Raw genomic sequence first — 217,825 nt, 5'->3', positions numbered from 1 at the left:
AGCTGACCGGCTTCCCCACCGAGGCGAACATCGCCGCCGTCGCCGAACCGATCGACGGCCCCAGCGTGCAGGCCGTGCGCCGCGCCGCGAAGGAGAAGAACATTGCCGTCGCCGTGGGCTTCGCCGAAGCCGCCGACGGCCGCTTCTACAACACCACGCTGCTGATCACCCCCGAAGGCATCGCCATGCAGTACCGCAAGACGCACCTGTGGGCGTCGGACCGCGGCATCTTCACCCCCGGCGACCGCTACGCCACCTGCCTGTGGAATGGCGTCCGCGTCGGCATCGCGATCTGCTTCGACATCGAGTTCCCGGAAACCGCCCGCGCCCTCGGCCAACTGGGCGCCGAGCTGATCATCGTGACCAACGGCAACATGGACCCCTACGGCCCGACCCACCGCACCGCGATCATGGGCCGCGCCATGGAAAACCAGGCCTACGCGGTGATGGTCAACCGCGTCGGCGAAGGCGACGACGACCTGGTGTTCGCCGGCGGCAGCGCCGTGGTCGACCCCTACGGCCAACTGATCGTCGAAGCCGGCCGCGAGGAGTGCCGGCAGATCGTCGAGCTGGACTTCGAGCGCCTGGCGCAAGCGCGCCGCGACTACAGCTACCTGGCCGAACGCCGCTTCGTGCTGCCCGGCGAGATGCGCGAACACGCGGACGGCCTGCGCGAACTGATCATCCCGGCCTGATGCTTCTTCCGGCCAACTGACCGACAGCGCCGGGGCGCAGGGCCGCGCCGCCACAGCGATATTCCACGACCGACGGGCGCCCCGAGCGCCCGCAGGCTTCCGAGTGAGCGGAAGCCGGAACCTTTGCACTGCCATAACAAACACAATGCGGAGTAAGCAGAAATGGCTCGACTGAAACGAACCCTGTCGCTGGGTTCGGTGGTGCTGTTCGGCATCGCCTACATGACCCCGATCATCGTCCTCGGCACCTTCGGCATCCTCGCCGACGTCACCCGTGGCGTGGTGCCCTCGGCCTACCTCGTCGCCTCGGTGGCGATGCTGTTCACCGCGCTGAGCTACGGGCGCATGGCCGCCGCCTTCCCGGTGGCGGGCTCGGCCTACACCTACGTGCGCAAGTCGATCAGCCCGAAACTGGGCTTCCTCGCCGGCTGGGCGGTGCTGCTGGACTACCTGTTCCTGCCGATGGCGATCTGGCTGATCGGCGCGGCCTACCTGCACTCGGCCTTCCCGGCCGTGCCCCAGGCCATCTGGGTGCTGGCCTTCATCGGCGTGACCACCGCGATCAACGTGGTCGGCCTGCGCCTGGCGAAGAACATCAACGGCGTGCTGATGCTGGTGCAGTTCCTCGTGCTGATCGCCTTCGTCGGCCTGGCGATCCACTACGTGATGGGCGACGCCAGCCGTCCGCTGTGGACCCTGGAGCCGTTCTTCAAGGAAGGCACCCAGCTGCCGCTGATCATGGGCGGCGCGGCCATCGCCTGCTACTCCTTCCTCGGCTTCGACGCGGTCAGCACCCTGACCGAAGAAACCCATGAGCCGCGCAAGACCATCCCGCGCGCGATCCTGCTGATCACCCTGATCGGCGGCGGCATCTTCATCGCCTCCAGCTACTTCGTGCAGCTGGCGCACCCGTCCGTGGAGTTCCAGAACGCCGACTCCGCCGCCTACGAAATCGCCCGCAACATCGGCGGTGATGTGTTCGTCAGCTTCTTCCTGATCGGCCTGATCGTCGGCCAGTTCACCTCCGGCCTGTCGGCCCAGGCCAGCGCCTCGCGCCTGCTGTTCGCCATGGGCCGCGACGGCGTGCTGCCGCGGCCGTTCTTCGGCAGCATCAGCAAGCGCTTCGAAACCCCGGTGAACAGCATCGTGCTGTGCGGCGTGGTGGCCCTGCTGGCGCTGCGCATGGACGTCACCACCTCCACCTCGTTCATCAACTTCGGCGCCTTCCTGGCCTTCAGCCTGGTGAACCTGTCGGTGATCTTCCACTACTACCTGAACGCCGAGCAGCGCGGCCTGCGCGAGCTGGTGCTGTTCCTGGCGTTCCCGCTGATCGGCCTGGTCGCCGACCTGTGGCTGATGGTCAGCCTCGACCACCTGGCGATCTGGCTCGGCCTGTCCTGGCTGGTGGTCGGCGTGATCTACCTGGCGGCGATCACCGGCGGCTTCCGCGAGCAACCGCCGGAGATGCACTTCGACGAAGCGTGACGGCCAGGCGGGGCTATGCTGGGGGCTCCATGCCGTGGCGCGCCACAGGAGACCCCGCCATGTCCCGCATCACCTTCTACCACTCGCCCCAGACTCGCTCCAGCGGCACCCTGGCGCTGCTGGAGGAACTGGGCGCCGACTATGACCTCGAGCTGATCAACATGAAGGCCGGCCAGCAGCGCGAGCCGGCCTACCTGGCGATCAACCCGCTGGGCAAGGTCCCGGCGATCCGCGTCGGCGAGTCCCTGGTCACCGAGCAGGGCGCGATCTTCATCCACCTCGCCGATCTGTTCCCCCGCGCGGGCCTGGCGCCCAGCCTCGACGACCCGCTGCGCGGCCCCTACCTGCGCTGGCTGGTGTTCTACGGTTCGAGCTTCGAGCCGGCCATCGTCGACCGTGCGCTCAAGCGCGACCCGGCGCCGCCGGCGATGAGCCCCTACGGCGATTACGACAGCGTGATGCGCACCCTCGCCGAGCAGCTGGAAACCGGCCCCTACCTGCTGGGCAGCCGCATGACCGCCGCCGATGTGCTGTGGGGCATGGCGCTGCGCTGGACCATCGGCTTCGGCGTGGTGCCCAAGCTGCCGGTGTTCGAGCGCTACGTCGACCTGGTCACCTCGCGGCCGGCGTTCGTCCGCGTGCGCGAGCGCGATGAGCAATGGGCGGCGGAACATGCCCGCGCCGCCGAGGCGAAGACGCCGTGAGACCGCGGGTCATCCCTGCCGGGATGGCCCTCAGCCCTTGGCTGCGCTGACCCCTTCCAGGGTGGCGAAGGAGGTGTCCTTGGCCGTCAGCAGGAAGTCGCGCATGAACGGCGCGTCCAGCATGTCGGCGCGGATCGCCGCGAACAGCGTGCAGTACAGGCCCTTCTCGCCCAGGCGCTTGGCGGTGACGTAGCCGCGCGAGCTGTATTCGTGCAGCGCCCAGTTGGGCAGGCAGCACACGCCACGGCCGGAGGCCACCAGCTGCATCATCATCACCGTCAGTTCCGAGGTGCGGATCTGCGCGGGCTCGACGTCGGCCGGTTCGAGGAAGCGGGTGAAGATGTCCAGGCGGTCGCGCTCCACCGGGTAGGTGATCAGCGTCTGGCTGGCGAGGTCCTCCGGCACGATGAAGGACTTGCCGGCCAGCGCGTGGTGGTTGTCCACCGCCAGCAGCGCCTCGTAGGTGAACAGCGGCACGTAGGTGATGCCGGCGAGGTCCACCGGGTCGGCGGTCACCACCAGGTCGAGGTCGCCGCGGGCCAGCGCCGGCAGCGGGGCGAAGGAGAAGCCCGAGGCGAGGTCGAGCTCCACCTCCGGCCAGGCGTCGCGGAACTGGTCGATGGTCGGCATCAGCCACTGGAAGCAGCTGTGGCACTCGATGGCCATGTGCAGGCGGCCGGCGGTGCCGCCGGCCAGCCGCGCCAGGTCGCGCTCGGCGCCGCGCAGCTGCGGCAGCACCGCGTCGGCCAGTTGCAGCAGGCGCAGGCCGGCGCTGGTGAAGCGCACCGGCTTGGTCTTGCGGATGAACAGCGACAGGCCCAGGCGGTCCTCCAGCTCCTTGAACTGGTGGGACAGGGCGGATTGGGTGAGGTGCAGGCGCTCGGCGGCCTCCACGAGGCTGTCGGCCTCGCGCAGGGCGTGGAGGGTTTTCAGGTGACGGAGTTCAAGCATGGTGCCGGCCTCGACCTCAATATGAGGAAAACTTGAGTTCAACGCGAATGAATTGAGTTTGTCTCATGAATGGCCAGCTGTCGACAATGCGGGCATCTGACGCATTGGATTGGAGTTTTCGCCATGGCACTGGCCCACACCCTCGGCTTTCCCCGCAGCGGCCGCGACCCTGAACTGCAGAAGGCGCTGCAGGCCTTCCGCGACGGCGAGCTGGACGAAGCCGGCCTGCGCGCCGTGGGCCGCGAGCTGCGCGCCGCGCACTGGCAGGTGCAGAAGGACGCCGGCATCGACCTGCTGCCGGTGGGGGACTTCGCCTGGCATGACCCGCTGCTGACCCACTCGCTGACCTTCGGCGTGATTCCCGAGCGCTTGCGCCCGCAGGACGGCCGGCCGACCCTGCGGACCCTGTTCGCCATGGCCGCTGGCAGCGACGCGGATGCGCCGGAGCCGGCCCGGTGGTTCGACGCCCATCACCCCTACCTGGCCCCGGAGTTCAGCGCCGAGCAGCAGTTCCAGCTGGGCTGGGAGCAACTGTTCGAGGAGGTGGATGAGGCGCTGGCGCTGGGGCACCGGGTCAAGCCGGTGCTGATCGGCCCGCTGACCTACCTGTGGCTGGGCAGGCCCGAGGGCGAGTCCGCCGGCTTCGACAAGCTCGACCTGCTGGAGCGCCTGCTGCCGGTCTACGGCCGGATCTTCCAGCGCCTGGCCGCGCAGGGCGTGGAGTGGGTGCAGATCGACGAGCCGATCCTGGTGCTCGACTTGCCGCAGGACTGGAAGAACGCCTTCGAGCGCGCCTACAACCTGCTCCAGCGCGAACCGCTGAAGAAGCTGATCGCCACCTACTCCGGCGGCCTGGAGGACAACCTCGGCCTGGCCGCCAGCCTGCCGCTGGACGGCCTGCACGTCGATCTGGTGAGTGCGCCGCGGCAGTATCCGACCGTCCTCGACCGCCTGCCGGCCTACAAGGTGCTGTCCCTGGGGTTGGTGAACGGCCTCGATACCCGGCACTGCGATCTCGACTCGACGCTGGATGTGCTGCGCCACGCCCACGAACGGCTGGGTGAGCGGCTGTGGGTGGCGCCGTCCTGCTCCTTGAGGGATACCGAACTGCAGGACTCGCTCTCCTTCGCCGCGCAGAAGTGCGCCGAGGTGGCCTTGCTGGTGCAGGCGGTGAACCGGCCCGGAGCGCCGGAAGTCCTCGCCGCGTTCGGGCACCGTGAGTGCGCCTGAGCGCCCGGACTTACCAGTTCAGGTAGAACATGCCCTTGGCCAGCAGGACGATGGCCAGCACGTGGACGAACACGCTGTAGTGGATGCGCCGCGAGCGCCGGGCGGTCATGCGGCCGCTGCGGAAGGAGTGCATGGCGAAGGCGAAGTGCCCGAGCACGCTGGTGGCCAGCAGCAGCTTGAGGCTGAGCAGGGTGGTGAAGGCGGACGCCAGCGGCTCGGCCAGCAGCGGCAGGTAGCGCAGGTAGAGCATGCCCAGTCCGCAGCCGAACAGGGTCAGGATGACCCACGGCATCAGGCGCCGGGCGCGGCGGCCGACGGCGGCTTCCACGGCCTTCATCGCCCGGGGCGGCACGTGGGGGTGGACGCTTTCCAGGATCAGCACCTCGAAGAACACCGTGCCGACGAACATGATCGCCGCCAGCAGGTGCAGGGTGAGCAGGAGGGGGTAGGCCATGGCGGTCGTTCCGTGCGGTGGTCGCTCTATCTTCGCCAGCGGCGGGGCCATTCGCCCTTGATCACGATCAGGGAAGGGGCGTCCGTGACCGCTCGGCGCCTTTCATCAAACTGTCACGGACCTGTGGCAGAGCGAACGACGGAAATTCATCAGAATCCCGTTCCACTGGGGTTTTGCGTTCCGGATTTTCATCATGCGTGCTTTCCTGCTGGCGGTCGCCCTTCTGTGCGGACTGCCCTCACTCTCCTTTGCCGGCGATCGTTGCGATCCCCGGGTGCCGACCGAGCTGGCCGACCTGGGCGACGTGCGCCTGGCCTACCAGAGCATCGGCCGTCCGCAGGACCCGGCGCTGCTGCTGATCATGGGCCTGGGCGGCCAGCTGATCCACTGGCCCGACGAGGTGGTCGAGGCGCTCTGCCAGCAGGGTTTCCGGGTGATCCGCTATGACAACCGCGATGTCGGCCTGTCCGCCTGGCGCATCCCCACGCCCACCGGCAACCTGACCTACGAAGTGATCCGCTACCGCCTGGGCCTGCCGGTGAGCGCGCCCTACAGCCTGACCGACATGGCCGACGATTCGCTGCGCCTGCTCGACGCCCTGCACATCCAGCGCGCCCACGTGCTGGGGGCGAGCATGGGCGGGATGATCGCCCAGCATGTCGCCGACCTCGCGCCGGACCGGGTGATCAGCCTGACCCTGGTGATGACCAGCTCCGGTGCCGAAGGCCTGCCGGCGCCCAGCGAGTCGCTGCTGCGCCTGCTCGCCCGGCGCGAGGCCGCCAGCCGCGAACAGGCCATCGAGCAGCAGGCCGACCTGCTGGCCGCGCTCGGCAGCCCCGAGGTGCGCGACGACCGCCAGCAGTTGCTGCACCAGGCGGCGATCTCCTACGACCGCGCCTTCAACCCCGAGGGCGTGCAGCGGCAACTGCTGGCGATCCTCGCCGAGCCGAGCCGGGTGGAACTGCTGAACCGCCTGGACGTGCCGACCCTGGTGGTCCACGGCACCGCCGATCCCCTGCTGCCGGTGATGCACGGGGTGCATGTGGCGGCGCATATCCGCGGCTCGGAACTGAAGCTGATCCCCGGCATGGCGCACCGCTTCCAGGAGGACTTCAAGGAGCCGCTGCTCAGTGCGGTGCTGCCCTACCTGCGCGCGCACCAGGGCGGCGGACACGTCGCGCAGCTCTGATCAGCCGTCGCGCCTCTCCGTAGGATGGCGTGGAGCGAAGCGATACCCATCGCGGTAGATAGCGCTGCGCGTATCCACCCTACGAAAAGCAGGAGCATCGCGGACGGAGTCCGCTCCTGCGGGGTGCAGCGCTTTCGTAGGAGCGGACCTTGTCCGCGAAGCGTTCAGCGCCTGCCCATGTTCGCGGAGAAGCTCCGCTCCTACGGGATCAAGGGCCCTTCACCCGCAAGCGGGAAGGGGGCTACGTTTCCGGCAGGCTGTAGCGCTCGGCGAAGTACTGCCGGAGGAGTTCCACCGCTACCCGAACCTTGGCCGAGCTGGCCAGCGGCGCGGTGTACACCGCCCAGATATCGGCCGGCTGCTGGTAGTCCGGCAGCACCCGCACCAGGCGCCCGTCGGCCAGGCTGTCGTGCACGTCCCACCAGGAGCGCAGCAGGATGCCGCGTCCGTCGAGGCACCACTGGTGCACCACCTCGCCGTGGTTGGACGACAGCGGCCCCGTCACCTTCACGTTCTCCTCGCCGTTCGGCCCCTGCAGGTGCCAGATGCCGAAGGGGTGGTCGCGCTCCTTGATCACCAGGCAGTCGTGCCCGGCCAGTTCCGCCAGGCTGCGCGGCGTGCCGCGCCGTTCCAGGTAGGCGGGGGCGGCGCAGAGCACCCGGCGGTTGCGCGCCAGGGGCTTGGCGATCAGGTGCGGGTCGATCTCGTTGCCGACCCGCACGTCGAGGTCGAAGCCTTCGTCGAACAGGTCGACCAGGCGGTCCTGCACCTCCAGGCGGATGTCCAGCTGCGGGTGGCGGGTTGCCAGTTCCGACAGCGCCGGGGCGACGAAGCGCCGGCCCAGGCCCAGGCTGCTGGCGATGCGCAGCTGGCCGCTGGGCTCGCGATGCAGGGCGGATACGTCGTCGCCCATGCGCTGCACCGAGTCGAGGATGCGCAGCGCCCACTGGTAGACGCGTTCGCCGTCCTCGCTCACCGACACCCGACGGGTGGTGCGGTGCAGCAGGCGCACGCCGAGGTCCTCCTCCAGCAGGCGGATGCGCTTGCTGACGAAGGCGGTGGACATGCCCAGCTCGCTGGCGGCGCTGGCGAAGCTGGAGCGGCGGGCGACGTGGACGAAGACGTTGAGGTCTTCCAGGTTCGGCAGATTGTTCACGGTTCGTGATTCAAGAATCCACGGATGTGGCGATTATGTTTGATTCGTCGACTTATAGCATGGCAGGCACCTCTTCCCCATCCCATCTGCAAGGGTGCCCGCATGAGCAAGACATACAGAATCGCTGCCATTCCCGGTGACGGTATCGGCCAGGAAGTCCTTCCCGAGGGGCTGCGCGTGGTGCAGGCGGCCGCGCGCAAGCACGGCCTGAACCTGGAGATCGAACACTTCGAGTGGGCCAGCTGCGACTACTACCTGGAGCACGGCCGGATGATGCCGGACGACTGGTTCGAGCGGCTCAAGGGCTTCGACGCGCTGTACTTCGGCGCCGTCGGCTGGCCGGACAAGGTGCCGGATCACATTTCCCTGTGGGGCTCGCTGCTCAAATTCCGCCGCGAATTCGACCAGTACGTGAACATCCGTCCGGTGCGCCTGTTCCCCGGCGTGCCGTGCCCGCTGGCCGGCAAGCAGCCGGGCGACATAGATTTCGTGGTGATCCGCGAGAACACCGAGGGCGAATACTCGTCCCTGGGCGGCCGCATGTTCGAAGGCACCGAGAACGAGTTCGTGCTGCAGGAATCGGTGTTCACCCGCCGTGGCGTGGACCGCATCCTCAAGTACGCCTTCGACGTGGCGCAGACCCGCGAGCGCAAGCGCCTGACCTCGGCCACCAAGTCCAACGGCATGGCGGTGAGCATGCCCTACTGGGACGAGCGCACCGCCGCGATGGCCGCCAACTACCCGGAAATCACCTGGGACAAGCAGCACATCGACATCCTCTGCGCGCGCTTCGTGCTGCAGCCGGAGCGTTTCGACGTGGTGGTGGCTTCCAACCTGTTCGGCGACATCCTCTCCGATCTCGGCCCGGCCTGCGCCGGCACCATCGGCATCGCGCCGTCGGCCAACCTCAACCCGGAGCGCAGGTTCCCCTCGCTGTTCGAGCCGGTGCACGGTTCGGCGCCGGACATCTTCGGCCAGAACATCGCCAACCCGATCGCCATGATCTGGTCCGGCGCGCTGATGCTGGAGTTCCTCGGCCAGGGCGACGAGCGCTACCGCGCCGCCCACGACGACATCCTCGGCGCCATCGAGCGGGTGATCGCCAATGGCGAGGTCACCCGTGACATGGGCGGCAAGCTGTCCACCCAGGCGGTGGGGCAGGCAATTTCCGAACTCATTGTAGGCTGATTCCTGGCCATTCTATGAGCGGCCGGAAAGGTCCTTTCCAGAGCGATTGCCGACCTTTCCGCCGCTTCGCGGGAGCAGCGCGGGGTGATGAACTGCTCTTGCGTTGTGTGACAAACCACCGCACACTGTTAACCAATGGATTTTCGTTAACCATTGGTTGATAGGTAAGGGGGACATCAACCTGCCTCGCGCTGCACTTCATGCCCCGTCGCCTGCCTGCGCCGGACATGAGACACAACAAAAACGTCCCAGGAGACGCCTGATGCACCACAAGAATAAAAAGGTCGATGTGTTCCTGATCACCGTGAGCCTGATCGCCGTCCTGTTCACCGTGATCGGCCTCGCCGCCTTCCCGGCGGAAGCGGAACAGGCCGCCAATCAGCTGTTCGAGTTGTCCACCCGTTCCTTCGGAACCGCGGTCCAGCTGCTGATCTTCGGCAGTTCGCTGGCGGTGCTCTACATCGCCTTCAGCAAGTACGGCAACATCCGGCTGGGCAGCGGCAAGCCGGAATACTCCACCGCCACCTGGGTGTTCATGTTCATCTGCGCCGGCATGGGTTCCTCGACCCTCTACTGGGGCGTGATGGAGTGGGCCTACTACTACCAGACGCCCGGCCTGAACATCGCCCCGCAGTCCCGTGAAGCGCTGGAATACAGCGTCAGCTATTCGTTCTTCCACTGGGGCATCAGCGCCTGGTCGATCTACGCCCTGGCCTCGCTGGCCATGGCCTATCACTTCCACGTGCGCAAGAAGAGCGGCCTGAACCTGGCCTCCATCGTCGAGGCGGTCACCGGCTTCAAGTCCACCGGCCCGGTGGGCCGCCTGGTCGACCTGATCTTCCTGCTGACCATGATGGGCGCGCTCACCGTGTCCCTGGCGCTCACCGCGTCGACCCTGACCCGCGGTCTCTCCGGCCTGGTCGGCAGCCCGGACACCTTCACCGTGCAGGTCCTGGTGATCGGCGTGATCGCCGTGCTGTTCTCCCTGAGTTCCTACATCGGCATCGACGGCGGCCTGCAGAAGCTGAGCAAGATCGTCTGCTACGGCGCCCTGGTGTTCGCCGCGGTGGTGCTGCTGGTCGGCCCGACCCAGTTCACCATCAACAACACCGCCAACGGCATCGGCCTGATGATCCAGAACTACGTGCACATGAGCCTGTTCACCGACCCGGCGGGCGACGGCGCGTTCACCCGCAACTGGACGGTGTTCTACTGGCTCTGGTGGGTGTCCTACGCACCGGGCGTGGCGATGTTCGTGACCCGCGTATCGCGCGGCCGGCAGATCAAGGAAGTGGTGTTCGCCCTGCTGCTGGGCGGTAGCTTCGGTTGCTGGTTCTTCTTCGGCGCGCTGGAAAGCTACAGCATGCACCAGTTCATCACCGGCGCCATCGACGTGCCGAAGATCCTCACCGAGCACGGCGGCGAGAGCGCGGTGGAAGCGCTGCTGATCGGCCTGCCGATGGGCAAGGTGTTCCTCGCCGTGTACCTGTTCATCATGGCCGTGTTCTGCGCCTCGCACATGGACGCCGCCGCCTACGCCGTGGCCGCCACCAGCACCCGCAACCTGCAGGAAGGCGACGACCCGACCCCGACCCACCGCCTGTTCTGGGCCATCACCCTGACCCTGGTGCCGCTGGCCATGCTGTTCGCCAAGGCCTCGCTGTCCACCATGAAGACCGCCGTGGTGCTCACCGCGATCCCGTTCACCCTGATCCTGCTGGTGAAGGTCTACGGCTTCTTCAAGTGGATGCTGCAGGACTACGCCAAGGTGCCGGCCTACCGCATCGAGGAAGAGGCCGCGGCCATGGCCGCCGACGAGGCGCATCAGGAGAACGCGGCGCCTGCCGGGAAACCGCTGGTCGAGCCGGCGCTCGCCCAATGATCCTGCGTGGCGCCGCCAGCCCGAGGACGGCGCCACCTGCAGGCTTTTTTTTGCCTGCGCTGTTAACCATCGGGTTGCAGTCAACCAATAAGTAAACCGATCGCCCCATGGCGAATCGATGAGCCTGGAGATAGCAAGATGACCGATTTCGAACGCCTGCCTGCCGATTTCTGCAGCAACGCCGAACACGCCTACACCATTCCGGCGACCTTCTACACCAGCCCCTCCGTGTTCGAGCACGAGAAGGAAAGGATCTTCGCCCACAGCTGGATCTGCCTGGGCCACCGCAGCGAAGTGGCGGAAAAGAACGCCTACATCGTCCGCGAAGTGATCGGCGAGAGCATCATCGTCATCCGCGGCCGCGACGACGTCCTGCGCGCCTTCTACAACGTCTGCCCGCACCGTGGTCACCAGCTGCTGGAAGGCACCGGCGGCGTCGCCAAGAACGTGATCAGCTGCCCGTACCACGCCTGGACCTTCAAGCTCGACGGCGAACTGACCCACGTGCGCAACTGCGACCAGGTGGAAGCCTTCGAGAAGGGCGACTACAGCCTGTCGCAACTGCGCGTCGAGGAATACGCCGGCTTCATCTTCATCAACATGGACCCCAACGCCGGCAGCGTCGAAGACCAGCTGCCGGGCCTGCAGGCGCGCATGCGCCAGGCCTGCGGCGTGATCGACGACCTGCACCTGGGCGCCCGCTTCGTCACCACCACGCCGGCCAACTGGAAGTCCATCGTCGACAACTACATGGAGTGCTACCACTGCGGCCCGGCGCACCCGAGCTTCGCCGACTCGGTGGACGTCGGCCAGTACACCCACAGCCTGCACGGCAACTGGTCGCTGCAGTACGGCATCGCCAAGTCCTCGGAGCAGTCGTTCAAGGTCGACGACTCGGTCAAGGATCCATCCTTCGCCGGCTTCTGGGCCTGGCCGTGCACCATGTTCAACGTGCCGCCGGGCGCCAACTTCATGACCGTGATCTACGAGTTCCCGGTCGATGCGGAAACCACCCTGCAGCACTACGACATCTACTTCCTCAACAAGGACCTGACCGAGGAGCAGCAGAAGCTCGTCGACTGGTACCGCGAAGTCTTCCGCCCGGAAGACCTGCGCCTGGTGGAAAGCGTGCAGAAGGGCCTGAAGTCCCGCGGCTACCGCGGCCAGGGCCGGATCATGGTGGACAAGGAGCGCTCGGGCATCAGCGAGCACGGCATCGCCCACTTCCACAACCTGATCGCCGTCTCCCACCTCGACTGATCCAGCGCGCCGCCGGCCCTTGCGGCCGGCGGCCTCTTGCGGAGTGCCTTGCGTGAAACTCAACGATTCCAACCTGTTCCGCCAGCAAGCCTACGTCGATGGGCGCTGGTGCGACGCCGACGACGGGCGCAGCCTGGACGTACATGACCCGGCGACGGGCGAGCGCCTGGGCAGCGTGCCGCTGATGGGCGGCGCCGAAGCCGAGCGCGCCATCGAAGCGGCGAACGCCGCGCTGGAAGGCTGGCGGGCGAAGACCGCCAAGGAGCGCGCGCAGATCCTGCGCCGCTGGTTCGAGCTGCTGCTCGAACACGAAGACGACCTGGCCCGGCTGATGACCTTCGAGCAGGGCAAGCCGCTGCACGAAGCCCTCGGCGAAATCCGCTACGCGGCGTCCTTCATCGAATGGTTCGCCGAGGAAGGCAAGCGCATCTACGGCGACGTGATCCCCAGCCCGGCGGCGGACAAGCGCCTGCTGGTGATCAAGCAGGGTATCGGCGTCTGCGCGGCCATCACCCCGTGGAACTTCCCGGCGGCGATGATCACCCGCAAGGCCGCGCCGGCCCTGGCCGCCGGCTGCACCATGGTGATCAAGCCGGCCAACGAGACGCCGTTCTCCGCGCTGGCGCTGGTGGCGCTGGCCGAACGCGCCGGCGTGCCGGCGGGCGTGCTCAGCGTGGTCACCGGCGACGCGCCGGCCATTGGCGCCCAGCTCACCGGCCACCCGCTGGTGCGCAAGCTCAGCTTCACCGGCTCCACCCCGGTCGGCCGCCTGCTCATGGGCCAGTGCGCCGAGACCATCAAGAAAGTCTCGCTGGAACTGGGCGGCAACGCGCCGTTCATCGTCTTCGAGGACGCCGACATCGAGGCGGCGGTGGAAGGCGCGCTGGTCGCCAAGTACCGCAACGCCGGGCAGACCTGCGTGTGCGTCAACCGCTTCTACGTGCATGACGCGGTGTACGAGCGCTTCGCCGCCCGCTTCGTCGAGCGCGTGCGCGAACTGGCGGTCGGCCACGGCGTCGAGCCGGGCACCCAGATCGGCCCGCTGATCACCGACAAGGCCGTGGCCAAGGTGCAGAGCCTGGTCGACGACGCCACCGCCAAGGGCGCCGAGCTGGTGCTGGGCGGCAAGCCCCATGCGCGCGGCGGCAACTTCTTCGAGCCCACCGTGCTCGGCGGCATCCGTCCGGGCATGGACCTGCTGCAGGACGAAATCTTCGGCCCGGTGGCGGCGCTGGTGCGCTTCTCCTCCGATGCCGAAGTGATCGAACTGGCCAACGACACCCTCTACGGCCTGGCCGCGTACTTCTACAGCCGCGACCTGGCCCGCGTGTTCAGGGTCGCCGAGCGCCTGGAATACGGCATGGTCGGGGTCAACACCGGGCTGATCTCCAACGAGGTCGCGCCCTTCGGTGGCGTCAAGCAGTCGGGCCTGGGGCGTGAAGGTTCCCGGTACGGCATCGAGGACTACCTGGAAATCAAGTACCTCTGCCTGGCGGTGTGAGCCGGGCGGGGAATAGCCGGGGCGGCGCGGCCGCCGCCCCGTGTCGCAGTTGAGGTGAACGATGGCCAACACATACGAGATGTTCCGCGTGCGGGTGACCGCGGTGGAGCAGGCGACCCCGCAGATCAAGCGCTTCACCCTGGCGCGCGCCGATGGCCAGCCGATGCCGGCCTTCAGCGGCGGCAGCCACGTGATCGTGCAGATGCAGGCGGCCGATGGCGGCGCCTTCAGCAACGCCTACTCGCTGATGAGCGACCCGCGCGACCTGAGCCATTACCAGATCGGCGTGCGCCTGGAGGAGCAGTCCAAGGGCGGCTCGGCGTTCATGCACCGGCAGGTGCGGGTCGGCAGCGAGCTGACCATTTCCACCCCGAACAACCTGTTCGGCCTGGACCCCGAGGCCGGCCGCCATGTGCTGATCGCCGGCGGCATCGGCATCACCCCGTTCCTCTCCCAGCTGCATGAACTGGAAGGCGGCGCGGTGCCCTACGAGCTGCACTACGCCTTCCGCAGTCCGGAGCACGGCGCCTTCCAGGGCGAACTGGCCGGCGGCCCGCATGCCGGCAGCGTGTGTTTCTACGTCGACAGCCTGGAGCGCCGCCTGGACCTCGCCGCGCTGTTCGCCGCTCTGGCCGACGATGCCCACGTCTACGTCTGCGGTCCCAAGCCGCTGATCGACGCGGTGGTCGAAGGCGCCAAGCAGGCCGGCATCGCCGCGTCGCGCGTGCACTTCGAACAGTTCGCCGCCGTTCCGGCCAGCGGCGGCGCCTTCACCCTGGTGCTGGGCCGTTCCGGCCGCGAGCTGCGGGTGGAAGAGGGCATGACCATCATCCAGGCCATCGAGAACGCGAAGGCGGCCAAGGTCGACTGCCTGTGCCGCGAGGGCGTCTGCGGCACCTGCGAGACGCGCATCCTCGAAGGCGAGGTCGAGCACTTCGACCAGTACCTCTCCGATGAAGAGAAAGCCTCGCAGCAGACCCTGATGCTCTGCGTTTCGCGGGCGCGCGGCGAGCGCCTGGTGATCGATCTCTGACGTGTGCGTAGGCGTGCAACCGTTCGCGGTTGTACGCCGATACATCCAAGGCGCGCGGTGCTTTCGTAGGAGCGGAGCTTCTCCGCGAAATCCCGGCGAAGCCGGGACTGCTGTCGTGGCCGGCCTGGCGGCCGGATCGCGGATAAGATCCGCTCCTACAAGAGCTCCTCGCCCCATCCATCCGCAACTGCCACGATCCTGTCATCCAACAGTTTACAGCTGTGTATACTGCGGCCCTCGATGATCACCAGGGACCGCGTCTTCCATGCAGGAAAACAGCTTCGCCTTCCGCCTCAAGGAACTGCTCGAACTCCGCAAGCTGACCCTGCAGGCGGTCGGCACGGCCCTGGGCATCTCGCGCACTGCGGTGCACAAGTGGACCCGCGGCGGCGAGATCGACTACGACAACCTGCGCAAGCTGGCGGACTTCCTCAAGGTCAACTGGATCTGGCTGCGCTACGGCGAGGAAGCCCTGCGCGACGTGCAGCAGGCCGAGCCCATCGAACTGCCGATGACCGACCTGCGCCGCCGCTACACCGCCGAGATCATGGAAAGCGAAACGCGCATGAAGCTGGCCCAGGAAGGCGCGCGCATCGTCACCTGGGAATGGAACCTGATCAGCGACGAATTGACGTATTCACCCAACGTCGAAGCCGTCTACGGCTGGCCGGTCACCTCCAACCAGGACTTCTGGCGCCACCTGCCGCCGGAAGACATCGCCGCCATGCAGGCCATGTACGATCGCGCGATCGCCGAGGGCGGCACCTGCGAGTACGACTTCCGCATCTTCCAGCCCGACGGCGCGCTGCGCTGGATCTCCTCCCGGGCCACGGCGGTGCAGGACGCGGCGGGGCGGTCGGTGAAGATCGTCGGCATCAGCATGGACAACACCGCGCGGATGACCACCGAGGACGCGCTGCGCAACAGCGAGGAACGCTTCCGCGCGATCTTCGAACTGACCTGGGGCGCGCTGGCCTACATCGGCCTGGATGGCAGCTGGCAGCGGGTCAACGGCAGCCTCTGCGAACTGCTCGGCTACAGCCCGGACGAGCTCTACGCCATGACCTTCCAGGACCTCACCCACCCGGAGGACCTGGCGAAGAACCTTGAACTGCTGCGCCAGCTGCTGGCCGGCCACTTCGACCGCTACGTGGTGGAAAAGCGCGTGCGTCGCCGCGACGGCAGCTACCTCTGGGTGCGCGCGCGCACCTCGTTGCAGCGCCGCCGCCAGGATGGCCTGCCCGACCACCTGATCAGCGTGTTCGAGGACATCAGCGCCGAGCGCGCCGAGCGCGACCGCCTGCAGGCGCGCATCGCGGAACTGGAAGCACGCCTGGACGCGCGCGCCTGACGAACTTCAGGGTTCGCTGAACGGCAGTGGCGTCTCGCTACGCCGTACAGCGAAGGCGTTGAGGGTCATGGCGACCAGCGCGTAGTAGCCGAAAATCCCGATCAGCTCCACCAGCCCGGTCTCACCGAAACAGGCCGTGGCCTCCTCGTACAACGCCTGATCGATGCGCCGGGTCTCGTACAGCGAACGGCCCAGGCGATGGATCAGGCGCTCGTCGTTCCGTTTGAAGTCCGGCGTCCGGCTATCACGCAGGGCTTCGATCACCCCGTCGCTGATCCCCGCCTGGCGTGCGATGGGTTCGTGGATCTGCCATTCCGCCTGGGATTGCCACCAGGCGGCGGTGACCAGGATCGCCAGTTCGCTCAGGCGTGGTTCCAGGCGTGTGCCGTAGCGGCAGAAGGCACCGAGCTTTTGCGCGTTGTCGGCCAGCCCCGGGCTGTGCACCCAGGCCAGGAACGGGCCGTCGAGATTGCCGCGCGGGCCACTGAGGATGTCCTGCAGTACGCGGCGCTGTTCGTCATCCATGTCGGTATCGGTGAGCGGGGTGAGGCGTGAATCGATCTTCATGCCGGATCCCTCAGAGGCTGCCGATGGCTTTGACGATGGCGCGCTGCAACTTCTCGACCAATTCGTCCAGCTGCGTCTCTGCGAGGATGAAGGGCGGAGCCAGGAGGATGTGGTCGCCGCTGCGGCCATCGACCGTGCCGCCCATGGGATAGCACATCAAGCCTTCCTGCATGGCGGCCTTCTTGATCCGCGCGTGCAGTTTCGCTTCGGCGGGGAAGGGCACCTTGCTCTCGCGGTCAGCCACCAGCTCCAGGCCCTGGAACAGTCCGCGGCCACGGATGTCGCCGATGTTCGGGTGTTCGCCCAGCGCACTGCGCAGGCGCTGTTGCAGCTTCTCGCCAAGGTCGCGCACGCGCGGCAGGAGCTTGCGCTGTTCGATGGTCGTCTGCACTGCCAGTGAGGCAGCGCACGCGGTGGCATGGCCAATGTAGGTGTGACCGTGCTGGAAGAACCCCGAGCCGTTGGCAATGGCATCGTGAATGCGCTGGCTGACCAGGGTGGCGCCGATAGGCTGGTAGCCGGCGCCTAGCCCCTTGGCGATGGTGATCAGGTCGGCACTGATTCCTTCCTGTTCGGCGGCGAACAGCGTGCCGGTACGGCCCATGCCGCACATCACTTCATCGAGGATCAGCAGCACGCCGTAGCGGTCGCAGACTTCCCGCATGCGCTTGAAGTAGCCCGGCACGGCGGTCACTGCGCCGAGGGTAGCGCCTACCACCGGTTCGGCAACGAAGGCCATGACTTTTTCCGGCCCCAGGTTGAGGATTTCCGCCTCCAGCTCCCGGGCCAGGCGTTCGCCGTAGGCTTCCGGCGTTTCGCCTTCGGCCAGGCCGCGATAGGCATAGCAGGGGCTGACGTGACTGACGTCGATCAGCAGGGGCTGAAACTGCTGGCGCCGCCAGGCGTTGCCGCCGGTGGCCAGGGCGCCGAGGGTGTTGCCGTGGTAGCTCTGGCGCCGCGCGATCAGGTGTGTGCGCTGCGGCTGGCCGATCTCCACGAAGTACTGGCGGGCCAGCTTGAGCGCCGCTTCCACCGCTTCGGAACCACCCGAGACGAAGTACACCGAGCGCATCCCGGCGGGGGCGCGGGCGATCAGGAAGTCAGCCAGCTCTTCCATCGGCTCGCTGGTGAAGAAGGATGTGTGGGCGTAGGCCAGGGTGCCGATCTGCCGGCGCACCGCTTCGATCACCTCGGCCTCGCTGTGCCCCAGGCAGGACACCGCCGCGCCACCGCTGGCGTCGAGGTAGCGGCGTCCCTCGCTGTCGATCAGGTAGGCGCCATCGCCGCGAACGGCTGTGGGGTATGACTGGGTGAGGCTGCGGTGCAGGACGTGGCTCATGGTGACCTCCAGGGAGTTTGCGCAAATATTAAATGCATTTTTACGCTTGGCAAATTTTTCTTGCGCATCTGGAGGGCGAGCCAGGTTCACTGGAGCCTGCTATTTCAGCGTTAATCCGCATGAAATGGGCGATTGAGTTCGTTTCGGTAGATTTGCACGCCAGCGAAAAATGCTTGCAATGATTTTATTTGCATGTTTATTTTGCACGAAAGCACTCAAGTGCATGCAGCCCCGAATGTGGGTTAGCCGCTCAAAACAATAAAGTCCGGGCCCTGGCCCGTTGCATCGAACTGCCGCTAATGCGCGCCGGCCCCAGGGCACGGCGCATCCCGCCGACCCGCAAGAGGAAGTCCTGCATGAAAAAGCTGCTTCAAGCCTCGTTCGCCGCGCTGTCCCTGCTCGCCGCCAGTCACTCGATGGCCGCCGACAAGGAACTGCTGATCGCCACCGACACCGCCTTCGTGCCCTTCGAGTTCAAGCAGGGCGACAAGTACGTCGGCTTCGACATCGACCTCTGGGAAGCCATCGCCAAGGAAATGGGCGTGACCTACCAGCTCAAGCCGATGGACTTCAACGGCATCATCCCCGCGCTGCAGACCCGCAACGTCGACGCCGCCTTGGCCGGCATCACCATCAAGGATGACCGCAAGCAGGTCATCGATTTCTCCGACGGCTACTACGACAGCGGTTTCCTGCTGATGGTCAAGGCCGACAACGACAGCATCAGGAGTTCGGCCGACATTGCCGGCAAGAGCCTGGCGGTGAAGAGCGGTACCTCGGCGGCGGACTATGCCAAGGCCAACCTCAAGGCCGGCGACCTGCGCCAGTTCCCCAACGTCGACAATGCCTACCTGGAGCTGCGCACCGGCCGCGTCGACGCCGCCATGCATGACACCCCGAACGTCCTCTACTACATCAAGACCGCCGGCGACGGGCAGGTGAAGGCCGTGGGCGAGCAGATGATGGCCCAGCAGTACGGCATCGGCTTCCCCAAGGGTAGCGAACTGCGCGAACCGGTGAACGCTGCACTGAAGAAGCTGCGCGAGAACGGCACCTACGCGCAGATCTATCGCAAGTGGTTCGGCACCGACCCGAAATAAGGCGGAGGTAGTCATCCATGCATTTTCAATGGTCCGCCATCTGGGCCGCGTTGCCGGTGCTGCTCGAGGGCGCCCGGCTGACCCTGTGGATATCCATTCTCGGCCTGATCGGCGGCGCGGTGATCGGCCTGGTGGCCGGCGTCGGCCGCGCTTACGGCGGCTTCATCGGCAGCCGCGTGGCGCTGCTGTTCGTCGAGCTGATCCGTGGCACGCCGATCATGGTCCAGGTGATGTTCATCTACTTCGCCCTGCCGTTGATGATCCCGGTGCGTATCGATCCGTTCAGCGCGGCGGTGGTCACCATCATGATCAACTCCGGGGCCTACATTGCCGAGATCACCCGTGGTGCGCTGCTCTCGGTGAACAAGGGGTTCCGCGAGGCGGGGCTGGCGCTGGGGCTGTCCGGACGTGACACGCTGCGCTATGTGATCGCCCCGCTGGCCTTCCGCCGGATGATCCCGGCGCTGGGCAACCAGTGGATCGTCAGCATCAAGGACACTTCGCTGTTCATCGTCATCGGCGTCGCCGAACTGACCCGACAGGGCCAGGAGGTGATCGCCGGCAACTTCCGCGCGATGGAAATCTGGTCGGCGGTAGCGGTGATCTACCTGGTCATCACCCTGGTACTGAGCTACGTGCTGCGGCGCATGGAATCGAGGCTGAAGATCCTATGATCGAGTTCAAGCAGGTCTCCAAGCATTTCGGCCAGACCGAAGTGCTCCACGACATCAACCTGAAGATCGGCAACGGCGAGGTGGTGGTCATCATCGGTCCGTCCGGATCCGGCAAGTCCACCTTGCTGCGCTGCATCAACAAGCTGGAAGTGATCACCGGGGGCGAGCTGTTCGTCGACGGCATGGAGGTCAACGATCCGAAGGTGGACGAGCGCCTGATCCGCCAGGAGGCGGGGATGGTGTTCCAGCAGTTCCACTTGTTCCCGCAGATGACCGCGCTGGAGAACGTCGCCTTCGGGCCGGTCCGCGTGCGTGGGGCGAAGAAGGCCGATGCCGAGGCGCTGGCGCGTACGCTGCTGGCCAAGGTCGGTCTGTCCGAACGTGCCGGACACTATCCGGCGGAGCTCTCCGGCGGCCAGCAGCAGCGCGTGGCCATCGCCCGCGCGCTGGCGGTGAAGCCCAAGCTGATGCTGTTCGACGAGCCCACCTCGGCGCTCGACCCCGAGCTGCGCCACGAGGTGCTGCAGGTGATGAAGGACCTGGCGGAGGAGGGCATGACCATGGTCATCGTCACCCACGAGATCGACTTCGCCCGCAAGGTCGCCTCGCGGCTGATCTTCATCGACAAGGGGCGGATCACCGAGGACGGCGACCCCGCCAGCCTGATCGGCAATCCCACCAGCCCGCGCCTGCGCGAGTTCCTGCAACATGTCGCCTGAGGTGCGTCGATGATCCTTCAACCCCTGAACCTGGGCGGCAGCCCCTACGACATCGGCCTGGGCCTGGGCCGTTTCGGCCGCGACGCGGTGCACCAGCGCCTGCGCCCGCTGCCGTTGTGGCGGAGCCTGGCGGCCCTGGCCGGCTCCGATGTGGCGAAGGTCATGCAAGCGCAGGTCGAAGCGGACTTCCCGCGCATCTGGGAGGAGATTCGCGGCTTGGCTGACGGCCTGGAGTTGCCGGTCGAAGAAGTCTTCCTGTGGAACTGCCGGGGTGATTTTGTCCGCTCGCAAAGCGTGGACGGCTGCACCACGGTGTTCGGTCCGTCCGCCGAGGGCTGGCTGATCGCTCACAACGAGGACGGTCTGCCGTCCCTCGATGGCGCCTGCGGCTTGCTGCAGGCAGTGCCTGAGCAGGGCATGTCCTTCACCAGCTTCGTCTATCCCGGCTCCATCCCCGGCCACACCTTCGCGGTGAATGCCACCGGACTGGTCAGCACGGTGAACAATCTCCGTCCGACCAGTATTCCGGCCGGCCTGCCACGTCAGGTGCTGGCTCGAGCGGTGCTGGATTGCGCCAGCCTGGATGAGGCCGTCGCGGTGCTGTCCCGCGCGGGCCGTGCCGGCGCCTTCCACCATACCCTCGGGCAGGTCGGCTCGGCTCATCTGCTGAGCGTCGAAGCGTGCTCATCCGGCGTCGTGGTGCGCAAAGTGCGGCGCCCCGGCGGGCACTCCAACCATTTGCTGGATGCCGGGCTGGATGCCTTCGGCCAGCGCATCACCGGCAGCTCCGGTAGTCGCCAGCGCCGCGTCGATGTCTTGCTCGGTGATGCTGGCGGGACGGTCGATGAGGCGCGTGCGCTGTCGATCCTGCGTGACGGCGTCGATGCCGAGCTGCCGATCTACCGTCGCGCGGCGGACGATCCGGACGAGGAAAATACCCTGGCCACCGCCGTATTTCGCATCGGGGCGAACTCGGTAGAATGGCGCGTCTACTGCCAGCCGGACATCCAGCACGTCGAAGCTGCCGGCAGTATCCGCCCTCATTCCGCCAACGGACCCGCACGATGACCCAAGCGCCCGCCGCATTGCCCGATAACCTGGGAGCTCTCAAGCAGTTGCTGGAGGCTATCGAGCGAGGCGAGACGGACATCTCCTTGGGCGGCAGCTCGCGGCGGGTGCTGGCGGCGCTGATCGAGGCGCCGCAGCGCACTGCGGTGTCCTCCATCAGTGAACTGGCCGAACAGCTCGGGGTGAACGCCTCGACGCTGTCGCGCCTGGCCCAGCGCCTGGGCTACGGCGGCTTCAGCAAGTTTCAGGACGTGTTCCGCCGTGAACTGACCGAAGGCAAGAGTTTCTACAGCGACCAGGCTTCGCGCCTGCTGCTGACTCCGGCGGACACCACGCTGTCGCGTCTGACCCGTCTGGGTCGGCAGGAGAGTACCAACATCGCCGGCATGATCGAGCAGGTTGAGCCGGAAGTCTTCGCCCGCGTGGTGGAGCTGCTCGCCAGCGCCCGCCGCGTGCGTATCCACGGCATGCGCCAGTTCACCTCGCTGGCGCTGTTCATGTCCTATGGCCTGGGCATGTTGCGCCAGGATGTGGCGGCGCTGGACGCCAGCCGCCAGGGCGTGGCCGATGCACTGGCGCAGCTGGATGCCGGTGACGTGCTGGTGGTCGCCAGTTGTTTCCCCTATACGCCCAGCGTGCTGGCCACGGCGGAGGTCGCGGCGCGCCACGGTATCGAAGTCGTGGCCCTGACCGATTCGTCCAGCTCGCCGCTGGCGCGGGTGGCACGCCACAGTTTCTACGTGCCGAATCACAGCCTGTTCTACAGCAACAGCATGTGTGCCTTCATGCTGCTGGCGCAGGGCCTGCTCAGCGAAGTGGCGGGGCGGTTGGGGGAAAGCGCGCTGGAGTCGCTGCGGCAGCGCGAAGAACTGATCAGCGAGCTCAACGCCTCGCTTTGATGCCGTGCCGCCTCAGGGCGGCCTTCAAGCCACCTGCGTGCTCGGCTCCAGCGGGCTTTCGCTGTGCAGGAACTGCTCCAGGCGCTCCTGTTGCCGGGCGGTGAGGAACAGGCCGAGCTTGGTGCGGCGCCAGAGGATGTCGTCGGCATCGCGCGCCCACTCCTCGCGGCACAGGTATTCCACCTCGCGGGCGTAGAGTCCGCCGCCCAGGTGTTCGCCCAGTTCGCCGAGGCTGCGCGCGCCGTCCAGCAGCTGCCAGATGCGGCTGCCGTAGGTGCTGGCCCAGCGCCGGGCGAGTGCCGGGTCGAGCTGGCGCAGGCGTTCCATCAGCTGGATGGCCAGGTCTTCGACGCTGGTCATGGCTTCGCCGCCGGGCAGCGGGGCGCTGGCGGTCCAGCGCGGGCCCATGACCCCGGCGAAATGCGGCGCCAGTTGCTCCAGCGCGGCTTCGGCGAGCTTGCGGTAGGTGGTCAGCTTGCCGCCGAACACCGACAGCAGCGGCGCTTCGCCGGGAGTGTTGTCCAGCGCCAGGGTGTAGTCGCGGGTGACGGCGGAGGGATCGTCGGATTCGTCGTCGCACAGCGGGCGCACGCCGGAGAAGCTGCGCAGGATGTCCTCGCGGCCGAGCTGACGCTTGAAGTGGGCGTTGACCACGTTCAGCAGGTAGCCGGTTTCCTCGTCGCTGATGCGGATCTGCGCGGGGTCGCCCCGGTATTCGCGGTCGGTGGTGCCGATCAGGGTGAACTGGCCCAGGTAGGGGGTCGCGAAGACGATGCGGCGGTCGTCGTTCTGCAGGATGTAGGCGTGCTCGCCGTCGTACAGGCGCGGCACGATCAGGTGGCTGCCCTGGATCAGGCGGATGCCGTAGGGCGGGCGCTGGCGCAGTTCCTCGCGCAGGAAGCGGTCGACCCAGGGCCCGGCGGCGTTGACCAGGCAGCGCGCGCGGACCGAATAGAGGCTGCCGTCGCGGCGTTCCAGGTGCAGGTGCCACAGGCCCTTGCTGCGCCGCGCGCTGACGCAGCGGGTGCGCGGGTGGATGTGCGCGCCGTGCTCGCGGGCGGTCATGGCGTTGAGCACCACCAGGCGGGCGTCGTCCACCGAGCAGTCGGAGTATTCGAAGCCGCGGGTGATCCCGGCCTGCAGCGGGCTGTCCGGGCCGAAGCGCAGGCTGCGGGAGGCTGGCAGTCTTTCGCGCTTGCCGAGGTGGTCGTAGAGGAACAGGCCGGCGCGGATCATCCAGGCCGGGCGCAGGTGCGGGCGGTGCGGCAGGACGAAGCGCAGCGGATGGACGATGTGCGGCGCCTTGGCCAGCAGCACTTCGCGCTCGGCGAGGGCTTCGCGCACCAGGCGGAATTCGTGGTGTTCGAGGTAGCGCAGGCCGCCGTGGATCAGCTTGCTGCTGGCGGAGGAGGTGTGGCTGGCGAGGTCGTGCTGTTCGCAGAGGAACACCGAGAGGCCGCGCCCGGCGGCGTCCGCCGCGATGCCCACGCCGTTGATGCCGCCGCCGACGACAGCCAGGTCATAGACTTCGGCCAGGGGCGCGTTGCGCGAGCGGGTGGGATTCATGGGACCGCCTCGGTATTGGAAATGAACGTATTTATGTTCGTTTTCGAAAATATAGTAGTTCGATGAACGAAAAATGACCAGCCAGGCGCGGGAAATCGCGCAAGCGTTCGTCAGATTCTTCGGAATTGAATGCCTGAGACCGGAGGTGAAGGCGGGCGCTCAGACCAGTTCGAGCTGGACCTTGTGCTGGGCCAGCAGGCGCGCCACGGCGGCGGGCGGCGGGCTGTCGGTGAACACGCGGCTGACCAGGCCGATCGGGCCCAGGCGCACCACGGCGTTGCGCCCGAACTTGCTGGAGTCGGCGGCGAGGAACACCTGCCGGGCGTTGTCGATGATGGCGCGGGAGACGCGCACTTCCTGGTAGTCGAAGTCCAGCAGGCTGCCGTCTTCGTCGATGCCGCTGATGCCGACCACGGCGAAGTCGACGCGGAACTGTTCGATGAAGTCCACCGCCGCCTGGCCGACCACGCCGCCGTCGCTGCGCACGGTGCCGCCGGCGATCAGCACTTCGAAGTCGTCCTTGCCGGCGAGGATGCTGGCTACGTGCAGGTTGTTGGTGATGATCTTCAGGTGGCGGTGGCCGAGCAGGGCGCGGGCGATGGCCTCGGTGGTGGTGCCGATGTTGATGAACAGCGAGGCGTTGTCCGGGATGTGCGCGGCGATGGCTTCGGCGATGCGCTGCTTCTCGTCGCGCATCTGGTCGGCGCGGGTGTTGTAGGCGGTGTTCTCGATGCTCGAGTCCCAGGCCGCGCCACCGTGGTAGCGGCGCAGCAGGCTCTGTTCGGCGAGCTGATTGATGTCGCGGCGGATGGTCTGCGGGGTGACGGTGAACTGCTGGGCGAGTTCCTCGATGCTCAGGTAGCCGCGCTCGCGGACCAGGTCGAGGATGCTTTGCTGTCGGGGCGGCAGGTTCATGCGCTGTGCTCGTTAGGACGGGCCGAAGGGGCAAGGATGCCGGAGTGGGGCGGCGCTGTCATGCAATGCAGGACTGTACCTGTAGCGAGCTTGCTCGCGAACCTTGCCCGGTGCTGCGGCATCAGGTGGTTCGCGAGCAAGCTCGCTCCTACGAAAAGCAGTCAGTCCGTAGGATGGCGTGGAGCGAAGCGATACCCATCGATGACCGTGCGGGAAATGCCGATGGGTATCGCAAGCTCCACCCATCCTACGGCGCCGGCAATGCCTTCAGTCTTCGGCTGCCCAGCCGCGCGTGCGCTCGACCGCCTTCTTCCACCCGGCGTACAAGCGTTCCCGCTCCGCCTCGTCGCAGGCCGGCGGGAACACCCGCTCGATCACCGCCTTGTCCTTCAGCTCCGCCAGGCTGCCCCAGAAACCACAGGCCAGCCCCGCCAGCACGGCGGCGCCGAGGGCGGTGGTCTCGCGCATCTGCGGGCGTTCCACCGGGGTGCCGAGGATGTCGGCCTGGAACTGCATGAGGAAGTTGTTGGCCACCGCGCCGCCGTCCACGCGCAGGGCGCGCAACGGTTCGCCGGCGTCCTGCTGCATGGCGTCGAGCACGTCGCGGGTCTGGTAGGCGATGGATTCCAGCGTTGCGCGGATCAGGTGGTCGGCGCTCACCCCGCGGGTCAGGCCGAAGATCGCGCCGCGGGCGTACGGGTCCCAGTAGGGCGCGCCGAGGCCGGTGAAGGCGGGGACCAGGTAGACGCCGTTGCTGTCCTTCACCTTGGTGGCGAAGTACTCCGAGTCGTGGGCGTCGTTGATCACCTTCAGCTCGTCGCGCAGCCATTGCACGGTGGAGCCGCCGTTGAACACCGCGCCTTCCAGCGCGTAGGCCACTTCTCCGCGCGGGCCGCAGGCGATGGTGGTGAGCAGGCCGTGGGTGGATTTCACCGCCTTGGCGCCGGTGTTCATCAGCAGGAAGCAGCCGGTGCCGTAGGTGTTCTTCGCCTGGCCCGGTTCCACGCACATCTGTCCGAACAGCGCGGCCTGCTGGTCGCCGGCGATCCCGGCGATGGGCGTGCGGTGCACGCCGAGGCCGCCGACCTTGCAGTGGCCGTAGACTTCGGAGGAGGCGCGCACCTGCGGCAGCATGGCGCGCGGGATGTCCAGGGCGGCGAGCAGGCGCTCGTCCCAGTCTCGCTTGTGGATGTCGAAGAGCAGGGTGCGCGAGGCGTTGGTGTAGTCGGTGACATGCACCTCGCCCTCGGTGAGCTTCCAGATCAGCCAGCTGTCCACGGTGCCGAACAGCAGCTCGCCGCGGCGGGCGCGCTCGCGGGCGCCGTCGACGTTGTCGAGGATCCACTTGAGCTTGGTGCCGGAAAAGTAGGGGTCGATGACCAGCCCGGTGGTGTCGCGGATGTGCTGCTCCAGGCCGTCGCGCCTGAGCTGCTCGCAGATCGCCGCGCTGCGCCGGCACTGCCAGACGATGGCGTTGTGGATCGGCCGGCCCGTGGCCTTGTCCCACACCAGGGTGGTCTCGCGCTGGTTGGTGATGCCGATCGCCGCCACTTCGCCGAAGCCGATGCTGGCCTGGGCCAGGGCTTCCACCAGGGTCGAACTCTGGGTGGCCCAGATTTCCATGGGGTCGTGCTCGACCCAGCCGGGCTGCGGGTAGATCTGCGCGAACTCGCGCTGGGCGACGCTGACCACGTTGGCGTCGTGGTCGAAGATGATCGCGCGCGAGCTGGTGGTGCCCTGGTCGAGGGCGACGACGTATTTCTTGTTCTTCGGGTCGGTCATGGCGGGCGTCCTAGTGCGGATTCCGTTCGGCAGACGCGCCCCGCGCGGCGGGGCGTTGGCTTGGCGCAGACCTTACGGGATTCGCCGCGCCGGGTGAAGCGATCGCCGTGCAGGACGCCACTGCCTGGATTACTGTTATGCGCTGGAAAACCGCCCGCGAGAAGCCCGCCCGATCATGACCCCCGCCATCGACCTGCTGAAGAAGAACCGCGCCGAGCACCATGTGCTGAGCTACGAGCACGACCCCAAGGCGCCGTCCTATGGGCTGGAAGCCGCCGAGAAGCTCAATCTCGACCCGGCCCGGGTGTTCAAGACCCTGCTCGCCGCCAGCGAGAAGGGCGAGCTGCTGGTGGCGGTGGTGCCGGTGGCCGGGACCCTGGACCTCAAGGCGCTGGCCCACGCCGCCGGCGTGAAGAAGGCCGACATGGCCGACCCGAACGCCGCCCAGCGCGCCACCGGCTACCTGGTCGGCGGCATCAGTCCGCTGGGGCAGAAGAAGCGCCTGCGCACCTTCATCGACGAATCCGCCCAGGGTTTCGCGACCATCCACGTCAGCGCCGGCCGGCGCGGCCTGGAAGTGGAGCTGAGCGCCGCGACCCTGGCCGGCCTGACCTCGGCGAGCTTTGCGCCGATCGGTCGTTCCTGAGGACTGTCCGGTCCCATCTGTACGGTTCGCTCCCCGACGGCTTCTGCCATGCTCCGGGGGCATCTTTCATCGGGAGACTGCCATGCAACTCGAATTCCATCAGGTAGACGCCTTCAGCGACCGCCCCTTCGCCGGCAACCCGGCCATGGTCTACCGCCTGGACGCCTGGCTGGCCGACGAGCTGATGCAGGCGATCGCCGCCGAGCACAACCTCTCGGAGACTGCCTTCCTGGTGAACGAGGCCGACGGCTGGCGCATCCGCTGGTTCACCCCGACCGCCGAGGTGCCGCTGTGCGGCCATGCCACGCTGGCCAGCGCCCATGTGCTGTTCGAGGTGTTCGGCGAGCCGGGCGAATCCCTGGAGTTCAATTCCCTGTCCGGGCCGCTGCGGGTGTTCCGCGAGGAAGGCCGGCTGGCCCTGGACTTTCCCGCCCAGCCGCCGCGCGAGGCGGGCAGCACCGTGGAGCTGGAGCAGGCCCTGGGCGTGCCGGTGGTGGATGCCCTGAGCACCGCGGCGCACCTGCTGGTGCTGCTGGAATCCGAGCACGCGGTGCGCGGCTGCGCGCCGGACTTCGCGGCGCTGGCGCGGATGCCCTACCTGGGCGTGATCGTCACCGCGCGCAGCGACGACTACGATTTCGTCTCGCGCTTCTTCGCCCCGGCCATCGGCCTCAATGAGGACCCGGTGACCGGCGCCGCCCATTGCAGCCTGATTCCCTACTGGTCGCAGCGCCTGAACAAGCGGCAGATGCTCGCCTACCAGTGCTCGGCGCGCGGTGGCGAGCTGTGGTGCCGGCTGGAAGGCGACCGCGTCAGCATCGCCGGCCATGCGCGCCTGGTGGCCAGCGGTCGTCTGCTGGTTGCTTGATCTGTGACCGGGGCGCCGCCGGCGCCCTCGCTTAGGCTTCCGGCATGGGAAACCGCGCCGCTGTGGCGCGGTTCGCAGGATCGGAGGCAGGTCCATGGCAATCCTGGTCATCGCTGACTATCAATCCAACACCGGCGCCGCCGTTCTCTCGCCGGCGACCTTGAGCACCATCGCGGCCGCCCGGCAGATCGGCGGCGAGATTCATCTGCTGCTGGCCGGCAGCGGCCTCGCCGGGCTCGCCGCGCAGGCACGCCGGATCGAGGGCGTCGACCGCGTCCTGCTGGCGGACGACCCCGCCTACGATCACCTGCTGGCGGAGAACCTCTCGGCGCTGGTCGCGAGCCTGGCTCCGCGCTACAGCCATCTGCTAGCGCCCGCCAGCGCCATGGGCCGCGATTGCCTGCCGCGCATCGCGGCGTTGCTGGATGTGGATGCGCTGTCCGAGGTCATCGCCGTGGTCGACGGCGAGACCTTCAAGCGCCCGATCTACGCCGGCAACGCCATCGCCACCCTGCGCTGCGAGGGGGCGGTGAAGGTGCTGGGCATTCGTCCCACGGCGTTCGATCCCGTTGCGGCCCAGGGCGGCAATGCCGGACTGGAGCGGGTGAACGGGCCGGGCGACCTGGGGCTGTCGCACTGGCTGGGCGAGGAGCATCCCGACTCCGAGCGGCCGGCGCTGGAGTCGGCGCGGGTGATTGTCGCGGGTGGCCGCGGCTTGCAGACGGCGGAGGGATTCTCCGCGCTGTATCCGCTGGCGGATCGTCTGCAGGGCGCCGTCGGCGCGTCACTGGCGGCGGTGGACGCGGGCTTCGCGCCGGCGGAACTGCAGATCGGCCAGTCCGGGCGCATCGTCGCGCCGGAGCTTTACCTGGCGGTGGGGATTTCCGGGGCGGTGCAGCACGTGGCGGGCATGAAGGACGCCAAGGTCATCGCGGCGATCAACCTGGACCCGGATGCACCGATCTTCGAGATCGCCGACTACGGCCTGCAGGGCGACCTGTTCGAGCTGCTGCCGGAGTTGCTGCTGGAGCTGGAGCGCGCGCTGGACTAGAGCGCCACGCTGCCCTGGGCCGGGAACAGCACCAGGTGCTCGGCGGCGACGCCGATGCCGACTTCATCGCCCGGCTCGTGATCGGCGTGGCTGGGGAAGAGCGATTCCAGCTGGGTGCCGGTGGGCAATTGCAGGCGATACAGGGTCGCCGCGCCGAGGAAGGATTTGCCGATGATTCGCGCCTTCAATGCGCCGTCGCCGGCTGGCACGAGGTCGTCCGGCCGCAGCAGCACGTCCACCGCGCTGCCGTCGGGCAGGCTGTAGGCACGGTTGCCGCGCAGCAGGCCCAGTTCGGTCTGCACCGCATCGGTCCCGTGCATCTGCCCGCGAATGAAATAGCCCTGGCCGACGAAGCTGGCGACGAAGGGCGTCTGCGGTTCGTGGTAGAGGTTGAACGGGGTGTCCCACTGCTCCAGCCGGCCGTGGCGGAACACGCCGACGTGGTCGCTGACGGCGAAGGCTTCTTCCTGGTCATGGGTGACCAGGATCGCGCTGGTGCCGCGTGCCTTGAGGATGTCGCGCACCTCGTGGCTGAGCTGGCGGCGCAGCTCCACGTCGAGGTTGGAGAAGGGTTCGTCGAGCAGCAGCAGCTGCGGTTGCGGCGCCAGCGCGCGGGCCAGGGCCACGCGTTGCTGCTGGCCGCCGGAGAGTTCGTGGGGGTAGCGCTGGCCCAGGGCGTCGAGCTTCACCAGTTGCAGCAGCTCGTCGACGATGCGTTCGCGCCCGGGGTGCTTGCGGATGCCGAAGGCGACGTTGTCGGCCACCGAGAGGTGCGGGAACAGCGCGTAGTCCTGGAACACCATGCCGATCCGGCGCTTCTCCGGCGACAGGGTGAAGCCGGGGCGGGAAATGACTTCGCCGGCCAGCTCGATCCGGCCGCTCTGCACCGGCTCGAAGCCGGCGATGGCGCGCAGCGTGGTGGTCTTGCCGCAGCCCGAGGGGCCGAGCAGGCAGCCGATGTCGCCGGCGTTCAGGTGCAGGCTGACGCCTTGCACCACACGCTGCTGTTCATAGCCACAGGAAAGATCGTCGAGGTTGAGCAGCAGCGATTTTGTCATCGAACGTAGAGCCTGTTCAGAATCTCGCCGGGCGCAGTCCAGGCCAGGCGGAATCAGGTAGAAACGCGCAGTTTACGCCTGCTGCATGAGCATTTTCCCTGATTCCAACGCGGCCCGGGCAATCGCGGGCGGACCATGGACAGGCCATCAGGCGTAGTGGGCGTGCTCGACCAGCAGTTCGAGCAGGGCCTTCTGGGCGTGCAGACGGTTTTCCGCCTGGTCCCAGGCCACGGAGCGCGCATCGTCCAGCAGGTCTTCGCTGATCTCTTCGCCACGGTGGGCCGGCAGGCAGTGCATGAATAGTACATCCGCCGCCGCGCCATCGAGCAGCGCTCGTGTTACCTGATATGGCTGGAACAGGCGCATGCGCGCGGCCGCTTCGTCTTCCTGGCCCATGGAGGCCCACACGTCGGTGCTCACCAGGTGCGCGCCGGCCACCGCTTCGCGCGGGTCGCGCACGACCTTCACGCGCTCGCCGGCCAGGGCCAGCAGGGCGGCGTTCGGCTCGTAGCCCTCCGGGCAGGCGACGCGCAACTGGAAGTCGAAGCGGATGGCCGCCTCGATGTAGCTGTTGCACATGTTGTTGCCGTCGCCGATCCAGGCCACGGTCTTGCCGGCGATGCTGCCGCGGTGTTCATGGAAGGTCTGCATGTCGGCCAGCAGCTGGCAGGGGTGCAGGTCGTCCGACAGGCCGTTGATCACCGGCACGCGGGAGTTTTCCGAGAACTCGATCAGGTTGCTGTGGGCGAAGGTGCGGATCATCACCGCGTCGACCATCCGCGACATCACCCGCGCGGCGTCGGCGACCGGCTCGCCACGGCCCAGCTGGGTGTCGCGCGGGGAGAGGAAGATGGCCTGGCCGCCGAGCTGGATCATGCCGGCTTCGAAGGAAATCCGCGTCCGGGTCGAGGCCTTCTCGAAGATCATGCCCAGCACGCGGTTCTTCAGCGGCTCGTAGAGCACGCCTCGGTCACGCAGGTCCTTCAGCTCGCTGCCGCGGCGGATCAGACCGAGGAGTTCGTCGGTCGTGTAATCCAGCATCGAGAGGAAGTGCCGTGCGCTCATGGTTCGTACCTACTGCTGATTCTCGGAATCGGGCCGAGGTACCGACCGGATTTCGTGAGAAAAAACGGGCTGAACCTGCGGCGGGACCGCATGGAGCGGAAAAAGGGGAAGGCGCGATCCTATAAGGAAATTACGCATCTACGCAAGTTCCGTACAGATCATGGCTCTGGGAGGTTTCCTACGTCCCCGGGGGAGGCGGACTACATACCCGGCCAGGGGGCGATTGGTAGCTTTTCGCCGCCATCAGAAGGTGGCGTATCCGTGTTATCCCCTAAGGAGTTGTTCATGAAGAAGTTCTGGATGTCCTCTGCCATCGCTGCGGTCATTGCCACCGCCAGTGGTTGCACCAGCTACAGCATCAGCCAGCCGGTCGCCCCGGTTGCCGGCGACGTGAAGACGGACCTGAAAGCGAACGTCAGTGTGGGCGAGAAGATCAGCGGTCAGTCGCAGGTCAATATCCTCTTCGGCTTCATCAAGTTCGGCGGCGACTCCCAATACGCCGACGGCGTGACCTATGGCGGCGAGTCCGGCGGTCTGGGGCTGGCTTCCTTCGATCCGGTTGCCGGCGTCAAGGCCGCTGCCGCCTACAAGGCCGTGAAGAGCTCCGGCTCCGACCTGATCGTCGCGCCGCGCTATGAAGTGAGCGTCAACGATTACTTCATCTTCAAGAAGGTCGACGTGAAAGTGACCGGCAACAAGGGCTCGATCAAGAGCATCCAGTGATGTTGCCGTGCCGGTGAGGCAATCTCACCGGCGCCTGTGCGGGAGTGAGCTCCGGACTCCCGCGCTTGTATCGATCATCCCCTGCTGTGATGCCTGCCAATTCACCCGACTGACGCCAGTGGCGTCCAGGCCGGGTCCGATCCATAGTGCTCGCTCGACAAGACGACCGGCGCGCCACGAGCGCCCGGCGACAACAACGACGAGGCGAGCCATGAGCAAGACCCTCCACCACCGTGCGTGCCATCTGTGCGAGGCCATCTGCGGCCTGACCATCGAGACCGAGGGCGAGCGCATCCTCTCGATCAAGGGCGATCCACAGGACAGTTTCAGCCGCGGCCACGTCTGCCCCAAGGCGGTGGCGCTGCAGGACATCCAGAACGACCCGGACCGCCTGCGCCAGCCGGTGCGCCGCGTCGGCAACGAATGGCAGCCGATCGGCTGGGACGAGGCCTTCGAGCTGGTCGCCACGCGCCTGGCGGAGATTCGCGAGCGCCACGGCAACGACGCCGTCGCGGTGTACCAGGGCAATCCCAGCGTGCACAACTACGGGCTGATGACCCACAGCAACTACTTCCTCGGCCAGCTGAAGACGCGCAACCGCTACTCGGCGACCTCGGTCGACCAGTTGCCGCACCACCTGGTCAGCCAGCAGATGTACGGCCACGGCCTGCTGATCCCGATCCCGGACATCGACCAGACCGACTTCATGCTGATCCTCGGCGGCAACCCGCTGGCCTCCAACGGCAGCATCATGACCGTGCCCGACGTGGAGAAGCGCCTGAAGGCGGTGCAGAAGCGCGGCGGGCGCCTGGTGGTGGTCGACCCGCGGCGCACCGAGACCGCGGCGATCGCCGACCAGCACCTGTTCGTCCGCCCGGGCGAGGATGCCGCGTTGCTGCTGGGCATCCTCGACACGCTGCTCGGCGAAGGACTGACCCGCGAGAGCCATCTGCCGGTGACCGGCCTGGAGACCGTGCGCGAGGCGCTGAAGCCGTTCCGGGTCGAGGCGATGGCCGAGCGCTGCGGCGTGCCGGCGGAGGTCATCCGCCAGCTGGCGCGGGACTTCGCCGCCGCCGACAAGGCCGTCTGCTACGGCCGCATGGGCGTTTCCACCCAGGTGTTCGGCAGCCTGTGCCAGTGGCTGGTGCAACTGGTCAACCTGCTCACCGGCAACCTCGACCGCGTCGGTGGCACGCTGTGCACCACGCCGGCGGTGGATCTGGTGGCAACGACTTCCGGCGGCGCCTTCAACCGCTGGCAGAGCCGGGTGTCCGGCCTGCCGGAGTACGGCGGCGAGCTGCCGGTGGCGGCGCTGGCCGAGGAGATGCTCACCGGGGGCGAAGGGCAGGTCCGCGCGCTGGTCACGGTGGCGGGCAACCCGGTGCTGTCCACGCCCAATGGGCGGCGCCTGGAGCAGGCGCTGGACGGTCTGGAGTTCATGCTCAGCATCGACCTCTACGTCAACGAGACCACCCGCTACGCCGACCTGATCCTGCCGCCCACCGCGCCGCTGGAGCACGATCACTACGACACTTCCTTCAACCTCTTCGCGGTACGTAACGTCACCCGCTTCAACGAGGCGGTGCTGCCCAGGCCGGAGGGCGCGCTGCACGACTGGGAAATCTTCGTCGGCCTGGCCATGGCCTACGCCGCGCACACGGGCACCGAGCTCAAGCCGACCCTGGCACCGGAGCAGATGATCGAGATGGGCCTGCGCTTCGGCCCCTATGGCGACGCCAGCGAGCACAAGCTCAACCTGGTGCTGCTGCGCGAGCATCCCCACGGGCTGGACCTCGGCCCGCTGCGGCCGAACCTCTCCGCGCGCCTGAAAACCGCCAGCCGCAGCGTCGAGGCCGCGCCGCCGATCCTGCTGGACGACCTGCGCCGCTTCGCCGGCACCCAGGCGCCGGCGGCGGACCAGTTGCTGCTGATCGGCCGTCGCCATGTGCGCAGCAACAACTCCTGGATGCACAACTATCACCGCCTGGTGAAGGGCAAGCCGCGCCACCAGTTGCTCATGCACCCACGGGACCTGGCGGCGCGCGGCCTGGTGGACGGCCAGCGGGTGCGGGTGCGCTCGCGGGTCGGCAGTATCGAGATCGAGGTGGCGGCCAGCGACGAAGTGATGGCCGGGGTGGTCAGCCTGCCCCACGGCTGGGGGCACGGGCGGCCGGGCGTGCAGCTATCGATCGCCCGCGAGCAGGGCGGGGTCAGCGCCAATGACCTGACCGACGAGCGCCATCTCGACGCGCTCTCCGGCAACACCGCGCTGAACGGCGTGCCGGTGGAGGTCGAAGCGGCCTGACAGGCTGTCGCAGTGCCTCTGCAAAGCCGAGCGCTACGCTCGGCTTTGCAGTACAATGCGCGCAACCGTGCCGGCCAGACGCCGCCCGTGGCGCTGCCGGGTCAGTATCTGATAGTTCAGCCGAGGAACTTCATGGATATCATCGATACCATCAAAGAACAGATCGCCAACAACCCCGTCCTGCTGTACATGAAGGGCTCGCCGAACGCTCCGCAGTGCGGCTTCTCGGCCCGCGCCGCGCAGGTGCTGATGGCGTGTGGCGAGAAGTTCGCCTATGTCGACATCCTGCAGAATCCGGAAATCCGCGCGAACCTGCCCAAGTACGCCAACTGGCCGACCTTCCCGCAACTGTGGGTCGGTGGCGAACTGGTCGGCGGCAGCGACATCCTGGTCGAGATGTTCGAGAAGGGCGAGCTGCAACCGATGATCAAGGAAGCGGTGGACAAGGCCAGCGCCTGAGTCTTTCGTGCTGTCGCACAAGGCCCCGCTTCGGCGGGGCTTTGTTTTTTGGGAAGAAAGGAATGACTGAGCAATCGCGGGCCAGTGCCGCGCGCCGGGCCTGCGGCTACTGCTTCGCCATGGGCGGGATGGTGCATGGCAGCGTGATGGGCCGGGTTCCGGCGCTCAAGAGCATGACCGGGGCGGACGAGCAGCAGCTCGGCCAGGCGCTGCTGGGCGCGGGCGTTGGCGCGATGCTGGCGTTCGTCTTCGCCGGCGCCCTGGTGCGCCGCTATGGCAGCCGGGCGGTGACCGTCGCCTTCGGCCTGGCGCTGATGGCCTGCTTCCCGCTGCTGGGGCTGATGCGCAATGTCTGGGAGCTGGCGGCGGGGCTTCTGATCGTCGGCCTGAGCTTCGCCTGCATGGACGTGGCGATGAACACCCAGGCGGTGGAAGTGGAGCGGCGTCTCGGACGCCCCTGCATTTCCAGCCTGCACGGCATGTACAGCCTCGGTGGACTGGTCGGCGCCGTCGGCGCGTCGGTCTTCGCCGGGCTGGCGCCGATCTGGCATTTCACCCTGGTGGCGGTGCTGGCGGTGGTGTTCCTGCCGTTCTTCGCCCGCCATCTGTTCGAGGGCCGTCCGCAGCCCGCGGAGGAGCCGACACCGGCCGGACGCGGCTGGCGCCTGCCGCCGCCGGCGCTGGTCGGTCTCGGGCTGCTGACGCTGTGCGCGTTCGTCTCGGAAGGCGCGGTTGCCGACTGGGGCGCCTTGCTGCTGCATCAGGTGATGGGCGCGTCGGAGCGCCTGGCGGCGCTGGGCTTCGCTGCGTTCTCCGCGACCATGGTGCTCGGCCGTCTGTTCGGCGACCGCCTGCGTGTGCGCTTCGCCGACGAGGCGCTGGTGCGCAACCTGGCGCTGCTGGCCGGTGCGGGCATGCTGCTGGCGTTGTTCAGCCCCTGGGTGGCTGGCGTCATCGCCGGCTTCGCCCTGGTGGGTGCGGGGTTGTCGGTGGTGGTGCCGATCCTGATCGGCGCGGCGGGCAACCGGCCGGGCGTCGAGCCTTCCAGCGGCGTGGCCGCGGTGGCGTCGTTCGGCTATGGGGGGCTGCTGATGGGGCCGCCGCTGATCGGCTTCCTCGCCGAACACGTGGGGCTGCGTCTGTCGTTGCTGGTGGTGGTGGGGTTGTGCGCCGGGCTGGTGCTCAAGGCGTCACTGGTGCGCCGCCCGCCGCAGGCGAACGTCTAGGAGGGGAGGGCACCGGCGTCCACAACCGCGCCGGTGCCGCTGGCCTGTCAGTCGTCTTCGTGCATGTGCGACTGCAGGTAGTTCTCCAGGCCGACCTTCTGGATCAGGCCCAGCTGGGTTTCCAGGTAGTCGATGTGCTCTTCCTCGGACTCGAGGATCTGCCGGAGCAGGTCGCGGCTCACGTAGTCATGCACGCTTTCGCAATGCACGATGGCGTCGCGCAGGTCCTTGGCGGCCTTGAGTTCCAGGTTGAGGTCGCACTGCAGCATTTCCTGGGTGTTCTCGCCGATCAGCAGCTTGCCCAGGTCCTGCAGGTTGGGCAGGCCTTCGAGGAACAGGATGCGTTCGACGAGCTTGTCTGCGTGCTTCATCTCGTCGATGGATTCGTGGTACTCGTGCGCGCCGAGGCGCTTCAGGCCCCAGTCGTTCCACATGCGCGAGTGCAGGAAGTATTGGTTGATCGCGATCAGCTCGTTGCCGAGGACCTTGTTCAAGTGCTGGATGACTTTCTTGTCGCCTTTCATGCCGGAGTCCTGCCGTGTGGAGTGGGAGAGTCTGAAAGTGTGGCTCCCATATAACCGGCTGTCAAAAGTAAGTACTTGAATTCCTTATGAAAAGGAATATGAATGCGAATGCTTTGGTTCCGCAACCCGGCGCTAAGACGCTGAATTCCAGACACAAAAAAACCGGGCTTGGCCCGGTTTTTTTTGAATTGCCGCCGAACTGACCGCAGGTCGGGTCGATCAGCCTGCCGTGTAGGCAAGGGAGTAGTTCATCGGCTGCGCGCTCTGCAGTTCACCCAGGGTGTCGCGGACGACCTGCTTGGCGAGGCAGGCGCACTTGCCGCACTGGGTACCGACGCCGGTGCTTTCACGCACTTCGCGGTAACTGCAGCAACCTTCGTAGATTGCATCGCGGATCTGGCTATCGGTGACACCTTGGCAGAGGCAGACGTACATGGTTGCACTACGGCTCGCTGATGGGTTGTTGGAAGCGATACTAATCTTAATGAGAATGATTGTCAAAATTTGCTGGACTGGCTTTTCCATGGCCAGACAAATGGTCATGTCCGTCAATGACTTACCCTTGGCGAGCGAACGGGGGGATGCGCTGGGCGCGGCGGAAAACGGCGGTGTATCATGACCGGCCCACTGGAGTGGATAGCCCGTGGATCCGGCCGCCTCGCGCCGGGCAGGGCATCTTGCACTCCCTCAAGTCCTCACCACCGAAGGAGACATGGAATGAGCGTACTCGTAGGTAAGAAAGCTCCCGACTTCAACGTAGCCGCCGTCCTCGGCAGCGGCGAGATCGTCGACAGCTTCGTGCTGTCCGAAGCCATCAAGGGCAAGTACGGCCTGGTGTTCTTCTACCCGCTGGACTTCACCTTCGTCTGCCCGTCCGAACTGATCGCCCTAGACCACCGCATCCCCGAGTTCCAGGCCCGTAACGTCGAAGTCATCGGCGTATCCATCGACTCCCACTTCACCCACAACGCCTGGCGCAACACCCCGGTGGACAAGGGCGGCATCGGCCCGGTCAAGTACACCCTGGCCGCCGACATCACCCATGAAATCGCCAAGGCCTATGACGTCGAGTCCGCCGAGGGTGTCGCGTTCCGCGGCGCTTTCCTGATCGACCAGAATGGCGTGGTGCGTTCGCAGATCGTCAACGACCTGCCGTTGGGCCGCAACATGGACGAGCTGCTGCGCCTGGTCGATGCCCTGCAGTTCACCGAAGAGCACGGCGAAGTCTGCCCGGCCAACTGGAAGAAGGGTGACAGCGGCATGACCGCCTCGCCCGAAGGCGTTGCCGCCTACCTGGCCCAGCACGCCAGCAAGCTGTAAGGCCGGTTGGTCATGAAAGAGCCCCGCTTCGGCGGGGCTTTTTCATGCAGGTGGGCAGACGATCAGTGATCGTCTTCCATCCAGCCGCCGAACTCCTTCCAGCGGTTGACGATGCCGCAGAACAGCTCGGCGGTCTTCTCGGTGTCGTAGCGCGCCGAGTGTGCCTCGCGGTTGTCGAACTCGATGCCGGCGGTCTGGCAGGCCTTGGCCAGCACGGTCTGGCCGTAGGCGAGGCCGGCGAGGGTGGCGGTGTCGAAGCTGGAGAAGGGGTGGAACGGGTTGCGCTTCACGCCGCTGCGGTTCACCGCGGCGTTGAGGAAGCCGAGGTCGAAGCTGCTGTTGTGGCCGACCAGGATCGCCCGCTTGCAGCCGTTGGACTTCAGCGACTTGCGCACGCCACGGAAGATCTCGGTCAGCGCCTGCTCTTCCTGCACGGCCATGCGCAGCGGGTGGTCCAGCTTGATGCCGGTGAACTCCAGCGCCGCCTGCTCGATGTTGGCGCCTTCGAAGGGCTCGACGCGGAAGAAGTATGTGTGTTCCGGGAACAGGTAGCCGCTTTCGTCCATGCCGATGGTGACGGCGGCGATTTCCAGCAGCGCGTCGGTGGCGCAGTTGAAGCCGCCGGTCTCGACATCCACCACCACCGGCAGGTAGCCACGGAAGCGGCGCGCCATCGGGTGGCGCGGGCCCGGCGGGAAGGAACCGTCGAGTTCTTCTTCGAAGATTTCGTTCTCGTCACTCATGCCTCGGTCTCCAGCAGGCGCCAGCGCAGCTTCTCGCCGGCACGCAGCGGAACCACTTCGAGATCACCGAACGGCAACGCCGCCGGGGCATTCCATTCCTCGCGCACCAGGGTGATGCGGTCGCTGTTGCGCGGCAGGCCGTAGAAGTCCGGGCCATGGAAGCTGGCGAAGGCTTCCAGCTTGTCCAGCGCGTTGCGCTGCTCGAAGGCCTCGGCATACAGCTCGATGGCGGCGTAGGCGGTGTAGCAGCCGGCGCAGCCGCAGGCGGCTTCCTTGGCGTGGCGCGCGTGGGGCGCGGAGTCCGTGCCGAGGAAGAACTTCGGATTGCCGCTGGTCGCCGCATCCAGCAGGGCTTCCTGGTGGGTGTTGCGCTTGAGGATCGGCAGGCAATAGAAGTGCGGGCGGATGCCGCCGACCAGCATGTGGTTGCGGTTGTACAGCAGGTGGTGCGCGGTGATGGTGGCGCCGACGTTGGCCGGGGCGGCCGTGACGAACTGCGCGGCATCGCCGGTGGTGATGTGCTCGACGACCACCTTCAGGCTCGGGAAACGCTCGACCACGCGGGTCAGGTGCTCGTCGATGAAGCGCTTCTCGCGGTCGAACACGTCGACTTCGGCGCGGGTCACCTCGCCGTGCACAAGCAGCGGCAGGCCGACTTCGGCCATGGCTTCGAGCACGGGGAAGATGTTGTCGATGCTGGTCACGCCGGAATCGGAGTTGGTGGTGGCGCCGGCCGGGTACAGCTTGGCCGCGTGCACGTAGCCCGAGGCCTTGGCGGCGCGGACGTCCTCGGCGCTGGTGCGGTCGGTGAGGTAGAGCACCATCAGCGGCTCGAAGCGGCTGCCGGCCGGACGGGCTTTGATGATGCGCTGGCGATAGACGTCGGCTTCGGCGGCGTTGCGCACCGGCGGAACCAGGTTCGGCATGATGATGGCGCGGCCGAAGGTGCGGGCGGCGTCGCCGACGGTTTGCGCGAGCGCGGCGCCGTCGCGCAGGTGGATGTGCCAGTCGTCGGGGCGCAGGAGTGTCAGGCGGTCGGACATGCGGATTCCAGGAAGGCGGTTGCAGCGGGAAGAGGGTGAAATGCTACCGGAAAAGGCCGCCGCCGGCACTCGCTATCAAGTTTTGCCGAGCCCGGCCGATAGTTTCTCGCGACGCCTTTTTATCTGTGTGGAAGCCATCGTGCGCCAGCCCTCCCTGCTCCTGCTCGCCCTTTGCGCCAGCCTTCCGGCCTGGGGGCTGACCTTCCAGCCGCGCCTGGAAAGCGCCGAATGGACGGTGGCGGGCGACCCGTTCGAGTGCCGCCTGTCGCAGAGCGTGGCCGGCTTCGGCCTGGGCGAGTTCGTCTGGCGCGCCGGCGAGCAGCCGACCTTCCGCCTCAAGCCCCAGCGGGGCTGGCTCGGCAGCGGCTCGGCGACCCTGCTGGCGGCGGCGCCGCCGTGGCGGCCGGGGCTGGGCGACGTGAACCTCGGTTCGGTGCAGGTCGGCGGCGGCGACGTGCCCTTCAACAGCAGCCAGCAGCAGGCCGGGCGCCTGCTCAACGGCCTGCTGGAAGGTCGCACGCCGGAAGTCCGCCACCGCACCCGCGACGGCGAGAACCTGCTGGTGCGCCTGCTGCCGACGCGTTTCGCCGCCGGTTACGCGCAGTTCCAGGACTGCTCGGCGAAGATGCTGCCGGTCAATTTCGACCAGGTCCGGCAGGGCCAGATCGGCTTCCCCGGCGGCGGCACCGAGCTCGACGCCTCGGGCCGCGCCAGGCTGGACATCATCCTGCAATACCTGAAGGCCGACCCGAGCGTGAACCGCATCGAGCTCGACGGCCATTCCGACAACAGCGGTAATCGCCTGGCCAACCGCGACGCCTCGCGCCGCCGCGCCGTCGCGGTGATGGAGTACCTCAAGGCCAATGGCGTGCCGGAATCGCAGATCACCGTGCGCTTCTATGGCGAGCGCTATCCGCTGGTGAAGAACAACTCCGAGGCCAACCGGGCGCGCAATCGCCGGGTGGCGGTGAGCCTGTCCCGCGGGCCGGTTGCCGAGGAGACGCCGGCCGCCCCGGCGTCGGCGGCGCCCGCCACGCCGGAGGCTTCGACGGCCGGCGCGGCCCCAGCGCCTGCCGCCAGCCCCGCGCCGAAGAGCTGAGCCTGCGGCGGCGAGTCGCACCGACGATAGTATTTGTCGCTTTGTCGTCTAAAGCTGTCGCGCCTCTGTAAATTATCCTGGGCGGGCAGTAGAATCGATCCCTTTCGTGACAACCCCGTGGAGTTGAGTGGCATGGCGGACGTGAAGAAGGTAGTCCTGGCGTATTCCGGTGGCCTGGACACCTCGGTAATTCTGAAGTGGCTGCAGGATACCTATAACTGCGAAGTGGTGACCTTCACTGCCGACCTGGGCCAGGGCGAGGAGGTCGAGCCGGCCCGCGCCAAGGCCAAGGCGCTGGGTGTCAAGGAGATCTACATCGAGGACCTGCGCGAAGAGTTCGTCCGCGACTTCGTCTACCCGATGTTCCGTGCCAACACCATCTACGAAGGCGAGTACCTGCTGGGTACTTCCATCGCCCGTCCGCTGATCGCCAAGCGCCTGATCGAGATCGCCAACGAGACCGGCGCCGACGCCATCTCCCATGGCGCCACCGGCAAGGGCAACGACCAGGTGCGCTTCGAACTGGGCGCCTACGCGCTCAAGCCGGGCGTCAAGGTGATCGCTCCCTGGCGCGAGTGGGACCTGCTGTCCCGCGAGAAGCTGATGGACTACGCCGAAACCCACAACATCCCGATCGAGCGCCACGGCAAGAAGAAGTCGCCGTACTCCATGGACGCCAACCTGCTGCACATCTCCTATGAAGGCGGCGTGCTGGAGGACACCTGGACCGAGCACGAAGAGGACATGTGGCGCTGGACCACTTCCCCCGAGAAGGCTCCGGATACCCCGACCTACATCGAGCTGACCTTCCGCAAGGGCGACATCGTCGCCATCGACGGCAAGGACATGACTCCGGCCCAGGTGCTCGCCGAGCTGAACCGCATCGGCGGCGCCAACGGCATCGGCCGCCTGGACATCGTCGAGAACCGCTACGTCGGCATGAAGTCCCGCGGCTGCTACGAGACCCCCGGCGGCACCATCATGCTCAAGGCGCACCGCGCCATCGAGTCGATCACCCTGGACCGCGAAGTCGCTCACCTGAAGGACGAGCTGATGCCGCGCTACGCCAAGCTGATCTACACCGGCTACTGGTGGAGCCCGGAGCGCGAGATGCTGCAGCAGATGATCGACTCCTCCCAGGAGTACGTGAACGGCGTGGTCCGCCTGAAGCTGTACAAGGGCAACGTCATCGTGGTCGGCCGCAAGTCCGACGACTCGCTGTTCGACGCCAACATCGCGACCTTCGAGGAAGATGGCGGCGCCTACAACCAGGCTGACGCCGCCGGCTTCATCAAGCTCAACGCGCTGCGCATGCGCATCGCCGCGAACAAGGGCCGCAAGCTGTTCTGAGCGGTTCCCGGGTAGGCGCGAGTTGGCGAAGCTTTTGCTTTTTGCCCGGTTCGCGAGCAAGCTCGCTCCTACAAAAGAACAACGAACCCCGGCCACGAGCCGGGGTTCGTGTTTATCAGCCCCGCATCCGGGGCGCCTGATGAGGAAGAATCGATGAGACTGCTGCACACCATGCTGCGCGTCGGCGACCTGGACAAATCCATCGCCTTCTACACCGAAGTCCTGGGCATGACCCTGCTGCGCCGCAAGGATTATCCGGACGGCCAGTTCACCCTGGCCTTCGTCGGCTACGGCAGCGAAGACGAGAACAGCGTGATCGAGCTGACCTACAACTGGGGCGTGGACACGTACGAGCTGGGCACCGGCTACGGCCACATCGCCCTGGAAGTGGCGGACGTCTACAAGGCCTGCGACGACATCCGCTCCCGTGGCGGCAAGATCACCCGCGAGCCCGGTCCGATGAAGCACGGCAGCAGCATCCTGGCCTTCGTCGAGGACCCGGACGGCTACAAGGTCGAGCTGCTCTCGCCGCAGCGCAAGGACTGAGTCTGCGATCTTCGAAAAACCCCGCCCTCTGGCGGGGTTTTTCCTTGCGCGCGGGCGCCCGGGGCCGCGCATCCCAGGCATACTGACCTGCACGAGCGTCGCCACGGGCGGCGATCGTGGAAGCAGTTTCGGTCATTTGCTTGTCAGAGACTCTGGAGCACCGCGAGCGGCCGGACGATCCCCGCTGCGCCGTGCCGAACAGCGAACGACCGTACCGATTTTCCGGATGCCCTGCCTTGCGGCGGCCGGCATCCTCGTCATGGAATGCAGAATGTCCCCAAGACCGGTTACCAGTGCCTCGGTTAGCCCCAAGGGCAGCCTCGAAACCCTTTCCCAACGTGAAGTGCACCAGCTCAGCGAAGCGGGCTCGGGCAGCAGCTACACGCTCTTCCGCCAGTGTGCCCTGGCCATCCTCAACACCGGCACGCGGATCGACAACGCCAAGAACATCCTCGAGGCCTACCGCGACTTCGAACTGCAGATCCACCAGCAGGAACGCGGCGTGCGCCTGGAACTGTTCAACGCCCCGGCCGACGCCTTCGTCGACGGCGAGATGATCGCCAGCACCCGCGAGATGCTGTTCAGCGCCCTGCGCGACATCGTCTACACCCAGAACGAAATGGACAGCCGGCGCATCGACCTGGACAGCTCCGCCGGCATCACCGACTACCTCTTCCACCTGCTGCGCAATGCCCGCGCGCTGCGTCCGGGGGCGGAGCCGAAGATCGTCGTGTGCTGGGGCGGCCACTCGATCAGCACCAACGAATACAAGTACACCAAGAAGGTCGGCCACGAGCTGGGCCTGCGCAGCCTCGACGTCTGCACCGGCTGCGGGCCGGGCGTGATGAAGGGGCCGATGAAGGGCGCCACCATCGGCCACGCCAAGCAGCGCAACACCGAAGGCCGCTACCTGGGCCTGAGCGAGCCGGGCATCATCGCCGCCGAGGCGCCGAACCCGATCGTCAACGAACTGGTGATCCTGCCGGACATCGAGAAGCGCCTGGAAGCCTTCGTCCGCGTCGGCCACGGCATCATCGTGTTCCCCGGCGGCGTCGGCACGGCGGAGGAGTTCCTCTACCTGCTGGGCATCCTGATGCACCCGGACAACCAGGACATGCCCTTCCCGCTGGTCCTCACCGGCCCGCGCAGCGCGTCGGACTACATCGAGCAGCTGCACACCTTCATCGGCGCGACCCTGGGCGAAGCGGCGCAGCGCCGCTACAAGATCATCATCGACGACCCGGCGCAGGTGGCGCGGGAGATGAACGAGGGCATCAAGCGGGTCAAGCAGTTCCGCCGCGAGCGCAACGACGCCTATCACTTCAACTGGCTGCTGAAGATCGACGAAGGCTTCCAGCGTCCGTTCGAGCCCACCCACGAAAACATGGCCCGCCTCGACCTGCGCCGCGAGGTGCCGCCCCACGAGCTGGCGGCGAACCTGCGCCGGGCGTTCTCCGGCATCGTCGCCGGCAACGTGAAGGACAAGGGCATCCGCCAGATCGAGCAGCACGGACCCTACGAGATCCACGGCGACGCGGCGATCATGGCGCCGCTGGACGCGCTGCTGCAGGCCTTCGTCGAGCAGCACCGGATGAAGCTGCCGGGCGGCGCGGCCTACGAGCCGTGCTACCGGGTGGTGCAGCGCGCCTGAGCGCCCGGGCTTTGGCCAAGCCCGTGCTCGCGAACAAAGCCGACCAACCCTCCAGATCGGCGCTGAATCGGTTCGCGAGCAAGCTCGCTCCTACAAAAGCGCTGAAAGGCCAAAAACAAAAAGCCCCGCGGCGATGCGGGGCTTTTTCATCTGGGCTTTACGTTCACAGGTCGAAATCGTAATCCGACAGCTGGCGCTGCAGACGGCGCTCTTCGAGGTAGTTGTCGATGATGCGGCGCTTGGTCAGGTTGGTCTTGGCGACTTCTGCCGAGGCTTCGGCGGAATCGTCGCTGTCATCCGTGCTGACTTCGTCCTCGAGTTCGAGGTCTTCTTTGTCGCTTGCCATGGGTTCACTCCAACGCGGGGGTGCTTGGCGCCCCTTATATCGACAAAGAACGGGACCGTAAAAAAGATTTTTTCAATGAGTCGGCGAGATTCTTCCGATGTTTCTCAATCGTCCGAAGTCTTGTGCTTGTACTCGCACAGGTCCTCGATCCGGCAGCTGCCACACTGCGGCTTGCGCGCCTTGCAGACGTAGCGTCCGTGCAGGATCAGCCAGTGGTGGGCGTCGAGCAGATACTCCCTGGGCACGAACTTCAGCAGCTTGCGCTCCACCTCCAGCACGTTGCGCCCGGGGGCGATGTTGGTGCGGTTGGCGACCCGGAAGATGTGCGTGTCCACGGCCATCGCCGGCTGTCGGAACGCCGTGTTGAGCACCACGTTGGCGGTCTTGCGGCCCACGCCGGGCAGGGCTTCGAGGTCCTCGCGGTTGTCCGGCACGCGGCTGCCGTGCTTCTCGACGAGGATGCGGCAGGTCTCGATGACGTTCTTCGCCTTGCTGTTGTACAGGCCGATGGTCTTGATGTACTCCGACAGCCCTTCGACGCCCAGGGCGTAGATGGCTTCCGGGGTATTGGCCACCGGGTAGAGCTTCGCCGTGGCCTTGTTCACCCCGACGTCGGTGGCCTGGGCGGAGAGGATCACCGCGATCAGCAGCTCGAAGGGCGAGCTGTAGGCCAGTTCGGTCTTGGGGTCGGGATTGTCTTCACGCAGTCGGCGGAAAATCTCCGCGCGCTTGGCGGCATTCATTCGATCACTCCGGTCACGCGGACACGCTGCCGCTGGCTGGCGGGTTTATTGCCCGCCGGCGACTGGGCGCGTTCCGCCAGGCTTTCATCGATACGGTTCTTCAAGGCGATCAGCAGGCCCAGCAGCAGGAAGGCGCCGGGCGGCAGGATGGCCAGCAGGAAGCCCTGGCCGTTCGCCAGGAGCTGCACTTTCCAGCTCGCCGCCGCCGGGCCGAACAGCAGGTCCATGCCGGCCAGCAGGGTACCGTGGCCGAGCAGTTCGCGCAGCGTGCCGAGCACCAGCAGCACCAGGGCGAATCCACAGCCCATCATCAGGCCGTCGAAGGCCGAGCGCGCCATGCCCTGGCGCGAGGCGAAGGCTTCGGCGCGGCCGAGGATCATGCAGTTGGTGGTGATCAGCGGGACGAAGATGCCGAGGACCTGGTACAGCTCGTAGCGCCAGGCCTGCATCAGCAGCTCGATGCAGGTGGTCAGTGCGGCGATGATCAGGACGAAGGCGGGCAGCCGCACCGCCTCGCTCAGCGCGCCGCGGATCAGCGCCACCGAGGCGTTGGCGCAGACCAGCACGAAGACCGTCGCCAGGCCCAGGCCGAGGGCGTTGACCACGGAGTTGCTGGTGCCCAGCAGCGGGCACAGGCCGAGCAGCTGCACCAGGCCCGGATTGTTCTTCCACAGGCCCTGCAGGGCCAGTTCGCGGTAGCCGGGATCACTCATGGCTGTCTCCCGAAGCGGCGGGGGCGAGCAGCTCCGCCTTGTGCGCGTCGAAATACTGCAGCGCCCGGTGCGTCGCCTTGACCACCGCGCGCGGGGTGACGGTGGCGCCGACGAACTGGTCGAACCGGCCGCCGTCCTTCTTCACCTTCCAGCCGGCATCGCCCGGATCGCCCAGCGCGCGGCCGTCGAAGCCGTGCAGCCAGTCGCTCTTGCCCAGCTCGATGCGGTCGCCCTGGCCGGGTGTTTCATGGTGCGCCACGACCCGCACGCCGAGCAGCCGGCCTTCGGCGGTGACGCCCACCAGCAGCTGGATCGAGCCGCCGTAGCCGTCCCGCGCAACGGGCTGGAGCACCACCGCCGTGGCCTTGCCCTGGCGGCGGGCGACGAAGGCCGGCGCCGGCTCGTCGCGGCCGAGCAGCTTGGGATCGAAGGTGCCGACCTCGCTCTCCAGCGGATGGTTGTCGTAGCTGCCGGGCGGCAGCAGTTCCAGCAGGGTGCGCCCGCGCGCCTCGCGCTGGGCGGTGTCGATGCGTTGCGCGGTGAACTGGTGGACGACCGCCACCACGCCGGCGGCGATCGCCGCGAGCAGGCCGAGCGCCAGGGCGTTCTTCAGCCGGTTGCGGTTCATCAGTCACCCACCTTGAAGCCGCGCTCGGGCTTCTTGTGCCCGTAGGTGCGCGGGCGCGTGTAGTAGTCGATGGTCGGCGCGGCGAGGTTCATCAGCAGCACGGCGAAGGCCACGCCGTCCGGGTAGCCGCCCCAGGCGCGGATCACGTAGGTGAGCACGCCGGCGCCGATGCCGAACACCAGCCGGCCCCGGTTGCTGGTGGCACCGGAGACCGGGTCGGTGACGATGAAGAAGGCGCCGAGCATGCTCGCCCCGCTGAACAGGTGCAGCAGTGGCGAGCCGTGGGAATCCGAGCCGGAACCGTTCCAGAACAGCAGGCTCATGACGAACAGCGCGCCGAGCATGCCCACCGGCGCGTGCCAGGTGAACAGCCGGCGCCAGAGCAGGAACAGGCCGCCGGCGAGGAAGGCCAGGTTGACCAGCTCCACGCCGCGCCCGCCGATGTGGCCGAAGGCCGGGGACTGCGCCAGGAGTTCGTCCATGGTCAGGCTGTTGTTGTTGCGCAGCACGTCCAGCGCGGTGGCGCCGACCCAGGCGTCCGGCGCCTGGCTGGCGAGGCCGAAAATCTGCCGCAGCCCATCGCCCAGCCCCGGCGTGCTGTCCGGTGCCGGCCACTGGCTCATCAATTGCGGGAAGGACACCAGCACCACCGCGTAACCGACCATCGCCGGGTTGAACGGGTTCTGCCCGAGGCCGCCGTACAGGTGCTTGCCGAACACCAGGGCGAACAGCGTGGCGAGCCCGCTCAGCCACCAGGGCGCATAGGGCGGCAGGGCCAGGGCCAGCAGCACGGCGGTGACCAGCGCGCTGCCGTCCTTGAGGAAGAAGTCCAGCGGGCGCTTGCGCAGCCGGAGCATCAGCGCCTCGGTGGCGAGAGCGAGCAGGCCGCACCAGAGCAGGTTGAACAGCGTGCCGATGCCGTACAGGCCGATCAGCACCAGGGCGCCGGGCGCGCAGGCGGCCAGCAGCGTCAGCATGACCTTCTGCGTGCGGTTGCCGCCGGTGGCGTGGGGCGAGCTGATGCGCGGCAGCGTCATCGAGGCTCCTCGCCGCCGGCCTCGGCGACGGCGCGTTGCGCCGCCTGCAGGCGCGCGCGGGCGCTGGCCAGGGCTGCTTCGGCGGCGTCCTGGCGTTCGAGCTTCTTCAGGTCGGCGCGGGCGTAGGCCAGTTCGGTCTTTGCTGCGCGCAGGGCATCGCTCATCGGGTGCTTGTCGGTGCGCACCAGGTCCGGCGGCGCCTTGCCGCAGGAATCTTCGGCGGCATGCAGGGCTTGCTCGGCTTCCGCCAGCGTCGTGCGGATCGCGCTCAACGCCTCGTCGGAGGCGCCTTCGCGTTCAGCCTGGCGCAGGGCGTCGCGCTGGGCGATGTAACGCAGCTTGGCCTGGCGCAGGGCGAGGATACCGTCGATGGGGGCGCTGGTTTTCGGTTCGGTCGGCATGCTTTACCTCTGCAATTGGTTGAGGATGAGCTCGATGCGCTCGACGTCCGCGCGCAGGGCGGCGAGGGTGGCGCGCTGCTCGTCGGTGGGCGAATCGCCAAAGGCCTTCTCGGACTTCTTCAGCCGGGCGCGGGCCATGGCGGCGTCGATCTTCGCCTTCTTCAGCGCGGCTTCGTCGTCGACGGCAGCGGCGGCCGGAGCCGGCGCGGCGCTGGCGCTTTCCGCTTCGGCGGCGGCCAGCGCGGCCCTGGCTGCTTCGGCGGCGCCGCGCAGATCGGCGACCTGGGCGCGCAGCTGTTCGGTGTCGTGGGCGGCGAGCTGCTTCTCGGCTTTCTTCAGCGCGACCTGGGCCATGCTCGCCTCGATCTTCAGCCGCTTGAGCGCGTCGGGGGCATTGCCCACGGCCTTCTCGGCCTTCACCCGCTCGATCACCGATTGCGCGGCGGGCGCTTCGACCTCGGCCTGATCCTCCTGCCCGCCTGCCGCGCGTTCCTGGCGGGCCAGGCGCTCGGCGGCGCGCTGTTCTTCCTCGCGGCGCAGGCGGTCCTGGCGCTGCTCGAAGCGCAGGCGCGACTGCTCGGCCTTCAGCTGGCGCTGCTGCAGCTCGCGGATATCGGCCTTGGCCGCGCGGTAGTACTGCACCAGCGGGATGCTCGACGGGCAGACGTAGGCGCAGGCGCCGCACTCGATGCAGTCGAACAGGTCGTGCGCCATGAGCTGCTCGTGGTTCTCGGCGAAGAAGTGCAGCTGCTGCGGCAGCAGGCTGGCGGGGCAGACCTGCGCGCAGTCGCCACAGCGGATGCACGGCATGGCCGGCGGCGCCGGCGGCAGCTCCTCGCGGGTGGCGGCCAGCAGGCAGTTGCTGGTCTTGATCAGCGGCACCTCCAGCGACGGCAGGCTGACGCCCATCAGCGGGCCGCCGAGGAGCAGGCGGTCGAGCTTCGCCCGGTCGAGGCCGGCGAAGTCCAGCAGCTCGCCCACCGGCGTGCCGAGCAGCGCCTCGACGTTGCACGGGCGCGCGAGCGCCGCGCCGGCCAGGGTGGCGATGCGCGAGATCAGCGGCTTGCCGCGCAGCACGGCGTCGGCCACGGCGACGGCGGTGGCGACGTTCACGCAGAGCATGCCGATGTCCACCGGCAGCCCGCCGGAGGGCACCTCGCGGCCGGTGAGAATCTGGATCAGCTGGCGTTCGCCGCCGGAGGGATAGCGGGTCGGGATCGCCCGCAGGGTGATGCTGCGCTCGCCGATGGCGGCCTGCACGGCGGCCAGCGCCTCGGGCTTGTCGTCCTCGATGCCGACCAGCACCTGCTCCGGCTGGAGGATGTGCGCGAGCACTTCGATGCCTTCGACCAGCGCGGCCGCGCGCTCGCGCATCAGCAGGTCGTCGGCGCTGATGTAGGGCTCGCACTCGGCACCGTTGATGACCAGGGTGTGCAGGTCGTCCTGCGCGCGCGTGGCCAGCTTGGCGGCGGTGGGGAAGCCGGCGCCGCCGAGCCCGGCGATGCCGGCGTGGCGGATGCGTTCGAGCAGCTCGGCCGGGGCGAGCGAGGCGTAGTCCGCGCGCGGCTCCAGCTCGGTCCATTGGTCCGCGCCGTCGCTGTCGATGACGATGGCCGGCGCGGTCAGCCCGGAGGCGTGCGGATAGGGTTGCTCGCCCAGCGCCACCACGGTGCCCGAGGTGGGCGCGTGCAGCGCGGCGCTGATGGCGCTGCCCGGTTCGGCGATGCGCTGGCCCTTGAGCACATGCTGGCCGACTTCGACGCAGGGCCGGGCGGGTTCGCCGATGTGCTGCTGCAGCGGCAGCACCAGGCGGCGCGGCAGCGGCGGCTGCTGGATCGGCGCCTGCGTCGACTGCTGCTTGTGGTCCGGCAGGCGCAGGCCGCCGGGGAAGTTCCACACCGGCGCGTTCATGCCGCCCGCTCCCGGTCGCTGGCGATCAGCCGACCCTGCGGCAGCGGCCACTTCCAGTCGGCGACGCGCACCGGCAGGTCGCGCATCTCGATGCAGTCCACCGGGCAGGGCTCCACGCACAGGTCGCAGCCGGTGCATTCGTCGACGATCACCGTGTGCATCAATTTGGCCGCGCCGACGATGGCGTCCACTGGGCAGGCGCGGATGCACTTGGTGCAGCCGATGCACTCGGCCTCGCGGATGTAGGCCACGCGCGGGGGCGTTTCCTCGGCGGCGTCCAGCGGCGGCGGCTCGACGCCCAGCAGGTCGGCGAGGGCGGCGATGGTCGCCTTGCCGCCGGGCGGGCACTTGTTGATCGCATCGCCCCCGGCGATGGCCTGGGCGTAGGGCTTGCAGCCGGCGTAGCCGCACTGGCCGCACTGGGTCTGCGGCAGCAGGGCGTTGATCTGCTCGGGCAGCCGGTCGTCTTGCGCCTTCAGGCGGCGCGCCGCATAGCCCAGCAGCGCGCCGCCGGCGAGGCAGAGCACGACCACCAGCAGCACCGCGCTCATGGCTTGAGCAACCCGCTGAAGCCCATGAAGGCCAGCGACATCAGCCCGGCGGTGATCATGCCGATGGCCGCGCCCTGGAAGGGTTTGGGCACGTCGGCGATGGCGATGCGCTCGCGCAGCGCGGCGAACAGCACCAGCACCAGGGAGAAGCCCAGCCCGGCGCCGAAGCCCTGCAGGCTGGATTGCAGGAAGCCGTATTCGGGCTTGTTGGCGTTGAGCAGCGCCACGCCGAGGATGATGCAGTTGGTGGTGATCAGCGGCAGGAAGATGCCCAGCACGCGGTGCAGCAGCGGGCTGGTCTTCTTCACCAGCAGCTCGGTGAACTGCACGACGACGGCGATCACCAGGATGAAGCCGATGGTGCGCAGGAACTCCAGGTCCATCGGCTGCAGCACGTAGCGCTGCAGGATGTAGCTGAACACCGAGGCGAGGGTGAGGACGAAGGTGGTGGCCAGGGCCAGGCCGAGGGCGCTCTCGATCCTGCGCGACACGCCCATGAACGGGCAGACGCCGAGGAACTGCACCAGCACGAAGTTGTTGACCAGGATGGCGCTGACCAGGATGAAGGCGAGTTCGGTCATCGAAACTACCGTGCGCAGCGAGTGGGCGGTGAAAAAGGGCACTCATTATCCGGAAGGCGAAACCCTGGCTCAAGCCGGGGAGTGCGCCTGGAATCTAAGGGTAGTGCAGCCGTCGGGTGGCGGCCCGGATCCAGTCCGGACGTACGGCTCGCGGTCGCTGGCGGGAGCAACGAAAAAGCCGGTGGGGCGGCCACCGGCTTTTCTGGCGCGCAGAGGGCTCAGTAGACCATGCAGGCAGCGTTGAGCAGGCCCACGCAGAGCGAGGCGCCGCCGAGGAACACGCCGTGGGCCAGGGTGTTGCCGGCGATGCCCTGCTTGAGCTCCGGCACCAGGCGCGCCAGGCCGAGGAACAGCAGCACCTGCACCAGCATGGCGATCACGCCCCAGACCAGCATGTCGACCAGGCTGACGCTGTGGGCGATGGCGCTGGAGAGCGGCAGGGCGAAGCCGAGCAGGGTGCCGACCAGCGCCACGGCGGCGCTGATGTTGCCCTGGCGGATCAGCTGGATTTCCGCGTAGGGCGTCAGGCGCACGTAGAGGCTGGTGAAGAGGCCGAACAGGCCGATGGCCGTGGCGAAGTAGGCGAGGAAGTCGGGCAGGGTCTGCAGCAGGTTCATGGCGGGTTCTCAGACGAAATAGTGGGGGACGAAGCGGCTGCTGTCGCGGGTGATGGGGCTGGAATCCTCGCGGATGCCCAGGCCGGCGGCCTGCCCGTCGATCACCCAGCAGCCGAGCACGGCATGGTTGCCGTCGTACTCGGCGAGTGGCGCGTAGCCCTGGTAGATGCACGGCGCGTCGGCGTGGGGGCCGTCGCTTTCCAGGCGCAGGTCGCCGGCGACGATGCGGATGTTCTCGCCTTCGCGCGAATACAGCGGCTTGCGCACGTAGGCACCGGGGAGGTCGTCGCGGTAGCTGGCCGGCAGCAGGTTGGGGTGCTGCGGGTTGAGCTTCCAGAGGATCGGCAGCATGGCCTTGCTCGACATCAGCAGCTTCCACGCCGGCTCCAGGAAGCGGATGCCGCTGCGCTCGATGTGCCCGGCGAAGCGGTCCTGCAGCAGCCACTCCCAGGGGTAGAGCTTGAAGCAGTGGCGGATGTCCTGCTCGTACTGGTCGATGAAGGTGCCGCGCGCCGCGTGGTGGCCGATGAACTCGACCGGCAGGTAGCGCGTCGCCAGGCCCGCCTGGTGCGCGGTGTCGAGCAGGTAGAGGACGTTGCCGGTGTCCTCCTCGTGGCCGTCGATGGCGGTGAAGTGCAGCAGGCCGTCCGGGGCGATGGCCCGCCAGCGCGCGATCAGCTTCTCGTGCAGCGAGTTGAACTGGTCGGCGGCCGGGTTCACCTCGTTCAGCCACTGCCACTGCACCACGCTGGCTTCCAGCAGGCCGGTGGGGGTGTCGGCGTTGTATTCGAGCATCTTCGGCTGGCCCTGGCCGTTCCAGGAAAAGTCGAAGCGCCCGTACAGGCTCGGGTCCTGGCGGCGCCAGGAACGGATGATTTCCTCGCGGGCGCCCGGCGGCAGGTGGAAGGGCTCGAAGTGGCCGGTGCGGATCACCCAGTCCACGCATTCCAGGTAGCGCTGGTGCAGGTCTTCGCTGGCGGCCTCCAGCGTCTCGATCTGTTCGAGGCTGAATTCGTAGGCCACCGACTCGTCCCAGTAGAGCCCGTCGATGCTGTGGAAGGTGAAGCCGACCGCCTCGCAGCGTTCGCGCCAGTTGGCGCGCGGCTCGACTCGCAGGCGGCGCATCAGCTGCCTCCGGAGAAGCGGGCGCCGGAGGAGCCGAAGCCGCCGCGGGTCACCAGCTGGCGCGACTGCACCTGGTGGGTCTGCGCGGTCCTCGGTCGCGAGCCTTCCTCGTAGCTCGGCCCGCGATAGCGGCTGGAGCCGCCGCTGTAACCGCCGGAGCCGCCGCTGCCGGACTCGGGCTCGCAGGCGTTGGGCGTGGCGCCCCAGTCCTTCAGGCAGTCCTCGCGGTTGGCGTAGAGGTCGCGGTACACCGGGTCGTGGTGCAGCACGCCGTAGAGCGCCCCGCCGGTGAGCAGGGTGGTGAAGACGATGTTGGATTTCTTCATGGTCGAGCGCCGGGACGCCGCGGGAAAGCGGCATCGGCAGGTCCTTGCGCGTGTGTCGGATCCTTGAGGGGGGCGAGTCTAGCGTATTCGCCGCCGGCAGCGGTGATGCTCGTCGCACACGAAAACGCCGGCAATCTGCCGGCGTTTTCGGGGGAGCCGCGGGGTCAGCGGACGCGCTGGCCCGGCTTGGCGCCGCTGTCGGGGCTGAGCAGGTAGATTTCCTCGCCGCCGGGGCCGGCCGCCAGGACCATGCCTTCGGAGACGCCGAACTTCATCTTGCGCGGGGCCAGGTTGGCCACGTACAGGGTCAGGCGGCCTTCGAGCTTGCTCGGGTCCGGGTAGGCGCTCTTGATGCCGGAGAACACGTTGCGCTTCTCGTCGCCGATGTCCAGGGACAGGCGCAGCAGCTTGTCGGCGCCCTCGACGAACTCGCACTTCTCGATCAGCGCGATGCGCAGGTCGACGGCGGCGAAGGCGTCGAAGTTGATTTCCGCGGCCAGCGGGTCCTTGGTCAGTTCGCCATTGCCTTTGGGCTGGTTGGCGGCGGCGAGGTCTTCTTTGGAGGCTTCGATCATGGCTTCGATTTTCGCGGGCTCGATACGGGTCATCAGGGGGTTGAACGGGTTCAACTGGTGGTTGGCCAGCAGTTGCTCGTGGTCGGCCCACTTCAGCGGGGCGACGTTGAGGAAGGCTTCGGCGGCCTCGGCCAGCTTCGGCAGCACCGGCTTGAGGAAGATCACCAGCTGGCGGAACAGGTTCACGCCCAGGGCGCAGATGGCCTGGACTTCGTCCTGCTTGCCTTCCTGCTTGTTCAGCGACCAGGGCGCCTTGTCGGCGATCCAGGCGTTGGCCTGGTCGGCCAGGGCCATGATCTCGCGCATGGCGCGGCCGAAGTCGCGGGCCTCGTAGGCGGCGGCGATGCCCGGTGCGGCGCTGCGGAAGGCTTCCACCAGTTCCGGCGCCGGGTTGGCGTCCACCAGCACGCCATCGTTGCCCTTGTGGATGAAGCCGGCGCAGCGGCTGGCGATGTTGACCACCTTGCCGACCAGGTCGGAGTTGACCTTCTGCACGAAGTCCTCGAGGTTCAGGTCGAGGTCGTCCACGCCGCGGCCCAGCTTGGAGGCGTAGTAGTAGCGCAGGTATTCCGGGTCCAGGTGGTCCAGGTAGGTGCGCGCCTTGACGAAGGTGCCGCGCGACTTGGACATCTTCTGGCCGTTGACGGTCAGGTAGCCGTGCACGTTCAGCGCGGTCGGCTTGCGGTAGCCGGCGCCTTCGAGCATGGCCGGCCAGAACAGCGCGTGGAAGTTGACGATGTCCTTGCCGATGAAGTGGTACAGCTCGGCGTCGGAGTCCTTCTTCCAGTAGGCGTCGAAGTCCAGCTCCGGACGGCGCGCGCAGAGGTTCTGGAAGCTGGCCATGTAGCCGATCGGCGCGTCCAGCCAGACGTAGAAGTACTTGCCCGGCGCGTCGGGGATCTCGAAGCCGAAGTAGGGCGCGTCACGGCTGATGTCCCACTCCTGCAGGCCGGCGTCCAGCCATTCGGCGATCTTGTTGGCCACCGACTCCTGCAGGGCGCCGCTGCGGGTCCACTGCTTGAGCATGGCGTCGAAGTCGGGGAGCTTGAAGAAGTAGTGCAGCGACTCCTTGAGCACCGGGGTGGCGCCGGAGATGGCCGATTTCGGGTCCTTCAGCTCGGTGGGCGAGTAGGTCGCGCCGCAGGCTTCGCAGTTGTCGCCGTACTGGTCGGCGGTGCCGCACTTCGGGCAGGTGCCCTTGATGAAGCGGTCGGCCAGGAACATCTGCTTTTCCGGGTCGAAATACTGGGTCACCGGACGGGTGGCGATGTGCCCGGCCTCGCGCAGCTTGAGGTAGATGGAGGACGACAGCTCGCGGTTCTCTTCCGAGTGGGTCGAGTAGTAGTTGTCGAAGTCCACCAGGAACTCGGCGAAGTCGGCCATGTGCTCGGCGCGCACGCCGTCGATCAGCTGCTCGGAGGTGATGCCCTCGCGCTCGGCGCGCAGCATGATGGCCGAGCCGTGGGCGTCGTCCGCACAGACGTACACCGCCTGGTTGCCGCGCATCTTCTGGAAACGCACCCAGATGTCGGTCTGGATGTACTCCAGCATGTGCCCCAGGTGGATCGAACCGTTGGCGTAGGGCAGGGCGCTGGTGACGAGGATCTTGCGGGCTTCGGACATGATGATCGGCCGTTCCGGTTAAAACGAGGGAATCGGCAACTATATAGGAAGCAGCTGCAGGTGAGCCACCTGTGGCGATGGCTGTACCGTACTCATTCCGTCAGTAGCGATAGCAGGGCTTCGTCCTGCGAGGCTGCTGTACTGCAGAAGGTGCGGAGCCCTTCCAGAAGCCACTTGCAGTCGAGTGGTAGTTGCAGACTGAGACGGATCTCTTCCTCAGTGTGCCCGACGAGATAGGCCGCAATTTCTTTGACACAGTCCTTCCCGATAAAACAAATATCGGGATCTCCGGTACCGTCGCGGCTGCTCAGCTCACCCTCGTACAACAAAGCAAGCGGCGAGTTGGTATCTGCCAGGTACCCCAGTGCCTGTCCACAATCAAACTCTGGTGCGCTTCCTATTCCCAACGGTTCCGCGACTTGGTACCAGTCCTGCTTTCTTTTGCACTGCTCCAGTACGATGCGTGCGGAATCGGAAACGCGATAGAGATAGTCCGGCATTATTGTTGGCTCCTGCTCATGATGCGAACGAGCTGGAGGTTGCCCGCTTTATTCACTGAGCTAAAGGCAATAGCGGCGCCTGAGGCTTGTGGTGGGCAATTCGTGATCCTTGTCGCTGGACAAGTCGTGAGGCGGGGCTGCTGTTACAATGCCCGCCTATTCTGCTCAGTCTTTCACAGGAGTACCCATGGGCGCCGTCAACCGAGCCACGCTGGAAAGCCTTCTCCGCCAGATCATCGATCCCCACACCGGCCAGAACCTGCTGGACGCCGGCTACCTGCGCGAGCTGGACATCCAGGGCGGGCGCGTTTCGCTGACCCTGGAGCTGGGCTACGCCGCCGGCCTGTTCAAAAATGGCCTGGCGCAGACCGTGCAACTGGCCGTAGAAGCGCTGGACGGCGTCGACTCGGCGCAGGTCAAGGTGGAAACCCGGATCGCCGCGCACAAGGCCCAGGCCCAGGTGCCGGGCATGAGCAACGTCAAGAACATCATCGCCGTGGCCTCCGGCAAGGGCGGCGTGGGCAAGTCCACCACCGCCGCCAACCTCGCGCTGGCGCTGGCCCGCGAAGGCGCCCGGGTCGGCATCCTCGACGCCGATATCTACGGCCCCAGCCAGGGCATCATGTTCGGCATCCCCGAAGGCACCCGGCCGAAGATCCGCGAGCAGAAGTGGTTCATCCCGCTGGAAGCCCACGGCGTGGAAGTCATGTCCATGGCCTTCCTCACCGACGACAACACCCCGGTGGTCTGGCGCGGCCCGATGGTCTCCGGCGCGCTGCTGCAACTGATCACCCAGACCGCCTGGAACGACCTGGACTACCTGGTCATCGACATGCCGCCGGGCACCGGCGACATCCAGCTGACCCTGGCGCAGAAAGTCCCGGTGGCCGGCGCGGTGATCGTCACCACCCCGCAGGACCTGGCCCTGCTCGATGCCAAGAAGGGCGTGGAGATGTTCCGCAAGGTCAACATCCCGGTGCTGGGCGTGGTGGAGAACATGGCGGTGCACATCTGCTCCAACTGCGGCCATGCCGAGCACCTGTTCGGCGAGGGCGGCGGCGAGAAGCTGGCGGCGCAGTACGGCGTGGAACTGCTGGCCTCGCTGCCGCTGTCCATGGCCATCCGCATGCAGGCCGACGGTGGCAAGCCCACGGTGATCGCCGATCCGGAAAGCCAGCTGGCGATGATCTACCAGGAACTGGCCCGCTGCGTGGGCGCGCGCATCGCCCTGAGCGAGAAGGCCGCGCCGGCGATGCCGAACATCTCCGTCAGCGACGACTGAATACGCGACAATGCCGCTCGGCGCGCCCCTTTGCCGGGCGGCGCGCCTGCCGGTAAGATTCGCCTTCTTTTTTCAGCCGCCTCACAGGACGCTCGCCATGACCATCAAATCGGACAAGTGGATTCGCCGCATGGCCCTGGAGCACGGCATGATCGAGCCGTTCGTCGAGCGCCAGATCCGCGGCGCAGATGACAGCCGGGTGATCTCCTACGGCGTCTCCAGCTACGGCTACGACGTGCGCTGCGCCGCGGAATTCAAGGTGTTCACCAACATCCACTCGGCGGTGGTCGATCCGAAGAACTTCGACGAGAAGAGCTTCGTCGACATCAACAGCGACGTCTGCATCATCCCGCCGAACTCCTTCGCCCTGGCCCGCACCGTCGAGTACTTCCGCATCCCGCGCGACGTGCTGACCATCTGCCTGGGCAAGAGCACCTACGCGCGCTGCGGCATCATCGTCAACGTGACCCCGCTGGAGCCGGAGTGGGAGGGCCATGTGACCCTGGAGTTCTCCAACACCACCAACCTGCCGGCGAAGATCTACGCCCACGAGGGCGTGGCGCAGATGCTGTTCCTGCAGTCGGACGAGGCTTGCGAGGTTTCCTATCGCGATCGCGGCGGCAAGTACCAGGGGCAGACCGGCGTGACCCTGCCCAAGGCCTGATCCTTTCGCGGTGAATGAAAAAACCGGGCCTTGGCCCGGTTTTTTGTTGCCCGTCGAAACCGCAGGGGCGGCACGTGTAGGAGCGAGCCTGCTCGCGAACAATCCGCTGCCAGGACGTTCGCGAGCAAGCTCGCTCCTACGAAAGGCGTTCCCGCGATGGGTGGCGGTTACTTCAGGTTGCCGCTGAGGAACTGCCGCAGCCGCTCGCTCTTCGGCTTGCCCAGCACGTCCTGCGGCGGGCCCTGTTCCTCGACGCGGCCCTGGTGGAGGAACAGCACCTGGCTGGACACTTCGCGGGCGAAGGCCATTTCGTGGGTCACCAGGATCATGGTGCGGCCTTCCTCGGCCAGCGCCTTGATGACCTTGAGCACCTCGCCGACCAGCTCCGGGTCGAGCGCCGAGGTGGGTTCGTCGAACAGCATGATTTCCGGCTCCATCGCCAGCGCGCGGGCGATGGCCACGCGCTGCTGCTGGCCGCCGGAGAGGAAGGCCGGGTACTTGTCGGTCACCTGCGCCGGCAGGCCGACCTTGCTCAGGTAGCTGCGGGCGCGCTCCTCGGCTTCCTTGCGCTCCACGCCCAGCACCCGGCGCGGCGCCAGGGTGACGTTCTCCAGCACGGTCAGGTGGCTCCACAGGTTGAAGTGCTGGAACACCATCGCCAGGCGGGTGCGGATGCGCTGCAGTTGCGCCGGGTCGGCGACGCGCATGCCGCCGGGGCCGGGCAGCATGCGTATTTCCTCGCCGTCGAGGATCATCCGGCCGTCGTCGGGCTGTTCGAGGAAGTTGATGCAGCGCAGGAAGGTGCTTTTGCCCGAGCCGCTGGCGCCGATCATGCTCACCACGTCGCCAGTGCTGGCGTCCAGGGATACGCCCTTGAGCACTTCGTTGTCGCCGTAGCGCTTGTACAGGGTGTCGATCTTCAGTGTGGTCATGCGGGCCTCGGGAATGCGGTACGGGGGCGGCGTCGGGTGCGCGGCTCAGGCATGGCTGGGGCCGAGGAAGGCCAGCCAGCGCCGCTCGGCCAGGCGGAACAGCCCGACCAGGGCGAAGGAGGTCGCCAGGTAGAGCAGCGCGGCGATGCCGAAGGACTGGAACGACAGGAAGGTCGCGGCGTTGGCGTCGCGGGCGATCTTCATGACGTCCGGCACGGTGGCGGTGAAGGCCACGGTGGTGGAGTGCAGCATGAGGATCACTTCGTTGCTGTAGTACGGCAGCGCGCGGCGCAGCGCCGAGGGCATGATCACGTAGCGGTACAGCCGCCAGCCGCTCAGGCCATAGGCGTGCGCCGCCTCGACTTCGCCGTGGGCGATGTTGCGGATGGCGCCGGCGAAGATTTCCGTGGTGTAGGCGCAGGTGTTCAGGGCGAAGGCCAGCAGGGTGCAGTTCAGGCCGTTGCGGAAGAAGGCGTCGAGGATCGGCTGCTCGCGCACCGCCGCCAGGCTGTAGATGCCCGTGTAGCAGACCAGCAGCTGGATATACAGCGGCGTGCCGCGGAACACGTAGGTGTAGAACTGCACCGGCCAGCGCACCAGCGGGTTGCGCGAGACGCGGGCGATGGACAGGGGAATGGCGAAGGTGAAGCCGAAGGCGATGGACACCACCAGCAGCCAGAGCGTCATGGCCAGGCCGGTGATGTGGTAGCCGTCGGTCCAGAGGAAGGCCCTGCCGTACTGCTGCAGCAATTCGATCATCGCAGGGCCTCGCGCACGCCGATGGCATAGCGGCGCTCAAGGGCGTTGAGCACGATGTTGGAGAGGGTGGTGAAGGCCAGGTAGATCAGCGCCGCCACCATCAGGAAGAAGAACAGCCGGTAGCTGCTCTTGCCGGCGTCCTGCGCGGCGCGGACCACATCGGACAGGCCGATGATGGAGACCAGCGCGGTGGACTTGATCAGCACCATCCAGTTGTTGCCCAGCCCCGGCAGGGCGAAGCGCATCAGCTGCGGGAAGAGCACGAAGCGGAAGCGCTGCCCGCGGCTCAGGCCGAAGGCGCTGGCCGCTTCCAGCTGGCCGCGCGGCACCGCGAGGATGGCGCCGCGGAAGGTTTCGGTGAAGTAGGCGCCGTAGATGAAGCCGAGGGTGATCACGCCGGCGCTGAAGGGGTCGATCTCGATGTACTCCCATTCCATGTAGTCGGTGAGATCGGCCAGCCAGGTCTGCAGGCTGTAGAAGATCAGCAGCATCAGCACCAGGTCGGGGACGCCGCGGATCAGCGTGGTGTAGAGGACCGCCGGCATGCGCAGCAGTTTCGCGCCGGAGAGCTTGGCGCTGGCGCCGATCAGGCCGAGCAGGACCGACAGCAGCAGCGAGCAGATCGACAGCTTGACGGTCATCCAGGTGCCGTCCAGCAGGATCGACCCGTAGCCGCCGAGGCTGATGCTTTCGAGGAATTCCTGGAGCATGCGCTGAGCGCTCCCGTGGCGCGGCCGTTGCCGTAACGGGCCCGCCCCGGCCGGCGGGGGCGGGCGCATTCGGGGTGGATCAGTCGTTGTAGATGTCGAGGTCGCCGAAGTACTTCTTCTGCAGCTTGTCGTAGGTGCCGTCGGCGTGGATGGCCTTGATGCCCTTGTTCAGCATCTCGCGCAGCTCGTCGTTGCCCTTGCGCACGCCGATGGCGATGTCCGACGGCATTAGCGGGTCATGCATCGGCTTGCTGATCTCGAAGCCCTTGCCCTGGTCGGTGGTGAGGAAGCCCTGCTCGGCCTGCAGCATGTCCTGCAGCGAGGCGTCCAGGCGGCCGGACACCAGGTCGGAGTAGACCTGGTCCTGGTTCTGGTAGCTCTTCACGTTGACCCCGGCCGGTTCCAGCTTGGCCTTGGCGAAGGTCTCCTGGATGGTGCCTTGCTCGACGCCCACGGTCTTGCCCTTGAGCGATGCGGCGGTGGCCTCCAGGCCCGCGCCCTTCTTGCTGATCATCGCCGTGGGGCCGGTGAACAGCTTGTCGGTGAAGTCGATTTCCTTCTTGCGCGCTTCGGTGACGGTCATCGAGGAAATCACGCCGTCGAACTTGCGTGCTTTCAGGCCGGGGATCATGCCGTCGAAGTCGTTCGGCATCCACACGCACTTGACGTTCAGGTGCTCGCAGATGGCGTTGCCCAGGTCGATGTCGAAGCCGACCAGGCTGCCGTCAGGGGCCTTGGACTCGAAGGGCGCGTAGGAGGGGTCGGTGGCGAAGCGGATTTCTTTCCACTCCTTGGCTTGCAGGGCTCCGGCGCTGGCCAGCAGGACCAGGGCGGAGAGGGTCAACCAGGCTTTTTTCATCGAATGGAATCCTTAAGGTTGGTCAAGCAGGTGGAAGAACGGAAACACCTGTGCAACGGCGCAAGGACAGCAATTTTCGAACCAGGCACGAAGCCGCGGACGCCAGCGATAGGAAAAGGATGACGGACGCGCTTCTGCGACAGGTATAGCAGCGGCGGCTCCGGCGTGCGCACCCGAATGGCGCGAGGGGGTGAGGCGTGGGGTGACAGGATGGTGCGCGGGGAAAAAAGAAAGGCACCCGAAGGTGCCTGAATATGATCATGGAGTAAGTCGACTGTTCTGATTCCGGGGGCGGATACAAGTTCCCGGCCCCTGCAAAGTTTCTCAGCCGATCACTTGTCCGGCACCAGCGTCAGGCGTTTCACCCCGTAGACCTTCTCCAGGTTCTGCGCCTGGAAGGGGAAGCTCAGGTAGTTGCCCTTCAGCCAGGCGTCGATGCCGTCGGCGTAGTGCGGGCTGGCCGGGTTGCCGGACTGGCCGCTGCTGTTGAGGCCGAGCATCGGCTCGCTCTGGCCGAAGTCGACGACGATGCGCATGGCCGGGATCAGCCAGGTGTCGAAGTCCTTGCCCCAGTGGTAGGCCGAGACGTTCAGGGTGCTGTGGTCGCCGCCGGCCGGGTAGGGGCCGCGGTCCAGGTAGCTCCTGATGGCGCTGAGGCTGGCGCGCTGGCTGGCGCTCAGGTTGGGCGCCATCCTGGTGCTGTCGCTGATCCACTCGTAGGTGTGCAGCTTGCCCCATTGCCAGGCATGGCGGTCGCTGCCCAGCTTCTGCTCGCAGAAGGCGCTGGCGGCGGCCAGGCTGCGGGCGAGGATCGCCGGCTTGTCTTCCTTCTGCGGGGTGCGGCTGTCGTCCCAGAACGGGCTGTCGTCGCGGCCCAGCAGGTGGTCGGCCTGGGCCGAGTAGGACAGGTCGGCGTTCTCCACGAAGGCCTTCCAGGCCGGGCTGTCTTCCGGGCCCAGTTCGTCGAGGAAGATCTGCTTGCTGCTTTCCTGCAGGAAGGCTTCGTACAGGGCCGCGTCGGCGGAGGTCGCGGAGAGCTTGCCGTCGAACGCCATCAGCCGGTCGTAGGCCTCGCGGGCGCGGGCGCGCTGGTCGGCGGGCAGGGCGTCGATGGCCTGCTTCAGCGGCTGCGCCATGCCCGGAGCGTCGAGCATCGCCTGCAGCTTGCCGGCGAAGGGCGTGGTCTGGTCGTACTGCATGGCGATCATGCTGCGGTAGTCGTGGCTCTTGCTGGCGCCGGCGAGCTGGGCGATGCGCTCGTAGCGCTCCGGGTAGTACCAGGAGCTGGACAGCTGCGCGCCGTAGCCGGGCTGCACGCTGCGGTGGTTGGCGGTGCCCAGCCAGCCCTGCGCCGGGTCCTGGTCGGACGGATGGAGGATCGGGTCGGCGTAGCCGTCCCAGTCGTAGCGGCCGTCCCAGCCGGGGGAGGGCAGCAGGCCGCGGCCCTCCTTGCGGTTGGGGAAGCGCCCGGTGACCTGCCAGCCGATGTGCTTCTCGTCGGCGAACAGGATGTTCAGCGCCATGGCGCGCACGTCGCGGGTGGCGTCGAAGGCCTGCTCGACGTTCTTCGCCCGGGACAGGTCGAAGAAGGCATCGAGGGTGCGGTCGGATTCGCTCTGGATGCTCTGGTAGGCGATGCCGTAGCCGCTGGACAGCTCCAGCGGCTGCAGCTCGTGCTTGCGCTGGCCGAGGGCGCTGTTGAGCAGCGGGCCGTGGCGGGTCTCGAAGACGGTTTCGCGGACCGGGCTCTGGCCCTTGATGAAGAAGGTCTCGTTGCGCTCGACCGCCTGCTTCCACTGGCCGTCGGCGAGGTAGTAGAGCTTGCCGCCCTGGCGCTTCACCTGTTCGAGGAAGAGGTCCTGGTTGTCGCCCATGACCATGGTCATGCCCCAGGCCAGCTTGCCGTTGAAGCCGGCGACCACGCCCGGCACGCCAGCGATGGAGACGCCGGCGGCGCTGAATTTCGGCGAGCGGATATGCACGTAGTTCCACACCGAGGGCATGGACAGCGGCAGGTGCGTGTCGTTGGCCAGCAGGCTCTTGCCGCTGCGGCTGCGCTGCGGCGCGATGGCCCAGTTGTTGGAGGCGGCGACGCCCATCATCTGCAGCGCGGCGACCTGGCCGGCGGCGCGGTCGAGGGCGTCGAGGCCGGCGATGCGGCCGTCCAGGCGCAGGCCCTTGAGCTTGTCGGCTTCCTCGAAGGGCAGCGGCTCGTCCGGGTAGATCGGCGTCAGCCAGGGCAGCTTGTCGGCGCCGACTTTCTGCGCCAGCACCAGGGAGGCGATCTCCTCCTGCAGGTTCACTGCCAGGCCGAAGTTCAGCAGGCTGAAGACCAGCGCGGAGTCTTCCGGCTTCCAGTATTCGGGGCGGTAGCCGGACTCGGCCAGGTCCATCGGCAGCCGGTCGCGGTAGCGGTACAGGTAGGCGTTGACGCCGCGCGCGTAGGTCTCGAAGAAGCGCTTGGTCCGCACCGAGGAGCCGGCATAGAGGGCGTCGGCGGCTTTCTTCAGGTTCACTGTGCGCATGAAGCGGTCGGTTTCCAGCGCGCCGGGGCCGACCATTTCCGCCAGGCGCCCCTGGGCCATCAGGCGCAGGCCGACCATCTGGCTGATGCGGTCGCTGGCATGCACGTAGCCGAGGGTGAACAGCGCGTCGTGGAAGTTGCTGGTCTCGATCAGCGGCATGCCCAGGCTGTTGCGGCGGATCGACACGTTGTCCGCCAGGCCCTTGATCGGCTGCACGCCGGTGGCGGGCGTCAGGCTGTCGGCGTAGCGGTCGTTCAGCCAGCCCTGGCAGCCGGCGAGGCTGACGGCGGCGCTGAGGGTGGCGGCAAGGCCGAAGCTGGGAAGCCGGCGGAAGGCTCGCGGGGCCATGGGGTGTGCTCCTGCACAAGGGATCGCGGGGAAGGCGCTACGTTAGTGAGCCGGTGGGGGCCGCGCAAGTCACGCACGGCGGGATTTTCAGCGGCGGCCGGGGCGTTGCGGCGGACAGCAGAAGGCCCGCGCTGGGCGTAATGCTGTTCACTTAAGCGGAGCGGCCTTGCGGTCTACCGGGTAGCGGGTCTTGGACATCTTCACCGTCCGGGGTCGTGAAGGCCTTGGGCGGTGATCCAGGAACAACCCGCCGATTCCCGCCCGCAACTCCGATAAGCGTCGTCCTGTCGCGGAAACCGGGTTGGCCGCCGCCATCACGATCAGTTGCACGGCGATGTAGTGAGCCACCGGCTTGAAGCGGATGTCGCCGGGAGCACGGCCAAAGGCCACTGCGGCCTGGCTCGCCTCGCGGCGAATGATGTTGTAGGCCAGCAACAGTCCCCAGACTTCCTGGTAGATCAGTTCGATTTTCTTACTGCGCAGGGTCACTGCGTTCTGTTGCAGGGAGCTCTTGATATCGCGGAAGCCCAGTTCGATCTCCCAGCGTTCCTGATACAGATTGGCAATGGCCTTGGCGCTGTAGATATCGGCTGGCAGCGAGGTCAGTACGGTTTTGACCTTGCCCTGTCTCTCGTAGCTGACTTCCCGCACCTCCCAGTAGCAGGGCAGATTCGGATTGCGCTTCCTCGCCTGGGCTGACACCCGCATCCGCAGCAGGCGGTCCCCTTTGCCGTAGCGATCGATCTCCTCGCTGACCAACGCCTTGCGGGCCGGAATCAACCAGTGACGGTTGTCGCCGCTGGCCAGGCCCAGCAACAGGTTGGCACTCCAGAATCCCTTGTCGAACAGCGTCACCGAATGGCTGGGAATCTGCTGCACAAACGCATCAGCCAGGCGCATTTCACTGCGCCGGTAGGGGCTCAGTTGGGCATCCAGAATCAGGTGCGAGCGCACGTTCATCAGGGCTACGAGGCGCAGCATGGGAAACGGCGTCTGGCGGTCGGTGGCGGTATTACCGGAGCCGAAATGCTCCCGTAGCTCGGGGGTATCCGGGGTGCGCAGGAGCGCACCGTCCACGGCCAAGACCTGCAGGCCCTGCCAGGTATCACCGTCATAGCGCTCGCGCCCCCAGTGGTGACCGGTCTGGCGAAACAGCCACTCCACCGGATCGGCCCCTAGCCGTTTGCGGGCCTCGGTGACCCCGCTGCGGGCCAGCAGGTCGTGAGAGGCCAGTCCCTGGGCGCAGATGTTCAGGCGCCGCGCCACCTCATGGACCGGCTCGTCGCGGAACAAGGCCATGCCGAGCACCAGCCAGAGCACCTGATCGCTGGGCAGGCGCCGCCGTCGGATGGTGGCCTGCGCGGAAAGACCCAGTGCCGACGCCACCCACTCGATCGGGATGTTCTGGGTGAAGGTGCTGAGATCCGAGAAGTTGAACAACTCGCCCAGATCGAGCAATTGCTGTTGGAAAGACATAAAAAATCCGATGCCAGAGACCTGGCATCGGATTCTCGGGGAGCCCGGGCAACAGCTCAAATGCTTAAGTGAACAGCATTACGCGCTGGGCGGGCCTTCTTCGCAGTGCGCGGAGCCGGGGTCAGGCGCCGTGGCACTTCTTGAACTTGTTGCCGCTGCCGCAGGGGCACGGGTCGTTGCGGCCCACGTCCTTCAGCGGGTTGCGCACCGGGTCGTGGCTGTGGTTGCAGTGCGGGCCGTGCACGTGGCCGTGGTCATGGTGGTGGTCATGATCGTGGTCGTGATTGCAGTTCGGACCGTGTACGTGGGGTTCCTGGCTCATGGTGACGCTCACTCGGGGATGAAATCGCCGGGAATTATCTCGCCATTGCGGGCGATGTGCACGTTCTGGCCGAACAGCAGGCCGGTCTTCACTTCGCCGTCGAGGCGGTAGCGGATCGGCCTGTCCGGGGTTTCCAGCAGCTTGACGATGTACTTCATGTGCCGCCAGAGGTTGGTGGTCACCGGCACCTCGAAGGTCTCGTGGCCATTGGCGGGTACTGTGAACCAGTTGTTCGACTCGCCCTCGGCCAGGTCGATATCGTTCAGCTTGACCTTGTAGGCCAGGCCGCGGACCGGAAGGCTGAAGTCGTTCGGATTGTCGATGCGGAAGTGCAGGGTGAATTCCTGTTCCAGCAGACGCGCCTTGACGACGTCGACCTTGACCAGCTTCACGTCTGGTTCTTCGAAATCACCTGTCATCCAACTGCAGCCCGAGACGAGGCTGAACAGCCAGAACAGGCTGAGAATTCTTATAATTTGCGCCTGATAATTCATGTCTATCCCCCAGCAGGCCCCAGTGTACCAAGCACCTGCTCGGCTGCAAGTTGTTGTTACGTTAAAAGAAGCTGCACCATACTGGCCGAATGTAACCGGCGGGTTAACACAGGAGAGTGATGATGAGCCGCTATGAGATCGCCTTTTCCGGCCGGACCGTGCCGGGTGCACCGCTCGACAGCGTGAAGGCCAACCTGGCCAGGCTGTTCCAGGCCGATGCGCAGCGTATCGAGCTGCTGTTCTCCGGCCGGCGCATGGTGATCAAGAACAACCTGGACGAGGCCGCGGCGGAGAAGTACCGCAGCGTGCTGGAGCGCGCCGGCGCGCTGGTCGAGGTGCTGGACATGGACGCGCCGATCGAGGAGATCGAGCTGGCGCCGCCGTCCGCTGACCCGGAGCCCGCCGCGCAACCGGCGGCTGCCGCGGTGGCCGGTTCGACCCCGGGCCCGCTGAAGGTCGCCCCGCGCGATGAGTACATGGCGGCATTCGCCGACGTCGAGGCGCCGGACTTCGGGCTGGCGCCGGTGGGCACCGACCTGCAGGACGACAAGCCCGATGCCCAGGCCCCGCGCGTGGACCTCAGCCAGTTCAGCCTGGCGCCGGTGGGCAGCGACATGGGGCAGGCCAAGGCCGCGCCGGCGGCACCCGCGCCGGACACCAGCCACCTGAAGCTTGCGGACTGATCAGTCGCCCTGGTGCGGGTCGTCCTGGTAGATGAACTTGGGCATTTCCCAGCGGAAGCGCACCGCCAGCATGCGGAACAGGAAGCCGGTCGACAGGGTGATCAGCATGGCCTGCTCCTTGGGCACGTTGATCTGCAGGCAGATCAGGTAGCACCAGGCGCTGGCGAAGGACACGCTGGCATACAGCTCGCGGCGGAAGATCAGCGGCACGTCGTTACAGAAGATATCCCGCAGGATGCCGCCGAAGACCCCGGTGATCACCCCGCTGACCGCCGCGATCAGCAGGCTGTGGCCCATCTCCAGGCTGACCTGGCAGCCGATCAGGGTGAAGGCCACCAGGCCCACGGCGTCCAGCGCGAGGAACAGCGAGCGCAGGTGGCGCATCAGCGGCGCGATGAACACGGTGAACAGCGCCGCGCCGGCGGTGAGCGCCAGGTATTCCGGATGGCGCACCCAGGTCAGCGGGTAGTGGCCCAGCAGCATGTCGCGCACCGAGCCGCCGCCCAGCGCCGTCACGCAGGCCACCAGCACCACGCCGAACAGGTCCATGCTGCGGCGGCCGGCGGAAAGCGCGCCGGTCATGGCTTCGGCGGTGATGGCGATGATGTAGAGAACGGTCAGCAGCATGGCGAAGTCCCGCAAGGAGGGCCGCTGCGGCGGATTCGCGCGCCCCAAAAAAAGCGCGGATTCTAGCCCAGACGCCTGCGGCCCCCAAGGGGTGCGTTCGTCCAGTATCCGGCGGGACGGAAAGCGGCCTGCGGCCGCGAACGCCGGTCTGCCCTTATGGGTCGCTCACTCGATCCAGGGGCCGCAGCATTTCTTCAGCTTGCCGCCGGCGCCACAGGGGCAGGGATCGTTGCGCCCGAGCTTCATCGGCACGGTCGGGTCGAGGAAGTACCAGTGGCCGTCGCGCTGGACGAAGCCGGAGCATTCGCGATGCGTGTGCTCGCCGCTGCCGTCGTGCCAGCGCGCGACGAAGGTGACCCGCGCGTGTTCCGGCTGGCCGCCGAGCACTTCATGGCTCTCCACCTCCAGGCCCAGCCAGGTGCTGCCCAGGCTCCAGGTGCGGATCGCCTCCAGGTCCAGGCCGGCCTGCTGCGCGGGCAGGGTGGTGTCGCGCAGGTAGTCCACCAGGCCCAGGGCGTAGGCGCTGTAGCGCGAGCGCATCAGCGCCTCGGCGGTGGGCGCGCTCTGGCCGGCATGGAAGCGGCCGCAGCACTCGGGCAGGGGCAGGCCGCTTCCGCAGGGGCAGGTCGGTTGGTTCATGGTCACCACCAGTACTTCCCAAAGTTTTCCGGGTTGGCCCAGAACTTGGCGTTCAGCCAGTCCGGGACCTGCTTGTATTCGTGCAGATCGTAGGTGAACAGGGTGAGCACCTGCGCGTCGCGCTGGAAGCGTTCGCTGGCCTGCATGGCCAGCGCGTAGAAGTCGCTGTCCTGCGCCTGCGCGGCGTCCAGGTCGACCAGCACGGCGACGCGGCTGCTGTTGAGGTTGCGGATGCCGCCGACCAGTTGCTGGGCATCGCGGCGCGGCAGGTGCTCCAGGCAGTCGGCGAGCAGCGCCAGGTCGTAGCGCTGCGCGGCGATGTCCGCCGGCAGTGCGCCGGCGGGGGCGTGGAACAGCTCGCAATCCGGATGCGCCGCGCAGAAGGCGTCCACCGCGGGGATCTGGCTGGCGCCGACCAGCAGCAGACGCCGCGGTGCGTAGCGGTCGAGCAGGGCGGCGAGAGCTTGTTGCGGGGTGCGTGATGAAATCATGGGGCTCGTCGAAGGCGGTGATGAATGGACGAAGACTAGCGTGTGACACCCCCGTGGCCTAGTGCTGGCGCATTCAGCGAGTGCCGTCTTTACTCCGTAAGTGTCGGTCAAGACCCGATCATTAGAGGAGAGATGAATTTATGAGCATGACAAGGACCGCTTTACCCCTGCTGCTGGTCAGCACGTTGCTCACCGGCTGCGCAGGGTTGCAGAAGTCCGACTGGCCGACCTGCGCCGTGGTCGGTGGTGTCGGCGGCGCTGGCCTGGGCTCCATCGAAAGTGGCACCTGGGCGGGTTGGGGGGCATTGATTGGTGGTGTGCTGGGGGCATCCTATTGCTGGGTGCACGGTGCCGAGGAACAAGTGGCGGTGGTTCCGCCGCCCGCTCCGGCTCCGGAACCCGCTCCGGCTCCGCTGCCCAAGGAAGAGACCATCGTCGTGCACGACCTGCACTTCGCCTTCGACTCGGCGAAGATCGATCCGCAGGACAAGGAGCAGCTCGACGCCGTCGCCACCCGCCTGAAAGGCGAAGCGGCGACCAGCCGGCTGGCCATTTCCGGTCACACCGACAGCGTCGGCAGCGATGCCTACAACCAGAAACTGTCCGAACGCCGCGCCCACGCGGTGGCGAACTATCTGATCGAGTCGGGCGTTCCGGCGAGCAGCATCACGTCGATCGAAGGCTACGGCGAGAGCCAGCCGGTGGCCGACAACTCGACCAAGGAAGGCCGCGCGCAGAACCGCCGCGTGGAAATCAAGATCACGCGCGAATGATCCAGGCGTGACGAAGTGCTCAAAGGGGGCCGCATGGCCCCCTTTGTCATGCTGGCTTGCCACTGGCATCGCTTCGGGCGGCAGGGTATGTTCCCCGGCAAAGAAGAGTCGGGGGCAACTCATGAAAGCACTGGTAGGGCTGGGCAAGCTGGTTGCCCTGCTGTTCTGGCTGGCGGTGCTGGCCAATCTGCTCGATCCCTTCGCGCATCCCTTCGGCACCCTGCTCAAGCTGGCGGGCGGGCTGATCCTGCTGATCCACATCGTCGAACTGCTGGCGCTGGGCAAGCGCCTGCGCGGCCGGCCGCATCCCTGGATGGACCGCCTGCAGGTCCTGCTGTTCGGCGTGTTCCACTTCATTTCCCTGCCGACCGAGAAAGTAGAAGGAGATACCCATGCGTAAGTCGTTGCTGGGCCTGGCGCTGTGCGCGCCGCTGGTGTGTGCGGCAGCCGGAAGCGTCTCGGTCCAGGACAACACCGTGCTGCGCCTGCCGGTGAAGGGCGACAGCCTGAGCCTGGACCGCATCAGCGTCGGCGCGGAAGGCGCGCTGCTCATCCCCTCGCGGGTCAAGGTGCTGAAGATCGGCGAGCTGGACCTGGCGAAGAATGCCCGCATCGGCGTGTTCCCCGGCGGCGACACGCTGCAGATCGAGGTGCAGCACGGCAACCTGGCCGACGGCAGCGTGATCGCCGCGCAGGGCGGTTCGGGCAGCTTCAGCAAGCCGGCCAGCGACGGTCGCAGCCTGGTCCTGCGCCTGCAGGACGTACAGGTGGAGAACCTGCTGATCGACGTGCGCGGCGGTGTCGGCGCGCCGGGTTACGACGGACTCGACGGCGGCAATGCGAAGACTTCCGGCTGCCTCTGGGGTAGCGGCCGTGGCGCCGGCGACGGCCAGGACGGCGCCAACGGGCAAGCGGGCGCGGCGGGCGGCGTGGTGCGCCTGGAAGTGCCGGAGAAATTCGACGTCGAGCGGGTCAAGGTGCGCCTGGAAGGCGGCGCCGGTGGCGCCGGCGGCAAACCGGGCAAGGCCGGTGCGCGCAGTGCCGAGCGCGGCTGCTGGCTCTATTCGGTGGACGGCGAGCGCGCCGGAAAGGACGGGCGCGGTGGCGAGTCGGGTTCGGCGGGCCGCGAAGGCCGCCTGGACGTCAAGCGCATCTGATCCAGGGCCCGCCCGGCCAGCGGGCGGGCACCCTGTCTAGGTTCACCAGTGCGGGCGCGCGGCGACGAAGGCCACCAGCGCCATGCCGATCAGCAGGTTGATGCCCACGGTGCGGCGGATCTTGCCCAGCGCGGCCCCGCCGGCCGGCCAGTCCTTCGCTTCGACCGCCAGGCGCAGCTCCGGCAGCTGCAGCGCCTGGATGCGCAGGAACAGCGCGAGCATCGCCACGTACAGCCCCATCATCACCTGCACATGGCGCGGCGCGCCGGCCATGCCGTTGAAGCTCAGCTGCAGCATGCCCACGCCGGTCACCGGCAGCAGGATCACCGCGGCCCACACCCAGCGGAAGAAGCGCGGGAACACCGCCAGCCACAGCGTCAGCCTTGCCGGTGCTTCCAGTGCGGCGACGGCGGCCGGGCGCAGCACCATCCAGGCGAAGAACATGCCGCCGACCCAGACCAGGGCGGCCAGGAGGTGCAGGGCATAGACGGGGGCAAAGGCTGTCATTCGGACGATCTCCGCTGGCGGTTGTGGTCAGGCGCGTTATCATAGCCGCCGATTCGAACCACTGAAAATTTATCCAGCATCCGGATGTGTCCGTAAGGCATGCTCCGGGGCCCGGGAAGTCCATGCTCAGCACCGAACTCAAGGCCACGATCCAGGGCGCCTACTCGCGCTTCCTCGAGGCCAAGGAACTCAAGCCGCGCTACGGCCAGCGCCTGATGATCGCCGAAGTCGCCAAGGTCCTCGGGACCATCGCCAGCGACGAGGAAGGCCATCGCCTGGGCGACGCCGCCGTGGTCGCCGTGGAAGCCGGCACCGGCACCGGCAAGACCGTCGCCTACAGCCTCGCCGCCATCGCCTGCGCCAAGGCTGCCGGCAAGCGTCTTGTCGTCGCCACCGCCACCGTCGCCCTGCAGGAACAGATCGTCCACAAGGACCTGCCCGACCTGCTGCGCAACTCCGGCCTGTCGTTCAGCTTCGCCCTGGCCAAGGGCCGCGGGCGCTACATGTGCCTGTCCAAGCTCGACCACCTGCTGCAGGAAGGCCAGGCGCAGAGCGCCACCGCCCAGCTGTTCGAGGAGGAAGGCTTCCGCATCGACGTCGACGAGACCTCCAGCAAGCTGTTCAACCAGATGATCGAGCGCCTGGCCGGCAACCGCTGGGACGGCGACCGCGACTCCTGGCCCGAGGCCATCGAGGACGCGCAGTGGGCGCAGGTCACCACCGACCACAGCCAGTGCACCAACCGCCATTGCCCGAACTTCCAGCAGTGCGCCTTCTACAAGGCGCGCGAGGGCATGACCAAGGTCGACGTGATCGTCACCAACCACGACCTGGTGCTGGCCGACCTCGCCCTCGGCGGCGGGGCGATCCTGCCGGACCCGCGCGACACCATTTACGTGTTCGACGAAGGCCACCACCTGCCGGACAAGGCCATCGGCCACTTCGCCCACTTCACCCGCCTGCGCGCCACCGCCGACTGGCTGGGCCAGGTGGAGAAGAACCTGACCAAGCTGCTGGCGCAGAACCCGCTGCCGGGCGACCTCGGCCGGCTGATCGAGCAGGTGCCGGAGCTGGCCCGCGAGCTGCGCACCCAGCAGCAGTTCATGTTCACCGCCTGCGAGGAGATCGGCGACTTCCGCGCCGGCGAGGACATGGAAGGCCGCGAGCGGCCGCGCCATCGCTTCGAGGGCGGGGTGATCCCCGAGCACATCCGCGAGATGGGCACCGAGCTGAAGAAAGGCTTCTCCAGGCTCACCGACCTCTTCACCCGCCTCACCGAACTGCTCAAGGAAGCCATGGACGGGGAGGGCAGCATCGGCATCGCCAGCTACCAGGCCGAGGAGTGGTACCCGCTGTTCGGCAGCCTGCTGGCCCGCGCCCAGGGCAACTGGGAGCTGTGGACCGCCTTCACCTGCGAGGACCCGGAAGACAGCCCGCCGATGGCGCGCTGGCTGACCCTGGCCGAGAGCGGCAGCTTCTACGACATCGAGGCCAACGCCAGCCCGATCCTCGCCGCCGAGACCCTGCGCCGCAACCTGTGGAACGTGGCCTACGGCGTGCTGGTGACCTCGGCGACCCTCACCGCCCTGGGCACCTTCGACCGCTACCGGATGCGCGCCGGCCTGCCGCGTTCGGCGGTCACCGCCGTGGTGCCGAGCCCCTTCCACCATGCCGACGCCGGCGTGTTGCGGGTGCCCGACCTCAAGGCCGACCCGCGCGACGCCGCCGCCCACACCGCCGCCATCGTCCGCGAACTGCCGGCGATGGTCGAAGGCTCGCGCGGCTCGCTGATCCTCTTCGCCTCGCGCAAGCAGATGCAGGAAGTCTTCGACGGCCTGGAGCGCGACTGGCGCAAGCGCGTGCTGATCCAGGGCAACCTGTCCAAGCAGGAAACCCTGAACAAGCACAAGGCGCGGGTCGACGACGGTGAACCGAGCGTGCTGTTCGGCCTGGCCAGCTTCGCCGAGGGCGTCGACCTGCCCGGCGCCTACTGCGAACACGTGGTGATCGCCAAGATCCCCTTCGCCGTGCCGGACGACCCGGTGGAAGCGGCGCTGTCGGAATGGATCGAGGCGCGCGGCGGCAATCCGTTCATGGAAATCGCCGTGCCCGACGCCTCGCTGCGCCTGGTCCAGGCCTGCGGCCGTCTGCTGCGCACCGAGGAGGACCGCGGCACCATCACGCTGCTCGACCGCCGCGTAGTGACGCAGCGCTACGGCAAGGCCATTCTTAACGCGCTGCCCCCATTCCGCCGCGAAATCGACTGAGTCGTGCGCGGGAGCGTGATCCCGCATTCGCTGTCAAACGAGCGCCCGCCATCCGGCGGGCGTATTTCAAGGACAAGGACACATGACCTCCTCGCGCTGGCACCTGCCATTGCTGCTCAGTCTGGCGATCGCCAGTGCTCCCGCTTGGGCGGCCGGCGGCAATGAAACCCTGTTCAACTTCGTCAAGCCCATGGCCGTGGTCACGGTCACCACGCAGAACGCCGACCTGCCCAGCGCCACCGCCGAAGCCACGCCCGAGGGCGAAATCCTCCGGCGGGTGAGCTTCGCCCCGGCGCCGCAGCCGACCCTGAACCTGGCGCCGGCCAGCGGCAGCTGGGACTGGTCCCAGGCCGACAGCATGAGCCTGCGCATCCAGAACGCGATGGACTGGGCCATCACCCTGGAGGTCGAGATCCTGGGCGTCGCCGGTGCGCCGGGGCTGCACGCCAGCATCGCCCTGCCGCCCGGTCCGGCGCAGACCCTGCTGATCCCGCTGCACGCCACCGCGCCGGAAGATTTCGGCATGCGCGCCGGCGTGCCCATGCCGGTCACCCAGGACGGCCAGCGCCTGCTGCTGGCCAGCAAGGTGAGCGGCGAGCTGAACCGCAGCCAGGTCGGCGCGGTGAAGCTCTACCTGACCGCGCCCAAGGCGGCGCAGGACATCCTGCTCGGCCGCTTCGGCACCAACGCCGACGGTGACCAGTGGCACAAGGCCTACACCGGCATCGTCGACGGCTTCGGCCAGGCCAGCCGTGGCGACTGGCCGGAAAAGGTGAAGAGCGTCGAACAGCTCGCCAGCGCCTGGAAGGCCGAAGGCGAGCAACTGAAGAAACAGCAGCCGGCGAAGGCCGGGCGCGATGCCTTCGGCGGCCTGCTCGACGGCCCGGCCTTCGAAGGCACCGGGTTCTTCCGCACCGAGAAGCGCAACGGCCGCTGGTGGCTGGTCACGCCCGAGGGCCATTCGTTCTGGTCCCTGGGCGTCAACGCGGTGAACGCCGACAGCAGCCAGACCTACGTCGAAGGCCGCGAATACATGTTCGCCAGCCTGCCCAAGGAGGGCGACCCGCTGGCCGCCTTCTACGGCCAGAGCGACGACCGCAGCGGCGTCGGCGCCCAGCAGGGGCGCGCCTTCGGCAACGGCCGCTGGTACGACTTCCAGGCCGCCAACCGCTTCCGTGCCGACGGCGGGCTCAGCGGCGACGAGGCCGCGGCGTCCTGGCGCGAACGCACCCTGCAGCGCCTCGGCGCCTGGGGCTTCAACTCCCTGGGCGACTGGAGCGATCCGAGTTTCGCCGACGATCCGCGCCTGCCCTACAGCGTGCCGCTGTCGATCAGTGGCGACTACGCCACCGTCAGCACCGGCTACGACTGGTGGGGCGCCATGCCCGACCCCTTCGACCCGCGCTTCGCCATGGCCGCCGAGCGCGCCATCGCCATCGCCGCCCGCGACCACCGCGAGGACGCCTGGCTGCTCGGCTACTACGCCGACAACGAGCTGGCCTGGGCCGGTCGCGGCGACGACGCGCAGTCGCACTACGCGCTGGCCTTCGGCGCGCTGAAGCTGTCCACCGACAGCCCGGCCAAGCGCGCCTTCATCAAGCAGCTGAAGGACAAGTACACGGAGCACGAGGCGCTCGCCGAGGCCTGGGGCGTGCCCATCGCCGCCTGGGAAGACCTCGATGCGCCCGGCTTCCAGGCGCCGCAGCCCAGTGAAGCGCACCCGGCCATCGCCGCGGACTACAGCGCCTTCCTGCGCCTGTATGCCGACCAGTACTTCAAGACCCTCAAGGACGCGCTGAACTGGCACGCGCCGAACCATCTGCTGCTCGGCCCGCGCTTCGCCGTCAGCACCCCGGAGGCGCTGGCCTCCTGCGCGCAGTACTGCGACCTGCTCAGCTTCAACCTCTACGCGCCGCTGCCGCAGCAGGGCTTCGACGCCGACTACGTGCGCAGCCTGGACAAGCCGGTGCTGATCAGCGAGTTCCACTTCGGCTCCCGCGACCGCGGGCCGTTCTGGGGCGGCGTCGCCGAGGTGTACAACGAGCAGCAGCGCGGCGAGGCCTACCAGCGCTTCCTCGCCGAAGCGGCGAAGGCACCGAACGTGGTCGGCGCGCACTGGTTCCAGTACCTCGACCAGCCGGTGACCGGCCGCCTGCTCGACGGCGAGAACGGCCACATCGGCCTGGTTGCCATCACCGATCTGCCCTTCGCCGGCTTCGTCGACGCGGTGCGCAAGGCCAACCAGCAGGCGCTCAAGGCCATCGACGAGCAGGCCCGCGCGGCGGCGAAAGCCGCGCCGGAGCCCAAGCCCGCGCCGGTGGACGACGGCGGCGACGACGAGGAACAGGCCGCCAGCCGATAAGGCGCCATTCGCAAGGCCGATACCCGCCTTTGGCGGGGTTCACAGGGGCGCGGGGCGCTGGAAGAATGGCGTCTGCGTCCCTTCCTCCCCGCCTGCCACTGGAGATTCCGATGACCCTGCACGGCCATTGCGACCCACGTTTCACCCCCGTTGCCGATGCCTTCCGCGCCCTCTTCGAAGACCCGCAGGAACGCGGCGCGGCGCTGTGCATCCAGGTCGGCGGCGAGACCCTGGTCGACCTCTGGGCCGGCAGCGCGGGCAAGGAGCCGGGCCAGGACTGGCAGGCCGACACCCTGCTCAACCTGTTCTCCTGCACCAAGACCTTCGCCGCCGTCGCCATGCTGCAGCTGGTGGGGGAGGGCAAGCTGGAGCTCGACGCCCCGGTGGCGCGCTACTGGCCGGAGTTCGCCCAGGCCGGCAAGCAGGACATCACGGTGCGCCAACTGCTCTGCCACCGCGCCGGCCTGCCGGCGATCCGCGAGCCGCTGGCCCCCGAAGCGCTGTATGACTGGAACACCATGACCGCGGCGCTGGCCGCCGAGACGCCCTGGTGGACGCCGGGCACCGAGCACGGCTACGCGCCGATCACCTACGGCTGGCTGGTGGGCGAGGTGATCCGCCGGGTCGACGGGCGCGAACCGGGCGCCGCCATCGTCGCGCGCACCGCCGGGCGGCTCGGGCTGGACTTCCACATCGGCCTGGACGACGCCGAATTCCACCGCGTGGCGCACATCGCCCGGGGCAAGGGCAACCTCGGCGACGCCGCCGCCCAGCGTCTGCTCAGGACCATGATGACCGAGCCGCTGGCGCTCTCCACCCGTGCCTTCACCAATCCGCCGTCGGTGCTCACCAGCACCAACCGGCCGGAGTGGCGGCGCATGTCGCAGCCGGCGGCGAACGGCCACGGCAACGCGCGCTCGCTGGCCGGCTTCTACAGCGGCCTGTTGCAGGGCCGGCTGCTGGACGCGGCGCTGCTGGCCGAACTCACCCGCGAGCACGCGCTGGGCGACGACCGCACCCTGCTCACCCGCACACGCTTCGGCCTGGGCACCATGCTCGACCAGCCGGACGTGGCCAACGCCACCTACGGCCTCGGCGCGCGGGCCTTTGGCCACCCGGGGGCCGGCGGCTCCATCGGTTTCGCCGACCCCGAGCGCGAGCTGGCCTTCGGCTTCGTCACCAACATCCTCGGCCCCTACGTGCTGATGGACCCGCGCGCCCAGCGCTTGGCGCGCATCGCCGGCGAGTGCCTGTAGCGACGGACGGGAGGAACCTTCCTCCCGCCGCGCCTTCGAAAGCTCGTCCGCCGCCACCAGAGTGACGGTGGCATCGCGGGTAAAGCATGCGCCACTCGTCAGTTGGGGCTTAAAATCTCGTTCCGACTGAGTAACTTATGCTCAATCCTTAATCTGCTTGATGAAGTCGGGGCGCCGCCGCCTGCCTGCCGCGCTCGGGCCTTCCTTCACGTTCCGACTTATGGAATCGCTCCCATGAAAGTGCTGAAGATCTCCACGCTCGCCCTCTGCATCGGCCTCTCCGCCTGCAGCCAGTTCCAGGCCAAGGACAAGGAGAGCGCCGCCGCCGCGCCCGCCGCCGGCAGCAGCCACTGGTGGTGGCCCTTCGGCGGCGGCAGCGAGGCGAACGCCGCGACCGCGGCGGTGGAGAAAAAGCCCGTCGCGGCCCCCAAGGTCGCCGCCGCAGGCGGCCAGCAGGCTGGCGGCCACTGGTGGTGGCCGTTCGCCTCCGGCGACAGCCAGGCCGCCGCGGACAAGGGCGCCAAGCCGCAGAGCCTGCAACTCAGCAAGGAGTGGCTGGACCAGCACGAACAGGCCCTGCGCACCGCGGTGGCCGGCAGCAAGTTCACCGTCGAGCGGCGCGAGGATGCGCTGGTGCTGATCGCGCCGGTGGAAGGCTCGTTCAACCCCAAGCGTCCCGAACTGCTGCTGCCGATCACCCTCGCGCCGCTGGGCAATGTGGCGAAGATGCTGCAGAACGACCCGGAAACCGGCGTGCTGGTGCTCGGCCACAGCGACAGCAGCGGCGACAAGGCGGCCAACGACAAGGTCAGCCTGCAGCGCGCCCAGGCGGTGTCGTCGATCTTCCGCCTGAGCGGCCTGGGCGCCGACCGCCTGCGCCTGAAGGGCGTCGGTTCGAGCCTGCCGCGCGCCGACAACGCCAGCGCCGAGGGCCGCGCGCAGAACCGTCGCGTCGAAGTGCTGCTGACCCAGCGCACCAGCCTGCTGGCGCTCGCGCAGAAAAACTGATCGCGCCTCGCGAAAGCGGCATTCCCGGCGGAATGTCGCTTGTCGTGGATCAAGCGCAACGGCGCAACTCTGGATAAGCTTAGGGCCTTCGTTCCGAGGAGACTCCCGATGACCCAGACCCTGGCCGATATGCGCCGCGAATACACCCGTGATGGACTGTGTGAATCCCAGGCTCCCAAGGAGCCCTTCAGCCTCTTCCACCAGTGGTTCGAGGAGGCGGTGAAGACCGAGCAGCTGCCGGTCGAACCCAACGCGATGATGTTCGCCACCGTGGACGCCCAGGGCCAGCCGCATTGCCGGGTGCTCCTGCTCAAGGGCCTGGACGATCGCGGCTTCACCTTCTTCAGCAACTACGAAAGCGCCAAGGGCCAGCAGCTGGACGAGAATCCGCGCGCGGCCATGACCTTCTTCTGGCCGGCGCTGGAGCGCCAGGTGCGCATCGAGGGGCAGGTCGAGAAGGTTTCCAGCGAAGAGTCCGCCGCCTATTACCGGGTGCGCCCGCTGGGCAGCCGCCTGGGCGCCTGGGCCTCGCCGCAGAGCCGGGTGATCGACGGGCGCGGCGAGCTGGAGCAGTTGCTCGCGGATACCGAAAAACGCTTCGCCGACACGGCGCCGAGCTGCCCGGAGTTCTGGGGCGGCTACCGCCTGCTGCCGAGCCGCATCGAGTTCTGGCAGGGCCGCCCGAGCCGCCTGCACGACCGCCTCAATTTCCGCGTCGAGAACGGCGCCTGGGTGCGCGAGCGCCTCGCTCCCTGAGCCGCGCCGGGCGCATGGCCGTTCGCGGTCATGCGCCCGGCGTTCTTTTCGTAGGAGCAACTGTCTTTTTCTGAGGCGCCGTACCTGCGCCCCAATTCCCAGCCTTGTCCGCGATGCTTGGTCTTGTTCGGTGTTTCTGCGCCGCTTCGGCGTGTGCTGGGAGATTTGGTTTCGCCCCCTCGGGCGACCTACTTTGGCAAGTGACGGATGGCCGCCCCCCCACAAAGTAGGCAAAGGTCTGTGCCCCTGCATCCGGTTTTTCGCCTAGGCGAAAAATTCCCTCGCTCCATCGAAGTTTCAGGGGCCCGCGTTGACGGGCCATCCCTGGCCCGACAACGCTCTCGCGGCATCCATGCCGCTCAACCCCTGAAACTCCGATTCCACTCGGCCTCCTGAAGGGGCGCTCTGGAGCGCGCGGAGGTTTCTCTGGAAGTCTTCAAGAGCCAGAGCCAGAGCCAGAGCCAGAGCCAGGGCCAGAGCCAAAACCAAAGGCACAGCGCGCTTGGGATCTGCTTTCGTAGGAGCGGACTCTGTCCGCGATTTGCTCCCTGCACGGAGCATCGCGGACGGAGTCCGCTCCTACGGCGCCGTGCAAATACATCGGGCGGTGTAGGATGCCGCTATCCTCCGCCCAACGGACCCTCCCCATGAAACTCGTCATCGCCCCGGACTCCTTCAAGGAAAGCCTTTCCGCACCTGAGGCCGCCCAGGCCATCGCCCGTGGCTGGCTGCGCGCGCGGCCGGCCGACGAGGTGTTGCTGCGGCCGATGGCCGACGGCGGGGAGGGCACGGTGGACGCCGTGCTCGCCGCCAAGCCCGGCGAGCGGCGCGAATGCCGGGTCTGCGGCCCGCTCGGGCAACCGGTGACGGCGCACTGGGGATGGCTGGAGGACGGCACCGCGGTGATCGAGATGGCCGCCGCCAGCGGTCTGCACTGGGTACCCGAGCGCAAGCGCGACGCGACCCGCACCACCAGCCGCGGCACCGGCGAACTGCTGCGCGAGGCGCTCCAGGCCGGCGCGCGCAAGATCATCCTCGGGCTGGGCGGCAGCGCCACCAACGATGCCGGGCTCGGTCTGCTGCAGGCGCTGGGCGCGCGCTTCCTGGACGCGCAGGGCGCCGAACTCGGTGCCGGCGGCGTGGCGCTCGGCACGCTGATGGCGATCGACCTGTCGGGCCTCGACCCGCGCCTGCGGCAGGTGGACATCGAAATCGCCGCCGATGTGAACAATCCCCTGTGCGGGCCGCACGGTGCCTCGGCGGTGTTCGGGCCGCAGAAGGGCGCAAGTCCCGAGCAGGTGGAACAGCTGGATGCGGCGCTGCGGCATTTCGCCGAGGTCGCCGCGCGGACGCTGGGCGAGGATCACAGCCTGTTTCCCGGGGTCGGCGCGGCGGGTGGCCTGGGCTTCGCCTGCCGGGCCTTCCTCAAGGCGCGGTTCCGTCCGGGTATCGAGCTGGTCGCCGAGTTGTCGGGGCTGGAGCAGGCCGTGCAGGGCGCCGCGCTGGTGATCACCGGGGAGGGCCGCCTGGATGGCCAGAGCCTGCACGGCAAGACGCCGGTCGGGGTGGCGCGCCTGGCGCGTCGCGCCGGGGTGCCGGTGATCGCGCTGGCCGGCAGCCTCGGCGAGGGCCTGGCGGAGCTACGCGAGGAGGGGATCGAGGCCGCCTTCAGCCTGGTGCCGGGGCCGATCAGCCTGGCCCAGGCCTGCGCCCGGGCGGCGGAAGAACTGGAACAGCGCGCCGAGGCGTTGGCGCGCTTCTGCAGCCTGGCTCAGGCGGCGCGGTAATCGTCGGCGGCCTGCTTGAGCCATTGCGGCAGGTCGCGCCGCTTGACGCGCTGGCGCTTGGCTTCCTCCAGGCGCTCCAGCAGGTAGCTGCGCTTGGCCGGATCGTCGCCGGCCATCGACAGCGCCAGGTCGCGGTCCATCCAGCGGCGGATGCGCCAGTAGATCCACCAGTGGAAGTACAGGCCGGCGGCGGTGGTGACGACGATGATGAAGTAATCCATGGGCGCTCCTCGTGCGGGCGCCTACCCTAGCCGATCCGGCGATCCACATAAAGCCGGGCCGGAACGGGCATTTCCGCGGTTATTGGCTAAGACTGTAAAAAGCCGGGCCCGCGGAGTTTGTTGTAAGGCCGGCGTGACAGCGGGGCTGTCCTCGGAGTCTAATATTCGTAGCCCTATCCGGAGGTTTCATACATGCGTAAATCTGCCCTGTTCGCCGTGACGTTCGCTGCCCTGGCCCTTGCCCTCGGCGGCTGCCAGTCCAGCCTGACCGGCGATACCTACACCCGCGAAGAGGCACGCACCGTGCAGAACGTTCGCATGGGTACCATCCAGGCCCTGCGCCCGGTGAAGATCGAGGGCACCAAGACCCCGATCGGTGCGGCCACCGGCGCCGCCGTTGGCGGTATCGGCGGCAGCTCCATCGGTGGCGGCAAGGGTAGCTACGTCACCGCCATCATCGGCGCCGTGGCCGGCGGCCTGCTCGGCGCGGCCACCGAGGAAGGCCTGACCCGTACCCAGGGCGTGGAAATCACCGTCCGCGAAGACGACGGCAGCACCCGCGCCTATGTCCAGGAGGTCGATGAAGGCGCTGTGTTCCGTGTCGGCGAGCGCGTGCGCATCCTGACCGTCAACGGCACCAGCCGCGTCTCCCACTAAGCTCCACGCGGCTACCCCGAGGTAGCCGGATTCCAGCGCGCGACAGCCTTCGGGCTGTCGCGCGCTATCGTTTCCGGGGGCGTATTCCCTCCGCGCGGGCCACGGCCGGCACGGCATCTGTGGGCTCTGGTAATAATTCAATCCATGACGTGTATTCGATAGATATGGATAATCGTTGCCTTCGTTCGCCGGCCGCTTTGTGCATGGCGTGGGTATGGGGGCCGCCCGGCGGCGATAGGAGTGGGTCATGATTCTGGCGCTGATCATTGCGCTGCCGTTCTTCGGGGTGTTGCTGCCGCTGCTGGGCGAGCGATTCGGTCGTAGCGCCTGCGCGGCGGCGGCCGGCCTGGTGCCGTTGGCCGGGTTGGTGCTGCTGCTGAGCCAGCGCGCGGTGCTCGGCGGCGAGGCTCTGGTGATCGCCACGCCGTGGCTGCCGGAGCTGGGCCTGAACCTCAGCCTGCGCCTCGACGGCCTGGGCTTCCTGTTCACCCTGCTGATCCTCGGCATCGGCCTGCTGGTGATCCTCTACGCCCGCTATTACCTGTCGGAGAAGGAACCCGCCGGGCGCTTCTACGCCTTCCTGCTGCTGTTCATGGGCTCCATGCTCGGCGTGGTGCTGAGCGAAAACCTGCTGCTGATGCTGGTGTTCTGGGAACTGACCAGCCTGTCGTCGTTCCTGCTGATCGGCTTCTGGGGCCATCGCTCGGACGCGCGCAAGGGCGCGCGCATGTCGCTGGCGGTCACCGGTGGCGGCGGCCTGGCGCTGCTGGCCGGCATCCTGCTGATCGGCCAGGTGGTCGGTAGCTTCGAGCTGTCCACGGTGCTCGGCGCGCGCGAGGTGCTGCAGTCCAGCCCGCTGTACCCGCTGGCGCTGTGCCTGGTGCTGCTGGGCGTGTTCACCAAGTCCGCGCAGTTCCCCTTCCATTTCTGGCTGCCCCACGCCATGGCCGCGCCGACGCCGGTGTCCGCCTACCTGCACTCGGCGACCATGGTGAAGGCCGGCGTGTTCCTGCTGGCGCGGCTGTACCCGCTGCTGTCGGGCAATGACCTGTGGTTCTACCTGGTCAGCCTGACCGGCCTCGCGACCCTGCTGATTGGCGCCTTCACCGCGCTGTTCCAGAACGACCTCAAGGGCGTGCTGGCCTACTCGACCATCAGCCACCTGGGCCTGATCACCCTGCTGTTCGGCCTGGACTCGCCCATGGCCAACGTCGCGGCGATCTTCCACATCATCAACCACGCCACCTTCAAGGCCTCGCTGTTCATGGCCGCCGGGATCGTCGACCACGAGACCGGCAGCCGCGACATGCGCCGCATCAACGGCATGTGGAAGTACATGCCGCACACCGCCGTGCTGGCGATGGTGGCCTCGGCGTCGATGGCCGGCGTGCCGCTGCTCAACGGCTTCCTCAGCAAGGAAATGTTCTTCGGCGAGACCCTGGCGCAGAACATGATGGGCAGCTTCAACTGGGTGATCCCGGCGCTGGCGACCGTCGGCGCGCTGTTCTCGGTGAGCTACTCGGTGCGCTTCATCCACGACGTGTTCTTCAACGGCGAGCCGGTCAACCTGCCCAACCCGCACCCCCACGAGCCGCCGCGCTACATGAAGGTGCCGGTGGAAATCCTGGTGCTGATCTGCCTGCTGGTGGGCGTGCTGCCGGCGCTGACCGTCGGCCCGCTGCTGGCCGGCGCCGCCGCGTCGAGCCTGAACGGCCCGCTGCCCGCCTACAGCCTGGCGATCTGGCACGGCTTCAACGCGCCGCTGGCGATGAGCTTCGTCGCCACCGCCGGCGGCGTGCTGCTCTACGTGCTGCGCAAGCCGCTGTTCGACTGGTACGCGGGCTTGCCGGCGATGGACGCCAAGCGGGTATTCGAGCAGCAGGTGCAGCGTGTGGTGCGCTTCGCCGCGCGTGTCACCGACTACCTGGAGAATGGCTCGCTGCAGCGCTACGCCATGCTGCTGGTTCTGGCCGCCGTGGTGGTGGTGTTCGGCGGTCTCGCGGCGCTGCCCGGCATCGAAGGCACGCGGACGCGGACACCGCTGGACGGCATCACCGCGCTGGGCCTGGTCCTGCTCGCGCTAAGCGGCCCGCTCACCGTGTGGTTCCACCGCCAGCGCCTGACCGCGCTGATCATCCTCAGCATCGCCGGCCTGCTGGTGGCGCTGGCCTTCGCCCGCTTCGGCGCGCCGGACCTGGCGCTGACCCAGTTGGCGGTGGAAGTGGTGACCATGGTCCTGCTGATGCTCGCGCTGTACTACCTGCCGGCGCGCACGCCGAAGACATCCGGCAGCCTGCGCCGCCTGCGCGATTTCGTGGTGGCGATCGGCGCAGGGGTGATGGTGATGCTGCTGGCCTATGCCGTGCTGACCCGCCCCTACGACAGCATCGCCGGCTATTACCTGGAGAACAGCGTCTCCGGCGGTGGCGGGCACAATGCGGTGAACGTGATCCTGGTCGACTTCCGCGGCTTCGATACCCTCGGCGAGATCACCGTGCTGGCCATCGCCGCGGTGGGCATCTTCGCGCTGTTCGACGGCCTGCGCCTGTTGCGCGCCGAGCGCGACGACGAGGGCCGCGCCTGGGCGGCGGACCGCTTCCCGCCGATCCTCGGCGTGCTGTCGCGGCTGATGCTGCCGCTGGCGCTGCTGGTCTCGGTGTTCATCTTCCTGCGCGGGCACAACCTGCCGGGCGGCGGTTTCATCGCCGGGCTGGTCACCTCGGTCGCGCTGATCCTGCAGTACATCGCCTGCGGCAGCCGCTGGGTCGCCACGCGCCTGCCGCTGGACTACAGCCGCCTCGCCTGCCTCGGCGTGCTGATCGCCGGGCTCACCGGGCTGGGCGCCTGGTTCTTCGGCTTCCCGTTCCTCACCTCGGCGTTCGGCCACTTCCACCTCCCGCTGGTGGGTGACATCGAGCTGGCCACGGCGATGCTGTTCGACCTGGGCGTCTACTTCACCGTGGTCGGCGCGACCCTGCTGATCCTCTCGGGGCTCGGCGCGCTCACCGCGCCGCCCCCCTCGGCAGAGCTTGAAGAGCCGCCGCTGCCATCCCAGGAGGCACACTGATGGAAGCGCTGTTCGCCATTGCCCTCGGCCTGCTGACCGCCAGCGGCGTGTACCTGCTGCTGCGGGCGCGGACCTTCCCGGTGGTGCTGGGGCTGACCCTGCTGTCCTACGCGGTCAACCTGTTCCTCTTCGCCATGGGCCGGCTGGCCGGCGACCCGGCGGTGATCGGCAAGGTCGCCCGGGCCAGCGACCCGATTCCCCAGGCGCTGGTGCTGACCGCCATCGTCATCGGCTTCGCCATGACCGCCTTCGTCATCGTCCTGGCCCTGCGCGGGCTGGCCGAGACCGGCGGTGACCATGTCGACGGCGGGGACGGGGAGGAAGCCCGATGAACCACTGGCTGATCCTGCCGATCCTGCTGCCGCTGTTCGCCGGCTGCGTCCTGCTGCTCGCGGGCGAGCGCCTGCAACGCGGCCTGTCGCTGCTCGCCACGCTGGCGCTGCTGCCGCTTTCCGCCGTGCTGCTGCAACAGGCCGACAGCGGCGCCGTGCAGTTCTACGCGCTGGGCAACTGGCAGCCGCCGTTCGGCATCATCCTGGTGCTGGACCGCCTCAGCGCGCTGATGGTCGCCGCCACCGCGCTGCTCGCCGGCCTGGCGCTGATCTACGCGCTGTGCGGCGACGACCGGCACGGCAAGCGCTTCCACGCGCTGTTCCAGTTCCAGCTGCTGGGGCTGAATGGCGCCTTCCTCACCGGCGACCTGTTCAACCTCTTCGTGTTCTTCGAGATCCTGCTGATCGCCTCCTACGCGCTGCTGCTGCACGGCGGCGGGGCGGGGCGGGTGCGCGCGGGCGTGCATTACGTGGTGCTCAACCTGGTCGGCTCGGCGTTGTTCCTGATCGCGGTGGGCACGCTCTACGGCATCACCGGCACCCTGAACATGGCGCACATGGCCGAACGCGTGGCGCAGCTGAGCGCCGAGCAGGCGCCGCTGGTGCGCGCGGCGGCGCTGGTGCTGCTGGTGGTGTTCGGTCTCAAGGCGGCGCTGCTGCCGCTGTATTTCTGGTTACCCAAGGCCTATGCCGAGGCCAGTGCGCCGGTGGCCGCGCTGTTCTCGATCATGACCAAGGTGGGCATCTACTCGATCCTGCGGGTCTACACGCTGATCTTCGGCGAACAGGCCGGCGAACTGGCGAATCTCGCGCAAGCCTGGCTGTGGCCGCTGGCGCTGGCCGGCATCGTCGCCGGTGCGCTGGGCGCGCTGGCGGCGACCACGCTGCAGGGCTTGCTGTCGTACCTCGTCGTGGTCTCCGCCGGCACGCTGCTGGCGGCCATTGCGCTGGGCACGCCGGATGCGCTGTCCGCCGCGCTCTACTACCTGCTGCACAGCATCTGGGTGGCCGGCGGGCTGTTCCTGCTCGCCGACCTGATCGCCCGCCAGCGTGGCGACAAGGCGGGCCGCCTGGTGCAGGGCCCGGCGCTGCTGCAACCGCATCTGCTGGGCGGCGCGTTCTTCTTCGGCGCCATCGCCGTCGCCGGCCTGCCGCCGCTGTCGGGCTTCCTCGGCAAGCTGATGCTGCTGCGCTCGGTGAGCGGCGGCAGCGAGGCGGTCGCGCTGTGGAGCGTGGTGCTGGTCAGCGGACTGGTGACCATCGTCGCCCTGAGCCGCGCCGGCAGCACGCTGTTCTGGCGTACCGGGCACACCGTGCTGGGCAGCGCCGAGCGCGAGCCGGTGAAGCTGCTGGCGACCTTCGGCCTGCTGGCCAGCGCGCCGCTGCTGGTGATCGCCGCGCGGCCGCTGCTCGCCTATGCCCAGGCGACCGCGGCGCAACTGCTGGATGTCGACCTGTACCGCCAGGCGATCCTGCTGGGAGGTGGCGCATGATCCGCCGCATCCTCCCGCACCCGCTGCTCAGCGCCGTGCTGCTGGGCACCTGGCTGCTGATGGCCAACGATTTCGCCCTCGGCCACTGGCTGCTCGGCGCCTTCCTCGGCGTGGCGCTGCCGCTGCTGTGCCGCGACCTGCTGCTGTCCACGCCACGCATTCGCCGGCCGGGGCTGCTGCTGCGCTTCTTCGTGATGGTGCTGGGCGACATCGTCGTGGCCAACCTGCAGGTGGCGAAACTGGTGCTGGGGCCGAAGTCCAGGCTGCAGCCGGGCTTCGTGGAGATTCCGCTGGAGCTGACCGACGACCTGGCGATCACCATCCTCGCCAGCGTGATCACCCTGACGCCGGGCACCGTGTCCGCCGACCTCGGCGCCGACCGCCGCACGCTGCTGGTCCACGCCCTCGACGTGCCGGACCCGCAGGCCCTGGCGGCGGACATCAAGGCCCGCTACGAAGCGCCGCTCAAGGAGGTGTTCGAATGCTCGGCTACGTGATTCCCCTGTGCCTGGCGATGCTCGGCGTCGCGCTGCTGCTGACCGTGGCGCGGCTGATCCGCGGGCCGGGTACCGCGGACCGCATCCTGGCGCTGGATACCCTGTCGATCGAGGCCATCGCGCTGATCGTGCTGTTCGGCATCTGGAAGGGCAGCGGCCTGTACTTCGAGGCGGCGCTGCTGATCGCGGTGATGGGCTTCGTCAGCACCGTGGCGCTGTGCAAGTTCCTGCTGCGTGGAGACATCGTCGAATGAATGGCGAGACGCTCATCGAGGCGCTGGTCAGCCTGCTGCTGCTGGCCGGCAGCCTGTTCGCCCTGCTCGGCGCCGTCGGCCTGTACCGGCTGCCGGACTTCTACACGCGCCTGCACGCGCCGACCAAGGCCTCGACCCTGGGCGTCGGCGGGGTGATCCTGGCCTCGATGCTGTACTTCAGCACCCGCGGCGAGGGCGTGAGCCTGCACGAGCTGCTGATCACCGCGTTCCTGTTCATCACCGCGCCGATCAGCGCGCACCTGCTGGCCAAGGCGGCGATGCAGCAGCGGACGCCGGTGGAGCGGGGGACCCGGGGCAAGCCCTGGGACTGATCCTGGCCTGCTCTTCGTAGGAGCGAGCTTGCTCGCGAACGGACTCACCCGACAGCTCCGTCGCTGGAGCGGTTCGCGAGCAAGCTCGCTCCTACAGTCAAATCCCGCCCATACAGTTTCCCCGCGGTTCTGTACCTGTCGGCCCGCGCCGGGCGCCCCCTATACTCCGGGGACCTTTTGACTGGAGCGTCCCGTGCAGCAATCCCGGCCGTTCGCCCTCGCGTGCCTGGTGCTGGCCATGGCGCTCTGGGGCAGTTCCTTCATCGCCCTGAAGTTCGCCTTCCAGGAAATGCCGCCGATGTGGGTGATCTTCGCCCGCATGGCCCTGGGCAGCCTGATCTTCCTCGCCGCCTGGCGCTGGCGGGGGCGCATCGACTACCGCCCCGGCGACTGGAAATGGCTGCTCGGCCTCGCCGCTTGCGAGCCCTGCCTGTACTTCATCTTCGAGTCCCTGGCGCTGCAGCAGACCAGCGCCGCCCAGGCCGGCATGATCACCGCGCTGCTGCCGTTGCTGGTGGCGGTGGGGGCGTTCTTCCTGCTGCGCGAGTCGATCGCCCGCAACACCTGGCTGGGGTTCGCCCTGGCGGTGCTCGGCGCGCTCTGGCTGACCCTCGCCAGCGACGCCGACGGCCATGCGCCGAACCCGCTGCTGGGCAACTTCTACGAGCTGCTGGCGATGCTCTGCGCCACCGGCTACACCCTGCTGCTCAAGCACCTGTCGGCGCGCTACTCGGCGTTCATCCTGACCGCCATGCAGGCCTTCATCGGTTCGCTGTTCTTCCTGCCGCTGGCGCTGGCCACCTCCGGGCTGCCGGAAATGCCCAGCACCCGGGGGCTGCTGGCGCTGGTCTACCTGGGCAGCATCGTCACCGTCGGCGCCTACGGCCTGTACAACTTCGGCGTCAGCCGCCTGCCGGCGAGCCAGGCGACCGGCTTCATCAACCTGATCCCGGTGTTCACCCTGATCTTCGCCGCGCTGCTGCTCGGCGAGGTGCTCAGTGGCCAGCAGGCACTGGCGGCTGGCCTGGTGTTCGCCGGCGTGGCCCTCAGCCAGTGGCGCAGCGCGCCGCACACGCCGCCCACCGGTGTGCTGGACTGAGGTTCTGCCCTTCGACGAGGAAACAGCCATGTCCGCCCCAGACCGCACCTGGACCCGCGAGGCGATCCGCATCATCGAGGCGGATTTCCAGCGCAGCGCCGACACCCACCTGATCCCCCTGGAGATGCCCGGCCTGCCGGGTGTCGACCTGTATTTCAAGGACGAGTCCAGCCACCCCACCGGCAGCCTCAAGCACCGCCTGGCGCGCTCGCTGTTCCTCTATGCGCTGTGCAACGGCTGGCTGCGTCCCGGCGCGCCGGTGATCGAGGCCTCCAGCGGTTCGACGGCGATCTCCGAGGCGTACTTCGCCCGCTTGCTGGGCGTGCCCTTCATCGCCGTGGTGCCGGCCAGCACGTCCAAGGAGAAGATCGCGCAGATCGCCTTCTACGGCGGCCAGGCGCACCTGGTGGACGACCCGACGCAGATCTACGCCGAGTCCGAACGCCTGGCGCAGGAAACCGGCGGGCACTTCATGGACCAGTTCACCTACGCCGAGCGCGCCACCGACTGGCGGGCGAACAACAACATCGCCGAGTCGATCTTCCAGCAGATGCGCCACGAGCGCTTCCCCGAGCCGTCCTGGCTGGTCTCCAGCCCCGGCACCGGCGGCACCCTGGCCACCCTCGGGCGCTTCGCCCGCTACCGCCGCCACGAGACCCGCGTGCTCTGCGCCGACGCCGAGCGCTCGGTGTTCTTCGATGCCTACCGCAGCGGCGACCGCGAATTGACCCTGAGCTACGGCTCGCGCATCGAGGGGATCGGCCGGCCGCGCGTCGAGGCGTCGTTCCTGCCCGCGGTGATCGACGCCTGCTGCAAGGTGCCGGACGAGCTGTCGCTGGCGGCCATGCACTACCTGGCGCAGCGCCTGGGCCGGCATGTCGGTGGCTCCAGCGGCACCAACCTGGTCGGCGCGCTGCTGGCGGCGCGGCAGATGGTGGCGCGCGGCGAGAGCGGCTCGGTGGTGGCGATCCTCTGCGACAGCGGCGAGCGCTACGCGACCACCTACTACAACCCCCTGTGGCTGCTTTCCCAGGGCTTTAACCTCGATCCGCAGATCGAGGCGCTGCGCCAGTGCGTCGAGCACGGCGCGGCGCTGCCCGCGGAGCTGCCCTGCATCGGACTGGAGTGAAGCATGAAGACCATCGGCCTGATCGGCGGCATGAGCTGGGAGTCGACCATTCCCTACTACCGGCAGATCAACCAGACCATCAAGGAACGCCTGGGCGGCCTGCACTCGGCGAAGGTCGTGCTGTTCAGCGTGGATTTCCACGAGATCGAGCGCCTGCAGCACGCCGGTGACTGGAACGCCGCCGGGCGCCTGCTGGCCGACGCGGCGCGCTCGCTGCGCGCGGCCGGCGCGGATTTCCTGGTGCTCTGCACCAACACCATGCACAAGGTGGCGCCGGCCATCGAGGCGGCGGTGGACATCCCGCTGCTGCACATCGCCGACCCGACCGCCGAGGCGATCCGCGCGGCGGGGCTGACCACGGTCGGCCTGCTCGGCACGCGCTTCACCATGGAGCAGGCGTTCTACAAGGACCGGCTGCAGGAGCAGTTCGACCTGCAGGTGCTGACGCCTTCGGAAGACGAGCGCCAGGTGGTGCACCGGATCATCTACGAGGAACTCTGCCTGGGGCGGATCCGCGACGAGTCGCGCGAGGCCTACCGGCGCATCATCGCCACGCTGGTCGAGCGCGGCGCGCAGGCGGTGATCCTCGGCTGCACCGAGATTTCCCTGCTGGTCGGCCCGCAGGACGCCGCGGTGCCGCTGTTCGACACCACCGCCATCCACGCGCGGCAGGCCGCCGAGCGGGCGCTTCGATGAGCTTCATCAGCCTCAAGGTCCGCGCGGCCTTCGTCGTCCACGGTTACGACGGGCAGAATCGCGAGGTGGTCGAGCAGGTCAACGAGCCGGAGTTCGTGGAGAAATCGGTGCGCCTGGAGCGCATCCAGTCGGTGAGCGAGCGCTATGTGCTGGTGACGTCCAGTCACGGCCGGGTGGCCTACTGGGAATACGAGGGCGGGCTGATCGCGCTCAAGGCGCGGTTGAGGTCGGCGGGGCTGCTGCTCTGAGCCCCGCCGCGGCGCGTCAGTCGGCGCTGGCGCCGCCGGGGAAGGCGCAGCCCTGCAGGACCTGGCTGTCCACCCGCAGTTCGGCGGAGAGGTTGCTCAGCGCGCCGCTCATGCTGTCCTGGCAGCGCGCCGGGGCGACCCAGAGTTCCAGCCGCTCGCCGTTGGCTTCGCTGGAGTAGCTGGTGCTGCCATCGGGCAGGCCCTCGGCGATGTAGGGCACCACCAGCGAGTCCTTGCCGGGCCGTTCGAGCAGCAGCCCCTGCTCGTTGATCAGCACGCTCCAGCCCGGTTCGTTGCCGTGGGCGCGGACGATGCTGCGCTTGAAGTTCGGGTCGTCGCAGCCGTGGCCCTCGTGCTGCAGGCGCAGGACCTTGCTCACTTCCAGGTTGCCGTCGGTGCCGGCGGCGGTGCTGCCGGTGAAGTTGCCGCGCAGGTCGACGAACAGGGTGCTGGCGCCGTCGTTGAACATTTCCTGGGCGTCGCGGGGCAGCCCGGTATTGCCGCTATCCTCGATGCTGAAGCGGCGCTGCTCGGTGCAGCCGCGGAAGATCAGCTTGCCGTCCTGGCGGCTGAGCTCGCCCTGCAGGCGGGTGGAGGCGTTAAGATCGGTCTTGTTCGGCGTCCATACCTGGCAGGCGGCGAACAGGGGTAGCAGGCTGAACAGAATGAAACGGCTGGATCGCATGGATCGGGCTCCCTCGAAAGTGGGCCCACGTTACCCAGCGTGGCCGGTCAGCTCAAGGGCAATGCCGGACTCGGGAGGAAATCGGATGATTCGTTGCAAGCGTGCTTATGAACCGGCGGCGCCGGAAGACGGCCACCGGGTGCTGGTGGACCGCCTGTGGCCGCGCGGGATTCGCAAGGAAGACCTGCAGATGGAGCAGTGGGCCAAGGACGCATCGCCGTCCAATGAGCTGCGCCAGCGCTTCCACCACGACCCGGGCCTGTTCGAGGAATTCCGCTTGGCCTACCACCGCGAGCTGAACGCCAACCCGGGGCACTGGTGGGGGCTGCTCGGCCTGGCGCGCGGCGGCACGCTGACGCTGCTCTACGCGGCCAAGGACGAGACGCACAACAACGCCCAGGTGCTGGCCGACTTCCTCGAGGATGAGCTGGAGAAGCAGGGGGACAGCAGCTCGCCGGTCTGTTATGCCGGGCGGACCGAGTAGGGACCTGTTCGCGAGCAAGCTCGCTCCTGCGAAAAGCGCCGAGCCCGGGGCCGATACCTGTAGAACCGTAGGATGGGTGGAGCGAAGCGATACCCATGCTGTCGGGACAAGAGAATGATGGGTATCGCTTCGCTCCACGCCATCCTACGCAACGCCGGCGGTGACCGCGGGAGCGGGCCGTGGGGTGCTCCCGCAGGGGACCTGCGTCACCAGATCCTGTACACCTGCCCGGTCTGCGCGCCCTCCACGCTGCGGGCGAAGCCCAGGGCGGCGTCGGCGGCGGGCACCGGCTTGAAGCCGCGGAAGAACGGCGCGTAACCCTCCATCGATTCCACCAGCACGTTCGGGCTCACGGCGTTGATCCGCTGGCCGCGCGGCAGCTCCAGGGCGGCGCTGCGGACGAAGCCCTCCAGCGCGCCGTTCACCAGGCTGGCCGAGCTGCCCAGCACGATGGGCTGTTCGCTGAGGATGCCGCTGGTGAGGGTGAAGGAGGCGCCGTCGTTGGCGTATTGGCTGCCGATCAGCACCAGGTTCACCTGGCCCATCAGCTTGTCCTCCAGGCCCACCGCCATTTCCGCCTCGCCCATCTCCGACAGCTTGCCGAAGTGCACCTTGCCGGCGGCGCTGACCAGGGCATCGAAGCCGCCGGCCTGCTCGAACAGCGCGCGGATGGAGGCGCTGTCGGTGATGTCCACGCGCAGGTCGCCGCTGTTGCGGCCGGCGCGGATGATTTCATGGCGCGGGCCCAGTTCGTTGGCGACGGCCTGGCCGAGGGTGCCGCTGGCGCCGATCAGGATGATTTTCATGGAGGCTCCGAAGGGATGTGGCTGAAGACGGCTTCAGGGTAGAGTGGCTTCCTGTTCAGATAATCACGCCAATCGATAACCTTTGGTTTCTATATGGAAACAATAGCCAGCGACCTGGAAGACCTCTCCGCCTTCGCCGTGCTGCTGGAATGCGGCAGCTTCACCCGCGCCGCGGAGAAACTTGGTTGCAGCAAGGGTCAGCTGTCGAAGCGGATTTCCGCCCTGGAGCAGGCGCTGGGCGCGACGCTGCTGCACCGCACCACCCGGCGCCTGTCGCCGACCGCCGCGGGAGCCGCGCTGCTGCCCGAGGCCCAGGCGCTCAACGCCCAGGCGGCGCGGGCGCGGCAGGCGGTGCTGGCGTTGCAGGACGAGGCGCGGGGCACGGTGCGCGTGAGCGTGCCGGTGTCCCTCGGGGAGACGTTCTTCGATGCCTGGCTGATGGAGTTTTCCCGCGAGTACCCGGACATCCGCCTGGAGCTGGACCTGTCCAACGAACGGCGCGATCTGGTGGCGGACGGTTTCGACCTGGCGATCCGCTCCGGCGGCCTGGCGGTGGACGAGCGCCTGGTGGCCAGGCCGCTGTTCGCCCTGCAGGAGCTGACCTGCGCCGCGCCGGACTACCTGGCGCGGCACGGGGTGCCGCGGTCGCCGGAGGAACTGGCGGGGCATTCCTGCCTGCGCAACACCCATTACCCGGACAGCGGCACCTGGCTCTACCAGCGTCACCACGAGCTGTTCCGCGTGGCGGTCAGCGGGCTCCTGGCGAGCAACCACTACACCCTGCTGAAGAAGGCGGCGCTGGCCGGCGCGGGCGTCAGCCGGCTGCCGTCCTACATGATTCAGCAGGAGTTGGCCGAAGCACGCCTGGTCTGGCTGTTGCGCGACTACCAGACCCGCAGCCAGCCGGTGCACCTCATCCATCCCTACCAGGGCCGCCTGCCGCGCCGCACGCAGCTGCTGGCGGACTATCTGCTGCGCTGGTTCGAGCGCAGCCGGCTGCAGCTGGTCGCCCTGGAGGGCTGACGGGCATCGCGTTCAGCTTCGTTCAGCGATGGTTCAGAGAGGGTTCAGGGGGAGTTCAGGGAGCGGACCTTAGGCTTTTCCCAATCCTTTCAGAAAGCCTTTCGAGGTAGCCATCATGATCCGTTCCACTCTGCTGCTGACCGCCGTGTTCACCAGTGCCGCGCTGCTCACCGGCTGCGCTTCCAACCTGTCGGGCAGCAGCTTCTCCCGCGAAGACGCCCGCGCCGTGCAGACCGTGCGCATGGGCACCATCGAGTCCCTGCGTCCGGTGCAGATCGAAGGCACCCGGACGCCGATCGGCGCCCTGGCCGGCGCCGCGGTCGGCGGCATCGCCGGCAACTCCATCGGCGGCGGCCGCGGCCAGGCCATCACCACCGTCCTCGGCGGCGTCGCCGGCGGCATGGCGGGCGCGGCGGTGGAGGAGGGCGTCACCCGGACCCAGGGCGTGGAAATCCTCGTCCGCGAGGACGACGGCGCGCTGCGTGCCTACGTCCAGGCGGTGGACCCGGCCATGCAGTTCCGCGTAGGCGACCGCGTGCGCATCGCCACGGTCAACGGTGCCAGCCGCGTCACCCTGTAAATGAGGAGGACAGGCCATGCGGCACCTCCTTATCGCCCTCCTGCTGACGCTCGGCCCTGGCCTCGCCATGGCCGATGAGGGGGACTTCTGGTACCTGCAGACCAGCGTCTACACGAATCACTGGACCCACGACCCGGACCACAACAACCACCAGGAACTGATCGGCATCGAGCGCAACCGCGCCGATGGCGTGGTCTGGGGCGGCGCGACCTTCAAGAACTCCTTCAGCCAGCGTTCGCAGTACGTCTACGCCGGCAAGCGCTTCGACTGGGACGGCACGCCGTTCTACGCCAAGATCACCAGCGGCGCGCTGCAGGGCTATCGCGGCGAGTACCGCGACAAGATTCCGCTGAACCATCTCGGCGTGGCGCCGGCGATCATCCCTTCGGTCGGTGCGCACCTGGGGCCGGTCGGGACCGAACTGGTGGTGCTGGGCAACGCGGCGGTGATGATCAACGTCGGCCTGCGTCTCTGACGAACCCGAATGAAAAAAACGCGGGCCGCGGTGTGTGAACACCGCGGCCCGCGCTGGTTTCCGCCGCTCCGGTCGAATCGCCCGGGGCGTCAGCCGGCCGCTTCCAGCAGCGCCTGGTCCAGGCAGTCGATGAACAGCTCGGCGTGCTCCTGCTCGAAGGCCAGCAGCGGGCGGATCTTCAGGATGTTCTCCATCGGACCGGCGGCGCTGATCAGCACGCCGCGCTCGCGCATGGCGTTGACCACCCGGCGGGTCTGGTTGGCGGCCGGGGTCTTGGCGGCGCGGTCGGTCACCAGTTCGACGCCGAGGAACAGCCCGGCGCCGCGCACGTCGCCGATCAGTTCGTGGCGCTCGGCCAGCCGACGGAAGCCCTGGAGCATGAAGTCGCCGATGCGCTGCGAGCGCTCCTGCAGCTTCTCGTCGCGGATCACGTCCAGCACCGCCTGGGCCGCCGCGCAGGACACCGGGTTGCCGCCGAAGGTGTTGAAGTAGCGCAGGTTGCGCCCGAAGCTTTCGAGGATGTCCGCGCGCGCCACCACGCCGGCGATCGGCTGGCCGTTACCCATCGGCTTGCCGAGGGTGACCAGGTCCGGCTGCACGCCGTGGCGCTGGAAGCCCCACATGTTCAGGCCGGTGCGGGCGAAGCCGCTCTGCACTTCGTCGGCGATGTAGAGCAGGCCTTCGTCCCGGGCGACCTTGACCGCTTCGGCGAGGAAGCCGGCCGGGTCGGGCAGCACGCCGTCGCTGGCGAATATGCCGTCGAGCAGCAGCGCGGCGGGCTTGATGCCGTGGGCGCGCAGGTCGGCGATGGCGGCGCGCACGTCCTCGGCGAGAATCCTCGCGACGTTCTCCGCGCCCAGCCGGTAGGCATCCGGCGCGCGCACGGTGCGCGCGTGGGCGGGCAGGGTGATGCCGCTGCCCAGGGCCGGCGAGAGTTCGGAGATGTCGCCGGTGACGCCGTGGTAGGCGAAGCGGGTGATGATCACCCCGGTGCCGCCGGTGTACTGGCGGGCGATGCGCAGGGCGAGGTCGTTGGCCTCGCTGCCAGTGCAGGTGAACATCACCTGTTCGAGGCCGGCGGGGAAGGTGGAGAGCAGGTCCTCGGCGTAGTCGAGGATGCCTTCCTGCAGGTAGCGGGTGTGGGTGTTCAGCACCGCCGCCTGGCTGGCGATGGCCTGCACCACGCGCAGGTGGCAGTGGCCGATGGAGGCGACGTTGTTGTAGGCGTCGAGGTAGCGGTTGCCCTGTTTGTCGTAGAGCCAGACCCCCTCGCCGCGCACGGTGTGCAGCGGGCGTTCGTAGAACAGCCGGTAGGCCGGGCCGAGCAGGCGCTCGCGGCGTTCGATCAGGCGGCGCTCCTCGTCGTTCAGGCGCTCGGCGTCGGCCGGGCTGAATCCGTTGGGCATGGTCATGGACGGGGCTCCTCTTGGTAGGTTTCGACCTGGCAGGCGGCGAATATCTGCTCCTGGGCCTGTTCCCGGCTCAGGCTGGCCAGGCCTTGCAGGCTCTGCCAGGCGTGGTGGGCGTTGCGCAGGATGTACTCGCGGTTCTCGGGGTGCAGGCTGGCGCGCCAGGCGGTGATGCACAGGGTCATGATCAGGCGCGTGGCGATCAGGTCGGCGAGGATTTCCTGCTCGGCCGCAAGCAAGGGGCGGCGGCGGTGGTAGGCGGCGACCATCTCGCAGGCGGTGGCCAGCGGCGCGTCCAGCTCGCCCACCTGGTAGGCGGCGGCGACGCCGAGGTCGTTGATCAGCGGGGCGTGGACCATGTCGCCGAAGTCGAGGATGTTGCGCAGCCGGTCGGGGTGCGCGGCATCGACGATCACGTTGTGCGGGTTGAGGTCGTTGTGGATCACCTGGGCGCGCAGGCTGGCCTGGCGGGGCAGGGCATGGCGCTCGAAGTTGTCGAGGAAGCGCTCGACCAGCGCGCGCTGCTCGCGGTCCTCGATGTAGGCCAGCAGGCGGCGCAGGCGCGAGGCGTGCTTCATGTCCCACAGCAGTTCGTGGCCGGAGGCCGGGTGCTGGAAGCCGTCGAGCGCCAGGCCCAGGCGCGCCAGGGCGTCGCCGAGGTCTTCGCGCAGGGCGCGGCTGCGTTGCGGCACGCGGTGCAGCGGCAGGCCGTCGACGAAGGAGAACAGGCGGGCGAGCATCGGCTGGCCGTCGACGACCACCGGAATCTGGTAGTCGCCGCTGCGCGAGGGATAGACGCGCTGCACCGGCAGGCTCGGGTCGGCAGCCTCGACGCGGAGCAGGGCGCGGGTCTGGAAGTCCACCACCTGCGGGTCTTCCAGCGGGTGGGAGAGTTTCAGCAGGCGGTCTTCGCCGTGGCCGTGGCTGATGTGGAAGTTCAGGTCGCGTTCGCCGGCGAGGCGGTTCAGGGTGCCGCGCTGGCCGAAGTATTCCTCGGCGATGGCGGCGGCCTGGGCGTCGCTCACCCGGGCGGGGGCCGCTTCCAGCAGGTGGTCTTGAACGGGGGCGGTGTTGAGGGGCACGGGTATTTCTCCAGCGGGTCAATCGTGCAGCGGCCCGGCGAGCCGCGGCGCACCGCCCGACGCGAGGTCGGGCGGCGCGCAGGCGGTTACTTGCTCGCCCAGGCGTTGAAGCGTTGTTCCAGTTCCTCGCCGTGGTCGATCCAGAACTCGGTGTCCATGGCGCGCGCGTTTTCCAGGTTCTGCGGCGCGGTGGGCAGCTTGCCGGCGATGGCCGGGTCGATCAGCGGGATGGTGTTCTTGTTGGTCGGGCCGTAGGGGATGCTCTCGGCGAACACCTTCTGCTGCTCGGGTTTGTTGGCCAGGGCGATGAACTGCTCGGCGCGCGCCTTGTTCGGGCTGCCCTTGACGATGGCCCAGTGGTCCAGGTCGTAGATGCTGCCGTTCCACTGGATGGCGAAGTCGCGGCCTTCCTTCTGCGCGGTGGCGACGCGGCCGTTGTAGGCGCTGGTCATCACCACGTCGCCGGCGGCCAGCCACTGCAGCGGTTGCGCGCCGGCTTCCCACCACTGGATGTAGGGCTTGATCTCGTCGAGCTTCTTGAAGGCGCGGTCGACGCCTTCCTTAGTGCCCAGCACCTTGTACAGGTCGGCCTGCTTCACGCCGTCGGCTTCCAGGGCGAATTCCAGGGTGAACTTGGCGCCACGGCGCAGGCCGCGCTTGCCCGGGTATTTCTTCACGTCCCAGAAGTCGGCCCAGCTGGTCGGCGCGCTGGCGAGCTTGCTGGCGTCGTAGGTGAGCACCGTGGACCAGATGAAGATGCCCACGCCGCAGTCACTCACGGCGGCGTCGAGGAAGTCGGCCTGTTTGCCGAGCTTGGACCAGTCGAGCTGCTCGAACAGGCCTTCGCTGCAGCCGCGCATCAGTTCCGGGGATTCCACCTCGACCACGTCCCAGCTGGTCTGGCCGGTGTCGGCCATCACCTTGATCTTGGCCATTTCGCCGTTGTACTCGGCGCCCTGGACGGTGACCTTGGCCTGTTCGGCGAAGGGTTTGTAGAAGGCCTTTTCCTGGGCCACCTTGTTGTCGCCACCGAAGGACACCACGGTCAGTGTCTCGGCGTGGAGCTGGGCGGCGCCGCCGGCCAGCATCATCAGTGCTACGGCTTTCTTGAACATGCGGGTACTCCTGGTCGGGCCAATCCGGCCCATCGAAAAAGAGGGCAGCTTCAAGAGAGGGGCTGGGACGGCCCTAGCTGGGAGGCCGGCCGGTCGCCCGTCGACTCAGGGTGAGGCGCGCGTGGAGCAGGTGCGGTCGGGCATGGGCGGAGGTCCTCCAGTTTCTTGTTGTTGTTGGCAAGCGGATGACGCGGAATCGATTTAAACATCTTCCCAAACATGATGCATCATGTTTTTATTTGATCCATCGAGCACGCCGATACCCGCCGTGCCGCCACGGATCTCCACATTCCACAGAAGGATGCGCCATGAATCCGACCAAGACCTTGCTGCTCACCGGCGCCAGCCGGGGCATCGGCCACGCCACGGTGAAGCACTTCAACGCCGCCGGCTGGCGCGTATTCACCGCCTCGCGCCAGGACTGGAGCGCCGAATGCCCCTGGGCCGAGGGGCTGATCAATCACATCCACCTGGACCTGGAAGACATCGACAGCGTGCAGGCCAGCCTGCCGCAGATCCGCGAGAAGCTCGGCGGCCCGCTGCACGCGCTGGTGAACAACGCCGGCATCTCGCCCAAGGGCGCGAACGGGGAGCGCCTGGGCGTGCTGGAAAGCGACTACGCCACCTGGCTGCGGGTGTTCAACGTCAACCTGTTCTCCACCGCGCTGCTGGCGCGCGGCCTGTTCGACGAGCTGAAGGCGGCCAAGGGCTCGGTGATCAACGTCACCTCCATCGCCGGCTCGCGCGTGCATCCCTTCGCCGGCGTCGCCTACGCCTGCTCGAAGGCCGCGCTGGCGGCGCTGACCCGCGAGATGGCCCACGACTTCGGCGCGCACGGCGTGCGAGTCAACGCCATCGCGCCGGGGGAGATCGATACCGCGATCCTCTCCTCGGGCACCGAGCTGATCGTCGAGCGGGACATTCCCATGCACCGCCTGGGCAAGCCCGAAGAGGTGGCCTCGCTGATCCACTTCCTCTGCACCAGCGGCGCGTCCTACGTCAACGGCGCGGAAATCCACGTCAACGGTGGCCAGCATGTGTGATCCCGCTGGCATCCGCCGCGCTCGATCCGCATCATGCGCACCCGTTTGCCGCACCACGCGATGAGAAAGCGATGAGCTACCCGATCGAAGGGCTGAACCATTCCTACCTGGGCAGCGGCGTCTACGCGCTGCTGCGCGAGGCGCTGATCACCGGCCGCTTCAAGCCGGACGACCGCCTGCGCATCCGCGACCTGGCCCAGCAGCTGGGCACCAGCGTGACCCCGGTGCGCGATGCGATCCTGCAGCTGGCCAAGGAACAGGCGCTGGTGCTCCGCACGCCGCGCGACATCCGCGTGCCGCTGCTCAGCCGTGAGCAGTACCTGGAAATCCGCAGCATCCGCGTGGCGCTCGAAGGCCTCGCCGCCGAGACCGCCGCCGCGCAGGCCAGCGCCGGGCAGCTGGACGAGCTGGAAGGCAACATCCGCGAGAACCTCGAGGCGATCCATGCCGAGGACCTGGTGTCGGCGCTCAAGCTCAACCAGGCCTTCCATTTCGCCCTGGCCGACATCGCCGGCATGCCGCTGCTGCGTGCCTTCCTCGACAGCCTGTGGATGCGCACCGGCCCGCTGATCGCCCAGGCCTACGCCGACTTCAACGAGCGCATGGCCATCGAGCACCATTGGGACGTGCTGCGGGCGCTGCGCGAAGGCGACGGCGCCGCCGCGCGCGCGGCCATCCACGCCGACCTGCTCGACGGCAGCGAGAAGATGCTGGAGTTCATCGCCCAGAGCGAGGCGGCGGAGCCGGCAGCCGGCTGAGGCCTGTTGTAGGAGCGAGCTTGCTCGCGAACCCCCATACGCAGATTTCACCGGCGAGATTGTTCGCGAGCAGGAACCAGGCGTCCCCCTCGCTCCTACGACGAGAAGCACAGTGCCAGCCAATGAAAAACGGCCCCGAAGGGCCGTTTTCTGGTTGCCGCGCGGGACTCAGCCGCCCAGGTACGCGTCGCGCACCTTGGGGTTCACCAGCAGGTTGGCGCCGGTGTCCTGCATGACGATGCGGCCGTTCTCCAGCACGTAGCCACGGTCGGCGAGCTTCAGCGCCTGGTTGGCGTTCTGCTCGACGAGGAAGACGGTCACGCCTTCCTGGCGCAGTTGTTCGACGATGTCGAAGATCTGCTGGATGATGATCGGCGCAAGGCCCAGGGACGGTTCGTCGAGCAGCAGCAGCTTGGGCTTGCTCATCAGCGCGCGGCCGATGGCGAGCATCTGCTGTTCACCGCCGGACATGGTGCCGCCGCGCTGGTTGAAACGCTCCTTCAGGCGCGGGAAGAGTGCCAGGACCTTGTCCATCTGTTCCTGGTAGTCGCCCTTGCTGGTGAAGAAGCCGCCCATGGCCAGGTTCTCTTCCACGGTCAGGCGGGCGAACACCCGGCGGCCTTCCGGCACGACGGCGATGCTCTTGCGCATGATCACGGAGGATTCCTGGCCGACCAGTTCCTCGCCCAGGTACTTGATGCTGCCCGAGGCCGCGCGCGGCGAGCCGCAGAGGGTCATCAGCAGGGTCGACTTGCCGGCCCCGTTGGCGCCGATCAGGGTGACGATCTCGCCCTGCTGGACTTCCATGCTGACTTCGTGCAGCGCCTGGATCTTGCCGTAGAAGGTGGAAACCTTGTCGAACTTCAGCATGACTCAGGCCTCCCCCAGATAGGCTTTGATCACATCCGGGTTGCCGCGGATTTCCTCCGGGGTGCCGTCGGCCAGGGGGGTGCCCTGGTTGATCACGTAGATATGGTCGGAAATGCTCATCACCAGCTTCATGTCGTGCTCGATGAGCAGCACGGTGACGCCGTGTTCGGCGCGCAGCATGGCGATCAGCGCCTTGAGGTCCTCGGTTTCCCGCGGGTTCAGGCCGGCCGCCGGTTCGTCCAGCATCAGGATCTGCGGACGGGTCATCATGCAGCGGGCGATCTCCAGGCGGCGCTGCTGGCCGTAGGCGAGGGTGCCCGCCGGGCGGTTGGCGACTTCCTTGAGGTTGACGATTTCCAGCCAGTGCGCGGCGTAGTCCAGCGCCTCCGCCTCGCTGCGGCGGAAGGACGGCAGCTTCAGCAGGCCGGCGAGGAAGTTGGTGTTGAGGTGGCGGTGCTGGGCGACCAGCAGGTTTTCCACCGCGGTCATTTCCTTGAACAGGCGAACGTTCTGGAAGGTCCGCACCACGCCCTTGTGGGCGATCTTGTGGCCGGGCAGGTCCTGCACGGCCTCGCCGCGCAGGAGGATTTCGCCGCCGGTGGGGCGGTAGAAGCCGGTCAGGCAGTTGAACACCGTGGTCTTGCCGGCGCCGTTCGGGCCGATCATCGAGACCACCTGCTTTTCCTTCACGTTCAGGGCCACACCGTTGACGGCCAGCAGGCCGCCGAAGCGCATGGTCAGGCCGTTTACTTCAAGAATGGTCTGGCTCATTTGCGCAACTCCAGATGCGGACGCTGCATGGGCAGCAGGCCCTGCGGACGCCAGATCATCATCAGCACCATGATGGCGCCGAACATCAGCATGCGGTACTCACTGAACTCGCGCATCAGCTCCGGCAGCAGGATCATCACCACGGCGGCGAGGATCACGCCCAACTGCGAACCCAGGCCACCCAGCACGACGATGGCGAGGATGGTCGCCGACTCGATGAAGGTGAAGGATTCCGGCGTCACCAGGCCCTGGCGCGCGGCGAAGAAGCTGCCGGCGAAACCGGCGAAGCAGGCGCCGAGGGTGAAGGCGGAGAGCTTGATGATGGTCGGGTTCAGGCCGAGGGCGCGGCAGGCGATCTCATCTTCGCGCAGGGCTTCCCAGGCTCGGCCCAGGGGCATGCGCAGCAGGCGGTTGATCACGAACAGCACCAGCAGCACCAGCAGCAGCGCGACCAGGTAGAGGAACACGACCTTGTAGTTCGAGTTGTAGGCGATGCCGAAGAACTCGTGGAAGGTCTGCATCCCCTCGGGGGCGCGGCGCTCGAAGGACAGGCCGAACAGGCTCGGCTTCTCGATGTTGCTGATGCCGTTGGGGCCGCCGGTCAGCCAGGTCAGGTTGCGCAGCAGGATGCGGATGATCTCGCCGAAGCCCAGGGTCACGATCGCCAGGTAGTCGCCGCGCAGGCGCAGCACCGGGAAGCCGAGGATGAAGCCGAAGAAGGCTGCCATCAGGCCGGCGATCGGCAGGCAGGTCCAGAAGCCCAGACCGTAGTAGTGCGAGAGCAGCGCGTAGCTGTAGGCGCCGACTGCGTAGAAGCCCACGTAACCCAGGTCGAGCAGGCCGGCGAGGCCCACCACGATGTTCAGGCCAAGGCCGAGCAGCACGTAGATCAGGATCAGCGTGGCGATGTCCACCGCGCCGCGCGAGCCGAAGAACGGCCAGGCGAGGGCGACGATGATCAGGCCGACGATGATCTTGCGCTGCACCGAGGAGTGGGTCAGGCGTTCGGCGAGTTTGCTGTGGGGGCTGGACAGGTACTGGCGGGTGCTGGTCACGAAGTGGAATTTGTCGCGCACCAGTTGCCAGACGAATATGCCCACGGCGCACGCGGCGATGGTCCACAGGGTGACGGGGCTGGCGCCCTGCAGCTGCAGGCCGATGCCGATCACGCTGAGCTTCAGGCCGAGCACCGGGTAGGCGACGGCCATGACCAGCAGGGCGCTGAAGAACGCGGTCTTGAGTTTCTGGCTCATACCTTTTCCACCTCCGGGCGGCCGAGGATGCCGGTGGGGCGGAAGAGCAGGACGAGCACCAGCAGGGTGAACGCCACCACGTCCTTGTACTGGTCGCCGAACACGTCGGCGCCGAAGGCTTCGGCAACACCCAGCACCAGCCCGCCGAGCATGGCGCCCGGGATACTGCCGATGCCGCCCAGCACCGCGGCGGTGAACGCCTTGATGCCGGCGAGGAAGCCGATGTGCGGGTTGATCACGCCGTACTGCATCCCCAGCAGCACCGCGGCCACCGCGGCCAGGGTGGCGCCGATGACGAAGGTCAGGGCGATGATGTTGTTGGTGTTGATGCCCAGCAGGTTGGCCATCTTCAGGTCCTCAGCGCAGGCGCGGCACGCGCGGCCCAGACGGGAACGGGAGATGAACATGGACAGGCCGTACATGGTCAGCAGGGTGACGATGAAGATCAGCACCTGCATGTACGAGATGGTCACGCCGGTCATTTCATCGGCGCCGATCACGAAGTTGCCGGGCAGCAGGTTGGGGATGGCCTTGTCCTTGGAGTCCTGGGCGAGCAGGACCTGGTTCTGCAGGAAGATCGACATGCCGATCGCGGAGATCAGCGGAATCAGTCGGTTGCTTCCGCGCAGGGGGCGGTAGGCGATCCGTTCGATGCTGTAGCCGTAGGCACTGGTGACGATGATGCTCGCGGCGAAGGTGCAGATGATGACGACAGGTAGACTTGCGATACCCATCATCGCCAGCCCCGTGATCACGATGAAGGCTACGTACGAGCCGATCATGTAGACCTCGCCATGGGCGAAGTTGATCATGCCGATGATGCCATAGACCATGGTGTAGCCGATGGCGATCAGGGCATAGGTGCTGCCGACGGTGAGGCCGTTGATCAGCTGTTGCAGGTAGTGGTAGAGATCAGGCATTACCTAACTCCTCGGACGTCGCGTGAAGCGGCGCTTGTGGCGCGACGGACCCCCGGAATACTCGGATAAACAAAGCCCACTGCGAGTGCAGTGGGCTCTGGGTGTCGGCAGGTGACTTACTTGGCTTCGGTCTTGGTGCCGTCCTTGTGCCACTGGTAGACCACGAAGTTGAAGTTCTTCAGGTCGCCCTTCTCGTCGAAGGCCAGGGTACCGGTGGGGGTATCGAAGTCGTTGGCGCGCAGGGCCGCGGCAACCTTCTCGGTGTCTTCGCCGCCGGCTTTCTTGATGCCTTCGGCGATGACCTGGACGGCGGCGTAGGCCGGGAACACGAACGGACCGCTCGGGTCTTCGTTCTTGGCCTTGAAGGCGTCAACCAGGGCCTTGTTCTTCGGATCCTGGTCGAAGGACTTCGGCAGGGTCACGTACAGGCCTTCGGAAGCCGGGCCGGCGATGGCGGAGATTTCCTTGTTGCCGACGCCTTCCGGACCCATGAAGCCGACCTTCAGGCCCTTCTCGCTGGCCTGGCGCAGGATCAGGCCCAGCTCCGGGTGGTAGCCGCCGTAGTAGACGAAGTCCACCTTGGCCTGCTTGAGCTTGGCGATCATCGCGGAGAAGTCCTTGTCGCCGGCGTTGATGCCTTCGAACAGGGCAACCTTGACGCCGGCGTCTTCCAGGGTCTTCTTCACGGCAGTGGCGATGCCTTCGCCGTACTGCTGCTTGTCGTGGAGCACGGCGACGGTCTTGGGCTTGATGTGCTCGGCGATGAACTTGCCGGCGGTCGGGCCCTGCAGGCTGTCCAGGCCGATGGTGCGGAACACCAGCTTGTAGCCGCGGGAAGTGATGTCCGGGCTGGTGGACGCCGGGGTGATCATGATCACGCCTTCGTCTTCGTAGATGTCGGATGCCGGCTGAGTGGAGCTGGAGCAGAGGTGGCCGACCACGAACTTGACGCCATCGTTGACGATCTTGTTGGCAACGGCCACAGCTTGTTTCGGATCGCAAGCGTCGTCGTAGACCACGCCTTCAAGTTGCTTGCCATCGACGCCGCCAGCCTTGTTGATCTGCTCGATGGCCATCTTGGCGCCAACGAACTGCATCTCCCCGTACTGGGCGACTGCGCCGGTCACCGGGCCGGCCAGGCCGATCTTGATGGTGTCGGCAGCCATGGAGAAGCTGGCAACGCCGGCGAGAGCCATCGCGGTGAATAGCTGGGAAAGACGCTGAGTACCCTTTTTCATAGTGCTCCACTCTTCTTGTGTTTTCGTTTTTGTTGTCCTGGTTGCCAGGACGTCCGGACCGGGATTGCCCCCGCCAGGCCCACCGGCAACTGTACCGGTACAGTGTAGAGTGCCGCTTCACCGCTTGAAAAGCGGGGGGCGGCGGGCTGGTTGGGCGTATGTCGCAAGAATGACACAATCGTACAGAAAAACGGCGTGTGTCAGACTTCTGACTGGAGCCTTCTGTCATCCAGAAAGTGCCGTCAGAACCTTGCCTGGCGAGGCCTCGGCGCTATCATGGCGCCGGTCGTTTACCAGGTGAGATCCATGACTGAACAAGCTAGCACCCTCTATGCCAAGTTGCTTGGCGAAACCGCGAAGATTTCCTGGCAGGAGCTCGCGCCTTTCTTCGCCCGTGGCAACCTGCTCAAGGTCGGGGCTTGCGCCGATCTGGTGGAGGTCGCGGTGGGCGTGGCCGAGGACGACAAGGCGAAGGTTGCCGCCTGGCTTGCGAGCGGTGAACTGAGCAAGGTCGACGAAATCCAGGCGGAGGATTTCCTCGCCCGCGATCCGGAACTCTGGGCCGTGGTGATCGCGCCCTGGGTGCTGGTCCAGGAACGAGTTCGAAAAGACGTCGTGCACTGATACAGGACGATTTCCAATTCGCAAAGGCGGACTAGACTGTCGGGATTCCATAGAAGGAGATTCGCCATGTTCGAACCGGGTCATCTGCACCTCCAGGCCATGCCGGGGCTGGATCAGCAGGAAATTGACGCTCACATTTACTACGAGATCCGCACGGATGCGGCGAAGGGCACCTACGTGCACTTCACCATGAAAGGCGAAATCGACCGCAATGCCTTCTCCGAAGAGTGGGACATGCCCAAGGAACAGGCATTCAACTTCGCCAGCGATGCGACCCGCATCGCGCAGAAGCACGGCCTGCACCCGCGCTTTGGTGCCGTCGTGCGCATTCACAAGGAATACGACGCGATGTTCGAGGACATCCGGCAGAAACTCGGCACCCATCCCGGCGACCCGGTCGATCTCGACAAGGTCATCCAGTAAGCGCCCGTTCGAAAAAAAAGCCCGGCCAGATGCCGGGCTTTTTGTTGGGCGCTGTTTCCAGCGCTGCCGATGGGGCGGAAGGGAGGCTTTCCGTAGGAGCGAGCTTGCTCGCGAACCGCCCCATCATTGGGCCCGCGGATGTTTTGTTCGCGAGCAAGCTCGCTCCTGCAGGGGGGTCAGTGACTCACCCAGCGCTGCCGCGCCCAGGCGCTCAGCGTGTCGACGCCCAGCACCAGCAGCAGCATGGCGAGGATCACCGTCGCCGCCTGGGCCTGCTGGAACAGGCTGAGGCTGAAGTAGAGCATCTGCCCCAGGCCGCCGGCGCCGACGAAGCCGAGCACGCTGGCCATGCGGATATTGTTCTCCCAGCGGTACAGCAGGTACGCCACCAGTTGCGGCCAGACGCCGGGCAGGGTGCCGTAGGCGAACGCGGCGATGCGCCCGCCACCGGCCAGGCGCACGGCGTCGGCCGGGGCGCTCGGGGTGTTCTCCAGCGCCTCGGCGAACAGCCGGCCGAGCACGCCGCCGGTATGCAGCGCCAGGGCCAGGGTGCCGGCGTTCGGCCCGAGCCCCGCGGCCAGCACCATCAGCGCGCCCCAGACCAGCTCCGGCACCGCGCGCAGGGCGTTGAGCAGCAGCCGCGACAGGCTCTGCGCCATGCGTCCGAAGCGCCCGGCGGCCGGCAGCGCCAGCAGCAGGCCGAGCAGCGCCGCGAGCAGCGTGCCGATGGCCGACATGGCCAGGGTTTCCAGGCTGCCGCGACCGACGGCGGCAAGATGCGTGGCGGACAGGTCCGGGGAGAGGAAGTCCCGGGCGTAGTCGAGCATCTGGCCGGCCCCGCGTGCGCTGAACAGGCCGCCGCTATCCATGTCCAGGTAGGCGAACGACGCCGCCACCGCGACCAGCACGGCGAGCAGCCAGGCCAGGCTGCGCAGCAGTCCGCTCATTCGAGACAACCCGCTCATTCGAGCCTCCCGCGCAGGAAGCGGCTGAGCAGGTCGGCGCCGAGCACCAGGGCCAGGAAGGTCAGCAGGATGCTGGAGACTTCGCCGCCGGCGAACATGCGCAGCGACAGGTCGATCTGCTGGCCGAGGCCGCCGGCGCCGACGAAGCCCATCACCACCGAGGCGCGGATCGCGCATTCCCAGCGGTAGACGGTGTAGGACATCAGTTCCGCCGCCGCCGAGGGCAGCACGCCGTAGGCGAAGGCCTGCAGGCGCGAGCCGCCGCCCAGCAGCACCGCGCGGGTCGGGCGCGGGTCCACCGATTCGAAGATTTCCGCGTAGACCTTGCCGAGCATGCCGCCATAGGTGATGGCGATGGCCAGCACGCCGGCGGTCGGGCCCAGGCCCACGGCGCGGACGAACAGCAGGGCCCAGACGATTTCCGGCACGCTGCGCAGCAGGATCAGCAGGCCGCGCACCGGCCAGCGCAACGCGCGCGCCCACCAGGCCGGCCGGCCGCCGTGGGGCAGGGCGGAGAGGGACAGCGCGCGGGTGGCCAGCAGCGCGGCGGGGAAGGCGATCAGCCAGGCCAGCGCCATGCCGGCGGTGGCGATGGCCAGGGTTTCCAGGGTGGCGCGGCCGAGCAGGCCGAGGAATTCGGCGTCATGCGCCGGCGGCCAGAAGCCGCCGAGGAAGCTGGCCATGGTCCGCGCGTTGTCGCCGCTGAACAGGCCGGCGATATCCAGCTCGGAAAGGCGCAGGCCCGGCCACAGCAGGGCCAGGGCGAGCAGGGTGAGCAGCAGGCGCGGCAGCGCGGCCGGGTCGCGGGGCGGGCTCTTCGAAAGCGCTTGGTTCAGCATCGCGGAATCTGCACCACCACCGGTTTGCCCGGCGGCGAGGAGGTGTCCTGGCGCACAAGCTGTTCGTTGGCGTAGAGCGCCCGCAGGTCGTCCGGGGTGACTTTTTCCGCCGGCTTGTCGAAGGCGATGCGGCCGTCGCGCACGCCGACGATGCGCGGGAAGTGCTCCAGCGCCAGGTCCACCGCGTGCAGGCTGGCCAGCAGCGTCACGCCGCGGCTCTGCGCCTCGCGGCCGAGAACCTCCAGGGTATGCCCGGCGAGCACCGGGTCCATGGCCGAGACGGGTTCGTCCGCCAGCAGCACTTCGGCCTGCTGGTACAGCGCGCGGGCGATGCCGACCCGTTGCAGCTGGCCGCCGGAGAGCTGGTCGCAGCGTTCGAAGAGTTTGTCGCCCAGGTCCAGGCGCTGCAGTTCGGCGCGGGCGCCGGCGCTGTCGAGCGGGTAGAGCAGGCTGGCCAGGCTCTTCCACAGCGACCACTGGCCGAGGCGGCCGGCGAGCACGGCGGTGACCACCCGCTGGCGCGGCGGCAGCGGCGGGGCCTGGTGCACCAGGGCGATGCGCGCGCGCAGGCGCTGGCGTGCCGCGTCGCCCAGCGCCCAGGGTTGGGCGCCGAGCAGTTCGACGCTGCCCGCCGAGGGTTTCAGGGCGGTGGCCAGGATGCGCAACAGGGTGGTCTTGCCGGCGCCCGAGGGGCCGATGATCGCCACCCGTTCGCCGGCGCCGACCGCGAGGTCGATGCCGGCGAGCGAGCGCTGGCCGTTGGCGTGGACGTGCTCCACGCCGGTCAGTTTCAGGGTCACTTCAGCAGGCCGGCGGCGCGAGCCGACTCCTCGATGCCCTGGTAGTTCTCGGGCTTGGTCTCGATGAAGCGGCTGGCCGCCTGCAGGTCGAGGATTTCCTTGTCGCGCGGCTTGCTCGGGTCGAGGGCGAGGAAGGCCTTTTTGATCTTCTCGGCCAGCGCCGGATCGAGGTTGCCGCGCACGGTCCAGTTGTAGTCGTAGTAGGTCGGGGTGGTGGCGAAGACCTTCACTTTATTGGTGTCGACCTTGCCGGCGTCCACCAGCTTCTGCCACACCGAGGCGTTCAGCACGCCGGCGTCGACCTTGCCGGCCTGGACCCAGGCGACGGTGGCGTCGTGGGCGCCGGAGTAGGCCACGCGGGAGAAGAACTGCTCGGGCACCACGCCGTCCTTCTGCATGAAGTAGCGCGGCATCAGGCTGCCGGAGGTGGAGGACACGGAGCCGAAGGCGAAGGTCTTGCCCTTGAGGTCCTGGATCGACTTCACGTTCGGGTCGGCGGTGATGAATTTGCTGGTGAACTGCTGGTCCTGCTCGCGCTGTACCAGCGGGATGGCGTTGCCGGTCTTCAGGCGCGCCTGGACGAAGGTGAAGCCGCCCAGCCAGGCCATGTCCAGGCGGTCGGAGGCCAGGGCTTCGACCACGCCGGCGTAGTCGGATACTGGGATGAACTTCACCGGCATGCCCAGCTGTTCTTCCAGGTAGGCGCCCAGCGGCTTGAACTTGCGCAGCAGTTCGGTGGGGGCTTCATCGGGGATGGCCGAGACCTTCAGTTCCTTCAGGGCTTCGGCGTGGGTAACGGTTGCAGCAAAAGACAGCGCAAAGCAGGCGGCGAGCGCCAGGGTGCGTTTCAGCATGGAGCAGTCTCCGGTTCAATAGCGGAAAAAGCCTGGGAAGTTGTGTGGCGGTCTGCCTGCATGTCCCCGACCGTGGGTGTCATGCGCTTACCGGCAGGCTCGGCCTTGGGCCTTGCGGGGGTTAAGATGGCCGCCCCCGTGCCCGCTATTTTGCCTGACAGGAGTGCTCCATGTCTGCCTTGCCTTCCATTGCCTTCGCCGGTCTCGGCCTGATGGGCGTGCCGATGTCCCGCCGCTTGCTCGCCGCCGGTTATCGGCTGAGCGTGTGGAACCGTTCCGCCGGCAAGCGCGAGCTGCTCGCCGCCGAGGGCGCCAGGGCCGTGGAGCGGCCCGCCGACCTGTGCGCCGGGACCGAGGTGGTGATGCTCTGCCTGGCCGATACGGCCGCCGTGCGCGAGGTGGTGTTCGGCGCCGGCGGCATCGTCGAGGGTGCCCGCGCCGGGCAGGTGCTGGTGGACTTCTCCAGCCTGGAGCCGGCCGCCACCCGCGAAATGGCGGCGGAGCTGGAAGCGCGCACCGGCATGCGCTGGGTCGATGCGCCGGTGTCCGGCGGCACCCCGGGCGCCGAGGCCGGCAGCCTGGCGATCATGGCCGGCGGCCGCGCCGAGGACATCGAGCGCGTGCGGCCGATCCTGGCGAATCTCGGCCAGCGCCTGACGCGCATGGGGGACGTGGGCGCCGGGCAGGTGACCAAGGTGTGCAACCAGATGATCGTCGCCTGCAACGCGCTGGTGATTGCCGAGGTGGTGGCGCTGGCGGAGAAGTCCGGGGTCGACGCCAGCCTGATCGCCCCCGCGCTGGCCGGCGGGTTCGCCGACTCCAAACCCTTGCAGATCCTCGCCCCGCAGATGGCCGAGAGCCGCTTCGAACCGGTGAAGTGGCATGTGCGCACGCTGCTCAAGGACCTCGACACCGCGGTGAAGCTGTCCCGCGAGGAAGGCTCCGCCACGCCCATGAGCGGCCTCGCCGCGCAACTGATGCGCCTGCACGGCAGCCAGGGCAATCTTGAACGCGACCCGGCTACGCTGGTCGAGCAATACCGTCAGACGAAGGAATCCCAAGCATGAAACTCTGCGCCAACCTGTCCCTGCTGTTCACCGAGGTTCCGCTGCTGCAGCGCATCGACGCCGCCGCCAAGGCCGGCTTCGAAGGCGTGGAAATCCAGTTCCCCTACGAGGTGCCCGCCGAGCAGCTGAAGGCCGCGCTGGACGCCGCCGGCCTGCCGCTGGTGCTGATCAACCTGCCGGCCGGCGACCTGATGCAGGGCGGCCCGGGCCTGGCCGCGGTGCCGGAGCGCGCGGCGGAGTTCGACGCGGCGCTGGCCCAGGCGCTGGACTACGCGCGCATCGTCAAGCCGCAGCAGGTCAACGTGCTGGCCGGGCGGCTGGTCGAGGGGCTGGAGCGCGAGACCGCGCTGCAGACCCTGGCCGAACGCCTGCGCGCCACCTGCGACGCCTTCGCCGACAGCGGCACCGGCGTGCTGATGGAAGCCATCAACTGCCACGACATGAAGGACTTCCTGCTCAACACCCCCGAGCACCTGCAGGACATGCTCGAACGCGTGGCGCGGGAGAACCTGCGCGCGCAGCTGGACCTCTACCACATGGCGCGCATGGGCCTGGAGCTGGTGGATTGCATCTACGCGCTGATGGGCCAGATCGGCCACGTGCAGTTCGCCGACTACCCCGAGCGCGGCGAGCCGGGTTCGGGCGAGATGGATTTCGAGATTCCGCTGCAGGTGCTCGGCGATGTCGGCTACGACGGCTGGCTGGGCGCGGAATACCGCCCGACCGGCACCACCGCCGACTCGCTGCGCTGGCTGCCGCGCTGGCGCTCAAGCCTGGCTGCGCAGTCGCTCTGAACCGGCGCCCTGGCGGTAGGCGTCGAGGAACTCCGCCAGCGCGGAGAACGGCAGCGGCCGGCTGAACAGGTAACCCTGCGCCAGCTCGCAGTGGTTGTCGCGCAGGAAGGCCAGTTGCTGCGGGTGCTCGATGCCTTCGGCGATCACCTTCAGGTGCAGCTTCTGCGCCATGGCGATGATCGCCTGGGCGATCTCGCTGTCGCTCTGCGATTGCGGCACGTCGCGGATGAAGGAGCGGTCCACCTTCAAGGCATCCAGCGGTAGCTGGCGCAGGTACGACAGCGACGAATAGCCGGTGCCGAAGTCGTCGATCGACAGGCTCACGCCCAGCTCGCGCAGGCGCCTGAGCAGCGGGATGGCCTGGTCGATGTTGGCCATCACCGCATTCTCGGTGACTTCCAGCTCCAGGTAGCGGGCCGGCAGGCCGGCGTCGTCCAGGGTGCTCTGCACTTCTTCCACCAGGCCGTCGCGGCCGAGGTTGCTGGCGCAGCAGTTCACCGCCACCCGCAGCTCGGCGAAGCCCATCTCGTGCAGGCGGCGCAGGTCCTTGCAGGCGTGGCGCAGCACCCAGGCGTCCAGCGCGCCGATCAGGCCGTTGGCCACCACCAGGCCGATGAAGCGCTCCGGCGCCAGCAGGCCGTGGACCGGGTGCTTCCAGCGCACCAGCGCCTCCACCTGTTCCACGCCGCCGTTGTCGATGCGCAGGATCGGCTGGTAATAGATCACCAACTCGTCGTCCCACAGCGCCTTGCGCAGTTCCTCTTCCAGTTGCAGCTCCTGGGTGGCCTTGGTCTTGAGGTGCGGGCTGAAGAAGTGGGTGACGTTGCGCCCGTTGCCCTTGGACTGGTAGAGGGCGAGGTCGGCGTGCTTGAGCAGTTCCTCGGCCTGTTCGCCGTCGTTGGGGAACAGGCTGATGCCGACGCTCAGGGTCATCACCAGGCTGCGCCCGGCGGTGGTGATGGGCTCCTTCATGCGCTGCATCAGGCGCTGGGCGAGGATGCGCGCTTCGTGGTCCTCGCCCAGGTCGGCGAGGATGCAGAACTCGTCGCCGCCGAAGCGGGCCAGCAGGTCGGAGCTGCGCAGGGCGCTGCGGATGCGCCCGGCGACGATGCACAGCAGCTCGTCGCCGGCGGCGTGGCCGAGGGAGTCGTTGACCCGCTTGAAGTGGTCCAGGTCCAGCAGGATCACCGCCATGCCCTGGCCTTTCTTGCGGTTGCTCTCCAGGCGTAGGGCGAATTCCTCGTTCAGCGCCGAGCGGTTGTGCAGCCCGGTGAGGCCGTCGAAGCGCGCCAGCTGCTGCAGCGAGGCATTGGCGTGGTCGAGCTGGGTGAGCAGGGTGTTGACCCGGTGCAGCTCGCTTTCCTTGCTCTCCAGGCTTTCCTCGATCCAGGCGGCCCAGAGCCCGGCGAGCACCACCGCCAGCGCCAGCAGGCCGACCATCAGGCCGAGCTGGATGGCGTTGTCCTGGGTGGTGTCCGCGCTCGCCACCACCCAGCTGGGCAGCGTCAGGGTCAGCGCCGCCATGCCGGTGAAGTGCATCCCGGCGATGGCGCCGCCCAGCAGCAGGCTCGCGGCGATCTGGCAGGGCCAGCGGCGCTCCGCCGGCTGGCGGTTGATGACGGGGGTGAGCAGCAGCGCGGCATAGGCCATCACGATCGCCAGCAGCACCGACAGCGCCACCCGCGTCGGGTCGTAATGCTGCATGGGCGGTGCCTGGATGGCGGCCATCCCGGTGTAGTGCATGCCGGCGATGCTGGCGCCGATGCAGCAGGCGGCCAGCAGGTGTTGCAGCGGGCTGAGCCCGGCGTGGGCGAGCAGGCGCATCGCGACCACAGAAGCGCCGATGGCGATGGCCAGCGACAGCAGGGTCAGGCCGCTGCCGAAGTGCACCGGCACCGCCGGGCGGAAGGCGAGCATGGCGACGAAGTGCATCGACCAGATGCCGCTGCCCAGGCAGATGCCGCCCACCCACTGCCAGCGGTGGGCGTGGCGGGGCGCGCGGAGCATGCGGCCGGCGATGTTCAGGGCGACGAAACCGGCGACACAGGCGATCAGGATGGCAAGCAGCACCAGGCCGGGATTGTGCGTGCAGCCCAGCAGCACAGCGTCGGGTACGGTGTCCTTCTGCCATTCCATAGCCGGGAGCTCCTGATGTCGGGACGTGGTCGGGACACGGTTCGATATCACGTTGAGGTCAGTCTAGGGGGAGGCCGCCGCCCTGCAAGGCGCGGCGGGCCTTTCCGCGGGGCTGCCGACTTACGGTCGTGGCGCGTGGCGGCGGCAGCCCGTTCGTCTTCGTGCGCCGGGATGCTGAGGGCAAATTGACGATTTTTTGACTAATTTGCCGCTAGACTACCGCCGCCGGCCGGCAGGCTCGGTGTCTCACCTTTCCAATCCAATCCGCCTATTGACGCTCAAGGAGTGCACTCGATGTCCGAGGGCAAGCGCCGCCTTTTCCCGCAGATCAGTTCGACGCGGCTGGTCCTGCTGTTTTCCCTGGCCCTGGTGCTGTTCTACAACGTCGCGACCTGGAAGGCGCTGAACAACCTGGTGCCGCTGGAAGGCCTGAAGGGTGCCGGCTTCTTCCTCTCCTTCGCCTTCTTCCTCTGGGCGGCCTTCACCCTGCTGCTGACGCTGGTGTCGTTCCGCCCGCTGCTCAAGCCGGCGCTCACCCTGGTGGCGCTGGTGTCCGCCGGCGCGGCCTACTTCATGAACACCTACGGCGTGGTCATCGACACGGTGATGGTGCAGAACGTGTTCGAGACCAACCCCGGCGAAGCCGCGGCGCTGTTCAGCGCGCGGATGGTCGGCTACCTGCTGGTGCTGGGCGTCCTGCCGGCGGCGATCGTCTGGCTGACTCCGGTGAGCTATCGGCCGTTCTTCCGCGGCCTGCTCAACAAGGTCCTGGTGATCGCCGGGTGCGTGGCGGTGGTGGCGGTCTCCGTGGGCAGCTTCTATTCCACCTACGCGCCGGTGTTCCGCCAGGAAGACAAGGTGACCCACTTCATCAACCCGACCAACTACATCTACGCGGTCGGCAAGTACGCCAAGCAGCGCCTGGGCATCAAGGAAAACCTGGTGGTGCAGCCGATCGGCGAGGACGCCGTGGCGACCCAGCGCGTGCGCGCCGACGGCAAGAAGTCGCTGATGATCTTCGTGGTCGGTGAAACCGCCCGCGCCGACCATTTCTCCCTCAACGGCTACGCCCGCGAGACCAACCCGGAGCTGGCCAAGCTCGACATCATCAACTTCGCCAACGTCAGCTCCTGCGGCACCTCCACCGCCGTCTCGGTGCCCTGCATGTTCTCCAAGTTCCCCCGCGAGGACTACAGCGACAAGAAGGGCAAGACCTACCAGGGGCTGCTCGACATCCTCCAGCGGGTTGGCGTCTCCGTGCTCTGGCTGGACAACAACAGCGACTGCAAGGGCACCTGCCTGCGCGTGCCGAACCGCGACATTCCGAAGACCCAGCCCGGCCCCTTCTGCGACGGCAAGAACTGCCTGGACGAGGCCCTGCTGCAGGACCTGCAGGCCTACATCGACGGCCTGAAGGACAACGCCATCATCGTCCTGCACGCCGACGGCAGCCACGGACCGGAGTACTACGACCGCTATCCGAAGAACCTGGAGCGCTTCAAGCCGGTGTGCCACACCAACCAGCTGGGCAGTTGCAGCAGCGACGAGCTGGTGAACGTCTACGACAACACCATCCTCTACACCGACTTCTTCCTGTCCCGGGTGGTGGACCTGCTCAAGCGCAACGAAGCGCGCTTCGACACCTCGATGCTCTACGTTTCCGACCACGGCGAATCGCTGGGCGAGAACGGCGTCTACCTGCACGCGGCGCCCTATGCGATCGCCCCGGCGGCGCAGACCCACGTGCCGATGGTGATGTGGTTCGGCAACGGCGCGCTGGGCGACCTGGGCATCGATCGCGGCTGCCTGGAGACCAAGGCCAAGGCTGACGAGCTGAGCCACGACAACCTGTTCCACTCGGTGCTCGGCCTGTATGAAGTGCGCACCAGCCTCTACCAGCCGGGCCTGGACATCTTCCACTCCTGCCGGCGCGACATGACCGCCGGCCAGTAACGCGGCAACCGGCAAAAAGAAAGGCCCTGCGGCGAACACCGCAGGGCCTTTTGGCTTTCCGGGGGCTGATTACTTGTCGCGCACCAGCAGCACCGGACGGTTGCTGACGCGGATCAGGCCCTCGGCCACGCTGCCCAGCATCAGGCGGCGCATGCCGCGGCGGCCGTGGGTGCCCATGACGATCACATCGGCCTTGGAGGCGTCGGCCTCGACCTCGATGCGTTCGGCGATCTCCTCGCTGGCGCGCTCCTGGCAGACCCGGTCGAACACGGCCTTGACCGGAACCTCGGCGATCTGCTCTTTGGCCTTGGCCAGGATGTCATCGGCGGCCTTCAGCGCGGCTTCGCGCAGCGGCTCGGGGTTGTAGTACACGGCGTAGTCGGGCAGGTGCCGCAGCGGGCTGTCGACGATGGTGATGACGCGCAGCTCGCCGCCGCTCAACTTGGCCAGTTTGGCCGCTTCGGCCAGGGCACGGTCGGAAACCGAACTGCCGTCCACCGCTACCAGAATGCGCTCGTACATGATGTGTTCCTCAATGAGTGGCTTGGTTGAGAAAACTCTATCCCTCCGAGGGCGAGATTCCCTTGCGCAGCGTCAATGGTAGTCCGTGTGGCCGAACGTGCCGGGAGCGGGGCGGTGTAACGCTGTGTTTCCGGGCAGGAAATACCGTGCGTGGGCCGGACTCGAATCCACGGTAACGTGGCGTATGGCTCTAACGCCCTGCGGTGCCAGGGCGGGTTCGCGAGCAAGCTCGCTCCTACAGGCTTTGCCGGGGTGCGTGCCCGCTTTTCGTAGGAGCGAGCTTGCTCGCGAACAGAGCCCGTCCCATGAAAAAAGCCGCCACCGGTTGCCCGGTGGCGGCTTTTTTCATGACGCGGCGGCGGGATCAGCCGGCGACCAGCACGCGGATCGCCTCCAGGCGCAGCGACGCCTTGTCGAGCATCGCCAGGCTGTCGTCGCGCTGCTGGCGCAGGGCTTCCAGCTCGCTGTCGCGCACGCTGGGGTTGACGGCCTTGAGCGCGGTGAGGCGCGCCAGTTCCTCGTCCAGGGTCGCGGTCAGCTGCTGGCGGGCCTGCTCCACGCGCTCGGCATGGCGCGGCGCGATCTTGGTCTCGGCCACGCCGAACTGCTTGGCCAGCACGTCGCGCTGGGCCTGCACGAACTTGTTGGCGCTGGCGCGCGGCACGCTTTCCAGCTGGTCGTTGAGGGTCTCGAAGGACACGCGGGCGGACAGGTCGTTGCCGTTGGCGTCCATCAGGCAGCGCAGCGCCACCGGCGGCAGGAAGCGGCCGAGCTGCAGCCTGCGCGGCGCCACGGCCTCGCTGACGAACAGCAGTTCGAGCAGCACGGTGCCGGGCTTGAGCGCCTTGTTCTTGATCAGCGCCACCGAGGTGTTGCCCAGCGAGCCGGACAGCACCAGGTCCATGCCACCCTGCACCATGGGGTGTTCCCAGGTGAGGAACTGCATGTCCTCGCGGGCCAGGGCCTGGGCGCGGTCGTAGGTGACGGTCACGCCCTCGTCGTCGCCCAGCGGGAAGCTGGCGTCGAGCATCTTCTCGCTCGGCTTGAGGATCAGCGCGTTCTCGGAGTGGTCCTCGCTGTCGATGCCGTAGGTGTCGAACAGCCGTTCCATGTAGATCGGCAGGGCGAACTGGTCGTCCTGTTCCTCGATCTCGGCCACCAGCGCCTCGCCTTCGCCGGCGCCGCCGGAGTTCAGCTCCAGCAGGCGGTCGCGGCCGCTGTGCATCTCGGCTTCCAGCGCCTCGCGGGCGGCGGTGCCTTCGTCGAGCAGGGCGGCGAAGGCGTCGTCGTCGCCGCCGTCCAGCAGTTCCACCAGGCGCGGGCCGAAGCGGTGCTGCAGGGCGTTGCCGGTGGGGCAGGTGGCGAGAAAGGCGTTCAGCGACTGGTGGTACCACTGGAACAGGCGTTCCTGCGGGCTGTTCTCCAGGTGCGGCACGTGGATCTGGATGGTGTGCTTCTGGCCGATCCGGTCGAGGCGGCCGATGCGCTGTTCCAGCTGGTCCGGGTGGGCCGGCAGGTCGAACAGCACCAGGTGATGGGCGAACTGGAAGTTGCGGCCTTCGCTGCCGATTTCCGAGCAGATCAGCACCTGGGCGCCGAACTCTTCGTCGGCGAAATAGGCGGCGGCGCGGTCGCGCTCGAGGATGCTCATGCCTTCGTGGAACACCGTGGCCGGGATGCCGGACTTCAGGCGCAGCGCGTCTTCCAGGTCCAGGGCGGTCTCGGCGTGGGCGCAGATCACCAGCACCTTGTACTGCTTGAGCATTTTCAGGGTGTCGATCAGCCATTCCACGCGCGGATCGAAGCGCCACCAGCGGGTGTTCTCGTCGCTGTCCTCGACCTGGGCCTGGAAGCTGACTTCCGGATACAGGTCCGGGTGCTCGCCGATCGGCAGCTCCATGTATTCCACCGGGTTGGCCAGCGGGTACGGGTGCAACTGGCGCTCGGGGAAGCCCTGCACGGCGGCGCGGGTGTTGCGGAACAGCACGCGGCCGGTGCCGTGGCGGTCGAGCAGCTCGCGCACCAGGCGGGCGCGGGCCTCTTCGTTGCCGCCCTCGACGCTGGCCAGCAGGTCGTCGCCCTCGTCGCCGAGGAAGCCGTGGATGGCGTCGCGGGCGGCGGGGGAGAGGCGGCCGTGGTCGACCAGCTCCTGCACCGCCTCGGCGACCGGGCGGTACTGGCTGCTTTCGGCGCGGAAGGCTTCCAGGTCGTGGAAGCGGTCCGGGTCGAGCAGGCGCAGGCGGGCGAAGTGGCTGTCCAGGCCGAGCTGTTCCGGGGTCGCGGTGAGCAGCAGCACGCCGGGGATGACCTGGGCCAGTTGCTCGACCAGCTGGTATTCACGGCTGGCCTGCTCCGGGTGCCATACCAGGTGGTGGGCTTCGTCGACCACCAGCAGGTCCCAGCCGGCGGCGAACAGGGCGTCCTGCGCCTTCTCGTCCTCGCGCAGCCACTCCAGCGCCACCAGCGCCAGCTGGCTGTCCTCGAAGGGGTTGCTGGCGTCGCTCTCGACGAAGCGCTCGCGGTCGAACAGGGCGACTTCCAGGTTGAAGCGCCGGCGCATTTCCACCAGCCACTGGTGCTGCAGGTTTTCCGGCACCAGGATCAGCACGCGGCTGGCGCGGCCGGAGAGCAGCTGGCGGTGGATCACCAGGCCCGCTTCGATGGTCTTGCCCAGGCCCACTTCGTCGGCCAGCAGGACGCGCGGCGCCATGCGGTCGGCGACTTCGCGGGCGATGTGCAGCTGGTGGGCGATGGGTTGCGCGCGGGCGCCGCCCAGGCCCCAGAGCGAGGACTGCAGCAGGCGGGTGCGGTGTTCCAGGGTGTGGTAGCGCAGGCCGAACCAGGACATCGGGTCGATCTGCCCGGCGAACAGGCGGTCGCTGGCCAGGCGGAACTGGATGAAGTTCGACAGCTGGGTTTCCGGCAGGGTGTGCTGCTCGTTCTGCGCGGTGATGCCGTGGTAGATCAGCAGGCCGTCGACCTCGTCCACTTCGCGGACGGTCATCTTCCAGCCTTCGAAGTGGGTGATCTCGTCGCCCGGGGCGAAGCGCACGCGGGTCAGCGGCGCGTTGCGCTCGGCGTACTGGCGGGTATCACCGGTGGCCGGATAGAGCACCGTGAGCAGACGGCCGTCGAGCGCCAGGATGGTCCCCAGCCCAAGTTCCGCTTCACTGTCGCTGATCCAGCGTTGACCCGGTTGATACTGCGCCATGGACACCTCCCGAAAAAAGCCGGCTATGGTACCGGAACGCGCGGCATTCAGCGATGGCCGATGAGGGCTCCGGTCGTCCGAACGATCGGGCCCGCCGGGAGGATGGGCGACGGGCGTCGGGGCTCCCGCTGGACTTGCCGCAAATGTACGAAAGTGTAGCGAGCCGGGCTCAAGTCTGTAGCCGGCCCGCCGATAGCCTGACCAGAGGACCTGCGAGGGGACTTTTCCACATGCTGCCGCCGATTCCCCATGGCCTGGCACCGGTCACTGCCCAGCAGGACGTGCCCAGGCCGCGACCGGATGTCACCCCGGTGAGCCCGCCCGCGCCCAGCGCGGGCAATGCCGGCGTGGGCCTGGAGCGGCGCCCCGGCGAAGCGCTGCTGGAAGAGGAATACCGGCGCCGGCGCAAACGCCGCCAGGCCAGCGACGGCACCCCGGAGGGCGAGGCGCTGGAGGAACTGGAGCAGGTCGAGGAACTGGGCGAGGCGCAGGAGGCCTCGCGCAAGGGCCTGTGGATCGATATCGAGGTCTGACCGCCCGGCCCGGAGTAAGCTGGGCGGACAGCCGACCACGCCGAGTCCCGCATGCTGTTCGACGATGCCCCCATCCAGTTGCCCGATGCCGAGCTGCGCCTGATGCCCGACTGGTGCCCGCCGGCGCTGGCGGCGCAATGGTTCGCGCAACTGCTCGCCGAGACGCCCTGGGAGCAGCCGCGGGTGCACCTGCATGGCCGCGACTACCCGGTGCCGCGGCTGGTCTGCTGGTACGGCGATCCCGAGGCCTTCTACAGCTATTCCGGCCTGACCCACGCGCCGCTGCCGTGGACTGCGTTGCTGGCGGAGATCCGCGCGCGGGTGGAGGCGGCGGCCGGGCAGCGCTTCAACGGCGTGCTGCTCAACCATTACCGCGATGGCCAGGATTCGATGGGCTGGCACAGCGACGACGAGCCGGAACTGGGGCGCAACCCGGTGGTGGCCTCGCTGAACCTCGGTAGCGCGCGGCGCTTCGATCTGCGCCGCAAGGGGCGACACACAATCGAACACTCCATCGAGCTGTCCGGCGGTTCACTGCTGGTCATGTCCGGCGCGACGCAGCATTATTGGCAGCATCAGGTCGCCAAGACGCGCCGTCCGGTCGCACCGCGCCTGAACCTGACTTTCCGCCTGGTGCATGCCCTGCCATGAGCAACGACGACAAACTGATCGACTTCGCCTCCGAGCGCGACAAGCGCATCCACGACGTGCATGAAAAGCGCCTGCAGGACGTGCGCCAGGCCTTCGAGAACGCGCTGCCGCTGGGCAAGGCGCGCAAGAAGGGCAAGAGCAAGCCGAAAAAACGCTGATCGTTGCCGCCACTGACCGCCCCGTTTTCCCCGAAAGTGCCGCCCTGCGCGGCTTCCCGCCGCACCCGACCCCCTCCGTAAGTTGACTTGCGTCAGTGCTCCGGCCCTCCCCGGAAAGCGCCTTGTCGACCATTGATCCAGGTCAATTTCTCCTGCCCGGTCGCCGGTAATCTGCAGTCATTCCCAGACGATGTGGGCAGATAGGAGGCCAGCATCATGTTCATCGACGAAGTGGTTCTCGCAGGCATCGTTACCGTAGGACTCATGGTCCTGTTCTTCGGCGGGGTTGGATATTTCATCTGGAAGGACTCGCACAGCAAGCGCGGTTGATCCTCCGGATACACAGAGCACGCAAGGCACTTCGGGCGACTTAGGTCGCCCGTTTTTTTTGCCTGTACGAAAGTGGGAATGACATATCGTTAGCTGGCTAATAATATGTTAGGCAACGATATTGCCATTCCCTTCGCCGGCTATCTTTAAGCGATAGACCCGGAGACTTTCGAGAGACCGCGTGCGACCTACGCTACAGGCATTCCTCGCGCCGGACACGCTGGCGCTGAAGTTCGCGATCAAGACCCTCCTGGCCGGCGGCCTGGCGCTGTGGGCCGCCTTTCGTTTCGACCTCGAACAGCCGCAGTGGGCGCTGATGACAGTGTTCATCGTGTCCCAGCCGCTGTCGGGCATGGTGGTGGCCAAGGGGCTGTTCCGCCTGGTCGGCACCCTGGCCGGTACCGCCATGTCGGTGGTCATCATGGCGCTGTTCGCCCAGACCCCCTGGCTGTTCCTGCTGGCCGTGTCGGTATGGCTCGGCCTCTGCACCGCGGCCTCGACGATGCTGCGCAACCACGTTTCCTACGCCTTCGTGCTCTCCGGCTACACGGTGGCGATCATCGGCCTGCCGGCGATCAGCCATCCGCTGGAGGTGTTCGACCAGGCCGTGGCGCGCAGTACCGAAATCTGCCTGGGCATCCTCTGCGCGTCGGCGGTCAGCGCGATTCTCTGGCCGCGCCGGGTCGAGGCCAACCTGGACAAGCAGGCGCGGGCCACCTGGCTCACCGGGATGCAGGCCGCGCGCAGCGAGATCGAGGCCGACGCGCGGGAGATCAAGGGCCTGCTGCAGGCGCTGGGCAAGATCGTCGAGGTCGACGTGCAGCGCGACCACGCCTGGTTCGAGGGCTATCGCGGGCGCATGCGTTCACGGGCGCTGCGCATTCTCTCGCGCGACCTGCTCAGTCTGCTGCGCACCGCGCGCGGCGTGGCCCGCCAGCGCGGCGTGCTGGACGCGGGAGACAGCGCGCGCCTGCAACCCTGGATCGACGAGCTGCAGGCGCTGCTGCAGGACCCGCAGGTCGAGTCGATGAAGGCGCTGGGCGAACGGCTGGAACAGGCCGGTACCGACGACCGCCAGTCCAACGACCTGCGCTACTGCCTGACCCGCTGCGCGCTGCTGCTGCGCAAGGCGCTGGAGGCCGAACGCACCATGCGCTCGGTCGCCTCGGGGGCGGTGGACGAGCGGGCGACCGGCACCCTGTCCTGGCACCGCGACTGGCTGATGGCGCTGTTCTACGGACTGCGCAGCGCGCTGGCGCTGCTCGGCATGTCGGCCTTCTGGATGGCCACCGCCTGGCCCGCCGCCACCGGCGGGATGCTGCTGGCGGCGGTGATCTGCAGCCTGTTCGCCAACCGCGACAACGCGGTCGCCATCGGCCTGGGCTTCCTGCGCGGCATCCTCTACGCGGTGCCCGCCGCCGCGGTGGTCACCCAGTGGCTGCTGCCGCAGTGGAACGGCTTCCCCTTGCTCTGCATGGCCATGGGCGTGCCGCTGTTCTTCGCCCTGCTGGGCATGGCCACGCCGGCGCTGACCGGCACCGCCACCTCCTTCGCGATCCACTTCATCACCCTGGTGGCGCCGAGCAACGTGATGAAGTACGACCTGGCGAGCCTGCTCAACTCCGTCCAGGGCATCGTCATCGGCGTGGGCTTCGCGGTGCTGGTGTTCCGCCTGCTGACCCTGCCGGCGGACTGGCTCAACCGCCGCCTGATCCAGGCCACCTGCGTCGACCTCGGGCGCCTGACCCGGCGGCCGATCGACGAGGCGGAGAACTGGTTCGGCGGGCGCATGGCCGACCGCCTGATCCGCCTGGCGCGGCACTACACCCTGTTGCCGGAAGACGAACAGCGGCGCTGGCAGGACGGCCTGCTGGCGCTGGACCTGGGCAACGAGCTGATCCACATGCGCGCCTGCCTCAATGGCGCCCAGGGCGTGCTGCGCAAGGCGCGCGAGCAGTTCCTCGGCGCGCTGGCCGGCGTGCTGGAGCAGGGCCCCGGCGTCGGCCGCGAACAACGCCTGGAGTCGCTCTGCGAGCCGTTGGAAGAGGCCCTGGCGCGCGACCGCCACGGCGACAGCGAGCCCAATCGCCTGGCCCGCGCGGCCCTGGCGCAGTTGCGCCACACTTGGCGGCAGTGGTGCCGACTGGAGGAGCAGCATGGGACTGCATGAGGTCGGCTGGGGCGGCGTCTACCTCAGCCCGTTGTTCATCTACGCGGTGCTGGCCCTGGGCCTGACCGTGGTGCTGCGCCTGCTGCTGCAGGCCACGCCGTTGGGCCGCTGGATCTGGCACGAGGCGCTGTTCGACTGCTCGCTGTTCGTGCTGATCCTGTGCGGCGTCACCTGGGCGCTGAGCGCAGCCCCTTGAGAGGAGAAGCTGAATGCGCGGATTCCTTCGCGTAGCCGTCACCCTGATTCTGGTCGCCGCCGCCGTGCTCGCCGGCACCTGGCTCTGGCATTACTACATGCTGTCGCCCTGGACCCGCGACGCGCGGGTGCGTGCCGACGTGGTGGTGATCGCCCCGGACGTGTCCGGCTGGGTCACCGAACTGGCGGTGCAGGACAACCAGCAGGTCAGGGCCGGCGACCTGATCATGCGCATCGACCGCGAGCGCTACGCCGCCAACCTGGAGCAGGCCCAGGCCGTGGCCGAAACCCGGCACCAGCAGTTCCTCCTGCGCCAGAGCGAGGCGTCGCGGCGCAGCCGCCTGGGGACGGCGGCGATCAGCGCAGAAGACAAGGAAACCGCGCAGATCAACGCCGGCATCGCCCGCAGCGAATACGACGAGGCGCTGGCCCAGGTGCGCCTGGCCGAGCTGAACCTCGCCCGCAGCGAGATGCGCGCCCCGCGCGACGGCCAGGTGACCAACCTGCGCCTGGCCCAGGGCAACTACGCCCAGGCCGGCCAGCCGGCGATGGCGCTGGTGGACCAGAAGTCCTTCTACGTCACCGCCTACTTCGAGGAAACCAAGCTGCCCGGCATCCGCGTCGGCCAGCGCGCGCAGGTGCTGCTGATGAGCGGCAACACGCCCATCGACGGCACGGTGGAGAGCATCAGCAGCGGCATCACCGACCGCAACGCGATCCCCGACAGCCAGTTGCTGGCCAACGTCGAACCGACCTTCAACTGGGTGCGCCTGGCCCAGCGCATCCCGGTGCGCATCCATCTGGACAAGGTGCCCGAAGGCGTGCACCTGAGCGCCGGGATGACCGCCAGCGTTACCGTGCGGGAGGACTGAGGGGCGCGTCTCGCCAGTGGCGGGAGGGCGGCCATCGGCGCAGCGAAGAAGGCGAAAGCCGGGGATGGCGGGCTGGCCGAGTGCGCGTCGGCATTCCCGGCGGGTGAAATGACCGGGGCCGGCTGGCCGGCCCCGGAAGCGCCTCAGCCGATGGTGATCGGCGGCAGGGCGGCCAGCTCGATATTGAGCTTCTGCTTGGGCGCCAGCACTTCGGCTTCGCCTTCCACCACGGCCTCGCCATTCTGGTTGAGCACGCGGGTGCCGATGCGCACGCGGTTCTTCGGCAGCTTTTCCAGCACTTCCAGTTCCACGTTCAGCACGTCGCCGATCTTCACCGGGCGGGTGAAGCGCAGGTTCTGGCCGAGGTAGATGGTGCCCGGGCCGGGCAGGGTGGTGGCGATCGCCGCGCTGATCAGCGCGCCGCTGAGCATGCCGTGGGCGATGCGCTCCTTGAACAGGGTGGTGGCGGCGTAGTCGGCGTCCAGGTGCACCGGGTTGCGGTCGCCGGAGACTTCGGCGAACAGCTGGATGTCGCGCTCGCCGACGCTGCTCTGGAAGTTGGCCTTCTGGCCGACTTCGAGTTCTTCGTAAGGGACGTTCTGCACGGTTTTCGGTGTAGCGGAGGTCATAAGGGCTCCTCGATGGTCTCGGCCTGGCGGATCGGGCAATGCGTGCCCAGCCAGTCGATCAGGTTGCGGGTGACCTCGTCGCGGTTGCTCTCGTTGAACAGCTCGTGACGGGCCTCGGGATAAATCTTCAGTTGGACGTCGCGTACCCCGGCGCGGGTTATCGCCTGGGCGAGATCGCGCAGGCGCCTGCCCTGGCTGACCGGGTCGCGTTCGCCGCCGATCACCAGCAGCGGCAGGGCGCTGTCGATGCGCGACAGGTGCCCGACCGGGGTGATGTCGGCCAGGCCGCCGAGCAGGTCCAGCCACAGCTGGTTGCTGCAGCGGAAGCCGCAGAGCGGGTCGGCGACGTATTTGTCGACCTCGGCCGGGTCGCGGCTGAGCCAGTCGAAGGCGGTGCGGTTCGGCTTGAAGGCCTTGTTGAAGGAGCCGAACGAAAGGAAGTCGATCAGCGCGCTGCGCCCCAGCGGGCCCTGGCGCCAGCGCTCGAAGCGGGCGATGGCGCGGGCGCTCCGGTACAGCGCCACGGGCTGGTAGTTGGAGCCGGAGAGCACCGCCGCCTTCAGGCTGGCGCTGTGCTGCATCAGGTAGGCGCAGCCGATGTAGCTGCCCATGCTGTGGCCGAGCAGGACGATGGGCAGGTCCGGGTGTTCCTCGCGGATGTGCCGGTTGAGCGAATGCAGGTCGCCGATCACCTTGCCCCAGCCGCCGCGGTCGGCGTAGTGGCCCAGCTCGCCATGCTCGGCGGTGCGGCCGTGGCCGCGCTGGTCGATGGCGTAGAGGTGGTAGCCGGCGGCGTTCAGCGCCAGGCCCAGGCGCTCGTAGCGGCCGGCGTGCTCGGCCATGCCGTGGGACAGCATCAGCGCCCCGCGGGCGGCGCCGTCCGGCGCCCAGTGGCGGGTGTACAGCGGTGTCTCGTCGCTGGCGTTCAGCCAGTAGGCAGCGTAGGGCATGGGTCCTTCCCTTTGTTGTACGAGTTATCGCCGGAGCTGGGCAGTGTACAGCGCCGCGCGCGTCTGCCCAGGCGAATTTTACCCGCGCCGGCGTGTCGGGTTCGCGCTCCTTGGCCTAGGCTTGCCGCGACGCCATTGCCGCTCTATCCCGCGCGGCGCGGGCGTGGTGAAGCAAGATTCACGCAGTCAATGACGCTCGCCGGAGTCTTTGCGATGACCAAAGGAACTGCTAGCTTCCGTCGAATGACCGCAATGACGGTTCGGTTTCGCTCAGGTATGAGGACAAGAATAAATGCAACCTGATTTCTGGAACGACAAACGCCCGGCCGGCGTGCCCAGCGACATTGACCTGGCGGCCTACAAGTCGGTGGTGGAAGTGTTCGAGCGCTCCTGCAAGAAGTTCGCCGACCGCCCGGCCTTCAGCAACCTGGGCGTGACCCTGACCTATGCCGAACTGGACCGCCTGTCCGCCGCCTTCGGCGCGTACCTGCAGAAGAACACCGACCTCAAGCCCGGCGACCGCATCGCCGTGCAGATGCCCAACATCCTGCAATACCCCATCGCCGTGTTCGGCGCCCTGCGCGCCGGCCTCATCGTGGTCAACACCAACCCGCTCTACACCGCCCGCGAGATGCGCCACCAGTTCAAGGACTCCGGCGCCCGCGCGCTGGTCTACGTGAACCTGTTCGGCAAGCTGGTGCAGGAAGTGCTGCCCGACACCGGCATCGAATACCTGATCGAGGCGCGCATGGGCGACCTGCTGCCCTCGCTCAAGGGCCTGCTGGTCAACACCGTGGTCAAGCACGTGAAGAAGATGGTGCCGGACTACAGCCTGCCCCAGGCCGTCTCCTTCAAGGACGCCCTGGGCCAGGGCCGCGGCCACGGGCTGCAGCCGGTCAAGGTCGGCCTGGAGGACATCGCCGTGCTGCAGTACACCGGCGGCACCACCGGTGTGGCCAAGGGCGCCATGCTCAGCCACGGCAACCTGGTGGCGAACATGCAGCAGGTGCACGCCTGCCTGCAGCAGCACGGCCCGGACGGCAAGCCGCTGATGCAGGTCGGCAACGAGGTGATGATCGCGCCGCTGCCGCTGTACCACATCTATGCCTTCACCGCGAACTGCATGTGCATGATGGTCAACGGCAACCACAACGTGCTGATCACCAACCCGCGCGACATCCCCGGCTTCATCAAGGAGCTGAAGAAGTGGCGCTTCTCCGCGCTGCTGGGCCTCAACACCCTGTTCGTCGCGCTGATGGACCGCCCGGAATTCAAGGAACTCGACTTCTCCAACCTGAAGGTCACCAACTCCGGCGGCACCGCGCTGGTCACCGCCACCGCCGAACGCTGGAAGGCCATGACCGGCTGCTCCGTGGTCGAGGGCTACGGGCTCACCGAGACGTCCCCGGTGGTCAGCACCAACCCCTACGGCGACAAGGCCCGCCTGGGCACCGTCGGCATCCCGGTGCCGGGCACCGCGCTGAAGGTGATCGACGACGACGGCAACGACCTGGGGCTGGGCGAGCGCGGCGAGCTGTGCGTGAAGGGCCCGCAGGTGATGCAGGGCTACTGGCAGCGCCCGGACGCCACCGCCGAGGTGCTGGACGCCGAAGGCTGGCTGCGCACCGGCGACATCGCGGTGATCGACCCGGACGGCTTCGTGCGCATCGTCGACCGCAAGAAGGACCTGATCATCGTCTCCGGCTTCAACGTCTACCCCAACGAGATCGAGGACGTGGTCATGGCCCACCCGAAAGTCGCCAACTGCGCGGCGGTCGGCGTGCCGGACGAGCGCTCCGGCGAGGCGGTGAAGCTGTTCGTCGTGCCGCGCGAGGGCGGGGTGACGGTGGAAGAGCTCAAGGCCTACTGCAAGGAGAATTTCACCGGCTACAAGGTGCCCAAGCACATCGTCCTCAAGGACGCCCTGCCGATGACCCCGGTGGGCAAGATCCTGCGCCGGGAGCTGCGCGAAACCGCCTGAGGCGAGCGTGAACGAAAAAGGGGGCTGATCCAGGATCAGCCCCCTTTTTCATTTATGCCGGGTTGTCGGCCAGGGCCGGTCAACCACCACAGCTGCCACAGCAGCTGTCCTTCTTGCGCAGGATTTCGTAGAGATCGTCCTTGAGCTGCAGCTTCTGCTTCTTCAGCTCCTCGATGGTGTCGTGGGATGCCGGGGTGATGCCGGCTTCCATGTTCTTGATCTCCTGGTCGAGATCGTTGTGGCTATGGAAGAGCCTGGCGAAATTCGGGTCTTCGGCTTTCAGGCGGGTAATCTTTTCGCGGTATTCGGGAAACATGGGGGGTCTCCTGGAGAGTGCACTAGCACTTTGCGAGATCCCGACCTGACGAGTGTTGAGGTAGATCATCGAAGGCGCCGCGTGGATGGGGCGAAACCGCCGGATCGAACTCCGACGATCTACCCCGTCATGGCGACCGGCCTGACGACCATTTCCCGTTCTTTTTTCCGGTTTCATCTCCCTGAAATCAGCCTTGTCGGACAATCCAACAAGGCTGCAGCCCTTCTGGGGCGGGCTTTTCCGACGGGCGGGAAGGTGGTGACCGAAATAGTGGTTTCCGGTCACTTTTCTGACTGGCAAGGCGGTGTTTGGTGCTGGTCGGTGTTTCGCAAAGCTGCTAATCTCGGCCCGCTTTTCGCTCCCCGCCATGGGGAAGGCGACACAAACACAACAACGAACCGCGACTGCGGTAAAAGATGAGCTGTTGCTTAGGAGTGGGCTTCCATGACCGACAATTTCTGGAAGGACAAATACCCAGTGGGGATCGCTGCCGAGATCAACGCTGACCAGTACCCGAACATCCTCGCGGTGCTGAAGGAGTCCTGCCAACGTTTTGCAAACAAGCCTGCTTTCAGCAACCTGGGCAAGACCCTGACCTACGGCGAGATGTACACGCTGTCCGGGGACTTCGCGGCCTATCTGCAACAACACACCGATCTCAAGCCGGGCGACCGCATCGCCGTGCAGCTGCCCAACGTGCTGCAGTACCCGGTGGTGGTCTTCGGCGCCATGCGCGCCGGCCTCATCGTGGTCAACACCAACCCGCTGTACACCGCGCGGGAAATGGAGCACCAGTTCAACGACTCCGGCGCCAAGGCGCTGGTGTGCCTGGCGAACATGGCCCACCTGGCCGAGGAAGTGCTGCCCAAGACCGGCATCCGCAACGTCATCGTCACCGAAGTGGGTGACATGCTGCCGCCGCTCAAGCGCTTCATCGTCAACTTCGCGGTCAAGCACATCAAGAAGATGGTGCCGGCCTACAACCTGCCCGCCGCGCAGAAGCTGACCGACGTCCTGGCCAAGGGCCGTGGCAAGACGGTGGCGGAAGTCTCGCCCAGGAGCGACGACGTGGCCGTGCTGCAGTACACCGGCGGCACCACCGGCGTGGCCAAGGGCGCGATGCTGACTCACCGCAACCTGGTCGCCAACATGCTGCAGTGCAAGGCGCTGATGGGCGCCAACCTCAACGAGGGCTGCGAGATCCTCATCGCGCCGCTGCCGCTGTACCACATCTACGCCTTCACCTTCCATTGCATGGCGATGATGCTCACCGGCAACCACAACATCCTGGTGACCAACCCGCGCGACCTGTCGAGCATGGTCAAGGAACTGGCGCAGTGGAAGTTCACCGGCTTCGTCGGCCTGAACACCCTGTTCGTCGGCCTGTGCAACAACGAGGCGTTCCGCAAGCTGGACTTCTCCGCGCTGAAGCTGACCCTGTCCGGCGGCATGGCGCTGCAGCAGGCCGCCGCCGAGCGCTGGAACGACGTCACCGGCTGCGCCATCTGCGAAGGCTACGGCATGACCGAGACCAGCCCGGTGGTGTCGGTGAACCCGTTCCAGAACATCCAGATCGGCACCATCGGCATCCCGGTCCCGTCGACCCTGTGCAAGGTCATCAGCGACGACGGCCAGGACCTGCCGCTGGGCGAGCGCGGCGAGCTGTGCGTGAAGGGCCCGCAGGTGATGAAGGGCTACTGGCAGCGCCAGGACGCCACCGACGAGATCCTCGACAAGGACGGCTGGCTGCGTACCGGCGACATCGCGATCATCCAGGACGACGGCTACATGCGCATCGTCGACCGCAAGAAGGACATGATCCTGGTGTCGGGCTTCAACGTGTACCCCAACGAGCTGGAAGACGTGCTCGCCACCCTGCCGGGCGTGCTGCAGTGCGCCGCCATCGGCATTCCGGACGAGAAGTCCGGCGAGGCGATCAAGGTCTTCGTGGTGTCCAGGCCGGGCGTCACCCTGACCAAGGAGCAGGTCATGCAGCACATGCACGACAACCTCACCGGCTACAAGCGGCCCAAGTCCGTGGAGTTCCGCGACAGCCTGCCGACCACCAACGTCGGCAAGATCCTCCGGCGCGAATTGCGCGACCAGGAGCTCAAGAAGATCAAGGCCTGAGCCGATATACAAGGAACCCGCCGCGAGGCGGGTTTTTTGACGCCTGCAGGGATGCGCGTCTCCTGTCTGCCTGAGGTACTTGCCATGAACACCATCCTTCGTCTGCGCGCCAAGGTCCTGCTCCTGGCCATCGCCCCGATCCTGATCCTCACTGTCCTGCTGTGCGCCATCGCCACGGTCGCCCTGATGCGGCTCTCGACCGAGCAGGAAGCGCAGATCCGCGAAAACCTCACCCAGGATCGCGAGGCGCAGCTGAAGAACTTCGTCGACGTCGCCCTGGCCGCCGTCGGACCGCTCTACCAGGCCGCCGCCGAAGGGGACGCCCAAGCCCGCGAGCAGGGCGTGGCGCTGCTCAAGCGCCTGGCATACGGCAAGGGTGGCTACTTCTGGGGCTACGACACCCGCTCCGTCCGCGTCTTCCAGGGCACCAGCGACGAGCGCCTGGGCGAAGACTTCAGCGGCTACCGCGATCCCAACGGCGTCTACGCCATCCGCGACCTGGTCAGCGCGGGGCAGAGCGGCCAGCACTACGTGCGCTACAGCTTCACCCTGCCGGGCGGCAACACCATCGTGCCGAAGATCGGCTACGCCCATTACCTGCCCAAATGGAACCTGGTGTTCGGCACCTCGCTGAACCTCGATGACGTCGAGCGCGAGGCGCGGGAAGCCGGCGCCGCCTTCGAGGCCCGGATCGACAACCTGCTGCTGCTCATGGGCGGCTCGGCGCTGGCCTTGCTGGTGGTCATCGGCCTGCTCGCCGGCCTGTTCAGCCGCGCCATCGTCCAGCCCATCGTGCAGGTGCGCGACAACCTCGACGACATGGCCGCCGGCGACGGCAACCTGACCCACCGCCTGAACCTGGGCCGCAGCGACGAACTGGGCGAACTGGCCGGCTCGTTCAACCGCTTCGTCGAGAAGATCCACGTGCTGGTGCAGCAGGTGGCCGGCACCACCCAGCAGCTCTCCGGGCTGGTCGGCGACGTCGCCCAGCAGGCGCAGCGCTCCGAGCGCGCGATGGACGGCCAGCGCCACGAGACCGACCAGGTCGCCACCGCCATCAACGAGATGACCGCCGCCGCCCAGGAAGTGGCGCGCAGCGCCCAGCAGGCCGCCGACGCCGCGCAGCAGACCGACCGCGAAGGCCAGGCGGCCAAGCGCGAGGTGGACCTGTGCGTGGTGCAGATCAACGACCTGGCCGGCGAGGTGCGCAGCAGCAGCGAATCCCTCGACACGCTGCGCCAGGACGTGCAGGGCATCGTCGGGGTGCTCGAAGTGATCCGCTCCATCGCCGAGCAGACCAACCTGCTGGCGCTCAACGCCGCCATCGAAGCGGCGCGGGCCGGCGAGGCCGGGCGCGGCTTCGCGGTGGTCGCCGACGAAGTCCGCGCACTGGCCAGCCGCACCCAGCAGAGCACCGGGGAAATCCAGCAGATGATCGACCGCCTGCGCGGCACCACCGAAGGCTCGGTGAACGCCATGCAGCGCGCCAGCGACATGGCCGAGCGCACCCGTGGCCAGGCCAACCTGGCCGGGCAGTCGCTGGACGCCATCGCCCAGCTGATCGGCACCATCAACTCGATGAACGCGCAGATCGCCAGCGCCGCCGAGGAGCAGACCGCCGTGGCCGAGGAGATCAACCGCAGCGTGCACCAGATCGCCGGCGCCGTGGATGGCGTGGCCGATGACGCGGCGCAGGGCGCGCGCACCGCGACCGAACTGAACGGCCTGGGGGAGCGCCTGCGCGCGCTCGTCGGCCAGTTCCGCATCTGAGCGGGGGCTGCGCGTGCGTTGATAACGGACTCGGGACTGCTCATTCAGAGCGACTGAACTCCGCGTCCCGAGACCGTTATCGCCTTGCCTGGCGCTAGCTCGCCGCCCGCTGGGTGCGAGGTCGCGACGCATTCGGCGTGGCGGCCCGTGCCGGTCTTTTGCGACAATTCGCGGATTGTCGCCATGACAGCCCATTCCAGGGACCGGCTCCGCGCCTGCTCGCGCCGCTCCCGCCCAGATGCCCGCGAAGCCGATGACCGCCAAGCCCTTGACTGAAAGCACGCCCACTCCCGAACAGCTCCTGCAGCGCCTGGACCACGCGCTGATCCGCGACCGCCATCGCCTGCGCCGCCAGCTCCACGAGCTGCGCAAGAATCCCGACGAGGCAAAGCTGGCGCAGTGGGCCGAGCGCTTCCAGGCGTCCTGCGCCAAGGTCGAGGCGCGCCGCGCGAGCATCCCGGCGATCCGCTACGACGACAGCCTGCCGATCGCCGCCAAGCGCGACGAGATCAAGGCCGCGCTGCAGAAGAGCCAGGTGGTGGTGATCGCCGGCGAGACCGGCTCGGGCAAGACCACCCAGCTGCCGAAGATCTGCCTGGAGCTGGGCCGCGGCACCCACGGCCTGATCGGCCACACCCAGCCGCGCCGGCTGGCCGCGCGCAGCGTGGCGAGCCGCGTCGCCGAGGAACTGGCGGTGCCGCTGGGCGAGCGGGTCGGCTACCAGGTGCGCTTCGAGGACCAGAGCGACGACAGCACCCTGATCAAGCTGATGACCGACGGCATCCTGCTCGCCGAGACCCAGCACGACCGCTACCTCGAACGCTACGACACGATCATCGTCGACGAAGCCCACGAACGCAGCCTGAACATCGACTTCCTGCTCGGCTTCCTGAAGACGCTGCTGCCGCGCCGCCCCGACCTCAAGCTGATCATCACCTCGGCGACCATCGACCTGGAGCGCTTCTCCCGGCACTTCGGCAATGCGCCCATCGTCGAGGTATCCGGCCGCACCTACCCGGTGGAAACCTGGTATCGCCCGCTGGCCGCCGAGCTGGACGAGGACGGCGAAGCGCTGTTCGACGACCTCTCGGTGGACCAGGGCATCCTCCGCGCGCTGGACGAAATCGCCGCCCATGAGCGCGAAGTCGGCAAGCGCCCCGGCGACGTGCTGGTGTTCCTCCCCGGCGAGCGCGAAATCCGCGACGCCGCCGACATGCTGCGCAAGGCCAACCTGCGCCTCACCGAAGTGCTGCCGCTCTATGCGCGGCTGACCCCGGCGGAGCAGCAGAAAATCTTCGCGCCCATGCCGGGACGCAAGATCGTGCTCGCCACCAACGTCGCCGAGACCTCGCTGACCGTGCCGGGCATCCGCTACGTGATCGACAGCGGCACCGCGCGCATCAGCCGCTACAGCTACCGCGCCAAGGTCCAGCGCCTGCCCATCGAAGCCGTCTCGCAGGCCAGCGCCAGCCAGCGCAAGGGCCGTTGCGGGCGGGTCGAGCCGGGCATCTGCGTGCGCCTGTACAGCGAGGAAGACTTCAACGGCCGCCCGGCCTTCACCGATCCGGAAATCCTGCGCACCAACCTCGCCGCGGTGATCCTGCAGATGCTCCACCTGCGCCTGGGCGACATCGAGGCCTTCCCCTTCATCGAGCCGCCGGACGGCAAGGCGATCAAGGACGGCTTCACCCTGCTGCAGGAACTCTCGGCGGTGAACCGCGAATCCCAGCTCACCCCGCTGGGCCGCCAGCTGGCGCGCCTGCCCATCGACCCGCGGCTGGGCCGCATGCTGCTGGAAGCCGCGCAGCAGGGCAGCCTGCCGGAAGTGCTCACCGTGGCCAGCGCGCTGTCGGTGCAGGACCCGCGCGAGCGGCCGATGGACCGCCAGCAGGCCGCCGACCAGGCCCACGCGCAGTGGAAGGATCCGGATTCGGACTTCGCCGCGCTGATCAACCTCTGGCGCGGCTTCGAGGAACAGCGCCAGGCGCTGGGCTCCAACGCCCTGCGCAGCTGGTGCCGGAAGAACTTCCTGAATTACCTGCGCCTGCGCGAATGGCGCGACGCGCACCGCCAACTGACGCTGATCTGCCGCGAACTGCAGCTGCCGTTCGGCAAGGCAGAGGGTGGCTCTCGTAGGAGCGAGCTTGCTCGCGAACAGCCCAACGCTGCGAAGCCCCAGGACAACAAATCCGCCGGCAAGGATTCGAAGAGCGTTCGCGAGCAAGCTCGCTCCTACAAGGGCGGTGAGCCCGACGCGAAGCAGCGTGACATCGACTACGCCGCCGTGCACAAGGCGATCCTCTCCGGCCTGCTCAGCCAGATCGGCCAGAAGGCGGAGGAGGGCGATTACCTCGGCGCGCGCCAGCGGCGTTTCTGGATTCACCCCTCCAGCGTGATCGGCCGCAAGAAGCCGCAGTGGATCATGGCCGCCGAACTGGTGGAGACCACCAAGCTGTTCGCCCGCATGGTCGCCAAGATCGAGCCGGACTGGCTGGAGCCGCTGGCCGGGCACCTGGTGAAGAAGAACTACCTGGAGCCGCACTGGGAGAAGAAGCGCGGCCAGGTGGTGGCCTACGAGCAGGTCACCCTCTACGGCCTGATCATCATCGGCCGCCGCGCCGTGCATTACGGCCCGATCGACGCGCCGGTGTCCCGCGAGATGTTCATCCGCGAGGCGCTGGTGCGCGGCGAGATCAACAGCCGCGCCAGGTGCCTGTCGGCCAACCGCCAGCTGCTGGAGAAGCTCGACGAGCTGGAAGCCAAGGCGCGCCGGCGCGACATCCTCGCCGACGAGGAAACCCTGTTCGCCTACTACGACGCGCGCCTGCCGGCGGACATCTACCAGTCCGCCAGCTTCGAGAAGTGGTACGAGCGCGAGCACAAGCAGCAGCCGGACCTGCTGATCATGCGCGAGGAAGACGTCCTCGCCCGCGACGCCAGCGAAGTCACCGCCGGCCTCTACCCGGACCGCCTGCGCCTGGGCGAGCTGCAACTGCCGCTGAGCTACCACTTCGAGCCCGGCCACGCGCGTGACGGCGTGACCCTGCGCGTGCCGGCGCCGCTGCTGCCGCAGCTGCCCGCCGAGCGCCTGGAATGGCTGGTGCCGGGCCTGCTGGAAGCCAAGTGCGTGGCGCTGGTGCGCAACCTGCCCAAGGCGATCCGCAAGAACTTCGTACCGGTGCCGGACTTCGTCAAGGCGGCGCTGGGCAAGATGGTCTTCGCCGAGGGCGCGCTGCCCGAAGCGCTGGGCCGCGAGCTGCAGCGCATGACCGGCAGCCGGGTCGCCGAGGAAGCCTGGGCGGAAGCCGCGACCCAGGTGGAAAGCCACCTGCGGATGAACATCGAAGTGGTCGACGCCCGCGGCAAGTTCCTCGGTGAAGGCCGCGACCTCGCCGAGCTCACCGCGCGCTTCGCCGAGGCCAGCCAGGCCGCGCTGGCGATCCCGCAAACGGACAAACCACAGAAACCGGTGGAGGCCAAGGGCTTCACGGAAGTGGCGGAGAAGGTCCAGCAGAAGGTCGCCGGGCTGTCGATGACGGTCTACCCGGCGTTGGTGGAAGAGGCCGGCGTGGTCAAGGAGAACCGTTTCCCGACCCAGGCCGAGGCCGATTACCAGCATCGCCGCGCGCTACAACGCCTTTTGCTGCAACAGCTCGCCGAGCCGGCCAAGTTCCTGCGCGGCAAGCTGCCGGGGCAGACCGACATGGGCCTGCTCTACCGCGAGCTCGGCCGCGTCGAGGCGCTGGTGGAGGACATCCTGCTGGCCAGCCTGGACAGTTGCATCCTCGAAGGCGAAACCAGCCTGCCGCGCGATGGCGCCGGTCTCGCCTCGCTGGCCGAGAAGAAGCGCGGCGCCTGGACCGAGCACGCCGAGCGCATCGCCCGCCTGACCCTGGAAATCCTCAAGCTCTGGCACGGCCTGCAGAAGCGCTTCAAGGGCAAGGTCGACCTCGCCATGACCGTGCCGCTGAACGACGTGAAGGGGCAGCTCTCCAGGCTGGTCTACCCCGGCTTCGTGCGCGATACGCCGCTGGAGTGGCTGAAGGAAATCCCGCGCTACCTGAAGGCGGTCGAGCAGCGCCTGGACAAGGTCGCCGGGCAGGTCCAGCGCGACCGCGTGTGGAGCGGCGAGATGGCCGGCTACTGGGAGCAGTATTCGGCGCGTCTGGCCAAGCACGCCCAGGAAGGCAAGCGCGACCCGGAACTGGCGCTGTACCGCTGGATGCTGGAGGAATACCGCGTCTCGCTGTTCGCCCAGCAACTGGGGACCCGGGTGCCGGTGTCGGACAAGCGTCTGTCGAAGCAGTGGAGCCAGGTCGAGGCCTGACGTTCAGGCTCTTCGTAGGAGCGAGCTTGCTCGCGAACGGATTCTCCGGCAGCTCAAGAGCTGGGCGGGTTCGCGAGCAAGCTCGCTCCTACAGGGTATGAACCCTCAGTCGCGCTGCGGAATATTCAGCCCGCGCTGCACCGCCGGCCGCGCCAGGAAGCGTTCCAGCACGCGCTTCACGTTCTTGAATGTCTCGAACTCCACCAGCTCACCGGCTTCGTAGAAGCCGATCAGGTTGCGGACCCACGGGAAGATGGCGATGTCGGCGATGGTGTAGCGTTCGCCCATGATCCAGTCGCGGCCTTCCAGGCGCTGGTCGAGCACGCCGAGCAGGCGCCTGGACTCTTCCACGTAGCGGTTCAGCGGGCGCTTGTCCTCGATCTCCCGGCCGGCGAAGCGGTTGAAGAAGCCGAGCTGGCCGAACATCGGGCCGATCCCGCCCATCTGGAACATCAGCCATTGCAGCGTCTCGTAGCGGCCGCCGGCGCCGGGGGCGATCAGCGAGTCGGTCTTGTCGGCGAGGTAGACCAGGATCGCGCCGGACTCGAACAGCGCCAGCGGCTGGCCGTCCGGGCCGTTGGGGTCGAGGATCGCGGGGATCTTGTTGTTCGGGTTGAGCGAGAGGAATTCCGGGGAGAACTGGTCGTTGCGCTCGAAGCTGACCAGGTGCGGTTCGTAGGGCAGGCCGAGCTCTTCGAGCATGATCGAGACCTTGACCCCGTTGGGCGTGGGCAGCGAGTAGAGCTGCAGGCGGTCAGGGTGTTCGGCGGGCCATTTGCGGGTGATGGGGAACGCGGAAAGGTCTGACATGCTTACTCCGGTCAGGTGAGCGAAAGGTCTCAGGATAGACCTCCGCGCTTCGCCGGTCATGACCCGCGCGCGACAAACCGGTATGGTGCGGCCCCAGAGTCACGCACAAGGAACCGACCATGAGCCTGCACGGCACCTACGATCCGCAGAACATCTTCGCCCAGATCATTCGCGGCGACGCTCCCTGCTACAAGCTGTACGAGGACGACGACGTCCTGGCCTTCCTCGACCTGTTCCCGCAGTCCTACGGCCACACCCTGGTGATCCCCAAGCGCAGCGCCGCGCGCAACATCCTCGAGGTCGACCCCGAGGCGCTGGGCAAGGTGATGGGCGTGGTGCAGCGCCTGACCGGCGTGCTGGTCCAGGAGCTCAACCCCGACGGCGTGCAGGTCGCCCAGTTCAACGGCGCGCCGGCCGGGCAGACGGTGTTCCACCTGCACATGCACATCATCCCGCGCTATGCCGGCGAGGGCCTGGGCATCCACGCGGCGAGCAAGGCCGATACGGCGGAACTGGACGAGCTGCAGGCGCGCCTCGTCGCGCGCCTGAACGGCTGAGGCGCGCCTGCGTCTCAGCGGGCGACCACGGGCTTGATGTCGAAGCCCGTGCGGTTGTCGCTGTTGATGCGGAAGCGGTTGTCGCCGCCGGGCTCCAGCGACACCAGCAGCTCTCGGCGCAGCATGGCCTTGCTGCACAGGCCATCGCCGTCCTTGTCGCCGATGATGCCGACCACGTGCTGGCCCGCCGGCACGTGGAAGCTGGCCGATTCGCCGGTGCCGATGCGCGCGGCGACCTCGTGGTCGATGGTGACGGCCAGGTAGCAGCCGCCGCCGAGAAAACCCGAGTCGCGGGTGACGTCCACCTGCACGCTGTCCTTGCCCGGCTGCTGGTAGGCCAGCAGGCGGTCGGCGGCAACGGGATGGATTTCATCGCTCTGGTACGAGGCGCAAGCGGACAGCGCGAGCACGGACAGGACGGCAAGGATCGAACGCATAGACTTCCTCCACGGATGATGCAGCGAAGGCTAGTCCAGAGCGGCCGATCCTGCCGTGAAAGGCCCCGCGCACTGGATGATTCGGTCGGCGGGCTATGCAGTGCGGGAATTTGGATTAGTCTTCTGGGGAACGGGAGACGGGCAGGACGACTGGACCTTGTCACCACGGCCGACCCGCTGACAGCGAGCCAAGGAGCCCGGCTGATGCACCGCAACAGCGATCCCGAACAGTTGTTCGAGCCTGACACCGGGCCGACGGGGCTGGAAGAGGCCGATCATCGCCACCTGATGCAGCTGATCTTCGTCTGCACCGGAGCCACCCTGGGGGTGTTCAGCATCCTGCAGACCCTGGCCGGCAACTACTGGCTGGCTGCCGCCGAACTGGTCATCGTCGGCCTGCTTCTGTGGGCCTCGCACCGGATCAGGCGGGTGCGCCGCCTGGTGCCCTGGGTCATCGCCTACCTGCTGCCGACCTTCTGCTTCATCCTCTACATCATCGTCATACCCGGCGCCTCGGCCACGGCCTTCGTCTGGGTCTACCTGATGCCGGTCATGGCCTACCTGCTGCTGGGCAAGTTGCGCGGCTTTCTCCTGGCCGTGCCGTTCATGCTGCTGGCGACCCTGCTGTATCTGTACGTGAATCCCCTGCGCCTGGATGCGCCGGGGCTGATCGATATCGGCAACGGCATCTTCTGTGGCGTGCTGGTACTCGCCTTCATGCATGTCTACGAGGGGCGCCGCGCCGATGCCTATAAACAGCTGCGCCGTCTCGCGCTCACCGACACGCTGACCGGAGTGGCCAGCCGCGAAAGCTTCCAGCGCGCGCTGCAGCGCTGCATCCAGGAGGCGGCGCGCTACGACGCGCGGCTGGTGCTGGTGACGCTGGACGTCGACCACTTCAAGCTGATCAACGACCAGTGGGGGCATGACGCCGGCGACAAGGCCCTGCAGCACCTGTGCAAATCCCTGCGCCACCGGTTGCGCGCCACCGACCTGGTCGGCCGCCTGGGCGGCGAGGAGTTCGGCATCCTGTTGCCCTACACCGACCGCTTCGATGCCCAGCCGCTGGTGGAGGCGCTACGCAAGGAATTGTCGCGGCGGCCGCTGGAATATTCCGGGCAGCGGATTCCGCTGTCCGCCACCTTCGGCCTGGCCGAGTGGCCCACCGATGGGCTGGATGCCGAGGAGCTCTACCGCTGCACCGACCGCCGCCTGTACCGGGGCAAGGCGGAGGGGCGCGACCGGCTGATCTGCAGCGACCCGGTCTGAGCGGCTCAGGCGGCGTCGAGCAGGGCGAGGGTCGCGCTGGCGTTCATCATCCGCGCGGCGGCCAGGGGCGTCAGGCCGGCGGCATCCCGTGCTTCGCGGTTGGCGCCGTGTTCCAGCAGGCAGCGGACGATCTCCGGACGGTTGAACATCGCCGCCATCATCAGCGCGGTCTTGCCATCGGGCGAGGTGCCCTCGACGTCGGCGCCCCGCGCCAGCAGCAGGCGGACCATCTGCAGGTCGCCCTTGAAGGCCGCGCCGGCCAGCGGTGCCTGTCCGGCGTTGTTGCGCAGGTCCGGGTCGGCGCCGTGCTCCAGCAATGTTTGCACCGTGTCGTGGTGGCCGTGGTAGCTGGCCAGCATCAGCAGGCTGTCGCCCTTGTGGTTGCGCAGGTTGGCCGGAAGGCCCTGGCGCAACAGGTCGGCGAGGCGCGCGGTATCGCCCTGGCGGGCCAGGTCGATCACCTGATTGGCGAATTCCAGTGTCTGTTCATCCATTTCCGGGCGGGGCGGGGTGGTCATCCTGTCGGTCTCCTTGGGCAGTGGCGTGAAGCATACGGGCCGCTGTGGATTCCGGCGCGCCAGCCATGACTATGGCGTCCTTGGAGAAATTCAATCGATCGGGCCAGGCCGGGTAGTACGCGGTTTTCTTACGGAAAGTGGCGGAATAACCACGCTTTGCGAGCGACTTTTCGTCGAAAATTGCAGCATAATCAGCGACCCGTAGTTGCACCAACGTGCTACCGCGGACCGCCGGGCGGCGAAAAGTGTCGCCCGTCGACGGGGATGGCACACTGCCTCGTTACATCCCCCGGCCTCCGCGCCATGCCGTGGAGCCCAAGACTATCCAGTGCCGGCCGCCGCGCGGGCACCTTGATGCCTAACCTTGCCGCCCGCTCCGGCGGCCCCGATACAGAAGAGGATTGACCGTGCATAAAGTCGTGATCAGCGGAACCGGCCTGTATACCCCGCCGTTCAGCATCTCCAACGATGAACTGGTGGAATCCTTCAACAGCTACGTCCGCAGTCACAACGAGCAACACGCCGAAGCCATCGCCAAGGGCGAGATGGAAGCGCTGGCCGAATCCAGCTCGGCCTTCATCGAGAAGGCTTCCGGCATCAAGAGCCGCTTCGTGGTGGACAAGGAAGGCATCCTCGATCCGCAACGCATGGTGCCGCGCATTCCGGAGCGCTCCAACGAAGACTGGGGCATCCTCTGCGAAATGGGCGTGCACGCGGCGAAGGAAGCCCTGCAGCGCGCCGGCCGTACCGCCGCCGACATCGATGGCGTGATCGTCGCCTGCTCCAACCTGCAGCGCGCCTATCCGGCGGTGGCCATCGAAGTGCAGGCCGCCCTCGGCATTCAGGGCTTCGGCTTCGACATGAACGTCGCCTGCTCCTCGGCGACCTTCGGCCTGCAGGCCGCGGTGAACAGCGTGCAGCTCGGGCAGGCCCGCGCGATCCTGCTGGTCAGCCCGGAAATCTGCACCGGCCACCTGAACTTCCGTGACCGCGACAGCCACTTCATCTTCGGCGATGCCGCCACCGCGGTGATCGTCGAGCGCGCCGACCAGGCCACCAGCAAGCACCAGTTCGACGTGGTGGGCACCAAGCTGCTGACCCAGTTCTCCAACAACATCCGCAACAACTTCGGCTTCCTCAACCGTGCCGCGGAAGAGGGCATCGGCACGCGCGACAAGCTGTTCGTGCAGGAAGGCCGCAAGGTGTTCAAGGACGTCTGCCCGATGGTGGCCGAGCTGATCGGCGAGCACCTGGCGCAGAACGACATCCCGGTGAGCGACGTGAAGCGCTTCTGGCTGCACCAGGCCAACCTGAACATGAACCTGCTGATCACCCGCAAGCTGATCGGCCGCGATGCCGAGGCCCACGAGGCGCCGGTGATCCTCGACACCTACGCCAACACCAGCTCGGCGGGTTCGGTGATCGCCTTCCACAAGCACCAGGACGACCTGCCCGCCGGCGCCATCGGCGTGCTGAGCTCCTTCGGCGCCGGCTACTCCATCGGTAGCGTGATCCTGCGCAAGCGCTGATCGTGCCGACCGACGACAGCGCGCTGTTGTCGCGCCTGCTGGCCGCCGACCAGCAGGCTTTCCGCACCCTGGTAGTGACCTACCAGGGCGCCATGCGCGCCGTCGCCATCGCCATCGTCGGCAGCGCCCAGGCCGACGAGGTGGTGCAGGACGCCTGGCTCGCCGTCGTCCGCAACCTCGACGGCTTCCAGGGCCGCTCCAGCCTCAAGACCTGGCTGCTGACCATCACCGCGAATACCGCCAAGTCCCGCCTGCGCAAGGTCCGTCGCGACGTCTCGCTGGATGACCTGCCCGCGCCCCACGGCAGCATCGACGACAGCCGCTTCGCCGCCGATGGCCACTGGAGCCCGGCGCCGCTGGCCTGGCACGAGGACTCCCCGGAAGCCCTGCTGGCCGAGGAGGAACTGCGCGAATGCCTGGAAAAGACCCTCGCCAGCCTGTCCGAGCTGCAGCGCAGCGTCCTGCTGCTGCGCGAGCGCCAGGGATTGGAGCTGGAGGAGATCTGTAATCTTCTGGAGGTTTCCCTCTCCAATGTCAGGGTGCTGCTGCACCGCGCACGGCTGAAGGTGTTCGCCACCGTCGAACACTTCGAGGAGACCGGGGAATGCTGACCTGCAAGGAACTGGTGGCACGCTCCAGCGACCTGCTGGACGAACAGCTGGGCTTTCGCGAGAAGCTGGCATTGCGCCGCCACCTGCTGTTGTGCCGCAACTGCCGGCGCTACCTGCGCCAGATGCGCCTGCTCCAGGCCACCTTGCGCGCCCTGCCGGAACCGCCCGACGCGGGCACCGACCTGCTGGCCGCGCGCCTGGCCGAACTGCGCCACGACAACGCCCGGCGTTGAGCCGGCGGCCTGCAACCGCTGGCGGTTGCAGGGGCGCTCCCGTCGCGTTCCCGAAGTCCGCCATCGGCGCTGACAGGCACTGGGCCCAACCCCAGCCACGGCGCTGCCCCTGGCGCGTTCTCCCCCCCGTCAAGCCCCCTCCTGGGTCCGGTCCCAGTCGAGAAGACGCCGGGTTTGTCGCTGCCTGCCATTAATTTGTAATGAATCGCAACAATACTCCATCCCGGTTTTGGGGACAAAGAGACCGTCTATTCCGGCTCTTTGCGGGAACCACTATTTCTGGGCGGGTGCTTGCCCCCCTCATTTAAGACTGGGAGAACTTTATGCGTCTTGTTCCTACACTCACCGGGGTGGGTCTCTGCACGGGTGTGATGCTTGCTCTGAGCACTCCGGCCAATGCTGGTGTCGACGCTAAACTGCTGGAAATGCTGCGGACCAATGGCTCGATCACTTCGGCCCAGTACGCTGAGCTGAAGGGCGAGCTGGAGAAGGAGAGTCAGGTCGCTGCCGCTCAGGAGAAGGCCAAGAAGGACGAAATGAGCGCCTTCACGGACAAACTCGCCTGGGCCGCCAAGACCCAGGTCAAGGGTGACATCCGACTCCGTCAGGAGACTGTCCATGCGCAGAACACCGGCACCAAGGGTGACCAGAACCGTCAGCGCATCCGTGCCCGCGTAGGCTTCTACAGCCAGGTCACTCCTGAAGTCGACACTGGTATCCGCATCGCGACCGGCAGTGGCGACGATGCTCGCTCCACCAACCAGAGCATGGACAACTACTTCGACAAGAAGTCGCTGTGGCTGGACCAGGCCTATATCGACTTCCACCCGAAGGCCGTCGAGAACCTGCACCTGATCGGCGGCAAGATGAACCAGCCCTGGGTCAGCGAAGGCGACGTGATCTGGGACGGCGACGTCAACCCGGAAGGTTTCGCGGCAACCTACAAGTATCCACTGGGCGGCGGCTCCGAGCTGTTCGGTAGCGCCGGCTACTTCACCCTGAAGGACAACGTCGACGGCGAAGGCTATGCCTTCCAGCATGACCTGCGCCTGTACAGCGGCCAGTTGGGCGGCCGCTTCGCCGTCGCCGATGGCATGAAGCTGACCGTCGGTGGCAGCCTCTACGCTTACGACAACGATGACAACAGCGCCTGTGGCACCTCGACCACCACGCCTTGCCAACTGTCCGTCAACGGCAACACCACCAAGGACTTCCGCCTGTACGAAGGCTTCGGTCAACTGGATTTGACCAACCTGCCGGTTCCGCTGTCCCTGTACGGCCAGTACGTCGTGAACGAAGCGACCGACAGCGACGAGGACACCGCGTGGCTGACCGGCGTGAAGACCAAGCTGGGCGACTTCGGCCTGGACTACAACTATCGCGACGTACAGCGTAACGCCGTGGTCGGTGCCTTCACCGACTCCGACTTCGCCAACGGCTACACCGCTTCCCGCGGCCACAAGTTCAAGGTCAGCTACGACATCGCCAAGAACTTCGCCCTGGGCGCTACCTACTTCGCCGCCGAGTCGGATGCTGCCAGCACTCCGCGTACCGATGCCAACATCGATACCCTGCAGCTGGACCTGGAAGCCAAGTTCTAACTGGAACAGAAACGCCACGGATGGTTTCGAGCCGGAGGATTCGCTTCCTCCGGCTCGACGCTGGATCTGACGGTCCTGGCTCATCCACCTTGGACCTGCTTGATCGGGCATTGGCCTGCGATCAAGCGGATGTCCGGGACCGGAGCTCCTTTGGTTTGGCCCCACCTTGCGGTGGGGCTTTTTATTTTCCGGCGCCGCTGACCGAATGGGTCAATCGAGCCGAGCGCTGCCGTCATTGAGGCCTGCGAGCGGCGCCACCTAACCTGCCGGCACCTCTACTGACAAGGTTCGCCGTCATGCAGCGCATTCACTTCGAGACCGAACACAACCTGTTCCGCGACGCGTTCCGCGCCTTCCTCGACAAGGAAGTGGTGCCTCACCAGGAGGCCTGGGAAGAGGCCGGCGTGGTGGATCGCGGCGTGTGGCGCAAGGCGGGGGAGATGGGGTTCCTGCTGCCCTGGGCGGACGAGGAATACGGCGGGGCCGGCCTGAAGGACTTCCGCTACGAACAGATCATGTGTGAGGAGCTGGCCGCCATCAACGAACCGGGCTTCATGATCCCGCTGCACTCGGCGCTGTGCGGCCCCTACATCGCCGAATACGGCAATGCCGAGCAGAAGGCCCGCTGGCTGCCGGGGATCATCCGCGGCGAGAGCATCCTCGCCGTGGCGATGACCGAGCCGTCCGCCGGCTCCGACCTCGCCGGCATGCGCACCACGGCGGTGGACAAGGGCGACCACTACCTGCTCAACGGCTCCAAGGTGTTCATCTCCAACGGCCTGCTGGCCGACCTGGTGATCGTCGCGGCGAAGACCGATCCGTCGAACAAGCACGCCATGGGCCTGTTCGTGGTCGAGCGCGGCATGCAAGGCTTCGAGCGCGGACGCAACCTGAAGAAGCTGGGCATGAAGAGCCAGGACACCGCCGAGCTGTTCTTCAACAACGTCAAGGTGCCGAAGGAGAACCTGCTGGGCGACGCCAGGGGCGGCTTCTTCTACCTGATGAACATGCTGGCGCAGGAGCGCCTGACCAACGCCTGCGGCGCGGTGGCCGGCGCCGAGGCGGCGCTGCGGGCGACCATCGACTACGTGAAGGAGCGCAAGGCCTTCGACCGCCCGGTGGCGCACTCCCAGAACACCCGCTTCAAGCTCGCCGAGATGCGCACGCAGATCGACGTGGCGCAGGTCTTCACCGACCGCTGCGTGATGGACCACAACCAGAAGAAGCTCACCCCGGAAGTCGCCGCCGAGGCCAAGCTGTTCACCACCGAGCTGCTGTGCAAGGTGGTCGATGAAGGCGTGCAACTGCACGGCGGCTGGGGTTACATGTGGGAGTACCCGATCTGCAAGATGTACGCGAATGCGCGCATCCAGCGCATCTTCGCCGGCACCTCGGAGATCATGAAGGAGATCATCAGCCGCGGCATGAAGCTCTGAGACGCGGCGTAAAACGCTTTCATTCAGCGACCCAGGAGTGCCCATGAAAGGCCCGCTCGCCTCCCTGAAGATCCTCGATTTCTCCACCCTGCTGCCGGGGCCGTTCGCCTCGCTGCTGCTGGCGGACATGGGCGCCCAGGTGCTGCGCGTGGAGTCGCCCACGCGCATGGACCTGGTGCGCGTGCTGCCGCCGCACGTGGACGGCACGTCCGCCAGCCACGCCTACCTCAACCGCAACAAGCGCTGCATCGCGCTGGACCTCAAGCAGCCGCAGGCGGTGGAGGTGGTGAAGCAACTGGTGCGCGAGTACGACATCGTGCTGGAGCAGTTCCGCCCCGGCGTGATGGACAAGCTCGGCGTCGGCTACGAAGCGCTCAAGGCGATCAACCCCGGGCTGATCTACGTGTCGATCACCGGCTATGGCCAGACCGGGCCGTTCCGCGACCGCGCCGGGCATGACATCAACTACCTGGCGCTCGCCGGGGTCGCCAGCTACACCGGCCGCCGCGATACCGGCCCGCTGCCGCTGGGCGTACAGCTGGCGGACATCGGCGGCGGCTCGCTGCACGGGGTGATGGGGTTGCTGGCGGCGGTCATCCACCGGCAGCAGACGGGCGAGGGACAGCAGGTCGACGTGAGCATGACCGACTGCGCGTTCAGTCTGCACGGCATGGCGGGTGCGGGGTATCTCGCCGCCGGGGTCGAGCCGGAGATGGAGGCTCTGGCGCTCAATGGCGGCAGCTTCTACGACTACTACCGCACCCGCGATGGCCGCTGGTTCTCGGTGGGCAGCCTGGAGCCGCAGTTCATGCAGCAGTTCTGCGCCGCCATCGGCCGCCCGGAACTGGCCGCGCGCGGGCTCTCGCCCAGGCCGGAAGAACAGCGGGCGCTCAAGCGCGAGATCGCCATCGAGTTCGAGAAACGCGATTTCGCCGAGTGGTGCGAGCGCTTCGCCGCGCTGGATGCCTGTGTCGAGCCGATGCTGTCCATGGCCGAGGCGGTGGAGCATCCGCAGCTGCGCGAGCGCGGCGTGGTCACCGAGGTGCCCACCGGCAAGGGCGGCGTGCAGCGGCAGATGGCCTGTCCGATCCGCTTCTCCGCTGGCCTGCCCGCGCCGCGCCATATCGGCGCCGCGGTGGGCGCCCACACGGCGGAGGTGATGGCGGAGCTGGGTTATTCGGCCGAGCAGGTCGAGGCGCTGAAGACGGCGAAGGTGATCGCCTGAGCGGCGCTATTCGTGGCGGGTTTCGCCGGTGAACACCAGGGTCGCGCGGCAACGCCGGCAGAAGTAGCGGCGGCCCCGCGCGACCAGGTTGTGGCGCTGGGCGGAGAAGGGGAATTCGTTGCCCTCGCCGCAGTGGCAGCGGTACAGGTAGCGCGTGGCGCGGCGGCGCTTGATCTCGTAGGTGTGGCAGCGGTCCGGCGGCAGTCCGTAGATGCCGCGCATGATCAGCTGCCATTCCTCGCCATGGGGGCGGATGCGCGCGCCGAACATCTGGTGGGCGACCAGGTGGGCCACTTCATGGGCCACGGTCTGCAACAGGAAGTGCTCGCGGTTTTCCCGGTACAACTGCGGATTGAAACGCAGCAGGTTCTTGTCGAGGTGGGCGACGCCGGCCTTCTGGCCGCGTAGCCGGAGGCTCACTTCCGGACGCGGGAAGCGCCGCTGGAAGAAAGCCTCGGCCTGCTGGTAGCAGGCTTCGATGCGCGCGTTGAGCTGTTCAGGCATACAGTGGTTCTCCGACGCGGCAGATTATGCCGCAGTCGGGGCGCGGGTGGAGGATTTCTCGCGGCCGCTCGTCCGGCCTGCAGGTTCGGGCAAGCCGGGGAGCGTTTCAGGCAAGGGACGGCTTTTCATAGGAGCGGGCTTGATCGCGAACGGTATCCGGCGTCACGCGGTTCGCGAGCAGGCAGGAGAACCCAAAAGAAAACCGGGCCACCAGGGCCCGGCTTTCATTCAGGGTCGGAGATCAGGTGTATTCCGGGCCGACGCCGCTGCCCCAGAGGATCACCGACAGGGCGATCATCGCCACCAGCACCACCAGTCCCACCGCCAGCACCGAGCTGGAGAACAGGAAGCCTTCATCCTTGGGTATGTTCATGAAGGCCGGGATGCCGACGTAGAGCAGGTAGACGGTGTAGCAGATCGCGGCAGTGCCAACGATCATGCCCAGCCACAGGTGCGGGTAGAGCGCCGCCAGGCCGCCGATGAACAGCGGGGTGGCGGTGTACGCGGCGAAGACGGTGCATTGGGTCAGCGATGGCGCGGCGTCGTAGGTGCGGGCCATCCAGTGGATGAAGGCGCCCATGACGGCGACGCCGGCGAGCATGGCGATGTAGGTCATGATGGTCAGCTGTATCGCGCTGGCGGCTGTCAGCTTGACCGGTCCTGCGTTGCCCAGTACCCAACCAACCTGGGTGGTGCCGATATAGGCGGAAATCACCGGGATGGCAGCGAGGATCAGGACGTGGGTCAGGTACATGTGGCTGATGGATTCCTCCTCGCCACGGATTTCCTGCCATTCCTGATCGGGATGGGTGAAGAGCCCCCACACATGATGGATCATGTCAGCATTCTCCTCTTCTTGTCGAAGGCCGCCCCCCAGCGAAGCGCCGGAGACGCGTAGCCAGCGTCATCCGGTGCTTGGCTTACCTGCGCGACCTTATGACGCAGTATAGGGAGGGCTGGAGACCGCGTCGTCCGTGGGGTTAGAGCAAATGGAAGTTTCACGGGCGGCTGTAATAGCGCTCCAGAATTTCCATCGCCTTGTTGATCGACTGCAGCCGCGTGGTACTGCCGCCCCGGTCGGGATGGTGCTGGCTGACCAGTTGCCGGTAGCGCAGCTTGATCAGGGCATAGTCCACCGGGCCGTCTTCCAGCTCGAAAAGGGCGAGGGCGGCGGACTTTTCCTCGTTGCCTTGCATGCGTGTCCAGAAGCTTTCCAGCAGTTTCTCCACGTCGCGTTCGGTGGTTTCCTTCAGGTGCTTTTCATCGAGGTAGTAGGCGCGCAGGGCATCCTGCTCGCCGAGCGCCTGCGCGCCACTCATATAAGGAGAGAGACGGATCTGCAGCGGACCGATCTCCAGGTGCGCTGCGTTCTCCGCCCACAGGCGGTCGCGCAGCCGGTAGAGCGCGTTGAACACCAGGAAGTGAGTGCGGAACAGCACCAGCTTGTCGGTCAGCGCCAGGTTTGGAACATGCGTGGAGTGCCGGGCTTTCAACTGCTGGATCAGCTGGAATTCGGAGAGCCCGTCAGGCGCCTCGCGCAGCAGCTCAAGAAGCTGGTCGGCGAGGTCGAGGCTGTAATCGAGGTCGTGGGTCATTGTCTGAGCCTAGCATCGGGCCGCCGAAGGGGCTGGGGTATGCGTCGCTTTGCGCGTAAAATAGCCAGCTTTTCGTCTTGTCCCCGGATTCCAGAGCACCATGGCCAGCACCCTTTCGGTCAACCAGAACAAACTGCAGAAACGCCTTCGTCGCCAGGTCGGCGAAGCGGTCACCGACTTCAACATGATCGAGGATGGCGACAAGGTCATGGTCTGCCTGTCCGGCGGCAAGGACAGCTATACCCTGCTGGACATCCTGCTGTACCTGCAGAAGGTGGCGCCGATCCAGTTCGAGATCGTCGCGGTGAACATGGACCAGAAGCAGCCCGGCTTCCCCGAGCACGTGTTGCCGCAGTACCTGGAATCCATCGGCGTGCAGTACCACATCATCGAGAAGGACACCTACTCGGTGGTGAAGGAGAAGATCCCGGAGGGCAAGACCACCTGCTCGCTGTGCTCGCGCCTGCGCCGCGGCACCCTCTACACCTACGCCGACGAGATCGGCGCAACCAAGATGGCGTTGGGGCATCACCGCGACGACATCCTGGAAACCTTCTTCCTTAATATGTTCTACGGCGGCACCCTCAAGGCAATGCCGCCCAAGCTGCTCTCCGACGACGGTCGCAACGTGGTGATCCGCCCGCTGGCCTACTGCAACGAGAAGGATATCGAGGCTTACTCGGTGCTCAAGGAGTTCCCGATCATCCCGTGCAACCTCTGCGGCTCGCAGGAGAACCTGCAGCGCCAGGTGGTCAAGGAAATGCTGCTGGACTGGGAGCGCAAGTCGCCGGGCCGCACCGAGATCATGTTCCGCGCGCTGCAGAACGTGATGCCGTCGCAACTGGCCGACCGCAACCTGTTCGACTTCAACAGCCTGCGCATCGACGAGACCGCCACCCCGCGCTTCCTCGACGTGATGAGCCTCTGATACCCGTAAAGAAAGCTCCCAAGGACGCCCGATGCGCGATTACCCGTGGCTGTACGAGTACTGTCTGAACCGCTTCGGTTCGGCCGAGGAACTGGAGTCCCGCCTGCCGCAACCGAAGACGCCCGCCGAGCTGGCGGCGGTGAGCGATGACCGCTACCTGTCGCTGATCAGCCTGCGCATCTTCCGCGCGGGCCTCAAGCACAGCCTGGTGGACGCCAAGTGGCCGGCCTTCGAGGAAGTCTTCTTTGGCTTCGATCCGGAGAAGGTCGTGCTGATGGGCGGCGAGCGCCTGGAAAGCCTGATGCAGGATGCCCGGCTGATCCGCCACCTGGGCAAGCTCAAGAGCGTGCCACGCAATGCGCAGATGGTCCTCGATATCGCCCGCGAGCACGGCAGTTTCGGCAAGCTGCTGGCGGACTGGCCGCTGACCGAGATCGTCGGCCTGTGGAAGCTGCTGGCCAAGCGCGGCAATCAACTGGGTGGAATGTCGGCGCCGCGCTTCCTGCGCATGGCTGGCAAGGATACCTTCGTGCTCAGCGACGATGTGGTCGCCGCGCTCAAGGCCCAGGAAATCGTCGACAAGGCGCCCACCAGCCAGAAAGACCTGGCGCAGGTGCAGGCCGCCTTCAACCAGTGGCAGGAGCAGAGCGGACGTCCGCTGTGCCATATCTCGATGATGCTGTCGTACACGGTCAACCACTGACCCGCGGCCCGGTCGCGGAGGAGGGCGCATGGACTCGGCGATCGAACGCACCGGCGCGGCACTGGCCCGCGCCGAACGCATCCTGGTGATCACCGGCGCCGGCGTCTCCGCTGATTCCGGCTTGCCCACCTATCGCGGCCTTGGCGGACTCTATAACGGCAGGACGGCGGAAGGGCTGCCCATCGAGGCGGCGCTTTCCGGGCCGATGCTACGTGACAACCCTGAGTTGTGCTGGAAGTACCTGGCGGAGCTGGGCAAGGCCTGCCTGAACGCGGCACCCAATGCCGGACACGAGGCCATCGCCGAGCTGCAGCGACGCAAGCCGGGATGCTGGGTGCTGACGCAGAATATCGACGGTTTCCATCGCCGGGCGGGTTCGCCGGCGGAGCGCCTGATCGAGATACATGGCGAGCTGGCGCCGCTGTACTGCCAGTCCTGTGGCCAGGAAAGCGCCGAACTGGCCGCTCATCTGCAACGGCCATTGCCGCCACGTTGCGAGCGCTGCGGGGGTGTGCTGCGTCCGCCGGTGGTACTGTTCGAGGAGATGTTGCCGGAGGCAGCGATCGACACGCTCTATGCAGAGCTGCGCAAGGGGTTCGATGCCGTATTGCTGGTGGGAACTACCGCGAGCTTCCCCTACATCATCGAGCCGGTGCTGCGAACCCGGGCCGCTGGAGGCTTCACCGCCGAGGTGAATCCGGGTGTGACCGATCTCAGTTCCGTGGTCGAAGAAAGAATGCAGGGTCGAGCCTTAGACATTATGCCGCGCCTGTTGAGTCACATTCCGCGATAAAAAACTTGCATTGGGTCGATTGAGCGGGCAAATTAGCCCGCTATTAAATGGAACTAATGAGACACGATCGTGCCCATGCTTAAACGCTTCGCACCCCTCGTGCCCATGAGTTTCGTTCTGTTGCTGGCAGCTTGTGCCAGCCATTCGCCGGAATCGCAGCCGAGCCAGGTAGCCGTAGCGCCGACCAGCCGGGCAGCAATTCAGATTGACCAGCATAGGGCAACGCTGGCGGATGAGTCGCAGGACGAGGGGGCCAAAAACTATAACGGCGGTCTGACCAAGCACGTATCCGATATCCTGGATCGTGCGTTTTCGCTGATCGGTACACCGTACCGCTTCGGTGGGAAGTCGGAACAGACCGGTTTCGATTGCAGCGGCTTCGTGGGCTATCTGTTCCGCGAAGAAGCGGGCATCAGCCTGCCGCGCTCCACGCGAGAGATGATCAATCTGGATGTCCCGCTGGTCTCCAAAGAAGACCTGCAGCCGGGCGACCTGATCTTCTTCAACAATCGTGGTCGCGGTCGGGTGAGCCATGCCGGCATCTATATCGGTGACGGCCAGTTCATCCACTCCGCCAGCCGCCGTGGCGGTGGGGTGCGGGTGGACAGCCTGGACGAGAGCTACTGGCGCCTGAGCTACATGGAAGCCAAGCGCGTACTCAAGCCGGGCTACCAGCCTCGGACGGTGATGCGCTGAACTTAAAGTTTTACTTTAAGTATTGCGCTCAAGTCGCTGTAGGTGCAAAGTGATGGCATTCCTTCGCAGGGATGCCATCACATGCTCGTTCCACAGCGCATCATTCTTCTCGCTATTCTCGCCTCCCTGGCCGCCTGCGCCGGCCGGACTCCGCCACCACCGCCCGTGGTGAGCTCGCCTTCGCTCCCTGCCTACAACTCGCAAGCTGCCGATGATGTTCTGATCCGTGCCATTGGCCTGGTCGGCACACCCTATCGCTGGGGTGGCAACACGCCCGACGGCGGTTTCGACTGCAGCGGCCTGATCGGCTATGTCTACCGCGATGCCACCGGCCTGCAACTGCCGCGCTCGACGCGCGAGATGATTTCCATGCGCGCGCCCAGCGTCGGCCGCGAATCGCTGCAGAGCGGCGATCTGGTGTTCTTCGCCACCAGCGGTGGACGCGGCGTCAGCCATGCGGGTATCTATGTCGGGGAAGGGCGCTTCGTTCATGCGCCCAGGACGGGCGGAACCGTACGCCTGGACAGCCTCGACAGCGCCTATTGGCAGAAAGCCTTCCTGCAAGCCAAGCGCGTCCTCGCCGTGCAGAGTCTTGCCCTCCATCCCTGATTTTCAGGAGGGCCCATGACCACGCGCACACTGAACCTGGACGACAGCCTCTACCAGTACCTCCTCGATGTTTCCCTGCGGGACTCTCCGGTCAAGGCCCGCCTGCGCGCGGAGACCGCCGCGCTGCCCATGTCGCGCTGGCAGGTCGCCCCAGAGCAGGGGCAGTTCCTCGCTTTTCTGGTGAAACTGACCGGCGCCCGACGCCTTCTCGAAGTGGGCACCTTCACCGGCTACAGCGCACTGTGCATGGCCGAGGCGCTCCCCGCCGACGGACATCTCCTGTGTTGCGACCTGCCCGGTGACTACAACGAAGTCGCGCGCGACTACTGGAAACAGGCAGGCGTCGACACCCGCATCGAATTGCGCCTGGGGTCGGCGCTTTCCACGCTGGAGAGCCTGCTGGCGGGAGGCGAGGGCGGCCGCTTCGACCTGGTGTTCATCGATGCCGACAAGGCGCGTTATCCCACCTATTTCGAACATGCCCTGAGCCTGCTGCGCAGTGGCGGGCTGGTGGTCTTCGACAATGTGCTGTGGAGCGGAAGGGTGCTCGAAGTGGAGCCGGAAAGCGCCGACACGCGCGCCATCCAGCAACTCAATCTGGCGCTGAAGACGGACGAGCGTGTGGATTATTCCCTGGTACCGATCGGCGATGGCATGAGTCTTTGCCGCAAGCGTTGAGATTGCCGGCGTGAAGGGGCTGGGCTAGATTGCTCTGCATCGGGCCGATAGCTCAGCTGGGAGAGCGCCGCGTTCGCAATGCGGAGGTCGGGAGTTCGATCCTCCTTCGGTCCACCAGAAGCAGAAAAGGCACGCCAATTGGCGTGCCTTTTCGTTTCCTGCGCAGGCGTCAGGCGATGTCCACCAGAATGACTTCACTGTCCTCCAGCGCCGTCACCTTCACCACTGCTTCGTTGGCGATCGCTGCACCATCGCGGGCCAGCAGCTCGACGCCGTTGACCTCGACCTTGCCCACCGCCGGCACCAGATAGGCGCGACGGTCGCTGCCCAGCTCGTATTCGGCAGTCTGGCCAGCCTTCAAGGTGGCGGCGACCAGGCGGCCGTCGGCACGGATGCGCAGGGCGTCGGCGTCGTTCTCATAGCCGCTGGCCAGGGTGACGAAGCGTCCGGCGCGGTCGCCCTTCGGGAAGGGCTTGGCGCCCCAGGACGGGGTGCCGCCGCCTACCGAGGGGATGATCCAGATCTGGAAGATCTTGGTCACGTCCTGCTCGAGGTTGTACTCGGAGTGCACGATGCCGGTCCCGGCGCTCATCACCTGGACGTCGCCGGCCTCGGTGCGGCCCTTGTTGCCCAGGCTGTCCTGGTGGGTGATCGCGCCCTGGCGGACGTAGGTGATGATTTCCATCTCGCGGTGCGGGTGCGGCGGGAAGCCGGTGCCGGCGGCGATTTCGTCATCGTTCCAGACGCGGAGGTTGCCCCAGTTCATACGCTCGGAGTCGTAATACTCGGCGAAGGAGAAGTGGTGCTTGGCGTTGAGCCAGTCGTGGTTGGCACCGCCGAGTTGCTGGAAGGGTCTGCGTTCGATCATGGCGAAGTCCTCATGGTCACGGCCGGCGGAATGGCCGGCTCGTGCAGTTCATGGGGGCTATGTTCTCTCGCAATTGATCGATATAAAAGCGCAAATATCCGAGCAAAAAGATCGATTATATCGATTATTTTGCGGTGGGTCAGGACCCGTCCCGGGTGAGGAACTTGCTGAGGAACTGCCGCGTCCGCTCCTCCCGTGGGTTGGAGAAAAGCGCCTTGGCCTCGCCCTGTTCGACGATCACCCCCTTGTCGATGAAGATCGCCCGGTTGGCCACGTCGCGGGCGAAGCTCATCTCGTGGGTGACGATGACCATGGTGCGCTTTTCCTGCGCCAGGCCGCGGATGGTCGCCAGCACTTCGCCGACCAGTTCCGGGTCGAGCGCCGAGGTTGGTTCGTCGAACAGGATCACGTCCGGCTGCATCGCCAACGCCCGGGCGATGGCCACGCGCTGCTGCTGGCCGCCGGAGAGACGCTTGGGATAGGCGTCTTCCTTGCCGGCCAGGCCGACCTTGGCGAGCAGCGCGCGGGCGCGTTGCTCGGCCTGGGCGCGGGGCTCCTTCTTGACGATCACCGGACCCTCGATAACGTTCTCCAGCGCCGTGCGGTGCGGGAACAGGTTGAAGTTCTGGAACACGAAGCCCACGTGCTGGCGCAGCTTGCGGATCAGCCCCTGCTGGCCGCTGAGCGGGCGCGAGGCGTCGATGCGAATCTCGCCGACCTGGATGGTGCCGCTGCTGGGGACTTCCAGCAGGTTGAGGCAACGCAGCAGGGTGGTCTTGCCGGAGCCGCTGGGGCCGATGATCGCAACCACTTCGCCGGGCTCGACGGTCAGGTCGATGCCCTTGAGCACCTCCTGGCCGCGGAACTGCTTGGTCAGCTGGCGTACTTCGATCATGCCTCGTGCTCCCGGTCATGACGGTTGACCCGCTCTTCCAGGCGGTTCTGCAGGTGCGACAGGATGCTGGCGAGCACCCAGTAGAGGAGCGCGGCGGCGAGGTACATGGTGAAGACCTCGAAGGTGCGCGCGGTGATCAGCTGGGCCTGGCGGAACAGCTCCGGCACCTGGATGGTGGCGGCCAGCGCGGTGTCCTTGACCAGCGAGATGAAGCTGTTGCCCAGCGGCGGCAGCGCGGTGCGCGCGGCCTGCGGCAGGACCACCCGGCGCAGGGTCTGGGCGCGGGTCATGCCGATGCTGGAGGCGGCTTCCCACTGGCCGCGGTCGATGGTGCCGATGGCGCCGCGCAGGATTTCGCAGACATAGGCGGCCATGTTCAGCGAGAAGCCGATCAGCGCCGCGGGCAGCGGGTCGAGCTCGATGCCCAGTTGCGGCAGGCCGTAGTAGATCATGAAGAGCTGGACCAGCAACGGCGTGCCGCGGAAGAACGACACGTAGATGCGGGCGACCCAGCTCAGGGCGGTGAAACCGTACAGGCGCATCAGCGCCAGCACGAAACCCAGCAGCAGTCCGAAGAACATGCCGCCTACGCTGAGGACTACCGTGAAAACCGCGCCCTTGAGCAGGAAGGGCGCGGAATCCAGCGCAAGCTGCAGGCTTGCGTCGATCATTGGGTCACGTCAGCCTTGAACCACTTTTCCGAGAGCTGCTTGAGGGTGCCGTCGGCACGCAGCTTCTCGATGGCCTTGTTCAGCGCCGCGAGCAGCTCCGGGTTGCCCTTGCGCAGGGCGATGCCGGCTTCCTGGCGGGCGAAGGGCTCGCCGGTCAGGGCCATGGCGCCGCTGGTCTTGTTGACCATGTCGAAGGCGGCCAGGCGGTCGACCAGGATCACGTCGATGCGGCCGCTGCGCAGGTCCTGGAACTTGGTCGGGTCGTCCTCGTAGGTGCGCACGTCGGCCTGCGGAACGTGTTCCTTGAGCCACTGCTCGTAGTTGGTGCCCAGGCCGACGCCAACCTTCACCCCGGCGAGCTTCTCGGGCGTGTCGTACTTGCTTTCGTCGCCCTTGCGCACCAGGGCCTGGATGCCGGAAACGGTGTAGGGCTCGGAGAAGTCGTACTTCTTCTTGCGCTCCTCGGAGATGGTCACCTGGTTGATCACCAGGTCCAGCCGCTTGGACTCCAGCGCGGCGAGGATGCCGTCCCACTTGGTCGGCTGGAGCTTGGCCTTGACGCCCAGTTCCTTGGCGATCAGGTCGGAGAAGTCGACTTCGAAACCGGCGAGCTTGCCGCTCTCGTCCTGGAAGCTGAAGGGCGGATAGGTGCCCTCGAGGCCGACGCGGACTTCGCCCTTGGACTTGATCTGGGCGAGCAGGTCGTCGGCGGCCTGGGCCTGGCCGAACAGGCTGGCGCCGAGGGTGAGGGTCAGGCTGGCAAACAGGAAATGACGGCGCAGTGCGGTGAAGGTCATGGTGAGCCCCGTTTTTGGTGTTTTAAGCAGGTTAGTCAAGGTGTAGCGACTATAGGGTCGTAGGTGTTATGCGATAAAATAATAAAAAATTATATTATTATTCAATTTTATTGATTCAAGCCGCCGGGTGGTAAGCGAACAGCGCCGGAGAGCCTCCGGTGTGCAGGAACAGCAGCGGTCCCTGGCTGGCGAAGCGCTGGCGGGCGACGCCATCGAGCAGTCCGGCCATGGCCTTGCCAGTGTAGACCGGGTCGAGCAGCAGCCCTTCATGGCTCGCCAGCAGACGCACCGCCGCCAGCGTGCCGGCGTTGGGTTCGCCGTAGCGCGGGGCGAAATACTCGTCCCAGAGTTCCACTTTCGGCGCCTTGTCCGCGTCCTGGCCGAGCAGCTCCAGCGTGCGCCGGATCAGGCCTTCCACCTTCGGCCGTTGCGCGGCGTCGGTGCGCGAGACGGTCACGCCGATCACCGGCAGCTCCGGCAGGGCATCGGCCAGCGCCACGGCCAGTCCGGCGTGGGTGCCGGCGCTGCCGGAGGCCAGCACCACGGCGGCGAAGCGCTGGCCGCTGTGGCGAATCTGCTCGGCCAGCTCCAGCCCGGCGCGCACATAGCCCAGCGCGCCGAGGGCGTTGGAGCCGCCGATGGGCACCAGGTAGGGCTTGCGGCCCTCGCGCAGCAGGCGCTCGCCGGTCTGCTGCAACAGCTCGTCGGCGTTGTCGAGGTTGGGCACCAGCTCGACTTCGGTGCCGAACAGGTCGAGCAACAGGCGGTTGCCGTTGCTCAGGTAGTTGTGGTCCGCCGTACCGATGGGGTTTTCCAGCAGCGCCACGCAGCGCAGGCCGAGCTTGGCCGCCACCGCCGCCGTCTGGCGCACATGGTTGGACTGGATCGCCCCCGCCGTCACCAGGGTGTCGGCGCCGGCGCGCAGCGCATCGGCGGCGAGGAATTCCAGCTTGCGCACCTTGTTGCCACCCAGGGCGAAGGGCGTGGTGTCGTCGCGCTTCACATGGATATCGCGGCCCAGGTGGGCGGAAAGCCGCTCCAGCTTCTCCAGCGGCGTCGGGCCGCCGGCCAGTTCGAGACGGTGGAAGCGGGCGAGCGATTCGCGCAGGGAGCTCATGGGGGAATCTCGATTTGGCACGGTGAGGACGTCACGATAGAGCGCCGTGGGCCGCTCGGCAACGGCTCCTCCTGCGGCCGGGCGGCAGGTGGCGGGGCGACAACAATTTCACATGTTTCGTTATAAGATTACACTTTCGTCCCCGCCGGCTTCAGGCAGCCTTAATCTTTCACCCCCAGGCTCGCCGGCGCGTCGCTCCCGGCCGGGGGCGGCGGGCGATCCGTTCAACCGTTGGAGCATCCATGAGAGTCGACCTGGACATCGAAGGCAGCAGCCTGGAAGGGTTGCCGCGTTTCCAGCGCTCGGCGTACCAGTCGCGTCGACTGATGCTGCTGGCCTGGCTGTCGGGAGGCCTCGCCGCGCTGCTGTTCCTGGCGGCGATCTTCATCGGCCTGTTCGCCGCCGACTCGCTGTGGCTGCCGTTGCTGTGCAACAACGCGGCGGCGCTGCTGCTGCTGGCGGCGGTGAGCCAGTCGGCCTGGCGCGTGGCCCACTGGCGCGCCCTGGCGATCGGCGCGGCGGCGTCCGCGCCTGCGGGCGAAGCGGCCGTCGATCTTGCCCAGCTCAGTGCCTACGACCGTCTGCTGGAGCGCATCAGCCGGGGCGGCCAGCGCCTGGCGCAGCGCATCGGCGTCGGCGCGCTCTGGCTGGCGGGGCTGGCGCTGGCGGCGCTGCTGGTCGTCCAGGCCGGCTGGAACCTCGCAACCCCCGCCGTTTCGCTTGGCCAGGCCGGCTGGCTGGTCACCGGGCTGCTGATATTGACCGCCTTCGGCCTGCTGGTGGTGGAGCGGCACCTGAATGCGGCCGGCGCGGAAGAGTGGCCCGAGGCCGCCGCCCTGGCGCCGATGGTCCGCGCGGTGATCGCTGTGCAACTGCTGTCGCTGCCCGGCCTGCTGTTCTCCAACGGCGAGAGTCTGTGGCCGAGCCGGCTGGTGGTGCTGGTCGGCCTGCTGCCGGTGTTGCTGGCGCTGGAGCTGATCCTGCGCGCGCTGCTCTCGGTGTTCAGCCCGCAGCGCCCGCGCGAGGAGCCGCGGCTGATCGGCGAAAGCCTGGTCGCCGGGCAGCTGCGCTGGCCGCCGCGTCCGCTGCAGTTCCTGCAGAGCGAACTGCAGCAGCGTTTCGGCATCGACCTGCGCCAGGTCTGGGCCTTCGGCTTCATGCGCCGCGCCTTCCTGCCGGTGCTGGGGCTGGTCCTGCTGGTGGGCTGGCTGCTCACCGGCGTCAGCGAGATCGCCATGAATGGCCGTGGCGTCTACGAGCGCTTCGGCAAGCCGGTGGCGGTCTACCCGCCGGGGCTGCACGTCGGGCTGCCGTGGCCGTTCGGCCGCGTGTTGCCGGTGGAGAACGGGGTGATCCATGAGCTGGCGACCTCCGGCGATTCCGCCCGGGCGGACCTGCTCGTCGCGGCCGAAGGGCCCGCGCCGGAGGCCGCCAACCGCCTGTGGGACGCCTCCCACGTGAGCGAGAATTCCCAGGTGATCGCCAGCGAGGCAGGCGGCCAGCAGAGCTTCCAGATCGTCAACATGGACGTGCGCTTCGTCTACCGCATCGGCCTGAGCGACCAGGCCGCGCTGGCGGCGACCTACAACAGCACCGACGTGCCGGCGCTGATCCGCAGCACCGCCAATCGCGTGCTGGTCCACGACTTCGCCGCGCGCACCCTCGACGGCGTGCTGGGGGAAGCGCGCGAAGCCCTGGCGCAGGACATCGGCAAGGCCGTGCAGGCCGACCTCGAACGCCTGGACAGCGGGGTGGAAATCCTCGCCACCGTGGTCGAGGCGATCCACCCGCCGGCCGGTGCGGCGAATGCCTACCACGGCGTGCAGGCGGCGCAGATCACCGCCCAGGCCTTGATCGCCCGTGAGCAGGGCAAGGCCGCCGAACAGACCAACGCCGCCCGGCAGGCCGCCAGCGCCGCGACCGACAAGGCCGCCGCCGACGCCCGGGAAACCCTCGCCCAGGCCCAGGCCGCCGAACTGCGCTTCGGCGCCGAGCGTTCCGCCTGGCAGCGCGCCGGCCAGGCATTCCTCCTCGAACAGTATTTCAGCCAGCTGGGCCAGGGCCTGGCCGGCGCCCGCAGCCTGGTCATCGACCACCGCCTGAGCGCGGACCAGGCGCCGACCCTCGACCTGCGCAGCTTCGGCGCGCCGGTCGACCCGCCGCGCGGCAAGGCCGCCAACCGTCCCCAGGAGATCGCACCTTGAGTCCGACCCACGTCCACGGCGATCACCCTCACGACCATGACCACGCGCATGACCATGAGCATGGCCACGCTCATCCTCACGACGAGGGCCCGGCGCGCTTCCCCTGGCGCCGCACCGCCCTGGCCGGCCTGCTGGTGCTGTTCGCCGCCGCGACCGCCAGCCTGGTCCAGGTGCGCTCCGGCGAGGCGACGGTGATCACGCGCTTCGGCAATCCCGCGCGGGTATTGCTCGAACCCGGGCTCGCCTGGCGCCTGCCGATCCCGTTCGAGGCCGCCGTGCCGGTGGACCTGCGCTTGCGCACCACCTCCAGCGGCCTGCAGGACGTCGGCACCCGCGACGGCCTGCGGATCATCGTGCAGGCCTACGTCGCCTGGCAGGTGAAGCCCGACCCGGACAGCATCCAGCGCTTCATGCGCGCGGTGCAGAACCAGCCGGACGAGGCCGCCCGGCAGATCCGCACCTTCGTCGGCTCCGCGCTGGAGACCACCGCCAGCGGCTTCGACCTTTCCGACCTGGTCAACACCGATGCCGGCAAGGTGCGCATCGCCGACTTCGAGCAGCGCCTGCGCGAGCAGATCGAGCGGCAGTTGCTCGACACCTACGGCGTGCGCGTGGTGCAGGTGGGCATCGAGCGGCTGACGCTGCCGAAGGTCACCCTCGGCGCCACGGTCGACCGCATGCGCGCCGAGCGCGAGACCATCGCCACCCAGCGCACCGCCGAAGGCAAGCGCAAGGCCGCGGAAATCCGCTCCGCCGCCGAGCGCGACGCGCGCATCCTGCAGGCCGACGCCACGGTGAAGGCCGCCGATATCGAGGCCCAGTCGCGGGTGCAAGCGGCGGACATCTACGGCAAGGCCTATAGCGGCTCGCCGGAGCTGTACAACCTGCTGCGCTCGCTGGACACCCTCGGCACCCTGGTCAACTCCGGCACCCGCCTGGTGCTGCGCACCGACGCGGCGCCGTTCCGCGTGCTGGTCGACGGCCCGCCGCAGCAGCCGCCGCTGGCCAAGCCGGGCAACGCCCATGACTGAGCTTCGGGAGCCGGGCGCGAGCCCCTGGCTGCAGGCCGGGCGCCTGGCGTTCCTGGCTCTGTACGGCGTGACCCTGCTGGCGGCGCTCGGCTGGGCGCTGTCCAACGTCCGCCAGATCGGCCCGGAAAGCCGCGCCGTGGTCCTGCGCCTGGGCGCGCTGGAGCGGGTCCACAACTCCGGCCTGCTGCTGGCCTGGCCGCGTCCGTTCGAGCAGGTGGTGATCCTGCCGTCCGCCGACCGGGTGATCGAGCGCCGGGTGGAGACCCTGCTGCGCTCGCCGCAGGCGCAGAAGTCCGATCTGGACGGCAGCCTGGCCAACGACGCCACCGCCGGCTCCGGCTACCTGCTCACCGGCGATGCCGGCGTGGTGCAGCTGGATGTGCGGGTGTTCTACAAGGTCACCGCCCCCTATGACTTCGTGCTCCAGGGCGAGCATGTGCTGCCGGCGCTGGATCGGCTGGTGGAGCGCAATGCGGTGGCGGTCTGCGCCTCGCGCGACCTGGACACCATCCTGGTCGCCCGCCCGGAACTGATCGGCACCGACAGCAGCGTCGCCGAGCGCCGCGAGCGTCTGCGCGGCGACCTGCAGCAGGGCATCAACCGCAGCCTGGCGGCGCTCACGGAGGCCGGCAACGGCCTGGGCGTCGTGGTGGAGCGGGTGGATGTGCAGTCCTCGCTGCCGCGCGAGGCGGTGAGTGCCTTCAATGCCGTGCTGACCGCCAGCCAGCTGGCGGAGCAGGGCGTGGCCGCGGCGCAGAACGACGCCGCCCGCCAGCTGCAGGCGGCCAACCAGGGCGCCGACCGCACGCTGCAGGTGGCCCATGCCCAGGCCAGCGAGCGCGAGGCCCGCTCCCAGGCGGACACCGCCACCATCACCAGCCTGGCGCAGACCCAGCGACAACAGGCCGACCCCGGGCTGCTGCTGCGCCTGTACCGCGAGCGCGTGCCGGGCATCCTGGCCCGCGCGGGCGCGGTGACCAGCGTCGATCCGCGCGATGCCGGACACCTGATCCTGGAGGGGCCGCAGCCGTGAGCGCGGCGATCGCCGGAGCCTGTGAATCAATGTGCGGACAGCGTCGCGGCGAACCGCTACGCTCGCAACGCAAGCCCGGCAACCACGCCGGGCGGACAACGACAATCAGGAACACCAGGGGCGGGACATCCAATGACATCAGCCGGACTTCACACCATCCATCAAACCCGCTGCTCGCTGCGACGCCTGGCCTTGCAGTGCCTGGGCGCGCTGGCGCTGGTGCTGGGCTGCATTCTCCCGGCGCATGCCGACCGGGTTCTGCCGCCGGGCATGATGCTGGCTTTCGTCGACCACGCGCAGTTCCCGAACATCACGCTGAAACGCCCCAGGCCCAGCCTGCTCAAGCAGGTGCTGACCCTCGGGCTGTACAGGAAGAACATCACCTATCCGGTGGCGACCTCCGTGCGCATTCGCGACGAGGACAACCGCTTCATCGTGCAGGGCATGATGCCGACGCTCAAGGGCAAGGTCGTTGCCGTCAAACCCGGCATCGACAAGCAGATCAACCAGATCTGGGTCCTGACCGAAGCCGAAGCCAACGAATACGCCACCCGGCCGGGAACCCTGTTCCCACCCCTCTGATTCCAACCCCAGCAGGCACACTCGCGGTATGAGCGTTCACCACCACGGCCACGCGCACCACGGCCACTCCCACGGCCACCTCACCGGTGGCATGCTCACCCGCGACGAGCAGCGCAGCGCGGCGCGCCAGCTCAGCCTGGCGATGATCGCCCTCGGCCTGCTGGTGCTAGGCCTGCTCTGGCGCTGGTTCGCCCCGCAGCAGGAAGGCGTGGCGCAGATGCTCCTGGGCGTCGCCTCGCTGCTGGTGGCAGTGCCCGTCCTGCGCTCGGGCTGGTACAGCCTGCGCCATCCCAGCCTGCACGGCATCACCGACCAGCTCATCGCCCTGGCCATGCTCGGCGCCTGGGCCACCGGCGACCTGATGACCGCCGCGCTGCTGCCGATCATCATGATCTTCGGCCACGTGCTGGAAGAGCGCAGCGTGATCGGCTCGCAGGAAGCCATCGAGGCGCTGGGCCGCCTGACCCGCAGCCAGGCCCGGCTGATCGCCGCCGACGGCAGCGTGCGCGAGGTGGACAACGGCGAGCTGCGCGCGGGCGACCAGGTGGAAGTCCGCGCCGGCGACCGCGTGCCCGCCGATGGCCGCGTGCTGGAAGGCCAGGCCAGCCTGGACACCGCGCCGATCACCGGCGAGTCGGTGCCGCTGGAAGCGGGCGTCGGCATGGAGGTCTACGGCGGCGCGATCAACCTCGACGGCCTGCTGCGCATCGAAGTGACCCGCACCGGCGACGCCTCCACCCTCGGCAAGGTCATCGCCCTGATGCAGCGCGCCGAACAGTCCAAGCCGCCGATCACCCGCCTGCTGGAGCGCTACGCCGGCGGCTACATGGTGCTGGTGCTGCTGATCGCCGCCGTCACCTGGTTCATCACCAACGACCCGCAGGCCATGCTCGCCGTGCTGGTCGCCGCCTGCCCCTGTGCGCTGGTGCTGTCGGCGCCGGCCACCGCCATCGCCGGCATCGCCGTCGCCGCCCGTCACGGCATCCTGATCCGCAGCTCGGCGTTCCTCGAGGAACTGGCCGACCTGACCTCGCTGGTGATCGACAAGACCGGCACCCTGACCCACGGCGCGCTGCGCCTGCAGAGCGTACAGGCGCAGCCGGGCGAGGCGCGCGCCGACATCGAGCGGCTGGCCGCCAGCCTCGGCGCCGCCAGCAGCCACCCGGTCAGCCGCGCCCTGGCGACGCTGGCGCCGCACGATGCGCACCATCCGCTGGCCGACCTGCACGAGCTGCAAGGCCTCGGCGTGGTCGCCCGGACCGAGCGGGGCGAGGCCGCGTTGGGCCGGCCGGAGCTGTTCGCCCGCCTGGGGATCGCCACGCCGGCGGTGCCCGAGCACGACGGCCCGATCGCCGGGCTGGCGCTGGACGGGCGTTTCCGCGCCTGGCTGCTGCTTGCCGACAGCGTCCGCCCGGAAGCCGCCCAGGCGGTGGCGGACCTGCGCGAGCTGGGGCTGGGCCGGCAACTGCTGCTCACCGGCGACCGCCAGAGCGTGGCCGCCACGCTGGCCCGCGAGGTCGGCATCGACAACCTGGTCGCCCAGGCGCTGCCGGAAGACAAGCTGGCGCGGGTCAACGAGGAAATCCGCAAGGGCTTCCGCCCGCTGGTGGTGGGCGACGGCATCAACGACTCGCTGGCGCTCAAGGCCGGCGTGGTGGGCGTGGCGATGGGCGCCGGCGGGGCGGATATCGCCCTGGCCTCGGCGGATATCGTGCTGATCGGCAGCGATCTCCGCCGTCTTGGCACCTGCGTGCGCCTGAGCCGCCAGTGCCGCAGCACCCTGCAGGTCAACGTGCTGATCGGCCTGGGCTGGACACTGGCCATCGTCGCCGCGGCCGCCTTCGGTCTGTTGGGCGCCGCCGGCGCGATGATCGCCGCGATCCTGCACAACCTCAGCACCCTGCTGGTGCTGGGCAACGCCGGCCGCCTGCTGCGCTTCGACGAAGCCCTCGGGCAGCCGCACGCCCGTCCCGCCGACCTGCCGGCGTGAGCCGCGAAGGGGCGAGATCGGCTATTATGTGCGCCGTTCCAATCTCATGCAGAACCCACGACCCATGACTTCCTCCCAGCAGCCGCCCCGCGACGACAGCGCGGACACCGCTCAAGAATCCACCTCCCTGTCATTGAGCGAACTCGCCAAGGCCGCCCTGGCGGCGCAGAAGCAGGCGAACGCCGCCTACCAGCATCGCAAGCCGCACGACAAGGCGGAGTACCGCCCGCCGCACCCGCGCGGCTCCCGTCGTTCGATGGGCAAGCGCTGAGAAGAGCGTCCGCCGGGCGGCCCTCCAGGTAAATTTCCGCCGGGAGGGGGCGCTGGCTGAACTGCGTCGCTGTGTCCGGGTCGAACCCCCACCGCCAGCCACTGGCGGTCGTTCGAATCACCAGCCGCTTTCGCGAAACCGTCAGGGAACGACGGGCGCGCCACCCGCGCGGCGCATCGCGTAGCAAGGAGATGCCATGAAATACCTGATCCCCGTACTGTCCCTGCTGGCCCTGTCCGGCTGCATCACCATGACCGGCAACTACGAAGTCACCGCCCGTGACGCGTCGGGCAAGGAGCTGGGCAATGGCAAGTTCCTCGCCCACGGCAGCGGCATCTACACCGTGCGCAATTCCCTCTGCTCGGTCTATCCCAAGGCCATCGTGACCATCCGCGACGTGGAAACCGAGCAGGAGCTGGAGGGCGAGAGCCCGTACCACTGCCACTGACCGACCTTCGGTATCCGAGGGTTTCCGCGCGGTACAGGCGGGGTTTCGCCGTGGGCGGCTGTTCGCGAGCAAGCTCGCTCCTACAGGCCGGCGTCGAGTGGGGCGGCCCGGGGCGGGCCATGAGCCGCCCGGCGATTCAGTCCGGCATGCGGCGCAGGTGCTGCTGCAGGCGGGTGAGGAAGCCGACCTCGTAGGCCATCTTGTCGATCGAGTCGGGCTGGATCGCCCGGCCGCACACGTAGGTGGTCCAGAGATAGGGTTTGCCTTCGCCGTTCAACCACTGTTCCGCGCGGCGTATGCCGTGGTCCAGCGCGGGCTGGGCGTCCCGGGGCCAGATCAGCGGCAGGCCGGGCTGGTCGTCGATCGGAGGAATGTCGCCGGGGAAGGCGCCTGTTTCGGGGTCGAGGGTGTCGCTGTCTGAAGTCATGAATGTAGCTCCGACGTTAAGGAAGAGAGCTGCCGCTTCGCTGTCAATCGAAGGGAGGCAGACCACGCGAGGTTGACAGACCGGACGTCGGGCCGGCAGACCCCGCGAGGGGGTCTCCCCGCGCGATCTGCCATAGCGTCTTCAACCAAAAACTGAGGTCGAAGCAGGGCCTGCAAAAGCGTTCGCCGCTTTCGCATGCACCTGTGTTGGCGCAATCGCGCCGACGTTCTGGGCTGTCAAACCCAATCACGGATGTAGCCGTGACGGTCGCAGCATAAGGGGCTGCGCCCCGGACCATCAAGGACAGGTGCTCGCGCAGGGGAGGTATCGGCCGCGTCTGACAGAAATGAAGGATGGCGGCTATCGAATCTGGCGACTGGAGGGGGCTTGCGGGGGGCTTATGCGGTTCGCGCCGCGCCGGGTCGCCAGACGGAGGGCGTGCGGAGTCGTCGACTGACCCAGTAAACGACCCAGTAAACGACCCAGTAAGTGACCCAGTAGGCGGCGAGATCGAGTGCTACCGGGCGGCGATGCGGACCCGGTAGCCCGGCCCCCGGATCAGCGGCCGGCTGTCTGCGCCTGCCCCTGCTGCAACGTCCACTCCACCACCTGCGCGGCGAGCTGGTCGGCGGCCTTGCCGAAGGCGGTGACCACTTCCGCGACCTGTTTGCCCTCCACCGGCTGGCGGACCTCGAAGCTGCGCGCGGCGACGATGCGCTGGCCGAGGGTGCGGACCAGGCGCGCTTCGTAGCGGATGTGCACGACAGGCCGGTCGCCCTGGTATTCGCTCTGGAAGGCGCGCAGTTCACCGGTGAGGTCGAGGTCGGCCTGCAGGTTGGCGTCGTCGCTGCTCAGGGCGCGGATGCTGCCGTCGGCGCCGAAGGCGTCGAGCAGGCGGTCACGCAGCAGGCCGGGGGCGCGGTTGCTCCAGCGCGCGCCCTGGTAGCTGCTGATCTGGTTGCCCTGGGGGATCACCGCGATGCGGTTGCTGTCCAGCGCGAGGCTGGCGGTGGGCGCGCTGACCCGCAGCGACCAGTCCACCGCCGCGTTGCCGCGCGCCGGCTGCTGGGTCGCCGGCAGCAGGTAGACGTCCGGGGTTTCCGCTTCCGGAAGGATCGAGCAGGCGCCGAGCAGGCCGAGCAGGGCGGCGATGCCGAGCAGGCGGGGAAGGGCGGTCATGGCTGGAACTCCTTGTTGCGTTCGCGGCCGAGCAGGTAGCCGGTGGGGTTTTCCTGCAGGCGGCGGGTGACGCCGCGCAGGTCCTCCAGGGTGGCGCGCAGTTCGCGCACCGCCGGGCCGATTTCGCCCAGTCCGTTCAGGCCGCCGTTCACCGAGTCGTAGTTGTTGCCGAGCAGTCGTTCGACCCGCTCGCTGCTGGCGCGCAGGGCGGCCAGGGTCTTCTGGGTGTCGTCGAGGATGCTCTGGCCGCGCGTGCCGAGGGTCTGGTTGGCGCGTTCGAGCAGCGCGCTGGCGTTGGCCAGGGTGATGCGCGCCTGCTGGCTGGCGGCGGCCAGTTCCTTGACGGTCTGGCGGATGTCGTCGCGCTGTTCGGCGATCACGCTGCTGGCCTGGTCGATGTGGTCGAGGGTGCGGCTGATGTGCTCGACGTTTTCCTCGGAGAACAGGCGGCTGGCGTTGGTGAGCAGGGTGTTGACGTTGGTGGCGATGTCTTCGCCGTTGGCGAGGAACTTCGCCAGCGGCGAGGGGATGGTCTTGATCACCGGAATGTTGCCTTCCGTGCTGACCAGCGGCGGGCTGTCCTGGGCGGCGCTGGAGAGCTGGATGATGGCCTGGCCGGTGACCCCGGTGAGCGCCAGCTTGGCGCGGGTGTCCTCGCGGATCGGCGTGCTCTCGAAGACGCGGATGCGCGCGCGGACCTTGCGCGGGTCGTTCGGGTCCAGGCGCAGGAACACCACGTCGCCGACGCGGATGCCGCTGTACTGCACGGTGCCGCCCTCGGAGAGACCGGTCACCGCCTCGTTGAAGATCACGTCGTAGAACTTGTATTTCTGGTCGTTGGTCGACTGCGCCAGCCACAGCGCGAAGAGCAGCGCGCCGATGGAGACGATCAGGGTGAAGAGGCCGATCAGCACGTGATGGGCGCGGGTTTCCATGTCAGTTTTCCTCCCGCAGGGGCTGCGTGGCCTGCTGTGCGGCGCGGCCACGGGGGCCGTGGAAGTATTCCCGGACCCAGGCGTCGTCGGTCCCGGCGACCTGCTCCAGCGGGCCGACCACCAGCACGCGCTTCTGCGAGAGCACGGCGACGCGGTCGCAGATGGTGTAGAGGGTGTCCAGGTCGTGGGTGACCAGGAACACGGTGAGGCCGAAGGCGTCGCGAAGGGTCAGGATGAGTTGGTCGAAGGCCGCCGCGCCGATGGGGTCGAGGCCGGCGGTGGGCTCGTCGAGGAACAGGATGTCCGGGTCCAGCGCCAGGGCGCGGGCCAGGGCGGCGCGCTTGACCATGCCGCCGGACAGCTCGGCCGGGTACTTGGCGCCGGCATCCGGCGGCAGGCCGGCGAGGGAAATCTTCACCTTGGCCATGAATTCGGCGTCGTTGCGCGACAGCCGGGCGTGCTCGATCAGCGGCAGGCAGATGTTCTCGCTGACCGTCAGCGAGGAGAACAGCGCGCCGTTCTGGAACAGCACGCCGAAGCGCCGCTCCAGCTGCGAGCGTCGCTGCGGCGCCAGCGCCTGCAGGTTCTGCCCGAACACCTGCACGCTGCCTTCGCTGGGCTGGCGCAGGCCGATGATGCTGCGCAGCAGCACGGACTTGCCGGTGCCAGAGCCGCCGACCACGCCGAGGATTTCGCCCTTCATCACGTCGAGGTCGAGGTGCTCGTGCACGGCGTGGGTGCCGAAGCGGTTGGCCAGGTCGCGGACGGCGATGATCGGTTCGCTCACCAGCCCATCTCCATGAAGAACAGCGCGAACACCGCGTCCAGCAGGATCACCACGAAGATCGACTGGACCACCGCGGAGGTGGTGTGCTCGCCCACCGACTGCGCGCTGCCGCTGACGCGGAAGCCTTCCAGGCAGCCGATCACGGCGATGATGAAGGCGAACACCGGCGCCTTGACGATGCCGACCAGGAAGTGCTGCACGGCGATGTCGTTCTGCAGCATGTAGAGGAACAGGCGCGGCGAGATGTCCAGGCTCAGGGCGCAGACCACGCCGCCGCCGAAGATGCCGGAGAGCATCGCCAGGAAGGTCAGTATCGGCAGGGTCAGCAGCAGCGCGAGCACCCGCGGCAGCACCAGCAGCTCCACCGGGTCCATGCCCAGGGCCTGGATGGCGTCGATCTCCTGGTTGGCCTTCATCGAGCCGATCTGCGCGGTGAAGGCGCTGGCGGTGCGGCCGGCGAGGAGGATGGCGGTGAGCAGCACGCCGAATTCGCGCAGGAAGGAGAAGCCGACCAGGTCGACGGTGTAGATCGCCGCGCCGAACTTCCTCAGCACCGTGGCGCCGAGGAAGGCCACCACCGCGCCGACCATGAAGGTGAGCAGGGCGACGATGGGCACGGCGTTGAGGCCGGTCTGCTCCATGTGCGCGGCCAGCGAGGTGAGGCGCCAGCGGCGCGGGCGCGGCAGGCTGCGCAGCAGGGTCTGCAGGGTCAGGCCGATGAAGCCGAGCACGCCGACCAGATGCCCCCAGAAGATGACGGAGCCGATGCCGATGCGTTCGAGCACATCGACGATGGCGTTGCCCGGCGGCGGCTTGCGCTCGTCCAGCCGGCACTGGGTGATGGCGCCGCCCACGGCGCGCAGCAGGGCCTGGCGCTCGGCGGAGAGGTTGCGGGCGATCTGCTCCAGCTGGCCCATGCGCGCGCCGCCGATGACGTCGGAGAGCAGCGCCGCGCCGGCGGTGTCGAGCGCGCCGAGGTCGCCGAAGTCCAGCGCGGCGGGCTGGCCGCCCTGGCGCGCGTCGGCGACCTGGGCCTCCAGCGCGGCGAAATGCGCCAGCGTCCAGTCGCCGCTGACGTGCATCAGCGGGGGGCTGGAGCGGGTATCGAGCTGGAGTCGGCCGGGTTGTGCAGTCGTCATGCATCGCATTCTAGCGAGTTTCTGCGGTGCCACCAGCTGCGTTGTGTTTCACCTGTTGGCCGCTCTGGCGCGGGCTTTGGCGGGGGCCGCGACAGCCTGTTCAATTGACGCCCCGGGCGGCGAGCCTCTAAGCTGCGCGCCTGCTTCAGGTGCCCCCGGCGCAAGTCGGGGGTGAAACAGGGAAGCCGGTGAATTCGATCCTCCGGGTCGACCAGTCCGGCGCTGCCCCCGCAACGGTAAGCGAGCATCGAACCGCATTTCGCCACTGTGCCACCGGCATGGGAAGGCGCGGTTTCCGGAGCCTCTCACGGCGCCACTCGCAAGCCCGGAGACCGGCCTGCTGCAAGCCATGGCATCGCGGGAGGCGCTGCCGATCGCTCCGGCCGGCCTGCGCTGCCGGGGCGTTCCCGTCCTCCGCCTGCCTTTTTCGGTCAGAGCCGCGCGGGTGAGAGCGGCGGAGTGAGTTCACGTGAAGCATTTCCTCTATTGGCCGACGGCGCTGGCGCTGGGCGGCTTTTCCTGTATCGGCCTGGCGGCGGACGACACGCCGCTGGTGCTCGACGATCAACTGGTGACCGCCACCCGCACCGGGCAACGCGCCGGGCAGAGCCTCGCTGCGGTCGGCGTGCTGGACCGCGCGGACATCGAACGCGCCCAGGCGCAGTCGGTGCCGGACCTGCTGCGGCGCCTGCCGGGCATCTCCCTGAGCAACGCCGGCGGGCCCGGCAAGGCCACCAGCCTCTACCTGCGCGGCAGCGAATCCGACCATGTGCTGGTGCTGATCGATGGCGTCAAGGCCGGCTCGGTGTCCTCCGGCGGCGCCTCGCTGCAGGACCTGCCGCTGGAACTGGTCGAGCGCATCGAGGTGGTGCGCGGGCCGCGCTCCAGCCTGTACGGCTCCGAGGCCATCGGCGGGGTGATCCAGATCTTCACCCGCCAGGCGGCGGAGCAGGGTTTCAGGCCCTGGGCCTACGCCGGCGCGGGCAGCCAGGGCACCTACGAAGGCAGCGCCGGGGCCTCGGCCAGCGACGGGCGCGGCTGGTTCGCCCTCGGCGTCTCCAGCCTGGATACCGCCGGCATCGACGCCAGGGCCGACGGCGCCAGCGGCCATGAGCCGGATAGCGACGGTTACCGCAACCTTGCCGGCTCGCTGCGCGCCGGCTATCGCTTCGACAACGGCCTGGAGCTGGACGGCAGCCTGTTGCAGAGCGATTCGCACAACGACTTCGACGCGGTGAACAGCCGCCGCACCCGGGGCTTCGATGCCTACACCCGGGGCGTGCAGCGGGTGATCGGCGGCCGCGCGCGCTTCGCCCCGCTGGAGCCCTGGCGGGTGAGCCTGTCCGCCGGGCGCAGCGAGGACAACGCCGACGCCTATCAGGACGGCGCGTTCTACTCGCGCTTCGACAGCCGGCGCGACACCGCGTCCTGGCAGAACGACCTGGAACTGGCGCCCGGCCAGACCCTGACCCTCGGCTACGACTGGCAGCGGGACGCGCTGAGCAGCTCCACCGACTACGCGGTGACCTCCCGCGACAACCGCGGCACCTTTGCCCAGTACCTCGGCAGCGCCGGACGCCACGACTGGCAGCTGAGCCTGCGTCACGACGACAACCAGCAGTTCGGCAGCCGCAACACCGGCAACCTCGCCTGGGGCTATGCGCTGACCGACGCGGTGCGCGCCTTCGCCAGCTACGGCACGGCCTTCAAGGCGCCGACCTTCAACGAGCTCTACTACCCCGGCTACGGCAACCCCGACCTCGACGCGGAAACCTCGCGCAGCCTGGAGCTCGGCGTGGACGGCCGCCACGGCTGGGGCCACTGGGCGGTGAACCTGTACCGCACGGCGATCGACGACCTGATCGCCTACGACTCGGCGCTGCAGGCGCCGGAGAACATCGACCAGGCGCGCATCCGTGGCGTCGAGCTGCAACTGGGCAGCCAGTGGCGGGACTGGACGTGGAACGCCAACGCCAGCCTGCTCGACCCGGAGAGCCGCGCCAGCGGCAGCCGTGGCAACGAGCTGCCGCGCCGCGCCCGGCAACTGTTCAACCTGGACCTCGACCGGCGCTTCGACGCGCTGAGCCTGGGCGCCAGTCTGCACGCCGAGGGCCGCCGCTACGACGACCTGGCCAACCGCAATTGCCTCGGTGGTTTCGCTACGCTGGACCTGCGCGGCGAATACCAACTGACCCCGGAGTGGCGCCTGCAGGCGCGCCTGGGCAACCTGTTCGACGCCGACTACCAGACCACCCTAGGCTACCGGCAGCCCGGCCGCGCCGTACTCTTCGGCGTGCGCTACCAGGCCCTTTGAGAGGAGAGAGACCGATGAGCGAATCCCCGGACAAGGACGAGCGCCACCGCTCGCGCATGCAGCGCAAGAAGAGCGTGGTCGACGAGAAGATCGCCCAGGCCCAGGACGAACGCGGCGTGTTCCTGGTCCACAGCGGCAACGGCAAGGGCAAGAGCAGCGCGGCCTTCGGCATGGTCGCCCGCGCGCTGGGCCACGGCCTGAAGGTGGGCGTGGTGCAGTTCATCAAGGGCGCCGCGACCACCGGCGAGGAAGCCTTCTTCCGGCGCTTCCCCGAGGAGGTCAGCTACCACGTGATGGGCGAGGGCTTCACCTGGGAGACCCAGGACCGCCAGCGCGACATCGCCAAGGCGCACGAAGCCTGGGAGGTCGCCCGCCGCTTGCTGAGCGATCCGCAGGTCGGCCTGGTGGTGCTGGACGAGGTGAACATCGCCCTCAAGCACGGCTACCTGGAACTGGACAGCGTGCTCGCCGACATCGCCGCCCGCCCGCCGATGCAGCATGTGGTCGCCACCGGGCGCGGCGCGCTGCCGGCGATGGTCGAGGCGGCCGATACCGTGACCGAGATGGGCCTGGTGAAGCACGCCTTCAAGGCCGGGATCAAGGCGCAGAAAGGGGTGGAGTTCTGATGGTTTCCCTCGTGCCGGAGCGCGCCTGATGCCCGATTCCCGCCAATGCCCCGCGCTGCTGATCGCCGCCCCCGCCTCCGGCCAGGGCAAGACCACCGTGACCGCCGCCCTGGCGCGCCTGTACACGCGTCTCGGGCGCAAGGTGCGGGTGTTCAAGTGCGGCCCGGACTTCCTCGACCCGATGATCCTTGCCCGCGCCAGCGGCGCGGCGGTCTACCAGCTCGACCTGTGGATGGTCGGCGAGGCCGAGAGCCGCCGGCTGCTCTGGGAGGCTGCCGGTGACGCCGACCTGATCCTCATCGAAGGCGTGATGGGCCTGTTCGACGGCTCGCCCTCGGCCGCCGATCTCGCCCGCCGCTTCGGCGTGCCGGTGCTGGCGGTGATCAACGGCCAGTCCATGGCCCAGACCTTCGGCGCGCTGGCGGTCGGCATGGCGACCTACCAGCCGGACCTGCCGTTCTCCGGCGTGCTCGCCAACCGCATCGGCAGCCAGCGCCACCTGGAGCTGGTGCGCGACAGCCTGCCGGAGTGGATTCGCTGGTACGGCGCGCTGCCGCGCGACACCGAAGTGGAATTGCCCAGCCGCCACCTGGGGCTGGTGCAGGCCGACGAACTGGCCGACCTCGACGCCCGCCTGGACGCCGCCGCCGATGCCCTGGCCGCCAGCGCCGGCACTGAACTGCCGGCCCCGGTGAGCTTCGCCGCGCCCGAGCCGTGTGCGGCTCACGCTCGCCTCGACGGCGTGCGCATCGGCGTGGCGCGGGACAACGCCTTCGCCTTCCTCTACCCGGCCAACCTCGACCTGCTGCGCGAGCTGGGCGCCGATCTGCGGTTCTTCTCGCCGCTGCGCGACCCAGCGCTGCCGGCGGTGGACAGCCTCTACCTGCCCGGCGGCTACCCGGAGCTGCACCTGCGCGCGCTGGCGGAAAACCAGGCCATGGCCCGGGCGATCCGCGCGCACCACGCCGCCGGCAAGCCGATCCTCGCCGAGTGCGGCGGCATGCTCTACCTGCTCGACGCGCTGACCGACGTGGCCGGCGAACGCGCCGAACTGCTCGGCCTGCTGCCCGGCGAGGCGCGCATGCAGAAGCGCCTCGCCGCGCTGGCGCTGCAGGCGGTGACGCTGCCCGAAGGCACCCTGCGCGGCCACACCTTCCACCATTCGCTGCTGGACAGCGCGCAAGCGCCGCTGGCCCGGGGCGTCTGCCCGAACGACAAGCCGGTGGCCGAGGCGGTGTTCCGCCGCGACCGCCTGACCGCGTCCTACATCCACTTCTACCTGCCGTCCGCCCCGGATGCCGCAGTGGCACTGTTCCGACCATGACCCAGCACGCCTACAGCCCCGAGGAGCGCGCCGCGCTCTACCGCGCCATCGCCGAGCGCCGCGACATGCGCCACTTCAGTGGCGGCGAGGTGGCGCCAGAACTGCTCGCCCGCCTGCTGGAAGCCGCGCACCAGGCGCCCAGCGTCGGCCTGATGCAGCCGTGGCGCTTCATCCGCATCACCCGGCCGCAGCTGCGCCAGTCGATCCACCGCCTGGTGGAGGAGGAGCGCGTGCGCACCGCCGAGGCGCTGGGCGAGCGTTCCGATGAATTCATGCGGCTCAAGGTGGAAGGCGTGCTCGACTGCGCCGAGCTGCTGGTCGCCGCGCTGATGGACGGCCGCGAGAGCCACGTGTTCGGCCGCCGCACCCTGCCGCAGATGGACCTGGCCTCGCTGTCCTGCGCCATCCAGAACCTCTGGCTGGCGTCCCGCGCGGAGGGGCTGGGGATGGGCTGGGTGTCGCTGTTCGACCCGGCCGCGCTGGGCGAGCTGCTCGGCCTGCCCGCCGGCGCCGAGGCGGTGGCGGTGATCTGCCTGGGGCCGGTGGAGCAGTTCTACCCGGCGCCGATGCTGGCCCTCGAAGGCTGGCGCCAGCCGCGCCCGCTGGAGGAGCTGCTGTTCGAGGATCGCTGGGGAGAGCGGCCATGAGCCTGGCGCTGCTGAGCGTCCTCGGCGTGGCGCTGGACGCCGTGCTGGGCGAGCCGAAGCGCGGGCATCCGCTGGTGGCCTTCGGACGCCTTGCCGATCGCCTGGAGCGCCGCTTCAACCGCTCGCGCAGCGATGCCGCGAGCGATACGCCGGGCCTTGGCTGGCGCAGCCACGGCGTCACCGCCTGGATCATCGCGGTGGTCCCGCTGACCCTGGTCGCGCTGCTGCTCAGCCTGCTGCCCTACGTCGGCTGGCTGGTGCAGGCGCTCGCCCTGTACGCCGCCCTCGGCCTGCGCAGCCTGGGCGAGCATGCCGAGCCGGTGGCGCTGGCCCTGCGCGCCGGCGATCTGGACGAAGCGCGCCGGCGCGTGGGCTACATGGTCAGCCGCGAGACCGCTGCGCTGGACGACACCGCCGTGGCCCGCGCCGCCACCGAATCGGTGCTGGAGAACGGCAGCGACGCGGTGTTCGCCGCGCTGTTCTGGTTCGCCGTGGCCGGCGCGCCGGGCGTGGTGCAGTACCGCCTGAGCAATACCCTCGATGCGATGTGGGGCTACCGCAACGCGCGCTTCGAGCGCTTCGGCTGGGCGGCGGCGAAGATCGACGACCTGCTCAACTACATTCCGGCGCGGCTGGTGGCGCTGACCTACGCGCTGCTCGGCCGCACCCGCCCGGCCCTGCGCTGCTGGCGCAGCCAGGCGCCGCAGTGGGACAGCCCCAACGCCGGCCCGGTGATGGCCGCCGGCGCCGGCGCCCTGGGCGTGGCGCTGGGCGGCGCGGCGCGCTACCACGGCGAGCTGCACGAACGCCCGCAACTGGGCGAAGGCCCGGCGCCGGGCGCGGCGGACATCTGGCGCGCGCTGGCGCTGGTGCGCCAGGGCGTGCTGCTGTGGCTGGCGTTGATCCTGATCCTGGGAGTGCTCTGAATGCTCGAACATGGTGGCCGCTTGCGCCGGGCGGCGCAGCACTACGGTATTCCGCTGGCGGAGTGGCTGGACCTCTCCACCGGCCTTTCGCCCTGGCCCTGGAACCTGCCGGACGTCCCCACCGGCGCCTGGATGCGCCTGCCGGAAGACGACGACGGCCTGGAGGCCGCCGCGCGCCGCTATTACGGCGCCGAGCAGCTGCTGCCGCTGCCCGGCAGCCAGGCGGCCATCCAGCTGCTGCCGAGGTTGCGCCGGCCGGGCCGGGTCGGGGTGGTTTCGCCCTGCTACGCCGAGCACGCCGAGGCCTGGCGCAGCGCCGGGCACATCCTGCGGGAAGTCGGCGACCAGGAGGTCGCCCAGCAGCTGGAGCACGTCGACGTGCTGGTGGTGGTCAACCCGAACAACCCTACCGGCCGGCGCATCGAGCCCGGCGTGCTGCTGGAGTGGCACGCGCGGTTGCAGGCGCGCGGCGGCTGGCTGGTGGTGGACGAGGCGTTCATGGACTGCACCCCCGAGCAGAGCCTGGTGCCCAGCTGCGCCAGCCGGCCGGGGTTGATCGTGCTGCGTTCGTTCGGCAAGTTCTTCGGCCTGGCCGGCGCGCGGCTGGGCTTCGCCTGCGCCGAGCCGCGCCTGCTGGCGAGCCTTGCGCAACTGCTCGGCCCCTGGGCGGTGAACGGCCCGACGCGCTGGGTGGCGCAGGCGGTGCTCGGCGACTTCCACGAACACGTCCAGCGCCGCCGCGAGCTGGCCGAGGCCAGCCGGCGCCTGGCCGGGCTGCTGGGCGAGCACGGCTTCGCGCCCCAGGGCGGCACGTCGCTGTTCCAGTGGACGGTGTCGATGCAGGGCCGCGCGCTGTACGAGCACCTGGCGCGCCAGGGGGTGCTGGTGCGCCTGTTCGATGCGCCGGCCAGCCTGCGCTTCGGCCTGCCGCCGGACGAGGACGGCTGGCGGCGCCTGGAACACGGCCTGCGCACCTTCAACCAGATGGAGTGCCTGCGATGAGCATGCCGACGACGCAGGGCGCGACCTCGATGGTGCAAGGCACGACTTTGATGGTGCAAGGCGCGACGTTGATGGTGCAGGGCACCACGTCCGACGCCGGCAAGAGCACCCTGGTGACCGCGCTGTGCCGCTGGCTGCGCCGCCAGGGTGTGGCGGTGGCGCCGTTCAAGCCGCAGAACATGGCGCTCAACAGCGCGGTGACCGCCGATGGCGGCGAGATCGGCCGCGCCCAGGCGGTGCAGGCCCAGGCCTGCGGGTTGCCGCCGCACACCGACATGAACCCGGTGCTGCTCAAGCCCAACAGCGACACCGGCGCCCAGGTGATCATCCACGGCCGCGCGCTGACCAGCATGAACGCCGCCGCCTACCACGACTACAAGCGGGTGGCGCTGCAGGCGGTGCTGGCGTCCCACGCACGCCTCGCCGCGCAATATCCGGTGGTGATGGTGGAAGGCGCGGGCTCGCCGGCGGAGATCAACCTGCGCGCCAACGACATCGCCAACATGGGCTTCGCCGAGGCGGTGGACTGCCCGGTGATCCTCATCGCCGACATCGACCGCGGCGGCGTGTTCGCCCATCTGGTCGGCACCCTGGAGCTGCTGTCCGAGTCCGAGCGGGCGCGGGTGAAGGGTTTCGTGATCAACCGCTTCCGCGGCGATATCGCGTTGCTGCAGGGCGGTCTCGACTGGCTGGAGGAACGCACCGGCGTGCCGGTGCTGGGCGTGCTGCCGTACCTGATGGACTTCCACCTGGAGGCCGAGGACGCCATCGACCTCCGCCAGTCCGCCAAGACCGGCGAGCGCCTGCGCGTGGCGGTGCCGGTGCTGCCGCGCATCAGCAACCACACCGATTTCGACCCGCTGCGCCTGCACCCGCAGGTGGAGCTGAGCTTCGTCGGGCCGGGGCAGCCGTTGCCGCCGGCCGACCTGATCGTCCTGCCCGGCTCCAAGAGCGTGCGCGCCGACCTGGCCTTCCTCCGCGAACAGGGCTGGGAAGCGGCGATCCAGCGCCACCTGCGCTACGGCGGCAAGCTGCTGGGCATCTGCGGCGGTTTGCAGATGCTCGGCTGCACCATTGCCGACCCGCACGGCCTGGAGGGCGCGGCGGGGCAGAGCGAGGGGCTCGGCCTGCTGGATTTCCGCACCGTGCTGGAGCCGGAGAAGCAGCTGCGCAATGTCGGCGGCCGGCTGGCGCTGGAGGATGCCGAGGTGGCCGGATACGAGATTCATGCCGGCGTCACCGAGGGGCCGGCGCTGGAGCGTCCTGCCGTGTTCCTGGGCGATGGCGGCGTCGATGGCGCGCTGAGCGAAGACGGCCAGGTGATGGGCACTTACCTGCACGGCCTGTTCGAGTCGCCGGCCGCCTGCTCGGCGCTGCTGCGCTGGGCGGGCCTGCGCGAGGTGCAGGCCATCGACTACCACGCCCTGCGTGAACGCGACATCGAGCGCCTGGCCGATCAGGTCGAGGCGCATCTGGATACCGCACGGTTGAAAGCACTGTGCGGGCTCTGATCGGTGCGATCGCTTTGCGTAGGATGGGTGGAGCGGAGCGATACCCATCACGCCCGTGCGCCGATGCGATGGGTATCGCAGGCTCCACCCATCCTACGGGGACCTCCGTTCTCCGGGAGACAACATGCTTGAACTGATCCTCGGCGGCGCCCGTTCGGGCAAGAGCCGCCTGGCCGAGCGCCTGGCGCTGCAGAGCGGCCTGCCGGTCACCTACGTCGCCACCGCCCAGGCCGGCGATGGCGAGATGTCCGCGCGCATCCTCCAGCACCGCGAGCGCCGCCCGGCGCAGTGGGGGCTGGTGGAGGAACCGCTGGCCCTGGCCGATACGCTGGAGCGCCTGGCCGCGCCCGGGCGCTGCGTGCTGGTGGATTGCCTGACCCTGTGGCTCACCAACCTGCTGCTGCACGAGGACGGCTGGCGCCTGCGCGGCGAGATCGATGCGCTGCTGGAGGTCCTGCCGCGCCTGCCGGGGCGGATCATCCTGGTGAGCAATGAAACCGGGCTGGGGGTGGTGCCGCTGGGCGAGCTCAGCCGCCGTTATGTCGATGAGGCCGGCTGGCTGCACCAGTCGCTGGCCGAGGTCAGCGAGCGCGTGGTGTTCACCGTCGCCGGCCTGCCCATGGTGTTGAAGGGGGAAGCGTTATGAGTCTGCAATGGTGGCGGCAGGGGACCCAGCCGATCGACCGCGTGGCGCAGGACAAGGCCGCTGCGCGCCAGGACCAGTTGACCAAGCCGCGCGGCGCGCTGGGCCGGCTGGAGGAGGAAACCGTCCGCCTGGCCGGCCTGCAGGGCCGCGAGCGGCCGGCACTGGAGCACATCTGGATCGCCCTGTTCGCCGGCGACCACGGCGTGGTCGCCGAGGGTGTGTCGGCCTATCCGCAGGCGGTGACCGTGGAGATGCTGCGCAACTTCGTGCGCGGCGGCGCGGCGATCAGCGTGCTGGCCCGCGACCTCGATGCCTGCCTGGAGGTGATCGACCTCGGCACCGCGGTGCCGTTGGAGCCGCTGCCCGGCGTGCTGCACCTGATGGTTGGCGCCGGCACGGCGAACTTCACGAAAGAGCCGGCGATGACCGCCGCGCAATGCCTGATCGCCCTGGAGGCCGGGCGCGAATCGGTGCGCCGCGCGCAGCAGGCCGGCACGGAGCTGTACATCGGCGGCGAGATGGGCATCGGCAACACCAGCGCCGCCGCCGCCCTGGCCTGCGCGCTGCTGGCCGAGCCGGCGCAGGCGCTGGTCGGCCCCGGCACCGGGCTCGACGCCCGGGGCGTGGCGCGCAAGGTCGAGGTGATCGAGCGCGCGCTGGCGCTGCACCGCGCACACTGCGACGAGCCGTTCGAGACGCTGTGCCGCCTCGGCGGCTTCGAGATCGCCGCGCTGGTCGGCGCCTACCTGGCCTGCGCGCAGAAGGGCGTCCCGGCCCTGGTGGACGGCTTCATCTGCAGCACCGCCGCGCTCTGCGCCACGCACCTGAATCCCGGTTGCCGCGACTGGCTGCTGTTCGCCCAGGCCGGCGCCGAGCCGGGGCACAGGCGCGTGCTCGCCGCGCTGGACGCCCAGCCGCTGCTCGACCTCGGCCTGCGCCTGGGCGAGGGCAGCGGCGCGGCGCTGGCGGTGCCGCTGCTGCGCCAGGCCTGCCGGCTGCACGGCGACATGGCCACCTTCGCCGAGGCGGCGGTTTCGGATCGCCCGGCATGACCCTGCGCCTGGACCTGCTGCGCCACGGCGAGACCGAACTGGGCGGCGGCTTTCGCGGACGCCTGGACGATGCGCTGACCGAGCGCGGCTGGGCGCAGATGCGCGCAACGGTCGGCGAGGCGTGCCCCTGGTCGGCGGTGGTCAGCTCGCCGCTGCGCCGCTGCGCCGCGTTCGCCGAGGAACTGGCCGGCCGCCACGGCCTGCCGCTGCGCCTCGACGCCGACCTGCGCGAGCTGGATTTCGGCCAGTGGGAAGGCCTGTCGCCGGCTAAGCTGATGGAATGCGATGCACAGGCGCTGGGGCGTTTCTGGTCCGATCCCTACGCGTTCCCGCCGCCGGGGGGCGAGCCGCTGGGTGACTTCGAATCCCGTGTGTTCCGTGCGCTGGAGCGGCTGTACCGCGCCCACGCCGGGGCGTCCGTGCTGGTGGTCAGCCACGGCGGTGTGATGCGCCTGCTGGGGGCCTTGGCTGGCGGCTTGCCGGCCCGGCGTTTGCTGGAGGTGGTGGTCGACCATGGCCAGTGCCTGTCGCTGGCGGTGGCGCGTGCGGGCGACGGCTGGCGAATCCAGCAGGCGGAACAGCGATGAGCGAACAGCCAGAACGACAGGAGCCGGTGCCGCCGGCGGACGAAGCCCCCGCGCCTGCCGGCCAGCTCAGCGACTGGTGCCTGCCGCTGGTGGCGCTGCAATTCCTCACCCGCCTGCCGGTGCATTTCCGGCACATGCCCACGCCCGTGCAGTTCGGCCGGGCGACGCTGTTCTATCCGCTGGTGGGGCTGCTGATCGGCGCGCTGCTGATGGGGCTGGGGGAGGCGCTGGTCAACCTGCACCTGCTGTTGCAGGCCGCGCTGCTGCTGGCGCTGTGGGTGGCGATCAGCGGCGCCCTGCACCTGGATGGCCTGGCCGATACGGCGGATGCCTGGGTCGGCGGCCTGGGCGATCGCGAACGCACCCTGGCGATCATGAAGGACCCGCGCTGCGGCCCGGTGGCGGTGGTGACGCTGGTGGTGGTGCTGCTGCTGAAATTCGCCGCGCTCACCGCGGTGCTCGGCAATCACCAGTACTGGGCGTTGCTGCTGGCGCCCTGGCTGGGGCGCTGCGCGTTGCCGCTGCTGTTCTTCACCACTGCGTACGCGCGCCGTGGCGGCCTGGGGCAGGCGCTGGCCGACCACCTGCCGCGCCGGGCGATGCCCTGGATGCTGGCGGGCAACGCCGCGCTGATGCTGCTGGCGGGGTTGCCCGGGATGCTCGCGGTGGCGGTCGCGCTGGTGGTCTTCGTCTGGCTGCGCCGGCGCTTCATCGTCCGCCTGGGCGGCACCACCGGGGATACCGCCGGGGCGATGCTGGAACTGATCGAATGCGCGGTGCTGGTGGCGCTGGCGGTCTGATCCGTCTGGCTCTGGCGAGTTCGTAGGATGGGTGGAGCGAAGCGATACCCATGCTGCTGGCGCGATGAACGATGGGTATCGCTGCGCTCCACGCCATCCTACGTTTCTGAGCGCTTCTTTCGCCCGGTACGCGGGTGGGCTGCTTCTGTAGGAGCGAGCTTGCTCGCGAACCGCATGCCTCCGCGGCAGCCGGGAAACACGTTCGCGAGCAAGCTCGCTCCTACAAGGTTCATCGTTACCTGATGCGTTCAGGGCGCTCCACCCATCCTACGGTCCCGTGCAGGTATACGAGCCGCCGTCAGTCGAAGGCAAAGTGCTCCGTCTTCAGCCCCATGATCGACCGCACCGGCTTGGCCATCGCCGCCGCGTGGCCTTTGGCGCGCGGCAGCAGGCGGGCGAAGTAGAAGTCGCTGGTGGCGATCTTGGCCTTGTAGAAGTCGCTCGATTCGCTGCCGCCCTGGCGCAGGCGCTTGCGTGCGGTGGCTTCCTGCAGCGCCCAGGAATAGGCCAGCGCGGCGTAGCCGGAGAACATCAGGTAGTCGTGGCTGGCGGTGCTCACCAGGTCGCGCTGCTTGCGCGCGGTGAAGGCAATGCGCAGGGTCAGCAGGTTCCACTGCGCGCAGAGCCTGAGCAGGGTAATGGCGCGGCCGCGCATGGCCGGTTCCCGTTTCAGCAGCTCGACGGCGAGTTTCGCCACCTGCCGGGTGAAGTCGCGCACGGCCTTGCCCTGGGTCATCAGCAGCACCTTGCGGCCGAGCAGGTCCAGCGCCTGGATGCCGGTGGTGCCCTCGTAGAGCGTGGCGATGCGCGCGTCGCGGACGATCTGCTCCATGCCGTGCTCGCGGATGTAGCCGTGGCCGCCGAACACCTGCATGCCCAGGTTGGCGCTCTCCAGGCCCAGTTCGGTGAGGCAGCCCTTGAGGATCGGGGTGAGGAAGCCGAGCTTGTCGTCCCAGCGGTCGTACTCGGCGCTGTCGCTGGTGAGCAGGCCCTGGATCATCTTGTCGGCGTGCTGCGCGGCCAGGTAGATCAGCGCGCGGCCGCCCTCGGCCACGGCCTTCTGGGTCAGCAGCATGCGGCGCACGTCGCCGTGGTGCATCAGGCTGTCGGCGATCTGTTCCGGCTCCTTGGTGCCGGACAGGGCGCGCATCGAGCGGCGCTCGCGGGCGTAGGCCAGCGCGCCCTGGTAGGCCAGCTCGGCGGTGGCCACGCCCTGGATGGCGGTGCCGATGCGCGCGCTGTTCATGAAGGTGAACATGCACTCCAGGCCCTTGTTCGGCGGGCCGATGAGAAAGCCGGTGGCGCCGTCGAAGTTCATCGTGCAGGTGGCCGAGGCCTTGATGCCCATCTTCTTCTCCAGCGCGCCGCAGCTCACGCCGTTGCGCGGGCCGAGGCCGCCGCCTTCGCCCGGCAGGAATTTCGGCACGATGAACAGCGAGATGCCGCGCGTTCCTTTGGGCGCTTCAGGTAGGCGCGCGAGGACGATGTGCACGATGTTCTCGGTGAGGTCGTGCTCGCCGGAGGAGATGAAGATCTTGCTGCCGGTGATGGCGTAGCTGCCGTCGGCGTTGGCTTCGGCGCGGGTCTTCACCTGGCCCAGGTCGGTGCCGCACTGCGGCTCGGTGAGGCACATGGTGCCGCCCCAGCGGCCTTCGGTGAGCGGGGTGAGGTAAGTCTGTTTCTGTTCCTGCGTGCCGTGCTGCATCAGGGTGTTCATCGCGCCCAGCGACAGCCCCGGGTACATCGAGAAGGGCCAGTTGGCGGTGCCGAGCATTTCCTGCTTGAGCGCGCCCAGGCTCATCGGCAGGCCCTGGCCGCCGTATTCCACCGGGTGCGACAGGCCCTGCCAGCCGCCGGCGACATAGGCGTCGTAGGCCTCCTTGAAGCCGCTGGGCGTGCGCACCTCGCCGTTCTCCAGGTGGCAGCCTTCCTCGTCGCCGCTGTGGTAGAGCGGGGCGATCACGTCCTCGCAGAGCCGGGCGCACTCGCCGAGGATGGCGTCGACCATGTCCGGCGTGGCCTCGCCACCGTTGACCAGGTTCCGGTAATGGGTGGGGAAGTCGAAGACTTCGTTGAGCAGGAAGCGGGTGTCGCGCAGGGGGGCTTTGTAGACGGGCATCGGGGACCTCGGAGCGTGATGCGCCCCGTCGAAGGCGCGGGGCTGGATGGCCGCAGTTATACGGCTGGCGCCGCGCGGTGCCCTTGGCTGCGCCAACGCGAGGCGCTGGCAGTTGGGACAATCGGTCGCACCGGCCATTGACCGACTCCAGGTTGCGGGTATATACACGCATCCATGCTGACGACCCAATGTCTCTGTACCAAGCTGCGCCGTTCGGCCCGCGCGGTCACCCGTGTCTACGACGATGCCCTGAAGGGCGTCGGGCTGACCACGCCGCAATTTTCCCTGTTGCGGCACCTGTCGCGGCTGGAGCAGCCGAGCATTTCCGACCTGGCCGAGGCCATGGGCCTGGACCGCAGCACCCTCGGGCGCAACCTCAAGCCGCTGGAAGCCGAGGGGCTGGTGCGGCTGGAGGAGGGCGAGGATCAGCGCAACCGTATCGTCGTGCTGACCCCGGAAGGGCTGGCGCGCATCGAACTGGGCCGCGAGGCCTGGGACGCGGCGCAGCGGGATGTGGCCGCGCACCTGGGTGAAGACAAGCGCCGTCAGCTCGAGGCCTTGCTGGATGAACTGGCTGAGCTGGAGCGCTAGCGGCGGCCGGCGTGCAATTGCAATGGAAAGACCTGACTGAAAGCGGGTATATACCCGTGTAGGAGAAGACGATGTCGAAGCTGTCGCGCACGGGGTTCTGGATACTCCTGTCCGGTGCCCTGATCCTTGCCCTGTCCCTGGGCATCCGCCACGGCTTCGGCCTGTTCCTCGCGCCGATGAGCGCCGAATTCGGCTGGGGACGCGAGACCTTCGCCTTCGCCATCGCCCTGCAGAACCTCATCTGGGGCATCGCCCAGCCGTTCACCGGCGCCATCGCCGACCGCTTCGGCGCCATGCGCACCGTGCTGGTGGGCGGGATTCTCTATGCGCTCGGCCTGGCCTGCATGGGCTATTCCGACACGGCGCTGAGCCTTTCGCTGAGCGCCGGCCTGCTGATCGGTATCGGCCTGTCCGGCACCTCGTTCTCGGTGATCCTCGGCGCGGTGGGCCGCGCAGTGCCGCTGGAGCGGCGCAGCATGGCGATGGGCATCTCGGCGGCGGCCGGCTCCTTCGGCCAGTTCATCATGCTGCCGGGCACCCTCGGCCTGATCGGCTGGCTGGGCTGGTCCGCCGCGCTGCTGGCGCTGGGCCTGCTGGTGGCGCTGATCGTCCCGCTGTCCGGGCTGATGCGCGACAGGCCGCTGCCGATGCAGGGCCACGAGCAGACCCTCGGCGAAGCGTTGCGCGAGGCGGCCGGTCACTCCGGTTTCTGGCTGCTGTCGCTGGGCTTCTTCGTCTGCGGCTTCCAGGTGGTGTTCATTGGCGTGCACCTGCCGGCCTACCTGGTGGACCGCCACCTGCCGGCCACCGTCGGCACCACGGTGCTGGCGCTGGTGGGGCTGTTCAACGTGTTCGGCACCTATATCGCCGGCTGGCTCGGCGGGCGGATGAGCAAACCGAAGCTGCTCACCGGCCTGTACCTGCTGCGCGGCGTGGTGATCGTCACCTTCCTCTGGGCGCCGCTGACGGTGTGGACGGCCTACCTGTTCGGCATCGCCATGGGCCTGCTGTGGCTGTCCACGGTGCCGCTCACCAATGGCACCGTGGCCACGCTGTTCGGCGTGCGCAACCTGTCGATGCTCGGCGGCATCACTTTCCTGTTCCACCAGATCGGCGCTTTCCTCGGCGGTTGGCTGGGCGGTTATGTGTATGACCACACCGGCAACTACGACCTGGTCTGGCAGATTTCCATCCTCCTCAGCCTGCTGGCCGGCCTGCTCAACTGGCCGGTGCGCGAGCATCCGGTCGAGCGGCCGGTGCTGGAGGCGGCGTGAGGCGTTCGCTGCTGATCGCGCTGGCGCTGGGCATCGGCCTGGCGCTGGCCGGCCTCGCCTGGTGGGGCTGGCAGCGCGGCGGGCTGGCGCTGATGCAGCTGGGCATGGGCAGTTGCTGATGCTCGCCGCGCGGCGTAGCGTGGCGGAATCATTCGAGGATCACTGCCATGCGTCTTTCCCTGCTCGCCCTGTCCCTGCTGCTGCCGCTGGCGGCCCAGGCCGCCGATTGCCCGGCGCTGCTCAAGACCCAGGGCGAATTGCCCAAGCTGCGCTCCAAGGACAGCCTCGACCTCTGCCAGCTGTATGCCGGCAAGCCGCTGGTGGTGGTGAACACCGCCAGCCACTGCGGCTTCACCCCGCAGTTCAAGGGGCTGGAAGCGCTGTACCAGAAGTACAAGGGCCAGGGCCTGGAAGTGCTCGGCGTGCCTTCCGACGACTTCAAGCAGGAAGATGCCGACGCCGCCGAGACTGCGAAGATCTGCTACGGCAACTACGGTGTGACCTTCAACATGACCTCGGTGCAGCACGTCAGGGGCGACGAGGCCATCCCGCTGTTCAAGGACCTCTCCGCCCAGGCCGACCAGGCGCCGCGCTGGAACTTCTACAAGTACGTCGTCGACCGCCAGGGCAAGGTGATCGCGGAGTTCCCCAGCCTGACCACGCCGGACGATGCGGAACTCCAGGCGGCGGTGGAGAAGGCCCTCGCCAGCCAGCCGTGAGCTTGTAGCGGCGTCGGGGCGATGCCCGCTTTTCCGTGACCGTTTCCGGAATTGGGAAATTTCCTGTTACAGAGCTTGTGGCGCAATGCCACAATCCACTGCCCCGGAACCGCAGCAGGCGGTCGCCGGATCATGGACCGATTCAGGAGATTTCCCCCTATGGATGGCAAAGCCCTCTTCCTTGTCGCATTGCTCGCCCAGGCCGTCGCCGCGCCGGCGTTCGCAGCCTCCGCCACTTCCACCGAGAGCACCGCGCCCGTTCCCGCCGCCGCGCCGGCCGCCGAGGCGGATGCGCAGATGTCCCCCGAGACCTTCGTCGCCAGCCTGCATTTCCAGACGGGCAAGGTGGTGGTCGGCGACAACCTCGCCACCTTCGACCTGCCGGAGAACTTCGTTTTCCTCGGTAGCGCGGACGCCGAACGGGTGCTCGAAGCATGGGGCAACCCGCCGAACGCGGAGCCGCCGCTGGGCATGCTGATGCCGGCCGGCGTGTCGCCCTTCGACGCCGCTTCCTGGGCGGTGACCGTGCAGTACGAGGAGAGCGGTTACGTCTCCGACGAGGACGCGGAGAAGATCGATTACGCCGAGATGCTCAAGGAGATGCAGGACGATCTGAAGGAGGCCAACCCGCAGCGCGAGCAACAGGGCTTCGAGGCGATCCAGCTGATCGGTTGGGCGGCGCCGCCGCGCTATGACGCGGCGGAGAAGAAGCTGTACTGGGCCAAGGAGCTGCAGTTCGGCGACGCCAGGGAGCACACGCTGAACTACAACATCCGCGTGCTGGGCCGCAAAGGCGTGCTGGTGCTGAACTTCGTTGCCGGCATGGAGCAACTGCCGGAGGTCGAGAAGAATGTCGGCAAGGTGCTGGCGATGACCGAGTTCAATCCGGGCAGCCGCTACGTCGACTTCAACCCGGGCGTCGACAAGGTCGCCGCCTACGGCCTGGGCGCGCTGATCGCCGGCAAGGTGGCGGCCAAGGTCGGCCTGTTCGCCACCCTGCTGGTCCTGCTGAAGAAGCTCTGGATCATCCCGGCGCTGGCCATCGGCTGGATCGCCCGCCGCTTCAAGCGCAAGCCGCCCACCGAGGGCTGATTCGATGAGATGAAAAAGCCGGGCGATTGCCCGGCTTTTTTTGCCCTTCGTAGGAGCGAGCTTGCTCGCGAACCGCCTGACGCCAGGACCGCCGGGAGCTCCGTTCGCGAGCAAGCTCGCTCCTACAAAAAAACGCTACCTGTGCGGGGTAGGGTTTGGGGGGCATGAAAAAGCCGGGCAATCGCCCGGCTTTTTCATGTTGCCGCAAGGATCAGCCTTTCTCGCCCTGCACGGTCTTGCCGCCCACGGTGCCTTCCTTGAGCATGATCTGGTACTCCTTGCCATCGGTTTCCTGCTGGTACAGGCGCACGAGGAGGTAGTCCCAGTCCTTGGCGAACCAGAGCATGGTCTTGCGGTTGCTCTTGGTGGGGTCGCGCACGCGCTCCACCTTGATCGCGGTGATCAGGCCGGCCTGGGTGCGGACCTTCTCCTCGCCGAGCACGCGGAAGTCGTAGGTATCGCTGTCGGTACCCTCGATCACCTGGTAGCTCATGCTCTTCTTGCCGACGGCGACGTCATGCTGCAGCGCGAGCTGGTAGGTCGACTTGTCCAGCTGGCCCTTGTTCAGCGGCTGGCGCACCTGGTCGCCACGGTCGCTGCCCAGCACCTGCTTCTCGGTCCAGTCGAAATCGAGCTCGGTCTGCTTGCTCTTGCCCAGGCCTTCGCGGGCCCAGCGATAGGTCAGCGGCATGAAGACGCCGTTCTCGACCTTGAAGGTGCTGCTCTCGGTGAGGCTGGCGAGCAGCATGGACGCCTTGAAATCCAGTTCCCAGCGACCGCCGTCGCCCTGCTTGAGGCTGCGGGAGGCGGTTCCGCTGATCGGCATCTGTTTCCAGTCGGCGGTGTAGCTGGCCTCGAACGGCTTCAGCTCGAAAGCCTGCGCCGGCAAGGTCAGTACAGCCATCAGGAACAGCAGGGCTCTACGCATCGCGAATCTCCTAGGTTCGGTACGAATGGCCGGAGGCGGGGAGAAGCTCCCCATCCAGCGTGGCGCCACGCTCGCCCAGGCGCAAACGACCTTCGGCGAACCAGCGCATGGCCAGCGGATAGATCAGGTGCTCCTGCACGTGAACGCGCTGCGCCAGCGTTTCCGGCGTGTCGTCAGACTGTACCGGGATTGCCGCCTGTACGACCAGTGGTCCCCCATCAAGTTCCTCGGTGACGAAGTGCACGCTGCAGCCATGTTCGGCGTCGCCGGCTTCCAGCGCGCGCTGATGGGTGTGCAGGCCCTTGTACCTGGGCAGCAGGGACGGATGGATGTTCAGCAGGCGGCCGTGGTAGTGGCGCACGAAGCCCGGGCTGAGGATGCGCATGAAGCCGGCGAGCAGCACCAGGTCGGGGTTGAAGCCGTCGATGGCCTGGATCAGCGCGGCGTCGAAGCTTTCGCGGTCGGCGTAGGCCTTGTGGTCGAGGAAGCAGGTCTCGATGCCGGCCTTGCGCGCGCGCTCCAGGCCAAAGGCGTCCGCGCGGTTGGATAGCACCGCGCGGATCACGGCCGACGACGGGGCGTCGGCGAGGCTGTCGATCAGGGCTTGCAGGTTGCTGCCGGAGCCGGAAATCAGCACCACGACATTGCAAGGTGTGGACATCAGTGGCCTTTCAGGTTGTTCAGGATCACGCGCTCGGCGTCGGCGGCGCAGGCGTCGATGCGGCCGATGACCCACGGCTGCTCGCCGGCGTCACGCAGGGCCTTCAGGGAAGCCTCGACCTGCTCCTGGGCGACACAGATGACCATGCCCACGCCGCAGTTCAGCACGCGGTGCATCTCGGTCTCGTCGACGTTGCCGTTTTCCTGCAGCCAGTCGAAGACCGCCGGGCGCTGCCAGCTGGCCACGTCGATCACCGCCTGGGCGTTGTCCGGCAGCACGCGCGGGATGTTGTCCAGCAGGCCGCCGCCGGTGATGTGGGCCATGGCCTTCACCGCGCCGGTCTGCTTGATCAGCTGCAGCAGCGGCTTGACGTAGATGCGGGTCGGGGCCATCAGCAGGTCGGCCAGCGGCTTGCCGCCGAGCTGGGTGCTCTCGATGTCGGCGCCGGAGACTTCGATGATCTTGCGGATCAGCGAGTAGCCGTTGGAGTGCGGGCCGGAGGAGGGCAGGGCGATCAGGGCGTCGCCGGCGAGCACTTTCGAGCCGTCGATGATCTCGGACTTCTCCACCACGCCGACGCAGAAGCCGGCCAGGTCGTAGTCTTCGCCTTCGTACATGCCCGGCATCTCGGCGGTCTCGCCACCGACCAGGGAGCAGCCGGCCAGTTCGCAGCCGGCGCCGATGCCGGTGACCACGGTGGCGGCCACGTCGACGTTGAGCTTGCCGGTGGCGTAGTAGTCGAGGAAGAACAGCGGCTCGGCGCCGCACACGACCAGGTCGTTGACGCACATGGCGACCAGGTCCTGGCCGATGCTGTCGTGCTTGTTCAGGTTCAGCGCCAGGCGCAGCTTGGTGCCGACGCCGTCGGTGCCGGAGACCAGCACGGGTTGCTTGTAGCCGGCCGGGATTTCGCACAGAGCGCCAAAGCCACCCAGGCCGCCCATGACTTCCGGACGCGCGGTACGCTTGGCGACGCCTTTGATGCGTTCGACCAGGGCTTCGCCGGCGTCGATGTCCACACCGGCGTCCTTGTAGCTCAACGAGGGTTGCTTGTTGCTCATAAATCCAGGCCTATAGAAGGGATGATTCGTCTTGCCGCCGGGTGCGCCGTTCGCGCGTCCCGGCCTGCGCGGGAGGCGCGGGATTTTATCAGGCTTGCCCGGCAGCGGCCATCTCGCGCTGTTGCCGCTGGCCGGACGGCTGTTTAAGGTATAGGCCTTCCTTGCCGGCTCGCTGGATACCGGCATCTTCGATTTCTCCGCGAGAACCCGCCATGCGCCTGACCGCCCGCCTGTTGATCCTCTGCCTGTCGCTGCTCAGCCTGCCATCCTTCGCTGAAACGCTGGGCAACCTGTACCAGGTGCACGAACCGGTCGCCTCCCAGCAACCGGACGAGCGCAACGCCGGCCTGACCCGCGCCCTGCAGACCCTGGTGTTGCGCCTGACCGGCAACGCCAGCGCCGCGCAGAACCCGGCCCTGGCCGGTTACTTCAAGGACCCGCAGCAACTGATCAGCCAGTACGGCTTCGAGAACGGCCCGCCCATGGCGCTGGTCGTCGACTTCGATCCGACCGCAACCGACAACGCCCTGCGCCAGGCCGGCCTGCCGGTGTGGGGCGCCAGCCGTCCGAGCGTGCTGGCCTGGTGGCTGAACGAAAGCGCCGCCGGCAGCAGCCTGGTGGGTGACAGCCAGGAAGCCGCCGCTCCGCTGAACCGCGCCGCCCAGCGCCGTGGCCTGCCGCTGCGCCTGCCGATGGCGGATCTCGGCGAGCAGCAGGTCGGCACCGCCGAGAATCTCAACGCCGCTCAGCCGGGCCCCTTGCAGGCCGCCTCCGAGCGCTATGGCGCCGATGCCCTGCTGGCGGTCGACGCCAAGGAAGCCGACGGCAAGTGGACCGCCACCTGGCATGTGTGGATGGGCGACAGCCGAGAACAGGGGCAGGCTCAGGGCGATACCCCCGATGCGCTGGCCGATGCGGTGATGCTGAGTGTTTCGCAGCGCCTGTCGCAGCGCTTCGTCGGTTCCGCCGGGGCCGCCACCGCGCTGATGCTGCAGATCGAGGGCGCCGATCTGGCCCGCTACGCCGAGGTGTCGCGTCTGCTGGAGCCGATGGGCGCCAAGCTGGTGCTGGTGCAGGGCGGCAAATTGATCTATCGCGTCACCGCCAGCCCCGAGCAGCTGCGCGCGCAGCTGGGCCTGGCCCGTCTGCAGGAAGCCCCGGCGGAGCCGGTCCAGCCGGCGGTGGATGCCAATGGCCAGCCGGTGCCGAACCCCGCCGTGCCGAGCCAGAGTGTCCTGCGCTTCCACTGGTGATGGGTGACCCGGAAGCGGGCAAAGTCCCGCTCCCCGGCCGCAGCCGCTCTGATCCGCACCGGGGAGCTGCGTTATCCTTCTGATTTGGATAAACTTTCAGCCACCAAGGCTCACCACAAGCGATTGAAGAAACGCCCGGCCCGGCATGACTCCTATGCAGCTCCCCTTAAGCGTACGCCTGCGTGATGACGCGACGTTCGCCAACTACTACCCCGGTGCCAATGCCGCGGCGCTGGGCTATGTCGAGCGTCTGTGCGAGCCCGAGGCGGGCTGGACGGAGAGCCTGATCTACCTCTGGGGCGCCGAGGGCGTTGGCCGCAGCCACCTGTTGCAGGCCGCCTGCATCCGTTCCGAACAGCTGGGCGAGCCGTCCGTCTACCTGCCGATGGCCGATCTGGTGCCCTACGGCCCGGAAATCTTCGACAACCTCGAACAGCGCGAGCTGGTGTGCCTCGATGACCTCGATGCGCTGGCCGGCAAGCGCGAGTGGGAAGAGGGGCTGTTCCACCTGTTCAACCGCCTGCGCGACTCCGGGCGCAAGCTGCTGCTGTCGGCCTCGGTGTCGCCGCGCGAGCTGCCGGTGAAGCTGCCGGACCTGAAGTCGCGCCTGACCCTCTCGCTGATCTTCCAACTGCATCCGCTGACCGACGACGAGAAGCTCCGCGCGCTCCAGCTGCGCGCCTCGCGCCGCGGCCTGCACCTGACCGACGAAGTGGGGCGCTTCATCCTCACCCGTGGCGCGCGCAGCATGCAGTTCCTCTTCGACCTGCTGGACGAGCTGGACAAGGCCTCGCTGCAGGCCCAGCGCAAGCTGACCATCCCCTTCCTGAAGGAAACCATGGGCTGGTAAGCCCAGGTTTCCTCCGGCCTTTCTTCAGGCGTTCGTCGCTTCCCGCTGCGCTTCCTGGCCTTCGCCGGCCAGCTTGCGGTCGTACTGGAAGCGCCAGCGCGTATACAGCAGAGCCGAACAGAACAGCGCCACGCTGAGGATGATCTCGGCCCAGCCGAAGATCGCGCGGTTCGGATCGAAGGCGTTGAGCACGCCGAGGATGAAGTACAGGTTGATCACGTAGCAGGCCCAGGCGTGGCCGCGCGCGCTGCCGATCAGCAGGCCCGGGGCGATCACCAGCAGCGGCAGCAGCTTGAGCGTCAGCACCGCCCAGGGAACCCAGTGGGCGCCGCCGTGGGCATCGGCGAACAGCAGGTCCCAGATGACGATGAGCAGAATCAGGCCGATGAAGCTGCCCAGGGCAATGGCCCGGCTGGCGGCCAGCCGCGGCTTGAGCCAGTCCATCGACGGCAGCGGTTTGTTCTTGCGGGCCATTCAGCTCTCCAGTTTGCGGGCGACTTCGGCCAGGCGCTTGCCCAGCGCGCGGCACAGGGTGATTTCGTGGTCATCGAGGCTGCGCTTGCCGTCCGCGCCGGCGAAATGGCTGGCGCCGTAGGGCGTGCCGCCGCCGCGGGTTTCCAGCAGGGCCGGCTCGCTGTAGGGGATGCCGGTGACGAGCATGCCGTGGTGCAGCAGCGGTAGCAGCATGGAGAGCTGGGTGGTCTCCTGCCCGCCGTGCAGGCTGGCGGTGGAAGTGAAGACCGCCGCCGGCTTGCCGACCAGTCCGCCGGTCAGCCAGAGGCTGCTGGTGCCGTCGAGGAAGTACTTGAGCGGCGCGGCCATGTTGCCGAAGCGCGTAGGGCTACCCAGGGCCAGGCCGGTGCAGTCCTTCAGGTCGTCCAGGGTGGCGTAGAGCGCGCCTTCGGCCGGGATGTCCGGGGCTACGGCCTCGCATTCGGTGGAGACCGCCGGCACAGTGCGCACGCGCGCTTCCAGACCGCCCTGCTCCACGCCACGGGCGATCTGCCGCGCCATTTCGGCGGTGGCGCCGTGGCGGCTGTAGTAGAGGACCAGGATGTAGGGTGCGCTCAAGGCAGGATCTCCAGCACCTTCTCCGACGGACGGCCGATCACCGCCTTGTCGCCGACGATCAGGATCGGCCGTTCGATCAGCTTGGGATGGCGGGTCATGGCTTCGATCAGTTGCTCGTCGCTGAGCGCCGGGTTGGCCAGGTCGAGGGCCTTGTATTCCTCCTCGCCGGTGCGCAGCAGCGCGCGCGCACCGATGCCCAGCTTGCCGAGCAGGGCCTTGAGTTCGCCGGCGCTGGGCGGGGTTTCCAGGTAACGGACGATCTCCGGCTGGATACCGCGTTCCTCCAGCAGCTCGAGGGCGCCGCGGGATTTCGAGCAGCGGGGATTGTGAAACAGTGAAATCTGGCTCATGTACCGGGACTCGCAAGGTCGATGAAGTGGCGGCTATTCTAACCGCCTCCCCGGACCGGACTGAACCGCTGTCGCGCGGCGCGATCTATGGGGACGGATTTTCTGTGCAGCCAAAGGACAATTCATGCACGAACGCTTTCAGGGCCTGGTCGAGTTCGGCCGTTATCTGGTCCAGCGCTTCCTTGCCGACAAGGCGCCGAACAGCGCGGCGGCCCTGACCTACACCACGCTGTTCGCGGTCGTGCCGATGATGACCGTGACCTTCGCCATGCTGTCGGCCGTGCCGGCCTTCGAGGGGATGGGCGAGCGCATCCAGCTGTTCGTGTTCCGCAATTTCGTGCCGTCCACCGGCGAGGCGGTGGAGGCCTACCTGCGCAACTTCATCGTGCAGGCGCGCCACCTGACCTGGCTGGGGGTGGCTTTCCTGGCGATCACCGCCTTCACCATGCTGGTGACCATCGAGAAGGCCTTCAACGCCATCTGGCGCGTGCGCCAGCCGCGCCGGGGCGTCGCCCGCTTCCTGCTGTACTGGGCGATCCTCAGCCTGGGGCCGCTGCTGCTGGGCACGGGCTTCGCGGTGTCGACCTACATCACCTCGCTGTCGCTGCTCTCCGGCCCCCACGCCTTGCCGGGGGCGGCGACGCTGCTGAAGTTCATGCCGCTGCTGTTCAGCGTCGCCGCCTTCACCCTGATCTACGCGGCGGTGCCCAATGCGCGGGTGCCGCTTCTCCATGCCCTGGCCGGCGGCGTGTTCACCGCGATCCTGTTCGAGGCGGCCAAGTCGCTGTTCGGCCTGTATGTCGGCCTGTTCCCCGGTTACAAACTGATCTACGGCGCCTTCGCCACGGTGCCGCTGTTCCTGTTGTGGATCTACCTGTCCTGGCTGATCGTGCTGTTCGGCGCGGAGCTGGTCTGCAACCTGTCCTCGACCCGTCTGTGGCGCCGCCGCGCGCTGCCTCGCCTGCTGGTGACCCTGGGGGTGTTGCGGGTGTTCTTCGATCGCCAGCGCCACGGCGTGCCGACCCGGCTGGAGCATCTGCATCGCGCAGGCTGGCTGCTGCCGGAAGACGAGTGGGAGGAGATCCTCGACTTTCTGGAAGGGGAGCAACTGGTTTGCCGGGTGGGCGCGACCAGTGCCTCGTGGGTGCTGTGCCGCGACCTGGGCAGCTACCACCTGCATCACCTGATCAATCGGAGCCCCTGGCCGCTGCCGGGCCTCGACGCCTTGCCGGCAGAATTGGACGAGCCCTGGTACCCCGCCTTGCGGCAAACCCTGGAGCGCTATCAGGCGGAGCGACAGGCGCTTTTCGGCGCCAGCCTCGCAGAATGGTTGAACCCGTCACATTCTGAGTGACATAAAACGTCAGTTTCCGGCGATTCTGATGCTTCGGAAGTCTCGTGCCTGGTGCGGAGCGCGCCAGTTGCCGCTATCCGTGGATTGGCACACTTCTGGCTATAGGTCTGGCGTGACAATGATGTCCCGCAGAAGTTCCTTCAAGGCCAGCGAATCCATGAACAACGATCAGAAGAAAGTAGTACACCTGCATCAGCGTGATCCTCTGAGCGCACTGGAAAGGCTGAATAGAATCACTGGCCTGCAGTTCAGCAGCTGGCCGGAATCGCTGTTGCCCTCGGTGCAGGGCGAGGCGCAGGGCGTGTCGCCGCAAGCCGGTCCCGAGTCTGTTGACCCGGTGCGCCAGCTGGGCTGATCAGAGGTTGGTGGCAATCGGGCGGGCGGCGTTTTCCTGCGGCTCGACGGCCTGCACGAACAGCTCTTCGACTACCAGGCGCGACAGGCTGATGGCTGTCCGCAACCTCACCTGCATGTCCTCGATTCGCTGGCGGAACGGCAGGCGGGCGATGCCCGACAGCAGGATACGGTTCTGCGCATTCACCGTGCCGTGATCGACGGCCACTTCCCGCGCCTGTTCGCCATCCCGGTAGGTGACCACCAGCGTCACCGGCAGTTCCCCTACGCCGGGCAGGTGCAGCCAGGTGGCGATGTTGTAATCGGCCAGGCGCCCGCCGCTGGCCGAGCTGGCGGAACGCGCGCTGCTGACGATGTGGCTGGGAACCTTGCTGACGAGCTGGTCTGTGGGCTGCATCTGGCGATCCTGTCGAGAGAGGGAGGCGTACGTGGCGCCTGCCGCATACTGGGTGTTGCCGAGAGGCGGCTGGATGAAATGCTTCCAGCCGGCCCGGACGAGCATTCTGAATTATAGGTAGGCGATTTTCGGCAAACCGGGCGTATTGCCGATCTTGGCTGTGACCTTTCTCGCAATTCAGCTTTCAGGCGAGACGCAGCGGATGCCGGGATACGAGGGACGTGCTCAGGTTGGCGGTCGGCAGCGGCAGGATGGTCTGGTTGTCGAAGCTGGCCAGTTGCAGCCAGAGGTTCTCGCCTTCCACGAAGTGCCCCTGGGGCAGCCACAGGCCGTGGTACCAGCCATTGCCGGGTTCCGGGGTGCTCTGCAGCACGCCGGGGTGACGCTGGGCGTCAGGCGCGCGGCTCAGCCAGGCGGGCCGGGGAAGTCCCTTCAGGTAGCGCAGGCCCAGGTGCAGTCCGTCAGTGTTGAGGTGCCGCCAGCGCACGAGGGCCAGGGTCGGCGTGCCGTTGCTGTTCAGGATCAGCAGCAGTTGGCCGACCGGGAGCTGGCTGGCGCGATTGCCGGGGCAGTTGATGCGGGCGCCTCCGGGGCTGACGTCCAGTATCCCGGCGTCGCAGCAGTCCCGGGTGTCGGGGGTGAGCAGGTGCTGCTGGATGGCGCCAAGCCCTACCACCAGCCGGCAGCTGCCGGTCTGTTCCGTGCGTTCGTGCCGGCGCAGCTGCGGCCCCTGCCAGTGATGGCGGACGCGTTCCAGCAGGGCGCCCTGGTCGGCCCTGCGCAAGGGCGCGGGGTCGCGCAGGGCGAGCAACAGCGCGCCCAGCTCCAGGCGGCGCAGTTGCGCGGGCGGCGCGGCGCCGATCTGCTCCTGGCTGATGCAGGGCTGGTCCGCGCCCAGGTCGACCAGGTAGCCGTCCTGCTCCTCCTCGTCCCAGGCCTGCAGCCGTCCGAGGTCGGCGAGGGGCGCCAGGGCGCTGAACAGTTGCGGGGCTTCACCCTCGGCCAGGTGGAAGGGGTTGCTCAGGGCGAGCAGCAGTATCTGCTGGTAGAGACCGCGCAGGGTGCCGGCGGGGATGGGGTCGAAGGCGGCGGCCACCGGTTCGTCGAGGCACTCCTGGTGCTCTCCGATCCAATACAGCAGATGGCTGTCGCGCCAGAGTCCCCCGGGCGGCTGTTGGTATTGCTGGTAATGGCGCAGCAGCGCCTGGGCGAGAAAGTGCTGGGCCATGAACAGGCACCAGGCCATGTGCGGCCGTGATGGCTTGCGGCCGTGCAGGATCTGCAGCAGCAGGCGCTTGAAGCCCGCCGCCAGTTCGGTGCAGAAATGCACGAAGAGCGCCGGTGGCGTCCTTTCGTGGCGAATCAGCTGCGAATAGTGGCGATATTCTTCGGTCAGGCTTTGCAGGGCGCGTTGCCTTTCCAGTAAGGTCAGCGCACATCGGTTGAGACGCAGGAGCGTGTCGAGGGCCTTCTGCGGTCCGTCCTGCAGGGGGCGGCGGCGGAATTCCTGGAGCCCGGCTGTCAGATCGTTCATTGCATCGGAATCCTCTTCGAGGATATCCGGCACCTCCAGACGCAAGGCATCCAGCGTCATGACCACCCCGCATACACGAGGACTGAAGGCATGGGAGTGCGGCTCCATATAGTGATTGGACTGGTCGCCGGCCTGCTCCTGGCCGGATGTTCGGCGGACTATGGCACCGATCAGCACGGACAGAAAGTAACCGCTGCGAGCATGGATGGCCAGTGGCTAGTTATTAATTACTGGGCCGAATGGTGCGCGCCGTGCCGCAAGGAAATCCCCGAACTGAACCAGCTTGCCAAGGCCGGCGTGGAGCAGGGTTTCCGGGTGCTGGGAGTGAATTTCGATGGTCTGCGCGATGCCGACCTGGCCAAGTCCGCCCAGGGGCTGGAGATCGCCTACACGGTGCTGGCGGATGACCCGGCGCCGCGCTACAGCCTGCCGCGCAGTGAAGCCTTGCCTGTAACCTATATCGTCGACCCTGAGGGCAGGTTGCGCGAGCAGTTGCTCGGCGAGCAGACCGCCGCCGGCCTGCAGGTGCGCCTGAGTGCATTGCGGGAGGAGAAACACTGATGGCCAGAATCTGTCTGCACGGCTATGTGAGCGGCAAGGTGCAGGGTGTGTGCTACCGCCAGAGCGCGCAGGAGCAGGCCGAGCGCCTGGATATCGACGGCTGGGCGCGCAATCTGGACGACGGCCGGGTGGAGATACTGCTCGAGGGCGAGGAAGGCGCCGTGCGCGAGCTGGAGAAGTGGCTGGCCCGCGGGCCGGTCCGGGCGAAGGTGACGGCGGTGGAGCTGGAGCCGATGACGCCGCAGGGCATCACCGGCTTCATCGTGCGTCGCTGAGTCAGTTACTGGCCGCGCCGGGGTCTGCAGCCAGGCGGCCGGCGTCGGTCATCAGGCTGTGGAGAAACTCCTTCTGCAGCTCCGGATCGTTGCGGGTCAGTTCGATCAGGCTCTGCTCCAGTTCGCTGGCTTCCTCTTCCAGGCCGAGCTCGGACAACCGCTTCACCCGATGCACCCAGTGGTGCACGTCATCCGCTTCCAGGTCGTCGTAGATCAGCCGGTGGGCTTCCTGCAGCTTGCCGCGCAGCGAGTGGCTGACCAGCAGGCTGGCGTCGGCACGGGTGTCGTCCGAGGAATCCTGCACGCTGAACTGCAGGCGGCCGATGCGGCTGACCTCTTCGTCGCTGAAGGGGCCTTCCAGCAGGTTCAGGCGCAGCACGCCGTGACGGTCGGTCAGCAGTTCCTGGGAGTTCTTGCCGGCGGTGACGACTACCGGACGCTCCGCCCAGGGCAGGCTGGAGTACTCCGTACGCTTGTCGCGCTGGTGCTCTTCGATCGCCGCCAGGTTCTGCTCGGCACGGCCGTTGGACTGTACGTTCATGAACGGATTCATGCCGTCGATGCCGTAGCGGATCCAGCCGCGGGTGACGCTTTCCGGCAGGTTGCCGAGGGCGAATACGTTGACCACGTTGGCGCCGACGCCGGCAACGAAGGTCACCACGCCCAGCGGCATCTCGTAGACCTTGCGCCAGCCCTGGTAGGGCGTGTAGCGGTCGTAGCGCCGGGTGACCTCGAACTCGGTGACCTCGAAGGTCTTCTGCTCCTGCATGCGGATGCGGCGCTGCGGCAGTTCCAGGGTGCCCGGCGTGCCCACGTCGATCTGCAGGCTGTGGTCGAGCAATTTACGCTCGACCCGCTCTTCATGTTCGCTACGCTGCGGCAACTGGTTGGCGCAGCCGCTCAGCAGGAGGCTGCCGCCCAGGGCGGCAGCCACGAGGCTGGAGGTACTTCGGGGGAACATCGCTTTGCTCAGTTGCGGATCTTGGCCGTGATGAAGGCTTGCAGGTCGGACAGGGCGACGTTCTGCGACTCGGCGTCACGGCGGCCCTTGTACTCCAGGGCGCCTTCTTCCAGGCCGCGCTCGCTGACCACGATGCGGTGCGGAATGCCGATCAGTTCCATGTCGGCGAACTTCACCCCGGGGCTGGTCTTCTTGTCGCGGTCGTCCAGCAGCACCTCGAAGCCGGCGGCGGTGAGGTCCGCGTAGAGCTTGTCGGTGGCGGCGCGCACGGCTTCGTTCTCGTACTTCATCGGCACGATGGCGATCTGGAAGGGCGCCAGGGCGGCCGGCCAGAGGATGCCGCGCTCGTCATAGTTCTGCTCGATGGCGGCGGCGACCACGCGGGACACACCGATGCCGTAGCAGCCCATGATCAGGGTGACCGGCTTGCCGTTCTCGCCCAGCACGCTGAGGTTCATCGCCTCGCTGTACTTGGTGCCGAGCTGGAAGATGTGGCCGACTTCGATGCCGCGGCGGATCACCAGGGTGCCCTTGCCATCCGGGCTCGGGTCGCCCGCCACGACGTTGCGCAGGTCGGCGACTTCCGGTAGCGGCAGGTCGCGTTCCCAGTTCACGCCGAAGTAGTGCTTGTCGTCGACGTTGGCGCCGGCGGCGAAGTCGCTCATCAGGGCCACGGAGCGGTCGATGAGGCAGGGCAGCGGCAGGTTCAGCGGGCCGAGGGAGCCGGGCGCGGCGCCGATCGCGGCCTTGATGTCCGCTTCGCTGGCCATCTGCAGCGGGCTGGCCACCAGCGGATGGTTGCCGGCCTTGATTTCGTTGAGCTCGTGGTCGCCGCGGACGATCAGGGCGATCAGCTTGCCTTCCTCGGCGGCGTGCACCACCAGGGTCTTGATGGTCTTCTCGATCGGCAGGCCGAACTTCTCAACCAGGGCGGCGATGGTCTTGGTCTCGGGAGTGTCGACCAGGCGCAGCACTTCGCTGGCGGCGCCGCGCGCGGACTCGCGGGGCAGCGCTTCGGCCTTCTCGATGTTGGCCGCATAGTCGGAGCTGTCGCTGAAGACGATGTCGTCTTCGCCGGAGTTGGCCAGCACGTGGAATTCGTGGGAGCCGCTGCCGCCGATGGAGCCGTTGTCCGCCTGCACCGGGCGGAACTCCAGGCCCAGGCGGGTGAAGACCTTGCAGTAGGCGCCGTACATGACGTCGTAGGTCTGCTGCAGCGAGTCCTGGCTGGTGTGGAAGGAGTAGGCGTCCTTCATGATGAACTCGCGGCCGCGCATCAGGCCGAAGCGCGGACGGATCTCGTCACGGAACTTGGTCTGGATCTGGTACATGTTGATCGGCAGCTGCTTGTAGCTGTTCAGCTCGTTGCGCGCCAGATCGGTGATGACTTCCTCATGGGTCGGGCCGACGCAGAATTCGCGCTCATGGCGGTCCTTCAGGCGCAGCAACTCGGGGCCGTACTGCTGCCAGCGTCCGGACTCCTGCCACAGTTCGGCGGGCTGGATGGCGGGCATCAGCACTTCCAGGGCGCCGGCGGCGTTCATTTCTTCGCGGACGATGGTCTCGACCTTGCGCAGTACCCGCAGCCCCATTGGCAGCCAGGTGTACAGGCCCGACGCCAGTTTGCGGATCATGCCGGCGCGCAGCAGCAACTGGTGGCTGATGACGACCGCATCGGAAGGGGTTTCTTTCAGGGTGGAAAGCAGGTACTGACTGGTACGCATCTTTGGCCGTTATATCGGTTGCGAAGGGAAGTATAGGTTGGGCATTGTACGGTGCAGGTCTGGCTGCGTACAGGGCGCGGCCGTGGAGATGGAGGAGTGGCGTGAGTCGTTTGAGTGCAGCCCAGCTACAGGCGTTCATCCGGAGCGGATTGCCCATGGCGGATGATATGGACTTCCGCATCGATGCGCTGGAGGGGCGCAGCGCCTTTGCGCGAATTCCCTTCCACGGCAAGCTGGTGCGCCCGGGCGGCACGGTGTCGGGACCGACCATCATGGCGCTGGCGGATGCGGCCATGTATGCGGTGATTCTGGCTCAGTTGGATAACGTCGAGATGGCTGTTACTTCCAACCTCAATATCAACTTTCTCAGCAAGCCGAAGCCGGAAGACCTGCTGGCGGAGGCAAAGATATTGAAGCTGGGTCGCCGGCAGGTAGTGTGCGAGGTGTCCGTCTATTCCGTGAGCAACCAGCAGGAGTTGGTAGCCCATGTAACGGGGACCTATGTATTGCCGATGTAACGGATACGTTCGAAGTTGTAGGTAAGTGTGCAATAAAAAAGCCCGGCCGAAGCCGGGCTTTTCATTACCTGCGGTTCGCCCTGTATTACAGAACGGACAGCGGGTAGTCGATGATCAGACGGAATTCGTCGATATCGCCTTCGGCCTGGTCTGTGTTGGCACGGTGCCAGGCTTGACGGATGCGGAAGGACAGGTCCTTCGCCGGGCCGCTTTGTACTACGTACTTGGCTTCGACGTTGGTCTCGTGGTGCTTGCCGTCTTCGCCATAACCATAGGCGGCGTAGGGGCTGGTCGGATCGATCTTGGTACCGTCGATGTCTTCGCCATGTACGTAACGGGTCATGAAGGTCAGGCCGGGTACGCCGTACTCGGCCATGCTCAGGTCGTAGCGAGCCTGCCAGGATTTTTCACCCGGGCCGTTGAAGTCGGAGTACTGGATGGAGTTGGCGAGGAAGATCGAGTCGCCACCTGCGTTGTTGTCACCGATGCCGATGTAGTCGAACGGAGTGTTGCCGTTCACTTTCTGGAAGGCCAGGGTCAGGGTGTGCGCCTTCAGGAAGGAGTAGGCGGCGGCCAGCGAGTAGGTGTTGTTGCTGATGTCGCCCAGCTTGGAACTGCCCGAATCGCGGGTGTTGTAGTAGTTGGCGTCGAAGCCCAGGGACTGGTCGTCAGCGATCGGCAGGGTGTAGTTCAGGTTGACGTAGTACTGGTCCCACAGGTCTTCAACCTGGGCGCCGTACAGCTGTGCGCTGAACTGATCGTTGAATTGGTACTTGCCGCCAACGAAGTCGGCGGAGTTGGCGGTAACGCCACCGTATTGCGACCAAATCTCGCCATCACGGTTGGTGGTGTCCTGGCCGGTACCGGAGTAGTAGTGACCGCCTTCGAGGTCCAGGCCGTCAATTTCGCTGCTCATCAGCGCGATACCGCTGGCGGTTTGCGGCAGCAGGCGGGTGCCGCCTACAGCGAATACCGGGGCGGTGGGCTGCATGTCACCGACTTTCAGTTCGGTCTTGGAGATGCGGACCTTGACGGCTGCGCCGGCTTTGCCGAAGTCATCGGCCTTCTCGCCGTTGTCGTGAACCGGCAGGTTACCGGTGCCACCGTAACCGCTGCCACCGTCGAGTTTCAGGCCCAGGTAGCCGAAGGCGTCAACGCCGAAGCCTACAACGCCTTGAGTGAAGCCGGAGTTGTAGTTGGCCCAGAAGCCCTGGGTCCAATCGCGGGCGTCGGTGGCGCCATCTTTCTTGTTGCGATTGAAGTAGTAGTTGCGAACCAGGAAGTTCAGGCTGCTGTCTTCGACAAAGCCTTTGGATTCAGCCTGATTGCCTACGAAGGGTTCGGCCATTGCCAGTTGCGTGGTGCCTGCAGCTACCGCCAGGGCGATGGCGCTCCACTTCATCACTTTCATTGTGATTGCTCCTTTGGTTTTGAAATTATCTGCCATCACAGTGCCGCGGTGACGGCTCATTCTTTTTGTCGGCGCTAACTTATAGCACGCGTGTTCTCTTGGCGATAGTTGCCCAATTAATCACGCGAAAACTTTACGGGGCTGTCGCAAACCTGCATGAACTATGTCGCATTCAGGCAGATTCAATGTTGCAAAAAGAGATTGCTCCCCGGTTTGCAGTCTTTGTTGGTCGCGTCAGCCGGTGTGGTTCGGTTCTCCAATTGACCACTTTCGGGTTCCCTTCGTCGCGCCGCACGTAGCGGGCGCGGCGGTCATGTCCTTGCCCTCCGTCCTCTGGTTAGCAACAAGCGTGCACAAATGCTCCCTTGTTGCTTCGCATCGCCGGGCTTGCGGCGCGATGACGCATTTCACGGGTTCTTTGGTGGATTTGCAATAAAGAGCATGTGCCAGCGTCGTTTTCAGAATTGTGTCGTGTTGGTGGGTTTAACGATTTTTCTGCGCCGTTCAATGCTCTTGGTCGTGAGATCGGTGTTTGGCGCTCGTTGTCGGAATTCGCCGCGGCGTGTCATGCACGCTCCCGGTGCCGGGCGGTGGCTGCATGCCCCGGAGAGGTGCGAACGTATTCGCTGGCTGGCCGCTCTAGTATCCTGCGCACCCTTCGGCCCCTGGCGGGGCTAGTCTTATCAATGCGTTCGTCGAACAGGAGATGTAGTTATGTTCGCCCTGGATTCCCGCCTGAAGCAGGACACCGTCCCGGTGGGGGATTTTCCGTTGAGCAGTCTGCTGCTGATGAATGACTCGCAGTATCCATGGTTCATCCTGGTGCCCCGACGCGAGGATGTGAGTGAGCTGTTCCAGCTCGATCCCGACGATCAGCAGCAACTCTGGAGGGAGGCCACGCAACTGGCGGAAACCCTCAAGGACACCTTCTGCGCCGACAAGATGAACGTCGCCAATCTCGGCAATGTCGTCTGTCAGTTGCATGTCCATGTGATCGTGCGCCGCCGCAACGATGCGGCCTGGCCGGGCCCGGTATGGGGACGCCATCCGGCGGTGCCTTACAGTGCCGAGGAGCTTGCCCGCCTGCGCGAGAAGCTGCGCATGGTGCTGGGTGACGAGTTCCGCTTTGTGCAGGAGTGAGTGATGGAACTGGAGGATCGGGTTGCGGACCTGGAGAGCCGGCTGGCCTTCCAGGATGACGCGTTGCAGACCTTGAGCGACGTGGTCTACGAGCAGGAGCGGGTGATCGAGCGTCTGCGTCTGCAGATGCAGGCGCTGCTCAAGCGTCTGGAGGATCTGCAGGGGCAGGTTGGCGTGGCGGACGATGAGGTGCCGCCACCGCACTATTGAGCCGATAAAAGGCTGAGCCAATAGAAAGCTGAACCGGTAAAGACCGAGTCAATAAAAAGCCCGCCAATCGGCGGGCTTTTTATTGGAGCGTTCAGCGCCGGTTGGGCAGGGCTGCGATCACGTCCTCGGCCTGGAGGCCCTTGTCGCGCTGGACGATGGAGAACTCCACGCGCTGCCCTTCGATCAGGATGCGGTGGCCCTCGCCGCGGATGGCGCGGAAGTGCACGAAGATGTCTTCCCCGGTATCGCGGGAAATGAAACCGAAACCCTTGGAAGTGTTGAACCACTTCACTGTGCCGGTTTCGCGGTTCTCGTCGCTGGTCGGCGCGGCGGCCGGGGTGCGGGACCTGTTCAGACTGGCGGCCCATTGCAGGACCGCGGCGGCAGCCAGGCTCAGCAGTGGCAGCACAACGGCCGGCTGCTCGCCGATGAAGGGCAATGGGGCGAGGAGGATCAGCACTTGCAGTACGACGGCCAGGACCACCAGGGCGGTGGACAGGCTTTGCAGTGCGGCGGGCTGCCTGAGGCCGCTGTTCGGGGCGAGCAGCAGGCTGGTCAGGCCGAGCAGTGCGAGGTAGACGGCATCGCTTTGTTGCAGGTAGGGCAGGGCATCGTTGCGCAAACTGGGAACGAACGACAGCACGAGTGCTGCGACGCCCGTCAGGAGATGGACGATCTTCAACATGGCTACGGATTCACCTTGAACGGGTAACGAAGAAGTAGCTGTCCGACGATGCAGCGCTGAAGGAAAGTATGAAAGCGTGTCGGACGGCCTATGCGCGAAACGCACGGCGGTATTTAACCGCAATCCGTTTGCCTTCTCAAATCAACCGCTTAGGCCTCTCCTGGGGAAGGGAAGGCCCGCTCTATCGCGGGCTTCCTTAATAAAGGAGAGTTATTCGGCGAGCAGGCTGCGGAGCATCCAGGCAGTCTTTTCATGGACCTGCATGCGCTGGGTCAGCAGGTCGGCGGTGGGTTCGTCGTTGACCTTGTCCAGCAGGGGGAAGAGGTTGCGGGCGGTGCGCACCACGGCTTCCTGCCCCTGTACCAGCAGGCGGATCATTTCCCTGGCATCCGGTACGCCTTCCTCTTCCTTGATCGAGGACAGGCGAGCGTAGGCGGCGTAGGTTCCCGGTGCGGGGAAGCCCAGTGCGCGAATGCGCTCGGCGATGCTGTCCACGGCCAGCGCCAGTTCGGTGTATTGCCCCTCGAACATCAGGTGCAGGGTATTGAACATCGGCCCGGTGACGTTCCAGTGGAAGTTGTGGGTCTTCAGGTAAAGGGTGTAGGTGTCGGCCAGCAGTCGGGACAGGCCGTCGGCAATGGCGGCCCGGTCCTGCTCGGCGATTCCGATGTTGATTTCCATGGCGACCTCCTTGGGTGCGGTTCAGCTGTCGATTCGATTCTTGCGGGTCAGGCTAGCATCGATGAGTTTGTGGAGCTCTTGGCTTGTGTCAAGGTGATCGATAGGTTTGGTCTATCACCCTGTCGCGACGGCGAAGGCTGCGGCGGCTCACAGAGGGGCGGCTGCAACCCTTGGTTTTTTCAGGCTATAATCCCGCCTTTGCCGCGGGACGCGGGCCCGTGGCGCTGTCTCAGCCAAGGTGTCCGATGCCGATTTACGAATACCAGTGCCAATCCTGCGCACATCAGCTGGAAGCCATTCAGAAGTTCAGCGATGCGCCGTTGGTCGATTGCCCGGCCTGCAAGGCTCCCGAATTGAAGAAGATGCTGTCGGCGCCGGGCTTCCGCCTGGGGGGCGGCGGCTGGTACGAGACCGACTTCAAGACCGGGGCGAAGAAGAATCTGGCCTCCGGCGATACTCCTGCGGCCTGTCCGGCCACCGGTTGCGGTGGTGGCGGCTGCTCCGCCAGCGAATGAGCGGTTCCACAGAATCCAAGACTTGCGAGAAGCGAAACACACCATGATGCGCAGCCACTATTGCGGCCAATTGAACGAGAGCCTGGACGGCCAGGAAGTCACGCTTTGCGGTTGGGTGCACCGCCGTCGCGACCACGGCGGGGTGATCTTCCTCGATATTCGTGACCGCGAGGGTCTGGCCCAGGTCGTGTTCGACCCGGACCGCGCGGAAACCTTCGCCAAGGCCGACCGTGTGCGCAGCGAATACGTGGTGAAGGTCACCGGCAAGGTGCGCATGCGTCCGGAAGGCGCGCGCAACGCCAACATGGCCTCCGGCGCCATCGAAGTGCTGGGTTACGAGCTGGAAGTGCTGAACCAGGCCGAGACTCCGCCGTTCCCGCTGGACGAATATTCCGACGTGGGCGAGGAAACCCGCCTGCGCTATCGCTTCATCGACCTGCGCCGCCCGGAAATGGCCGCCAAGCTGAAGCTGCGCGCGCGCATCACCAGCAGCATCCGCCGCTACCTGGACGAGAATGGTTTCCTCGACGTGGAAACCCCGATCCTCGGTCGTCCGACTCCGGAAGGCGCACGGGACTACCTGGTCCCGAGCCGCACCTACCCGGGTCACTTCTTCGCCCTGCCGCAGTCGCCCCAGCTGTTCAAGCAGCTGCTGATGGTGGCCGGCTTCGATCGCTACTACCAGATCGCCAAGTGCTTCCGCGACGAAGACCTGCGTGCCGACCGCCAGCCGGAATTCACCCAGATCGACATCGAGACCAGCTTCCTGGACGAAAGCGACATCATCGGGATCACCGAGAAGATGGTGCGCCAGCTGTTCAAGGAAGTGCTGGATGTCGAGTTCGACGAATTCCCGCACATGCCCTTCGAAGAAGCCATGCGCCGCTATGGTTCGGACAAGCCGGACCTGCGCATCCCGCTGGAGCTGGTCGACGTCGCCGACCAGCTGAAGGAAGTGGAATTCAAGGTCTTCTCCGGCCCGGCCAACGATCCGAAGGGCCGCGTCGCCGCCCTGCGCGTACCGGGCGCCGCCTCCATGCCGCGCAGCCAGATCGACGACTACACCAAGTTCGTCGGCATCTACGGCGCCAAGGGCCTGGCCTACATCAAGGTCAACGAACGCGCCAAGGGCGTGGAAGGCTTGCAGTCGCCGATCGTCAAGTTCATCCCGGAAGCCAACCTGAACGTGATCCTCGATCGCGTCGGCGCGGTCGACGGCGACATCGTGTTCTTCGGCGCCGACAAGGCCAAGATCGTCTGCGACGCCCTGGGCGCGCTGCGTATCAAGGTCGGCCATGACCTCAACCTGCTCACCAGGGAGTGGGCGCCGATGTGGGTCGTGGACTTCCCGATGTTCGAAGAGAACGACGACGGCAGCCTGACTTCGCTGCACCACCCCTTCACCTCGCCCAAGTGCACCCCGGCGGAGCTGGAGGCCAACCCGGCCGTGGCCCTGTCCCGTGCCTACGACATGGTGCTCAACGGCACCGAGCTGGGCGGCGGCTCCATCCGTATCCACGACAAGTCCATGCAGCAGGCGGTGTTCCGCGTGCTGGGCATCGACGATGCGGAGCAGGAAGAGAAGTTCGGCTTCCTCCTCGACGCCCTCAAGTACGGCGCGCCGCCGCACGGTGGCCTGGCCTTCGGCCTGGACCGCCTGGTGATGCTGATGACCGGCGCGGCCTCGATCCGTGAAGTCATCGCCTTCCCGAAAACCCAGAGCGCCGGCGACGTCATGACCCAGGCGCCGGGCACCGTGGATGGCAAGGCGCTGCGCGAGCTGCACATCCGCCTGCGCGAGCAGCAGAAGGCCGCCGAGTAAGTCGATTCAACCCGCAACGCTGCCCGCCGCCGGGCGGCGCATGCCGAAACAAGCGATACGGAGTCAGTTATGGCTGGTCATTCCAAATGGGCCAACATCAAGCACCGCAAGGAACGTCAGGACGCCAAGAAGGGCAAGATCTTCACCAAGCTCATCCGTGAGCTGACCGTCGCCGCCAAGCAGGGCGGCGGCGTCCCGGCGGACAACCCGCGTCTGCGCCTGGCCGTGGACAAGGCGCTGACCGCCAACATGACCCGCGACACCATCGATCGCGCCATCGCCCGCGGCGTGGGCTCCGGCGAAGCGGACAACATGGCAGAGCTGACCTACGAAGGTTACGCGCCCAGCGGCGTGGCGATCATCGTCGAGGCCATGACCGACAACCGCAACCGCACCGCGGCCGAAGTGCGCCACGCCTTCAGCAAGTGCGGCGGCAACCTGGGTACCGATGGTTCGGTGGCCTACATGTTCGAGCGCAAGGGCCAGATCAGCTACGCGCCGGGCGTGAACGAGGAAGCCCTGATGGACGCCGCGCTGGAAGCCGGCGCCGACGACGTGGTGGTCAACGACGATGGCTCCATCGACGTGTTCACCAGCTTCGCCGACTTCATCTCGGTCAACGAGGCGCTGACCGAAGCCGGCTTCAAGGGTGAGGACGCGGAGATCGCCATGATCCCGTCGACCACTGCGCCCCTGGACCTGGAAACCGCGCAGAAGGTGCTCAAGCTGATCGACATGCTGGAGGACCTGGACGACGTGCAGAACGTCTACTCCAATGCGGATATCCCGGACGAGGTGATGGCCCAACTGGGCTGATCCCACCACCGGCGATGCTTCGAAGCCGGAAGCGGGAGTGGTCGGATGCGGCATCTCCCGCTTCCGGTTTTTGGTATCTGGCGTTGGCCTGCAAGGCGTGATCGGACGGACATGACCCTGATTCTCGGCATTGACCCAGGCTCACGGATTACCGGCTTCGGCGTGGTGCGCGACACCGGCCGGGGCTGCGAATACGTGGCGTCGGGGTGCATCCGCACCGGCAATGGCGAGCTGCATGAACGCCTGCAGATCGTCTTCCGCGGCGTGCGCGAGGTCATCCAGACCTACAGGCCGACCATGATGGGCATCGAGCAGGTGTTCATGGCGCGCAACGCCGACTCGGCGCTGAAGCTCGGGCAGGCGCGCGGCGCGGCCATCGTCGCGGCGGCGGAAGAGGGGCTGCTGATCGCCGAGTACACCGCCAGCCAGGTCAAGCAGGCCATCGCCGGCACCGGCGGCGCGGACAAGCAGCAGGTGCAGATGATGGTCATGCACCTGCTCAAGCTGGTGCAGAAACCGCAGATCGATGCCTCCGACGCCCTGGCCATCGCCCTGTGCCACGCGCATACCCGGCAGAGCCTGGTGCCGCACGGGCTGGTGGGTGCGCGCCGACGCGGCGGCCGCCTGCGCCTGTGATCCCGAATCTAGCAACTAAGGACGCTTACCTGTGATTGGACGCCTGCGTGGCACCCTGGCGGAAAAACAGCCGCCGCACCTGATCGTCGATGTGAACGGGCTGGGCTACGAGCTCGAAGTACCGATGACCACGCTCTATCGTCTGCCCGGCGTCGGCGAGCCGGTGACGCTGCATACGCACCTGGTGGTGCGCGAGGATGCGCACCTGCTCTATGGCTTCGCCGAGAAGCGCGAGCGCGAGCTGTTCCGCGAGCTGATCCGCCTCAACGGGGTGGGGCCGAAACTCGCTCTTGCACTGATGTCGGGTCTGGAAGTCGATGAGCTGGTACGCTGCGTCCAGGCGCAGGATACTTCCACCCTGGTGAAGATTCCGGGGGTGGGCAAGAAGACCGCCGAGCGCCTGCTGGTCGAACTCAAGGATCGTTTCAAGGCCTGGGAAAATATTCCGTCGATCGCGCCGCTGGTGGTGGAACCCAAGCGGGTCGCGGCAGTCTCAAGCGCCGAATCCGATGCCGTCAGCGCGCTGATCGCGCTGGGCTTCAAGCCGCAGGAGGCGAGCCGCGCAGTGGCCGCCGTGCAGGAGGAAGGTCTGTCCAGCGAAGAACTCATCCGCCGCTCGTTGAAAGGCATGGTCTAGGTAGACATCGATGATCGAAGCTGATCGCCTGATTTCCTCTGTATCCGGCCGCGACCGCGAAGAGCAGTTCGACCGTGCCATCCGTCCCCTGAAGCTGGCCGACTACATCGGCCAGCCGGTGGTGCGCGAGCAGATGGAACTGTTCATCCAGGCGGCCAGGGGGCGCAGCGAGGCGCTCGATCACACCCTGATCTTCGGTCCGCCCGGTCTGGGCAAGACCACCCTGGCGAACATCATCGCGCAGGAAATGGGCGTCTCGATCAAGAGCACTTCCGGCCCGGTGCTGGAGCGTCCGGGCGATCTGGCGGCGCTGCTGACCAACCTCGAACCCAACGATGTGCTGTTCGTCGACGAGATCCACCGGCTGTCACCGATCGTCGAGGAAGTGCTGTACCCGGCGATGGAAGACTTCCAGCTGGACATCATGATCGGCGAAGGGCCGGCGGCCCGCTCGATCAAGCTGGACCTGCCGCCGTTCACCCTGGTGGGCGCGACGACCCGGGCCGGGATGCTGACCAACCCGCTGCGTGACCGCTTCGGCATCGTCCAGCGCCTGGAGTTCTACGGTGTGGACGACCTCTCCACCATCGTCAGCCGTTCCGCCGGCATCCTCGGGCTGGAAATCGAGCCGGCGGGCGCCTACGAGATCGCCCGGCGGGCGCGGGGCACGCCGCGGATCGCCAACCGCCTGTTGCGCCGGGTGCGCGACTTCGCCGAGGTGCGTGGCACCGGGCATATCAGCAGCGACATCGCCGACAAGGCGCTGAACCTGCTGGACGTTGACGAGCGGGGCTTCGACCACCAGGATCGCCGCCTGCTGCTGACCATGATCGACAAGTTCGACGGCGGGCCGGTGGGAATCGACAACCTGGCGGCGGCCATCAGCGAAGAAAGGCACACGATCGAAGACGTGCTGGAGCCCTATCTGATCCAGCAAGGCTATATCATGCGCACGCCGCGGGGACGTGTGGTGACCCGGCATGCGTACCTGCATTTCGGACTGAATGTGCCGAAGCGGATGGGGGAGGGAGCAGCATCGGATCTGTTTGCTCCTGAAGATGGTAATTAATTGCATTTGTAGGCGATTGCCGATTGGCAAAGCCCTGACTTGGTTCTAGAGTATGCGCGCGCAACACGGGGGTCAGCCGTTCCAGCAGCGTTATCGGGTCTATTACGAAGACACCGATGCCGGCGGCATCGTCTACTACGTCAACTACCTCAAGTTCATGGAGCGGGCTCGTACCGAGCGGCTGCGTGACCTGGGCTTCGCCCAGTCGCAGCTGGCGGGAGAGAACCTGCTTTTCGTCGTTCATTCGGCAGAGGCGCGCTATCACGCGCCGGCCCGTCTGGACGACGAGCTGCTCGTCAGTGCCGAGGTGGAGGAGTTGAACCGCGCGAGCCTGAAGTTTCGTCAACAGGTTCGGCGGGCGTCGGATTCGACCTTGCTCTGCGAGGGGCGATTCCTGGTGGCGTGCGTGCGGGCGGACAACCTGAAGCCCCGCGCTATCCCAGATGTGTTGCGCGCGGCATTTGCCGGCAGTCCGGACACCCTTTCAGCAGGAGATTAACGTGGAACCGAACGTCGTCGACCATACTTCCATGTGGAGCTTGATCAGTAACGCCAGCCTTGTGGTACAGCTGGTCATGCTGACCCTGGTGGCCGCATCGGTCACTTCCTGGATCATGATTTTCCAGCGCAGCAACATGATGCGCTCGGCGAAGAAGGCCCTGGAAACCTTCGAAGAACGCTTCTGGTCGGGCATCGACCTGTCCAAGCTCTACCGCCAGGCCGGCAGCAACCCCGATCCGGATTCCGGCGTCGAGCAGATATTCCGCGCCGGCTTCAAGGAATTCTCCCGTCTGCGCCAGCAGGCCGGCGTCGATCCGGATGCGGTGATGGAGGGCGTTTCCCGCGCCATGCGAGTCGCCATCTCCCGTGAGGAAGAGAAGCTGGAAACCAGCCTGCCGTTCCTCGCCACCGTCGGTTCCACCAGCCCGTACATCGGCCTGTTCGGCACCGTATGGGGCATCATGAACTCCTTCCGCGGCCTGGCCGCCGTGCAGCAGGCAACCCTCGCCACCGTGGCGCCGGGCATCGCCGAAGCGCTGATCGCCACCGCCATCGGCCTGTTCGCCGCGATTCCCGCAGTCATAGCCTACAACCGCTTCGCCGCTCGCTCGGAAACCCTGATCGGCCGTTACTACACCTTCGCCGACGAGTTCCAGGCCATCCTGCACCGCAAAGTGCACACCAGCGACGATTGAAGACGACGTAAGAGGTAAGCCGATATGGCAAGGGTTCGTCACAAGCGCAAGCCGGTCGCCGAAATGAACGTGGTGCCCTACATCGACGTGATGTTGGTGCTGCTGGTGATTTTCATGGTGACCGCGCCGATGCTCAACCAGGGGGTCAAGGTCGACCTGCCCAAGGTTTCCAGCGAGGCGCTGCCGCAGGACAACGATTCGCGCGTCCTCACCATCTCCATCAAGGCCGACAAGACCTACTACTGGAACATGGGGGCCGAGGTCGATCCGGATCAGGGCAAGGGCAGCCAGACTGCCGTGTCCCTCGATCAGCTGGTCGGCGCTGCCACTGGCATCCTGGCCGAGAACAGCCGCCAGGGTAAGAAGGTCCAGGTCTTCGTCCGGGGCGACAAGGCGGTCGACTACGGTTCGGTCATGGCCGTCATGGGCGGCCTGCAGAAAGCCGGTGTCGGTAACGTCGGTCTGATTACCGAGGCGCCGGGGACTTGATGCACCAGCTCGAGCGCTCTCCTTCGGAAAGCTATTTCTGGCCGATCGTCCTGGCCGTAGCCCTGCACGTCCTGATCTTCGCCATGCTCTTCGTCAGTTGGGCCATGGCGCCTGAACTGCCGCCTTCGCGGCCGATCGTTCAGGCCACCCTGTACCAGCTGAAATCCAAGAGCCAGGCGACCCAGCAGACCAACCAGAAGATTGCCGGCGAAGCCAAGAAAACGGCGGCGCGGCAATACGAGCAGGAGCAGCTCGAGCAGAAGAAGGCCGAGCAGGAGGCCGTCGCTGCTGCCAAGGCCGAGGAACAAAAGAAGGCCGACGCAGCTCAAAAGGCCGCTGAAGCCAAGAAAGAGGCCGATGCCAAGAAGGCCGCCGATGCCGCCGCGGCCAAGAAGGAGGCCGCGGCGAAGGCCGCTGCAGAGAAGCAGCAGGCGGACATCGCCAAGAAGAAGGCCGAGGAAGAAGCCAAGAAGCAGGCCGCCGAGGACGCCAAGAAAAAGGCGGCCGAAGAGGCCAAGAAGCAGGCTGCCGAGGACGCGAAGAAGAAAGCCGCTGCAGACGAGGCCAAGAAGAAGGCCGCCGCGGTGGAAGCAGCCAAGAAGAAGGCGGCTGCGGCTGCAGCCCGAAAGGCACAGGAAGACAAGAAGGCCCAGGCGCTGGCCGAGTTGCTGTCGGACACTCCGCAGCGGCAGCAGGCCTTGGCTGACGAGCAGGGCAACGAAGTGGCCGGCAGCCTCGACGATCTGATCGTCAAGCTGGTGAGCGAGCAATGGAACCGCCCGCCATCGGCGCGTAACGGAATGAGCGTAGAGGTGCTGATCCAGATGTTGCCGGATGGCACCATCACCAACGCCAGCGTGACCCGCTCGAGTGGCGACAAGCCGTTCGATGCCTCCGCGGTGGCGGCGGTGCGTAACGTCGGCCGGGTTCCCGAGATGCAACAACTGGATCGTGCGACCTTTGACCAGCTCTACCGTCAGCGCCGCATCGTCTTCAAACCGGAGGATTTAAGTCTGTGAGTACCCTGATTCGCTTCGCGCTGTTCGCCCTGGCCCTGGTGGCCGGCGTGGCGCAGGCCGCCGACCCGTTGGTGATCTCCAGCGGTCGCGACTCGGCCGTCCCGATTGCCGTGGTCCCGTTCGGCTGGCAGGGCGGCAACGTGCTGCCCGAGGACATGTCCAGCGTCATCGGCAACGACCTGCGCAACTCCGGCTACTTCGAACCGACCCCGCGGCAGAACATGATCAGCCAGCCGGCCCAGGCCAGCGAGGTGATCTACCGTGACTGGCAGGCGCTCGGCGCGCAGTACGTGCTGATCGGCAACATCGTGCCGGCCGGCGGCCGCCTGCAGATCCAGTACGGCCTGTTCAACGTGGCGACCCAGCAGCAGGTCCTGACCGGCAGCGTGGGCGGCACCACCGACCAGTTGCGCGACATGGCGCACTACATCGCCGACCAGTCCTTCGAGAAGCTCACCGGCATCAAGGGCGCGTTCTCCACCCGGCTGCTCTACGTGACCGCCGAACGCTTCTCCGTGGACAACACCCGCTACACCCTGCAGCGCTCCGACTATGACGGCGCGCGCCCGGTGACCCTGCTGCAGTCCCGCGAGCCGATCCTGTCGCCGCGCTTCTCGCCCGATGGCCGCCGCATCGCCTATGTCTCCTTCGAGCAGAAGCGTCCGCGCATCTTCATGCAGTACGTCGACACCGGCCGCCGCGAGCAGATCTCCAACTTCGAAGGCCTCAACGGCGCCCCGGCCTTCTCGCCGGACGGCAACCGCCTGGCCTTCGTGCTGTCGCGCGACGGCAACCCGGAGGTCTACGTGATGGACCTGGGCAGCCGCCAGCTGCGCCGCCTGACCAACAACCAGGCAATCGACACCGAACCCTTCTGGGGCAAGGACGGCTCGACCCTGTACTTCACCTCGGACCGTGGCGGCAAGCCGCAGATCTACAAGATGAACGTGAACTCGGGCGCCACCGATCGTGTGACTTTCATTGGCAACTACAACGCCAACCCGAAACTTTCCGCGGATGAGAAAACGCTGGTAATGGTTCACCGCCAGGACGGTTTCACCAACTTCCAGATCGCGGCGCAGGACCTTCAGCGCGGCAATCTGCGCGTGCTCTCCAACACCACTCTGGACGACTCGCCCACTGTTGCGCCCAATGGCACGATGCTAATATACGCCACCCGCCAGCAGGACCGGGGCGTACTGATGCTCGTCAGCATCAATGGACGCGTTCGGTTGCCGATTCCCACCGCTCAGGGCGATGTGCGCGAGCCTTCCTGGTCCCCTTACCTGAACTGACGGTCGCCAACTGCTTCAAACTTATACACTGGGGTTCATTAGGAGTTACATGATGGAAATGCTGAAATTCGGCAAATTTGCCGCGCTTGCTCTGGCCATGGCTGTTGCCGTTGGCTGTTCCTCCAAGGGCGGCGACGCTTCCGGCGAAGGCGCCAATGGCGGCGTTGACCCGAACGCTGGCTACGGCGCAAACAGCGGTGCCGTTGACGGCTCCCTGAGCGACGAAGCCGCTCTGCGCGCTATCACCACCTTCTACTTCGAGTACGACAGCTCCGACCTGAAGCCGGAAGCCATGCGCGCTCTGGACGTACACGCCAAGGACCTGAAGTCCTCCGGTCAGCGCGTTGTCCTGGAAGGCCACACTGACGAGCGCGGTACCCGCGAGTACAACATGGCTCTGGGCGAGCGTCGTGCCAAGGCCGTTCAGCGTTACCTGGTTCTGCAGGGCGTTTCCCCGGCTCAGCTGGAACTGGTCTCCTACGGTAAAGAGCGTCCGGTTGCCACTGGCCACGACGAGCAGTCCTGGGCCCAGAACCGTCGCGTTGAGCTGAAGAAGTAAGACGTGATGCCGATGCGCCTGCGTTTTCTGACCTTGATCGCATGCGGCCTGCCCCTCCTGGCGGCGGCCGCGGTTCCGGTACAGGACGGCACTGATGGCGGTTACGCCAGCACGCCGCCCTCGGGTTATGGCACCGCAGGCGCTGAGGGCGCCTATGCCGGAGGCGGGATGACTAGTCAGCCCGTCTCCGGTCAGGCTCAGCTGTTCATGCAGCTGCAGCAGATGCAGGAAGAAATGTCCCGTCTGCGCGGCATGCTCGAAGAGCAGCAGAACCAGATCCAACAGATGAAGCAGGAAAACCTGGAGCGCTACCAGGACCTCGACAGCCGCATCTCCAGCGGCGCGGGTGCCGGCGCAGCCGGTGCTGCCCAACAGAATTCCCCCGCTGCCGGCGCCAGTGCCGCAGGTGCCGGCGCAGCCGCCGCACAGCAGCCCGCCGCCAGCAGCGAGCCGGGCGACCCGGCAAAAGAGAAGCTCTACTACGACGCCGCCTTCGACCTGATCAAGGCCAAGGACTTCGACAAGGCCAGCCAGGCCTTCGGCGCCTTCCTGCGCAAGTACCCCAACAGCCAGTACGCCGGCAACGCGCAGTACTGGCTCGGCGAAGTGAACCTCGCCAAGGGCGACCTGCAGGGCGCCGGCCAGGCCTTCGCCCGTGTCAGCCAGGCCTACCCGAGCAGCGCCAAGGTGCCGGACTCGCTGTACAAGCTGGCCGACGTCGAGCGTCGCCTGGGCAACAGCGACAAGGCCCGCGGCATCCTGCAGCAGGTGATCGCCCAGTATCCGGGCAGCTCCGCCGCGCAGCTGGCCCAGCGCGACCTGAAGAACCTCAAGTAAGGCATCGCCCAGCAGTCCGAAAGCCCGCGCCCGTCGCGGGCTTTTTCGTTAGAATCCCCGCCCTCCGGAAGCGCCCGCGGTTTCAGCTCGGCTGATGTCTGCGGCGCTCCGGGATATGCCGAGCGCGTCACCGCGCTCCTGACTCCAACGCAACGGAGGCGGATGGCCTGTATCGCCGTCACGCCCGTGGCTGATATGCAACAGACCCTGCGAATCACCGAGATTTTCTACTCGTTGCAGGGGGAAACGCGCACCACCGGCTTGCCGACGGTGTTCGTACGCCTGACCGGCTGTCCCCTGCGCTGCCAGTACTGCGATACCGCCTACGCCTTCAGCGGTGGCGAGATCCTGTCCCTCGACGCCATCCTTGACCAGGTCGCCGGCTACAAGCCGCGCTACGTTTGCGTCACCGGTGGTGAGCCGCTGGCCCAGCCCAACTGCATCCCGCTGCTGCAGCGTCTCTGCGACGCCGGCTACGACGTGTCGCTGGAAACCAGCGGTGCCCTGGATATCTCCGCCACCGACCGCCGCGTCAGCCGCGTGCTGGACCTGAAGACGCCGGGCTCCGGCGAAGTGGCGCGCAATCGCTACGCGAACATCGGCGAGCTGACGTCCAACGATCAGGTGAAGTTCGTCATCTGCTCGCGCGAGGACTACGACTGGGCGGTATCCAAGCTCATCGAGTACCGCCTGGAACGGCGTGCCGGCGAGGTGCTGTTCTCGCCCAGCCACGGCCAGGTGGATGCCCGCGCGCTGGCCGAGTGGATCGTCGACGACAACCTGCCGGTGCGTCTGCAACTGCAACTGCACAAGATTCTCTGGAACGACGAGCCGGGCCACTGAGCGCGGAGGAGACCTGATTTATGCGCGACAAGAAAGCCATGAACGACAAGAAGGCCGTGATCCTGCTTTCCGGCGGCCTGGACTCCGCGACCGTGGTCGCAATGGCCAAAGCCCAGGGTTATGACTGCTACAGCATGAGCTTCGACTACGGCCAGCGTCATCGTTCCGAGCTGCACGCGGCCGAGCGCGTCGCGCGCCAGCTGGGCGTCATCGAGCACAAGGTGATCGGCCTGAACCTGAACGGTATCGGCGGCTCGGCACTGACCGATAGCAGCATCGATGTGCCGGAAGCGCCGGGCGAGGGCATTCCGGTGACCTATGTGCCGGCGCGCAATACCGTATTCCTCTCGCTGGCCCTGGGCTGGGCGGAAGTGCTGGGCGCGCGGGACATCTTCATCGGTGTGAACGCGGTGGACTACTCCGGCTACCCGGATTGCCGCCCGGAGTTCGTCGAGGCCTTCGAGCGCATGGCCAACCTGGCCACCAAGGCCGGCGTGGAAGGCGAGGGCTTCCGCATCCAGGCGCCGCTGCAGTTCCTCTCCAAGGCGCAGATCATCCAGGCGGGAATCGCGCAGGGCGTGGATTACAGCCTGACCGTATCCTGCTATCAGGCCGATGATGACGGGCGCGCGTGCGGCAAGTGCGACAGCTGCCGGCTGCGCGCCGAGGGCTTCCGTGCGGCCGGAATTGCAGACCCGACGCGATATTTTTAAAAAAAGTTTTCGAGGGGTGTTGTTTTTGCGTTAGAAATCAGTATTATACGCCTCGCGTTGGGTCGTTAGCTCAGTCGGTAGAGCAGTTGGCTTTTAACCAATTGGTCGTAGGTTCGAATCCCACACGACCCACCAACACATCTGCAAAAGCCCCGTGATCGAAAGGTCACGGGGCTTTTGCCATGTGCCGGAAAAAGTCCGCCATACGGCCGCGCGCGCCGCGTCGCGGGAAAGGCGGTGGTGATAGAATCGTCGGCATAATCAGAGCCGTGCCTGTCGAGGTTTCCACACGATGTCCCAGATTTCCGAACGCCTGCTGGTTCAGGCTCACCTGGCTGCCAAGCAGCCGCGGGTGCTGAGCGCGCAGGAAGAGGCCGATTACCGTGCCGCCATCGCTGCCGAGCTCAAGGCGCAGAACGCCGTGCTGGTCGCGCATTACTACTGCGACCCGGTGATCCAGGCGCTGGCCGAGGAAACCGGCGGCTGCGTTTCCGATTCGCTGGAAATGGCCCGCTTCGGCAACCAGCATCCGGCGCAGACCGTGGTGGTCGCCGGCGTTCGCTTCATGGGCGAGACCGCCA

The 217,825-nt window shown here is 67.3% G+C and carries 224 protein-coding genes, 2 tRNA genes, 3 pseudogenes and 1 riboswitch (2 of these 230 cut by a window edge); of the genes and pseudogenes, 139 read left to right on the top strand and 90 right to left on the bottom strand.

The window, feature by feature from the left end; all coding sequences use genetic code 11:
- From AC3B6A_RS20950 to AC3B6A_RS20940, 3 genes are all read left to right on the top strand, one after another.
- Window positions 1–695: the 3' portion of a carbon-nitrogen hydrolase family protein gene (locus tag AC3B6A_RS20950; RefSeq protein WP_488399022.1), read on the top strand. It extends 124 nt beyond the left edge of the window; the window shows 695 of its 819 coding nt (coding positions 125–819); the start codon falls outside the window, past its left edge; it ends in the stop codon at window positions 693–695.
- A 162-nt stretch (window positions 696–857) separates the two neighbouring features.
- Complete coding sequence (locus AC3B6A_RS20945) at window positions 858–2,180, top strand: APC family permease (RefSeq protein ID WP_488399021.1); 1,323 nt, start codon at window positions 858–860, stop codon at window positions 2,178–2,180.
- Between the two features lie 59 nt (window positions 2,181–2,239).
- Window positions 2,240–2,884 (top strand): glutathione S-transferase family protein, encoded by a 645-nt coding sequence (locus tag AC3B6A_RS20940; RefSeq protein ID WP_488399020.1) that lies wholly within the window; start codon window positions 2,240–2,242, stop codon window positions 2,882–2,884.
- A 30-nt stretch (window positions 2,885–2,914) separates the two neighbouring features.
- Here the strand turns inward: AC3B6A_RS20940 and metR are convergent, their stop codons facing one another.
- Window positions 2,915–3,835, bottom strand: coding sequence for a transcriptional regulator MetR (metR, locus tag AC3B6A_RS20935; protein WP_488399019.1), 921 nt, complete (start codon window positions 3,833–3,835; stop codon window positions 2,915–2,917).
- 123 nt (window positions 3,836–3,958) lie between these two features.
- Here metR and AC3B6A_RS20930 point away from each other — a divergent pair.
- A pseudogene (locus AC3B6A_RS20930) lies at window positions 3,959–5,041 on the top strand (5-methyltetrahydropteroyltriglutamate--homocysteine S-methyltransferase); the annotation flags it as partial.
- 34 nt (window positions 5,042–5,075) lie between these two features.
- Here the strand turns inward: AC3B6A_RS20930 and AC3B6A_RS20925 are convergent.
- A complete protein-coding gene (locus tag AC3B6A_RS20925) occupies window positions 5,076–5,519 on the bottom strand; it encodes a CopD family copper resistance protein (RefSeq protein ID WP_488399018.1) in 444 nt (147 codons plus the stop codon).
- 193 nt (window positions 5,520–5,712) lie between these two features.
- Between AC3B6A_RS20925 and AC3B6A_RS20920 the strand changes: the two genes are divergently transcribed.
- On the top strand, window positions 5,713–6,708 hold the full coding sequence (locus tag AC3B6A_RS20920; protein ID WP_488399017.1) for an alpha/beta fold hydrolase: 996 nt from the start codon (window positions 5,713–5,715) through the stop codon (window positions 6,706–6,708).
- A 241-nt stretch (window positions 6,709–6,949) separates the two neighbouring features.
- Here the strand turns inward: AC3B6A_RS20920 and AC3B6A_RS20915 are convergent, their stop codons facing one another.
- Window positions 6,950–7,864 carry a LysR substrate-binding domain-containing protein gene (locus AC3B6A_RS20915; protein ID WP_488399016.1) on the bottom strand — a complete coding sequence of 305 codons (915 nt, stop codon included), beginning with the start codon at window positions 7,862–7,864 and terminating at the stop codon, window positions 6,950–6,952.
- Between the two features lie 102 nt (window positions 7,865–7,966).
- Between AC3B6A_RS20915 and AC3B6A_RS20910 the strand changes: the two genes are divergently transcribed.
- From AC3B6A_RS20910 to AC3B6A_RS20885, 6 genes are all read left to right on the top strand, one after another.
- The gene (locus AC3B6A_RS20910) at window positions 7,967–9,052 is read left to right on the top strand and encodes a tartrate dehydrogenase (protein WP_488399015.1); all 1,086 of its coding nucleotides are present in this window, start codon (window positions 7,967–7,969) and stop codon (window positions 9,050–9,052) included.
- Window positions 9,053–9,314: 262 nt separating this feature from the next.
- A complete protein-coding gene (locus tag AC3B6A_RS20905; protein ID WP_488399014.1) occupies window positions 9,315–10,934 on the top strand; it encodes a BCCT family transporter in 1,620 nt (539 codons plus the stop codon).
- 138 nt (window positions 10,935–11,072) lie between these two features.
- A complete protein-coding gene (locus tag AC3B6A_RS20900) occupies window positions 11,073–12,194 on the top strand; it encodes an aromatic ring-hydroxylating oxygenase subunit alpha (protein WP_488399012.1) in 1,122 nt (373 codons plus the stop codon).
- Between the two features lie 52 nt (window positions 12,195–12,246).
- Window positions 12,247–13,695, top strand: coding sequence for an NADP-dependent succinate-semialdehyde dehydrogenase (gene gabD / locus AC3B6A_RS20895; RefSeq protein ID WP_488399011.1), 1,449 nt, complete (start codon window positions 12,247–12,249; stop codon window positions 13,693–13,695).
- Between the two features lie 61 nt (window positions 13,696–13,756).
- Complete coding sequence (locus AC3B6A_RS20890; protein ID WP_488399010.1) at window positions 13,757–14,728, top strand: PDR/VanB family oxidoreductase; 972 nt, start codon at window positions 13,757–13,759, stop codon at window positions 14,726–14,728.
- Window positions 14,729–14,993: 265 nt separating this feature from the next.
- On the top strand, window positions 14,994–16,079 hold the full coding sequence (locus tag AC3B6A_RS20885; protein WP_488399009.1) for a PAS domain-containing protein: 1,086 nt from the start codon (window positions 14,994–14,996) through the stop codon (window positions 16,077–16,079).
- A 6-nt stretch (window positions 16,080–16,085) separates the two neighbouring features.
- Here the strand turns inward: AC3B6A_RS20885 and AC3B6A_RS20880 are convergent, their stop codons facing one another.
- Both AC3B6A_RS20880 and AC3B6A_RS20875 read right to left on the bottom strand, forming a co-directional pair.
- Window positions 16,086–16,646 (bottom strand): carboxymuconolactone decarboxylase family protein, encoded by a 561-nt coding sequence (locus AC3B6A_RS20880; RefSeq protein WP_488399008.1) that lies wholly within the window; start codon window positions 16,644–16,646, stop codon window positions 16,086–16,088.
- A gap of 10 nt (window positions 16,647–16,656) precedes the next feature.
- On the bottom strand, window positions 16,657–17,985 hold the full coding sequence (locus tag AC3B6A_RS20875; protein ID WP_488399007.1) for an aspartate aminotransferase family protein: 1,329 nt from the start codon (window positions 17,983–17,985) through the stop codon (window positions 16,657–16,659).
- A gap of 356 nt (window positions 17,986–18,341) precedes the next feature.
- Here AC3B6A_RS20875 and glnH point away from each other — a divergent pair, with 356 nt between their 5' ends.
- The 5 genes from glnH to AC3B6A_RS20850 are packed head-to-tail and all read left to right on the top strand — an operon-like array spanning window position 18,342 to window position 22,445.
- Window positions 18,342–19,085 carry a glutamine ABC transporter substrate-binding protein GlnH gene (gene glnH, locus AC3B6A_RS20870; RefSeq protein ID WP_488399006.1) on the top strand — a complete coding sequence of 248 codons (744 nt, stop codon included), beginning with the start codon at window positions 18,342–18,344 and terminating at the stop codon, window positions 19,083–19,085.
- Between the two features lie 17 nt (window positions 19,086–19,102).
- Entirely contained in the window at window positions 19,103–19,759 is a 657-nt protein-coding gene (gene glnP, locus AC3B6A_RS20865) for a glutamine ABC transporter permease GlnP (protein WP_488399005.1), read from the top strand.
- Window positions 19,756–20,478 (top strand): glutamine ABC transporter ATP-binding protein GlnQ, encoded by a 723-nt coding sequence (glnQ, locus tag AC3B6A_RS20860; protein ID WP_488399004.1) that lies wholly within the window; start codon window positions 19,756–19,758, stop codon window positions 20,476–20,478. Before glnP ends, glnQ begins: the two co-directional genes overlap by 4 nt.
- Window positions 20,479–20,487: 9 nt before the next feature.
- Window positions 20,488–21,546 carry a C45 family autoproteolytic acyltransferase/hydrolase gene (locus AC3B6A_RS20855; protein WP_488399003.1) on the top strand — a complete coding sequence of 353 codons (1,059 nt, stop codon included), beginning with the start codon at window positions 20,488–20,490 and terminating at the stop codon, window positions 21,544–21,546.
- Window positions 21,543–22,445: a MurR/RpiR family transcriptional regulator gene (locus tag AC3B6A_RS20850; protein ID WP_488399002.1), complete on the top strand. Its 903-nt coding sequence runs from the start codon at window positions 21,543–21,545 to the stop codon at window positions 22,443–22,445. The genes AC3B6A_RS20855 and AC3B6A_RS20850 overlap by 4 nt, the downstream gene beginning before the upstream one ends.
- A 24-nt stretch (window positions 22,446–22,469) precedes the next feature.
- On the opposite strand, the gene glpD is transcribed toward AC3B6A_RS20850, so the two are convergent.
- The 3 genes from glpD to glpK all read right to left on the bottom strand — a co-directional run bounded on the left by glpD (window position 22,470) and on the right by glpK (window position 26,708).
- Window positions 22,470–24,011 carry a glycerol-3-phosphate dehydrogenase gene (gene glpD / locus AC3B6A_RS20845; protein WP_488399001.1) on the bottom strand — a complete coding sequence of 514 codons (1,542 nt, stop codon included), beginning with the start codon at window positions 24,009–24,011 and terminating at the stop codon, window positions 22,470–22,472.
- Window positions 24,012–24,170: 159 nt separating this feature from the next.
- A complete protein-coding gene (locus tag AC3B6A_RS20840; RefSeq protein WP_488399000.1) occupies window positions 24,171–24,926 on the bottom strand; it encodes a DeoR/GlpR family transcriptional regulator in 756 nt (251 codons plus the stop codon).
- A 267-nt stretch (window positions 24,927–25,193) separates the two neighbouring features.
- On the bottom strand, window positions 25,194–26,708 hold the full coding sequence (glpK, locus tag AC3B6A_RS20835; protein WP_488398999.1) for a glycerol kinase GlpK: 1,515 nt from the start codon (window positions 26,706–26,708) through the stop codon (window positions 25,194–25,196).
- A 175-nt stretch (window positions 26,709–26,883) separates the two neighbouring features.
- Between glpK and ybaK the strand changes: the two genes are divergently transcribed.
- The 3 genes from ybaK (at window position 26,884) to AC3B6A_RS20820 (ending at window position 29,273) form a co-directional block, all read left to right on the top strand.
- Window positions 26,884–27,354, top strand: a complete 471-nt coding sequence (gene ybaK, locus AC3B6A_RS20830) for a Cys-tRNA(Pro) deacylase (protein ID WP_488398998.1) — start codon at window positions 26,884–26,886, stop codon at window positions 27,352–27,354.
- An 82-nt stretch (window positions 27,355–27,436) separates the two neighbouring features.
- Window positions 27,437–28,222, top strand: coding sequence for a PhzF family protein (locus AC3B6A_RS20825; protein WP_488398997.1), 786 nt, complete (start codon window positions 27,437–27,439; stop codon window positions 28,220–28,222).
- Between the two features lie 94 nt (window positions 28,223–28,316).
- On the top strand, window positions 28,317–29,273 hold the full coding sequence (locus AC3B6A_RS20820) for an electron transfer flavoprotein subunit alpha/FixB family protein (RefSeq protein WP_488398996.1): 957 nt from the start codon (window positions 28,317–28,319) through the stop codon (window positions 29,271–29,273).
- On the opposite strand, the gene AC3B6A_RS20815 is transcribed toward AC3B6A_RS20820, so the two are convergent.
- The gene (locus tag AC3B6A_RS20815; protein WP_488398995.1) at window positions 29,270–30,331 is read right to left on the bottom strand and encodes an ABC transporter ATP-binding protein; all 1,062 of its coding nucleotides are present in this window, start codon (window positions 30,329–30,331) and stop codon (window positions 29,270–29,272) included. The two genes, AC3B6A_RS20820 and AC3B6A_RS20815, sit on opposite strands and share 4 nt — an antisense overlap.
- 147 nt (window positions 30,332–30,478) lie before the next feature.
- On the bottom strand, window positions 30,479–31,396 hold the full coding sequence (gene argF / locus AC3B6A_RS20810; protein WP_488398994.1) for an ornithine carbamoyltransferase: 918 nt from the start codon (window positions 31,394–31,396) through the stop codon (window positions 30,479–30,481).
- 285 nt (window positions 31,397–31,681) lie between these two features.
- On the opposite strand from argF, the gene AC3B6A_RS20805 reads away from it, so the two are divergent.
- The 4 genes from AC3B6A_RS20805 (at window position 31,682) to AC3B6A_RS20790 (ending at window position 36,109) form a co-directional block, all read left to right on the top strand.
- Window positions 31,682–32,119, top strand: coding sequence for a hypothetical protein (locus AC3B6A_RS20805; RefSeq protein WP_488398993.1), 438 nt, complete (start codon window positions 31,682–31,684; stop codon window positions 32,117–32,119).
- Window positions 32,120–32,330: 211 nt separating this feature from the next.
- A complete protein-coding gene (locus AC3B6A_RS20800; protein ID WP_488398992.1) occupies window positions 32,331–34,424 on the top strand; it encodes a molybdopterin oxidoreductase family protein in 2,094 nt (697 codons plus the stop codon).
- A gap of 132 nt (window positions 34,425–34,556) precedes the next feature.
- A complete protein-coding gene (gene grxD, locus AC3B6A_RS20795; RefSeq protein ID WP_488398991.1) occupies window positions 34,557–34,883 on the top strand; it encodes a Grx4 family monothiol glutaredoxin in 327 nt (108 codons plus the stop codon).
- 62 nt (window positions 34,884–34,945) lie between these two features.
- Entirely contained in the window at window positions 34,946–36,109 is a 1,164-nt protein-coding gene (locus AC3B6A_RS20790; RefSeq protein WP_488398990.1) for an MFS transporter, read from the top strand.
- 47 nt (window positions 36,110–36,156) lie between these two features.
- Here the strand turns inward: AC3B6A_RS20790 and bfrB are convergent, their stop codons facing one another.
- Together bfrB and AC3B6A_RS20780 are read right to left on the bottom strand one after the other, a co-directional pair.
- On the bottom strand, window positions 36,157–36,633 hold the full coding sequence (bfrB, locus tag AC3B6A_RS20785) for a bacterioferritin BfrB (protein WP_488398989.1): 477 nt from the start codon (window positions 36,631–36,633) through the stop codon (window positions 36,157–36,159).
- 219 nt (window positions 36,634–36,852) lie between these two features.
- Window positions 36,853–37,068: a bacterioferritin-associated ferredoxin gene (locus AC3B6A_RS20780; protein ID WP_488398988.1), complete on the bottom strand. Its 216-nt coding sequence runs from the start codon at window positions 37,066–37,068 to the stop codon at window positions 36,853–36,855.
- A 282-nt stretch (window positions 37,069–37,350) separates the two neighbouring features.
- On the opposite strand from AC3B6A_RS20780, the gene AC3B6A_RS20775 reads away from it, so the two are divergent.
- On the top strand, window positions 37,351–37,953 hold the full coding sequence (locus AC3B6A_RS20775) for a peroxiredoxin (RefSeq protein WP_488398987.1): 603 nt from the start codon (window positions 37,351–37,353) through the stop codon (window positions 37,951–37,953).
- Window positions 37,954–38,015: 62 nt separating this feature from the next.
- Here the strand turns inward: AC3B6A_RS20775 and rnt are convergent, their stop codons facing one another.
- Window positions 38,016–38,696 (bottom strand): ribonuclease T, encoded by a 681-nt coding sequence (gene rnt, locus AC3B6A_RS20770; RefSeq protein ID WP_488398986.1) that lies wholly within the window; start codon window positions 38,694–38,696, stop codon window positions 38,016–38,018.
- Window positions 38,693–39,739, bottom strand: coding sequence for a dihydroorotase (gene pyrC / locus AC3B6A_RS20765; protein WP_488398985.1), 1,047 nt, complete (start codon window positions 39,737–39,739; stop codon window positions 38,693–38,695). Before pyrC ends, rnt begins: the two co-directional genes overlap by 4 nt.
- A 139-nt stretch (window positions 39,740–39,878) precedes the next feature.
- Between pyrC and AC3B6A_RS20760 the strand changes: the two genes are divergently transcribed.
- The 4 genes from AC3B6A_RS20760 (at window position 39,879) to ppnN (ending at window position 44,385) form a co-directional block, all read left to right on the top strand.
- Entirely contained in the window at window positions 39,879–40,838 is a 960-nt protein-coding gene (locus AC3B6A_RS20760; RefSeq protein WP_488398984.1) for a flagellar protein MotY, read from the top strand.
- Between the two features lie 132 nt (window positions 40,839–40,970).
- Entirely contained in the window at window positions 40,971–42,188 is a 1,218-nt protein-coding gene (locus AC3B6A_RS20755) for an argininosuccinate synthase (RefSeq protein WP_488398983.1), read from the top strand.
- 153 nt (window positions 42,189–42,341) lie between these two features.
- The gene (gloA, locus tag AC3B6A_RS20750) at window positions 42,342–42,734 is read left to right on the top strand and encodes a lactoylglutathione lyase (RefSeq protein ID WP_488398982.1); all 393 of its coding nucleotides are present in this window, start codon (window positions 42,342–42,344) and stop codon (window positions 42,732–42,734) included.
- Between the two features lie 271 nt (window positions 42,735–43,005).
- Window positions 43,006–44,385 carry a nucleotide 5'-monophosphate nucleosidase PpnN gene (gene ppnN, locus AC3B6A_RS20745; protein ID WP_488398981.1) on the top strand — a complete coding sequence of 460 codons (1,380 nt, stop codon included), beginning with the start codon at window positions 43,006–43,008 and terminating at the stop codon, window positions 44,383–44,385.
- Window positions 44,386–44,548: 163 nt separating this feature from the next.
- On the opposite strand, the gene AC3B6A_RS20740 is transcribed toward ppnN, so the two are convergent.
- The 13 genes and pseudogenes from AC3B6A_RS20740 to AC3B6A_RS20680 all read right to left on the bottom strand — a co-directional run bounded on the left by AC3B6A_RS20740 (window position 44,549) and on the right by AC3B6A_RS20680 (window position 56,062).
- Complete coding sequence (locus AC3B6A_RS20740; protein WP_488398980.1) at window positions 44,549–44,731, bottom strand: PA3496 family putative envelope integrity protein; 183 nt, start codon at window positions 44,729–44,731, stop codon at window positions 44,549–44,551.
- Window positions 44,732–44,835: 104 nt separating this feature from the next.
- Entirely contained in the window at window positions 44,836–45,474 is a 639-nt protein-coding gene (gene nth, locus AC3B6A_RS20735; protein WP_488398979.1) for an endonuclease III, read from the bottom strand.
- Window positions 45,471–46,187: an electron transport complex subunit E gene (locus AC3B6A_RS20730; protein ID WP_488398977.1), complete on the bottom strand. Its 717-nt coding sequence runs from the start codon at window positions 46,185–46,187 to the stop codon at window positions 45,471–45,473. Before AC3B6A_RS20730 ends, nth begins: the two co-directional genes overlap by 4 nt.
- Entirely contained in the window at window positions 46,180–46,815 is a 636-nt protein-coding gene (rsxG, locus tag AC3B6A_RS20725) for an electron transport complex subunit RsxG (protein ID WP_488398976.1), read from the bottom strand. The genes AC3B6A_RS20730 and rsxG overlap by 8 nt, the downstream gene beginning before the upstream one ends.
- Window positions 46,815–47,852 (bottom strand): RnfABCDGE type electron transport complex subunit D, encoded by a 1,038-nt coding sequence (locus tag AC3B6A_RS20720; RefSeq protein ID WP_488398974.1) that lies wholly within the window; start codon window positions 47,850–47,852, stop codon window positions 46,815–46,817. The genes rsxG and AC3B6A_RS20720 overlap by 1 nt, the downstream gene beginning before the upstream one ends.
- Window positions 47,849–50,164 (bottom strand): annotated as a pseudogene (gene rsxC / locus AC3B6A_RS20715) (electron transport complex subunit RsxC). The gene AC3B6A_RS20720 and the pseudogene rsxC overlap by 4 nt, the downstream one beginning before the upstream one ends.
- Window positions 50,161–50,715, bottom strand: coding sequence for an electron transport complex subunit RsxB (gene rsxB, locus AC3B6A_RS20710; protein WP_488398973.1), 555 nt, complete (start codon window positions 50,713–50,715; stop codon window positions 50,161–50,163). Before rsxB ends, rsxC begins: the two are co-directional and overlap by 4 nt.
- On the bottom strand, window positions 50,712–51,296 hold the full coding sequence (gene rsxA / locus AC3B6A_RS20705) for an electron transport complex subunit RsxA (RefSeq protein ID WP_488398972.1): 585 nt from the start codon (window positions 51,294–51,296) through the stop codon (window positions 50,712–50,714). Before rsxA ends, rsxB begins: the two co-directional genes overlap by 4 nt.
- A 218-nt stretch (window positions 51,297–51,514) precedes the next feature.
- Window positions 51,515–51,913 carry a DUF350 domain-containing protein gene (locus tag AC3B6A_RS20700; protein WP_488398971.1) on the bottom strand — a complete coding sequence of 133 codons (399 nt, stop codon included), beginning with the start codon at window positions 51,911–51,913 and terminating at the stop codon, window positions 51,515–51,517.
- A 9-nt stretch (window positions 51,914–51,922) separates the two neighbouring features.
- The gene (locus AC3B6A_RS20695) at window positions 51,923–53,038 is read right to left on the bottom strand and encodes a glutathionylspermidine synthase family protein (protein ID WP_488398970.1); all 1,116 of its coding nucleotides are present in this window, start codon (window positions 53,036–53,038) and stop codon (window positions 51,923–51,925) included.
- On the bottom strand, window positions 53,038–53,364 hold the full coding sequence (locus tag AC3B6A_RS20690; protein WP_488398969.1) for a hypothetical protein: 327 nt from the start codon (window positions 53,362–53,364) through the stop codon (window positions 53,038–53,040). Before AC3B6A_RS20690 ends, AC3B6A_RS20695 begins: the two co-directional genes overlap by 1 nt.
- Before the next feature lie 164 nt (window positions 53,365–53,528).
- The gene (gene metG, locus AC3B6A_RS20685; RefSeq protein ID WP_488398968.1) at window positions 53,529–55,562 is read right to left on the bottom strand and encodes a methionine--tRNA ligase; all 2,034 of its coding nucleotides are present in this window, start codon (window positions 55,560–55,562) and stop codon (window positions 53,529–53,531) included.
- A 92-nt stretch (window positions 55,563–55,654) separates the two neighbouring features.
- Window positions 55,655–56,062: a hypothetical protein gene (locus AC3B6A_RS20680; RefSeq protein WP_488398967.1), complete on the bottom strand. Its 408-nt coding sequence runs from the start codon at window positions 56,060–56,062 to the stop codon at window positions 55,655–55,657.
- Between the two features lie 187 nt (window positions 56,063–56,249).
- Between AC3B6A_RS20680 and apbC the strand changes: the two genes are divergently transcribed.
- Together apbC and dcd are read left to right on the top strand one after the other, a co-directional pair.
- Window positions 56,250–57,344: an iron-sulfur cluster carrier protein ApbC gene (apbC, locus tag AC3B6A_RS20675; RefSeq protein ID WP_488398966.1), complete on the top strand. Its 1,095-nt coding sequence runs from the start codon at window positions 56,250–56,252 to the stop codon at window positions 57,342–57,344.
- Between the two features lie 97 nt (window positions 57,345–57,441).
- A complete protein-coding gene (gene dcd / locus AC3B6A_RS20670; RefSeq protein ID WP_084359729.1) occupies window positions 57,442–58,008 on the top strand; it encodes a dCTP deaminase in 567 nt (188 codons plus the stop codon).
- A gap of 167 nt (window positions 58,009–58,175) precedes the next feature.
- Here the strand turns inward: dcd and AC3B6A_RS20665 are convergent, their stop codons facing one another.
- From AC3B6A_RS20665 to AC3B6A_RS20630, 8 genes are all read right to left on the bottom strand, one after another.
- The gene (locus AC3B6A_RS20665) at window positions 58,176–58,940 is read right to left on the bottom strand and encodes an ABC transporter ATP-binding protein (RefSeq protein WP_488398965.1); all 765 of its coding nucleotides are present in this window, start codon (window positions 58,938–58,940) and stop codon (window positions 58,176–58,178) included.
- 45 nt (window positions 58,941–58,985) lie between these two features.
- On the bottom strand, window positions 58,986–59,699 hold the full coding sequence (locus AC3B6A_RS20660) for an ABC transporter permease (protein ID WP_488398964.1): 714 nt from the start codon (window positions 59,697–59,699) through the stop codon (window positions 58,986–58,988).
- A complete protein-coding gene (locus AC3B6A_RS20655; protein WP_488398963.1) occupies window positions 59,696–60,409 on the bottom strand; it encodes an ABC transporter permease in 714 nt (237 codons plus the stop codon). Before AC3B6A_RS20655 ends, AC3B6A_RS20660 begins: the two co-directional genes overlap by 4 nt.
- 79 nt (window positions 60,410–60,488) lie before the next feature.
- Complete coding sequence (locus AC3B6A_RS20650) at window positions 60,489–61,268, bottom strand: ABC transporter substrate-binding protein (RefSeq protein ID WP_488398962.1); 780 nt, start codon at window positions 61,266–61,268, stop codon at window positions 60,489–60,491.
- 332 nt (window positions 61,269–61,600) lie between these two features.
- Window positions 61,601–64,141: a penicillin acylase family protein gene (locus AC3B6A_RS20645; RefSeq protein WP_488398961.1), complete on the bottom strand. Its 2,541-nt coding sequence runs from the start codon at window positions 64,139–64,141 to the stop codon at window positions 61,601–61,603.
- Window positions 64,142–64,288: 147 nt separating this feature from the next.
- Window positions 64,289–65,617, bottom strand: a complete 1,329-nt coding sequence (locus AC3B6A_RS20640; RefSeq protein ID WP_488398960.1) for an IS4 family transposase — start codon at window positions 65,615–65,617, stop codon at window positions 64,289–64,291.
- Between the two features lie 121 nt (window positions 65,618–65,738).
- Window positions 65,739–65,939, bottom strand: a complete 201-nt coding sequence (locus AC3B6A_RS20635) for an SEC-C metal-binding domain-containing protein (RefSeq protein WP_488398959.1) — start codon at window positions 65,937–65,939, stop codon at window positions 65,739–65,741.
- A gap of 8 nt (window positions 65,940–65,947) precedes the next feature.
- On the bottom strand, window positions 65,948–66,433 hold the full coding sequence (locus AC3B6A_RS20630; protein WP_488398958.1) for an LEA/WHy family protein: 486 nt from the start codon (window positions 66,431–66,433) through the stop codon (window positions 65,948–65,950).
- Window positions 66,434–66,555: 122 nt separating this feature from the next.
- Between AC3B6A_RS20630 and AC3B6A_RS20625 the strand changes: the two genes are divergently transcribed.
- Window positions 66,556–67,116 (top strand): hypothetical protein, encoded by a 561-nt coding sequence (locus AC3B6A_RS20625; RefSeq protein WP_488398957.1) that lies wholly within the window; start codon window positions 66,556–66,558, stop codon window positions 67,114–67,116.
- On the opposite strand, the gene AC3B6A_RS20620 is transcribed toward AC3B6A_RS20625, so the two are convergent.
- From AC3B6A_RS20620 to AC3B6A_RS20610, 3 genes are all read right to left on the bottom strand, one after another.
- Window positions 67,117–67,743: a trimeric intracellular cation channel family protein gene (locus tag AC3B6A_RS20620; protein WP_488398956.1), complete on the bottom strand. Its 627-nt coding sequence runs from the start codon at window positions 67,741–67,743 to the stop codon at window positions 67,117–67,119.
- Window positions 67,744–67,908: 165 nt separating this feature from the next.
- Window positions 67,909–68,382 carry a YchJ family protein gene (locus tag AC3B6A_RS20615; protein ID WP_488398955.1) on the bottom strand — a complete coding sequence of 158 codons (474 nt, stop codon included), beginning with the start codon at window positions 68,380–68,382 and terminating at the stop codon, window positions 67,909–67,911.
- A 2-nt stretch (window positions 68,383–68,384) separates the two neighbouring features.
- The gene (locus AC3B6A_RS20610; RefSeq protein WP_488398954.1) at window positions 68,385–68,873 is read right to left on the bottom strand and encodes a DUF6231 family protein; all 489 of its coding nucleotides are present in this window, start codon (window positions 68,871–68,873) and stop codon (window positions 68,385–68,387) included.
- 140 nt (window positions 68,874–69,013) lie between these two features.
- Here AC3B6A_RS20610 and AC3B6A_RS20605 point away from each other — a divergent pair, with 140 nt between their 5' ends.
- The 3 genes from AC3B6A_RS20605 (at window position 69,014) to AC3B6A_RS20595 (ending at window position 70,803) form a co-directional block, all read left to right on the top strand.
- Window positions 69,014–69,646: an OmpA family protein gene (locus tag AC3B6A_RS20605; RefSeq protein ID WP_488398953.1), complete on the top strand. Its 633-nt coding sequence runs from the start codon at window positions 69,014–69,016 to the stop codon at window positions 69,644–69,646.
- A 121-nt stretch (window positions 69,647–69,767) separates the two neighbouring features.
- Window positions 69,768–70,046, top strand: coding sequence for a DUF1145 domain-containing protein (locus tag AC3B6A_RS20600; RefSeq protein ID WP_488398952.1), 279 nt, complete (start codon window positions 69,768–69,770; stop codon window positions 70,044–70,046).
- Entirely contained in the window at window positions 70,039–70,803 is a 765-nt protein-coding gene (locus AC3B6A_RS20595; protein ID WP_488398951.1) for a collagen-like protein, read from the top strand. The genes AC3B6A_RS20600 and AC3B6A_RS20595 overlap by 8 nt, the downstream gene beginning before the upstream one ends.
- A 42-nt stretch (window positions 70,804–70,845) precedes the next feature.
- Here the strand turns inward: AC3B6A_RS20595 and AC3B6A_RS20590 are convergent, their stop codons facing one another.
- Window positions 70,846–71,310, bottom strand: coding sequence for a CopD family protein (locus tag AC3B6A_RS20590; RefSeq protein ID WP_488398950.1), 465 nt, complete (start codon window positions 71,308–71,310; stop codon window positions 70,846–70,848).
- A gap of 122 nt (window positions 71,311–71,432) precedes the next feature.
- Between AC3B6A_RS20590 and dinG the strand changes: the two genes are divergently transcribed.
- The 6 genes from dinG (at window position 71,433) to AC3B6A_RS20560 (ending at window position 80,746) form a co-directional block, all read left to right on the top strand.
- The gene (dinG, locus tag AC3B6A_RS20585; RefSeq protein WP_488398949.1) at window positions 71,433–73,577 is read left to right on the top strand and encodes an ATP-dependent DNA helicase DinG; all 2,145 of its coding nucleotides are present in this window, start codon (window positions 71,433–71,435) and stop codon (window positions 73,575–73,577) included.
- 82 nt (window positions 73,578–73,659) lie between these two features.
- Window positions 73,660–75,939, top strand: coding sequence for a beta-galactosidase (locus tag AC3B6A_RS20580; RefSeq protein ID WP_488398948.1), 2,280 nt, complete (start codon window positions 73,660–73,662; stop codon window positions 75,937–75,939).
- 110 nt (window positions 75,940–76,049) lie between these two features.
- Window positions 76,050–77,195, top strand: coding sequence for a serine hydrolase domain-containing protein (locus AC3B6A_RS20575; protein ID WP_488398947.1), 1,146 nt, complete (start codon window positions 76,050–76,052; stop codon window positions 77,193–77,195).
- A 234-nt stretch (window positions 77,196–77,429) separates the two neighbouring features.
- Window positions 77,430–78,203, top strand: a complete 774-nt coding sequence (locus AC3B6A_RS20570; protein WP_488398946.1) for an OmpA family protein — start codon at window positions 77,430–77,432, stop codon at window positions 78,201–78,203.
- Window positions 78,204–78,311: 108 nt separating this feature from the next.
- Entirely contained in the window at window positions 78,312–78,959 is a 648-nt protein-coding gene (pdxH, locus tag AC3B6A_RS20565) for a pyridoxamine 5'-phosphate oxidase (protein WP_488398945.1), read from the top strand.
- 647 nt (window positions 78,960–79,606) lie between these two features.
- Window positions 79,607–80,746 carry a glycerate kinase gene (locus tag AC3B6A_RS20560; protein ID WP_488398944.1) on the top strand — a complete coding sequence of 380 codons (1,140 nt, stop codon included), beginning with the start codon at window positions 79,607–79,609 and terminating at the stop codon, window positions 80,744–80,746.
- On the opposite strand, the gene AC3B6A_RS20555 is transcribed toward AC3B6A_RS20560, so the two are convergent.
- Window positions 80,731–80,967: a hypothetical protein gene (locus AC3B6A_RS20555; protein ID WP_488398943.1), complete on the bottom strand. Its 237-nt coding sequence runs from the start codon at window positions 80,965–80,967 to the stop codon at window positions 80,731–80,733. The two genes, AC3B6A_RS20560 and AC3B6A_RS20555, sit on opposite strands and share 16 nt — an antisense overlap.
- A gap of 192 nt (window positions 80,968–81,159) precedes the next feature.
- On the opposite strand from AC3B6A_RS20555, the gene AC3B6A_RS20550 reads away from it, so the two are divergent.
- From AC3B6A_RS20550 to AC3B6A_RS20500, 11 genes are all read left to right on the top strand, one after another.
- The gene (locus tag AC3B6A_RS20550; protein WP_488398942.1) at window positions 81,160–81,624 is read left to right on the top strand and encodes an outer membrane lipoprotein; all 465 of its coding nucleotides are present in this window, start codon (window positions 81,160–81,162) and stop codon (window positions 81,622–81,624) included.
- A 247-nt stretch (window positions 81,625–81,871) separates the two neighbouring features.
- Window positions 81,872–84,691, top strand: a complete 2,820-nt coding sequence (locus AC3B6A_RS20545; protein WP_488398941.1) for a monovalent cation/H+ antiporter subunit A — start codon at window positions 81,872–81,874, stop codon at window positions 84,689–84,691.
- A complete protein-coding gene (locus tag AC3B6A_RS20540; protein ID WP_488398940.1) occupies window positions 84,691–85,023 on the top strand; it encodes a Na+/H+ antiporter subunit C in 333 nt (110 codons plus the stop codon). The genes AC3B6A_RS20545 and AC3B6A_RS20540 overlap by 1 nt, the downstream gene beginning before the upstream one ends.
- The gene (locus AC3B6A_RS20535) at window positions 85,020–86,516 is read left to right on the top strand and encodes a monovalent cation/H+ antiporter subunit D (protein ID WP_488398939.1); all 1,497 of its coding nucleotides are present in this window, start codon (window positions 85,020–85,022) and stop codon (window positions 86,514–86,516) included. Before AC3B6A_RS20540 ends, AC3B6A_RS20535 begins: the two co-directional genes overlap by 4 nt.
- Entirely contained in the window at window positions 86,513–87,013 is a 501-nt protein-coding gene (locus AC3B6A_RS20530) for a Na+/H+ antiporter subunit E (RefSeq protein WP_488398938.1), read from the top strand. The genes AC3B6A_RS20535 and AC3B6A_RS20530 overlap by 4 nt, the downstream gene beginning before the upstream one ends.
- The gene (locus tag AC3B6A_RS20525) at window positions 86,998–87,267 is read left to right on the top strand and encodes a K+/H+ antiporter subunit F (protein ID WP_488398937.1); all 270 of its coding nucleotides are present in this window, start codon (window positions 86,998–87,000) and stop codon (window positions 87,265–87,267) included. The genes AC3B6A_RS20530 and AC3B6A_RS20525 overlap by 16 nt, the downstream gene beginning before the upstream one ends.
- Window positions 87,264–87,599, top strand: coding sequence for a Na+/H+ antiporter subunit G (locus tag AC3B6A_RS20520; protein ID WP_488398936.1), 336 nt, complete (start codon window positions 87,264–87,266; stop codon window positions 87,597–87,599). The genes AC3B6A_RS20525 and AC3B6A_RS20520 overlap by 4 nt, the downstream gene beginning before the upstream one ends.
- A 238-nt stretch (window positions 87,600–87,837) precedes the next feature.
- A complete protein-coding gene (locus AC3B6A_RS20515; protein ID WP_488403660.1) occupies window positions 87,838–88,698 on the top strand; it encodes a DMT family transporter in 861 nt (286 codons plus the stop codon).
- 28 nt (window positions 88,699–88,726) lie between these two features.
- Window positions 88,727–89,827 carry a PLP-dependent cysteine synthase family protein gene (locus AC3B6A_RS20510; protein ID WP_488398935.1) on the top strand — a complete coding sequence of 367 codons (1,101 nt, stop codon included), beginning with the start codon at window positions 88,727–88,729 and terminating at the stop codon, window positions 89,825–89,827.
- A gap of 3 nt (window positions 89,828–89,830) precedes the next feature.
- Window positions 89,831–90,523, top strand: coding sequence for an aspartate/glutamate racemase family protein (locus tag AC3B6A_RS20505; protein WP_488398934.1), 693 nt, complete (start codon window positions 89,831–89,833; stop codon window positions 90,521–90,523).
- Entirely contained in the window at window positions 90,520–90,771 is a 252-nt protein-coding gene (locus tag AC3B6A_RS20500) for a hypothetical protein (protein ID WP_488398933.1), read from the top strand. Before AC3B6A_RS20505 ends, AC3B6A_RS20500 begins: the two co-directional genes overlap by 4 nt.
- 16 nt (window positions 90,772–90,787) lie before the next feature.
- Here AC3B6A_RS20500 and AC3B6A_RS20495 read toward each other — a convergent pair whose 3' ends face one another.
- A complete protein-coding gene (locus AC3B6A_RS20495; protein WP_488398932.1) occupies window positions 90,788–91,456 on the bottom strand; it encodes a COG3650 family protein in 669 nt (222 codons plus the stop codon).
- A gap of 85 nt (window positions 91,457–91,541) precedes the next feature.
- Here AC3B6A_RS20495 and AC3B6A_RS20490 point away from each other — a divergent pair, with 85 nt between their 5' ends.
- The gene (locus tag AC3B6A_RS20490; RefSeq protein WP_488398931.1) at window positions 91,542–91,940 is read left to right on the top strand and encodes a DUF488 domain-containing protein; all 399 of its coding nucleotides are present in this window, start codon (window positions 91,542–91,544) and stop codon (window positions 91,938–91,940) included.
- Between the two features lie 206 nt (window positions 91,941–92,146).
- Here the strand turns inward: AC3B6A_RS20490 and AC3B6A_RS20485 are convergent, their stop codons facing one another.
- Window positions 92,147–92,746 (bottom strand): short chain dehydrogenase, encoded by a 600-nt coding sequence (locus tag AC3B6A_RS20485; RefSeq protein WP_488398930.1) that lies wholly within the window; start codon window positions 92,744–92,746, stop codon window positions 92,147–92,149.
- Between the two features lie 93 nt (window positions 92,747–92,839).
- Here AC3B6A_RS20485 and AC3B6A_RS20480 point away from each other — a divergent pair, with 93 nt between their 5' ends.
- From AC3B6A_RS20480 to AC3B6A_RS20470, 3 genes are all read left to right on the top strand, one after another.
- Window positions 92,840–93,769 (top strand): LysR family transcriptional regulator, encoded by a 930-nt coding sequence (locus AC3B6A_RS20480; RefSeq protein ID WP_488398929.1) that lies wholly within the window; start codon window positions 92,840–92,842, stop codon window positions 93,767–93,769.
- Between the two features lie 115 nt (window positions 93,770–93,884).
- On the top strand, window positions 93,885–94,349 hold the full coding sequence (locus tag AC3B6A_RS20475) for an outer membrane lipoprotein (RefSeq protein ID WP_488398928.1): 465 nt from the start codon (window positions 93,885–93,887) through the stop codon (window positions 94,347–94,349).
- Between the two features lie 16 nt (window positions 94,350–94,365).
- Window positions 94,366–94,824, top strand: a complete 459-nt coding sequence (locus AC3B6A_RS20470; RefSeq protein ID WP_488398927.1) for a sn-glycerol-3-phosphate transporter — start codon at window positions 94,366–94,368, stop codon at window positions 94,822–94,824.
- An 89-nt stretch (window positions 94,825–94,913) separates the two neighbouring features.
- Here the strand turns inward: AC3B6A_RS20470 and AC3B6A_RS20465 are convergent, their stop codons facing one another.
- The 3 genes from AC3B6A_RS20465 to AC3B6A_RS20455 form a co-directional block, all read right to left on the bottom strand.
- Window positions 94,914–96,236: an aspartate aminotransferase family protein gene (locus AC3B6A_RS20465; RefSeq protein WP_488398926.1), complete on the bottom strand. Its 1,323-nt coding sequence runs from the start codon at window positions 96,234–96,236 to the stop codon at window positions 94,914–94,916.
- Window positions 96,233–97,315 carry a phosphotransferase gene (locus tag AC3B6A_RS20460; RefSeq protein WP_488398925.1) on the bottom strand — a complete coding sequence of 361 codons (1,083 nt, stop codon included), beginning with the start codon at window positions 97,313–97,315 and terminating at the stop codon, window positions 96,233–96,235. Before AC3B6A_RS20460 ends, AC3B6A_RS20465 begins: the two co-directional genes overlap by 4 nt.
- An 86-nt stretch (window positions 97,316–97,401) precedes the next feature.
- Window positions 97,402–98,430, bottom strand: a complete 1,029-nt coding sequence (locus tag AC3B6A_RS20455) for an ABC transporter substrate-binding protein (protein ID WP_488398924.1) — start codon at window positions 98,428–98,430, stop codon at window positions 97,402–97,404.
- A 308-nt stretch (window positions 98,431–98,738) separates the two neighbouring features.
- Between AC3B6A_RS20455 and AC3B6A_RS20450 the strand changes: the two genes are divergently transcribed.
- Window positions 98,739–99,473: an SDR family NAD(P)-dependent oxidoreductase gene (locus AC3B6A_RS20450; RefSeq protein ID WP_488398923.1), complete on the top strand. Its 735-nt coding sequence runs from the start codon at window positions 98,739–98,741 to the stop codon at window positions 99,471–99,473.
- A 71-nt stretch (window positions 99,474–99,544) separates the two neighbouring features.
- Window positions 99,545–100,231: a GntR family transcriptional regulator gene (locus tag AC3B6A_RS20445; RefSeq protein ID WP_488398922.1), complete on the top strand. Its 687-nt coding sequence runs from the start codon at window positions 99,545–99,547 to the stop codon at window positions 100,229–100,231.
- Between the two features lie 168 nt (window positions 100,232–100,399).
- Here the strand turns inward: AC3B6A_RS20445 and AC3B6A_RS20440 are convergent, their stop codons facing one another.
- The 5 genes from AC3B6A_RS20440 to AC3B6A_RS20420 all read right to left on the bottom strand — a co-directional run bounded on the left by AC3B6A_RS20440 (window position 100,400) and on the right by AC3B6A_RS20420 (window position 105,283).
- On the bottom strand, window positions 100,400–101,101 hold the full coding sequence (locus AC3B6A_RS20440; RefSeq protein WP_488398921.1) for an ABC transporter ATP-binding protein: 702 nt from the start codon (window positions 101,099–101,101) through the stop codon (window positions 100,400–100,402).
- 3 nt (window positions 101,102–101,104) lie between these two features.
- Window positions 101,105–101,872 (bottom strand): high-affinity branched-chain amino acid ABC transporter ATP-binding protein LivG, encoded by a 768-nt coding sequence (gene livG / locus AC3B6A_RS20435; protein ID WP_488398920.1) that lies wholly within the window; start codon window positions 101,870–101,872, stop codon window positions 101,105–101,107.
- The gene (locus tag AC3B6A_RS20430; RefSeq protein ID WP_488398919.1) at window positions 101,869–103,125 is read right to left on the bottom strand and encodes a high-affinity branched-chain amino acid ABC transporter permease LivM; all 1,257 of its coding nucleotides are present in this window, start codon (window positions 103,123–103,125) and stop codon (window positions 101,869–101,871) included. Before AC3B6A_RS20430 ends, livG begins: the two co-directional genes overlap by 4 nt.
- Window positions 103,122–104,045, bottom strand: coding sequence for a high-affinity branched-chain amino acid ABC transporter permease LivH (livH, locus tag AC3B6A_RS20425; RefSeq protein ID WP_488398918.1), 924 nt, complete (start codon window positions 104,043–104,045; stop codon window positions 103,122–103,124). The genes AC3B6A_RS20430 and livH overlap by 4 nt, the downstream gene beginning before the upstream one ends.
- Before the next feature lie 116 nt (window positions 104,046–104,161).
- The gene (locus tag AC3B6A_RS20420) at window positions 104,162–105,283 is read right to left on the bottom strand and encodes a branched-chain amino acid ABC transporter substrate-binding protein (protein WP_488398917.1); all 1,122 of its coding nucleotides are present in this window, start codon (window positions 105,281–105,283) and stop codon (window positions 104,162–104,164) included.
- Window positions 105,284–105,589: 306 nt separating this feature from the next.
- Here AC3B6A_RS20420 and AC3B6A_RS20415 point away from each other — a divergent pair, with 306 nt between their 5' ends.
- The gene (locus tag AC3B6A_RS20415; protein ID WP_488398916.1) at window positions 105,590–105,907 is read left to right on the top strand and encodes a DUF2288 domain-containing protein; all 318 of its coding nucleotides are present in this window, start codon (window positions 105,590–105,592) and stop codon (window positions 105,905–105,907) included.
- A gap of 66 nt (window positions 105,908–105,973) precedes the next feature.
- Complete coding sequence (locus AC3B6A_RS20410; RefSeq protein ID WP_488398915.1) at window positions 105,974–106,330, top strand: DUF5064 family protein; 357 nt, start codon at window positions 105,974–105,976, stop codon at window positions 106,328–106,330.
- Between the two features lie 176 nt (window positions 106,331–106,506).
- Here the strand turns inward: AC3B6A_RS20410 and phnE are convergent, their stop codons facing one another.
- From phnE to AC3B6A_RS20390, 4 genes are read right to left on the bottom strand one after another with little or no spacing between them, the layout of a single operon-like run.
- Window positions 106,507–107,277: a phosphonate ABC transporter, permease protein PhnE gene (gene phnE, locus AC3B6A_RS20405; protein ID WP_488398914.1), complete on the bottom strand. Its 771-nt coding sequence runs from the start codon at window positions 107,275–107,277 to the stop codon at window positions 106,507–106,509.
- A 14-nt stretch (window positions 107,278–107,291) separates the two neighbouring features.
- Window positions 107,292–108,134, bottom strand: a complete 843-nt coding sequence (locus tag AC3B6A_RS20400; RefSeq protein WP_488398913.1) for a PhnE/PtxC family ABC transporter permease — start codon at window positions 108,132–108,134, stop codon at window positions 107,292–107,294.
- Complete coding sequence (locus AC3B6A_RS20395; RefSeq protein ID WP_488398912.1) at window positions 108,128–108,934, bottom strand: phosphonate ABC transporter ATP-binding protein; 807 nt, start codon at window positions 108,932–108,934, stop codon at window positions 108,128–108,130. The genes AC3B6A_RS20400 and AC3B6A_RS20395 overlap by 7 nt, the downstream gene beginning before the upstream one ends.
- Window positions 108,931–109,788: a putative selenate ABC transporter substrate-binding protein gene (locus AC3B6A_RS20390; RefSeq protein WP_488398911.1), complete on the bottom strand. Its 858-nt coding sequence runs from the start codon at window positions 109,786–109,788 to the stop codon at window positions 108,931–108,933. The genes AC3B6A_RS20395 and AC3B6A_RS20390 overlap by 4 nt, the downstream gene beginning before the upstream one ends.
- Before the next feature lie 170 nt (window positions 109,789–109,958).
- On the opposite strand from AC3B6A_RS20390, the gene AC3B6A_RS20385 reads away from it, so the two are divergent.
- Both AC3B6A_RS20385 and AC3B6A_RS20380 read left to right on the top strand, forming a co-directional pair.
- Complete coding sequence (locus AC3B6A_RS20385; protein ID WP_488398910.1) at window positions 109,959–110,855, top strand: NAD(P)-dependent oxidoreductase; 897 nt, start codon at window positions 109,959–109,961, stop codon at window positions 110,853–110,855.
- The gene (locus tag AC3B6A_RS20380) at window positions 110,852–111,649 is read left to right on the top strand and encodes a hydroxypyruvate isomerase family protein (protein WP_488398909.1); all 798 of its coding nucleotides are present in this window, start codon (window positions 110,852–110,854) and stop codon (window positions 111,647–111,649) included. The genes AC3B6A_RS20385 and AC3B6A_RS20380 overlap by 4 nt, the downstream gene beginning before the upstream one ends.
- On the opposite strand, the gene AC3B6A_RS20375 is transcribed toward AC3B6A_RS20380, so the two are convergent.
- A complete protein-coding gene (locus AC3B6A_RS20375) occupies window positions 111,623–113,785 on the bottom strand; it encodes a putative bifunctional diguanylate cyclase/phosphodiesterase (RefSeq protein WP_488398908.1) in 2,163 nt (720 codons plus the stop codon). The two genes, AC3B6A_RS20380 and AC3B6A_RS20375, sit on opposite strands and share 27 nt — an antisense overlap.
- Before the next feature lie 294 nt (window positions 113,786–114,079).
- Here AC3B6A_RS20375 and AC3B6A_RS20370 point away from each other — a divergent pair, with 294 nt between their 5' ends.
- Entirely contained in the window at window positions 114,080–115,738 is a 1,659-nt protein-coding gene (locus AC3B6A_RS20370; RefSeq protein WP_488398907.1) for a phosphoethanolamine transferase, read from the top strand.
- A 69-nt stretch (window positions 115,739–115,807) separates the two neighbouring features.
- On the opposite strand, the gene uspN is transcribed toward AC3B6A_RS20370, so the two are convergent.
- On the bottom strand, window positions 115,808–116,260 hold the full coding sequence (gene uspN, locus AC3B6A_RS20365; protein ID WP_488398906.1) for a universal stress protein UspN: 453 nt from the start codon (window positions 116,258–116,260) through the stop codon (window positions 115,808–115,810).
- Window positions 116,261–116,624: 364 nt separating this feature from the next.
- The gene (rapA, locus tag AC3B6A_RS20360; protein ID WP_488398905.1) at window positions 116,625–119,477 is read right to left on the bottom strand and encodes an RNA polymerase-associated protein RapA; all 2,853 of its coding nucleotides are present in this window, start codon (window positions 119,475–119,477) and stop codon (window positions 116,625–116,627) included.
- A 224-nt stretch (window positions 119,478–119,701) separates the two neighbouring features.
- Between rapA and AC3B6A_RS20355 the strand changes: the two genes are divergently transcribed.
- The 7 genes from AC3B6A_RS20355 to AC3B6A_RS20325 all read left to right on the top strand — a co-directional run bounded on the left by AC3B6A_RS20355 (window position 119,702) and on the right by AC3B6A_RS20325 (window position 124,380).
- On the top strand, window positions 119,702–120,004 hold the full coding sequence (locus AC3B6A_RS20355) for an aspartate-semialdehyde dehydrogenase (RefSeq protein WP_488398904.1): 303 nt from the start codon (window positions 119,702–119,704) through the stop codon (window positions 120,002–120,004).
- Window positions 120,005–120,055: 51 nt separating this feature from the next.
- Window positions 120,056–120,655 carry an alpha-ketoglutarate-dependent dioxygenase AlkB family protein gene (locus tag AC3B6A_RS20350; RefSeq protein ID WP_488398903.1) on the top strand — a complete coding sequence of 200 codons (600 nt, stop codon included), beginning with the start codon at window positions 120,056–120,058 and terminating at the stop codon, window positions 120,653–120,655.
- Complete coding sequence (locus tag AC3B6A_RS20345; protein ID WP_207885122.1) at window positions 120,652–120,813, top strand: hypothetical protein; 162 nt, start codon at window positions 120,652–120,654, stop codon at window positions 120,811–120,813. Before AC3B6A_RS20350 ends, AC3B6A_RS20345 begins: the two co-directional genes overlap by 4 nt.
- A 216-nt stretch (window positions 120,814–121,029) precedes the next feature.
- The gene (gene ccoM, locus AC3B6A_RS20340; protein ID WP_488398902.1) at window positions 121,030–121,143 is read left to right on the top strand and encodes a cytochrome c oxidase subunit CcoM; all 114 of its coding nucleotides are present in this window, start codon (window positions 121,030–121,032) and stop codon (window positions 121,141–121,143) included.
- 181 nt (window positions 121,144–121,324) lie between these two features.
- Window positions 121,325–123,313 carry an FUSC family protein gene (locus AC3B6A_RS20335; RefSeq protein WP_488398901.1) on the top strand — a complete coding sequence of 663 codons (1,989 nt, stop codon included), beginning with the start codon at window positions 121,325–121,327 and terminating at the stop codon, window positions 123,311–123,313.
- Window positions 123,300–123,509 (top strand): DUF1656 domain-containing protein, encoded by a 210-nt coding sequence (locus AC3B6A_RS20330; RefSeq protein ID WP_488398900.1) that lies wholly within the window; start codon window positions 123,300–123,302, stop codon window positions 123,507–123,509. Before AC3B6A_RS20335 ends, AC3B6A_RS20330 begins: the two co-directional genes overlap by 14 nt.
- A gap of 13 nt (window positions 123,510–123,522) precedes the next feature.
- On the top strand, window positions 123,523–124,380 hold the full coding sequence (locus AC3B6A_RS20325) for an efflux RND transporter periplasmic adaptor subunit (protein WP_488398899.1): 858 nt from the start codon (window positions 123,523–123,525) through the stop codon (window positions 124,378–124,380).
- Between the two features lie 143 nt (window positions 124,381–124,523).
- Here AC3B6A_RS20325 and AC3B6A_RS20320 read toward each other — a convergent pair whose 3' ends face one another.
- Both AC3B6A_RS20320 and AC3B6A_RS20315 read right to left on the bottom strand, forming a co-directional pair.
- Entirely contained in the window at window positions 124,524–125,009 is a 486-nt protein-coding gene (locus AC3B6A_RS20320) for a MaoC family dehydratase (protein WP_488398898.1), read from the bottom strand.
- Entirely contained in the window at window positions 125,006–125,959 is a 954-nt protein-coding gene (locus AC3B6A_RS20315; RefSeq protein WP_488398897.1) for an alpha/beta hydrolase, read from the bottom strand. Before AC3B6A_RS20315 ends, AC3B6A_RS20320 begins: the two co-directional genes overlap by 4 nt.
- A 292-nt stretch (window positions 125,960–126,251) precedes the next feature.
- Between AC3B6A_RS20315 and fadD2 the strand changes: the two genes are divergently transcribed.
- Complete coding sequence (gene fadD2, locus AC3B6A_RS20310) at window positions 126,252–127,940, top strand: long-chain-fatty-acid--CoA ligase FadD2 (RefSeq protein WP_488398896.1); 1,689 nt, start codon at window positions 126,252–126,254, stop codon at window positions 127,938–127,940.
- Window positions 127,941–128,019: 79 nt separating this feature from the next.
- Here fadD2 and AC3B6A_RS20305 read toward each other — a convergent pair whose 3' ends face one another.
- Complete coding sequence (locus AC3B6A_RS20305; protein WP_488398895.1) at window positions 128,020–128,256, bottom strand: HP1242/YdcH family protein; 237 nt, start codon at window positions 128,254–128,256, stop codon at window positions 128,020–128,022.
- A gap of 129 nt (window positions 128,257–128,385) precedes the next feature.
- Between AC3B6A_RS20305 and AC3B6A_RS20300 the strand changes: the two genes are divergently transcribed.
- The 5 genes and pseudogenes from AC3B6A_RS20300 to hrpA all read left to right on the top strand — a co-directional run bounded on the left by AC3B6A_RS20300 (window position 128,386) and on the right by hrpA (window position 136,483).
- Window positions 128,386–128,676 (top strand): hypothetical protein, encoded by a 291-nt coding sequence (locus tag AC3B6A_RS20300; RefSeq protein WP_488398894.1) that lies wholly within the window; start codon window positions 128,386–128,388, stop codon window positions 128,674–128,676.
- Window positions 128,677–128,700: 24 nt separating this feature from the next.
- Complete coding sequence (gene fadD1, locus AC3B6A_RS20295) at window positions 128,701–130,386, top strand: long-chain-fatty-acid--CoA ligase FadD1 (RefSeq protein WP_488398893.1); 1,686 nt, start codon at window positions 128,701–128,703, stop codon at window positions 130,384–130,386.
- 51 nt (window positions 130,387–130,437) lie between these two features.
- Window positions 130,438–131,250 (top strand): annotated as a pseudogene (locus tag AC3B6A_RS20290) (cache domain-containing protein); the annotation flags it as partial.
- A gap of 150 nt (window positions 131,251–131,400) precedes the next feature.
- A complete protein-coding gene (locus tag AC3B6A_RS20285) occupies window positions 131,401–132,156 on the top strand; it encodes a methyl-accepting chemotaxis protein (protein ID WP_488403658.1) in 756 nt (251 codons plus the stop codon).
- Between the two features lie 253 nt (window positions 132,157–132,409).
- Window positions 132,410–136,483, top strand: coding sequence for an ATP-dependent RNA helicase HrpA (hrpA, locus tag AC3B6A_RS20280; RefSeq protein WP_488398892.1), 4,074 nt, complete (start codon window positions 132,410–132,412; stop codon window positions 136,481–136,483).
- Window positions 136,484–136,588: 105 nt separating this feature from the next.
- On the opposite strand, the gene AC3B6A_RS20275 is transcribed toward hrpA, so the two are convergent.
- Window positions 136,589–137,293 carry a glutathione binding-like protein gene (locus AC3B6A_RS20275; RefSeq protein WP_488398891.1) on the bottom strand — a complete coding sequence of 235 codons (705 nt, stop codon included), beginning with the start codon at window positions 137,291–137,293 and terminating at the stop codon, window positions 136,589–136,591.
- A gap of 119 nt (window positions 137,294–137,412) precedes the next feature.
- On the opposite strand from AC3B6A_RS20275, the gene AC3B6A_RS20270 reads away from it, so the two are divergent.
- The gene (locus tag AC3B6A_RS20270; protein WP_488398890.1) at window positions 137,413–137,850 is read left to right on the top strand and encodes an HIT family protein; all 438 of its coding nucleotides are present in this window, start codon (window positions 137,413–137,415) and stop codon (window positions 137,848–137,850) included.
- 14 nt (window positions 137,851–137,864) lie between these two features.
- Here AC3B6A_RS20270 and AC3B6A_RS20265 read toward each other — a convergent pair whose 3' ends face one another.
- Entirely contained in the window at window positions 137,865–138,287 is a 423-nt protein-coding gene (locus tag AC3B6A_RS20265; RefSeq protein WP_488398889.1) for a 3-isopropylmalate dehydratase, read from the bottom strand.
- Window positions 138,288–138,491: 204 nt separating this feature from the next.
- Here AC3B6A_RS20265 and AC3B6A_RS20260 point away from each other — a divergent pair, with 204 nt between their 5' ends.
- A complete protein-coding gene (locus tag AC3B6A_RS20260) occupies window positions 138,492–139,556 on the top strand; it encodes a GGDEF domain-containing protein (RefSeq protein WP_488398888.1) in 1,065 nt (354 codons plus the stop codon).
- Between the two features lie 5 nt (window positions 139,557–139,561).
- Here the strand turns inward: AC3B6A_RS20260 and AC3B6A_RS20255 are convergent, their stop codons facing one another.
- A complete protein-coding gene (locus AC3B6A_RS20255; RefSeq protein WP_488398887.1) occupies window positions 139,562–140,074 on the bottom strand; it encodes an ankyrin repeat domain-containing protein in 513 nt (170 codons plus the stop codon).
- A gap of 407 nt (window positions 140,075–140,481) precedes the next feature.
- Here AC3B6A_RS20255 and AC3B6A_RS20250 point away from each other — a divergent pair, with 407 nt between their 5' ends.
- From AC3B6A_RS20250 to AC3B6A_RS20225, 6 genes are all read left to right on the top strand, one after another.
- A complete protein-coding gene (locus AC3B6A_RS20250) occupies window positions 140,482–141,603 on the top strand; it encodes a beta-ketoacyl-ACP synthase III (protein WP_488398886.1) in 1,122 nt (373 codons plus the stop codon).
- Window positions 141,600–142,214 carry an RNA polymerase sigma factor gene (locus AC3B6A_RS20245; protein WP_488403657.1) on the top strand — a complete coding sequence of 205 codons (615 nt, stop codon included), beginning with the start codon at window positions 141,600–141,602 and terminating at the stop codon, window positions 142,212–142,214. Before AC3B6A_RS20250 ends, AC3B6A_RS20245 begins: the two co-directional genes overlap by 4 nt.
- Entirely contained in the window at window positions 142,208–142,447 is a 240-nt protein-coding gene (locus tag AC3B6A_RS20240; protein WP_488398885.1) for an anti-sigma factor family protein, read from the top strand. Before AC3B6A_RS20245 ends, AC3B6A_RS20240 begins: the two co-directional genes overlap by 7 nt.
- A 323-nt stretch (window positions 142,448–142,770) precedes the next feature.
- Window positions 142,771–144,048: a putative porin gene (locus AC3B6A_RS20235; RefSeq protein WP_488398884.1), complete on the top strand. Its 1,278-nt coding sequence runs from the start codon at window positions 142,771–142,773 to the stop codon at window positions 144,046–144,048.
- A 296-nt stretch (window positions 144,049–144,344) separates the two neighbouring features.
- The gene (locus AC3B6A_RS20230; protein ID WP_488398883.1) at window positions 144,345–145,484 is read left to right on the top strand and encodes an acyl-CoA dehydrogenase family protein; all 1,140 of its coding nucleotides are present in this window, start codon (window positions 144,345–144,347) and stop codon (window positions 145,482–145,484) included.
- A gap of 43 nt (window positions 145,485–145,527) precedes the next feature.
- Window positions 145,528–146,709, top strand: coding sequence for a CaiB/BaiF CoA transferase family protein (locus AC3B6A_RS20225; RefSeq protein WP_488398882.1), 1,182 nt, complete (start codon window positions 145,528–145,530; stop codon window positions 146,707–146,709).
- A 6-nt stretch (window positions 146,710–146,715) separates the two neighbouring features.
- Here AC3B6A_RS20225 and AC3B6A_RS20220 read toward each other — a convergent pair whose 3' ends face one another.
- From AC3B6A_RS20220 to AC3B6A_RS20210, 3 genes are all read right to left on the bottom strand, one after another.
- Window positions 146,716–147,213, bottom strand: a complete 498-nt coding sequence (locus AC3B6A_RS20220) for a SprT family zinc-dependent metalloprotease (protein ID WP_488398881.1) — start codon at window positions 147,211–147,213, stop codon at window positions 146,716–146,718.
- Window positions 147,214–147,454: 241 nt separating this feature from the next.
- Window positions 147,455–148,051 (bottom strand): Yip1 family protein, encoded by a 597-nt coding sequence (locus tag AC3B6A_RS20215; protein WP_488398880.1) that lies wholly within the window; start codon window positions 148,049–148,051, stop codon window positions 147,455–147,457.
- Window positions 148,052–148,211: 160 nt separating this feature from the next.
- Window positions 148,212–148,808, bottom strand: coding sequence for a DNA-J related domain-containing protein (locus AC3B6A_RS20210; protein ID WP_488398879.1), 597 nt, complete (start codon window positions 148,806–148,808; stop codon window positions 148,212–148,214).
- Between the two features lie 100 nt (window positions 148,809–148,908).
- On the opposite strand from AC3B6A_RS20210, the gene ttcA reads away from it, so the two are divergent.
- The 7 genes from ttcA to AC3B6A_RS20175 all read left to right on the top strand — a co-directional run bounded on the left by ttcA (window position 148,909) and on the right by AC3B6A_RS20175 (window position 153,332).
- Entirely contained in the window at window positions 148,909–149,736 is an 828-nt protein-coding gene (ttcA, locus tag AC3B6A_RS20205; protein WP_488398878.1) for a tRNA 2-thiocytidine(32) synthetase TtcA, read from the top strand.
- Window positions 149,737–149,767: 31 nt separating this feature from the next.
- A complete protein-coding gene (locus AC3B6A_RS20200) occupies window positions 149,768–150,439 on the top strand; it encodes a DNA-3-methyladenine glycosylase I (protein WP_488398877.1) in 672 nt (223 codons plus the stop codon).
- A 28-nt stretch (window positions 150,440–150,467) separates the two neighbouring features.
- Complete coding sequence (locus AC3B6A_RS20195) at window positions 150,468–151,232, top strand: NAD-dependent deacylase (protein WP_488398876.1); 765 nt, start codon at window positions 150,468–150,470, stop codon at window positions 151,230–151,232.
- A gap of 69 nt (window positions 151,233–151,301) precedes the next feature.
- Window positions 151,302–151,928 carry a C40 family peptidase gene (locus AC3B6A_RS20190; protein ID WP_488398875.1) on the top strand — a complete coding sequence of 209 codons (627 nt, stop codon included), beginning with the start codon at window positions 151,302–151,304 and terminating at the stop codon, window positions 151,926–151,928.
- A gap of 81 nt (window positions 151,929–152,009) precedes the next feature.
- Complete coding sequence (locus AC3B6A_RS20185; RefSeq protein ID WP_488398874.1) at window positions 152,010–152,537, top strand: C40 family peptidase; 528 nt, start codon at window positions 152,010–152,012, stop codon at window positions 152,535–152,537.
- Between the two features lie 15 nt (window positions 152,538–152,552).
- A complete protein-coding gene (locus tag AC3B6A_RS20180) occupies window positions 152,553–153,215 on the top strand; it encodes an O-methyltransferase (protein WP_488398873.1) in 663 nt (220 codons plus the stop codon).
- 41 nt (window positions 153,216–153,256) lie between these two features.
- Window positions 153,257–153,332 (top strand) — tRNA-Ala (locus tag AC3B6A_RS20175).
- 52 nt (window positions 153,333–153,384) lie between these two features.
- On the opposite strand, the gene AC3B6A_RS20170 is transcribed toward AC3B6A_RS20175, so the two are convergent.
- From AC3B6A_RS20170 to AC3B6A_RS20150, 5 genes are all read right to left on the bottom strand, one after another.
- Window positions 153,385–154,083, bottom strand: a complete 699-nt coding sequence (locus AC3B6A_RS20170; protein ID WP_488398872.1) for a pirin family protein — start codon at window positions 154,081–154,083, stop codon at window positions 153,385–153,387.
- 139 nt (window positions 154,084–154,222) lie between these two features.
- Window positions 154,223–154,978 carry an L-cystine ABC transporter ATP-binding protein TcyN gene (gene tcyN, locus AC3B6A_RS20165; protein WP_488398871.1) on the bottom strand — a complete coding sequence of 252 codons (756 nt, stop codon included), beginning with the start codon at window positions 154,976–154,978 and terminating at the stop codon, window positions 154,223–154,225.
- Complete coding sequence (gene tcyL, locus AC3B6A_RS20160; protein WP_488398870.1) at window positions 154,975–155,649, bottom strand: cystine ABC transporter permease; 675 nt, start codon at window positions 155,647–155,649, stop codon at window positions 154,975–154,977. The genes tcyN and tcyL overlap by 4 nt, the downstream gene beginning before the upstream one ends.
- The gene (gene tcyJ, locus AC3B6A_RS20155; RefSeq protein ID WP_488398869.1) at window positions 155,646–156,446 is read right to left on the bottom strand and encodes a cystine ABC transporter substrate-binding protein; all 801 of its coding nucleotides are present in this window, start codon (window positions 156,444–156,446) and stop codon (window positions 155,646–155,648) included. Before tcyJ ends, tcyL begins: the two co-directional genes overlap by 4 nt.
- 115 nt (window positions 156,447–156,561) lie before the next feature.
- Window positions 156,562–157,563, bottom strand: coding sequence for a D-cysteine desulfhydrase (locus tag AC3B6A_RS20150; RefSeq protein ID WP_488398868.1), 1,002 nt, complete (start codon window positions 157,561–157,563; stop codon window positions 156,562–156,564).
- Between the two features lie 242 nt (window positions 157,564–157,805).
- Here AC3B6A_RS20150 and hflK (AC3B6A_RS20145) point away from each other — a divergent pair, with 242 nt between their 5' ends.
- The 7 genes from hflK (AC3B6A_RS20145) to AC3B6A_RS20115 all read left to right on the top strand — a co-directional run bounded on the left by hflK (AC3B6A_RS20145) (window position 157,806) and on the right by AC3B6A_RS20115 (window position 165,122).
- Window positions 157,806–159,767 (top strand): protease modulator HflK, encoded by a 1,962-nt coding sequence (gene hflK / locus AC3B6A_RS20145; protein WP_488398867.1) that lies wholly within the window; start codon window positions 157,806–157,808, stop codon window positions 159,765–159,767.
- Window positions 159,764–160,798, top strand: a complete 1,035-nt coding sequence (gene hflC / locus AC3B6A_RS20140) for a protease modulator HflC (protein WP_488398866.1) — start codon at window positions 159,764–159,766, stop codon at window positions 160,796–160,798. Before hflK (AC3B6A_RS20145) ends, hflC begins: the two co-directional genes overlap by 4 nt.
- Window positions 160,791–161,831: a protease modulator HflK gene (gene hflK / locus AC3B6A_RS20135; RefSeq protein ID WP_488398865.1), complete on the top strand. Its 1,041-nt coding sequence runs from the start codon at window positions 160,791–160,793 to the stop codon at window positions 161,829–161,831. Before hflC ends, hflK (AC3B6A_RS20135) begins: the two co-directional genes overlap by 8 nt.
- Window positions 161,832–161,963: 132 nt before the next feature.
- Window positions 161,964–162,413, top strand: coding sequence for a hypothetical protein (locus AC3B6A_RS20130; protein ID WP_488398864.1), 450 nt, complete (start codon window positions 161,964–161,966; stop codon window positions 162,411–162,413).
- A gap of 28 nt (window positions 162,414–162,441) precedes the next feature.
- Entirely contained in the window at window positions 162,442–164,403 is a 1,962-nt protein-coding gene (locus tag AC3B6A_RS20125; protein ID WP_488398863.1) for a heavy metal translocating P-type ATPase, read from the top strand.
- 64 nt (window positions 164,404–164,467) lie between these two features.
- Window positions 164,468–164,674 (top strand): hypothetical protein, encoded by a 207-nt coding sequence (locus AC3B6A_RS20120; RefSeq protein ID WP_488398862.1) that lies wholly within the window; start codon window positions 164,468–164,470, stop codon window positions 164,672–164,674.
- A 196-nt stretch (window positions 164,675–164,870) separates the two neighbouring features.
- Entirely contained in the window at window positions 164,871–165,122 is a 252-nt protein-coding gene (locus AC3B6A_RS20115; RefSeq protein WP_488398861.1) for a hypothetical protein, read from the top strand.
- 136 nt (window positions 165,123–165,258) lie between these two features.
- Here the strand turns inward: AC3B6A_RS20115 and AC3B6A_RS20110 are convergent, their stop codons facing one another.
- From AC3B6A_RS20110 to AC3B6A_RS20090, 5 genes are all read right to left on the bottom strand, one after another.
- The gene (locus tag AC3B6A_RS20110; RefSeq protein ID WP_488398860.1) at window positions 165,259–165,549 is read right to left on the bottom strand and encodes a LasR-specific antiactivator QslA; all 291 of its coding nucleotides are present in this window, start codon (window positions 165,547–165,549) and stop codon (window positions 165,259–165,261) included.
- A gap of 558 nt (window positions 165,550–166,107) precedes the next feature.
- Window positions 166,108–166,728 carry an ABC-type transport auxiliary lipoprotein family protein gene (locus tag AC3B6A_RS20105; RefSeq protein WP_488398859.1) on the bottom strand — a complete coding sequence of 207 codons (621 nt, stop codon included), beginning with the start codon at window positions 166,726–166,728 and terminating at the stop codon, window positions 166,108–166,110.
- Window positions 166,725–167,663 (bottom strand): MlaD family protein, encoded by a 939-nt coding sequence (locus tag AC3B6A_RS20100; RefSeq protein ID WP_488398858.1) that lies wholly within the window; start codon window positions 167,661–167,663, stop codon window positions 166,725–166,727. The genes AC3B6A_RS20105 and AC3B6A_RS20100 overlap by 4 nt, the downstream gene beginning before the upstream one ends.
- Before the next feature lies 1 nt (window position 167,664).
- On the bottom strand, window positions 167,665–168,450 hold the full coding sequence (locus AC3B6A_RS20095) for an ABC transporter ATP-binding protein (protein ID WP_488398857.1): 786 nt from the start codon (window positions 168,448–168,450) through the stop codon (window positions 167,665–167,667).
- A complete protein-coding gene (locus AC3B6A_RS20090; RefSeq protein ID WP_488398855.1) occupies window positions 168,447–169,598 on the bottom strand; it encodes an ABC transporter permease in 1,152 nt (383 codons plus the stop codon). The genes AC3B6A_RS20095 and AC3B6A_RS20090 overlap by 4 nt, the downstream gene beginning before the upstream one ends.
- A gap of 121 nt (window positions 169,599–169,719) precedes the next feature.
- A riboswitch (cobalamin riboswitch) is annotated at window positions 169,720–169,944 on the top strand.
- A 114-nt stretch (window positions 169,945–170,058) separates the two neighbouring features.
- Here AC3B6A_RS20090 and btuB point away from each other — a divergent pair.
- From btuB to AC3B6A_RS20035, 11 genes are all read left to right on the top strand, one after another.
- The gene (gene btuB, locus AC3B6A_RS20085) at window positions 170,059–171,903 is read left to right on the top strand and encodes a TonB-dependent vitamin B12 receptor (protein WP_488398854.1); all 1,845 of its coding nucleotides are present in this window, start codon (window positions 170,059–170,061) and stop codon (window positions 171,901–171,903) included.
- Window positions 171,904–171,917: 14 nt separating this feature from the next.
- Window positions 171,918–172,529, top strand: a complete 612-nt coding sequence (gene cobO / locus AC3B6A_RS20080) for a cob(I)yrinic acid a,c-diamide adenosyltransferase (RefSeq protein WP_488398853.1) — start codon at window positions 171,918–171,920, stop codon at window positions 172,527–172,529.
- Between the two features lie 28 nt (window positions 172,530–172,557).
- Window positions 172,558–173,853, top strand: a complete 1,296-nt coding sequence (locus AC3B6A_RS20075; protein ID WP_488398852.1) for a cobyrinic acid a,c-diamide synthase CobB — start codon at window positions 172,558–172,560, stop codon at window positions 173,851–173,853.
- A complete protein-coding gene (gene bluB, locus AC3B6A_RS20070) occupies window positions 173,850–174,500 on the top strand; it encodes a 5,6-dimethylbenzimidazole synthase (RefSeq protein WP_488398851.1) in 651 nt (216 codons plus the stop codon). Before AC3B6A_RS20075 ends, bluB begins: the two co-directional genes overlap by 4 nt.
- Entirely contained in the window at window positions 174,497–175,426 is a 930-nt protein-coding gene (gene cbiB / locus AC3B6A_RS20065) for an adenosylcobinamide-phosphate synthase CbiB (RefSeq protein WP_488398850.1), read from the top strand. Before bluB ends, cbiB begins: the two co-directional genes overlap by 4 nt.
- Window positions 175,427–176,428 (top strand): threonine-phosphate decarboxylase CobD, encoded by a 1,002-nt coding sequence (gene cobD / locus AC3B6A_RS20060; protein ID WP_488398849.1) that lies wholly within the window; start codon window positions 175,427–175,429, stop codon window positions 176,426–176,428.
- A gap of 50 nt (window positions 176,429–176,478) precedes the next feature.
- Window positions 176,479–177,939, top strand: coding sequence for a cobyric acid synthase (locus AC3B6A_RS20055; RefSeq protein ID WP_488403655.1), 1,461 nt, complete (start codon window positions 176,479–176,481; stop codon window positions 177,937–177,939).
- A 124-nt stretch (window positions 177,940–178,063) separates the two neighbouring features.
- Window positions 178,064–178,585 carry a bifunctional adenosylcobinamide kinase/adenosylcobinamide-phosphate guanylyltransferase gene (gene cobU / locus AC3B6A_RS20050; protein WP_488398848.1) on the top strand — a complete coding sequence of 174 codons (522 nt, stop codon included), beginning with the start codon at window positions 178,064–178,066 and terminating at the stop codon, window positions 178,583–178,585.
- Window positions 178,582–179,637, top strand: a complete 1,056-nt coding sequence (cobT, locus tag AC3B6A_RS20045) for a nicotinate-nucleotide--dimethylbenzimidazole phosphoribosyltransferase (protein WP_488398847.1) — start codon at window positions 178,582–178,584, stop codon at window positions 179,635–179,637. Before cobU ends, cobT begins: the two co-directional genes overlap by 4 nt.
- Window positions 179,634–180,224 carry an alpha-ribazole phosphatase family protein gene (cobC, locus tag AC3B6A_RS20040; RefSeq protein WP_488398846.1) on the top strand — a complete coding sequence of 197 codons (591 nt, stop codon included), beginning with the start codon at window positions 179,634–179,636 and terminating at the stop codon, window positions 180,222–180,224. The genes cobT and cobC overlap by 4 nt, the downstream gene beginning before the upstream one ends.
- Window positions 180,225–180,358: 134 nt before the next feature.
- The gene (locus AC3B6A_RS20035) at window positions 180,359–181,024 is read left to right on the top strand and encodes an adenosylcobinamide-GDP ribazoletransferase (RefSeq protein WP_488403654.1); all 666 of its coding nucleotides are present in this window, start codon (window positions 180,359–180,361) and stop codon (window positions 181,022–181,024) included.
- Between the two features lie 298 nt (window positions 181,025–181,322).
- Here AC3B6A_RS20035 and AC3B6A_RS20030 read toward each other — a convergent pair whose 3' ends face one another.
- Entirely contained in the window at window positions 181,323–183,143 is a 1,821-nt protein-coding gene (locus AC3B6A_RS20030) for an acyl-CoA dehydrogenase C-terminal domain-containing protein (RefSeq protein WP_488398845.1), read from the bottom strand.
- 174 nt (window positions 183,144–183,317) lie between these two features.
- On the opposite strand from AC3B6A_RS20030, the gene AC3B6A_RS20025 reads away from it, so the two are divergent.
- The 5 genes from AC3B6A_RS20025 to AC3B6A_RS20005 all read left to right on the top strand — a co-directional run bounded on the left by AC3B6A_RS20025 (window position 183,318) and on the right by AC3B6A_RS20005 (window position 186,819).
- On the top strand, window positions 183,318–183,734 hold the full coding sequence (locus AC3B6A_RS20025) for a MarR family winged helix-turn-helix transcriptional regulator (protein WP_488398844.1): 417 nt from the start codon (window positions 183,318–183,320) through the stop codon (window positions 183,732–183,734).
- Between the two features lie 80 nt (window positions 183,735–183,814).
- Entirely contained in the window at window positions 183,815–185,008 is a 1,194-nt protein-coding gene (locus AC3B6A_RS20020; RefSeq protein ID WP_488403652.1) for an MFS transporter, read from the top strand.
- Complete coding sequence (locus tag AC3B6A_RS20015) at window positions 185,005–185,127, top strand: hypothetical protein (RefSeq protein ID WP_488403756.1); 123 nt, start codon at window positions 185,005–185,007, stop codon at window positions 185,125–185,127. The genes AC3B6A_RS20020 and AC3B6A_RS20015 overlap by 4 nt, the downstream gene beginning before the upstream one ends.
- 48 nt (window positions 185,128–185,175) lie before the next feature.
- Window positions 185,176–185,727, top strand: a complete 552-nt coding sequence (locus AC3B6A_RS20010; RefSeq protein WP_488398843.1) for a glutathione peroxidase — start codon at window positions 185,176–185,178, stop codon at window positions 185,725–185,727.
- A 159-nt stretch (window positions 185,728–185,886) separates the two neighbouring features.
- Window positions 185,887–186,819 (top strand): DUF2167 domain-containing protein, encoded by a 933-nt coding sequence (locus AC3B6A_RS20005; RefSeq protein ID WP_488398842.1) that lies wholly within the window; start codon window positions 185,887–185,889, stop codon window positions 186,817–186,819.
- Between the two features lie 211 nt (window positions 186,820–187,030).
- On the opposite strand, the gene AC3B6A_RS20000 is transcribed toward AC3B6A_RS20005, so the two are convergent.
- The 3 genes from AC3B6A_RS20000 to purM are packed head-to-tail and all read right to left on the bottom strand — an operon-like array spanning window position 187,031 to window position 189,469.
- A complete protein-coding gene (locus tag AC3B6A_RS20000) occupies window positions 187,031–187,747 on the bottom strand; it encodes a DUF3108 domain-containing protein (protein WP_488398841.1) in 717 nt (238 codons plus the stop codon).
- A gap of 10 nt (window positions 187,748–187,757) precedes the next feature.
- Window positions 187,758–188,408, bottom strand: coding sequence for a phosphoribosylglycinamide formyltransferase (gene purN / locus AC3B6A_RS19995; RefSeq protein WP_488398840.1), 651 nt, complete (start codon window positions 188,406–188,408; stop codon window positions 187,758–187,760).
- On the bottom strand, window positions 188,408–189,469 hold the full coding sequence (purM, locus tag AC3B6A_RS19990; protein ID WP_488398839.1) for a phosphoribosylformylglycinamidine cyclo-ligase: 1,062 nt from the start codon (window positions 189,467–189,469) through the stop codon (window positions 188,408–188,410). Before purM ends, purN begins: the two co-directional genes overlap by 1 nt.
- A 212-nt stretch (window positions 189,470–189,681) precedes the next feature.
- Here purM and AC3B6A_RS19985 point away from each other — a divergent pair, with 212 nt between their 5' ends.
- Both AC3B6A_RS19985 and hda read left to right on the top strand, forming a co-directional pair.
- The gene (locus AC3B6A_RS19985; protein ID WP_488398838.1) at window positions 189,682–190,722 is read left to right on the top strand and encodes a DUF2066 domain-containing protein; all 1,041 of its coding nucleotides are present in this window, start codon (window positions 189,682–189,684) and stop codon (window positions 190,720–190,722) included.
- Between the two features lie 145 nt (window positions 190,723–190,867).
- Window positions 190,868–191,572 (top strand): DnaA regulatory inactivator Hda, encoded by a 705-nt coding sequence (hda, locus tag AC3B6A_RS19980; protein WP_152221526.1) that lies wholly within the window; start codon window positions 190,868–190,870, stop codon window positions 191,570–191,572.
- Window positions 191,573–191,596: 24 nt separating this feature from the next.
- Here the strand turns inward: hda and AC3B6A_RS19975 are convergent, their stop codons facing one another.
- Genes AC3B6A_RS19975 through arsC form a run of 3 tightly spaced genes read right to left on the bottom strand, consistent with a single transcriptional unit; the run spans window position 191,597 to window position 192,993 of the window.
- Window positions 191,597–192,046: a DUF2069 domain-containing protein gene (locus tag AC3B6A_RS19975; RefSeq protein ID WP_488398837.1), complete on the bottom strand. Its 450-nt coding sequence runs from the start codon at window positions 192,044–192,046 to the stop codon at window positions 191,597–191,599.
- Window positions 192,047–192,643 (bottom strand): NAD(P)H:quinone oxidoreductase, encoded by a 597-nt coding sequence (gene wrbA / locus AC3B6A_RS19970; RefSeq protein WP_488398836.1) that lies wholly within the window; start codon window positions 192,641–192,643, stop codon window positions 192,047–192,049. It lies immediately after the preceding gene.
- On the bottom strand, window positions 192,640–192,993 hold the full coding sequence (gene arsC, locus AC3B6A_RS19965) for an arsenate reductase (glutaredoxin) (protein ID WP_488398835.1): 354 nt from the start codon (window positions 192,991–192,993) through the stop codon (window positions 192,640–192,642). The genes wrbA and arsC overlap by 4 nt, the downstream gene beginning before the upstream one ends.
- A 124-nt stretch (window positions 192,994–193,117) precedes the next feature.
- Between arsC and AC3B6A_RS19960 the strand changes: the two genes are divergently transcribed.
- On the top strand, window positions 193,118–194,347 hold the full coding sequence (locus AC3B6A_RS19960; RefSeq protein WP_488398834.1) for a YihY family inner membrane protein: 1,230 nt from the start codon (window positions 193,118–193,120) through the stop codon (window positions 194,345–194,347).
- A gap of 121 nt (window positions 194,348–194,468) precedes the next feature.
- Entirely contained in the window at window positions 194,469–194,702 is a 234-nt protein-coding gene (locus AC3B6A_RS19955; RefSeq protein WP_488398833.1) for a hypothetical protein, read from the top strand.
- Here the strand turns inward: AC3B6A_RS19955 and AC3B6A_RS19950 are convergent, their stop codons facing one another.
- Window positions 194,703–195,098: a hypothetical protein gene (locus AC3B6A_RS19950; protein ID WP_488398832.1), complete on the bottom strand. Its 396-nt coding sequence runs from the start codon at window positions 195,096–195,098 to the stop codon at window positions 194,703–194,705.
- A gap of 184 nt (window positions 195,099–195,282) precedes the next feature.
- Window positions 195,283–196,692: a PilZ domain-containing protein gene (locus tag AC3B6A_RS19945; RefSeq protein ID WP_488398831.1), complete on the bottom strand. Its 1,410-nt coding sequence runs from the start codon at window positions 196,690–196,692 to the stop codon at window positions 195,283–195,285.
- A gap of 30 nt (window positions 196,693–196,722) precedes the next feature.
- On the opposite strand from AC3B6A_RS19945, the gene AC3B6A_RS19940 reads away from it, so the two are divergent.
- Together AC3B6A_RS19940 and AC3B6A_RS19935 are read left to right on the top strand one after the other, a co-directional pair.
- A complete protein-coding gene (locus tag AC3B6A_RS19940) occupies window positions 196,723–197,193 on the top strand; it encodes a TlpA disulfide reductase family protein (RefSeq protein WP_488398830.1) in 471 nt (156 codons plus the stop codon).
- Window positions 197,193–197,468: an acylphosphatase gene (locus AC3B6A_RS19935; protein ID WP_488398829.1), complete on the top strand. Its 276-nt coding sequence runs from the start codon at window positions 197,193–197,195 to the stop codon at window positions 197,466–197,468. Before AC3B6A_RS19940 ends, AC3B6A_RS19935 begins: the two co-directional genes overlap by 1 nt.
- 1 nt (window position 197,469) lies before the next feature.
- Here AC3B6A_RS19935 and AC3B6A_RS19930 read toward each other — a convergent pair whose 3' ends face one another.
- Together AC3B6A_RS19930 and AC3B6A_RS19925 are read right to left on the bottom strand one after the other, a co-directional pair.
- A complete protein-coding gene (locus AC3B6A_RS19930; RefSeq protein ID WP_488398828.1) occupies window positions 197,470–198,429 on the bottom strand; it encodes a hypothetical protein in 960 nt (319 codons plus the stop codon).
- A gap of 8 nt (window positions 198,430–198,437) precedes the next feature.
- The gene (locus AC3B6A_RS19925; protein ID WP_488398827.1) at window positions 198,438–200,153 is read right to left on the bottom strand and encodes a proline--tRNA ligase; all 1,716 of its coding nucleotides are present in this window, start codon (window positions 200,151–200,153) and stop codon (window positions 198,438–198,440) included.
- Between the two features lie 110 nt (window positions 200,154–200,263).
- Here AC3B6A_RS19925 and AC3B6A_RS19920 point away from each other — a divergent pair, with 110 nt between their 5' ends.
- A complete protein-coding gene (locus AC3B6A_RS19920) occupies window positions 200,264–200,671 on the top strand; it encodes a PaaI family thioesterase (protein ID WP_488403650.1) in 408 nt (135 codons plus the stop codon).
- Window positions 200,672–200,756: 85 nt separating this feature from the next.
- Here the strand turns inward: AC3B6A_RS19920 and AC3B6A_RS19915 are convergent, their stop codons facing one another.
- Window positions 200,757–202,082, bottom strand: a complete 1,326-nt coding sequence (locus tag AC3B6A_RS19915) for an OprD family porin (protein ID WP_488398826.1) — start codon at window positions 202,080–202,082, stop codon at window positions 200,757–200,759.
- Between the two features lie 714 nt (window positions 202,083–202,796).
- Here AC3B6A_RS19915 and AC3B6A_RS19910 point away from each other — a divergent pair.
- Window positions 202,797–203,222 carry an HIT family protein gene (locus AC3B6A_RS19910; RefSeq protein ID WP_488398825.1) on the top strand — a complete coding sequence of 142 codons (426 nt, stop codon included), beginning with the start codon at window positions 202,797–202,799 and terminating at the stop codon, window positions 203,220–203,222.
- Window positions 203,223–203,225: 3 nt separating this feature from the next.
- Window positions 203,226–203,432, top strand: a complete 207-nt coding sequence (locus AC3B6A_RS19905) for a SlyX family protein (RefSeq protein WP_488398824.1) — start codon at window positions 203,226–203,228, stop codon at window positions 203,430–203,432.
- A gap of 91 nt (window positions 203,433–203,523) precedes the next feature.
- Here the strand turns inward: AC3B6A_RS19905 and AC3B6A_RS19900 are convergent, their stop codons facing one another.
- Both AC3B6A_RS19900 and AC3B6A_RS19895 read right to left on the bottom strand, forming a co-directional pair.
- Window positions 203,524–204,117, bottom strand: coding sequence for a cold shock domain-containing protein membrane protein (locus tag AC3B6A_RS19900; RefSeq protein WP_488398823.1), 594 nt, complete (start codon window positions 204,115–204,117; stop codon window positions 203,524–203,526).
- Between the two features lie 210 nt (window positions 204,118–204,327).
- Entirely contained in the window at window positions 204,328–204,798 is a 471-nt protein-coding gene (locus AC3B6A_RS19895; protein ID WP_488398822.1) for a Dps family protein, read from the bottom strand.
- A 245-nt stretch (window positions 204,799–205,043) separates the two neighbouring features.
- Between AC3B6A_RS19895 and AC3B6A_RS19890 the strand changes: the two genes are divergently transcribed.
- The 17 genes from AC3B6A_RS19890 to nadA form a co-directional block, all read left to right on the top strand.
- Window positions 205,044–205,313, top strand: a complete 270-nt coding sequence (locus AC3B6A_RS19890) for an FmdB family zinc ribbon protein (protein WP_275610770.1) — start codon at window positions 205,044–205,046, stop codon at window positions 205,311–205,313.
- Window positions 205,314–205,356: 43 nt separating this feature from the next.
- Window positions 205,357–207,135, top strand: a complete 1,779-nt coding sequence (aspS, locus tag AC3B6A_RS19885; protein WP_488398821.1) for an aspartate--tRNA ligase — start codon at window positions 205,357–205,359, stop codon at window positions 207,133–207,135.
- Between the two features lie 69 nt (window positions 207,136–207,204).
- A complete protein-coding gene (locus tag AC3B6A_RS19880; RefSeq protein WP_488398820.1) occupies window positions 207,205–207,951 on the top strand; it encodes a YebC/PmpR family DNA-binding transcriptional regulator in 747 nt (248 codons plus the stop codon).
- A 111-nt stretch (window positions 207,952–208,062) separates the two neighbouring features.
- Window positions 208,063–208,587: a crossover junction endodeoxyribonuclease RuvC gene (ruvC, locus tag AC3B6A_RS19875; protein ID WP_488398819.1), complete on the top strand. Its 525-nt coding sequence runs from the start codon at window positions 208,063–208,065 to the stop codon at window positions 208,585–208,587.
- 31 nt (window positions 208,588–208,618) lie between these two features.
- Window positions 208,619–209,224: a Holliday junction branch migration protein RuvA gene (gene ruvA, locus AC3B6A_RS19870; RefSeq protein ID WP_488398818.1), complete on the top strand. Its 606-nt coding sequence runs from the start codon at window positions 208,619–208,621 to the stop codon at window positions 209,222–209,224.
- 10 nt (window positions 209,225–209,234) lie between these two features.
- On the top strand, window positions 209,235–210,293 hold the full coding sequence (gene ruvB, locus AC3B6A_RS19865; RefSeq protein ID WP_488398817.1) for a Holliday junction branch migration DNA helicase RuvB: 1,059 nt from the start codon (window positions 209,235–209,237) through the stop codon (window positions 210,291–210,293).
- Between the two features lie 52 nt (window positions 210,294–210,345).
- The gene (ybgC, locus tag AC3B6A_RS19860) at window positions 210,346–210,792 is read left to right on the top strand and encodes a tol-pal system-associated acyl-CoA thioesterase (protein ID WP_192430549.1); all 447 of its coding nucleotides are present in this window, start codon (window positions 210,346–210,348) and stop codon (window positions 210,790–210,792) included.
- A 1-nt stretch (window position 210,793) separates the two neighbouring features.
- Window positions 210,794–211,489, top strand: coding sequence for a protein TolQ (gene tolQ / locus AC3B6A_RS19855; RefSeq protein ID WP_488398816.1), 696 nt, complete (start codon window positions 210,794–210,796; stop codon window positions 211,487–211,489).
- A 24-nt stretch (window positions 211,490–211,513) separates the two neighbouring features.
- The gene (gene tolR, locus AC3B6A_RS19850) at window positions 211,514–211,978 is read left to right on the top strand and encodes a protein TolR (protein WP_488398815.1); all 465 of its coding nucleotides are present in this window, start codon (window positions 211,514–211,516) and stop codon (window positions 211,976–211,978) included.
- Window positions 211,975–212,997 (top strand): cell envelope integrity protein TolA, encoded by a 1,023-nt coding sequence (gene tolA / locus AC3B6A_RS19845; protein ID WP_488398814.1) that lies wholly within the window; start codon window positions 211,975–211,977, stop codon window positions 212,995–212,997. The genes tolR and tolA overlap by 4 nt, the downstream gene beginning before the upstream one ends.
- On the top strand, window positions 212,994–214,292 hold the full coding sequence (gene tolB / locus AC3B6A_RS19840) for a Tol-Pal system beta propeller repeat protein TolB (RefSeq protein WP_488398813.1): 1,299 nt from the start codon (window positions 212,994–212,996) through the stop codon (window positions 214,290–214,292). Before tolA ends, tolB begins: the two co-directional genes overlap by 4 nt.
- A gap of 52 nt (window positions 214,293–214,344) precedes the next feature.
- Window positions 214,345–214,851, top strand: coding sequence for a peptidoglycan-associated lipoprotein Pal (gene pal, locus AC3B6A_RS19835; protein WP_488398812.1), 507 nt, complete (start codon window positions 214,345–214,347; stop codon window positions 214,849–214,851).
- A gap of 6 nt (window positions 214,852–214,857) precedes the next feature.
- Window positions 214,858–215,688 carry a tol-pal system protein YbgF gene (gene ybgF / locus AC3B6A_RS19830; RefSeq protein ID WP_488398811.1) on the top strand — a complete coding sequence of 277 codons (831 nt, stop codon included), beginning with the start codon at window positions 214,858–214,860 and terminating at the stop codon, window positions 215,686–215,688.
- A gap of 195 nt (window positions 215,689–215,883) precedes the next feature.
- Window positions 215,884–216,531 (top strand): 7-carboxy-7-deazaguanine synthase QueE, encoded by a 648-nt coding sequence (gene queE / locus AC3B6A_RS19825; RefSeq protein WP_488398810.1) that lies wholly within the window; start codon window positions 215,884–215,886, stop codon window positions 216,529–216,531.
- 38 nt (window positions 216,532–216,569) lie between these two features.
- The gene (queC, locus tag AC3B6A_RS19820; RefSeq protein WP_488403648.1) at window positions 216,570–217,244 is read left to right on the top strand and encodes a 7-cyano-7-deazaguanine synthase QueC; all 675 of its coding nucleotides are present in this window, start codon (window positions 216,570–216,572) and stop codon (window positions 217,242–217,244) included.
- A 59-nt stretch (window positions 217,245–217,303) separates the two neighbouring features.
- Window positions 217,304–217,379: transfer RNA gene (locus AC3B6A_RS19815), tRNA-Lys, on the top strand.
- A gap of 157 nt (window positions 217,380–217,536) precedes the next feature.
- On the top strand, window positions 217,537–217,825 hold the beginning of the coding sequence (gene nadA / locus AC3B6A_RS19810; protein ID WP_488398809.1) for a quinolinate synthase NadA. 770 nt of this gene lie beyond the right edge of the window; only the first 289 of its 1,059 coding nucleotides appear in the window; its start codon is at window positions 217,537–217,539; its stop codon lies beyond the right edge, outside the window.

The organism is Pseudomonas sp. B12(2026) (genome assembly GCF_057767015.1).
This window is presented reverse-complemented; position numbering and strand designations above follow the sequence as displayed.

Bases quoted from the DNA above. Each gene is read 5' to 3' on its own strand.
- ybgF (WP_488398811.1), top strand. From the start codon at position 214,858: ATGCCGATGCGCCTGCGTTTTCTGACCTTGATCGCATGCGGCCTGCCC.
- AC3B6A_RS20625 (WP_488398957.1), top strand. From the start codon at position 66,556: ATGAGCCGCTATGAGATCGCCTTTTCCGGCCGGACCGTGCCGGGTGCA.
- AC3B6A_RS20480 (WP_488398929.1), top strand. From the start codon at position 92,840: ATGGAAACAATAGCCAGCGACCTGGAAGACCTCTCCGCCTTCGCCGTG.
- AC3B6A_RS20330 (WP_488398900.1), top strand. From the start codon at position 123,300: ATGGGACTGCATGAGGTCGGCTGGGGCGGCGTCTACCTCAGCCCGTTG.
- AC3B6A_RS20180 (WP_488398873.1), top strand. From the start codon at position 152,553: ATGACCACGCGCACACTGAACCTGGACGACAGCCTCTACCAGTACCTC.
- AC3B6A_RS20515 (WP_488403660.1), top strand. From the start codon at position 87,838: ATGGCGCTCTGGGGCAGTTCCTTCATCGCCCTGAAGTTCGCCTTCCAG.
- rsxG (WP_488398976.1), bottom strand. From the start codon at position 46,815: ATGAACCGCAACCGGCTGAAGAACGCCCTGGCGCTCGGCCTGCTCGCG.
- bluB (WP_488398851.1), top strand. From the start codon at position 173,850: ATGACCCAGCACGCCTACAGCCCCGAGGAGCGCGCCGCGCTCTACCGC.
- AC3B6A_RS20185 (WP_488398874.1), top strand. From the start codon at position 152,010: ATGCTCGTTCCACAGCGCATCATTCTTCTCGCTATTCTCGCCTCCCTG.
- gloA (WP_488398982.1), top strand. From the start codon at position 42,342: ATGAGACTGCTGCACACCATGCTGCGCGTCGGCGACCTGGACAAATCC.
- AC3B6A_RS20110 (WP_488398860.1), bottom strand. From the start codon at position 165,549: ATGACTTCAGACAGCGACACCCTCGACCCCGAAACAGGCGCCTTCCCC.
- AC3B6A_RS19935 (WP_488398829.1), top strand. From the start codon at position 197,193: ATGGCCAGAATCTGTCTGCACGGCTATGTGAGCGGCAAGGTGCAGGGT.
- AC3B6A_RS20265 (WP_488398889.1), bottom strand. From the start codon at position 138,287: ATGCGTTCGATCCTTGCCGTCCTGTCCGTGCTCGCGCTGTCCGCTTGC.
- AC3B6A_RS20825 (WP_488398997.1), top strand. From the start codon at position 27,437: ATGCAACTCGAATTCCATCAGGTAGACGCCTTCAGCGACCGCCCCTTC.
- AC3B6A_RS20920 (WP_488399017.1), top strand. From the start codon at position 5,713: ATGCGTGCTTTCCTGCTGGCGGTCGCCCTTCTGTGCGGACTGCCCTCA.
- tcyN (WP_488398871.1), bottom strand. From the start codon at position 154,978: ATGATCGAAGTACGCCAGCTGACCAAGCAGTTCCGCGGCCAGGAGGTG.
- AC3B6A_RS20875 (WP_488399007.1), bottom strand. From the start codon at position 17,985: ATGAGCCACGTCCTGCACCGCAGCCTCACCCAGTCATACCCCACAGCC.
- AC3B6A_RS20740 (WP_488398980.1), bottom strand. From the start codon at position 44,731: ATGGCAAGCGACAAAGAAGACCTCGAACTCGAGGACGAAGTCAGCACG.
- nth (WP_488398979.1), bottom strand. From the start codon at position 45,474: ATGAATGCCGCCAAGCGCGCGGAGATTTTCCGCCGACTGCGTGAAGAC.
- AC3B6A_RS20450 (WP_488398923.1), top strand. From the start codon at position 98,739: ATGAATCCGACCAAGACCTTGCTGCTCACCGGCGCCAGCCGGGGCATC.
- queE (WP_488398810.1), top strand. From the start codon at position 215,884: ATGCAACAGACCCTGCGAATCACCGAGATTTTCTACTCGTTGCAGGGG.
- AC3B6A_RS20885 (WP_488399009.1), top strand. From the start codon at position 14,994: ATGCAGGAAAACAGCTTCGCCTTCCGCCTCAAGGAACTGCTCGAACTC.
- ruvB (WP_488398817.1), top strand. From the start codon at position 209,235: ATGATCGAAGCTGATCGCCTGATTTCCTCTGTATCCGGCCGCGACCGC.
- AC3B6A_RS20315 (WP_488398897.1), bottom strand. From the start codon at position 125,959: ATGCCCTACGCTGCCTACTGGCTGAACGCCAGCGACGAGACACCGCTG.
- AC3B6A_RS20200 (WP_488398877.1), top strand. From the start codon at position 149,768: ATGCGCGATTACCCGTGGCTGTACGAGTACTGTCTGAACCGCTTCGGT.
- AC3B6A_RS20445 (WP_488398922.1), top strand. From the start codon at position 99,545: ATGAGCTACCCGATCGAAGGGCTGAACCATTCCTACCTGGGCAGCGGC.
- AC3B6A_RS20170 (WP_488398872.1), bottom strand. From the start codon at position 154,083: ATGATCGAACGCAGACCCTTCCAGCAACTCGGCGGTGCCAACCACGAC.
- AC3B6A_RS20030 (WP_488398845.1), bottom strand. From the start codon at position 183,143: ATGCCCGTCTACAAAGCCCCCCTGCGCGACACCCGCTTCCTGCTCAAC.
- AC3B6A_RS20470 (WP_488398927.1), top strand. From the start codon at position 94,366: ATGCGGCACCTCCTTATCGCCCTCCTGCTGACGCTCGGCCCTGGCCTC.
- apbC (WP_488398966.1), top strand. From the start codon at position 56,250: ATGGGCGCCGTCAACCGAGCCACGCTGGAAAGCCTTCTCCGCCAGATC.
- metG (WP_488398968.1), bottom strand. From the start codon at position 55,562: ATGTCCGAAGCCCGCAAGATCCTCGTCACCAGCGCCCTGCCCTACGCC.
- livH (WP_488398918.1), bottom strand. From the start codon at position 104,045: ATGCCTGATCTCTACCACTACCTGCAACAGCTGATCAACGGCCTCACC.
- AC3B6A_RS20820 (WP_488398996.1), top strand. From the start codon at position 28,317: ATGGCAATCCTGGTCATCGCTGACTATCAATCCAACACCGGCGCCGCC.
- cobT (WP_488398847.1), top strand. From the start codon at position 178,582: ATGAGTCTGCAATGGTGGCGGCAGGGGACCCAGCCGATCGACCGCGTG.
- AC3B6A_RS19960 (WP_488398834.1), top strand. From the start codon at position 193,118: ATGCACGAACGCTTTCAGGGCCTGGTCGAGTTCGGCCGTTATCTGGTC.
- AC3B6A_RS20215 (WP_488398880.1), bottom strand. From the start codon at position 148,051: ATGATCCATCATGTGTGGGGGCTCTTCACCCATCCCGATCAGGAATGG.
- purM (WP_488398839.1), bottom strand. From the start codon at position 189,469: ATGAGCAACAAGCAACCCTCGTTGAGCTACAAGGACGCCGGTGTGGAC.
- cbiB (WP_488398850.1), top strand. From the start codon at position 174,497: ATGAGCCTGGCGCTGCTGAGCGTCCTCGGCGTGGCGCTGGACGCCGTG.
- AC3B6A_RS19945 (WP_488398831.1), bottom strand. From the start codon at position 196,692: ATGACGCTGGATGCCTTGCGTCTGGAGGTGCCGGATATCCTCGAAGAG.
- phnE (WP_488398914.1), bottom strand. From the start codon at position 107,277: ATGAGCGGACTGCTGCGCAGCCTGGCCTGGCTGCTCGCCGTGCTGGTC.
- AC3B6A_RS19890 (WP_275610770.1), top strand. From the start codon at position 205,044: ATGCCGATTTACGAATACCAGTGCCAATCCTGCGCACATCAGCTGGAA.
- ruvC (WP_488398819.1), top strand. From the start codon at position 208,063: ATGACCCTGATTCTCGGCATTGACCCAGGCTCACGGATTACCGGCTTC.
- AC3B6A_RS20320 (WP_488398898.1), bottom strand. From the start codon at position 125,009: ATGACCTCCGCTACACCGAAAACCGTGCAGAACGTCCCTTACGAAGAA.
- AC3B6A_RS20150 (WP_488398868.1), bottom strand. From the start codon at position 157,563: ATGAGCTCCCTGCGCGAATCGCTCGCCCGCTTCCACCGTCTCGAACTG.
- AC3B6A_RS20545 (WP_488398941.1), top strand. From the start codon at position 81,872: ATGATTCTGGCGCTGATCATTGCGCTGCCGTTCTTCGGGGTGTTGCTG.
- AC3B6A_RS20485 (WP_488398930.1), bottom strand. From the start codon at position 92,746: ATGAAAATCATCCTGATCGGCGCCAGCGGCACCCTCGGCCAGGCCGTC.
- hflK (WP_488398867.1), top strand. From the start codon at position 157,806: ATGAGAGTCGACCTGGACATCGAAGGCAGCAGCCTGGAAGGGTTGCCG.
- AC3B6A_RS20285 (WP_488403658.1), top strand. From the start codon at position 131,401: ATGGACGGCCAGCGCCACGAGACCGACCAGGTCGCCACCGCCATCAAC.
- AC3B6A_RS20850 (WP_488399002.1), top strand. From the start codon at position 21,543: ATGACCCAAGCGCCCGCCGCATTGCCCGATAACCTGGGAGCTCTCAAG.
- AC3B6A_RS20025 (WP_488398844.1), top strand. From the start codon at position 183,318: ATGCTGACGACCCAATGTCTCTGTACCAAGCTGCGCCGTTCGGCCCGC.
- AC3B6A_RS20755 (WP_488398983.1), top strand. From the start codon at position 40,971: ATGGCGGACGTGAAGAAGGTAGTCCTGGCGTATTCCGGTGGCCTGGAC.
- AC3B6A_RS20530 (WP_488398938.1), top strand. From the start codon at position 86,513: ATGATCCGCCGCATCCTCCCGCACCCGCTGCTCAGCGCCGTGCTGCTG.
- AC3B6A_RS20635 (WP_488398959.1), bottom strand. From the start codon at position 65,939: ATGAGCCAGGAACCCCACGTACACGGTCCGAACTGCAATCACGACCAC.
- AC3B6A_RS20105 (WP_488398859.1), bottom strand. From the start codon at position 166,728: ATGACCGCCCTTCCCCGCCTGCTCGGCATCGCCGCCCTGCTCGGCCTG.
- AC3B6A_RS20945 (WP_488399021.1), top strand. From the start codon at position 858: ATGGCTCGACTGAAACGAACCCTGTCGCTGGGTTCGGTGGTGCTGTTC.
- AC3B6A_RS20220 (WP_488398881.1), bottom strand. From the start codon at position 147,213: ATGCCTGAACAGCTCAACGCGCGCATCGAAGCCTGCTACCAGCAGGCC.
- AC3B6A_RS20730 (WP_488398977.1), bottom strand. From the start codon at position 46,187: ATGAGTGATCCCGGCTACCGCGAACTGGCCCTGCAGGGCCTGTGGAAG.
- AC3B6A_RS20125 (WP_488398863.1), top strand. From the start codon at position 162,442: ATGAGCGTTCACCACCACGGCCACGCGCACCACGGCCACTCCCACGGC.
- AC3B6A_RS20720 (WP_488398974.1), bottom strand. From the start codon at position 47,852: ATGACGCTGCCGCGCATCAGCTCGCCCCACGCCACCGGCGGCAACCGC.
- AC3B6A_RS20010 (WP_488398843.1), top strand. From the start codon at position 185,176: ATGCGTCTTTCCCTGCTCGCCCTGTCCCTGCTGCTGCCGCTGGCGGCC.
- AC3B6A_RS20600 (WP_488398952.1), top strand. From the start codon at position 69,768: ATGAAAGCACTGGTAGGGCTGGGCAAGCTGGTTGCCCTGCTGTTCTGG.
- rsxB (WP_488398973.1), bottom strand. From the start codon at position 50,715: ATGAGCGCGGTGCTGCTGGTGGTCGTGCTCTGCCTCGCCGGCGGCGCG.
- ybgC (WP_192430549.1), top strand. From the start codon at position 210,346: ATGCGCGCGCAACACGGGGGTCAGCCGTTCCAGCAGCGTTATCGGGTC.
- AC3B6A_RS20210 (WP_488398879.1), bottom strand. From the start codon at position 148,808: ATGACCCACGACCTCGATTACAGCCTCGACCTCGCCGACCAGCTTCTT.
- AC3B6A_RS20525 (WP_488398937.1), top strand. From the start codon at position 86,998: ATGCTCGGCTACGTGATTCCCCTGTGCCTGGCGATGCTCGGCGTCGCG.
- purN (WP_488398840.1), bottom strand. From the start codon at position 188,408: ATGTCCACACCTTGCAATGTCGTGGTGCTGATTTCCGGCTCCGGCAGC.
- AC3B6A_RS20380 (WP_488398909.1), top strand. From the start codon at position 110,852: ATGAAACTCTGCGCCAACCTGTCCCTGCTGTTCACCGAGGTTCCGCTG.
- ybaK (WP_488398998.1), top strand. From the start codon at position 26,884: ATGACCCCCGCCATCGACCTGCTGAAGAAGAACCGCGCCGAGCACCAT.
- AC3B6A_RS19975 (WP_488398837.1), bottom strand. From the start codon at position 192,046: ATGGCCCGCAAGAACAAACCGCTGCCGTCGATGGACTGGCTCAAGCCG.
- cobO (WP_488398853.1), top strand. From the start codon at position 171,918: ATGAGCGAATCCCCGGACAAGGACGAGCGCCACCGCTCGCGCATGCAG.
- queC (WP_488403648.1), top strand. From the start codon at position 216,570: ATGAACGACAAGAAGGCCGTGATCCTGCTTTCCGGCGGCCTGGACTCC.
- pdxH (WP_488398945.1), top strand. From the start codon at position 78,312: ATGACCCAGACCCTGGCCGATATGCGCCGCGAATACACCCGTGATGGA.
- AC3B6A_RS20005 (WP_488398842.1), top strand. From the start codon at position 185,887: ATGGATGGCAAAGCCCTCTTCCTTGTCGCATTGCTCGCCCAGGCCGTC.
- AC3B6A_RS20420 (WP_488398917.1), bottom strand. From the start codon at position 105,283: ATGAAAAAGGGTACTCAGCGTCTTTCCCAGCTATTCACCGCGATGGCT.
- fadD1 (WP_488398893.1), top strand. From the start codon at position 128,701: ATGACCGACAATTTCTGGAAGGACAAATACCCAGTGGGGATCGCTGCC.
- AC3B6A_RS20575 (WP_488398947.1), top strand. From the start codon at position 76,050: ATGACCCTGCACGGCCATTGCGACCCACGTTTCACCCCCGTTGCCGAT.
- rsxA (WP_488398972.1), bottom strand. From the start codon at position 51,296: ATGACCGAACTCGCCTTCATCCTGGTCAGCGCCATCCTGGTCAACAAC.
- AC3B6A_RS20590 (WP_488398950.1), bottom strand. From the start codon at position 71,310: ATGACAGCCTTTGCCCCCGTCTATGCCCTGCACCTCCTGGCCGCCCTG.
- AC3B6A_RS20240 (WP_488398885.1), top strand. From the start codon at position 142,208: ATGCTGACCTGCAAGGAACTGGTGGCACGCTCCAGCGACCTGCTGGAC.
- AC3B6A_RS20255 (WP_488398887.1), bottom strand. From the start codon at position 140,074: ATGACCACCCCGCCCCGCCCGGAAATGGATGAACAGACACTGGAATTC.
- tcyL (WP_488398870.1), bottom strand. From the start codon at position 155,649: ATGATCGACGCAAGCCTGCAGCTTGCGCTGGATTCCGCGCCCTTCCTG.
- AC3B6A_RS20550 (WP_488398942.1), top strand. From the start codon at position 81,160: ATGCGTAAATCTGCCCTGTTCGCCGTGACGTTCGCTGCCCTGGCCCTT.
- AC3B6A_RS19900 (WP_488398823.1), bottom strand. From the start codon at position 204,117: ATGTTGAAGATCGTCCATCTCCTGACGGGCGTCGCAGCACTCGTGCTG.
- AC3B6A_RS20440 (WP_488398921.1), bottom strand. From the start codon at position 101,101: ATGCTGAAGTTCGACAAGGTTTCCACCTTCTACGGCAAGATCCAGGCG.
- cobU (WP_488398848.1), top strand. From the start codon at position 178,064: ATGCTTGAACTGATCCTCGGCGGCGCCCGTTCGGGCAAGAGCCGCCTG.
- AC3B6A_RS20225 (WP_488398882.1), top strand. From the start codon at position 145,528: ATGAAAGGCCCGCTCGCCTCCCTGAAGATCCTCGATTTCTCCACCCTG.
- rnt (WP_488398986.1), bottom strand. From the start codon at position 38,696: ATGAGTGACGAGAACGAAATCTTCGAAGAAGAACTCGACGGTTCCTTC.
- AC3B6A_RS20400 (WP_488398913.1), bottom strand. From the start codon at position 108,134: ATGCTGAACCAAGCGCTTTCGAAGAGCCCGCCCCGCGACCCGGCCGCG.
- ttcA (WP_488398878.1), top strand. From the start codon at position 148,909: ATGGCCAGCACCCTTTCGGTCAACCAGAACAAACTGCAGAAACGCCTT.
- AC3B6A_RS20780 (WP_488398988.1), bottom strand. From the start codon at position 37,068: ATGTACGTCTGCCTCTGCCAAGGTGTCACCGATAGCCAGATCCGCGAT.
- AC3B6A_RS20890 (WP_488399010.1), top strand. From the start codon at position 13,757: ATGGCCAACACATACGAGATGTTCCGCGTGCGGGTGACCGCGGTGGAG.
- AC3B6A_RS20680 (WP_488398967.1), bottom strand. From the start codon at position 56,062: ATGCCGGACTATCTCTATCGCGTTTCCGATTCCGCACGCATCGTACTG.
- dcd (WP_084359729.1), top strand. From the start codon at position 57,442: ATGACCATCAAATCGGACAAGTGGATTCGCCGCATGGCCCTGGAGCAC.
- AC3B6A_RS20300 (WP_488398894.1), top strand. From the start codon at position 128,386: ATGGCGACCGGCCTGACGACCATTTCCCGTTCTTTTTTCCGGTTTCAT.
- AC3B6A_RS20100 (WP_488398858.1), bottom strand. From the start codon at position 167,663: ATGGAAACCCGCGCCCATCACGTGCTGATCGGCCTCTTCACCCTGATC.
- AC3B6A_RS20090 (WP_488398855.1), bottom strand. From the start codon at position 169,598: ATGCGATGCATGACGACTGCACAACCCGGCCGACTCCAGCTCGATACC.
- AC3B6A_RS20370 (WP_488398907.1), top strand. From the start codon at position 114,080: ATGTCCGAGGGCAAGCGCCGCCTTTTCCCGCAGATCAGTTCGACGCGG.
- ppnN (WP_488398981.1), top strand. From the start codon at position 43,006: ATGTCCCCAAGACCGGTTACCAGTGCCTCGGTTAGCCCCAAGGGCAGC.
- AC3B6A_RS20130 (WP_488398864.1), top strand. From the start codon at position 161,964: ATGACATCAGCCGGACTTCACACCATCCATCAAACCCGCTGCTCGCTG.
- AC3B6A_RS20855 (WP_488399003.1), top strand. From the start codon at position 20,488: ATGATCCTTCAACCCCTGAACCTGGGCGGCAGCCCCTACGACATCGGC.
- AC3B6A_RS20465 (WP_488398926.1), bottom strand. From the start codon at position 96,236: ATGACCATGCCCAACGGATTCAGCCCGGCCGACGCCGAGCGCCTGAAC.
- AC3B6A_RS19905 (WP_488398824.1), top strand. From the start codon at position 203,226: ATGGAACTGGAGGATCGGGTTGCGGACCTGGAGAGCCGGCTGGCCTTC.
- AC3B6A_RS19925 (WP_488398827.1), bottom strand. From the start codon at position 200,153: ATGCGTACCAGTCAGTACCTGCTTTCCACCCTGAAAGAAACCCCTTCC.
- AC3B6A_RS20195 (WP_488398876.1), top strand. From the start codon at position 150,468: ATGGACTCGGCGATCGAACGCACCGGCGCGGCACTGGCCCGCGCCGAA.
- AC3B6A_RS20595 (WP_488398951.1), top strand. From the start codon at position 70,039: ATGCGTAAGTCGTTGCTGGGCCTGGCGCTGTGCGCGCCGCTGGTGTGT.
- AC3B6A_RS20350 (WP_488398903.1), top strand. From the start codon at position 120,056: ATGCTGTTCGACGATGCCCCCATCCAGTTGCCCGATGCCGAGCTGCGC.
- AC3B6A_RS20035 (WP_488403654.1), top strand. From the start codon at position 180,359: ATGCCCACGCCCGTGCAGTTCGGCCGGGCGACGCTGTTCTATCCGCTG.
- AC3B6A_RS20570 (WP_488398946.1), top strand. From the start codon at position 77,430: ATGAAAGTGCTGAAGATCTCCACGCTCGCCCTCTGCATCGGCCTCTCC.
- AC3B6A_RS20690 (WP_488398969.1), bottom strand. From the start codon at position 53,364: ATGAAGAAATCCAACATCGTCTTCACCACCCTGCTCACCGGCGGGGCG.
- arsC (WP_488398835.1), bottom strand. From the start codon at position 192,993: ATGAGCCAGATTTCACTGTTTCACAATCCCCGCTGCTCGAAATCCCGC.
- AC3B6A_RS19985 (WP_488398838.1), top strand. From the start codon at position 189,682: ATGCGCCTGACCGCCCGCCTGTTGATCCTCTGCCTGTCGCTGCTCAGC.
- glnQ (WP_488399004.1), top strand. From the start codon at position 19,756: ATGATCGAGTTCAAGCAGGTCTCCAAGCATTTCGGCCAGACCGAAGTG.
- AC3B6A_RS19955 (WP_488398833.1), top strand. From the start codon at position 194,469: ATGTCCCGCAGAAGTTCCTTCAAGGCCAGCGAATCCATGAACAACGAT.
- grxD (WP_488398991.1), top strand. From the start codon at position 34,557: ATGGATATCATCGATACCATCAAAGAACAGATCGCCAACAACCCCGTC.
- AC3B6A_RS20325 (WP_488398899.1), top strand. From the start codon at position 123,523: ATGCGCGGATTCCTTCGCGTAGCCGTCACCCTGATTCTGGTCGCCGCC.
- AC3B6A_RS19910 (WP_488398825.1), top strand. From the start codon at position 202,797: ATGTTCGCCCTGGATTCCCGCCTGAAGCAGGACACCGTCCCGGTGGGG.
- AC3B6A_RS19950 (WP_488398832.1), bottom strand. From the start codon at position 195,098: ATGCAGCCCACAGACCAGCTCGTCAGCAAGGTTCCCAGCCACATCGTC.
- AC3B6A_RS20505 (WP_488398934.1), top strand. From the start codon at position 89,831: ATGAAGACCATCGGCCTGATCGGCGGCATGAGCTGGGAGTCGACCATT.
- AC3B6A_RS20275 (WP_488398891.1), bottom strand. From the start codon at position 137,293: ATGTCAGACCTTTCCGCGTTCCCCATCACCCGCAAATGGCCCGCCGAA.
- AC3B6A_RS20640 (WP_488398960.1), bottom strand. From the start codon at position 65,617: ATGTCTTTCCAACAGCAATTGCTCGATCTGGGCGAGTTGTTCAACTTC.
- AC3B6A_RS20790 (WP_488398990.1), top strand. From the start codon at position 34,946: ATGACTGAGCAATCGCGGGCCAGTGCCGCGCGCCGGGCCTGCGGCTAC.
- AC3B6A_RS20115 (WP_488398861.1), top strand. From the start codon at position 164,871: ATGAAATACCTGATCCCCGTACTGTCCCTGCTGGCCCTGTCCGGCTGC.
- AC3B6A_RS20650 (WP_488398962.1), bottom strand. From the start codon at position 61,268: ATGAAAAAAGCCTGGTTGACCCTCTCCGCCCTGGTCCTGCTGGCCAGC.
- AC3B6A_RS20390 (WP_488398911.1), bottom strand. From the start codon at position 109,788: ATGCTGAAACGCACCCTGGCGCTCGCCGCCTGCTTTGCGCTGTCTTTT.
- tcyJ (WP_488398869.1), bottom strand. From the start codon at position 156,446: ATGACCTTCACCGCACTGCGCCGTCATTTCCTGTTTGCCAGCCTGACC.
- AC3B6A_RS20415 (WP_488398916.1), top strand. From the start codon at position 105,590: ATGACTGAACAAGCTAGCACCCTCTATGCCAAGTTGCTTGGCGAAACC.
- AC3B6A_RS20455 (WP_488398924.1), bottom strand. From the start codon at position 98,430: ATGTTCAAGAAAGCCGTAGCACTGATGATGCTGGCCGGCGGCGCCGCC.
- hflK (WP_488398865.1), top strand. From the start codon at position 160,791: ATGACTGAGCTTCGGGAGCCGGGCGCGAGCCCCTGGCTGCAGGCCGGG.
- AC3B6A_RS19895 (WP_488398822.1), bottom strand. From the start codon at position 204,798: ATGGAAATCAACATCGGAATCGCCGAGCAGGACCGGGCCGCCATTGCC.
- AC3B6A_RS20120 (WP_488398862.1), top strand. From the start codon at position 164,468: ATGACTTCCTCCCAGCAGCCGCCCCGCGACGACAGCGCGGACACCGCT.
- AC3B6A_RS20385 (WP_488398910.1), top strand. From the start codon at position 109,959: ATGTCTGCCTTGCCTTCCATTGCCTTCGCCGGTCTCGGCCTGATGGGC.
- livG (WP_488398920.1), bottom strand. From the start codon at position 101,872: ATGAGCCAGACCATTCTTGAAGTAAACGGCCTGACCATGCGCTTCGGC.
- AC3B6A_RS20925 (WP_488399018.1), bottom strand. From the start codon at position 5,519: ATGGCCTACCCCCTCCTGCTCACCCTGCACCTGCTGGCGGCGATCATG.
- AC3B6A_RS20610 (WP_488398954.1), bottom strand. From the start codon at position 68,873: ATGATTTCATCACGCACCCCGCAACAAGCTCTCGCCGCCCTGCTCGAC.
- pal (WP_488398812.1), top strand. From the start codon at position 214,345: ATGGAAATGCTGAAATTCGGCAAATTTGCCGCGCTTGCTCTGGCCATG.
- fadD2 (WP_488398896.1), top strand. From the start codon at position 126,252: ATGCAACCTGATTTCTGGAACGACAAACGCCCGGCCGGCGTGCCCAGC.
- uspN (WP_488398906.1), bottom strand. From the start codon at position 116,260: ATGTACGAGCGCATTCTGGTAGCGGTGGACGGCAGTTCGGTTTCCGAC.
- AC3B6A_RS20700 (WP_488398971.1), bottom strand. From the start codon at position 51,913: ATGAACCTGCTGCAGACCCTGCCCGACTTCCTCGCCTACTTCGCCACG.
- AC3B6A_RS20410 (WP_488398915.1), top strand. From the start codon at position 105,974: ATGTTCGAACCGGGTCATCTGCACCTCCAGGCCATGCCGGGGCTGGAT.
- AC3B6A_RS20900 (WP_488399012.1), top strand. From the start codon at position 11,073: ATGACCGATTTCGAACGCCTGCCTGCCGATTTCTGCAGCAACGCCGAA.
- AC3B6A_RS20375 (WP_488398908.1), bottom strand. From the start codon at position 113,785: ATGGAATGGCAGAAGGACACCGTACCCGACGCTGTGCTGCTGGGCTGC.
- AC3B6A_RS20270 (WP_488398890.1), top strand. From the start codon at position 137,413: ATGAGCCTGCACGGCACCTACGATCCGCAGAACATCTTCGCCCAGATC.
- AC3B6A_RS20055 (WP_488403655.1), top strand. From the start codon at position 176,479: ATGGTGCAAGGCGCGACGTTGATGGTGCAGGGCACCACGTCCGACGCC.
- AC3B6A_RS20665 (WP_488398965.1), bottom strand. From the start codon at position 58,940: ATGACCACACTGAAGATCGACACCCTGTACAAGCGCTACGGCGACAAC.
- AC3B6A_RS20430 (WP_488398919.1), bottom strand. From the start codon at position 103,125: ATGAGCCAGAAACTCAAGACCGCGTTCTTCAGCGCCCTGCTGGTCATG.
- tolR (WP_488398815.1), top strand. From the start codon at position 211,514: ATGGCAAGGGTTCGTCACAAGCGCAAGCCGGTCGCCGAAATGAACGTG.
- AC3B6A_RS20560 (WP_488398944.1), top strand. From the start codon at position 79,607: ATGAAACTCGTCATCGCCCCGGACTCCTTCAAGGAAAGCCTTTCCGCA.
- AC3B6A_RS20535 (WP_488398939.1), top strand. From the start codon at position 85,020: ATGAACCACTGGCTGATCCTGCCGATCCTGCTGCCGCTGTTCGCCGGC.
- AC3B6A_RS20905 (WP_488399014.1), top strand. From the start codon at position 9,315: ATGCACCACAAGAATAAAAAGGTCGATGTGTTCCTGATCACCGTGAGC.
- hrpA (WP_488398892.1), top strand. From the start codon at position 132,410: ATGACCGCCAAGCCCTTGACTGAAAGCACGCCCACTCCCGAACAGCTC.
- metR (WP_488399019.1), bottom strand. From the start codon at position 3,835: ATGCTTGAACTCCGTCACCTGAAAACCCTCCACGCCCTGCGCGAGGCC.
- AC3B6A_RS20000 (WP_488398841.1), bottom strand. From the start codon at position 187,747: ATGCGTAGAGCCCTGCTGTTCCTGATGGCTGTACTGACCTTGCCGGCG.
- AC3B6A_RS20880 (WP_488399008.1), bottom strand. From the start codon at position 16,646: ATGAAGATCGATTCACGCCTCACCCCGCTCACCGATACCGACATGGAT.
- AC3B6A_RS20940 (WP_488399020.1), top strand. From the start codon at position 2,240: ATGTCCCGCATCACCTTCTACCACTCGCCCCAGACTCGCTCCAGCGGC.
- AC3B6A_RS20605 (WP_488398953.1), top strand. From the start codon at position 69,014: ATGAGCATGACAAGGACCGCTTTACCCCTGCTGCTGGTCAGCACGTTG.
- AC3B6A_RS20520 (WP_488398936.1), top strand. From the start codon at position 87,264: ATGAATGGCGAGACGCTCATCGAGGCGCTGGTCAGCCTGCTGCTGCTG.
- AC3B6A_RS20910 (WP_488399015.1), top strand. From the start codon at position 7,967: ATGAGCAAGACATACAGAATCGCTGCCATTCCCGGTGACGGTATCGGC.
- glnP (WP_488399005.1), top strand. From the start codon at position 19,103: ATGCATTTTCAATGGTCCGCCATCTGGGCCGCGTTGCCGGTGCTGCTC.
- AC3B6A_RS19930 (WP_488398828.1), bottom strand. From the start codon at position 198,429: ATGTTCCCCCGAAGTACCTCCAGCCTCGTGGCTGCCGCCCTGGGCGGC.
- argF (WP_488398994.1), bottom strand. From the start codon at position 31,396: ATGAGCGCACGGCACTTCCTCTCGATGCTGGATTACACGACCGACGAA.
- AC3B6A_RS20775 (WP_488398987.1), top strand. From the start codon at position 37,351: ATGAGCGTACTCGTAGGTAAGAAAGCTCCCGACTTCAACGTAGCCGCC.
- hda (WP_152221526.1), top strand. From the start codon at position 190,868: ATGACTCCTATGCAGCTCCCCTTAAGCGTACGCCTGCGTGATGACGCG.
- AC3B6A_RS20840 (WP_488399000.1), bottom strand. From the start codon at position 24,926: ATGAACCTGCCGCCCCGACAGCAAAGCATCCTCGACCTGGTCCGCGAG.
- bfrB (WP_488398989.1), bottom strand. From the start codon at position 36,633: ATGAAAGGCGACAAGAAAGTCATCCAGCACTTGAACAAGGTCCTCGGC.
- AC3B6A_RS20510 (WP_488398935.1), top strand. From the start codon at position 88,727: ATGTCCGCCCCAGACCGCACCTGGACCCGCGAGGCGATCCGCATCATC.
- AC3B6A_RS20475 (WP_488398928.1), top strand. From the start codon at position 93,885: ATGATCCGTTCCACTCTGCTGCTGACCGCCGTGTTCACCAGTGCCGCG.
- AC3B6A_RS20645 (WP_488398961.1), bottom strand. From the start codon at position 64,141: ATGGCCCCGCGAGCCTTCCGCCGGCTTCCCAGCTTCGGCCTTGCCGCC.
- AC3B6A_RS20555 (WP_488398943.1), bottom strand. From the start codon at position 80,967: ATGGATTACTTCATCATCGTCGTCACCACCGCCGCCGGCCTGTACTTC.
- AC3B6A_RS20815 (WP_488398995.1), bottom strand. From the start codon at position 30,331: ATGACAAAATCGCTGCTGCTCAACCTCGACGATCTTTCCTGTGGCTAT.
- AC3B6A_RS19915 (WP_488398826.1), bottom strand. From the start codon at position 202,082: ATGAAAGTGATGAAGTGGAGCGCCATCGCCCTGGCGGTAGCTGCAGGC.
- AC3B6A_RS20495 (WP_488398932.1), bottom strand. From the start codon at position 91,456: ATGCGATCCAGCCGTTTCATTCTGTTCAGCCTGCTACCCCTGTTCGCC.
- aspS (WP_488398821.1), top strand. From the start codon at position 205,357: ATGATGCGCAGCCACTATTGCGGCCAATTGAACGAGAGCCTGGACGGC.
- AC3B6A_RS20260 (WP_488398888.1), top strand. From the start codon at position 138,492: ATGCACCGCAACAGCGATCCCGAACAGTTGTTCGAGCCTGACACCGGG.
- glnH (WP_488399006.1), top strand. From the start codon at position 18,342: ATGAAAAAGCTGCTTCAAGCCTCGTTCGCCGCGCTGTCCCTGCTCGCC.
- AC3B6A_RS20615 (WP_488398955.1), bottom strand. From the start codon at position 68,382: ATGAACCAACCGACCTGCCCCTGCGGAAGCGGCCTGCCCCTGCCCGAG.
- cobC (WP_488398846.1), top strand. From the start codon at position 179,634: ATGACCCTGCGCCTGGACCTGCTGCGCCACGGCGAGACCGAACTGGGC.
- AC3B6A_RS19940 (WP_488398830.1), top strand. From the start codon at position 196,723: ATGGGAGTGCGGCTCCATATAGTGATTGGACTGGTCGCCGGCCTGCTC.
- glpK (WP_488398999.1), bottom strand. From the start codon at position 26,708: ATGACCGACCCGAAGAACAAGAAATACGTCGTCGCCCTCGACCAGGGC.
- AC3B6A_RS20235 (WP_488398884.1), top strand. From the start codon at position 142,771: ATGCGTCTTGTTCCTACACTCACCGGGGTGGGTCTCTGCACGGGTGTG.
- AC3B6A_RS20355 (WP_488398904.1), top strand. From the start codon at position 119,702: ATGCTGCCGCCGATTCCCCATGGCCTGGCACCGGTCACTGCCCAGCAG.
- AC3B6A_RS19880 (WP_488398820.1), top strand. From the start codon at position 207,205: ATGGCTGGTCATTCCAAATGGGCCAACATCAAGCACCGCAAGGAACGT.
- pyrC (WP_488398985.1), bottom strand. From the start codon at position 39,739: ATGTCCGACCGCCTGACACTCCTGCGCCCCGACGACTGGCACATCCAC.
- AC3B6A_RS20630 (WP_488398958.1), bottom strand. From the start codon at position 66,433: ATGAATTATCAGGCGCAAATTATAAGAATTCTCAGCCTGTTCTGGCTG.
- glpD (WP_488399001.1), bottom strand. From the start codon at position 24,011: ATGAATCCCACCCGCTCGCGCAACGCGCCCCTGGCCGAAGTCTATGAC.
- AC3B6A_RS20580 (WP_488398948.1), top strand. From the start codon at position 73,660: ATGACCTCCTCGCGCTGGCACCTGCCATTGCTGCTCAGTCTGGCGATC.
- AC3B6A_RS20800 (WP_488398992.1), top strand. From the start codon at position 32,331: ATGAGCAAGACCCTCCACCACCGTGCGTGCCATCTGTGCGAGGCCATC.
- AC3B6A_RS20660 (WP_488398964.1), bottom strand. From the start codon at position 59,699: ATGATCGAATTGCTGCAGCAGTACGGCAGGGCCTTCCTCTGGACCGAC.
- cobD (WP_488398849.1), top strand. From the start codon at position 175,427: ATGCTCGAACATGGTGGCCGCTTGCGCCGGGCGGCGCAGCACTACGGT.
- AC3B6A_RS20805 (WP_488398993.1), top strand. From the start codon at position 31,682: ATGAAGAAGTTCTGGATGTCCTCTGCCATCGCTGCGGTCATTGCCACC.
- AC3B6A_RS20075 (WP_488398852.1), top strand. From the start codon at position 172,558: ATGCCCGATTCCCGCCAATGCCCCGCGCTGCTGATCGCCGCCCCCGCC.
- AC3B6A_RS20540 (WP_488398940.1), top strand. From the start codon at position 84,691: ATGGAAGCGCTGTTCGCCATTGCCCTCGGCCTGCTGACCGCCAGCGGC.
- AC3B6A_RS20620 (WP_488398956.1), bottom strand. From the start codon at position 67,743: ATGCTGCTGACCGTTCTCTACATCATCGCCATCACCGCCGAAGCCATG.
- AC3B6A_RS20490 (WP_488398931.1), top strand. From the start codon at position 91,542: ATGATTCGTTGCAAGCGTGCTTATGAACCGGCGGCGCCGGAAGACGGC.
- AC3B6A_RS20230 (WP_488398883.1), top strand. From the start codon at position 144,345: ATGCAGCGCATTCACTTCGAGACCGAACACAACCTGTTCCGCGACGCG.
- AC3B6A_RS20345 (WP_207885122.1), top strand. From the start codon at position 120,652: ATGAGCAACGACGACAAACTGATCGACTTCGCCTCCGAGCGCGACAAG.
- AC3B6A_RS20655 (WP_488398963.1), bottom strand. From the start codon at position 60,409: ATGCTCCAGGAATTCCTCGAAAGCATCAGCCTCGGCGGCTACGGGTCG.
- AC3B6A_RS20500 (WP_488398933.1), top strand. From the start codon at position 90,520: ATGAGCTTCATCAGCCTCAAGGTCCGCGCGGCCTTCGTCGTCCACGGT.
- AC3B6A_RS20305 (WP_488398895.1), bottom strand. From the start codon at position 128,256: ATGTTTCCCGAATACCGCGAAAAGATTACCCGCCTGAAAGCCGAAGAC.
- dinG (WP_488398949.1), top strand. From the start codon at position 71,433: ATGCTCAGCACCGAACTCAAGGCCACGATCCAGGGCGCCTACTCGCGC.
- AC3B6A_RS20695 (WP_488398970.1), bottom strand. From the start codon at position 53,038: ATGCGCCGCCTGCGAGTCGAGCCGCGCGCCAACTGGCGCGAACGCTGC.
- ccoM (WP_488398902.1), top strand. From the start codon at position 121,030: ATGTTCATCGACGAAGTGGTTCTCGCAGGCATCGTTACCGTAGGACTC.